Source organism: Acinetobacter sp. CWB-B33, from assembly GCF_039655955.1.
GTDB lineage: Bacteria > Pseudomonadota > Gammaproteobacteria > Pseudomonadales > Moraxellaceae > Acinetobacter > Acinetobacter bouvetii.
Window position 1 is genome coordinate 1 of record NZ_JAGFEU010000003.1, and the last position, 229479, is coordinate 229479.

The following is a 229479-nucleotide window of genomic DNA, read 5'->3' on the forward strand; positions in this document are numbered from 1 at the left end:
TCAGAAGTGAAACCTCTTAGCGCTGATGGTAGTGTGGGGTTACCCATGTGAGAGTAAGTCATCGCCAGCTCATTATTCGAAAAACACCCCTAACTCAAGCAGTTAGGGGTGTTTTTTTATGCGAAATAAAAAAATAGGAAATAGTTGCCCGCGGAGAGGCTCGAACGAAGCCTGAAGCTTAATAGTGATATTTATAATGAGTAAGCGATAAGAAAAATGATGAGCAAAAAACGCTATATTGTATTTGTATTAAATCTATTCATTGGAATTCAATATGTATTCGCTGATGTTAATGATGGTTTAATGGCTTATTCTAAAAAAGACTACACAAAAGCTTTTAATGAGTTTGAAGAGTCATCAAGTCAAGGGGATCTTGCAGCGACGCATTATCTAGCAAGTATGTATTATCAAGGATTTGGAATATCAAAAGACCTCAATAAAGCTGTCATTTTATTTGAAAAGTCGGCAAATCAAGGCTATGCGCCATCTCTAGCAAATCTTGCAGTTATGCATGCTAAAGGAAAGGAGATGGAGTTCATCAAAATATGGATCGCGCTTTGGAATATCAAAGCAGGGCAGCTAAAGCTGGTGATGCACAATCTCAATTTCTCTTAGGCCAAATGTATAGGCAAGGAGAATATGTTCAACAGCATTATGAAAAGGCACTTTTATGGTATTTAAAATCTGCAGAACAGTTTTACGTTCCTGCATATAATGAAATTGGCCTTTTATATGCACAGGGGCAAGGTGTAGAAACAGATTATATTATTGCCTATGCATGGATATTTCTGGCTGCGGAAAAAGGGGATAGTGAGGCTAAGTTAAATTTGAAGAATTTCGATCGAATTTTAAATAAATCACAGATAAAAGAAGGGAAAAAAGTTGCAAGATCTATTCTTTCACAGTATGAAAAAAGCATAAAAAGCGTCAAATAAAATCCTATGGTTTGTTTCAATGTATTGGGTATCTGAAATTGTTTCAATTGAAACCAAATTTTGAGTGCTAAAAAAGTGGTTTACTCTGATTTTAAATAGATTTTAGTTAAAAACTTCTTTAAATTTATGTAGATAAATTAAAGATACTTAAAGTTTGATATAAACTTTAAATACTAAAAAATAAGCACGGAAACTCATATTTTGATAAAAGAACAGTATATTTAATTATTATTAAAATCATTAATTTAAGCATATTTTATTTATTTATCCATTTGTCTAATTGTCCATACATTTTGGCCTGCGTATAGTGCGCCAACATTGAGTTTTGCTTAAAAATTCATGTGAAAAATTTGGACAAGTACTCATGGGAGATGAGAACGATGACGACGGATAACTTAGATATAAATTCTATAGTCGATAAGGCGAAATTTACCCCGTTCCACTTCAATGTAGTGGCTTGGTGCTTATTGATTATTTTGTTTGATGGTTACGATTTAGCAATTAACGGCGTTGTTTTACCGTTGTTAATGAAAGACTGGGGTTTAACAGCGATGCAGGCGGGTATGCTTGCAAGCTGTGCTTTAGCAGGGATGATGTTTGGAGCAATGTTCTTCGGCTCATTGGCGGATAAAATCGGCCGTAAAAAAGTCATTATGATCTGCATCGTGCTATTCAGCGGATTAACCTTTGCTGGCGGTTTTGCATCAAACCCAACAGAATTCGCTATTTTGCGATTCCTGGCAGGTCTGGGCATTGGTGGTGTGATGCCAAACCTTGTTGCTTTGACTTCAGAATATGCACCGCAGAAGATGCGCAGTACGCTGGTGACGACGATGTTCAGCGGCTATGCTGTTGGCGGTGTTATGGCTGCTCTATTAGGTTCATGGTTTACGCCTGATTTTGGCTGGCAGATTATGTTCTTTATTGCCGGCATTCCTGTATTTTTATTGCCTGTAATTTGGAAATTTTTACCTGAATCTTTGGCATTTATTGTGAAAGAAAATAAGCAGGACAAAGCGCGCAGCATTGTGAAGCGTTTAGCACCTGAAGTAAAAGTGACGGAGACAACAACATTTTCATTGCCTCAGGAAAGTGTGCCTGAAGCTGCAAACGTGGTGAGTCTGTTCCGCCGCGGCCGTGCAGTGAATACATTGCTGTTTTGGCTGGCGTTCTTTACTTGTTTATTGACCATGTATGCGCTGAGCAGCTGGCTACCGAAACTCATGATGGCGGCAGGCTACTCTATGGACAATAGCTTGATGTTCATGATGGTGATGAACGTGGGTGCTGTAGTGGGTATTGTCGGCGGCGGTATTTTAGCGGACCGTTTCCATTTAAAACCTGTGTTGATGGTTTTGGGTATGATGGGTGCGATTGTCATGAGCTTGATGGGCTTTCAGTCGAATCAGTTCTTGCTTTATATCTTGGTGTTTTTGGCAGGTGCGGCGTCTATTGGTTCGCAAATGCTGCTGTATAGCTATGTGGCGCAGTTCTACCCACTTGCAGTACGTTCGACGGGGATTGGCTGGTCTTCTGCGATTGGCCGTATGGGCGCGATTGTAGGGCCGATTTTGATTGGCGGTTTGCTGGGTATGAACTTACCTGCGCATTTCAACTTTATGGCTGTGGGTTTACCTGTACTGATTACTGCAATTGCGGTCGCACTGATTATGCATGACACTGATACAGACAAAGTAGAAGTGGTGCAGCCTGCTAAAGCTTAAGTTGTGATTCTTTAAAAAGAAAAGCCTCCGAAAGGGGGCTTTTTTATTTTTATGTGTATATTATTATGAGTGAAATCTAATCACAAAAATATTTATATGTACAATTCAAATTTTACCTCAAAGAATAGTCAGGAAGAGAGTAATCGACTCATCTTAGATTTAAAGAGAAGAATAGAAAAAGAGTTTGATACTACTGATTGGAGTGAGATTGGCCTCCTAGTAAATGCTGATCATATTATTAGTAATCATCCAAGGTTGTTAAGAAGTTTGAGTTGGGGGGATGAGGATTATGGGGCTTGTATTATTGATGTTCTTAAGACAATCCGAATAGAGAATCCTCAGAATTTACAAAAAATTAAAGAATATTTAGATCATCGCAGTGGAGATAAAGATGCGTTATATGTATCGAATCAAGTAGCAGAAAAAAAGATCACTTTTTCTCCTTCAGTATTCACAGTACCTGAAGCGAACGTTGAAAATGATCTTGTAGCTGTAATGATGCCTTTTTCAGGTTTTGATAATGTTTATAGTGCTATTAAGAATGCTTCAGAACGAGCTAATCTAAGATGCCTAAGGGCTGATGATATTTGGGATAATAGTACAATTATTCAAGATATCTTTGACTTAATTTTTAAATCTAAAATAGTTATTGTGGATTTTAGTGGTAAAAATCCTAATGTAATGTATGAAACAGGAATTGCTCATACATTAGGTAAATTGGTTATTCCTTTGGCTCAAAGTGTAAATGATATCCCATCTGATATGATTCACCATAGAGCCTTAACCTATTTAAAAAATGGTGAAGGATTGGAACGATTGGAGAATGATCTTTATCAAAAGCTCATTAAGCTAAGTGAAAGTTAGGAAATATATATGCAATTTAATTCTATCTCCCCAATCCCTGAAGACGATGAAGAACTGCATCTGCCTGAACTGGTGTACTGGTCATCTTTAGGTGAACTGGCTGAAGTCGAAAAATCACTAGCTAATGGCACAGACGTAAACTCTGCCGATGAAGAAGGCTATAGTGCACTGCATGCAGCAGCAGAAAATGGCTATTTAGACGTTGTGAAGCTCTTGGTAGAGAAAGGTGCAGATGTGCAGCATAAAACGCAATACACGGCATTAGAGCTTGCAGAAATGGCGGGTAATGATGATGTTGCAGCGTATTTAAAAGGCTTATAAAAGCGGTGACGTGCAGAATAATCATTGATGAAAAAAGAAAACCCCAACATCCTGTTGGGGTTTTCTTCGTATTTCGTGTATTAGGTATAACTCCTGTCGTACCTCACATCCCAGTGCTTAACATTATTTTTCTTGTTGTTATGTTTTGGAAACATCCTGTTTCCTGATAACTGCAGAATAAGCTGATTTGCACAGCCTGCCTAGACGCCGATTTCAGCAGATGATGTAAGCCAAAGCTTACATCACTTTTTAAATCGCTTCAGGCCGTTTTTTAAGCCGCGTAATGATCATCGGCATTAAATACATTCGCTTGAATTTGAATCAGTTTTCGTTTTCCTTGTTCACCATTCATGCGCCAGTGGGCAATTTTCACATTATCCACTAAGGCGACATCACCCTTTTGCCACTGCAGCAGCAAGGCATCCTGATAAAGCGCATTAAAAAACTGCTGCTTTTCGCTGTCGGTCCATTCAATTTGGCTGCCTTGCTGATTGTAAATTTCCCATGTCAGCTGCATGCCGTCTGCGGTAGAGTCAATTTGGATTTCCCCCCGGTTTTCGAAACAGCTTTGAGCCGCCTGATGCGCAAATGAATTGGTATTATTGGCAAAAGCCCAGGGCTGCAGCACCAGTTTTTTGGTTTCAGGATGATGGATCACCAGCGGTGAGCGCTGCAGGGTTAATTTGGCTTTGCGGTCTTTGCGCATTTCAATGCTGAACGGGCTTTTCTTCAGCAGCAGATGGTCGATGGCATTGATTTTACGTGCCGAGACATAAGAAAAATGATTCCATGCGCCTAGGTATTTTTCCTGAGCAGATTTTGGCAAGTTATCCCAAATCTGCTCTAAATTATTGAATCCTGTTTCGGCTAAATAAGTGGAAGGCTCTTGGCAGAACAAGGCAATATACCGCGAACGTTCTGAGCGGACCCCGCCCTCTACATGCGGCCCCTGCACTGAATTTTCTACAGGCCCCAGCTGTACGGTATTGCGGTCAATATAGCGGCGGTAATCGCCTGCACCGAGTATTCCTTCGCTGTATTTTCGCATCCAAGAAGCTGCCCAGCCGGGCATATTGGGATTGAAAGAGTTCCACGGCTGCAGCTGAAAATACTGTTCTATCAGCTGGTGGAACTGTTCAGGCTGGTGAATCTGGAAGCCGCGGAAAAGCAAAATGCCGTATTGATGCAGCTGCTGCATCAATAGTTCGCGGTGCGAGCCAATATATTGCGCTAAGGCGGTACAGGAAGCATGGCTCTCATTTGCGACAAACACCTTGGTGTATTCATTCAAAAATTGCTGATGCAGCTGCATATTTTTTCTCTCGTTGTTTTTATTGTCTGTCCAATTCCATGGAACTGTGCGGGTCAAATTGCAAGAATATTTGGCCTGCGGTTTTTATTTTAGTAAAAGCTGTTTGGATTATAAGGACAGTTTTGCACACGCAGTATAAATTTTGCTGCTGAATTGCCACTTTTACGACCAGCTGCAGCTGGTTTTATTTGCAAAACGCGGTATAGAAAAAAGCCTTAGCAAGAAGCCAAGGCTTTTTCGAATTCATTCAGAAGGCATTTATTCAGTCTGCCTGCAGCATCCCGCTGATTGCATTTTTTCTTTTTATTAAAAGACATCCTGTCTTTATGATTTAACAATAGAAATGTTTTAGTATTAAAAATAGTCGGTTTTCACAGCATACGCTGTAAGTAAATGCGGACAACTGCTGAAACGTTGATGGGGTATAGAACCAAGTTATTGCATTCGAGGGCAGTTATGCGCACATTAGAAAAGAAAAAGCCTCAACATCCTGTTGAGGCTTTTCCGTATTCATTCTAGGTAAAACTCCTGTCGTACCTGTCAGCATCCTGCTGCATTGTTTATTGTTATTTTCTTAAGACATCCTGTCTTGTATGAGTTAAATATAAAAGGAAAAAGATAAAGTGAATAGTGTCTATTTCCCACTGGTGATGTAAGCCAAAACGTACATGAGCTTTTTAAGCCGCGCAGAACTGAAAATCGAGATTTTATACTGTTTTTAAAAGACCGCTTTCAGTTGAAATATGCAGTTTAATTAGACAGTTTTAGAGACTAGAAATAAAAAAGCCTTGGCATCCTGCCAAGGCTTTTTTAGATTCATTCCAGCGGTATAACTCCTGTCGTACCGTACGCATCCAGCGTCTATCCTGCTTATGATTATTGTTTTAGGCTTTCGAGACATCCTGTCTCTGCATACATTCAATGTAAGCTGAATTGCAATGTGTGAAAAGTGGTGATTTCCCCATTCCATGTAAGCTCTGGATTACATCTTATTGCACATATTGAATGAGCTTATCGACGGCAGCCTTAAGGCCTTTTTCATCAAATGGATTCGGTTCAAAGGTGTCGCCAGAGTTGCGTGAAAAAATGTCGCGGATTTCAATCACCGCATTGCTGTCAATCAAGCCCAGCTGGGTTGCCACTTGGCGGATTTGATCAATTGAGCGCGATCCGTTGGTTGCGCCGTACCCGATATAGGCTGCCGGCTTGCCTGCCCATTCTTTGCCAATATAGTCCAGTGCATTCTTCAGGGCAGGGCTGTAGCCGTGATTATATTCAGGGCTGATGAAGATCACAGCATCTGCCTGAGAGATTTTATCCGCCCATTCCTGCTGTTTCGGCTGATCATAAATACCCGTAATTGGCGGATGAGCGCCTGCGAAGAAGGGCAGGTTCCACTCTTTGAGATCGACGATTTCTGTTTGAATAGTGGAGTATCCATAACCCTTAATTGCGCTGTTGACCCAGTTGGCGACTTTAATTGCTGTCCGGCCTTCACGCACGCTGCCCACAATTATATAAATTTTCATCGGTTTTCCTTGTTCGGTATTTTATCTATCAGCCTGTATTTTAAAGTATGATTTTTATCAGGCCGTGCCTATAAGCAAATTGTATCTGCAGCAGGTGAAGTCCGAAATTCGGGCATAAAAAAAAGCCCAAGCAGGGCTTTTTTTTAGAGCAAGCGGTTTTACATCAGTTTTACGCCTTGCTGGCCGGCAGGCGTCACTTTGAATATTTCCACTTCAAAGGTAATGTTTTTACCGGCTAAAGGGTGATTAAAGTCCACTTCGGTAATGTCTTCACCGACCGTTTTAATCACGCCAAACAGGCTTTGCTTCGCTTTATCTTCAAACTCAATCATATGGCCAACTACAGGCGCAGGATCAAATTTGACGGTATCAAATTTTTGCACATTTTCAGCATTCCACGGGCCAAAAGCGTCTTCCGGCGGCAGGCTGACTGTGCGGCGGTCGCCGGCACGCAGGCCAAAGAGCGCTTTTTCAAAGCCAGGCAATAAGCTGCCGTCACCGATCACTAAGCTGACAGGTTCTTCGCGGCTGCGGGTATTGTCAATTTCTACGCCGTTTTCAATAGCAACCGAAAAGTGAAGCTCCACTTTGGCGCCGTCTTCAATACGGGTTTCTTCGTTTGGATTAATAAAATCAGTCATTTTTTTGCGCTTCCGCACGTTGAATACGCTGCTTCTCTAGGAAGAAGGTATCAATCAGCAATAAGATGGTGCCAAGGGTAATGGCACTGTCTGCAATATTAAAAGCAGGAAAGTGGCTGTTGTTGTAATACACGTGAATAAAGTCCACGACATAGCCCAATGACATGCGGTCAATCAGGTTGCCGATTGCGCCGCCTAAAATCAGCGCAATTGCAATCGGGAGGATCTTCACAGTTTTTGGCATACGCATCAGCCAAAATACAAAAATTACAGACACTAAACCTGCCAGTGAAGTAAAGAAATAACGCTGCCATCCGCCGGCATCGGACAAGAAACTAAAGGCTGCGCCATAGTTATGAAGTAATGTCCAATTTAAAAAGGGCAGTACAGGCACAGGATCTGCGTAGTTCAGATGCGTGCTGGCAATATGCTTGGTCCATTGATCCAAAATAATCGCAACAATGGATAAGCCCACCCACACTAAATTGTGCGGGTAGAATTGGAACAAGCCCTTTTTTTCTTGCGGATTAGGCATATTTTCTCTCTTCGCCTTGACCTGTAGGAAGGTTAATAATACAACGAGAACAAAGGCCTGGATGTTCATGATGTGTATTCACATCCGGCAGAACATGCCAGCAGCGCGCGCATTTTTCACCGTCAGCAGCCGATACTTTTACGCGTAAACCTTCAAGGTCAGATTCATTGCCTTGCGCTGCGTCAAATGTGTTGACCAGCACTTGAGAGGTAATGAGGACGAAACGAAGCTCATCGCCTAGGCGGTCAAGAACAGTTTTCAGTTCTTCAGATGCCCAAAGCTCTACTTTCGCAGACAGGTTGGAACCGACTGTTTTCTCATTACGCGCAGCTTCAATGTGCTTGTTCACTGCAGATTTCACAGCAATCAGGGTTTGCCATTCTGCTTCAGAAACCACGTTTGCAGCCGATGCTGCAGGAATGTCATACCACTCCGCAGTAAAGACATATTTCTCTGACTGCTCAGGAATCAGCGGCCAAGCTTCTTGCGCTGTGAAGCTCAAGATTGGCGCCATCCAGCGCACAAAGGCCTGAACCAAATGATACAGCGCTGTTTGCGCAGAATGGCGCGCTGCAGAATCCGCTTTGGTGGTGTACTGACGGTCTTTAATGATGTCGAGGTAGAAACCGCCCAAGTCATTAATACAGAAATTGGTCAAGGCATTGGTGACGATATGGAAGTTCATATCTTCATAGGCTTGCTGAATGGTTTTCTGTACGTCAGCCGCGCGCTGCAGGATGTATTGATCAAGCGCGATCAATTGATCTACAGGAAGCGCGTCTGTTGATGGCTTGAAGCCATTTAAGTTGGCCAGCAAGAAACGAAGCGTGTTACGGATGCGGCGGTAACCGTCAGATGCGCGGCTGAAGATTTCTTTACCTGCCGTCATTTCATAACGGTAGTCGGCAGATGCAATCCAGAAGCGTAAACCGTCTGCACCCATGTCTTTAATGATGTCTTGCGGGGTAATGATGTTACCCAAAGACTTCGACATCTTGCGGCCTTTCTCATCCACCACGAAGCCATGCGTTAACAAGCCTTTATACGGTGCACGTTCATTGATCGCAATAGAAGTTAAAAGCGAAGACTGGAACCAGCCGCGGTGCTGGTCTGAACCTTCTAAGTACAGGTCAGCAGGGTCGGTGAGTTCTTCACGTTCACGCAGTACCGCATAGTGGGTTGTACCAGAGTCGAACCATACGTCTAGGGTATCGCGTACCGCATTGTATTGTTCAGCATCAGCACCGATAAATTCCGCAGCATCGCGGTTATACCAGCCGTCAATGCCTTCCTGTTCAATCAGCTTTGCCACTTCTTCGATCAGTTCAGGAGTACGCGGATGAAGCTCATTGGTGTCTTTATGCACGAAGAATGGAATCGGCACGCCCCATGTACGTTGACGTGAGATACACCAGTCAGGACGACCTTCGATCATCGCTTGAATACGGTTTTTACCCCAATCCGGCACGAAGCTGATGTCATTTTCAATTGCGTTTAACGCATTTTGACGTAAGCCTTGCGCATCCATGCTGATGAACCATTGCGGGGTTGCACGGAAGATAATCGGCGTTTTATGGCGCCAGCAATGCGGGTAGCTGTGTTTGATTGGCACATGCGCCCAAAGCTTATTGCTTTCAGACAAGGCAGTAATAATTTGAGGATTGGCTTTGTAGATGTGTTCACCGGCAAAAATTGGCGCAGTGGGCAAATACACGCCGTTGCCGCCCACAGGGTTGTCCACTTTCAAGTTGTAAAGCAGGCCCACTTTGTAGTCGTCCACACCATGGCCAGGCGCCGTATGCACTGCGCCGGTACCGCTGGTGGCAATCACATGCTCACCTAGAATCACCGGCACTTGACGGTCGCCAATCAGCGGATGCTGCAGCACTAAGTTTTCAAGTTTGCTACCTGTGAAGTCTGCAAGAACTTCTACCGATGTGAAGCCATAACGCTCAGTCGCAGATTCAACTAAATCTTTGGCCAAGATGAAGTTTTGCGGTTCTTTATCGTCACCGCGCGCTTTGACCAATTGATACTCAATATCTGCATGCAGCGCCACGGCTTGGTTGGCCGGCAGCGTCCAAGGCGTGGTTGTCCAGATCACGACATCCGTCGAATCGCTAACGCTAACGCCTAGACGTGCAGATAAATCGGCAAGGTCTACAACTGTAAAGCCGACATCAATCGCATCTGATTTTTTGTCTTCGTATTCAACTTCAGCTTCTGCCAATGCTGAACCGCAGTCCAGACACCAGTTCACAGGCTTCAGGCCCGGTTCGATATGGCCTGCTTTAGCAATTGCGCCAAGCGAGCGCACAATGTCCGCTTCCTGCTTGAAGTTCATGGTCAGGTAAGGCTTGTCCCAATCCCCGAACACGCCCATGCGCACGAAGTCTTTTTTCTGTAATTCGACTTGAGTATAGGCATATTCGCGGCAGGCTTTACGGAACGTAGAGGCATCCACTTTAACGCCGACTTTGCCGACTTTTTCTTCGACTTTCAGTTCAATCGGCAGGCCATGGCAGTCCCAGCCTGGAACGTATGGCGCATCAAAACCGTCCATCACACGGCTTTTGATGATGATGTCTTTTAAAACTTTATTAACCGCGTGACCTAAATGAATTTGACCATTGGCGTAAGGAGGGCCGTCATGAAGCACATATTTTTTCTTGCCAATACGCGACGCGCGAATCTGCTGATAAATGTTGTCGGCATACCACTCTTCCAACCATTTCGCTTCACGTACTGCGAGATTTGCTTTCATTGCAAATTCAGTACCTGGGAGGTTTAGCGTGGCTTTATAATCCACTGCATTTTCAGGAGTTTGCTTATCGCTCATGCAAGTTGTCTTCCAATTTAATCAGCTGTTTGGCTGACGCGTTTTACATAAATAATTTGGGATATTAAAAGGGGAACTGGGGGTGATTCCGGCGGAACTCAAGCAGCTTTTCCACATCATCATCAATTCCGGCTTTTAAGGCTTCAAGCGAAGGGTAGTTCTTTTCGCCGTGTAAATAGTTTAAGAACGTCACCCGCATTAACAGGCCATACAGATTAGCAGAAACATCAGGAAAATGTACTTCTAATCGCCATGCAGGATGTTCCTGCTGAATGGCTGGACGGGTGCCGGCATGGCCTGCGCCAAATAAGGCGCTGGGTTCATAGCCGGCAATGCCGGTTTTATCTGGGCATTCAGATTTAACTTTATCTTTTAAAGATTCAGTTTCGCACATCACTTCCACGCCATAAATGCCATGCAGGCAAGGCTTGTGGCGGTTTAAGCGCACATTGATGGTTGGAAAATCAATGGTGCGGCCAATCTGGTCGCCGTATTGCACACGTCCAGTAATACTGTAAGGACGGCCCAAGAGTTTAGCAGCATGCGCCAAATCGCCTTCCTGTAATGTTTTACGGACTAGGGTTGAACTGACGCGTTCACCGTCTACTTCAATATTTTGCAGATCTTCGACATGAAAACCGTAGTTGCGTAAAAACGCGCTGTTGCCTTGGCGGTTTTTGCCAAAATGATGATCTTCGCCGAGTACAAGGCTCTGCGTATTCAGTTTTGTTTTTAAAATTTCGGCAAATTCTTCGGCACTGAGGCTACGAAAAGCATTATCAAATTTAGCAACGACAATATAGTCCACGCCTAATTCACTAAGGTATTCAACTTTTTCACGCAATGAGCTGATGCGCGGCGGTGCTTCATAGCCTTTGAAATATTCCAGCGGCTGCGGTTCAAAAATCATCACCGCCGTTTTTAAATTCTGCTGCTGCGCAAGGGCCTGAAGCTGGCTGATCATGGCTTGATGACCCAAATGTACCCCATCAAAATTGCCAATGGTCACAGCAGTTTTGGGTAATTGAGAATCAGGCGCTAAAGCATTCAGGCGGAGCAGCTTCATGGGCGAATTAATACGTTGAAAATTTGTAAGGGCTATATATTGCCATATTCTCACAGTTTCGTCTTGCTGTTGTGTTTTTACTCAATATTTTTATTTTTATAAAAAGTTTTAAATAAGTAAAATTTATAACATTAACAAAAATAAATCAGTTTTACTTATTAATGCACTGCTTTAAAATAAGCTGAATTACTTTTGAAGAGCAGAATATGATGAAAAAGCCATTTTATCAGCTGGCGCAAAAGCAGGATTTAATCCGCCATTTTACCCCAAATTGGTTCACTGTCGTGATGGGTACGGGCATTTTGGCGGTTATTTTGCCAGAATTTCCATTTGCCAAACACTTGCTGTGGCAGTTGGGCGCATCGCTATGGCATCTGAATACGCTGCTCTTCTTGGTGTTTTCTGCATTGTATGCTGCGCGTTGGCTGCTGTATCCGCAGGAAGCCAAACAGATTTTTAATCACCCCGTAATGTGCCTGTTTTTAGGTGCCATTCCTATGGCGCTGGCTGCAGTGTTAAATGGTCTATTGAAATTTGGCTTGCCGCTATATGGTGAGGTTGTGCTTAATCTGGCTGAATATTTATGGTATGCAGACGCACTTTTGGCGCTGGTGATTGCATGGGCGGTCCCATTTTTGATGTATAGCCGTCAGAAGCATGTATTGCACAGTATGACTGCGGTGTGGCTGCTGCCTATTGTGGCGTGTGAAGTAGCCGCTGCTTCTGGTGCTTTGCTGTTGCAGCATCTGCCCGCAGCTATGCAGAGTGTATATATTCTGCTGAGCTGTTATGTGCTTTGGGGTATTTCTGTATTGCCTGCCTTTGCCGTGCTCACCATTTTGATGCTGCGTTTGGCACTGCACCAGCTGCCATCTAAGGATATGGCCATCAGCAGCTGGCTGGCGTTGGGACCTATTGGTACAGGAGCATTGGCCTTGCTGCTGTTAGGTGTTGAGGCACCGCGGATTTTGGTGCTTAGCGCATGGGGCGCTGCAGGCATGTTTTTGCAGCAGGCGGGTTTTCTAGCGGCACTCATGCTGATTGGTTTTGGGCTTTGGTGGCTCGGTATTGCCGTACTGACCTCTTTAAAACATGCCGCTGCAGATTTGCCCTTTAACTTAGGATGGTGGGGCTTAACTTTCCCCTTAGGTGTATTTACGCTTGCCGTGCTGAATTTGGCGGTGCAAACCCAATTACCTGCAGTTTATGGCTTTGCTTATATCTTGGCTGCAGTGCTGGCCTTGCTGTGGGGCATTGTGCTGAGTAAAACAGTGAAAGGCTTTTACCAAGGGCAGCTAATTGTTTCTCCTTGTTTAAAAGCCTATTTGGAACATCGCACGGATTGATGTCAGCATCGCGTCATCTAGAGCCTGCTTTTCTTTATATTCTTTAGAATATTGAGCGGAAAAGCAGGCTTTTTGCTGTATCAGGGCAGTGAGCGATTGACCGAATTTGCACAATTTATAATCTTTGCGCTATTTAGCATTTTTTTGAAGCTGATACACTGCGGCTATGCTTTTGGCAAAGCTGGATAATGCCGAAGAATAAAAACAATGAATCAATAAAAAATGGACTCAAAATTTAAGGCTTAAAACAATGTGTAAAAAAACTCGATTTTGGGATGAGGCCCAAGGATTGCTGGAAGAATGGTATGTGGCCTGTACATCAAAAGAACTTCAAGAAAATCAGCCTTATGCCGCCACCATTTACGGTAAAAATATTGTGCTATTTAGACAAAAAAATGGTCAAGCTGCGGCATTGCTGGATCAATGCGTACATCGCAGTGTACCACTGTCTGCCGGCAGTATGAAAGATGGCTGTGTGCGCTGTCCGTATTATGGCTGGTCGTATCAGGGTGATGGTCATGTTGCGCATATTCCCAGTGTGAATGGCAAATTTTTCCCTGAAAAGCCACATCCGTTTAAACAGCGCAGTTTTGATGTCTGTGAACAGGATGGCGTCATTTGAATCTATTTAGGCGAAAAGCCTGCGTCGGAACGTCCTGAGGTTTTTAAATTGCCTTTTTATGACCGAGACGGCTGGGTCAGCTATTACATGGCTGGCACCTATGACGGAGAAATGGGCGCAGTGGCGCAAAATATTATGGATGTCACCCATACCATATTTGTGCATGAAGGCTGGTTCCGTTCTGAGTCAGGTAAACAGGTGGATGCCACCATAGAGGTTGAAGCGCGCAAAGTGGTGGTGGAATATCATGATCATGAGGCGGATGTGGGCATGATGCCTTGACTGACCAACCCGCATGGCGCTGAGCAAGTCCACCGCGACAGCTATATTGCGCCGAATATCACCTCGGTCAAATATCATGGGGCGACTCGTCCGATATGGTATTTAACAGTTTGATTACGCCAGCAGGCGCTTATGAGCCGCGGGTATATGCTTGCAGCTGCAAATTTCCGATTTCGCGCTTGATGTTAAAGGCGCTGCGGCCTGCCGTGAATGCTTATATGGATGGTGAATCATCAGGATATTCAAATCCTGTCGGCCCGCCACAAAGGTTTGGAAGGCGCCAATCACGCATCAGCATCGTGTGTGCGGCGATATGGCGCTGGAAAAAATCATTCAATGGCTGCGCAATGATCAGCCCGTGACGGCGTCGCTTCTGGGCAAGCGCCCTATGCAATTTAAAATCTCGCCGAATGATAAAGAGTGAATCAATTAAGGCGGGCTTTGCGTATTTATGCTATATGCATGCAATACAGAAGCGGAGATGCATATGAGCCAGGAATTTGCCTTAATGATGGCGCTGCCGAATGAGTCTAAAGGCCTATTTGAACAGGCAGGCATTGAGGTGCACTACAGCGGTATAGGTAAAGTGAATGCGGCCTTTAAAGCCTTTGAGGTGATTCAAAAAACCGGCTGCAAGGTCTTGCTGAATTTGGGCACGGCAGGCAGTTCGCACTTTAATGCGCATGCGCTGGTTGAAGTTACGCAATTTGTGCAGCGCGATATGGATGTGTCGCCGCTGGGTTTTGCTGTTGGCGTGACGCCGATGGATGATGATCATCCTGCAGAAATCCGTTTAGACAGCTATTTTCAGCATTTGCCGCAAGGTATTTGCGGGACAGGGGACAGTTTTGAAATTGGCCAGCCCAAAGTGCCGTGCAATTTAGTGGATATGGAAGGCTATGCGATTGCCAAGGTCTGCAGGAAGCTGGGAGTGCGTTTGGTATCCGTAAAATATATTACTGATGGCGCGAATGAGACTGCGCATTTGGATTGGGAAGAAAATTTGCTGCTGGGCGCCAGGAAATTGCTTGAAATTTATCAGATGGTAAAATAAAAGCTTAATAAAAAAAGAATTCGGCGGCCATAGATCAACTATGGCCGTATGCCAAATTTCTGCATGGGGCAGAAATTATTTTTCGCTGCGGGGAATTGCGCCGTAAAGCATCATATGCACTGTATGCTGAATCACGCGCTGCACCATGCTGCGGTTACGCAAGGTTTTGCCGGTTACCATTTCCATTTGCGTTGCAAAATCTGCATAGTTTTGGGTAATAGCCCAAATATTCAGAATAAACAATTCCGGGTCAATTTCTTTTGAAATTTTGCCTTGCTCTTGCCACATCGCAATGACTTTGGCTTTACGCTTGACTAATTTCTTTAAAGGCCCTTTTAGAATTTCAAGAATATGCGGCGCGCCTTGAATGACTTCCAGTGCAAATAAACGGGAAGCTTTAGGCTGTGTGCGCGAAACTTCAATCTTCTGCATCAAATAGTTGGTGATGGCTTCTTCGGGTTCTAATTCGGCTTCCAGCATTTGCAGCGGCGCAAGCCATTTTTGCAGCACTGTCGTCAAAACCTCAACGTACAGCGCCTCTTTATTTTCATAATAATAGAAAATATTGGATTTATGCATTTCTGCAATTTGCGCGATTTCGTCTAGGCTGGCGCCATTAAAACCGTATAGGGAAAAAACGTCCAGCGCAGCATTTAACAGCTGATGCCGTTTTTGTGTACTCTTTTTTTGTTCCATTAGCACTCTAAAACATGAAAAAAAAGGGGAATGGGCAATTGTACGGCAAATCATCAGATTTGTGCATAACCAAAGCTTGTCATTTTATGACTTATGATGATTTATTTTTTAGATTGCCATTTAAAATCATGATGATATTTGGAATTAAATCAAATTAGAAAATATAGATTGAAAATTGAGATGTATTTTGTGGATTTAGAGGCAACCAGATAAGGAAATTGAGATTCTTAAGCACTTTAAAAGTGCGAATAGCGGGTATTCATGGTCATTTCTCTAATTCAAATGTTATCCGTCGGAATAATGCATTTGAGATCCATTGGCTCGAAAAAATGCACGAACCATTGATCATGCATTTTTTCGGCTGGGCCGATTTTAGGTGGCTAAAACGGCATTTAAGACGCGCTGTTCAAGTTCTGAAAAGTCGATATTTTTTTTGCGTGGACGTGGAAGCTTAACGTCGAATTGCTGTGCAATATGGCCTTTATCCAGCAAGATAATTCGGTCTGCAAGCTGTACCGCCTCACTGACATCATGCGTCACCAAAATGGCCGTAAATCCTTGCTCCGTCCACAGCTTTTCAATCAGATTCTGCATGTCTAAACGGGTCAGCGCATCCAGTGCGCCTAGCGGCTCGTCCAGCAGCAAAATGCGCGGCTTATGCGAAAGGGCGCGGGCTAAAGCCGTCCGCTGGCGCTGGCCGCCAGAGAGCTGAGATGGCCACAGGCCAGCTTTTTCTTTCAGGCCGACTTTTTCCAGCATGGCGGAAGCATTGCCATGCGCATCCTTTGGCAAGCCTAACTGCACATTCTGCTCAATGCTGCGCCATGGCAGCAGGCGCGGATCCTGAAACATTACGCGGATGTCGTCAGCGCTGATGCCTTCGCGGATATGCCGTGCTGATTTGAACTTAATTTCGCCGTAGCTTTGTTTTTCCAAGTCCGCAATGAGGCGGAGCAGGGTGCTTTTTCCGCAGCCGCTGCGGCCGACAATCGCCAAAAATTCGCCTGGCTGAATGTGCAGGTCTAAATCTTCCAGCACTTTGACGCTGCCGTAAAATTTATGCAGCTGTTCGATAATAATTTCAGCACCCAGCACCGCATGCGGGTTGATATCTGCTGCGGGGGCGGTTGGCGCCGTATTGCCGCCGGCATGACGGCCTAGGCTTAAATCAGTCATTTCATGCTCCTTGATTACTTTTGATAGCCTGAATGCCAGCGCAGCAGGTATCTTTCTAAAGCGACTGCCAGTACGTCCGCCAGTTTGCCCAGCAGGGCGTACAGCAGAATGCCGACAAGAACGATGTCCGTCTGCAGAAATTCACGGGCATTCATGGTCATATAGCCGATGCCTGCCTGTGCTGAAATCGTTTCAGCCACAATCAGCAGCACCCAAACCAAGCCCAGTGAAAAACGCAGGCCGACCAGAATGGAGGGCATAGCGCCAGGCAGAATAATTTCTTTATACAGCTGCCAGCGGTTTAAGCCATAGCTTTTGCCCATTTCAATCAGCTGCGGATCGACCGAGCGGATGCCATGATAGGTGTTGATGTAAATGGGAAAGAAAACGCCGATTGCCACCAAAAACAGCTTGGCGCTTTCATCAATGCCAAACCATAAAATCACCAGGGGAATCAGCGCCAGCGCTGGGATGTTGCGGATCATCTGCAGGGTGGTATCCAGCAAATTGGAGGCAATTTTGGAAGAGCCATTCAGCAGCCCCAAAAGCAGGCCTAAGCCGCCGCCAACCAATAAGCCTATTAAGGCGCGTCCGGCGCTGACTTTGACATGGCGCCAAAGCTCGCCGCTGACCAGCAAATGCCAAAATGCAGTGACCACAGCGCTGGGTGCAGGCAGGATCCGGCTTTGCAGTAAACCTGTGGCAGAGGCAATTTGCCAGATCAAGATGAGTGCAATTGGAAACAGCCAAGGCAGCAAGCGCTGCCCGAACTGTGTTCCACGTGAAACCCGTTTTTCCTGAAGGGTTTCAGCCGAAACTGTTTTGGACATTAAGCCGGCTCCTTAATTTTCTTCTTGTTTTCATCCGGCGTGTAGTTGTTGGCGACAATCTCGCCGAATGGGCCAGTCAGGTTCGGCTGGGCCAGTTTTTTCTGTGTTTCCAGCGGCAGCAGCGGGAAGACCAGCTCTGCAAAGCGGATCGATTCTTCCAAATGCGGATAGCCTGAGAAAATAAAGGTGCTGATGCCTAAATCTGCATATTCCTGAATGCGCGCAGCGACTGTTTCTGGATCACCGACCAATGCCGTGCCTGCGCCGCCGCGGACTAAGCCTACGCCCGCCCAAAGATTTGGTGATACTTCGAGTTTGCTGCGGTCACCATTATGCAGTTCGGCCATGCGGCGCTGCCCGACGGAGTCCATGGTTTTGAATTTGGCCTGCGCCGCTGCAATGGTCGCATCATCCACATATTGGATCAGCTCATCTGCCGCTTGCCATGCTTCTTCAGTGGTTTCACGCACAATCACATGCAGGCGGATTCCATAGTTCAGCTCACGGCCTTTGGCTTCGGCTTTGGCTTTCACCACGGCAATTTTTTCCTTAACTGCTGCCGGCGGCTCACCCCAAGTCAGGTAGGTGTCGACCTGCGAAGTGGCCAGCTCAATGGCGTCATCAGATGAACCGCCAAACCACAGCGGCGGATACGGCTGCTGAATCGGCGGGTACAATAGTTTTGCATCATCGACGCTTAAGCGTTCGCCGTGAAAAGTAAAGCTTTCCCCTGTATGCGAACGGCTTAAAATTTCACGCCAGATTTTGACGTATTCATTGGCTGTTTTATAACGGGTTGCATGGTCTTCATAAACCCCGTCACCCTGCAGTTCTTTTTCATCGCCGCCTGTGACTAAGTTCAGCAGCACGCGGCCGTTGGATAGGCGGTCAAAGGTTGCCGCCATGCGTGCAGCTAAAGCTGGAGTGGTCACGCCAGGGCGCAGCGCGACTAAGAATTTTAAGCGTTTAGTGGCATCAATCAGGCTGGCCGCGGTCAGCCAAGGATCTTCACAAGAACGTCCCGTTGGAATCAGCACGCCTTCATAGCCCAGATTATCAACGGCAACTGCAATCTGCTTCATATAGGCGTGATCAACTGTGCGCGCGCCTTTGCTTGTGCCTAAGTAGCGGCTGTCGCCATGTGTCGGGATAAACCAGAAAATTTTCATGTGAAGTTCCTTAAATTAAAATGATCTTGCTCGGTGATCAATGCGTAGGAGGTGTCCAGACAATCGGCTGGATTTCAAGTTTGCTGGGGATCAGTCCCAATTTCTGAAACTCATCGGCAATGTTTTGCTGCGCCTGAACGACTTCAGGGCTTAATGGATTAATCGGCGCGGGCTTAACGCGGCGTTCAAAGGCTTTTTTTGCGACTTCAGGCGCTAAGCCTGTATTTTTTTGGTAGATGCCTAGCGCCACTTGCTGATGGCTGACAATCCACTGATCCGATTGATTCAGGGCTTTTAAAATGCGGGATGTGGCATTTGGATGCGCTGAGATAAATTTAGGGTTGGCGACATAAAAAGCATAGGTCTTGTCAAAATCACCGGTTTGGGTAATAACGCGGGCATGGCCTTGCACCTCTGCCGCGGCAAGGAATGGGTCCCAAATCGCCCAAGCATCCACGGACTTTTTATCAAAGGCTGCGCGGGCATCGGCAGGCGGCAGCCAAATGGGCTGAATATCGGTCCACTTTAAGCCCGCTTTAGCTAAAATTTTGGAGAGGAATTCATGCGCATTGGAGCCTTTTTGCAGGGCAATGCGTTTGCCTTTTAACTGGCTGATGTTTTGAATGGGGCTTTGCGGCGGAACCACCAGCGCCAAGCTTTGATCGCCATAGACTTCGTAGCCCGCATAATTCAGGTCTTTGCCTGCCGCTTGCGCAAAAATAGGCGGGGTATTGCCGACAGCGCCATAATCAACAGCGCCGACAGCCAGCGCTTCCAGCAGCTGCGGGCCGGCAGGAAACTCTTTCCACTCGACTTCAGCATGCGGGAATTGCTGTTCAATGAATTTTTCGTCACGCGCCACCAGCAGCGTCAGAGAGGACTTTTGAAAGCCTATCGAAACTTTTTTGATTTCATCCTGAGAAGCTGTTTCGGTATCCGGTTTTTGCACAGCTTGCTCTTTTTGGCAGGCGCTGAGCGCGAGGCTCAGCGCGACAAGTCCAACGGAGCTTATGGTTTGAATGCGCTTCATCGTAATACCTGCTTATTTTATAAATAGATCGTTATTTAATAATGGCCGCATCTATATTGAGCTTTTGCGGAATTAATTTTTGTTCGAAGAAAGCGTCAGCCACCTGCTGCTGATGCTTGATGATTTCTGGCGCTAAAGGGGTGACGCCAAAGCCCATGCGGGAAATAGAAGTTCTCAGTACTTTAAAATCCAGCCCTGTCGGCTTTTCCAGCAATTGGGCCGCTTCGTCCTGATGTGCTTCCACCCATTGCGTTGAAAGGTTCAGTTCGTTGACTACGGCTTGAATCACTTGCGGATGCGCTTCGGCAAACTTGCGGTCTGCCAGATAGAATTGGTAGTTGTTGACCAGCTTTTCGCCATCTGCAAGCACGCGCGCGCCAATTTGATGTTCTGCCGCAGACAGGAACGGATCCCAAATCACCCATGCATCCACTGCGCCTTTTTCAAAGGCGGCGCGGGCATCAGAAGGAGGAAGGTAAACCACCTCAATATCGCTGAGTTTTAAACCGTGGGCTTCCAGTACTTTCAGCAGCAGATAATGCACATTTGAGCCTTTATTCAGGACCACACGCTTACCTTTTAAATCGGCCACGGACTGAATCTTGGAATCTTTCTGCACGATCAGCGCTTCCGCTTTGGGCGCTGCTGGCTGATTCGCCACATAGACTAAATTTGAATTGGCGGCCTGTGCAAAAATCGGCGGCGCTTCACCTGATTCACCAAAGACCACGCTGCCGACATTTAAGCCTTCCAGCAGCTGCGGGCCGGCAGGGAACTCGACCCATTTCACGTTGACATTTTGCTTTTTCAGCGCTGTTTCCAATACGCCGCGCTCTTTTAAAATCGGCAGCATGCCATATTTTTGATAGCCGATATTTAAGGTCACGGCTTGTTCGGCTTCTTGCTTGGAGCAGCCAGTGAGCATCATTACAGCCGCAACTGAAGACAGAACCCAAAATTTTGTGCGGCGAATGCTCATGGCGGTGTATTCCTGACTGAAAATATTCATGATTTGACAGGGAATACGGTAATGATTTTTCTTTTTCGGAAAAAATAAGAAAAAATTCATTTATCATGAATAAAAAAGATAAATCAAAAAGTGCAAAGCTTATGTGTTTTTAAGCATTATCAAGCCGGGAATTGAGATGGATATGAATTTATAAATGAATGAAAAATATATATAAATTTGAAAAATCATAAATAGGGGCCGCGAGAGTCAGCCGAGAGCGGATATGAATTTTTTTTCTTGCTGAATTTTTTCGCATAAGCATATTTAAAATTTAGCTATGCAGGCATTAAAAAACCGCATTAAAGCGGTTTCTTGCACACCATAGAGCTGCGCTGATAATTGTACAGCGCTTGCCTTGCATTGGGCAGTTCATCGACGCTGGCCTGCTCAAAGCCCTGCTCTAAGAACCAGTGTGCGGTCCGTGTTGTTAAAATAAACAGCTGCTGAATGCCCAGAGCGCGGGCTTTTTCTTCTAAATAATGCAGAATCTGGCTGCCGCGGTTGGATTTTCGGTAACTCGGATGCACAGCAACGCAGGCAATTTCTGCGGAACGCAATTCGCCTTCAGCGGTTGGAATCGGGTATAGGGCCGCACAGGCTAAAATGGTGCCGTCGCGTTCAATGACCGCAAATTGATCGATTTCATTTTCCAAGCGCTCCCGTGAGCGGTAGACCAAAATGCCTTCTTCTTCCAGCGGGCGCAGCAGGCTGATCAGGCCGCCGACATCCTGAATATTGGCCGTGCGCACTTCTTCATAGTGCGCATTGGTGATCATGGTGCCGGAACCGTCGCGGGTAAACAGCTCTTCGACCAGCGCGCCGTCGTAAGCATAAGAGATCAGATGCACACGGTGCACGCCTTGCAGCGAGGCAGTCTTTGCGCCCTGCAGATGCAGCGCAATATCCGGATTGGAATCCTGATACTGCAGAATATGGCGGTCCAGCTGATGCGGCGCGACTTCACGCTGCAATTGCCCATGCTCATTCAGCAGGCCATGCTGCTTGCCTAAAAAAATTAATTTATCCGCTTTCAGGCTGATGGCGGTTTTGGTGGCGACTTCTTCAGCCAGCAGATTAAATACTTCGCCAGTTGTGGAATAGCCTGTTGGGCCAAGCAATACAATATTTTGACTGTTTAAATGGCGCTGAATGGCATCGGTATCTACGGAGCGGACTTCACCGGACAGCTGAAAATCAATGCCGTCGCGGATGCCGTAAGGCTTGGCTGTAATCAGATTGCCGGAGACGACATCAATGCGCGCGCCGTACATGGGGGAGTTGGCCAGTCCCATAGAGAGCAGGGCTTCAATTTGCAGGCGGATCGAGCCGGAAGCGCTCATGACCGCGCCTAAGGATTCGCGTGTGGTGATGCGGCGGTGATTGTGAAACGGCGTCTGCAGCTGGCTGGCTTTTAAGTTCTGATTAATCTGCGGCCGCGCGCCATGCACCAGAATCAGCCGGATGCCTAAAGAATGCAGCAGCGCAATGTCATGAATAATATGCTGAAAGTTTTCATGCTGCACCGCTTCGCCGTCAAACATGAGGACAAAAGTTTTGCCGCGGTGGGCATTGATATAGGGTGCAGAATGCCGAAACCAATGCACATATTGCAAAGTTGTGCTGTCTGTTGGTTCTATCGGATTCATCTGCATGCTGATCTCAAAATTGAAATGTCTTTTAGATTCTAATCAAAAATCGGCAGGCTGACAGAAGAATTATGCTTTTCGCAGCAAAAAACCGCCTGAATGGCGGTTTTTAAGGAAGAAGAGATCTGCTGCCTGATCAGTTCATAATGCGCACAATGCGGTCAGTGCGCTGGTTGACCAGCACGTAGTCTCCATTGATTTTGTACCATTGCTGATAGCGTCCGGTATTAGGCAAGCGGCGCGCTTCACGGTCACTGACTTTGTAGCGTGATGAGTCAAAGCTGCGCGGCAGGGTTTGGCCGGCACGCCATTGGCGGCTCGGGTTTACACGGCTGTCGTTCCAGCGCTGCTGGTCATAGCGGTTATGATCAAAACGCTGATCTTGATGATTTTGGCCGTAAGCGTATGAATAGTGGCGGTCATCATTGCGGTAGTCTGGCGCGGCCATTGCGGAAGCTGCAATTAATCCAGTTAAAGCCAATACGGTTGCAGTAAGAATTTTTTTCATTGCGGTTACCTTAATTCTGCTGAAGCATCTTTGTTTCGATGCCTTCAAATTAACGGGAAAGAGCAGAGAAAGCGTGAGGGCAATTGAGTGGAATTGTATATTTGATGAAGGAAAAAAGGAGCTGTGCAATTTTGCTGAATGCTTTTGGAACTGCAGGTTTCAGAGCCGTAGACGCAAAAAGCCCAAACAGGGTTGGGCTTTTTGAGCAGCGCAAATCTATAAGCCAAGAATGCGCAAAATGCTGTTATTTTCTGAATTCACTAAGATATAGTCGTTGTTGATTTTGTACCACTGCTGGCTGCGGCCCGGTTTTGGCAAGTCATAGTCGCGGTAATCGACTTTATAGCCGTCTCCGCGGTAATGCTGCGGCATGACATAACCCGTTTGCCATTTGTGCTGCTGCAGGCGCTGTACACCGCGCTCTTCACGCATGCGGCGGCTATTCTGCATACGGTCATCATCATCATCGCCACGGAAGTCACGGCCTTGTTTGCCATTCCGTGGATGGTCATAACCGCGGTCTTGATCAAAGTGAGGCGCAGCATTACTCAGACTGCTGGTCATCAAAGCACTGAAAGAAATCGCTAAAACAGCCAAAATCTTTTTCATGTTGAATCCTCATAGGAACAATTTATTTTCAATACAGCTACTGTACGCAAAAAATGCAGAGAAACTGTGAAGAAAGATAAATAATTCTTTAAATAAAATGCAGAAAATACGGATATTTTGCATTTGGCTGCACAATAAAAACAAACGCTTAGACTGCTTGCCTGCAGCGTTTATACCGATCGCGTACAAGCATAGCAAATTTTGACTTTCATGCTGAAATAATTAAAAAACTTTGCTGATTTAACGGGCTGCCGCTGAATAAGGAGTCTAGTTGTTTTGCTGTGTGAGGCGCTGCATGGACAGTGCCGCCACGGCTATAGTTCTGTTTCAGCAGCTTTGTCCAGCGCAGCAATTAAATTTTCAGCCAGCTGTAAAGATTCAATAGAGCGGATGCTTTCAACTTTGCGTTTTTGGCCTGACAATTTAAGCCTTGCTGTATGTTCAATTGAAAGAGCATAAAATAGAACTTTTAATTTACAAAACCGAAGATTTTTATGAATTTGATTTAAAAAAATTAGATATTTAGTGTTTGTTTACATTGCAGTTTTGAACTAAAAAGGCTTACCGGAATAAGCCTGTGCAAGCAGATGTGTTGTGAATGCGCTGCTTAATAAGCGTAATTGAGGTCAGTGTAGTCGCTCAGTGACTTTGCAATATGCGCTTGAATGAATTCGCGCACGTCCTCAGCGCTCATTGGCTCACCTTGCTTAGTAATCACATGTTCAATGGGCGGCTGGCCTGAAGCGGTAATTTTATAGACAAAGTGTTTTGCTGCTTTATAGTGATCCCCGTCTTTGACAATGCCCAAGGTATAGCTGTAAGCATGTTCAAAATTCAGATCACTATGAGAGAAAACAAACTGTTCGAACAGTTTTACGCTCTGTCCGGAGCTGAGCGCCTTCAATTCTTCTGCAATGCTGGGGTCAAACTTCATGCCGTATTTTTCAGATAGCGGCTGGCCGTCAATCAGCAGGCTGATCATGCCGTCTTCGGCTGGGGTTACGCTAATATTGCTCAAGTCAGACATGACGCTCTCAATGCTTCAAAATATTTGGCACTAAGTATCCGCATATTGCATAAAATTTCAAGGCTGCTTTGGCATGAGGGAAAATGCCTGCAATAAAAAAGGAAGCGCGAGGCTTCCTTTTTCTGTTAACAGTTTAGTTTGAAAGTCATTCAATCCTGTGCATCGATGCTTTGACCATTCATCTGCAGGCTGTCATCGCCCATCAAATACAAGTAGGCGGGCATGATCTGCTCTGGTGTCCGCAAGGTTTTTGGATCTTCGTCCGGATAGGCTTTGGCGCGCATGGCGGTACGGGTGGCGCCTGGATTAATGCAGTTGTAGCGGATATTCGGATGGGTATTTTCTTTAGCAAACAGCGTACTGACGGCTTCAATGGCAATTTTAGACACGGAGTAGGCGCCCCAGCGTTCACGGGCTTCACGGCCCACGCCTGAACTGGCAAAAACCACCGAAGCATGTTCGGACTTTTGCAGCAGCGGCAGCAGTTCCTGCGTCAAGACAAAGGGCGCGCGCAGATTGACGGCCATCACGTCATCCCAGACATCTACAGGGTAGTTGGCCAATTCTGTGCGTTCACCCAAAATGCCGGCATTGTGCAAAATACCGTCTAAACGGCCAAATTGGCGTTCCAGCGTATCCACCAGCAATTCATAATCACGAGGAGAGGCGCTGGACAGCTGCAGCGGCAAAATTGCCGGCTGTGGAGCGCCCAAGCCTTCGATTTCATCATAAATGACTTCCAGCTTATTCAATGTACGCCCATGTAATACCACTGTTGCGCCATGCAGCGCATAGCTGATGGCCGCCGCGCGGCCAATACCGTCGCCCGCACCGGTAATCAGGATGATGCGATCTTTCAGCAGATCTGGGCGAGGCTGATATTCTGAATATTTCATGTTAAGCCTCCTCGTTTTATTGTGCTTGCACGATGGTTTTGTGCTGTTGTTATAGCTGTTCGGAAGTCAGCGCTTTTGCTTTGAGCGGCGCAATCACCAGTTGGCGAACCGCCTGATGCAATTGTTCTACATTATTCACTATACAATCTGCGCGCCACGCTGTTAAGTCATCTTTGTACTGCAGCGGTAAATAGCCATAGGCTGCCAAAATGGTGTACATATCCGCATGGCGTCCCGCATCAATGTCACGCGGATGGTCGCCGACATAAATGCAGTCTCTGGCATCCAGGTTGATGGCTTTTGCAGCCAGATACATCGGTTCCGGGTCAGGCTTGGTTTTGCTGACATCTTCAGGGCAAACCAGCACAGAACAGCGCGCTGTTAAATTCAGCGCCTGCAGCAGCGATTCACTGAGCCAGCGCGGCTTATTGGTGACAATGCCCCAAGGGACCTGATGGCTTTCCAGTTCTTCCAGCAGCGGATACATGCCGTCAAACAGGTCGGTATCAACCGCAATATCGGCGCCGTATAAATCTAAAAAGCGCTGGCGGTGCGCCAAAAAGATCGGGTCTTCGGCATCCAGTTCAGGATAAACCAGCTGGACCATGGCGCGGGCGCCTTCTGATACCTGAGTGCGGATCAGGTCGGCATCCACCACGGCGCAGCCTTTTTCGCGGCACATGTCCTGCAGAATGCGGATAAAATCCGCTGCGGTATCAATCAGTGTGCCGTCTAAATCAAACAGGACCGCTTTCATCAGGCACCTTCATTCACGGTGTACACCATGTAGTTCACATCGACATTCGGCGCCAGCCAGTAGCGTTTGGTCAGCGGATTATAGTGCAGGCCAGTCATGTCTTTGAGTTTTAGATTGGCGCTGCGGATGTCATGCGCCAGTTCTGACGGCTTGATGAATTTATGATAGTCATGCGTGCCTTTGGCCAGCATGCGCAGCACATATTCCGCACCGATAATGGCAAATAAATAGGCCTTAGGATTGCGGTTGATGGTTGAGAAAAACACATGGCCGCCCGGCTTAACCAGCTTTTGGCAGGCTTGAATGATCGATGCCGGATCAGGCACATGTTCCAGCATTTCCATGCAGGTGACCACGTCATACTGCCCCGCCTGTTCTTCAGCCAATTGTTCTACAGGAACTTGACGGTATTCGATGTTTTGCACATTTTCCTGCTCGGCATGCAGGCGCGCGACATTCAAAGGCGCTAAGCCCATATCAATGCCCAGCACATCCGCGCCGCGGCGCGCCATGCTTTCCGCTAAAATGCCGCCGCCGCAGCCGACATCCAGCACTTTTTTCCCGCTGATGCCGCCAGAATGCTCATCAATCCAGTTGAGGCGCAGCGGGTTAATCATGTGCAGCGGGCGGAACTCAGAATGCTGATCCCACCAGATGGCAGCAAATGCTTCAAATTTGGCAATTTCTTGCGGGTCAACATTCAATTGAGACATCAGAGTCACCTCAAGCAGGCCGTTATATTTTAAAAAGTCTATGGGAAGCTAGTGTAGCGTTTATTCTGGAAAAAGCGATAAAAGCCATAAAAAAGTTCACAGAATGAAAACGAAATCCGGCCTTTTTGATTTATAGTGTGAGCATAAGCTAATCATAATGATTCCAGAGGATTATAAGCTTCATGAAAAAATTCCTTTTCAGCAGTGCAGCCGCTGCTCTTTTTGCTTTTTCAGGCAGCGCCATGGCCGCGCAATTTGTTGCAGGCAAAGACTACACAGTTCTTCCCACACCTGTTGCTGTTGAAAAGCCGGGTAAAATTGAAGTGCGTGAGTTCTTCTGGTACGGCTGTCCGCACTGTTTCAAGCTGGAGCCGCATATGCAGGCTTGGCTGAAGCAAATGCCGAAAGATGTGCGTTTTGTGCGTACGCCGGCGGCGATGAATCCACTGTGGGAGCAGGGCGCGCGCGCCTATTATGTCTCTGAAGCTTTAGGCGTGCGTCCAAAAACGCATTTGACTTTGTTCCATGAAATTCAAGCCAATGGCCAAAATATTTTAGAACAGCCTGCTTTCGCCAAGTTCTTTACCCAGTTCGGCATTCCAGAAGCAAAATTCAACAGCACCTATAAGTCCTTCCCAATCACCTCTAAAATTGCTCAGGCGCAGGACTTGGCCAAGCGCTATCAGCTGACTGGCGTGCCGGCAGTGACAGTAAATGGCAAATATGTGATTCAGGGTGAAGATCAAAAAGTGACTCAAGTGTTGAACTATTTGATTGAACAGGAACGCAAAGCGAAATAAGCATCCTTGTGATGAATTTCTGCTGAATGAAAAACCCGCAATGCATGCGGGTTTTTTTAGGCTTGATCGATTGGATGTGCGGAAAAATGTTCAGCAGCTGGCGCGCTTTCCCAATTTAAGATGCCGCGGAACAGCAGCTGCACTTGAAACAGGGCTTGAGTTTTAAAGTTTTCGCGCTGTTCGGCCTGCTGGCCGGGTTCAATGCGCCGGCGGATTTCAATCCAGCCCATGGCCCAGTCCAAAGCCAGCTGAATGAGAAATTGCGCCAGCATGCGCCGGTCTTGCACCTGCTGTATCTGCTGCATGGTGTTAATCCGCCCCAGATCATTGGCTAAATCATCAATTAAAAACTGAATTTCGCGGTCAATGGCTAGGCGCAGCGCCGCAGAGCCGCCCCAGCGCTCTGAAATTAAAAAAATCCAAGGTTCGGGGTGATGCGCAACGGCTTGAAAAAAAATATCCAGGCTGACTTTAGTTTTGGCATTCGGCTGATACAGATAGGCCTGCCCCAGCTGATGCAGCACACCTTTTAAATGCAGGGCCGCCTGATCAATCAGTTCCAGCCCCAGCTGATCCATGTTGGCAAAATGACGGTAAAACGCGGCAGGCACCAGGCCGGCATGGCGGGTCATTTCACGCAGGCTCATGCTGCTGAACGCCCGTCCAGATGTACTGAGCAGCAGCGCGGCATCCAATAAGGCCTGACGGCTTTGCTGCTTGCGTTCATCGCGTAAAGACATAAAATCACCTTTTCCTGAGTGCAGTCAGTCTAGCAAAAAAGAGGCATTTAAACGATGCTGCTCATGGGCCGGCCAGGCCGGCAGCTGCTGCTGAGGTGTAAATCCGTAAATGCCGCGTCAATCTTTCAGGCAGCTTCTGCTATACTTAGGCGCAATAAATTTTTGACAGAAGAAGGGCTCAACATGCGTATCGACCAGCGTGCTTTAGATCAATTACGTGAAGTAAAAATTACCCGCAATTATACCCGTTATGCGGAAGGTTCAGTATTGGTTGAATTCGGTCATACCAAAGTTCTTTGCACTGCCAGTATCGAAAATTCAGTGCCGCGTTTCTTAAAAGGCCAAGGCCAAGGCTGGGTGACTGCAGAATACGGCATGTTGCCGCGCTCTACGCATACCCGCTCTGACCGTGAAGCTGCCCGCGGCAAGCAAAGCGGACGCACACAGGAAATTCAGCGCCTGATTGGCCGCAGCCTGCGCGCGATGGTCGATTTAAAAAAGCTGGGTGAAAACACCATCACCATTGACTGTGATGTCATTCAAGCGGATGGCGGTACACGCACTGCATCGATTACCGGCGCTGCGGTGGCGTTAATTGATGCCATGAATGTGCTGCTGGAAAAGAAAAAAATTAAGCATGACCCATTAAAAGGCTTAGTGGCGGCAGTGTCTGTCGGCATTTTTAAAGATGAAGCGCTGCTGGATCTGTGCTATGAAGAAGATTCAAACTGCCAGACTGATTTAAACGTGGTGATGACCCAAGCGGGCGAATTTATTGAAGTGCAAGGAACGGCAGAAGAAAAGCCGTTTACCCGCGCGCAATGCAACGAAATGCTTGAACTGGCTGAAAAAGGCATACAGGAACTCATCAAAAAACAGCAGGATGCTTTAGGCTGGTAACTCTGCTGATTTTATTCAAGAAAAAGACGCACCTTCGGGTGCGTTTTTTGCTTTTCACCGGGCTGAAATAAAACCATCACCGCCCTGTCATTTTGCTGCTTTATTTCTATGTGCGCATACAACTCTAAGGAATTTAACAAATGCGCGTTTTTTTGATGCTGCTCGTCATGAGTTCTGCTGTTTTGCTGAGCGCCTGCAATGGCGATGATGACGATGTATCTGGCGGGCAGCCAACGCAGCCGAAGCCCAATTGTAAAATGCATTGCGCTCCATAATAAAAACAGCAGGATAGAACAATGAACCGCCGTGACTTTTTAATAAATTCGACCAAAACATTATTCGGCTCTGCCGCATTTGCCAGTTTTCCGCTCAGCATTCAAAAAGCCTTGGCGATTGATGCCAAAGTTGAAACGGGGACTTTGCAGGATGTGAAGCATGTGGTGATTTTGACGCAGGAAAACCGCTCTTTTGACAATTATTTCGGCATGCTGAAAGGCGTGCGCGGCTTTGGCGACCGCTTCGGTATTCCGCTGGCGGGTGGGCGCAAAGTCTGGCAGCAGTATGGCAAAAATAATCAGCTGTATTATCCCTATCATTTAGACAGCCGTTTGGGCAATGCGCAGCGCGTCAGCGGCACGCCGCATTCTTGGAAAGATGGGCAGGCGGCATGGAACTGCGGGCGCATGGGCAACTGGGTTGAACATAAAAATCCGCAGTCAATGGGCTATTACAAAAAAGCCGAAGTTGAATTTCAGTATGCTTTGGCCGATGCCTTTACCCTATGCGATGCCTATCACTGCGCCATGCACGCCGGCACCAATCCGAACCGCAAATTTATTTGGACGGGAACCAACGGCCCGACCGGTTCAGGTACAGCCAGCGTAGTGAATGAATTTGACGGCATCGGCAGCTCTGCCGTGGGCTATGACTGGACGACGTATCCAGAACGTTTGCAGCAGGCGGGTGTCAGCTGGAAGGTTTATCAAAATATGCCTGACAACTTTACCGATAATCCCTTGGCGGGCTTTCAGCAGTACCGCGCCGCCAATGAGCGTTCAGGCCAGCCTGTCAGCCATGATGCGCCGATTTGCCCTGCGTATGATGAAGCGGTCGACGCCAAAGAGCCGCTGTATAAAGGCATTGCCAATACCATGCCGAACGACGGCGGGTTGCTGGGGCAGTTCAAGCAGGATTTAGCTGTGGGCAAATTGCCGCAGGTCAGCTGGATTGTGGCGCCGGCAGCCTACAGTGAGCATCCTGGGCCATCCAGCCCAGTGCAGGGCGCTTGGTATATTCAGGAACTGCTGAACGCATTGACGGATCAGCCGGAACTGTGGAGTCAAACCGTGCTGCTGGTGAACTTTGATGAAAATGACGGCTTTTTTGACCACATGCCGTCACCCTCTGCGCCATCGCGGGAAATTAACGCCAGCGGTGAAGTGCTGAAAGTGCATGGCAAAACCACGCTGAGCGATGAACAGCTGTCTTTTGAATATTTTAACCATCCGCCTGTGGCAGGCTCGACATCGCAGCCGCGCCGTGAATTTGTAAACGGTGAAAATGTGAATTTCTGGCACGGGGTATATGGGCCGGGCGTAAGGGTGCCGATGTATGTAATCTCGCCGTGGAGCCGCGGCGGCTGGGTCAATTCGCAAGTGTTTGACCATACCTCAATTATCCAGTTTTTAGAGCAGCGTTTTGGAGTGAATGAGCCGAATATCAGCCCGTACCGCCGTGCTGTTTGCGGTGATTTGCTGTCTGCTTTTGATTTTAAAACACCCAATACCAGCACGCTGCCGAGCTTGGACGGCAGTAAAAGCAAGGAACAGGCGGATATCATCCGCAGCAATCAGGAAAAGCTCAGTCAGGTGCAGGTGCCGGCGCTGCAGGCCAAACCGAAACAGGAAACGGGCTTGCGCCCATCACGTGCGCTGCCGTATATGCTGCATGCCAGCGCGAAAGTGAATGCAGGCGCAGGCGCGGTGAAGCTGCTGTTCTCCAATACCGGCGTGCAGGCAGGTGTATTCCATGTCTATGATCAGCTGGATTTGTCCGCTGTGCCGCGCCGTTATATGGTGCAAGCGGACAAGCAGCTGGAAGATGATTGGACGCTGAAAAATGGCCAGTATGATTTGTGGGTCTTGGGGCCGAACGGTTTTCACCGCGCATTCAAAGGCGATGTCACAGAAAAAGCGCAGCTGGATGCACTGCCGGAAATTCGAGTGTGCATGGAAGAATGCGCGCCGCGCATCTTTTTGAAAATCCGCCATGATGGGCAGCAGAGCGCTGATCTCACCGTGAAAGCCAATGCCTATTTAGACGGTAAAACGTGGCAGGTAAAAAGCGCTGATGGTGAAACTGACGTCGTGCTGGACATGCAAAGTGTGCATGGCTGGTATGATTTTAGCGTGACACTGAATAGCGGCGGCAGTTTTGAGCGCCGTTTTGCGGGACGCATTGAAACAGGCAAGGATGGCTATTCAGATCCGTTTATGGGCGCTGAATAGCCAGCATAAATGACTGAAATAGAAAAGCGCCTGTTGCAGGCGCTTTTTTATATTTGCAGTTTGAGTTTAGGCATTAAAACGCATGGATAAATCCACGGCTTTGACATCCTTGGTCAATACGCCCATTGAAATATAGTCTACGCCAGTGCTTGCCACTTCACGTAAGTTTTCAATCGTAATATTGCCTGAGGCTTCTAGTTTACAGCGCCCAGCGGCGTGCTTCACGGCATCAATCATTTGTTGCTGGCTAAAATTGTCCAGCATCACAATATCAGCATTCGCTTCAAGCGCTTGATTCAGCTCATCCCAAGTTTCAACTTCCACTTCAACGGGTTTGCCCGGTGCAATGCTGTGTGCTTTGGCAATGGCTTGTGTAATGCCGCCTGCTGCCATAATGTGGTTTTCTTTAATTAAAAAGGCATCAAATAGGCCCAAACGGTGATTTTGACCGCCGCCGACCGCAACTGCATATTTTTGCGCAATGCGCAGGCCTGGCAGGGTTTTGCGTGTATCCAGCAGTTTGGTCTTTAAACCGTCCAGCTGCTTCACATATTCAGCGGTTTTGGTTGCGACAGCGGACAGCGTCTGCACAAAGTTCAGCGCTGGACGTTCCACGGTCAGCAGGCTGCGCGCGGAACCTGCCAGCTTTAGAAACGCTTCATCCGGCGCAACGCGGTCGCCGTCATTTTTCAGCCAAGTCACCTGCACAGATGGATCATAGGCCTGAATCAAGGCATTCACCCATGGCTGGCCAGCAAGAACCATGCCTTCACGGCTGATGATTGTGGCGGAAGCCTGCTCATCCTCAGGGGTTAATAGGGCAGTGATGTCTCCATCGCCAATATCTTCCTGCAGCGCCTGCTGAATATTGATTTGGATGGATTGTTCAAGCAAAGATTGAGAGATGCTCATAAAGTTCCGTCTCTATTAACCCAAGAAATTTGCGCGCTATATTAACATTGTTCCTGAAAAATGAGCGATTTTTCATACAGCTGAAATGCTGAATTGAGATTTGCGGAGGAAAGTTTTAGCATGGGAGCCATCTCTTTGCTGGCCTCCAGCATTCTTTGCAGCCTATTAGGATGGATTTATGTCACCAGCAACAAGCTTTCAGGTTCGTGATGGCCAGCTGATCGGCGCGCGCCAAGTGCCATCGCCCAATTACAATCAGCGGCCTGAACACACCGAAATTCAGCTGCTGGTGGTGCACAACATCAGCCTGCCGCCGTCTCAATTTGGCGGCGGCTATATTGAGCAGTTTTTTCAAAACCGGCTGGATTGGTCTGTGCATCCGTATTTTCAAAGCATTGAAGGCATGCAGGTGTCTGCGCATCTGCTGATTTTAAGAAGCGGAGAGGTGCTGCAGTTCGTCAATTTCAAGGACCGCGCATGGCATGCGGGCCGTTCCTGCTATTTAGGCCAAAAAGAATGCAATGATTATTCGATTGGCATTGAACTGGAAGGCAGTGATGATTTGCCCTTTGATGAGGCGCAGTATCAGGCGCTGACGGCGGTTACGGCCTGCCTGCAGCGGGCTTATCCAAAAATTCAGCAGCATTTGGCGGGGCATTCCGATATTGCGCCGGGGCGCAAGACGGATCCTGGCCCATTTTTTGACTGGTTCAAGTTCAGAGCGGAATTGCACCATTTTAAAAATAAATAAATAACAACATTAGCTCTAAATTAACCAATGAAAGTTAAGCCGGAGTTTCATTACAATAGCGGCAATTAAAATATTAGGTGAATACGATGGCATTATGGCGATCGACCGTCATTGTCAGTGCAATGACCATGCTGTCCCGAATTTTGGGATTAGTCCGCGATATTGTGCTGCTGAATGTATTTGGCGCAGGCAAAGATTTCGATACCTTTGTGGTTGCTTTCCGTATTCCGAACTTCTTTCGGCGGCTGTTTGCCGAAGGCGCATTTTCTCAGGCCTTTATTCCGGTTCTGACCGAATATAAAACGGGCCGCACCCATGCGGAAGTGCAGATTCTGATCAGCCGGGTATTCGGCTGCCTCACCACCTTTATGAGCGCTTTAACCTTTGTGGCGATGGTGGCGGCGCCAGCGATCATCTATATCTATGCGCCAGGCTTCCATGATGATCCTGAGAAGTTTGCGCTGGCGACAGACATGTTCCGCCTGACGATTCCCTATCTGCTGTTTATGTCGCTGACAGCTTTCGCCAGCAGTATTTTAAACAGCTACGGCTCCTTTACTTCACCGGCTTTTTCCCCAGTCCTGCTGAATTTGGCGATGATTGCAGGGGCCGTGTGGCTGACGCCGTATATGGCCGAACCGATTATGGCCTTGGGCTGGGCGGTGCTGATCGCCGGTATTTTACAGCTGGCGATTCAGATTCCGGAACTGTGGAACAAAAAACTGCTGATCCCGCCCAAAGTGGATTTCAAGCATGAAGGCGTAGACCGCATCATGAAACTGATGCTGCCGGCGCTGTTCGGTGTTTCAGTGACTCAGATCAACCTGCTGCTGAACACCATTTGGGCATCGTTTATGCAGGATGGCTCCGTGTCTTGGCTGTACAGTGCAGAGCGCATGACGGAACTTCCGCTGGGCCTGATTGGGGTCGCAATCGGCACGGTGATTTTGCCGTCGCTGTCGGCGCGCCATGCCGAGCAGGATCAGGCTAAATTCCGCGGCATGATTGACTGGGCAGCCAAGGTGATTATGTTAGTCGGCATTCCAGCAAGCATTGCCTTATTTATGCTGTCAACACCCATTATTCAGGCGCTGTTCCAGCGCGGTGAATTTACGCTGGAAGATACGCAAATGACCGCTTTGGCGCTGCAGTGCATGAGCGCAGGCGTGATTTCATTCATGCTGATTAAAGTCTTTGCACCGGGCTTCTATGCGCAGCAAGACACCAAAACACCAGTACGCGTCGGCCTGATGGCAGTAGCGGCCAATGCCATTTTAAACGTGGTGTTTATTGGCTTCTTTAAGCTAATTGACTGGCATGCAGAGCATATGGCGCTGGCATTGGCGTCTTCAGGTTCTGCGTTGGTGAATGCGGGCATGCTGTACTTCTATTTGCATAAACGCAATATTTTCCGTTTTGGCGCGCATTGGAAAAAACTGGCGCTGCAGTTTGCTTTGGCCAATATTGCCATGATCGCTGCGCTTTGGTACGGGTTAACTTGGTATAACGGTGAAGTGTCGCAGTGGATCCGCGTCGCTGAAGTGATTGGATTATGTGTTGTTGGCATCGCTGCATATGGCATTGCATTAATTGCATCCGGCTTCAGGCCGCGCCATTTGCGCCCATAAAAAGCAGAGACAATCCTGAAAATAAGCGCCTATTGAGGCGCTTATTTTTTTAGTGACTGCAGAAGTACGCTATACCTTTCCGCGTGACAGGAAACCAACAATCGCAAGAATCACCGCAATCACCAGCAGGATCACTGCAAAATCTTTGGATAGCCCTGCAACGCCGCCAAATCCGAGCAGGCTCGCAATTAATGCGATTACTGCAAATATAATAGCCCAACGAAACATCGTACTTCTCCATGTGTTTTTATTCTGATCTTCAGTATAGGTTGATTGAATTTTGCACATTGTTATGCTTTTGTTGGGAACTTTTGAATAGATTGTGACGGCTGATTGAAAAGTATCTATTGCACAGCCGCAATCCAAAGTGAGAGGAGGCTGTTATAATTGCGCCGATGACCTAAACTGAATTTTAGACCATGACGGATGCCATTCGCCCGCAATTTTGGAAAAATTACGCTTTATCTGAGCTGACCCATGCCGAATGGGAAGCGCTATGCGATGGCTGCGGCAAGTGCTGTCTAATCAAGCTGGAAGATGAAGAAACACAGGAAGTCGCGTATACCAAAGTGGCTTGCCAATTGCTGGACTGCGCCACAGGGCATTGTTCAAATTATGCTGACCGCCTGCAGTTTGTGCCCGACTGTATTCAGCTGACCCCTGAAAGGCTGCAGAAAATTTACTGGCTGCCGGCAAGCTGCGCCTACCGCCGGCTGAATGAAGGCAAAAGTTTGCCTGCATGGCATTATTTAAACACCGGCAGCCGTGACAGCATTATTCAAGCGAGAAAATCAGCGGCGGGGCGCTGCATCAGCGAAAAAGAGGTGGACGAAGATGAAATTGACGACTATATCGTGCGCTGGGTGCGCTAAGCATGCACTGCGGTTTGAAGGTCTCAATGATGCTTTTTTGTCCTGACCGGGAATGCATTTGCAATGCAGGCCGCAACATTATTTGAAATGAGCGCTGCGCTGATTTAAATATTCAAAGAACTCCAGTTCAGAGATGACCTGAAAGCCATGCAGCTGCAGCAAGGCCGCTGTAATGCCTGAACCGGCTATCTTTCTGCTGCTGAAGCTGCCGTCGTAAATCAAGTTGCATCCGCAGGACGGACTATTTTCTTTAAGAACCGCCATTTGAACATGGTGTTTTTGTGCCAATGCCAGTGTTTTATAGGCGCCTGAAATAAAAGCGGCCGTCACATCTGCGCCATCCCCAGTCAAGACCTGCGCATGGCCTGCCAAAACATCCTGTGCAGTCCCGCCTGAAATTTCTGCCGCTGCCCGCGGGCAGGCAAGCCCGCCGAGCATTTCGGGGCAGGCGGTGATGGCTAATTTCTGGCGGATCAGCTTTTGGATGGCAGCATGCTCATAGGCTTTGCCGTCATAGCGGACAGGCTGTCCGGCTAAACAGGCGCTGATTAAATACATGGATAAAATCCGCTCTCCAGTTCATTGCGGTCTTGCATGGGAAAAAGACGGCGTTACAGCCGCGGCAGCAGCTGTTCCGCATCTGAATGGTTCATTGGCATATAAAAATAAAAACCTTGCCCTTTAAGGCAATTGCAGGATTTTAAAATTTCCAGCTGCTCAGTTGTTTCGATGCCTTCAACTAAAATGTCCAGCGCGATGCTGCTGCCCAGCTGGCTGATGGTTTTAACGATGGCCAAAGCAGACTGGTCATTGGTCATGCGTTCGACAAAATTTTTATCAATTTTAATGCAGTCAATCGGGTAGTCCCTTAAGCGGGTTAATGAGGAATGCCCTGTGCCAAAATCGTCCAGAGAAATTTGAATACCGGCTGCTTTCAGCAGGTTCAGCGCGCGGATCACATAGTCGGCGCCGTGCTCGGAGAGGCTTTGTTCGGTAATTTCAACTTCAATCAGATGGTGCGGAATGCCATATGCATGCATGCGCTTCAGCAGTTTTTCAGCATAGTCATCTCGCAAGAATTCAACAGGGGCGGCATTAATAGAGATTGGCATCACCTCCATTCCATCCGCCATCCATTGCCGAATATCTTTAAAAATTTTGCGGTGCATGGTGTCGCTGATGCCAGAGGCGAGTTCATAATCATGAAAAGCGGCGAAAATATTGCAAGGCAGCTGTAATTGCCCTTCCTGGTCATGCCAGCGCAGCAGCGCTTCAAATCCAATGACGCGGCCATCCTGCAGCAGCACTTTCGGCTGATAATATGGCTCAATGCTGTCTAATTTTAAAATGCTGCGGGCTAAGGTCAGCTGTTTGGTGGTCACTTTCAGCGCTTCAAACATGGATTGAGTAAACATGCGGATGCCGCCGCGGCCGCTGGACTTTAAATCGTTTAAGGCAATGTCCGCACATTTCAATAAATTTGACGCATTTTGCGCATTGCCCGGATAAATTGAGCAGCCGATACTCATGCCGCCATTAATGGATTGCCCTGTATAGCTGATCGGCAACTCCATTTGCATCCAGGCCTGATGCGCGATGCTCAGCAGCTGCTCCTGGCTTTTCAGATGAGGCACTAAAATCGCAAATTCATCACCGCCTAAACGCGCTACGGTAATCTGCTCATCAAAACAGTTCTGGAAGCGCTGTCCTAAAGTCACCAGCAGGTGGTCGCCTGCAGTATGTCCCAGCGTGTCATTGACGTGCTTGAAATAATCCAAATCGATGAGCAGCAGGCCGACTTGCTGCTGGCGGTTTTGCGCATCCTGCAAGGTCATTTTGAATAATTTATTGAATGCCCGGCGGTTCAGCAGGCCAGTTAATTGATCTTCTTCAATGACGTGCTGCAATTTTTCTTCGGCTATCATTTGCGGGCTGATATTCCGGGATACGCACAAAATCTGCTGCGTAGCCCCGTTTTCATCGATGATGGGCGTTAAAATATGATCCCAATGCTGCACTTCCTGCCCAGACGTCAGGCTTTTGGCTGCAAAGCGCGCATTTTGCCCTGAGGCCGCCAAATGCAGGGCCTTTTCACCCGCTGTCCGGACATCGCCGGGCAATAAATTCAGCCAAGGCATGCCGAATTTTTTTTCATCGGCGGAGATTCCCAGCGCTAAACAGCCTGAGCGGTTCATATGCATCACTTTGCCATCTGGCGTTAAGATTTTAATGCAGTCTACGCTGGCATCCAGCATTTTATTTTGCCGGAAAATCTGCTGGCTGAGCAGCAGCTGCTTTTCATATTCTTCATGGATGTCGGTGATGCTGAGCAGCCATTGATATAAGGGCTGTTCGGCCGCGGGAAAATTAATCTGCAGGCTGCACATGCGGTAACCCAGTTTAGCGTGTTTAACGCGGCAGTCTTTATGAAAGCTTTTGGAGGTCAAAGTGGCTGTGCGCCAAAGGATAATCAAGTGTTCTAAGTCTTCAGGATGGATGTACTGAAGCCACTGTTCGTCATTAACCGGTTTTTGTTCAAGGCCCATAAATTGCGCCATTGCGCTGTTGAAATAGGGGAAGCTGTGCTGCGTTTTGATCCAAATCGGCAAATGCAGATCATCCATGAAAGAATGGGGCGGTGGATTGGTGAGTGCCGGCATTGTAAACATAGCAGGAGGCTGAAATTGGGCTGCAATTTCTGATTTAATCGGCCTGGATGCATGCGCTTTGCTTTTCAATGACGACTTCATTACGTCCACCATTTAATGATTGCGTTTCAAATTATGACATTAATCACATTTTATAGTGTGGAAAATTGATTCTTTGATAAAAATATTTTAATAATGCTCAATGAATTAAACATATTTATTCGGCTTTGCATAGAGCATTTCGACTAACTCATCAATGAGTAATTTTCAGCATATAGGCGGAGGCTGCATGAATAATGCTCATGGATTTAAAATCCTGGTGTTAGAATGGTTTCCGACGTGTTTTTAGCAGCCGTGAAATCAGAAGATGTCAGACAGCAATATTCCGCTACCCGAACGTATTAGACCCCGAGACCTTTCCGAAATTATTGGACAGGATCACTTGCTGGGAGATCAGGCGCCGCTGCGCCAGATGATTGATCAGGGGCATTTGCCGTCCATTATTTTCTGGGGGCCGCCAGGCGTTGGGAAAACCACCGTCGCGCTGCTGCTGGCGCAGGCGGTCGACCGGCCATTTGTCAGCTTATCGGCGCTGAATACGGGGGTCAAGGAACTGCGTGAAGTGATTGCGGATGGCGGTGACTTATTGCCCCCTGTGGTGTTTATTGATGAGATTCACCGTTTTAACAAATCACAGCAGGATGCGCTGCTGAATGCGGTCGAAAAAGGCAAGATAACGCTGATTGGCGCAACAACAGAAAATCCGTCTTTTGAAGTCAATAGCGCATTGCTGTCGCGCTGCCAAGTGTATACCCTGAATGCGCTGGACGCCGAATCCATTCAAACCCTGCTGTCGCATGCGCTGCGTACAGACAGTTTTCTCAAAGCGCGTTATATCCAAATTGAAGAATTTGAAGCGCTGGTGCAGTTTGCCGCTGGAGACGCGCGCAAGGCGCTTAATTTGCTGGATTTAATCGCCAGCACCTTCGAACCGGATGAGGAAAACATCATCACCAATGCGGTGGTGGTGAAAGTCGCGCAGCAGAATATTGCCCGTTATGACAAGTCTGGCGAACAGCACTATGATTTGGTTTCCGCCATGATCAAGTCCATCCGCGGCAGTGATCCTGATGCTGCCTTGTATTGGCTCGCGCGCATGCTGAAAGGCGGGGAAGACCCGGTATTTATTGCGCGGCGCATGCTGATCTTGTCTTCTGAAGATATCGGCAATTCCAACCCGAATGCGCTGCTGCTGGCGGGAGAATGCTTCCGCTCTGTGCAGGCTCTGGGCATGCCTGAAGCGCGGATTATCCTTGGGCAGTGCGCCGTGTATTTAGCCACCAGCGCCAAAAGCAACAGCACCTATTTAGCCATCAATCAGGCCATGAGCCTTGCGGAAAAGACTGCGAATTTGCCTGTACCGCTGCATTTGCGCAATGCGCCGACCAAACTGATGAAAGAACAGGGCTATGGGGTGGACTATCTGTATCCGCATAATTATCCAGAGCATTTTGTGCTGCAGGAATATTTGCCGCCGGAACTCAAGGGCACCAAACTGTATGAATCTGCGCGCAATAAACGCGAAGTGGAAGGCGAGCGCCTGCAGCAGCGCCGCTGGATGCAGGAACAGCAGCAACAGCAATAAAAAGCCCAGCTGAGGGGCTGGGCAAAAGAGAATGTCCCTGAAAGATGCATTCTGGAGCGCGGCGGGCTGGTAAAGCCCTGCAGTTTGTTTTCTGCCAAAAAAAAACCGGGCTGAATGCCCGGCTTTTTGCTTTAAAGCTTAGACATGCATTAGATGTCTGAAAGATCGATGCCGATACGGGCAGCGACTTCTTCATATGCTTCAACCACACCGCCTAAGCCTTGGCGGAAACGGTCTTTATCCAATTTTTTCTTGGTGTCTTTATCCCACAGGCGGCAGCCGTCTGGAGAGAATTCATCACCTAAAACGATACGGTCATGGAACACGCCGAATTCAAGTTTAAAGTCCACCAGCAGCATGCCGCCAGCAGCAAATAATTCTTTAAGCACGACGTTTACTTTATAAGTCAGCTCTTTCATTTGAGCCAGCTGTTCAGCAGTAGCCCAGCCTAAAGAAATCGCCTGAGATTCGTTGACCATTGGATCGCCCAGCGCGTCGTCTTTAAAGAACAGTTCAAACGTAGGCGGAACCAGTTCTTTGCCTTCTTCAACACCCAGGCGGCGGCACAATGAACCCGCTGCGTAGTTGCGCACGACACATTCAACAGGAATCATTTTCAATTTTTTGACTAAAACTTCAGTCGGAGACAGAAGCTTTTCAAAGTGCGTTTCAATGCCGGCAGCAGCCAATTTTTCCATGATAAAGGCGTTAAAACGGTTGTTCACCTTACCTTTACGATCCAGCTGTTCGATTTTCTCGCCGTTGAATGCGGATGCATCGTCACGGAAGACTAGGATGAGGTGATCTGCGCTGTCTGTTTCATAAACAGATTTCGCTTTACCAGTATAGAGCAAGGTTTGTTTTAACATGGAGGGAACCTTTTTCAAAAAAAATGCCTAGAAGTGTCTAGGCTGGCCAATTTTGGTAAATCTGAGTTAACAGGTCTGCAGCGGTTTGTTTGTCTGCAAAACTGTTATCGGCATTGAACACAGCAAGGCTGTTGCTGGACCCCACAGATGAAAGCTTTAAAATATAGGTTTGCTGATCGACTTTAACAGTTACTTCGTAACGGTTTTTGCTTTGAGCAACGACGGTATGATTAAGGCTGCTGAGGGTAGCAAGCGTGTATTGCCAAATTGTAGCAGAATTCCCATCGATTTTGAGCAATGGATTCTGATTTCCGTCTGTGACCAGCTGAGGGCGGCCGATAGCAGCTTCTTCGGCCTGGCCGGCATCAGAGATGGCGTGTTCCTGATTTTCATCAGGACGCGGCAGGGAAAAACGGTTGCCTTTCTGATTTTCCAGTTTAGGGGCATGCTCAATGGCAAGCTGATCAACCGTTGGAGCAGGATACAGCGGCGTTGCAGGACGAACCATGGAGCCTTCAGGATATTGCAGCGGATTAAGCTCGGTTGTGTCTTTGTAGTCCAAGGTGCCATTGTTAAAGGCGAGGGAACTGCAGCCGGCTAAACTGAATACAGAAAGCGCAAGGGTTAATCCTAAACGTAATTGCATAATATTTTGCTCTTTATTGAATAACGCCCGCATCGGCTAATGCTTCATGAAGCGGTGCGCGGTATTGTTCTGCTAGCGGAGTTAACGGCAAGCGGATGCCTGCGCCGATTAAGCCCATGTCATGAAGTGCCCATTTCACAGGAATCGGGTTGGATTCGCAAAATAGAATATTGTGTAAATTTGCAACTTTGGCATTCAGCAGTTCAGCGCCAGCCGCATCGCCGGCAATCGCAGCGGCGCAGACTTCGCTCATTGCTTTTGGCGCAACATTGGCTGTTACAGAAATATTGCCCTGCGCGCCTAAGCCCATCAATTGGTAAGCAGTTGCATCATCGCCTGAATACACGGTCATGTCTTTGCCTTTTAAGCCTTCAATCAGGGCTTGGCCGCGCGGCACATCGCCGGTGGCGTCTTTAATGCCGACAATTTGCGCAATGTCAGCCAGGCGGATCACAGTTTCGTTTTCCATGTCGACGCCTGTACGGCCAGGGACGTTATAAAGAATCATCGGCATGTCAGCCGCTTCAGCAATGGCTTTATAGTGCTGGAACAAGCCTTCCTGCGTCGGTTTGTTATAGTACGGCGTTACCAGCAGGGCAGCGTCCGCCCCCAGCTCTTTGGCTTCTTTGGTCAGCTCAATCGCTTCATGGGTAGAGTTTGCGCCAGTGCCGGCAATAATCGGAATGCGCTTATTGGCCACACGGATGATTTCTTTGATCACTTGCGTGTGTTCAGCCATGCTTAGCGTTGATGCTTCGCCTGTGGTGCCGACGGCAACAATGCTGTTGGTGCCTTGGGCAATATGCCACTCAACCAGCTTCTCTAGACCCTTCCAATCTACGCTTCCATCTTCAAACATGGGGGTGACGATTGCGACAATTGAGCCTTGAATGGTCTGTGCTTGCTGAGTCATTTTGAAAAAAATCCTATTTGTCCATCCGAAGCGAAGTTTGGGAAACATGAATTTGGATGGGTTCGTATTTTGATTTATAGCAAAATCAATGCGCTTCATGGCGGCTGAATAATGCTTATGCAAATTATGACTGATCGTAAGCATAAGAACAATATGCTTTAGTCAAAGCCATAAAATTCTTTATACAAAGCCTATTTCAAACAAGCAAGCGGATATTCTGTGAAATTTACGCAAAGGCGGGGTGATCAAAGAAAACGCGGCAGGCAGTCCATTTGAGCTGGTTCAGCTGCGGCGTGCTGCCTGAAGTGAACTGCTGCAATGGCGCGGAAGGGATGAAAAACTGGAAATCCGTGCTTTTTGCTCAGGTTTTAAGAGGAAAAAAGGATGAAGATAGATCTGAAAGCTATCCAATTTTGAATGCTCCATCATTAAAATGATCAATAAAAACTACCTTAATAATCTATTTAAAATATAAAGCAATCGTCCCGCTAATGTGCCGGCTTTGGCATTTCAGCGCTGATTTGAAAAGATGAACGCTTAAAACTCCAGCTTCAATCTAGAGTTCAGTTATTGTTTTTATGACTTTATTGCGTCTGTAAAAAAACGCTAATAATCCATTATTTAAAGTGAAACCTGAGCAAAAGGTTCAACTTATTGATAGTTATTTTATACAGCATGCTCATAGATGATGGAATTCTAATTTGAACACTGATTGAACAAGGATTCTACAATGGAAAAATCAGACAATAAACACGCTATTGTCACGGTAGCCATCTGTTTCCTGATTGCGGTCATTGAAGGCCTGGATATTCAGGCGGCCGGCATTGCCGCTGCAGGTATCCGTGAGGACTTTGGTTTGGACAAATCGCAGTTGGGTGTGTTTTTTAGTGCAGGGATTCTGGGCTTATTGCCTGGCGCACTGGTTGGTGGCCGTATAGCAGACCGGATTGGACGCAAGAAAGTCCTGATCTGCTCTACGGCAGTGTTTGCTTTATTTACGCTATTCACAGCATGGGTCAACAGTTTCCACAGCTTGTTGGCGGTACGTTTTCTCGCTGGCGCTGGGCTTGGCGCAGCTATGCCGATTCTGATTACGCTGGCGTCTGAAGCGGTCACGCCGCAAAACCGCGGCCGTGCAGTGGGCTTGATGTACTGCGGCATGCCGGTCGGCGCAGCCATTCTGTCACTCATTGCGACTACAGATTTTGGCGCGGACTGGAAAAATGTGTTCTATCTGGGCGGTTTGCTGCCGATTATTGTGATTCCACTGATGATTTGGCTGCTGCCTGAATCGAAAGAATACTTGAAGGCTAAAGAGCTGGCTGCAAATACATCTGCTGCGGAAGCGGCACCGCAAGGTTCATTCAAAGATCTGTTCAATACCGAAAACCGCATGCGCACTTTCTGTATCTGGGTAAGCTACTTTTTCACGCTGATGGTGGTATACATCATGCTGAGCTGGTTGCCATCTCTATTCACAGAGCTTGGCTTTACACGTAAAGACGGTGCAACAGCGCAATTTTACTTCATGGTGAGTGCAACAATCGGTACGATCATTTTAGGCATGCTGACGGACCGTTGGAAAAAAGCCTACGTGATTGTTTTGATGTACGGCGGTATCTTGGCTGGCCTATTTGCTCTAAATGGCGCAGGTTCTTTAACGCAAATGTACATGGCATCCGCTTTGGTTGGCGCATTTGTGATTGGCTGCCAAGGCGTACTGTATGCGTTTGGCGGGATTGTGTACCCGACTGAAGTGCGCGGCACGGGTGTCGGCGTCGGTTCAGCGGTTGGCCGTATCGGCGCGATGCTTGGGCCGGCTATTGCAGGCCAGCTGCTGGCTGCAGGCTTTGGCGCAGCGGGGGTCATTTCTGCGGCGATTCCATGCATTATTATCTCTGCAATCTTTATGCTGCTGCTGGTGCGCCGCGTACCGCAGTAAAAGCGGCAAGGCTGTAAAGATTTTTGACAAAGCCCGCATCAGCGGGCTTTTTTGTCTGCGGGGGTTCACCTGCAGCTCAACGCATGCGCAAGTGAACACATGCCGGATTTGCCCTGAACAGTCAGCAAAGCAGAACAACGGTCATTCCATTTTACCGAGGAAGCCTGAATACTTAAGGCTTTTCAGCTATGCTGAGAAGCTGTCAGCAACGAATAAGAAAATGGAAAGAGCATTATGCAAAACAAGAGCGCACTGATTATTGTCGATGTGCAGTATGGATTTACCCCTGGCGGCAATTTAGCAGTCGCCCATGCAGACCAAATTATTCCAGCGATCAATCAGCTGGCGCAGTATTTTGACAATGTGGTGCTGACCCAAGACTGGCATCCTGCCGATCATGTTTCCTTTGCCGAAAACCATGCAGGCCATCAGCCTTTTGATACGATTCAGCTGCCGTATGGCGCGCAGGTTTTATGGCCTGCGCATTGCGTGCAGGGAACACATGATGCGGCACTGCATCAGGACTTGAATGTGCCGCATGCGCAGCTGGTGATCCGCAAGGGTTTTCATGCCGGCATCGACAGTTATTCAGCATTCATGGAAGCGGATCACCGCACCTCTACCGGGCTTGCCGGCTATTTGAAAGAGCGCGGGATTGATACGGTCTTTGTGGCGGGCATTGCAACCGATTTTTGTGTCGCGTGGACGGCGATGGATGCCTGCAAAATGGGCTTCCGGTCTTTTGTGATTGCGGATGCCTGCAAAGGCATTGATTTGAATGGATCTTTGCAGCATGCATGGCAAGAGATGCTGGCGCAAGGCGTGAAGCGCATCTATACAAAAGATATTGTCAGTTTGCAGGAAACGGTATAGTTTCGGTTCCAATAGAATATGACAGATGAATGCAGGTATCTTGCAGGATGCCTGTTTCATCTGCCTGCAGGAGGGGGAGCGCATGGCCGCATTTTTAAGCTTTAATCAATGGATGCAGAAAACCTTCGCCTTTTGGGTGGTCTTGTTTTCAGGGATTGCGCTGTGGATGCCAGAACTGTTCATTTGGCTGAAAGCCTATATTCCGTGGGTGCTGGGACTGATCATGTTCGGCATGGGCATGACCATGACCGCAGCAGATTTTAAAGGCGTGCTGCAAAGCCCGAAAGCCGTACTGATTGGTGTTGCGGCGCAGTTTATTGTGATGCCGGGGCTGGCGTATGCGCTGTGCCAATTGTTTGCCTTGCCTGCGGAAATTGCAGTCGGCGTCATTTTGGTCGGCTGCTGTCCGGGCGGGACGGCATCCAATGTGATTACCTATATGGCCAGAGGCAATACGGCGCTGTCCGTAGCCTGCACGTCAGTTTCCACTATTCTTGCACCGCTGCTCACCCCGGCGATTTTTTATCTGCTGGCCAGCCAGTGGATTGAGATCAATGCGCTGTCGATGCTGCTGTCTATTTTGCAGGTAGTGCTATTTCCAATTCTGCTGGGCTTGATTGCGCGCAGCCTGTTTAAGCGTCAGGTTGAATCTTATATCCAAGTGATGCCGCTGATCTCGGTATTGGGGATTGTCGCGATTGTGGCGGCGATTATTGCCGGCAGCAAAGCGCAGATTTTAGAATCCGGCCTGCTGATTTTGGGTGTGGTGATGCTGCATAACGGTTTGGGCTATCTGCTGGGTTTCTGGGCCAGCAGGCTGTTGCATTTGCCTTATGCCGACTGCAAAGCGGTTGCCATTGAGGTCGGGATGCAGAATTCCGGCTTAGGGGTTGCGCTGGCGGCAGCGCATTTTGCAGCCTCACCGGTGACGGCTGTGCCCAGCGCCATTTTCAGCTTATGGCATAATATTTCAGGGCCTGCTTTGGCCAGCTATTGGGCCAGCAGAACCGGGCGGGCGCAGCAGAAAGCCCTGCAGGATGCATCCTCATCAGAAGCGCCTTAGCGCTGTTTTTATTACAGAAAAATGACGGCTTTCCTGCTGAAATCCGCCCGTTTCGAACAGCTGTAACATGTTTGTCATAAAGTCTGCCTAACATGCCTTCCCGTAAGCTTTATAACAGACTGTTGCAAAACAGCATTGAGAGGGTATGCAAAATTTTCAGCATTCATCGGAGACTTATTTTAACCGCGAATTATCGCTTTTTGAATTTAACCGCCGCGTGCTTGCGCAGGCGCAGGATTCCCGCCTGCCTTTATTGGAACGCTTAAACTTCCTGATTATTTTTGCGCGGAATCTGGATGAGTTCTTTGAAATCCGCATCGCGGGCTTAATGAAGCAGCTGGATTTGAATGCAATTGCCCGCACGCCCGATGCATTGCCTACCGAGGTTGTGCTGCAGGAATTGTCTCAAGCGGTGCATGAGTCCGTCAAAACGCAGTATGGCATCTTAAATCAGGCGATTTTGCCGGCGCTGCAGAGTCAAGGCATTCAATTTATTCAATATCAGGATATTGAAGAAAAGCACAAGCCATGGATTGCCAAATTTTTTGCCAAAGAGGTGCAGCCGGTATTAACGCCAATCAGTTTAGACCCTTCACATCCTTTTCCGCGCCTGGTGAATAAAAGCCTGAATTTTATTGTCAGCCTGGAAGGCAAAGATGCTTTCGGCCGTGAAATTGCCATGGCGATTGTGCCTGCGCCGCGCTCCTTGCCGCGCCTGATTCATCTGCCTGCTGACGTTGCCGGCAGTGCTGACGCGCAAATTTTTTTAACGGCTATTATTCAGCAGCATATCAGTGACTTATTTCCCGGCATGCGCGCGACTGGCTGTTATGCCTTCCGCGTCACCCGCAATGCAGATTTGATTCTGTCCGAGGATGTCGATGACTTGGCTGTGGCATTGAAGGATGAATTGTCATCGCGCCGTTTTGGCCGCGCAGTGCGCTTGGAAATAGAACAGGATTGCCCTGCCGGCATTATTCAGTATCTGCTGGATGAGTTTGATCTGAGTGAACAGGAGCTGTACCGCATTCATGGCCCGATTAATCTGTCGCGCTTAAGCTCCAGTTTTGACCGTCCTGAGCTGAAGTATCCGCTGTTCACGCCGATTATTCCAAAGATCTTCCGCAAGCAGCAGAGCATGTTTGACATTTTAAAGGCGCAGGATGTGCTGCTGCATCATCCTTTTGATTCGTTCCAGCCGGTGATCAGCTTGCTGAAAGAAGCCGCAAAAGATCCAAAAGTGCTGGCGATGAAGCAAACCCTGTACCGCAGCGGGCCGGATTCTGAAATTGTGCAGGTGCTGGCGGAGGCCGCCCGCAACGGCAAAGAAGTGACAGCAGTGATTGAGCTGCGCGCGCGCTTTGATGAAGAATCCAATATTATGGTGGCGAATATTCTGCAGGAAGCGGGCGCCGTCGTGGTGTACGGCATTGTCGGCTATAAAACCCATGCCAAAATGATTTTGATTGTGCGCCGCGAAAGCGGTCAGCTGAGGCGCTATGTACATTTAGGTACCGGCAATTACCATGCCGGCAATGCGCGCATGTATACCGATTACGGCCTAATGACCACACAGCCTGAAGTGTGTGAAGATGTGCACCGCATGTTTCAGGAACTGACGGGCATGGGTAAAATGGCCAAATTAAAAGCCTTGCTGCATGCGCCGTTTACCTTGCACAGTGAACTGCTGCGGCTGATTGATCAGGAAATTGAATTTGCGCAGGCGGGTAAAACAGCCCGCATCATCATTAAAGCCAATGCACTGACGGAGCCGCAGCTGATTGCGGCGCTGTACCGCGCTTCAGAAGCCGGCGTCAAAGTTGACCTGATTATCCGTTCCATCTGCTGCCTGATTCCGCAAGTTAAGGGCATGTCGGGCAACATCCATGTGCGTTCCATCGTTGGGCGCTTTTTAGAGCATACCCGCGTGTACTATTTTGAGCATGGCGGCGAGAAAAAACTGTACTGCGCCAGTGCGGACTGGATGGGCCGAAATTTATTTTCCCGCGTGGAAACCTGCTTCCCCATTCTAGATGCCCGCCTGAAAAAGAGCATTTTCAAAGACGGCCTGATCAATTATCTGCAGGATAATCAAAATGCATGGGAGCTGCAGGCGGACGGCCATTGGAAAAAGGCAGCCTGCACTGATCCTGCTCAGGCACATAGCGCGCAGCGCCTGCTGATGGAGCAAAAAATGCTCAAAGTCTAAGGCGGGCTCCGCTGTCTTATCTCCATAAAAAAAGCCTGAACAGTGTCAGGCTTTTTTATGTCTTATCCGCAATTTAAGAGGCTTTAGACTGCTTGGATTTTAAAATTTCGGTGCGGAAGCTTTGCGCCAGTTCGGCCGCATCGCTGTCCATGCCATTGACCATAAAGGCATGGCGGGTCAGCACATTGGTTGGATTTGGCAGGCTGACCAGCTGGAAGTGTTCTGAAATTTCCTTCAGCAGTTCATTAGGCACGTGCACAGCGCTTTCTTTGGCCGACAGCTGCTGCACCAGGCGCTCAGCGGCTTGCACTGATGACAGCTGCATCGCTTCCACTGCGCTGGATACCGCGCTGCGGGTTTGCAGCACAAAGCGTTTTTCTTCGCGGTAGCGTTTGTACAGCACATCAGACAGCAATTGGAAGACTGCGCCGATCATGGCTAAGCACTGCAGGGCATTTGGCGTATCGGCTGCAATGCTGATGGTTGCGCCCTGATCATCAAATTTATGCACCGTGCAAATGTCGGAACTGTTCAGCTTGTAATGCTGTACGCACAGTTCAGCCGTTTTATTCAGGAAAATCTGGCATAAATTAAAATACGGCACAGAAACGGTCGTGTTGACTGTATCCAGCAGCTGTTTAGGATCGTAGAACTGAATGTTCAGCGCTAAATCATTGCTGTCGACCACTGCAGGCTTGCTTTCTTTGATCTTAGCTTTGTGCTGCGCATTCTGCTGCGCCTGCGCCTGCGCAATCGCGACAGCGGCGTTATGCTTTTCCTGCTCCAGCGCTTGGGTCAGCGTTTGAATTTCATGCTTCAGGCGGGATTCATTGTTGATGCGCGCCAGATATTCGCTTCGGCTTGGACGGGCAATCGCGCGGTAAGCCAGCCAAAGCAAGCCGTGAACAAACAGCGATGCCAGAATCGCCAGCCACTGTGTCCGCAGAATTTCGCCAATGCTGGGTTTAATTAAGGTGATTTCCACAGTGCCGACTTTCTTTTCATTTTGCAGCGCATCGCGGACAAAGACCTCGCCAGCGCGGGTTTTGGTTAAGCCGCCGGTTGCCAGCACTTGATTATCCGCATTTAAAATACGGATAGAAGCCACGCTCGGGTTGGTGGCATAGCGGTCTGCCAGCAGCGCCAGAGAGACGGTATTCGCGGGCTCCATTTCAGAAATGCTGTCCGTGACCAGCTGGCTGGTCATGAGCTGGCCCTGACTGGCGCGGTTTTCATTCAGCTGGTGAGTTGTTGCCAGTACCAGTAAAAAGGTATGAAAAGCAAAACTTATAATCAGTAGGCTAGCAAATAGCCCTTGTCTAGGCGCATTCAACGTAAACTTCCAAGGCAATTCAGTTCATTTTCGATTATGATTCTCACAATAGTTGCAGCTCAGACCCGAGTCACTTCATGCGAGAAATCATTCTTATTTCATTTTTAGGACCTGACCAGCCTAATCAATTCACACGATTAATGCAGGTTCTTTCCGTTCATTCCTTACAAATTCTAGATGTTGGGCAAGCCGTCATCCATAACCAGCTGACTTTAGGTATTGTTGTATCGTCTGATGATCAAACTGCGACAGCATTAGCCATGAAGGAAATACTGATTCTAGCACATGATATCGGCTTAACTGTGCGCTTTAAACCGATCTCTGCAGCAGAATATGACCAATGGGTGAGTGAGGGAGGGCGTACACGCTATATCGTGACGGCTTTGGCGCCAGAACTGACGGCTTCGCACTTACAGGCGGTTACAAAAATCGTCTCTAATCAAGGCTTCAATATTGAAACCGTGACCCGTTTGTCCGAGCGTCCCGAGCTGAATGGACAGCAGAATGGCCCGAAACGCGCCTGCGTTCAATTTGGCCTGAAAGGGCAAATGCTGGATGCCGCGGCGATGCGCGCAGCTTGCCTGCGCCTTTCTGCAGAGCTGAGTGTCGATGTTGCGGTGCAGGAAGACAATGCTTACCGCCGCAACCGCCGTTTAGTCTGCTTTGATATGGACTCGACCCTGATTGAGCAGGAAGTGATTGACGAGCTGGCGATAGAGGCCGGCGTGGGCGCGCAAGTAGCGGAAATTACAGAACGCGCGATGCAGGGCGAGCTGGATTTTCAGCAAAGTTTCCGCGCGCGCGTTGCGCTGCTGAAAGGCATGGATGCGTCTGTGCTGCCGAAAATCGCCGAACGCCTGACCATTACAGAGGGTGCCGAACGCCTGATTTCAACCCTGAAAGCATTGGGTTACCGCACAGCGATTCTTTCAGGCGGCTTCCAGTATTTCGCCGAGTATCTGCAGGAAAAATTAGGGCTGGATGAAGTGCATGCCAATGTGTTGGATGTGCAGGATGGCGTTGTCACTGGCGAGGTGAAAGGCCATATTGTGGATGGCGCGCGCAAAGCCCTGCTGCTGACCAATATTGCCAAAGAAATGGGCATCTCTGTCGAGCAGGCGATTGCTGTAGGTGATGGCGCGAATGACCTGCCGATGCTGTCGATTGCAGGCTTGGGCGTGGCGTTCCGTGCGAAGCCGCTGGTGCGCCAGAATGCCAATCAGGCGATTTCCAGTGTGGGATTAGACGGTGTGCTGTACCTATTGGGTGTACACGACAAAGATTTAAACCGCGCATAGAAAATGACGGGGTGATGAAAATGCGGCGCTGGCGCCGCATTTTTTTTGTCCATTGACAGCGAAAGCCGACCAGCGGTAATTGAAAATAGCTGAGAAAAACAACGATTAAGCTCATCTGAAAAAATAATTTTTTAATGCATAAAAGCCGTGTTTTTTTTGTAATGACACGCCAAGCGGGATGGAATCATTGTTCCAGAAAAAGCGGAAAACGGAAAAATGTAATGACAAAATAATATTACGACAAGCTATGTCGCTTACGCAAAATACAAGACTTTTTTTATGCAAAAAACTCCTCATAATGCATGCATAGAGATTGAGATCGACAATATTCCATTGATTCATTTCACGGTATTTTTCGGCAGAAGGGCAAAGCAAATGCATGCAGGTTCTGCCGTATGACGGAGGTTTTTATGGTAACAGCGAATTTAGCAACCATCATTGGCATGGGTTTAATTGCCACTGCGTTGATTGCTGTTTTCTTCTCGCCTTATCGTCGCTGGTTAAGTTTTATGCTGGCTGGGATGCTGGTTTGGGGACTGATTGAAGTCATTCGTTTTGGCACGCAAACGGTGTTTGAATTGCCAATAGCCTACAGCTATCTGACCGCAATGGCTTCTGCGATGGTGGTGTTTAGTTTAGTTTTACTGCGCGAAGACCGCCGTGCAGAGCGCGCTGTAGCCAACCGCCGCTATATAGAGCATACCCCTGTGTATGAAGATGAGCAGCGGTGCTCTAGCCGTTAAGTCCTAAAAACAGTTTGTTAAGAAATGCGCCTTGGGGCGCATTTTTTATCTATTGCGCCTTGATAATTATTGTACAAAGCCATACGCCTGAAATTAGAAGTTATGGTAGGATGAGGCAGTCAATTTTCCAACAATTACAATAGGCTCAAAGTCATGAAACTATCGTCAATCCCTGTCGTAAAGCTGCCGCTGGTTGATGTCAGCACGGATCCGCTGGATTTGCTGGTTGCTGGTTTAGCGCTGCGCATGAAGCAGCTTGCGCGCACCAGCCCTAAATTTATTGAATTGGTTCATGAGCGCCAGTTCCGTATCCAGATTGGCACAGACTTAGGTGTTGCGCGCCAGATTATTGTAAATAATGGACAAATTGACACAGTATCAGGCGATGCTGAAAAAGCCGATTTTATCTTGCAGTTTGCGGACAGCGAGCAGGGCGTTAAAACCTTAATGAAAGGTGACCCAACGGCATTCATGACCGGCATGCAAAACGGCAGCATTAAAATGGAAGGCGACTTTGGCTTATTGGTGTGGTTTAACAAAGTGGCGAAACTGATCCCGCCTAAATTGCCGAAACCGGTGAAAGAAAAAATTAAAATTGCCCGCCGTTTTATTAAAGAAAAAACCGGCAAGTAAGTTTTACTTCTCTAATCCCTCTTTTTTAAAGGAGGGGTTAGGGGAGGATTAAAAAAGCCCTCATCTGGAGGGCTTTTTTGTGTCTAGCGCTTATTCAACTTCTAAATTGAAGGTTACGGGGCCGTCATTGACCAAATGTACTTTCATATCTGCGGCAAAAATACCGGTTTGCACATTTTCAAATTGGCTTTTTGCATAGCCGACCAACTGTTCGTACAGCGCTTTGGCTTCGCTGGGCGGCATGGCTGGGCCAAAATCAGGGCGCAGGCCTTTTTGGGTTTGCGCCATCAGGGTGAATTGCGAGACCAGCAGCAGTCCGCCGCCAGCTTGACTGACATTCCAGCCCATTTTGCCTTGTTCATCATCAAAAAAACGGTATTTTAAAATCTTATCAATCAGCTTTTGGCCCTTTTCTAAAGTATCGCCCTTTCCGATGCCTAGAAAAACTAAAACTCCGTGTTGGATTTCTCCTGCAGTCGCACCGTCTACAACCACTTTGGCTTCTAGAACACGCTGAAGCAATGCACGCATATTGGACTCAAATGATGATGGAAAACGCAGGCATTGTAGCAAAAAAGAGTCAAGGCTAAGGAAAGAGGGCGGCTTTTATTCTTTGATAAACTGCTGATTTTATCTGATAAAATTTTAAACAATTTAAAAATACGATTAAATTTATAAAAATAATCTGTTTTATCTATTTTTTGAATGCCAGTATCTTTGCGCTGCAGGAAAGGTATTTAACAGAGAGATTAAGACGATGTTTAAGCGTTCTTTATTGGTTGCGATGTTCACATCAGCAACAGCAGCGGCTCAAGCTGCGCCATTAACCAAAGATAATGGCGCTCCAGTAGGCGATAATCAAAATTCAATTACTGCTGGCCCACAGGGCGGCACAATGCTTCAAGATGTGCAATTGGTGCAAAAGCTGCAGCGCTTTGGCCGTGAGCGCATTCCTGAGCGTGTGGTGCATGCGCGCGGTACAGGCGCTTATGGTGAATTTTTCGCGACGAAAGATTTGTCTGACATTACTCTGGCATCATTGTTCAAAGCGGGCACTAAAACGCCAGTATTCTTGCGTTTCTCGACTGTAATTCACGGTAAGGGCTCACCAGAGACTTTACGTGACCCGCACGGTTTTGCCATCAAGTTCTATACACAGGAAGGCAACTGGGACTTAGTGGGCAACCAAACACCAGTCTTCTTCATCCGTGATGCAATTAAATTCCCTGATTTCATCCATGCCATGAAGCCAAGCCCAATCAACAACGTTCAAGACGCAAACCGCGTATTTGACTTCCTGTCGAGCCAGCCATGGGCCACCAATATGCTGACTTATGTGTATGGCAAGCAAGGCGTGCCGACCAGCTACCGTGAACAGGACGGTTTTGGCGTGCATGCTTACAAGCTGTATAACGGCAAAGGCGAATTCAAATACGTTAAATTCAACTTCCGTTCTCAGCAAGGCGTGAAGGGCCTGAATGTCAAAGAAGCTGCTGAGCAGCAAGCTAAAGATTTCAATCATTTAACCAATGATCTGTATGCCAATATCAACAAAGGCAACTTCCCGAAATGGGATCTGTATATTCAGATTTTAGATCCGAAGGATTTCGTGAAATTTGATTTTGATCCGCTGGATCCAACCAAAATTTGGCCAACTGACATCGTTCCTGAAACGAAAGCCGGTACTTTGACGCTGAACCGCATGCCGAAAAACTTCTTCAATGAAACCGAGCAGTCTGCGTTTGCGCCAGGCAACTTAGTTCCTGGTATTGAACCGTCTGAAGACCGATTGCTGCAAGGCCGCATCTTCTCTTACTCAGATACACAAATGTACCGTCTGGGCGCAAACCACCAGCAAATTCCTGTAAACCGTCCAGTAGTTGCAGTCAGCAACAACAACCAGGACGGCTACATGAATGTCAGCGAACGTGATTCTGACGTGAACTATGAGCCAAGCCGTAAAGAGCCACAAGCAGCAACTGAGAAAGCGCGTGCAGTGCAAACACCATTGACTGGCACAGTGCAGCAAATCGGCACGAAAGAGCAAAACTTCAAGCAAGCGGGCGAGCTTTACCGTTCATACACGGCCAAAGAAAAAGACGATTTGATCATGAACCTGGCTGCAGATCTGGGCAATGTGAAAGATTCTGAAACCAAGCACATCATGCTGACTTATTTCTATAAAGCAGACGCAGACTACGGCATGCGCATGACTAAAGCCGTGAAGGGCGACATGGCCATGGTTAAAGCCAAAGCGGCAAAACTTCAAGACTGATTCTGATCGGCCTTTGAATTGGTGACTAGGGTCTCGCAATCACCTCCGAAAAGTCCTGTAGAACTCCAAACCTTTCCTGCACCCTAGGGGGAGTTTTACAGGCGCTCAATATGATTGACTGTACTTGAGCCTAGTTTTTTAATTAAGATTTGATTTCTGTTGGAGTTTATTATGAAAGCTGTGCAGCATTTGACTTTAGCCAGTCTTCTCGCGTTTGGCTCCGCATTCGCAAACGTGGCAATCGCGGAAGATTTCTCCACCGCTAAACCTGCTGCAAGCGATCAGATGACCTCACAACAGGAATTGATTGACATCTTCTTTGCAGCGGCCAAAACAGGCAATCAAGAAGTCATCAATGAGTTCCTTAAGCATGGTTTCCCTGTTGATGTGCGCAATGCTTCAGGCTTCACGCCCTTAATGATGGCGACGTATTATGGCCATCAGAAGATTGTCACCTCGTTATTGGCGCATGGCGCCGACCGCTGCGCGCGCGACAGCAAAGGCAATACCGCACTGATGGGCGCTTTATTCAAGATGGAATTTTCCATTGCCAAGCAGCTGCGCAAAGTCGACTGTGACGCCAATGCACAAAAGAGCGGGCAGAAGACCGCAGCTGAATTCGCGCAGGTGATTGGACAGGAAAAACAGCTGCGGCAAATTATCGCGTCCCTGGAAAAAGATTCAGCGAAAGACATGAAATGATCTTGCAGGCGCGCTGAAACTTTGGTCTAGAATTCAATTAGCTGTACGTAAAACTTGCAATATCGCCGGGCAAAGTATGCTTTAATGCAAAAAGCACAGCGAAATTTCCAGAGATATGGCTCCAATCATTCAATCCTTGCTAGACACTGACTTGTACAAATTCACCATGCTTCAGGTGGTGCTGCATAAATTTCCGCAAACCCACAGTGTTTATCATTTCCGTTGCCGCAACCTTGAAGACACCGTTTATCCGCTGGCGGATATTCTGGATGATTTGAATGAACAGCTGGACCATCTGTGCCAATTAAAATTTAAAGAAGATGAACTGCTGTATTTGCGCAGCCTGCGCTTTATTAAAAGCGACTTTGTCGATTATCTGGAACTGTTCCAGCTGAAGCGCCGCTTTATTAAAGCCGGCATAGACAGCGAAGGGCGTTTGGACATCTGGGTGGAAGGCCCAATGGTGCAGGCCATGATGTTTGAAATTTTTGTTTTGGCGATCGTCAATGAACTGTATTTCCGCCGCATCCGTACAGAGGGCGTATTGGCTGAAGGCGAGCGTCGCCTCGCCGCCAAGATTGAGCTGCTGAAACAATATGAAGCGGCACAAAACCCCAATGATCCGCCATTTTTAGTGTCTGATTTTGGAACACGCCGCCGCTATAGTTTTGAGTGGCAAAAGCATGTGATTGAAGAATTTAATCAAGCCTCGCCGTATATTTTCCGCGGCACCAGCAATGTTTTGATTGCGAAAGATTTGAACATTACGCCGATCGGCACCATGGCGCATGAATTTTTACAAGCCTTCCAGGCGCTGGATGTGCGGCTGCGCAATTTTCAAAAATCTGCGCTGGAAACTTGGGTGCAGGAATACCGGGGCGATCTGGGCATTGCATTGACGGATGTGGTGGGCATGGATGCGTTCCTGCGCGATTTCGACCTGTATTTTGCCAAACTGTTTGACGGCCTGCGCCATGACAGCGGCGATCCCTATGAATGGGGCGATAAAGCCTATGCGCATTATAAAAAATTAAAAATTGACAGCAAAACCAAAATGCTGACGTTCAGTGACGGCTTGAATCTGGAAAAAGCCTGGGATCTGCATCATTATTTCAAAGGCCGTTTTCAGGTCAGCTTTGGCATCGGCACCAATTTGACCAATGACATGGGGCAAACCCCGCTGAATATCGTATTGAAGCTGGTGGAATGCAATGGCCAGTCTGTCGCTAAAATCTCGGACAGCCCAGGCAAAACCATGACCGATAACGATACCTTTCTGGCGTATTTGCGCCAGGTCTTTGATATTCAGGAAGAGCAGGCTTAAGCGCTGCAATTTCCGCAAAAGCTGAACTGCAGTTCGGCTTTTTTTATATCTGAAATTTTGCAAAAGGAATGCAAAAATTCAGAATAATAGTGAAATGCAGTTATGCTAAGATCGAAGCTCAGTAGATGGATGAATAGTCGAACCGCGATGGCTGATGCTGTATTGAATTTAGGATTGCTGATTGAAGCAGAAGAGCTGGCGCCCTATCTGGGCCATGAAAAATTAAGGATCATCGATTTGTGCCGCCGTTCGGTATATGAACAGCTGCATATCCAGCAGGCCGTTCATGTGAAGCCCAGTCTGCTGGTGCGCCAGGAAGAGCAGGCGACAGGCCTATTGCCGGATCAGGCAGGCTTGGAGGCGCTGATCCGCCATTTAAACATCAGCCCAGATCATCATGTCGTGGCCTATGACGACGAAGGCGGTGCATGGGCAGGGCGCCTGATCTGGAATTTGCATTGCTTAGGCTTTGAAAATACCAGTTTACTGAATGGCGGCATTCATGCATGGCTGGGCGCAGGCCTGCCGACTTCTTCTGATGCTGGAACGGCGCCGCCTGTAGAAAACCTGGTTTCTGTCAACTTAAAATATAAAAATCAGTATCATACAAGCTATGATCAGCTTCTGGAAAAGGTCAGCCAAAATGCGGTGCAAGTCTGGGATTGCCGCACAGAAGATGAATATACCGGCTTGCGTTTGGCTGCGCGACGCGGCGGTCACGTTCCGGGGGCGCGTCATTTTGAATGGAGTACTGCCCTAAACCGGGAAAATCATTTAAAATTGCATCCCTTGGAACGCACGCAGCAGCGCTTAGAACAGCTGGGATTCAATATGAATGAACCCGTGGTGGTTTACTGTCAGTCACACCACCGCTCAGGGCTTGCCTATATTTTAGGGCGCCTGCTGGGCTGGAATATTCAAGCTTATGATGGTGCGTGGAGCGAATGGGGCAATCGTTTAGATAGCCCTGTCATTACTGGAGAGTTGCCGTCTTGAGCATCACATCACGATTAAAAAAACAAATTTTCATTCAAGCGCAGCGTGTTGTACCGCAGCACAAGCTGTCCCGCGTGATTGGCAAAGTCGCTGCCAGTGAAAACCCGGTACTGAAAAATGCTGTGATTACTGCATTTAAAGCGCAATATGGCATTGATATGTCGATTGCGGAACAAAGCAACGCTTTAAAATTCAAATCCTTCAATGAGTTTTTTACCCGTTCGCTGAAAGACGGCGTGCGTGAAATTGATGCCGATGCATCCAGCATCGTGTCTCCCGCAGACGGTGCGATTTCCCAGCTGGGTAAAATTGAAGAAGGCGATATTTTTCAGGCTAAAGGGCAATACTTTTCGGTAGAAAAGTTGATTGCCGATCCGCAGCTGGCAGAGCCGTTTAAAAATGGCCAATTCGCGACGGTCTACCTGTCTCCGAAAGATTATCACCGTGTGCATATGCCGTTTGCCGGCACATTGACTGAAACCTTGTATGTGCCGGGCGAGCTTTTTTCTGTAAACCAGACCACTGCGGAAAACATTCCGGGCTTATTTGCGCGCAATGAACGCATGGTGTGCCTGTTTGATACCGAACTGGGCCGCATGGCGGTGGTTTTAGTGGGCGCAATGATTGTGGCCGGCATTGAAACAGTGGCCACTGGCAAAGTGAAGCCGACAGGCCGTTTAGAATTGAATCAGCACAATTTGTTCTTGGATAAAGGCGCGGAATTGGGCCGTTTCTATTTGGGCTCCACCGCTGTAGTGCTATTTGAAGAAAATAAAATGCAGTGGGATGCTGAATTGAAAGCCAATTCTCCGGTAGTGATGGGCAAAGCCATGGGGCATGCGCTTTCATAAAGTTCTCCTCCTTTGCTAAAAAGGGGCTAGGGGAGGATTATGCTGTATATAATCCCCCCTCATTCTCCCTTTCATGCAGAGGGAAGTAAAAGCAAAAAAAGCGCCTTTCAAGGCGCTTTTTGATTGAATCCGCTCAGCGTTTCACGACAATGGAATCAATGCCGCTATGCTGCAGGGTTTGCTGTGCAATGACAGCAGCTTCTTGCGAATCATAAGGGCCAGAGACTACACGGTACCAAACCTTTCCGTTTTCAGTGGTTTGCACCACATCTGCCGATAAGCCGTTCAGAATAATTTCCGCGCGGCGCGCATCGGCCTGATCCGGGTCATCATAGCTGCGCACTTGCAGAATATAATTGGGCGCCTGTGCAGGAGCGCTGGCTTGCAGGCCAGGCTCCGCTGCATTTTCAGCAGGGCTATCCTTGGGCGCTTCCACAATGACGACGGTCCCTTGATTTTTAGTTTCAGGAATGGCCTCTTCAGGAATTGGCGTGACTTGCTGCTGCGGCAGAAGGTCATAAAAACGGTAGTCTTTATTAGTTTCTTCCGGCGCATGTTCAGACGTAATCTGATTTTTCGGCTTCACAGGTTCCCACGGTTTCCAGAGCATCAACGCCACTACAAAACTTAGGATGATCAAAATAATCGCCAATGTTCCCAGCCACGCTGGAATTAAAGGCTTTTTCGGCTTATTCGGCCGCTCAGATACACCGCGCTGCGTTTTTCCAAACACGTGGGAACCTCATTATTTTAATAAAGATGCCTCAAGAGGCATGGTTTTTCAGCTCTATCGCTGTACTGCCTGATGAATACCGTGAAAGTATTCATCAGGAGCGGCGCCTTACATCGCTTCCGGTGCAGATACGCCTAACAGCTCTAAGCCATTGCGGATGACTTGCTGTACGTTTACAGACAGCAATAAGCGCGCTTGGGATAAAGCAACGTTTTGTTCATCTAAAATTTTGACATCTTCTTGAGCATACCAGCCATGGAAAGACGCGGCCAGTTCTTTCAGGTAGTTGCCAATTTGATGCGGCTCATAGCTATTGGCTGCGCGTGTCACAATTTCAGGATACGCGGCCAGTTTTGCCAAAATTTCAGTTTCTGTGTCTGACACCAAAAGTGATGCGTCATAGCTTGCTAATTGGCTGCGGTCAAATGGAATATTTTTTTCAGGCGCGCGAATATCCACCATGCGGTTCACACGCGCATGTGCATACTGAATGTAATACACCGCATTATCCTTGCTTTGTGACACAGCCAGGTCTAAGTCAAAATCAATGTGCTGTTCAGATTTGCGCATGACATAGTAGAAACGCGCTGCATCGTTGCCCACTTCTTTACGAAGGTCGCGCAAAGTGACGAACTGGCCTGAACGCGATGACATTTGCACCATTTCGCCGCCGCGCCATAAGCTGACGAACTGCACCAATAAGACAGTCAGTTTTTTCGAGTCATAGCCCATTGCATCAATGGCGGCTTTAACACGGGCAATATAGCCGTGGTGGTCAGAACCCCAGATGTCTACGATGTCTGTATAGCCGCGCTGCAGTTTATTCAGATGGTAGGCAATGTCGGAAGCGAAATACGTGGTTTGACCGTTGCGGCGCTTGACGACGCGGTCTTTTTCATCGCCAAATTGAGTCGATTTGAACCAGATGTTGCCGTCTTTTTCATATAGGAAGCCGCGCTGATCCAGCGTTTGCAGCGCTTCTTCAATTTTTTCAGTCAGCGATGCTTCACTGAACCATTGATTGAAGGTTACGCCAAATTCGCCAAGGTCATCTTTAATGTCGTCTAAAATCGCTTTTAATGCCGCTTGGTGGAAGACGCGGTAGCCTGCGCCTAAATGGTTTTGCGAATTATGGATCAAACCGTCAATGTGCTTTTCTTTGTCGCCTGACAGCACCACTTTATTGCCTTCGGCATCCAATTCGGCAGCGTACTGAATATCTTCAGGCACATCTTTGTAGATATCCGCCACTGGACGCACGTATGCATCGCCGTCCTGATCAATAATGCTTTGCGCGATTTCTTTTACATAGTCGCCTTGGTAGGCATTTTTCGGAAAGACCAATTCTTGGCCGGTTAATTCTAGGTAACGCAGGTAAGTGGACGTGGCTAAAATGTCCATTTGACGGCCCGCGTCGTTGACATAATATTCACGGTCCACTTTTGCGCCTGTTGCTTCCAGAAGGTTAGCAACAGTCATGCCGTAAGCTGCGCCGCGGCCATGGCCAACATGCAGGCTGGACGTTGGGTTGGCGGAAACGAATTCAACCTGAATGCGCTTGCCCGCATTGGCTTGGGTGCGGCCAAACTGATCTTTTTGCGCCTGAATCTGTTCCAGCACTGCAAAGCGCTGATTGGCGTTTAAGAAAAAGTTGATAAAACCGGGGCCTGCGATCTCTGCTTTGCTGATGTCTGCAACTTCCGGCAGGCTGGCCAGAATTTTTTCCGCCAAATCACGCGGCTTCATACCGGCAGCTTTGGACCCGATCATGGCAATATTTGAGGCAAAGTCACCGTGGCTTCGGTCTTTGGTACGCGTCAATGTGCTGGTATTTTTCCAGTCAGATGGGAGTACACCTTCAGCTTGAAGGGATTGCACTGCATGGTCGAGCGCTGCTTGGATTGCCGTATTCATAATCAGTCGAAAAATAAATGTCGCAGAAAAACAGCAAATATAGCAAATTTCAGACTCTTTAGGTGAACCCATTTGCTGTGAATAAATAATATTCGATAAAAATATCCGGTTGCTTATATCGAATGAGGGCGATATATATGAATATGCAATCAATCCGTGCTTCAGGCCAGACCGATATGACTCAACAGACCCCTCCTGAAAGCCCCAAAATTATAGGGAAGATTCCCAAACTTTCTGCACGCTGGGCAGCCATTGTTGTACCGTTTATTTTGTCCTGCCTGATGAGCGGCATCATCTCTTGTGTGAATATGCTGCGCAACTTGGGCTGGTTTGACGGCTTTATTGCCTTGTGGCTGCACAACTGGATGATTTCATGGGCGATTGCCTTTCCAATTGTCGTGACCTTGCTGCCGTTTGTGCGCAAATTTGCCGGCTTGCTGGTGGATAGGCGTCCGCCGCAATAAGCGCTGAGCGGAATGCTTTAGGGCTCACGGCAGCTGACGGGCTTTTGCAATAATTCCGCTTGATTGTTTTGGAAGGCATAGAGTTTGGATGCATTAAAAATTTTAATGTTTTTGGCCGATATCAGCGCCAATTTAAAGTTTTCCAGCTTTTTGGCATGGTGCAGATCAAAAGGATTGCCAAAGTTTTTGTTGTCCAGTAAAAATTGAACGGCGCCCGCGCTGTCGTCATAGGCGTTAAGCAGCGTCTTGCCATCCGCGCCGCTCAGGCTGAAAGAGGGGCGCTGGCTGGTGATTTTGCAATTCAGGCGCAATGATAAAATCACGTTCTGATCCGATTTATTCTGCAGATCCGCCGTGCCTTGCTGCGCATTTTCAAGATAGACCCACTGATTTTTCGGCAGATGATTCAGCAGTTTTTCCAGCCGCAGCTGAGCGGCTTTGCTGACTTCAGCGGTGTCTTCCACATGGAGCTCTGGCTTTTTTTCTTTGCCGAGAAGCGCTAGAACCTGATCCGGCCATGCCGCGCTGTGCTGAGAAATGCGCTGACAGCCTGTCAATGCCGGAAAAGTCAACACGGCAGAAAGCGCAGAGACATGGAATTTGTTGAGCATAGTTCAATCTTATTGTTGTTGTCCCCGTATTTCAGGGAATAATTTTATTGAATCGGAATATTATTTTAGCCGCGCATTTTGAGGATGCTGCAACGCGGCGGCCAGCTTAGCGATTTTCAGGCGAAAGTACAAATTTTATGGATTCATCACGCAAGCCTGATGCCTATTTTAATCAAGGACAGCGCGTTACAGCGTGACTTCCACAATTGCGCGGATAATTCCGAGAATCAGGCCAATAAAGGCGCCAACCACCACGCCATTGACCCGGATCATGTGCAGGTCTCCGCCGACTTCATTTTCAATTTTGCCGATCATTTCACTGGAATCCCATTCATGAATGCGCTGGCTGATAAAGCGGATGACTTTTTCACTGTACTGACCGGACAGGCTGATGGCGACATCGCTGAGTTTGTCATTCAGCAGCTGGCGCACGGCAATATTGGAAATCATATTTTCGCCCACCTGCTGAATGGCCACGCGCAGGTTTTGCGCAACGCCGGAATCCGCTTTCTGCAAATCGGCTTTGATGGCGTCGCATAAAATCACCACGGCGCCGCTGATAAAATTCAGCACCTGCGGGCTGTCCAGCAGGGCATCTTTGGTCTGGTTCAGCCGCATACTGGCTGGGCTGCGGTGATCTGCCAGCTCCAGCATCAGGTTCTGTCCGGCCTCTTCGATTTTTCTGCGCCACGGATGTTCCGGGTCCGCCAGCATGGATTCGACCCGTTCAATTAACGAGTCAATGGTGCGCTGCTGCACATCGATGCCAATCCAGCTGGCGCCTTTGGCCAGCTTCCAGACGCCAAGCTCTTTAAACAGCTGGCGGGTCAGGTCGCCCGCCTGTTCAGGATGATGCGTCATCCATTCATGCGCCAAATCCAGTCCGCGCTGCAGCACATCCTGATGAAAATCATTTTCCAGCACAGCGCGCAGCATTTCGCTGGCCAAATGATTCACCTGCGTATTTTTAACCCATTGCACGCTGTTGCTTTGAATAAAGCGCCCGATTTGCTCCTGTCCGACGAATTCAAAAATTTTCGGCACTGTTTGCTGGATGACATCAGTCACCTGCTTGTTGTTGTGCGGATTGGCCAGCCATTTGCCGGCCGCCAGCGATAGATCAATATCCTGCAGGCTGCGTTCCACCACCTGCGGCGACAGAAAGTTTTCCTGCACAAAACGGCCCATGGATTCCGCAATGCGGGCTTTGTTGCGCGGGATGATTTCGGTGTGGTCACGCAGAAATTTCGGGATCGGCATTTTCCCGAACGGGTTGCGGAACAGCACCGTAATGGCATACCAGTCTGCCAGCCCCCCGACGACGCCTGCTTCGGCGGACAGCATCAAAATATGAATCAGCCAGACATGCTCTGGCAGCAGTTTGGCGGCCACCATCAGCGCAAGCCAGGCCAGTACTGCCGTCATGAGGGCAATCGTGGCAAAGCGCTTGCTGCGCTGCAGGTTCGGGGATACGGCGGTCTGGTCTTGATCCATAGGCATAGTGCGTTCTGCGCTCCTATTTTGATTGAGCCGGTTCAGGAGCCGGCAGGACTTCGCCCGTGCTGCTGAGGCCGTACTTCGGGCCTAAAGACTGCAGAATCAGGCGCGCATCAAAAGCGTCTTTGGGCGCTGACTGTTCGGTTTTAAAGCATTCAATGGTATAGGCCACTTGCGTCGGGTCTAAGGTGACCACCCGCGGCATATCATAGAATGGATCCGGCCAGAAGCCCGGATAACGGCGGTAATAGCCATATGGATAAGGTGGCGGCGATGGATAAACGACAGCCTGCCTCGGCGGCTGCTGTGTGCGGTTGCTTGGATCATCCAGCACTTTAAAAAACTGAAAGCCTTTTTGCACCGTGGCCTGCGCCGCTTTCACCAAGGTAATTTCTTCTGCCGTGCCATAGCTCATATTCGGGCTGGCTTTAAAGCTGATGCGGAAGGTCTGCGCATTCAGCGGGGTGCTGCTGAATTGCCCCAGCTGATCAAAAGTTAAGGGTTTAGAGGGCGTGGTGGCGCAGCCGGCCAGGATTAAGCTGGCGCCAATAGCGGCCGCAATGAATAATTTTTTCATGCTTTAACCTCCTAAGCGTGGCGGTTGAAGGGGGGGAGAGGCCGAACCGTTCATTTAAAAACTGGAGTTGGGCTGGGTTAAAAATTCTGCTTCTTCTGCTGTGGACGTTCGCCCCAATACTGGATTGCGGTGCGGATAGCGCCCAAAACGGTCAATAATCACTTTATGTTTTTTTTCAAAATCCAGATTAATTGGATTGCCGAGATCTTCAAACAATTTTAACGCATATTGATGAATCAGGGGCGATTCACTGTGCATGAACGGCATATATAAAAATGAACGCTGTTCCGGCCGCAGCTGCTGATCAAGGCCTTGACTGATGGCTTCCTGCGCTAAGGCCAGCGCCAGCGTGTCTTGCGCAAATGCCAATGGAGAGTTGCGGAATAAATTGCGGGAAAACTGATCCAGCACAATGATTTCAGCCAAGCGGCCTTCCGCGCTGCTGCGCCAGTTCCACAGTTCTGAGCGGGACGCGCTCTGCAGTACAGTTTTAAAGCGCTTTTCAATGGCTTGATCAAACGCATCATTCTTTGCAAACCAGCTGGGCTGGTTTTCCGGCGCAAACCAAAAGTCTAAAATATCTTGATAATTCATATATTTTACGGGTTATTAGCATTTATTCTTCAATAAGATCACAAATTTTAAATGTCATATAGTGCAACTTTGTGATAAAAAATTGCAAAAATAAAACCGCAGATTGCCTGAAAAATATGCGGGGTATAATGTGCAGCAGATAAATCACGTTATACTGCATAAATAAATGATTTTATTTTAGTAGTTCTTCCATTAAGCGAGATTGCAATGAGTCAGCCCGAATCGACCTCTCAAGATATTTTACCGGCTTGGGTGGATTCTACGCATATAAGCGGCATGCTGCGCGGCATAGAACGCGAAAGCCTGCGCATGCAAAGCAGCGGTTTTCTGTCTCAGGCCGATCATCCGAAAGCGCTGGGCTCTGCACTGACACATCCGCATATTACGACGGACTACTCCGAAGCGTTAATGGAATTTATTACACCGCCTAAAGACAGTATTGGCAAGGCACTGGACTATTTAAAAGATATTCATGCCGTGGTGCACCGCCAGCTGGAAAATGATGAAAAGCTCTGGCCGCTGTCTATGCCGTGCATGCTGGATGATCAGGAAGAAAACATCCGCCTTGCACAATACGGCACATCCAATGTAGGCCGCTTCAAAACTTTATACCGCCATGGTTTAGGGGTGCGCTATGGGCGCCGCATGCAGACCATTTCCGGCGTGCATTACAATTTATCTTTTCCCGATCATTTTTTTGAAGCGCTGCAGCATGCGGAAACGGATGAGCAGCTGAAAGCGCTGAGCCTGCAAGACTACCGCAGCCACCGCTATTTTGGCCTGATCCGCAACTTTATCCGCCTGACACCGCTGGTCATGTTTGTGGTGGGCGCCAGCCCATCCGTATGCAAATGCTTTATGACAGGGCGTGAGCATCATCTGCTGCCCTTGCTGAAAGGCACACTGTATTTGCCCTATGCGACTGCACTGCGCATGGGCCGTTTTGGCTATCAAAATTCTGCGCAAAAACAGCTGGGCATTCATTACAACAATCTCAGCGGCTATTTAGACGGCCTGCAAAAAGCGGTGAACACGCCGTATGCGCCATTCAGCAGCCTGGGCTTAAATGATGCGCAGGGTCAGCCGATTCAAATCAATGACCATGTGCTGCAGATTGAAAATGAATATTACAGCCTGGTGCGCCCTAAGCAGGTGCCGCAGGAGGGCGAAACGCCGTCTGAAGCGTTGCAGAAGCGCGGTGTGGGCTATGTCGAACTGCGCGCGGTGGATGTCAATCCCTATGATCCTGTCGGCATTGATGAAAATACGGCCGGCTTCCTAGAAGTGCTGGCGCTGTATTGCCTGCTGCAGGACAGTCCGGACTTGCTGGATGATGAACAGGAAATCATTGAGCAGAATCAGGCGGAAGTCGTCAACCGGGGCCGTGCGCCGAATGCATCGATTGCTGAAAACGGCAAGGCGTACCCGATTGAAGAATGGTGCAGCCGCTATTTAACCGCAATGCAGCCGTTATCGGCTTTACTGGACAGCGCTTATGCCACACATCTGTACCGTGATGCATTGGCCGTGATGCAGTCACGGGTGGATGAAGTGGATGAAACGCTTTCTGCGAAGATGATTGAAGATACATTGAAGCAGGGCGGCACATGGAGCTTTGGCAGCTATATGGCGCAGCAGCATGCCGGCGCTTATGAACAGCATCCGCTGAGCGCTGAAACTCAGGCCTATTTTGCAGAAGCTGCGCAGGTGTCCCTGCAGCGCCAGCAAGAATTAGAGCAAGATACATCAATCAGTTTTGAACAATATTTAACTTATTTCAGATAAAAACTTAAGAGGATATGCCATGCAATGGAGTTATCGCTTCGTGAGTGGTTTTTTGTTTTTAGCCAGTGTCATCGGCATGGCTTTCGCCCTGTATTTAGAACATGGCCAAGGCCTGCATCCATGCCCGCTGTGTGTTTTTCAGCGCATTGGCTTAATCGGGCTCGGCTTAATTTCGCTGATAGCCTTTTTGCATAACCCCGCTTCTAATGGCATGAAGCGCGTGTATGCCTTTTTAGGCGCATTGAGCATTCTATGGTCTGCGGGTGTGGCTGCCCGCCATGTCTGGCTGCAGAGCCTGCCGCCGGATGAAGTGCCAAGCTGCGGCCCAGGCTTGGATTACTGGCTGGAGACCTTGCCGTTAAAATCGGTGTTTCAGCAAGTGCTGACCGGTTCTGGCGAATGCGCCAGAGTTGACTGGACTTTTCTGGGCCAGTCGCTGCCGGTGTGGTCGCTGGCGTTTTTCTGCGTGCTGGCGCTGATCAGCCTGTGGCAGCTGCTGCGCAAATATCAGACAGCGCCAGTAAAGCGCCTGAGAGATAAATACTGAATGCGGAACCTTGAATAGATACACTCTCAACTGCTAAAAAGCCCTCACATTGAGGGCTTTTTATTTGACCGCAGCAGCAGGATCAGGTCAGGGCGATGCCTTCAAAATGCTTTAAATCCATCATGTACTCATGGATTTCAGTGCAGTGGATATCCTCAGCATTGGGATAGAACCAATGCACAATTTGTTCGGCCACTTGCGGGTGATGCTGAATTTCAAAATGGTTTAAGCCGTAAAAAATCGCTTTGTGCGCATCCGGCACTTTCAGCTGATAGCGCGGATTCGGATGCTCGCCCAAGGCGCTTTTGACACTGACCAGATAATCGCCAATCACTTGCAGCGTGCGGTTTTTCCGGTTCTCAAACTCAATGGTGCCGGCCACCAGATAGGTATTGATGTGGGATGGAATCGGCGCGGGCTTGCGGTTGTCATCCATCAAGCCAATGCGCGCATCGTTATGTTCCCAGTCATCGTCCCGCACGCTGCCGTAGCGCAAGTCTAAAATGCCGTTGCTGCGGATATTGGCAATGTGGCCGATAATTTTCCCTAAAGGAATCCGCCGCAAATGCTTCTGCAGGGCAAAACCGATGCGCTCCAGCACAGCGCCATGATGCGGTGAGCCTAAGCAGACTAAATTTTCGACCCGGTGAATCCAGCCGTACATATTCTGCTTGCCGTAAAACAGCGCGCTGCGCGAAACCAGCCCGCCCATGCTGTGGCCAATCAGGTCAATGCTGGTAATGCCCGGATTGCGCTGCACTAAATCTTCCAGTGTATTGGATAAGCTGCGGCCATTGGCAGAGATGCGCCGCCCTGTATTGTAGTTTAGGTACAGCATGGTATTGTGATCGCGCTGCGCCAGCAGTTTTTCGCCGATGCCGCCGTATTTTCGGGTTGACCAGTCTAAATGGCTCATGCAGAGGCCATGCACCAGCAGGGTAATGCGTCCAGTCAATTCACCTTTCTGCACAGCGCCGTAATGGTCATACACCACCATCGGCAAAGCCATCGGATTATGATATTTCAGCAAATAGTCGCCTAAAACGCCGTTCAGCGCACCCACTAAAAAATGCAGCGTCGGTGTCAGCTGCTTTTCATGCAGGCGGGGAAACTTTTCAATAATGCTGCGCAGTCCGGGCGCCAGCAAATAGTTTCCATAATTAAAAAAAGTTTCGTAGGTGAGCTGATATATTTTTTCGACATATGGAATTTTATGAAATTTCTTGGATTTTTGCTCGCTGATGCCAAAGATGCTGATCAGCAGTTCACGCTGAATGTTGCGAATCAGGTCATGCACGACATCGCTGAAACGCATAGTGACCAGCTGTGCCAGGCCTTCTAAAACATCTGCTTGGCTGGGCGGGGTACGGTCCCATTTACAATAGGTTTCATGCAGCGGCGTTAAACTAGGCATTGGTTGCTATCCTATTTCTCTGCATCCCGCGCAGGCGGTGATCTGCTTCAACGCAGGGATGGCTTTTCTTGTTGCTATTTTGTCATTCATCTCGAATTCATTTTAAAATACATAGATTTGCAGCAGTGTTCTGTTTATTTTGTCAGACAATCCAATAGATAACGCAGTTTTAATACAATGAGGCATTCACCGCATTGCTGCGCCTTCTTATGCGGGCAAGTTTGAGTCAAGGAATATGGCATGAATCTTATTTATTTGCATGGCTTTCAAAGCAGCGCCTTGTCCATTAAAGGTCAAATGCTGAAACGTTATTGTGATGAATCCCTTGAAGAAAAATCACGCCATATTCATGTGCACTTGCCGGATTTGAATCAGCCGCCGCTGCTGGCATTGCATCAGGTTTCAGAGCTGATTGGGCAGCTGGGTCCAGAAAATACTGCATTGCTCGGCAGCAGCCTAGGCGGATTTTATGCCCTGCAGCTGGCGGCCCGGCATCACCTTCCAGCGGTCTTGATTAATCCGGCCATGCAGCCGTGGGCCTTGTTTCGAACACTGTTTTCACATCAGGCGCTGCCTTATGCCGTGACGGCCCAATGGTCGCTGGATCATGCGCAGCTGGATGATTTAGAAAAAATTGCAATCAAAACAGCGAGCCAGCCTGCACCCATTTTAGCGCTGCTGCAGCAGGGCGATGACGTGCTGGATTACCGTGACGCGCTGTATTTTTTCAGCCAGCCGGGGAGCAATGCGGTGGTCATTTGTGAAACGCAGGGCAGCCATGGCATGGATGATTTTGCCGCTAAAATTCCGATGATTTTGCAATTTTTATCGGATCACGTCGGTGCTTCAAAAAAGACTGAATCAATCCGGCAGCCATAAGCGTTAAGGGGGAGCGGAAAAAAATATGATGGCTGGCATCTGTTCAAATGCAGTGAAATCCCGTAAAAAAAGAGCAAAAAGACGTTTGGCTTTAGGCTGGCGCGCCGCAACTTGACGCTTAAATGCGGTTTAAAACCGATAAATGGCGAAAGAAATAGCGCCGGCAAACGGATACATATGCTTTTTTGCTAAAAAGAATATACTGTAGCGCTTGAGATGAATCTTTTAACCAATCATGCAGGGAATTTTGCAACGTGACGCAATATACGGCTCAATCACTTGAAGTTTTATCTGGTTTAGACCCGGTCCGCCGCCGTCCGGGCATGTATACCGACACGACCCGTCCAAACCATTTGGCGCAGGAAGTGATTGATAATGCTGTGGATGAAGCATTGGCCGGCCATGCCAGCAAAATTACCGTCACGGTGTATAAAGACGGTTCGCTGTCTGTGGAAGACAACGGGCGCGGCATGCCGGTAGACATCCATCCCGAATATGGTCAAAGCGGCATTGAAATTATTATGACTAAGCTGCATGCCGGCGGTAAATTCAGTACGGATAATTACCAATTTTCAGGCGGCTTGCATGGCGTAGGCATTTCCGTGGTGAATGCGCTGTCGACCCGTGTAGAAGTGGAAGTGCAGCGTCAGGGCAATCTGCACAAAATGGCCTTTGCGCAAGGTGAACCGGTAGCGCCGCTGGAAGTGCTGGAAGGCAAATGCGCCAAGCGCGCGACGGGGACACGCGTGCATTTTTGGCCGGAAGCCAAATATTTCGATTCGCCAAAATTTGCACTAAAAGCGTTAAAGCACAATTTAAAAGCCAAGGCGGTATTAGCCGCTGGCCTGCAAATCATTTACATCGATGAGATCAATAACGAAAAAATCGAATGGCAGTTTGAAAATGGCCTGGTCGACTATTTGATGGATGAATTGCAGGACCGTGAAATTCTGCCGATGCCGGCTTTTGTCGCAACAGGCGCGGCTGAGCGCGCCAGCGCTGAATTTGCCATTTGCTGGAATGTCGAAGGCGGCGAGCAGGTTCAGGAAAGCTACGTCAATTTGATTCCAACCGCGCAAGGCGGCACGCATGTCAACGGCCTGCGTTCAGGCGTGACAGATGCGATCCGTGAATTTTGTGAACTGCGCAATTTATTGCCGCGCAATATGAAGCTGTCTGCAGAAGATGTCTGGGATGGCGTGAATTATATTCTGTCGCTGAAGTTCCAAGAACCGCAGTTTTCTGGCCAGACCAAAGAACGCTTATCCAGCCGTGAAGCGTCAGGCATAGTGTTAAATATTGCCAAAGATGCTTTTGCTTTGTGGCTGAATCAAAATTCAGAGATTGCCATGCAGCTGGCGGAAATGGCGATAGCCAAAGCTGGCCGGCGCTTAAAAGCAGCCAAAAAGGTTGAGCGGAAAAAAATTGTCTCGGGTCCAGCCCTGCCGGGAAAATTGGCCGACTGTGTCGGGCATACGCTGGAAGAGTCGGAACTGTTTATTGTCGAAGGCGATTCTGCAGGCGGTTCTGCGAAACAGGCGCGTGACAAGAATTTCCAAGCCATCATGCCGATCCGCGGTAAAATCTTGAATACTTGGGAAGTGTCGTCAGATGAAGTGCTGGCGTCGCAGGAAGTGCATGATATTGCGATTGCGATCGGCGTCGATCCAGGCAGTGATGATCTGTCTGAATTGCGCTATGGCAAAATCTGCATATTGGCTGATGCTGACTCGGATGGCTTGCATATTGCCACGCTGCTCTGCGCGCTGTTCGTCAAGCATTTTTCAAATTTGGTGGAAGAGGGGCATTTGTTTGTCGCCATGCCGCCGCTGTACCGGATTGATGATAATAAAGACGTGCATTATGCGCTGGATGATGAAGAGCTGGACAGCATTCTGAAACAGTGCAAAGCAAAAAGCCCGCAAATTACCCGGTTTAAAGGCTTGGGCGAGATGAATGCCAGCCAGCTCCGTGAAACCACCATGGATCCAAATACCCGCAGGCTGGTGCAGCTGGATTTGGATGACGCGCATTTTACTGCTGGGCTGCTGGATAAGCTGCTGGCCAAAAAACGCTCCAGTGACCGCAAGCATTGGCTTGAACAAAAAGGAAATTTAGCCGAATTGACGGTTTAATTGATGAAGTTCTGTAAACAAAAAAAGCCGCATTGATTGCGGCTTTTTTGTCGCCTTTGTAGAGAAATGCCGCGCATCTCATTTGAATTGAATGCTGCCTTATTGCGCGCGCGCTATCCGTCTGCTGTCAAAAAAAGAATGGATTATTTACATGAAACAGAGCGCGAGCGGGAAATCTAAAGGGCCTGCATATACAATTTCTCAGCATATTTTTTCTTTTTTCGCGTTAATCTGAATGGAAGATCATGACAAGAAGACAATTGATGGAAGCAAGCTTATTTTTAATTCATCCAAATGATTTAGAAACTTTGATTTTAGAGGCGGAGACAGCTCAGTCTGTACTTGAATCGCCCTTTATCCAGCAGTCGCTTTATTTAGGCGATACCTGGGATGCCGTCAACCGCGCCTTGAATCCTGAAGGTCAAGCCGCCCAAAATGCGCTGCAATACGTCATTCAGGCAGAGCACCCGCTGTCGGAACGGATCGATCACCCAGAAGCGGTGCATTACAATACGGTAGTGCGGACAGATGAAATCCAGCAGCAGCTGCAAAAGCTCAGTGTCGATGAGCTTAAAAAGCGCTATCAGTTTGAGGTGGTGCAGACAGCGCCTGAAGAATTGGCGCAGGAAATCCGGCTGGCGGAGCTGAAGCTGATTTACCTGCAGCTTCAGGATTTTTACAGGGATGCGGCCAGACAGAATCTAGCGGTGCTGAGTGTCTTTCAAACGCGGATTAAGCCGGAAAAATTAATCTAAGACCAGCTGCATCAGCACCAAATCGCGCCATTCGCCAAACTTTTCACCGACTTGCGGCATATAGCCGGTTTGACGGAAGCCGAATTGCTGATGCAAGGCAATGGAGGCGGCATTGCCATGATCAATGCCAGCCACCATGACATGCTTGCCTTGCTGCTTGGCATAGGCAATCAGATGCTGCAGCAGGCATTTGCCTAAGCCTTGGCGCGCATATTCCGGTGAGATATACAGCGAATGCTCAACGGTATGGCGGTAGCCGGAAAAATTGCGGAAAGCGGCATAGTCCGCATAGCCTGCTATTTTCAAGTTTTCCTGATCTTCAATGACAAAAAAAGGGTCATTATTTTTTTGGAACAGCTGAAGTTTTTGCCGGAAATCTTTGAGGCGGTAAGCCTGATCATTCCATGTGGCAAAACCATGCAGGACTTCGGGATTATAAATTGCCAAAATATAGGGCAAGTCCTGCTCTGTAGCGGTGCGGATTGTAAACGGCATAATCGCAGTCGGATGGGAAATAAACGGGATTAGATAACTCAGGCACAAAAAAAGCAAGGCTGAAAGCCTTGCTTTTCTAAATTTCAGATGAAATTAAAAGTGGTATTTCACTAAAGCGCTGACATCATTTTGATCTACGCCTTGAATGCCGAACTTATTGTTCCAGACTGAGTGTTCAACACCAAGGTATAAACGGGTTTTTGGAGAAATATGCTTGCCGACATTCCATTTCCACTGAGTCGTCCAGTTCAGTTCACTTGCGTGATCGCCTTTTTCCGCAGTTGACCAGTCCAGGAAGCCGTCAACCAGGAAATCTTCAGAACCGAGCTTAAATGGCACGCCATAAGTGATGGTCATTTGATAGTCGTCTTTCTGAATATCATTGTCAGCACGGTAGAAGTTTACGCTGGCGTACTGTGTATACGGGATATCAAGGTCAAAGCCTACACCGTACAAGAAGTTATTGAATTCTTGGTTTTGACGGTATCCGGCATTGTGTTCCCACGTGGTTGCAATTAATACATCTTTAATTGGGCCAGCAGAAAGTTTTTTTCCAGAGACTTCACCGAGGCTTAAACGCGGCGATAATTCTAAATATGTAGAATGATCCTCATTGCCGTCCACTTGCTGGTCAACAAAGAAAAAGACATCTGCATATTTCAGTTTAGCCGCATATTCTGCAGTTACTGTTGTGCGGTCTTCAGTTCCCACTTCATAGTTGTCGCCATAAAGGCCGGTTAAGCTGAAGTCTTGCCATACGACTGGCGAAGCTTGAGTCAATGCAGCAGCAGACGCCAATGCACATGCAGTAACAAATTGTGTAAGTTTCATTAAAAAATATCTCCCCCGAGAAGCATTGAAAGCATACAGATTCTCTAGCAAAAATAAAGCCAAAAATGATTGGAGGTAAAAAAACTTCAAGTTTAATTTTTTTATTTTGAATGCTTGATATAGATAACTCCTTATTTTTTGAAATTTTATCGAATGAGCCAGATTTTTATCTTCCAATTTTCTGGAGGCGGGCCAGCGTAAAATGCGGAAGAAATGCAGTGCAGCGGCAGGAAAGCCATATACTTTATAAGGGTTTCAAAAAAACATAAAATAGCACTTGCAAATTTTCCGCTTAGGCCCGATATTCAAAGTATAAGGACACAGTTCTGCAGACTATAAAAGTGTTCATCATTCAATGTGGAGGACAGCGTTCCAAACGAAATTGAAGATGTTCTGGCTGTTTAAAACAGCAAGTGTGAGTGTGCCAAGATAAGAAAGTTTTGCACAAAATTTTATAGATAATCCAGAAAGTTAGAGGATGATATTATGAACATAGAAATCCGTACAGATAAAAACATCCAAAATAATGAGCGTTTAATCGAATACGTTCGTGCAGAACTGAATCAGGAATTCCAGCGCCATAGTGAACGCATTACTCACTTCTCGGTGCATTTAAGTGACGAAAATGGGGACAAGGGTGGCAGTGATGACATTAAATGCATGATTGAAGCGCGTCCAGCGGGCTTAAAGCCTGTGGTTGTTACCCATAAAAGCCACAATGTCGATACTGCAATTCATGGCGCAATTGACCGTCTGAAACGAAGCCTAGAGCACGTGTTTGAGAAAAAAGAAAATCCGCGTGCGGTTCAGCCGGCATTTGCCGATGCTGATACCGATGATGAAGACGCTTAAGCGTTATTCAAAAAAAGAGCCCTGCGGGGCTTTTTTTTATACCTCAGGATTTTATAAAGAAAATTCAGCTTGTTTACATTAAGTCAAAACAAAGGGCGGTTTATTCGGCATAATAGTCATTAATCATTTGAAGTGAGCTTTCCCATGTTAACAGCACAGCAGCAAGTTTTTGTGCAAGCTTTAGAAGAACAGAATCTTGAGCAGGTTCAGTCGCTTTTAGCAGAAGGCCTGAATCCGAATTTTATCGATTTTGATAAGGGGCCTGCGATTTCTGTGTGGTCTGATGGCCTGTTTAAATGGTGGGAAGGGGTGTGTGAAGCTTATGAAGCTGGCGCGCCGTTATCAGCGCAGCAAAAGCAGGAACGTCTGGCTGTGCATCTGGATATTTTAGAGGCCTTGATTCAGGCGAAAGTGAATTTGCATTTATGGGACGCAGAAGAGTTATATGGCCCCTTGTGGGATGCCGCCAGCGCCGCCTGCGTACCTGCAGTCAAACGCCTGCTGGAAGAAAAGGTGAATCCGAACAGCAAAGACAGTGACGGCTTGACCATCCTTTCATCCATCAGCGATTTGTTTTTTGATTGTGATTTTGATGAAATTAATTGGGCAGAATCACTGGATGAAGAAAAGCAGACTTTAGAATTGCTGCGCAACAATGGCGCCAAAATGACCAAAGAATTCGAGTAATTACAGAGAATTTGCATGATGATGAAAAGTAAAATAATCAAAACATTTGCATTTGCAGCTCTGGCGGGAGCCAGCACGACTTACAGCATGGCTGCGGAATTTTCATTTGACCGGCCGGGTGCCGGCTTTGGTACGGGCATTACACCAGTGGGCCGGCTGGCTTGGGAGCAAGGCCTGCCGAGCGCGGCTTATCAGGAAAGCACTGACGCAGCGGGTCTAAAGTCAAAAAATCTCACATTGAATGGCGACATGCTGCTGCGGACAGGACTCGCGCAAGGGTTAGAGCTTCAATTGGGCTGGCAGGGCCCTGCGTGGTCTAAAACCAAGGCTGGCGGACGCAGCATGGAAGAAGATGGTTTGGGAGATGTCAGCATTGGCTTGAAAAAAGCCATTGATTTAGACGATGAACAGCTGTCGATGGCTATTTTAGCTGAAGCTGTTTTGGCGACGGGCAATGACGGTTTCAGCAATGAAGATGATATTTACAGCCTCAGTTCCGCTGTGGCGTACAATTACAGCGACTTGCTGCAGACCTCAATAACCATGCGCTATGAAGTGCAGAACAGCGACTGGGCCGTTTCAGCGATTCCGACCATTGAATATAAGATTGCGGGTAAATTGTCAGGCTACTCTGAATTTGTATTCCGCAAAGCGGAAAGTGAAGATCAGGAGTATTCACTGGGCACAGGGCTGATGTATGCCGTCAATGAGCGCATGCAGCTGGATGCCAGCGTGGGCGTGGACTTGAATGGCAAAGATAAAGGCTATCAGTCTGGCTTAGGCGTTTCTTATTTATTCTAATAAGATAGTTTTTAACAGCTGCAGCTGAAGGTGATTTCAGGATGAGTCGATTGGTATGAATAAATTGGCGTATGGCGCAGCTGCGGCCGTGCTGGCTTTCAGCGCTGGCCTGCAGGCAGAAACCGCCCTGCTTTCTGCGGAAGAGGCTTTTCCTGTTTCGGTCATCTCCAGTGCAGAGCAGCAGGCTGAACTGAGCTGGGACATTCCGCCGAATTATTATCTTTATCAGCATAAAATTACTGTGCAGCAGGGCAATCAGCCGCTGGCGCTCAACCTGCCGCCTGCAGAAAGCCTGCATGATGATAATTACGGCCAAGTGCAGGTGTATTACCGGCAGCTGCAGCTGCAGATTCCGACACAGGCGGCGCAGCAGTATCATGTGACTTGGCAGGGTTGCGCGAAAGACCGGGTCTGCTATCCGCCGCAAAGCATCGATTTTCAGACCGATGCCAATGGCTTGGTCAGCGTGCAGAATCATGGCAAGACCAAACAGCTGCTGGATTTAGCCGGCAAAGGCAATCTGCAGAACAGTACGCTGGCTGCCGAAAATGGCGCCGCTGCAGCGTCTGAACCTGTGCCGCAGGAAGAGGCTGCGGCGGCCTCTGAATCTACGACGGCTAAAGATCAAATGTGGTCGGAAAAACTGCAGCAAAGCTCATTGGCCTATGGCCTGCTGCTGTTCTTTGGCTTAGGGCTGTTGCTGGCGTTTACGCCTTGCTCCTTGCCGATGCTGCCGATTTTGACCTCCTTGATCGTCCGTGACAGCAAAGGCTTAAAAGCATGGATGATTGCGCTGACTTTTGTCTGCAGCATGGCTATGGTCTATGCCGTTTTGGGGCTGATTGCGTCATCAGCGGGCCTGAATTTTCAGCGCTGGCTGCAGCAGCCGTCCACTTTAGTCGCTTTCAGCCTGCTGTTTATTGTTTTCGCGCTGAATTTATTCGGGCTGTTTGAAATCAAATTGCCGCGCGCGCTGGTGCAGCGCCTAGATCATGTGCAATCGATGCAAAAAGGCGGCAGCCTTGTTGGCGCAGGCGTTATGGGCATGGTTTCCGCCTTGCTGGTGGGGCCATGCATGACGGCTCCGCTGGCAGGCGCGCTGCTGTTTATTTCACAGACTCAGAGCCAATGGCAAGGCGCCGTGCTGCTGTTCACCTTAGGTTTTGGCATGGGTACCCCGCTGCTGCTGGCCAGTGTGCTGGGGTCGCGTATTTTGCCGAAAGCCGGCATGTGGATGAATCAGATCAAAGTGCTGTTTGCCTTTATTATGCTGGGCTTGGCGCTGTATTTTGTCCGCCCGCTGATGAATGATGCATGGATGCAAGGGCTGTCACTGGCGCTGGAACTCAGTTTTGTAGCCTACGTGCTGTGGCAGATTTTCCGGCGCAGCACGCAGCTGAAATGGCTGTACATCGTTGCTTTATGTTTGGCTGTGCCTTATGCCGTGTACAGTCAGTATCAGCAGAGCCAGCGCTTTTTTGCCGAACAGGCTTCTGCGCAGGCTGTATGGCACCGAGCGCAAACTGCGGCTGAGTTTCAGCAGCTGCTGCGTCAGATACCTGACGGGCAAAAAGCGATTATTGATGTGTATGCCGACTGGTGCGTGGCATGCCAGCCCATCGAACACCGCATTCTAAAGTCAGCGCAGGTGCAGCAGGCCTTGGCGCCTTATTATCTCATTAAGCTGGATCTGAGCCATTACGATGAGGCGCATCAGGTCCTGCTGAATCAATGGGATATCCTTGGCCCGCCGACGTATTTATTTTTAGATGCGCGGCATCAGGAAGTGCGCGGGCTGCGTTTAACCGGCGCGTTTACAGAGGATGAATTGCTGCAGCAATTGCAGCGGTTTTGACCGTCAGGAGCATTATGATGCAGCTGCTCATCGCCAATAAAAATTATTCCAGCTGGTCCATGCGCCCTTGGCTGGTGCTGAAAGCGTTTGACTTGCCGTTTGAAGAGGTCATGATCGCGTTTTCTGCGCAGCCGCATGGCGGAGAGTTTAAACAAAAAGTGCTGAGCATCAATCCGAATGGCAAAGTGCCGGTTTTGCTTGATGACGGGCAGATGATCTGGGATTCTCTGGCCATTTGCGAATACTTGGCGGAAAAATTCCCTCAGTTGCCGCTGTGGCCTGCAGATGTGGCTTTACGGATCCGCGCGCGCTGTATTTCGGCCGAAATGCATAGCGGATTCATGTGTTTGCGCAGCCAGTGCGGAATGAATATCCGTGCAGATTTAAAGGCATTAGGTGCAAAGTTATGGGCGGAGGATGACGGCCTGCGCAAAGATGTGGCGCGCATCGAGCAGATTTGGACATCGCGTCCAAGTTTAGACAGCTTTCTGTGCGGGGCTTTTTCAATTGCAGACGGTTTTTATGCGCCAGTCGTGATGCGTTTGAAAACTTATGGGCTGCCGGTCAGTGATTCAGCGCAGCGTTATATGGCGCTGATGATGGCGCATCCTGCCGTTCAGCAATGGGTGCAAAGCGCAGTGGCTGAACCGATGCGGGTCGGGTATTTGGAAGCCGATCGTTAATCGGGTTCTTTATACCGCCATACCGCCGGCTCAGAAGCTGCAAAATAAATTCTAACTGCATTCCGTCCGCTGGCTTTGGCCTGGTACAGCGCTTTATCCGCCTGGCTGAGCAGCTGCTGCGGGCGCGATTCCGCAGCAGCAATGGCTATGCCAAAACTGGCGGTAATTTGAATGCGCTGCCCTTCATCTGAGAATAGTTCAATCTGTTCAATCGCGGAGCGGCAGCGTTCAGCAATCAGCTGCGCCTGCTCTAAACTGGAGTGATGCAGGATTAAGATAAATTCTTCCCCGCCAAACCGTCCAACAACATCTGTGCCGCGCAAAAGCTGGCTCAGGATTACGCTCACTTTCACCAGGGCTTCATCGCCTTTATGATGTCCGTACTGATCATTGATATGCTTAAAATGATCCAGATCCAGCAGCACCAGCGCATAATTTTCATGCACAGGATGATTTAACTGATCAAGGCACTGATTGATGCTGCGGCGGTTGAATAAATTGGTCAACGGATCCATTTGGCTCAGCTGCTGAATCAAGTGTTCGCGGTGCCGCCACTGGCTCAGTAGAACTTCAAATAAGATTAGGCAAGTGCATAAGATGGGCGCGATAAAAAACAGCATCGACAGCAGCCAAAAATGATTGCTGTAATAATGGTCACTGATTTGAAACAGCGGGCCATAACTTAAGCTGCCGGTATAGCTGAGGTAAGCGCTGCCGATTAAATATAATGTAGCCGGTATGAATGCGCTGTATACAATCACGCGCGGCAGAAGCACGAGGCCCACTGCGACCAGGCTGACGTAGGAAATCATGGTGGCGGGGCTGAGCACGCCAATCAGATAGCCGTCTCGGCAAAGGGAAATAACAAACAGCCCGACTGACAAGTAGGGCAGGGTCAGCTTGACCCAGCGTTTGTGCTGCCAAGCATAACAGGGCCAGATCAGCAGCAGCAGCAGGATGAAAAAAATGCTGTTCAAGCTAAGTTGCAGCTGAACGAGTGGAACATTCATCCATTGCCAAACACTCGGCGTGAGCAAGACAAAGGATTTCCAGATGATCCATGTCAGATGAACCGCCGCTCCTAAAAAAAGCATCAATACGCATTTTTTGAGGATATTCCAGTTCATAATGACTTCGCCTTCGAGCATATATTTCCTAATTTTCTGCTTCGAGAGAGCTTGGTCTTTGGGCGGAGGTATCTTCATACGCGTGCATTCGCCTTAATGTTAATTATATTTTTTTCTTTAAGTTTATACAGATAGGATTATTTGATTCTAAAATAGCATGCTTTACCGGTGTTGGTGATGATTATTTTTTACTCTCCAGTCGTGAGGGTGAACATTAATAACCGTTCTAAATGTGAGACGGTGTGTCTTGATGCTGATGATTATCTCATTCATGATTTTTTGTAAACTGCACCTAATCAAGAAATTTAAGAAACAGGGTTAATCATGAAAGTTCTGCATATCGATTCCAGCATCATGGGTGATGCTTCTGTATCCCGCCAGCTGAGCCAAGCTATTGTTGCGCAGCTGAAAGAAAAGCATGCAGATGCGCAAGTGGATTATTTAGATTTGGCGCAGCAGCCGATTCCGCATTTAACTGCTGAAATCCTGATGGGTAAAGATGCCGAACAGGCGGCTTTGGGCGAACAGATTATTCAGCAGTATTTAGATGCGGATGTCGTTGTGGTCGGCGCGGCCATGTATAACTTTGGCTTGTCTTCCGCGCTGAAAGCATGGATTGATCGCATCAGTGTGGCAGGCAAAACATTTAAATATACTGAAAATGGCCCTGTGGGCTTAGCGGGCGGTAAAAAAGCCTATATCGCCAGCAGCCGCGGCGGTGTTTATGGGGAAAACAGCCCCGTTGATTTTCAGGAAGGCATGCTGAAAACGGTATTTGGCTTTACTGGCGTCAATGATGTTGAAATTATCCGCGCAGAAGGGGTCAACATGGGTGCGGAGCTCAAAGACAAAGCCATGGCGGATGCAATGGCTGAAATCCAAGCAATTTAACGTATTTCCTCGGCTGAAGCCTCTCCCTTCAATGGATTCAGCATTTGTATGGTCAGCCTCGGCTGACCATTTTTTTTTGCCAGGCAGTCCAGCTCTTCAGCCAGCGGCTGGCTTAATCGCGGTCTAGGCGGTGGGCAAAGTCCGACAGATCGGCCAAAGCGCGCTGGCCTTCTTCAAACCATGCGCTGAACATCTGAAAGTTGTGCCACATGCCTGTGTAAATTTTAAATTCAACATTCACACCGGCCTCATCCGCTTTGTCTTTAAAGCGCTGCGCATCATCCAGCAAAATCTCTTTAGAACCCGCTTGCACATGGATCGGCGGCAATCCAGCCAACTTTGCAAAAAATGGCGAAACACAGGGATCTGCGCGGTCGACTGATTTCGGCAAATAATAGTCAATGCCGGCTTCCAGCGCTTCAATACTCAGCAGGGCATCATGCTTGCGGTTAAAGCGCAGCGACTCGCTGCTTAAGGTTAAATCCAAAAACGGCGACATTAAAATCAGCCCGCTGACTTGCGGCAACGCGTCTTTCTGAATCCGAAGCGCCAGCGCCAAAGCCAGATTGGCGCCGCAGGAATCGCCCGACAGGATAATATCTTTCGCCTGTATGCCTTGATCCAGCAGCTGGCAATACACATCAAACAGCGCCTCCAGCGCTTCAGGATACTGATGCTCCGGAGACAGCGGATAATCCAGATGCAGCACCTGCATCTGCGTGCGCGCCGCCACTTGGGTCAAGAACGCGCGGTGGGTATTCATGGAGCCCAGGAAAAAAGCGCCGCCGTGAATATGGAAAATCAGCTGGGTGGATTCATTTTGCGGTTTGAGTTCTTCGGCGCGGAGGCCTGCCAGGCGCAGCGGGCGGATGCGGATATCCGGATTTTGCGGAATGATCCGGCAAAGCTGCTCCAGCGCAAAACGCATTGTGCTGGGCGGTAAGTTCAACTGGCTTGGCGCGCGGATCGCCGTCTTGAGAAAGCGTTCTGTAAATAATTGTTTAGTCAGCGGGGATATTTTCATATTGTTTCCATCTTTTTATCTTTTTTGGCCAGTGTTTGCTTATTTACCAACACAAGTTACAAGGTTACACTAAATGGTCACATTCAAAAATTGCAAATTTGTTGTGAGTTTTTAATAATTAAGCTGTCTATACCAGACCAGGGAAATAAACAAAAATGAAAAAAATTGCGCTAGCATTGGGATTGCTCGGGTTAACTGTATTTGCAAACGCTGCAGACCCTTTAAATGGCACATCTTGGAAAACGATTGACGATAAAACCAAGCAGCCGAAAGCCATTGTGAAATTTACTGAACAAAAGAATGGAACATTGACTGCCAGCATTCAAAACATTTTGACCAAAGGTGAAGAAAATGCCTGCACAAAATGCGAAGGCCCGTACCATAACAAGTCTCTGAAAGGCTTGCGTATTGTCAGCGGCTTGAAAAATGCCGGCGGCGGCAGCTATGAAGACGGCACGATTTTAGATCCGCAATCAGGTAAAACTTACCGCCTGAAAGGCCAGATTGCAGACGGCGGCAAAAAGCTTGAGCTTCGCGGCTTCATTGGGGTAGCTGTGCTGGGGCGCAACCAAACCTGGATTCGCGCAAACTGATAGCCGCTGTGGCTTTGATGCCCGCCTAGGGCGCTGAGCCAGAGGGCGGCTCAGGCTCTGAATAGGCATAAAGAAACCAGCTGGTTACAGCTGGTTTTTTTATGCCTTGTGACTAAGGATAAAACAAGGCTTACTTTAAATTGCGGTAGGCTTGCTCATCAAAACCGACAATCAGGCCTTGTTCTGTCTGCAGCACAGGACGTTTAATCATGCTGCTGTGCGCAGTCAAAGTTTCAATCAAATTTTCCTCGCTGGCAAGGGCTGCCTGCTGTTCGGCCTCATTCAGCTTTTTCCATGTGGTGCCTTTCTTATTTAAAATAAGGTCTGCGCCTTTGGCATCCAGCCATGCTTTGACGGTTGCCGCATCAATCGCCTGCTTTTTATAGTCATGAAATTCATAGGCAAGCCCCAATTCATTCAGCAGGTCGAAGGCTTTTTTCATGGTGCTGCAGTTTTTGATGCCGTAAATCTTAAGCATTGGGATACATCCTAAAAAATAAATCATGCAATGCCCCACAGATTAACCAAAAATGCCGGAAAGCTCTATCTTCTGCATCCGCCTTTTCATGATTTAAAAATGGATAGCGCGGACGGAAAGGCTGTCATGAAATGGACATGTAGAGGCTTTAGACTATGCTTTAAGAACAATAATCCAAGAGCATGGCAGGGGAATCTCCCGCATGATAATAACAAAACTGTAAAATGAGACGAAGCGCATTGAATGCACAGCGCAGAAGATCAAAATGAAAAGGATAAACAAAAAAAGCTGTGCGGATCTTTACTGAGCGGAAGATTGAGAATGCAGGGGCCGGAAAAGAGAAAACCCGCATTTAATCATCCTGATCATGCGGGTCTCAGTACAACGTCCATTGTCACATCCTTGAAAAACAAACCCAATCATGAGCTTATTTCTGCTTTCTTCCTACGGCGTCCTATCCCTTCGTGTCATCCTGACAAGTCCCTGTGCCGTGCGACAATAATGCACTGAATTGAATGTCAGTAAAATCTGCTAAAACGGCAGGGCTTGTGCGAAATCGTCGTTAATTAAGTAAACAGTTGTTTACTGAATTGGACAGAAGATTTAAAGTTTATAGTCGATAATCACGGGCGCATGATCGCTGAACCATTCATCTTTAAACACCCAGGCATTGACGGTGCGGTCTTTCCAGTCCGGTGAGCAGGCGTGGTAATCAATACGCCAGCCCACGTTTTTGGCGCGCGCCTGCCCGCGGTTGGACCACCACGAGTACAGCTCAGCTTCTTTGCGCACTTCACGGAAGGTATCGACATAGCCCAAATCATCATAAATATGATCCAGCCATGCGCGTTCGTGCGGCAGGCAGCCGGAAGATTTCTGGTTGCCGGACCAGTTTTTAATATCGATGCGTTTATGCACGATATTGTAGTCGCCGCAAACAATGATGGATTTATCCTCATCGCGCCACCGCTTCAGAATTTGTCCATATTCTTCCAGAAAGTGATCTTTGCGCGCCTGCGCTTCATCGCCTGAAGAGCCGGACGGCAAATACAGCGAGCAGATGTGTACCGATTTTTCGAGGCCTAAATCAAATTCAGCGGCAATGAAACGCCCTTGCGAATCAGCCAGTTCAAAACCCAAACCGTCAGTCACGGAAAGGAAAGGCAAGCGGCTGTAGATGGCTGTGCCCGCATAACCTGCGCGTTCTGCAGGGAACAGGTGGGTATGCCAGCCTTCCGGTTTGAATTTATCCGTCCACTGCGCATGAGTAATGCGGCTTTCCTGCATGCAGATCACGTCGGCATCAGACTGTTCAAGCCATTCCAGCAAGCCTTTGGTCACAGAAGAGCGTAAGCCGTTGACGTTAATTGAAACCACTCTTAGAATTTTTTGATCACTTGGATAGCTAGTCTTTGGTATCATGCTCAGGTTTAACCTCAACTTAGAAAAATGGAGCACCCCATGACAGCGCAAGCGGCATTTAACCCACAGGCTTTTATCGAACTCGCCTTATCACGCGGTGTGCTTAAATTTGGTGAGTTTACTTTAAAATCGGGCCGTGTGAGTCCTTATTTTTTCAATGCGGGCCTGCTGAATGACGGCGAAGCTTTATCATTGCTGGCTTCGGGCTATGCAGCAAAATTAACAGAATGCGATAACGTAGACGTTATTTTTGGCCCTGCATACAAAGGCATTCCATTTGTCGCAGCGGCTGCCGTGGCTTTATCGCAAAATCATGGCGTAAGTGTGCCATGGGGCTTTAACCGCAAAGAAGCTAAAGATCACGGCGAAGGCGGTGTACTGGTTGGCGCATCGGTTGCGGGCAAAAAAGTCTGGATTATTGATGATGTGATTACGGCGGGTACAGCCATCCGTGAAGTCGTGACGATTCTGAAAAATGCCGGCGCGCAAATCGCAGGTGTTCTGGTGGCGCTGGACCGTCAGGAAAAGGGGCAGGGTAATTTGTCTGCGATTCAGGAAGTGCAAAAAGAATTAGAAATTCCTGTGCATGCGTTAATTACCATGAAAGATTTGATGACTTTCTTGGATGCTAAAGGCGAAACTGAAGCTTTGGCGAAAATGGAAGCGTACCGTGTGAAGTATGGTATTTAATAGTTAATACAGGATATTGATTTTTAATAAAGCTCTATCCATGATAGGGCTTTATTTTTATCCATAAGAAAAACAATGAAACACTGGTTATACAGCATCGCACCAACAATAATCATTATTGTTCTAATTGTGCATTTGGATTCATTCTTAGGGCTCTTGCATTTATGGGCTTTAGTACTCTTTGTGATTGTTGCTTTAGCGAGTTATTACATCCCATATAAACTGATTGAAGGGGAAGATCGCTCAAGTTTTTACGCATTCCTTTGTTGCTTTTTTGTGTTGTTCTGTGCTTTTAAGTTAGATCAACATCATCGGTTGGGATTAAAAAAATATACGCAAGAGATTTGCGGCGTTGTCGCTAATCGAATGGATGATGATTTACCTCGCATACTATGGCGGAAAAGTCCTCATCTTTATCAATTTGATATTTTGGCAGGTGAACAAGGGATAGTGCACTTTAGAAAGAGAAGTCATGCGCCTCGAAATGGGGAAACTGTATGTGTGCAATATGTAGATGGTAGACGCTCTTGGTTATATGCGGAGCATATGATTTCTCGTATTAATTGATGAGTTGCAAAAATTGAATGAAAAAATGAAAGTCTACCGTGTGAAATACGGCATTTAATTTTTCGTAATTAAAAAAGGCAGCAATAGCTGCCTTTTTTATCATTTGTTGAAAGCACAATGATTGAATCAAACTAATGAAAAATGTGGATCAGTCGTTGACTAATAGGCGTGGAGCGTGAAGAATCATTAAAAAAAAGCCAAGGATGATTATTTTAGATTTTTTATTTAATGTAAGGTTATGAATTAAATAAATAATTTAAAATATTTCGTATGGCGCGTATTATGCTAATTTTAGAAAAACTAACAATCAATTGCTTATAGTTCTTATAAAACTTTGCCCAGTTTTTTTATCTTGAATAAATAAATCAAAGGATGATGTTATAGAGTTATCTATACGCTTTTGTCTTGTATAAAAAAATTTTAATAACTCCGTGTGATAATTATAAAAATCCTCAAAATTTAAGAAATTTCCTGCTTTTCTCAAAGAATTTACAAATAATTGATAAATCGGGTCGTCAGGCGTTCCTTCAAAAAGAGAAAAATGTGCATACATAGGATTAATTACTTCATATTCAATATAATTTTTTTGAATTGATAGATGAATAACTTCTACTTTTCCTAACGTAAATAGAGAAAAGAAGGCTGTTCCTGTTGCATGCTGTACAGGTTTACCATCACTTAAATACATAGCTCTTGCTACTTGAGCTACCTGTAAAAAATCCCAATTGTTCTGTTTCGCATAAATCTCTAATACCTCATGAAAGTAATACATCAGTAAAACATCACCTGAAACAGTGATTGCGCCATATTCCCAATACTTAATTTTCTTATAGTCATCCACAAGCGTTCTTGCAGGCAAGCCTGTAAAAGGTTCGCACTCTATAGTCAGCCGATGATCACCAGTAAGAATAATGTAATCATTGAGATTTATGGCAACGGTCAATGTCATATTGTGATGGAGTTTTCAAAGAATAGAATTGTATAATCAAACCATAAAATAAAAATTATTAAAAAGGTTGAACCCTATGGGTGGAAAATTTGAAGTAAAAGCAGGTCAACATCAATTTAAATCAGGTGAACAAGTTGTGAGCCATATTCCTATATTGCCAGTATTCCAGAATGGTTTATTTAATTTGAGCGTACAGCTTACTGATGGAGAAAATATTCCTCATAAAAACAAAGCATACTTTGCTGTAACTGAATCAGGAAAAATGATTGAAGGTATTACAGATGATAAGGGGTATACATCACCAATTTATACAGAAAAAGAAGAAAATATTAGTTTTCATCTAATTGATAAATATACATATGAAGAAGAACCATGTCAAAATCTTACGCAAGATTAAAAATTAAAGAAAGTAAGAATGTTTTAAATTTTGATAAATTCAGCTTTATAGCTACATTTGTCACAAGTAGTGGACGAGTTGGAATTACAAGCAAACTTCCCATACAAGCTAATGGTTTGGGAGCTGAGGTTTATTATAATTTAAAAAAAAATGAAGATCCTACAAAATCAACAGTTTCTTTTAAAATATTCCTTCCTTCGGGCACGGAATACAATTCAAATGTTCCAATTCATGGTAAGGCTTATACAAAAGAACAAGGTTCTAGTCCAATAATTACTGAACATGACCTAAAACTTTTCCAAAATAAAACGAAAGAAGAAGATAAATATAAAATTCAACACAGAATTACGCCTACAACTTACCCTGTACCTGAAGGATTAAGAATGGTCGCATACCTTAGAAATGAAATTAAAACCGCAGGAAGTAAAAATAGCATAGATCCTCAAATTGTTGCATCCATTGTATTTGAAGAAAAAATGCATGGAGTTTGGGCTTACAGAAAAAATCTTCTATCCTTTTATCGTAATTTAGGAGAAATTTTTCCTCACAACAGTTATGGCTTTGGAGAGATGCAAGTTGGTTTAGCTGCTGACTTAATGAAGATTGATAAACGTAACCCCAATTGGCTTGATGAAGTATTTGTTGTTATTTGCACAGATGCAACCATTGCTATGGACTTAGTCGCTAAAAATGTAATCCGAGGTGGAAAAATTCTAGGAAGAAAGTTAACACTTCAAGAATCAACTGTTTTTTACAATGCAGGGGAAAAAGCTCTTAATAGTTGGATAAAAGGAGAGATTCCAAAAGCTCGTTTGAGTACAGCAGTTTATGCACGTTCATGGAAATGGCAGGAAGCAATAAAGCTTGCTTTAGGAGGTGATGTTATTGCTATACCTGACGGTTGTGAGGGCACTTGCAGGGCTGATCCTGAGCGACAAGTTGAAACGTGGAAATTCGACCCATCTTTACGATTGAGTTTATAAAATATGATTAGGCCGTTAGCGGTACTCGCTTTATTTTTGTCAGGTATAGCAGGGTATACCATAGATAAATTTGGACAGGATTTATGTATATATGAATATATATCAATGAATTCTGTCACTTATTTTAAGGAATTAAATGGTGTTTCTGCCAATGATCCATCCATGTTAGGAATGTGTGGATTGGTATCCATAGTTTTCTCTGTAGTATTAATTTTCATAAAAAATAAATACATTTATTCTAGCTTGGCATTTTTTTTAATCGTAATAGAATTAATATTATTGGGTATGCTGGAAACAGCATCCTATAAAGAAATTATTTATGATTCGATCACTAAGTGCTTAAATTTTTCTGTTCTTGGATGGGTTGTTCTTCAAGCAATATTCATTATTTTTAGTAGTTTCTATGTTGTAAAAAATGAAAAATCTAACGCTATTTAATATAATGGGCATTATACGAAATTAACCAAAACAAAACCATATAAATCAATAATTTAATTATTTTTCATAATCTCAAAAAATACCCAAAAGCTGACTTGGAAACAAGTCGGCTTTTTATTAAGCGAATTTGTGACTTTTAGCCAATAAGTGTGATCAAAAAACATTTAAATTTTGGGGTGAAAAATAGTCAGTTTCGTACGCCCTGGCGTACATGGATTCAAGCGCTTTGCGTCTACTCCATACCATAGTAATTGCTTATGATGAGGACATAGAGAGCAGGATGCTCCAGAAGAATAACAATAAAGATCAGCACAGGGATGAGTCAGGTACGACAGGAGTTATACCGAAGCATCAAATACGAAAAACCCCGACAGGATGTCGGGGTTTTTTTATGCGTGAAAATGAAGGGCAATGCGCATTAATGCGGTTCTGATCGACTGGTGGAATTCATTTCATGCCTTACTTGACTGATACGGTCGTAAATGACTTTACGCATACGGTTTATTGCGCCAAGCGGTTGATGTTCCAGCCGTGCATGCCAAGGGCTAAACGAAAGATTTTCACAAAATTTATTTTGCTCAGGGGTATCAAAAATTTGCTGAGGAATGCGAATGGTCGCCACTGTGTAAAAAGGCGCTAGGCTTTCTTTCCATTCGGTCATGGAGTCTTCAATAGACATGGCATTTGAGGTTCTAGGCTGTACTAGAAACTCCATACAGCTATCCGCTTTTTGCAAATCACTGCGCATTGCTTCTCTGAGGAAATTAGGGTGAGGTGCATGCGGCATAGGCGTTGTAAGCGCGGAGCAGGCCCGGGCAGAATATTTGACGGCCTGCCGGTCAGGGTCTGTCCCTAACTGATAGGGCACCATCGACCAGTATCGTGTTTGCAGCGGATTTGAAATTTTGCTCCTAGAATTGAAGGCAATCCAAGTGCCTTTTATCCCTAAGGCAAAAGGAATATGAAGTTTTTTTAAAACTCCACTGCCATTGATATCCTGCATGAACGAGATATACCGATCGGGATCATTCACAAAAAAAACGGGATGATTAATCATAATGAAATCTTGTGTAGATGCTTCATCTGGCAAAAGCTTTTTTCCAGGCACGCTTAATAGTTTGATGGCCATGCCTCGGGCATCGCTTTTGATGTCTGCCTGTGTTGCGTCACGAGATCCATTTGAGAAACGAATCCATGCTTGATAGGTTTTTCCTGGAACAAATATGCCTTGAGCCAGATTTTTAGGCAGTGTTTCATTGATTTTGAATTCAGCGCGGACACAGCCATGCGCTTTCGGGTGAGCATCCCGCAGGGCTAAGCCTGTGGAATATTGTTTCCGAATGGATGCTGCAATGATGTCTGCAATTTCTTCCGCTTTGACGGTTTCATTGGGAGATAGGCGCTCACCTAAGCGGTGATCAATACTGGGATAAACCGTATTGTTCGGTGTATGAAGTGCGGCAAGTGGCGTATTTGCATGCACTGCCGTACACATGCTGGCAGCCATTAGCGTATGGAGTAGCGGATTTAGGCGCATGGGCCGTATCAGGTGCGGCATTGATCGCCTCCTTGCCTAAGGCTTGCATTCATTTTAGTTTTGATGAGGCAGTATTGCTTAAACATATTATTTAAGACACATTATAACGGGATGATCTGTGATGTTTCTTATTCACTCTTTATTGTTTGAAATAAAATGTAATTTTATTCGGAGTTGAAAAAGCTGCCTTTCCTATAAACCGTTCTATAGCAAACTGTGCGCTTCACATTTCTTGCACTCCAGCATCACCCCTAACTTTTCTTTTCGCCCATGCTCCGTCAAAACCCAAGGCCGGTTCTGCCAAGGCGGATCATGCCGCACATGCTGCGTGTGGCCGCAGGCTAAAATGGCGTACCAGTGATTTTCATCATCCAAAGCAAAATCAATAATGGCTTGCTGCATAGCCAATCCCTATACAAAGATCATATGAGATGAAAGGGCATCAAGCCCATATCATCAGCATAATGGTTTTCAAAATTATCATCTTGAACAATCTGGGCTAGATCCATAGCAATTGCCGGACTTCATTTCATAAATGGTGGAATGCCCCGGATTTCCCTTCGGCCGCGGTACACCTTGCGGCACAAAGAAGGTCACCGAATGAGCGCCGTATAAACCCGCAGGAATGGCCATTTCTCTTAAAACGACATAGGCGCTGTCAAAATGCACATAGTCCATGCCTGTACCCGAGGAAGCTGATCCGCCGACCACAGGCGGGGTATAAATGTTGCGCGCTTTATTATAGGACGCTTTCCACGCATCTATATCTGCACGCGTGGCAGGGCGAAGCAAACCTTTCGATACTGCATCCTGTATGCCAGCTGGGCCAGCCAAAGGTGCATTTGGATCAATCACGTCTTTGATGGAACGTTCCTGTGATGAACTCAGCTGCGTATCTGCACTGATATTGCCGATATTGGCGCGCCCATTTTGAGCAATCACAACCGCTTGAATATCACGTTGCAAAATACGCTGCGAAAGCTGATTCATTTCTGCGGCATTGTCATCCGATACATAGCTGTAGCCGCACTGCGAATTTTTATAAGAGCTTTCTAAAACAGGGATGGATTTTGGCAGGCCAATCACACGCTGTGCGTGATAGCCCGTTGCAATGACACCAACGATTTTGGTGTTGCTTTCCCATTTAATCTTCCAAATGGTCGGCTCATAGGCACCTAAAATCAACACCACAGGACGGTTGTGCTGAACCTGGATGTCCATTTCGGTCGCTTGGTGGCCGCTATCGTCAATTTGATAATTGGTTTCCTTGCCTGAGTAAGCGCCTGTAGCAAATACATCAAATTGAGCGGGGAGCTGAGTCTTAAATTTGGTGCAATCATTTTGGATTGGCGGCGTATACCTCGAATTTTGTCGTTGCTGACGTTGTGCTGCCACAGAAGACAGCAGGGCGGTTCTTAACAGGTCGGAGTGATCAGGCGCTTCTTGTCGATATAAACAGTCTTTTGGACGAAATTTGTCGGCTAAGTCTGAGAAACATTGCCATGTTGTGATGGGCTGTCCCGCATAGATTTGCGGCTGAAAGTACAGATGATGACCCGCCAGTGAAGCAGGGATGCTGTCATGGTTCTGCAGCTCTGCAGACAGCTGCACTTGCTCAAAACGAAACACAATACCGTCTTTTGCTTCCAAGTTGGCAACGACTTCTCTTTGAATCTGTGAAGACTGGCGCAGCAGCTGCATCACTTGCTGTGAACTCTCCTGAGTGTGTGACAAATACAGCTGATTCACTTGCGAAACGAATTGTTGTTTTTGCTGTTCAATATGCTTTAACACTTGATGATTTTGATATTTCTCAAAGCCAAGTGTTCCAGCAAAGCCTAAGCCGACAAAGGCGCAGCTTCCCAGTACACCGGCCATGACCCCAGATTTAAATGTTCGATGATGATTTGGCATTTTTATACATTTTTTTTTCATTTATTCGTGCTTAAAATACAGCAAAGTTTTGAAAATAAATACAATACAGTCTTTAAATAAGCCACTTATCCAAGCCTGATTCAAAGATAAGCATCACAAAAAATCAGAAAACATCAGCACTAATCTCCGCTATACTTTTCAGCAATCAAATTTATATGAGCGTTCCAGATGCGTGTACTTGTTGTGATGGATCCCATCGAAAATGTAAACCTGAAAAAAGATACCTCAATGGCCATGCTGTGGGCAGCTGCACGCCGCGGCCATGAGTTGGGCTATGCATTGCAGCAAGATTTGTATATTGATCAAGGCAAAGCCTTTGGCTTAATTGCGCCGTTAAAAGTCTTTGAGGATTACAATCACTATTACGAATTAGGCGATAAGAAAAAAGAGTCGATTGCAGACTACGATGTGGTTTTAATGCGTAAAGATCCGCCGTTTGACATGAATTTCGTTTACACCACCTACATTTTGGAACAGGCGGAGCGCGAAGGCGCATGGATTATCAACAAGCCGCAAAGCCTGCGTGACTGCAACGAAAAACTTTTTGCGACGCAGTTTCCAGAGCTGCAGGTTCCGACTTTGGTGACATCGCAAGACAGTTTGATTCGTGAATTTCTGAAAGAGCATGTTGATGTCATTGTCAAACCGCTCGACGGCATGGGCGGAACGGGCATTTTCCGCTTATATCAGGACGGCATCAATATTGGCTCAACCATTGAAATGCTGACCGATAATGGGACACGGCCGATTATGGCGCAGCGCTACATTCCAGAAATTGTGGAAGGCGATAAGCGGATTTTGATGGTGAATGGCGAGCCTGTGCCGTACTGCCTGGCGCGTATTCCGCAAAATGGCGAAGTGCGCGGCAACCTGGCAGCAGGCGGCCTAGGCGAAGCGCGCCCATTGACTGATAATGATAAAGCCATTGCGGCCAAAGTCGGGCCATTCCTGCGTGAAAAAGGACTGGTGTTTGTCGGTTTGGATGTGATTGGCAATTACGTGACGGAAATTAATGTCACCAGCCCAACCTGCGTGCGTGAAATCGATGCGCAATTCGGCACGTCCATTGCGGATGATTTATTTGATGTCCTTGAAGCAGGTTTAAAAGCTTAATTTTGCACTAGATTTAAAAGAGCCCTTTAAGGGCTCTTTTTTTTATAATATAGGGAGAGGGGAGTTTAAAAACTCCAAGAACTGTAAGTGAATGCAATTAAAGTGAAAAATTGTCTGATTTTTTTTCAATTCTCATAGATTAATAATAAAACTAGTTTAAACTTTTAAAATAGTAGAAAAAAACAATCATACGCCTGTTGAAAAAAAGTAAATTACCTTTCGCGGTCATGCGTTTGTGATTACAATTGTTTGCTTAAAATCGAATATCCTTAGCCTCTTTTTAGAATTGAAGAATTAGACAGTGACCGAAGTAACGCAAGTAAAGCCGAAACATGTCATGATGATGGCTGCCGGAACCGGTGGTCACGTCTTTCCAGCGCTCGCTGTTGCCAAAGAGTTGCAACAACAAGGCTGTGAAGTTTCTTGGCTCGCAACGCCAACAGGCATGGAAAATCGCCTGCTTAAAAATCATAATATTCCAATTTATCAAATTGATATTCAAGGCGTGCGCGGCAATGGCATGGTGCGCAAAATATTGGCGCCTTTTAAAATTTTAAAAGCTACGCTTAGCGCCATGCGCTATATGAAGCAGCTGAACGTTGATGCTGTTGCCGGCTTTGGCGGCTATGTCGCAGGCCCTGGCGGCCTGGCTGCCCGCGCTTTAGGCATTCCAGTGCTGATTCATGAACAGAATGCGATTGCAGGTTTTACCAATACGCAGCTGTCGCGGATTGCAAAAATAGTCTGTGAAGCCTTTCCGCATACTTTTCCTGCACAGCAGAAAGTGGTCACTACGGGCAACCCTGTGCGTAAAGAAATTACCGAAATTTTAAACCCGTCTTGGCGCTATCAAGAGCGTGAAAAAGCGGGCCAGCCGCTGCGGGTTTTAATTGTTGGCGGTTCCTTAGGCGCGCGCGCATTGAATGAGTGTGTTCCAGAAGCCTTGAAACAGCTGAATGTGCCGCTGAATGTCTTTCATCAATGCGGTCAAAACAATGCGGAAGCCACTCAAGCGCGCTATGCTGATGCGCCGGATACGCTGAAAGCGGAAGTTGCGCCATTTATTGAAGATATGGCGCAAGCCTATTCTGATGCTGATTTAATTATTTGCCGTGCAGGCGCGCTGACCGTCACGGAAATTGCGACTGCAGGCCTGGCAGCGGTTTTTGTTCCATTGCCTAGCGCAGTGGATGATCACCAGACTGCAAATGCCAAATTCCTGGCGGATATTCATGCTGCGAAAATTTGCCCGCAAGCGGAAATGACGCCAGAAAGCTTAACAGCGCTGCTGCAGCCGCTGATGAACCGCCAGCTGTTACAGGAAATGGCGGTGAAAGCGCGCCGGCAGGCACAGCCAGATGCAGCACAGCATGTGGTTCGTTTAATTCAAGAATTGTAAACCGAGTAATTTATGTCTCCTTCAACTCCTGCTGAGCAAGCGAAAAAGTTAATTAAAGTGCCAGAAATGCGCCGCATCAAACACATTCATTTTGTGGGGATTGGCGGCGCTGGCATGTGCGGTATTGCAGAAGTCTTGAAGAACCAAGGCTATAAAGTATCGGGTTCAGACATCAAGGCATCAAAAACGACTGCTCAGCTGGAAGAAAACGGCATTCAGGTCTATATCGGACATGCGGCTGAAAATATTCAAGGCGCCAGCGTTTTGGTGGTGTCGACTGCCATTGATCCAGAAAACCCTGAAATCAAAGCCGCCATTGAAACCCGCGTGCCTGTTGTGCGCCGTGCAGAAATGCTGGGCGAATTGATGCGCTACCGCCATGGGATTGCAGTGGCCGGCACACACGGCAAAACCACAACGACCAGCCTTGTAACATGCATGCTGGCGGAAGAAAATCTTGATCCCACCTATGTGATTGGCGGTTTGCTGAACCGTACAGGCGTCAATGCTGCCTTGGGTGCAAGCCGCTTTATTGTTGCGGAAGCTGATGAGTCAGATGCCTCGTTCCTGCATCTGCAGCCCATGGCTGCGATTGTGACCAATATCGATGCGGACCATATGGATACCTATGGCGGCAGTTTCGATGTTCTAAAAGATACTTTTGTGCAGTTCCTGCAAAAGCTTCCGTTCTATGGCTTGGCTGTGGTTTGCGGTGATGACGCCAATATCCGTGAAATCATGCCGCGCATTGGCCGTCCGCTGCTGACTTACGGTTTCAATGAAGATAATGATATCCGCGCAGTGGATGTTGAACATGAGGGCATGCAGTCACACTTTACTGTATTGCGCAAAGACCGCGAGCCATTGCGTGTCACCATCAATATGCCGGGCGCGCACAACATTCTGAACTCACTGGCGGCGATTGGCATTGCAACGGATGAAGGGGTTTCAGATGCCGCGATTTCACGCGCTTTAGAAGGCTTCAGCGGTGTAGGGCGCCGTTTTCAGGTGCAAGGTCAATTTGCGCTTGAAGATGGTGATGTGAAGCTGGTAGATGACTATGGCCACCATCCGAAAGAAGTGGAAGCGACCATTAAAGCGGCCCGCGCCAGCCATCCTGAGCGCCGTCTGGTGATGCTTTTCCAGCCGCACCGTTTCAGCCGGACCCGCGACTGTTTTGATGATTTTGTTGATGTATTGTCACAAGTTGATCAATTGCTGCTGCTGGAAGTTTATTCTGCAGGTGAGAAGCCGATAGTTGGCGCTGACAGCCGTGCGCTGGCGCGCAGCATCCGCCTGCGCGGCGAAGTTGAGCCGACTCTGATAGACCCGGTAGAAGGCAATCTTCAGAATGTGATGAAAAAAGTGCTGCAGCCGGGTGACTTGTTATTAACGCAGGGCGCAGGTAATGTGGGAGCTATCTCTATCGAGCTGGCTCAAAACAGCCTATATTTAAAATAAGCATCCCGTTTGGATGTGATTTTTGATTTGATCGACCAGTTTAAAGTTTAAGGATATAAACGTGTCAAATGCTTCAAAGTTCGGCAAAGTTGCCGTGTTGCTTGGTGGTAAATCCGCTGAGCGTGGGGTTTCTCTAGATAGCGGTACAGCAGTACTTGAGGCATTGGTCCGCTCGGGGGTTGACGCGGAAGGCTTTGACCCGCAAGAGCGCAGTGTGACGGAACTGGTCGGCTATGACCGCGCATTCATTGTGCTGCATGGCCGCGGCGGTGAAGACGGTCAAATTCAAGGCGTGCTGGAGTGGCTGAATATTCCGTATACGGGCACGGGTGTTCAAGGCTCTGCAATCGGCATGGATAAGGTGAAAACCAAGCAAGTCTGGCAAGGTTCAGAATTGCCGACTGCGCCGTACCGCATTGTCAGCAAAGATTCAGATTTAAACGAAATTGTCGGCAGCATTGGCCTGCCGTTCATCATCAAGCCTGTGCATGAAGGCTCAAGCATCGGCATGAGCAAAGTTGAAAAAATTGAAGATTTTGCCGAAGCCATTGCGAAAGCGGCAGTGCACGATGCTGTGGTGATGGCTGAAAAATGGATCACGGGCCGTGAATTTACCATTGTAATTCTGAACGGCCAGGCATTGCCGGTGATCCGTTTAGAACCGCCGAAAGATGTGGCATTCTATGACTATGAAGCAAAATACAACCGCAATGACGTGCAGTACGGTATTCCATGCGGTTTGACTGAAGATGAAGAAAAGCGCCTGCAGGCTTTATGCCTGCGCGCATTCCAGGCAGTCGGCGCCAGCGGCTGGGGCCGAATTGACGCCATGCAGGATGAAAATGGCAATTTCTGGCTGCTGGAAGTCAACACCGTGCCGGGCATGACCAGCCATTCTTTAGTGCCGAAAGCGGCCAAAGCTGTAGGTTTGGATTTTGATCAATTGTGTGTGGCTATTTTAGAGCAGACACTGAATGGTGCGGTTCACTAAGACATGGCTCAACTCCCTGCATCAATGCGCCGCAAGCGGGCTGCAGTCACCTCGATTCACGACAAGCCTCCGACCCGTAAAGAGAAGCTTGCGAATGCGGGCGGCTGGCTTTTGATGCTGGTGGCGGCAGCCGTGCTGGCGGCAGGGATTTTCGGGCTGTACAAAGTGATGACAGATGCGCAAGTCGCATCGCTGGATGTGGTGGGCGCCCGCTCTGATGCAGAGCGCAGGCAGGTGCTGACGCATGTTGCGCCGATGATGACGGAAAATTATTTCACCTCAGATTTGAAAACCATACGCGATCGCGCCTTGGAGATGTCCTGGATAGATCGTGTTGTTGTATCCCGCGCCTGGCCAAATGCCATTCGTGTGCGCGTGATGCCGCGCAATGCAATCGCGCGTTGGGGAACAGGGCGGCTGCTGAGCGACAGCGGCGATGTGTTCACTGAAGTGACGCCGCGGAATTATCAGAATTTGCCGCTGCTGCATGGGCCGGTGACGCATTCAAAAATGATGATGCGCCGCTACAATGAAATTAACCAGTTATTCCTTCCAGTCGGCATTCGATTAAAAGAATTATATTTAACAGAACGCATGACTTGGTTTATGCAGTTTGATTCTGGCCTGCGCATTATTGTCGATCAGGATCAAACCATGAGTAAGCTTCAACGCTTGAGTCATCTGGCAACTGCAGATTTAAAGCCGGTATGGTCTAATATCTCAGCAATCGACTTGCGCTATCGCAACGGTTTGGCAATTCAGTGGAAAAACGCTGCGCCGCCGAAAATAGCAAATGGCCGCTTTGTTGTAACGATTAATGACACAGGCATTGCGGACGGAATAGCCGTAAAGCCATAATGTTTGGCTTATACGTATACGCAGAGGCTTCGCGCCATAAATTAAACACACATGTGAATGGTAGTAGTAAATAATGAATGAAGCTGTTCCCTCGGTTGTTGCGATTGACATTGGGACACATAAAGTTTCAGTTTTGATTGGTAAAGTTCATGCGCCGGATAATATCCAGGTGATTGGCATGGCGACCGCTCGTAACCGAGGCATGAATAAAGGCAAAATTGTCAGTCTCGATAAGGTTATTACCGCAATTAAAAATGCAGTGCAGGAAGCGGAAGATATGGCGGAGTGCCGTGTGCATTCTGCCTGGATTTCCATTCCTAGCGCTGAGTTGAAAAGTTTTTATGCCTCTGGGCGCACGCCTGTAGAAAATACGGACCATACGATAACAACCAATGAAGTGGTGCGTGCATTAGAGCTGGCCAAAGCCAGCCATTTAACATCAGATCATTACCTGGTCAGCGCTGTGCCGCTGGGTTTTGAACTGGATGATGCGCCGGAATGGGTATTGAATCCGATCCGCATGTCAGCGCACAGCATGACAGGGCACTATCATTTGATGATGCTGCCGATCAGCACCATGCAGAACCTGGACCGCGCATTGAAAGGCGCCAATATTGGCGTTGAGCGCATGGTAATTTCCAGTTTGGCGACAGCGGAAGCCAGCCTGCTGAAAGATGAGCGCGAATATGGCGTCTGCTTGCTGGATATCGGTGCAGGCACCACGAATGTTGCGGTATATTTAGATGGCCGCTTGGCGATGACGCATACTTTGCAGCGCGGCGGTGAGCATGTCACCCGTGATATCGCAGCGGTGCTGCAAACCACGACAGAAGAAGCCGAACGCATTAAGCTGCTGTATGGCTGTGTCGACCTGAAAGTGGTTAAGCCAGATCATATGATTCAGTTTCAAGGCATTGATGGTCCTCAAACGATCAGCCGCATTGAGCTGACAGAAATCATTATTGCCCGCTACGATGAAATCCTGGGCTTGGTGCGTGACGTGCTGGAGCGTAATGGTGCGATACATGGTTTATACCATGGTGTTGTGCTGACGGGCGATGCAGGGCAAATTGAAGGCATGGTGAGCTTTGCGCGGAAAGCGCTGGGTGTGTCTGCGCATTTGGGCAATCCGCCGGTGCAGGTGCACGCGGAAGACCAGAATCAGGCTGCGCTGCGCCGTTCGCAATATGCAACGGCGGCGGGTTTGCTGATGTTCAGCCAGAGTGATACGCAAGATACCATTGTAGAGCAGGATGATTCTGAGCCGCTGTCAATGGCGCAGCGGGTCAAGCGCGCCTGGTCAGGCTTGAATGAAACATTGAAATCCATCTTTTAGGTGGAAATTTTTGGGAATATTGTTGGGAAGTTGTACGGAATATCGCTTGAACTTGACAAGCTCAGGCTGGAACCGCATTCTAAAAACAATTTTATTAAGATCAAGGCAGTATACGGGCTGATGTGACTGCCGATTAAGATTAGGAATTTTACAGGTCATGGCCTCATTTGAATTTTTAGAAGACGATCAAAGCGACAGCATTGGTCAAGCCCGTTTCACTGTCTTCGGTGTAGGCGGTGCAGGCGGAAACGCTGTGCAGCATATGCTGGAATCAGATATTCAGGGTGTAAAATTTGTCTGTGCAAATACAGACAAGCAAGCGCTGGACCGCATGAATGCGCAATTTAAAATCCAGCTGGGCGAGCAAGGCACGCGCGGTTTGGGTGCCGGCGCAAACCCGCAAGTCGGTCAGGCGGCGGCTGAAGAAAGCCGTGAGCTGATCCGTCAGCACTTGGAAGGCACAGACATGGTATTTGTGACTGCCGGCATGGGCGGCGGCACAGGCACAGGCGCAGCGCCAGTGGTTGCCGAAATTGCCAAAGAAATGGGCATTTTGACCGTTGGTGTGGTCACTACGCCGTTCAACTTTGAAGGCAAGCGCCGTCAGCAGTCTGCAGAGAAAGGCATTGAAGCTTTAGAGCAGCATGTGGACTCGCTGATTATCATTCCCAACCAGCGTTTGCTGAAAGTTTTCCGCGACATTTCAATGAAAGATGCTTATAAAAAAGCGGATGATGTTTTATTGAATGCGGTGCGCAGTATTTTTGATTTGGTGGTTCGTCCCGGCCATATCAACCTTGACTTTGCCGATTTGAAAACGGCAATGAGCACGCGCGGCTATGCGATGATGGGCGCGGGCAGCGGCCGCGGTGAAAACCGTGCGCGCCAAGCCGCTGAACAAGCGATCCGCAGCCCATTGCTGGATAACGTGACGATCATGAATGCGAAAGGCATCCTGATTAACGTGACAGGCGGCGATGATGTCACTTTCGGTGAAATCGAAGAAATTACCGATGTCGTGAACCAGATTGTCGATTTGGATGAAGGTCAAGTGTTCTACGGCACAGTGTTTGATCCGGATGCGCGTGATGAAATCAGTGTGACGGTTATTGCGACAGGCTTAACCCGCAACTCTGCAGATTCTGCGGAACCTGTGAAGCGCCCGAACGTACAGGCAGTCCGCCAGCAGTCTGCGGTGCAGAGTGCGGCTGATGAAGATGATGTTCCTGCAATTCAGCGTCAGCAGGCGGATGGAACGAATGGCATGCCAATACAGTCGGCTCCTGCAGTGTCCAGCCCGCGTCCAACGCCAATGAGCATTCAGGATTATTTAAAAAATCAGCAGCGTAAGTGATTAACAGTTCGTTGATTTTTAAGTTAAAAAAATAAAAAGGCAGCAGCAACGCTGCCTTTTTTGTTTTTTATCAATGGCTAAATATGCTAACGTATAGCGGTTTGATCTACCGATGAATGAAAAGCATGTTGAAACAGCGTACCCTGCAGCGCGTCGTGAAAGCGAGCGGAATTGGTCTACATAGTGGGCAAAAAGTTATGATTAACTTTGTGCCGCATCATGCAGACGGGGGAATCGTGTTTCGCCGTATCGATTTGGAGCCTCAAATTGAGATTCCTGCGGATGCCATGCTGATTCAGGAAGCATTCATGTGTTCAAATTTGGTTCAGGAAAATGCCAAAGTCGGCACGATTGAACACATCATGAGCGCGATTGCAGGCTTGGGCATTGATAACCTCATTATTGAAGTGTCTGCGTCGGAAGTGCCGATTATGGATGGCAGTGCCGGGCCATTTATCTATTTGCTGATGCAGGGCGGTTTGGCTGAGCAGGAAGCGCCAAAAAAATTCATTAAAATATTAAAGCCTGTCGGGGCCTTTATTGATGATAAAAAAGCAGTCTTCAGTCCGCATGAAGGCTTTCAGCTGAATTTCACTATTGATTTTGATCATCCTGCATTTAAGAAAGAAGACCAGTCAGCATCCATTGATTTCTCGACTGAAACTTTTGTCTATGAAGTGAGTGAAGCGCGTACTTTTGGCTTTATGAAAGATCTGGATTACTTGAAGTCGAATAATTTAGCGCTGGGTGCAAGCTTGGACAACGCGGTCGGATTAGATGATACCGGTGTGGTGAATGAAGAAGGCTTGCGCTTTGCGGATGAGTTTGTTCGTCACAAAATATTAGATGCCGTGGGTGATTTATATTTGCTGGGCCATCAAATTATCGCTAAATATGATGCCTATAAGTCAGGCCATGCTTTAAATAATCAGCTGCTGCGCAATGTCAAAAGTGATCCAAGCAGCTACGAAATTGTAACATTTGATGACATCAATCTTTGCCCAATTTCTTATGTCAGTGTGACATAAGTCCTTGTCTTTTAAATGTTGCGTTATAATATAACAAAATAAAATGCAAAGCAGGTCACATAATAATTTCAAAGGCCGTGCTCGATCCTGAGCCGGTTACTTTTTATTGCTTGCCAAACGCAGCATAGCTTGGCTAAGCTTAGGGTCGCTCACAAAGTCAGCAGCATTGCGCAGCATATCCTGTGTTTCTGGGCTAAGTGATTTGGGCGGTTTTTCAGGAGCCAGCGCCGTTTGAGATGGATGTCTTAAACGCACTTGGATCTTGTTTAATTCTTTCAATTCATGTATTTGTGAAAGCTGAGCAATGTATTGCTTTTGAAGATAGGCCAGCTGGCTCACCAGCGCTTGATTTTCACCAGTCAGCATCAGCACACCATTTTGATAACAAACGACTTGCCATTGCTCCGGCTGGGGCAATAAAGGTTGCACGAGTTTCGTCAGTTTCTGCCATGCGGCGACTTGCGATGAGAGAAACGAAAAGTTTCCTGTTTTTATGTGTTTTCTTGTTTGTTGAAAGACGTTCAGGGGTTCAGACATTCATATTTCCTTCATGTTTATGTCCTAATCTTATGCGCTTCTTTCAGTAGATATCAAGGAAGAGATCACTCAAGGAATTCGATTAAGAACAGTTTTAATGAGGTTTTTTATGCATTTGCGCCGTATTTTATTGGCATTTTCATTCGCCGCGTCAGCAGCATCAGTTGCATTCGCGGACTTGGTTGAGGTAACGCAGGACGGTTCAACAGACCGTATTGAGCAGTTAACCCGCACTTTGGCTCAAGGTGCTTATTCTGAATCCAGCGATATGGATATTCCCGCTGAAACAAAATTGAACGTGAAGCTGCGCGAAAAGAGCATTGAATTGAATAATGCCTCAATTGCGAAAAAATACGGTTCAAGCAGTTCAAAATCCTATTCTGCATCTTCAAATAATCCCTATTCTTGGCTGGTTGCGCATCCGCTTCCGGATTTGAAGCGGGTCAGTTCAGACTTTGGCGGCCGTACCATGGGCGGCCGTGCAGAAAACCATTCCGGTCTAGACATGTCAGCGCCGAGCGGTACGCCGATTTACGCGACTGGCCCAGGCATTGTCACGAAATCAGGCTGGGGTACAGGCTATGGCCAATATGTCGAAATTAACCACGGCAATGGCTATTTAACCCGTTATGCACATGCTTCACGCCTCATTGCGCGTGTGGGTGACCGCGTTGAAGCGGGCGAGCAAATTGCCAATGTTGGCTGTACAGGCCGTTGTACAGGCCCGCATTTGCACTACGAAGTTGTAAAAGATGGCCAGCGTAAAAATCCATCGACTTATTTGGCCATGCTGCCTTAATAAGCTGCTGCATTCATGATTCAGAAGCGCACAGCATTATAAAACCTAAAAAACTGTTTTACTTTAAAAGGCCATTGTTGGAGTTTCAGACTCGAACAGTGGCCTTTTACATTTCATCACTACACTTTTGACACTATCACTTTATAGAATAGGATTCGGTTAATATTTGCACTTTATTGGCTCTATTTTGATAATTTGTGTAAGTTATGGTCAATGTCTATTTATTTCCTAAATATTGGTCGATTGCCGTATTCATTTGCAGCCATAACTGAGCTGGATGAAAATATGATACATATAGAAGTATAAAATTAGGCTCACAGGATAGGTGAAATATGGCTTTCTACAGCGATACAGATGCGCAGGAAACCCAAGAATGGCAAGATGCATTCGATTCAGTTTTACAGCATATGGGAACGGAGCGGGCGGCTTTTCTGCTGGAAAAACTGTATCAGCGCGCAATCGCTAAGCATGTTCCTATTCAGCGTCTAAATACTCCTTACCGCAATACCATTTCAGTTGAAGAACAGCCGGCAATGCCCGGTGATCAGGATATGGAGCGCCGTATCCGCGCGCTGATCCGCTGGAATGCTTTGGCAATGGTGCTTCGCGCCAATAAAACCGGCGATGATTTAGGCGGCCACTTGGCCAGCTTTGCATCTTCGGCAACCTTATATGATGTCGGCTTTAACCACTTCTTCCGCGCCAACAGCAGCAGCTTCGGCGGCGACATGATTTATTACCAAGGCCACTGTGCGCCGGGTATTTATGCGCGTTCATTCCTTGAAGGCCGTTTAACCGAAGAGCATTTGAATAATTTCCGTCGTGAAGTCGGCGGCATTGGCTTGCCAAGCTACCCGCATCCATATTTGATGCCGGATTACTGGCAGTTCCCGACCGTATCAATGGGTCTCGGGCCAATTATGTCGATTTATCAGGCGCATATCCAAAAGTACCTGATGAACCGCGGCTTGATCAAAGAAGAAGACCGTAAAGTCTGGGCATATCTGGGCGATGGTGAAATGGATGAGCCGGAAAGCTTGGGCGCAATTTCACTGGCGGGCCGTGAAAAACTGGACAACTTGATTTGGGTGGTGAACTGCAACCTGCAGCGCCTGGATGGCCCAGTGCGCGGCAACGGTAAAATCATTCAGGAACTTGAGTCTTTATTCCGCGGCGCAGGCTGGCGTGTGATTAAAGTCGTTTGGGGCCGTCATTGGGACCCATTGCTGGCGAAGGATACGACTGGCGCGCTTCAGGCTGTGATGGAAGAAGCGGTCGATGGTGATTTCCAGCGTTATCAAGTGAAAGGCGGCGCATATACGCGTGAAAAATTCTTTGGCAAATATCCGGAAGCTGCGGAACTGGTCAAAGATTTAAGCGATGAAGATATTGATAATCTAAACCGCGGCGGCCATGACCCATACAAAGTTTTTGCGGCTTATGCGGAAGCATGCACAGCCAAAGGCCAGCCGACGGTAATTTTGGCGAAAACAGTCAAAGGCTACGGCCTGTCTGAAGAAATTGAAGCAGTCAATAAAACCCATCAAATTAAAAAGATGCAGCTTGAATCTTTGAAATATGTGCGTGACCGTTTCAATTTGCCATTTAACGATGAGCAGTTAGAAGAAGTGCCTTTCTACCGTCCAAGCGAAAACTCGCCTGAACTGAAATATATGAAAGCGCGCCGTGAAGCTTTAGGCGGTTACTTGCCTGCCCGCCGTAAAGAAAGTGAACAACTCGCTATTCCTGAATTATCTGTATTTGATGCAGTATTGAAAGGCAGCGGCGGCAAAGAGCAGTCAACCACCATGGTAATGGTGCGCTTAATCTCTGCATTATTGAAAGAGAAAGCCATTAAAGACCGCGTTGTGCCGATCGTTCCAGATGAAGCGCGTACTTTCGGTTTAGAAGGCATGTTCCGTCAGCTGGGTATTTATGCCGCGCATGGTCAAAAATATACCCCAGAAGACCAAGAACAGCTGATGCATTACCGTGAAGCCAAAGACGGCCACATGCTTCAGGAAGGCATTAACGAAGCGGGCGCGATGAGTGCTTGGGCGGCGCTGGCAACCAGTTATTCAACCAATAACCTGCCAATGATTCCGATGTACATGTATTACTCAATGTTCGGCTTCCAGCGTATCGGCGATATTGCATGGGCAGCGGGCGATGCGCAGGCGCAAGGCTTCCTATTGGGCGCTACAGCGGGACGTACCACATTGAACGGTGAAGGCCTGCAGCATCAGGACGGTCATTCGCACATTTTGGCCAATACCATTCCAAACTGCGTGTCTTATGACCCATGTTTCGGTTATGAATTGGCGGTCATTGTGCATGACGGCTTGCAGCGCATGTATGTCAATCAAGAGCGCGTGTTCTATTACCTAACGGTCATGAACGAAAACTATGAACACCCTGAAATGCCGCAAGGCGCTGAAGAAGGCATCAAGCGCGGTATGTATTTACTGCAGGAAGATGAAAAAGCCACGGTTCAGCTGATGGGTTCAGGCGTGATTCTGCGTGAAGTGATTAAAGCGGCGCAAATTCTGCGTGATGAATATCAAATTCACTCAAATGTATTCAGCGTAACCAGCTTCAATGAATTGGCGCGTGACGGCATGGCGTGCGAAGAATACAACCGCCTGCATCCAATGGCGGAAACGGCAAAAGAAGCGTGGATTTCACAGCAGCTTCGCGGCACCAGCGGAATTGTGGTATCGGCTACAGATCATATGCGCGCATACAGTGAACAGATCCGCGCTTATCTTCCAGACAACCGTCCATTCGTTGCCCTAGGTACAGATGGTTACGGCCGTTCGGATACGCGCGCGAATTTGCGCAGTTATTTCGGTGTTGATGCTGCGCACATTGTGGTGGCGACGCTGAAAAAATTGGCAGATGAAGGCGAAGTGGATGCGCGTTTAGTAAAAGATGCGATTTCCAGCTTTGAGTTAGATACAGACCGCCCAGTGGCGTGGCTGCCGCAAGCGCATCCGGAACTGCATGCAGTTGCTGACTACAAAGAGGAGAACTGATCATGCAAATTACGACTCCAGATATTGGTGTAGATAAAGCGACTGTTGCGGAAATTTTGGTTAAAGTGGGCGATGCCATCAGTGTTGATGACAGTATTGTATTGCTTGAGTCGGATAAAGCCTCTGTTGAAGTGCCAAGCACTTCGGCAGGCGTGGTGAAAAGCATTTTGGTTCAGCTGGGTGATGATGTTGCTGAAGGCGCGGTTTTAATTGAGTTGGAAGCAGAAGGTCAAACTGAAGCATCAGCTGTTGCGGAAGCGCCTCAAGCGGCGGCGCAGCCTGCTGCACCCGTTGAAGTAAAAGCGGAAGCGGCTCCAGCTGCATCTGCGGCGGCTTCGCAAGTGGTTGACGTGCAGGTGCCGGACATTGGCGTGGAAAAAGCCACAGTTGCTGAAATTTTAGTGAAAGTAGGCGACATAGTTGAGGTGGATGACAGTTTAGTTCTGCTGGAATCCGACAAAGCGTCTGTGGAAGTGCCGAGTCCTGTGGCGGGAACCATTGAAGCGATTGAAATTCAGGCTGGCGATAGCGTGAAAGAAGGCGTGGTCATCCTCAAAGTCAAAACTGCAGGCACAGCGCCGGCAGCAGAAGCGCCAAAAGCAGAAACTATCTCAGCAGCAGCTCCTGCGCCTGTAGAAGCGCCAGCTGCGGCTCAGGCTGCGCCAGTGCAAACAGGCGCGATTGAAATTGCTGTGCCTGATTTAGGCGTAGATAAAGCCGCGGTTGCAGAGATTCTGGTGTCTGTAGGCGATACGGTCGAAAAAGATCAAAGTATTGTGGTGGTAGAGTCGGATAAAGCCACTGTTGAAGTGCCAAGTACAGCAGCAGGTGTGATTAAGGCGATTCATGTTGCCTTAGGTCAAAACGTGAGTGAAGGCGTGGCTCTGGTGACGATTGAAGGTGAATCCTCATCAGCACCCGCTGCTGCACCTGCGGCGGCTTCTGCTCCAGCGCCTAAAGCTGAAGTTAAAGCGCAGCCTGCGCCAGCAGCACAGTCAGCTGCGGCTCCTGTGTCAGAACAGGGTGCAGACAAGCTGACGAAAGCGCAGAATGACGCCAATGCGAAAGTCTATGCAGGCCCTGCTGTACGCAAGCTGGCGCGTGAATTAGGCGTTGTATTGTCTGAAGTGAGCGCGTCTGGCCCGCATGCGCGTGTCATGAAAGAAGACCTGAAAGCATTTGTCAAAGCGCGTTTAACTGCGCCTCAGGCTGCTCCAGCCGCTCAGGCTGCTGCTCAAGTTTCTGGCTTGCCAAAGCTTCCGGATTTCACAGCGTTTGGCGGTGTCGAAGAAAAAGCCTTGACGCGCTTGCAGCAGGTATCCATTCCGCAGCTGTCTTTGAACAACTTTATTCCGCAAGTCACACAGTTTGATGCCGCGGATATTACCGAGCTTGAAGCTTGGCGTAATGACCTTAAAGGCAACTTTAAGAAAGAAGGCATCAGCCTGACCATTATGGCTTTCATTATTAAAGCGGTTGCACATTTGCTGAAAGAAGAGCGTGATTTTGCAGGCCACTTGGCAGATGACGGCAAGTCTGTACTATTGCGTAATGAAATCCATATGGGTATCGCTGTAGCAACCCCAGATGGTTTAACCGTTCCTGTGCTGCGTAATCCAGACCAGAAATCGATTAAAGAAATTGCAGTTGAATTGGGTGTGCTGGGTCAGAAAGCGCGTGATAAGAAGCTTTCGCCGAAAGACCTGCAAGGCGCAAACTTCACGATTTCAAGCTTAGGTGCAATTGGCGGTACGGCATTTACCCCATTGGTCAACTGGCCGCAAGTGGCAATTTTGGGTATTTCACCAGCAGCCATGCAGCCTGTGTGGAATGGTGAAGGCTTCGATCCGAAATTAATGCTGCCATTGTCATTGTCTTATGACCACCGTGTGATTAATGGTGCGGATGCTGCGCGCTTTACCAATAAGCTGACGAAATTATTAAAAGATATCCGTTCATTGTTAATCTGATAACCTCGAATCATTCTGAATTGTGAAATAAACCCTGCTTCGGCAGGGTTTATTGCTTTGCGCAATACGGGTTTGAACATGAGGAAGCGGCTGAGCGGGTGCAGCCCGCTGAATAGCTTTTAGATTGTCTTGATCGGATTGTTTTATCTATCTTTATAAATCAATTTGCTTTATTGCGCTTCGCCCATTAAAATGGCTGTACTTCATTGGGGAGTAGCCGCTGTTTACGCAAAGTAAACAGGTGATGGTCAACATATTTGTTCAACAGAACATGGCCATCATAGCAAAGAACCAAATGAGCTTTTCTTAAAAGCTTTCTTTTGTTGGCAAGACCTTTGATTTACCACTCTGCAGATTTTTGGCTAGCAGGAGCGGTGAGTCATCGGTATTTGTTTGCTAGCCAGAGAAACACATCATGCTTTCAGCTTTTCTGATTTCTTTAGCCGTTGTTGCCCTGTCTGAAATGGGCGATAAAACCCAATTGCTGGCTTTGCTGCTGGCGGCCCGTTTCCGAAAGCCTGTTCCGATCCTCATTGCGATTTTTTTTGCCACCGTGGTCAACCATGGCGTCTCGGCTATTTTGGGCCAATGGATTACAACCGTCTTGAGTCCGACAGTCCTGCTGTGGATAGTCTCGCTGGGCTTTATTGCAATGGCGGTCTGGATGCTGATTCCAGACGAATTGGATGATGAAACTGAAAGCATTAACAAATGGCAAAAATACGGCGTATTCGGCGCAACCTTTGTTTTATTCTTTCTGGCCGAAATTGGCGATAAAACTCAAGTTGCAACTGTGGCCTTGGCGGCCCGCTTTGACAGCATTGGCTGGGTAACGCTGGGGACAACACTGGGCATTATGCTGGTGAATGCGCCAGCCGTTTTTGTTGGCAATAAATTGGCGGAAAAATTGCCAATCGCTTTGATTCATAAAATTGGTGCAGCGGTCTTCCTGATTATTGGTATTGCAGCCTTAGTACAGCATTATTTTTTCTGATCAGCCGTTGATAGATTTGAATCCCGACTTAAAAAATCGGGATTTTTTTATGCAAAATGGTTCTCAATTATTTGATATTTCTAATGATATTGGTCTTAAATTTATTGTAAGTTTGTGTAATTCCATATATGTTGTACGGGAATAAAAGTCTTTTAAGAAAAACAGAATTTCGGGGAATAGGTATGGCATTTGACCGCACTACGTCGCAGGTGTTATTCGATAACGGCACACACAAATGCATCAGTTTTACCAGCTTGGTTAAAGGTGAAGGCGTACAGGCCAATCAGTTTCTGATCTTGGATAATGAGCGCGCTGCAGTGCTGGATCCGGGCGGTGATTTGACCTATGTGCCGCTGACCATGGAGCTGAACAAGTATACCCGCCTGACCAACCTCGATTATGTGATGGCCTCGCATCAGGATCCGGACATTATTACCTCTATGCCGCGCTGGCTGGTCTATACCGATGCCAAAGTCGTGGCTTCGAAACTTTGGGCACGCTTCCTGCCGCATTTGAACTCAGCCTTTATGAGTGACCGCATGAAAGGCAACTGGCTGGACCGCCTGGTTGAGCTGCCGGATCATGGTCAAATCATTACTTTGGGCCAAAGCCAGATTGTGGCGGTGCCTGCGCATTTTCTGCATTCAGTCGGCAACTTCCAATTTTATGATCCTATCGCGAAAATTTTATTTTCGGGCGATATGGGCGCATCCATGGTGGAAGATGCATCGAAACCCTTAGAAAATTTTGCAGCGCATATCCCGAAAATGAAAGGCTTCCATCAGCGCTATATGTGCAACAACAAAATCATCCGCTTATGGGTCAACATGGTGCGCACCATGGATGTGGAAATGATTGTGCCGCAGCATGGCACGCCGTTTGTGGGTAAGGAGCAGGTCAATCAATTTTTGGACTGGATTGAAACACTGGAATGTGGCACAGATTTAATGGATGAATCTGTATTTACTTTTCCAGAATAGACGCAGGAAGTGATAAAAAAAGATTGAGCGGCAGGGCAGTATTTTTTAATATTCAGCTTCAAAAAATCACTTTTGATGACGAGAATTAATAACAATGCTGTCTCAAGTTCCCACACAGGATGCGTGTTTAAGTTGCGGCGCCTGCTGCGCTTTTTTCAGGGTTTCATTTTACTGGGCGGAAGGGCTGAATATGCCCGAACACTATACGGAACCGGTCACAGCAGTGTATTCCTGCATGGCGGGCACCAATCAGCCTTCCCCGCGCTGTATAGCGCTTGAAGGGGAAATTGGCCGGCAGGTGAGCTGCGGCATGTATGAAGCGCGTAGTTCATCTTGCAAAGAAGTGCAAATTGCCGACGCGCAGTGCAATAAGGCGCGCGTTGCGCATAATATGATTCCTTTTGTGCAGATTGAGGCGCCTGAACCGGTCAATGACGACGATTTTGATCAGGTTTGCTGAGGTTGATGCCAGGCGGAGCTGCGGCTCTGCCTTGACCGCAAGAAATAAAATTGAATGCTGAAAACAATATAAAAATAAGCAGTTGCGTTCATTTACAAGATTTAAAGCAGAAGTTTTGACAAAAAAAAGCCGCTTTGGCTGAAATAGGCATGAATAAAAGCCATTTTTTTGTTTATAATGGCGCACGGAAATTACCAGTGAGACTGTTATGTTGACCATCGTTCAAGAAGCGCTAACCTTCGATGATGTCTTATTACTCCCTGCCTACTCAACTGTTCTCCCAAAAGATGTCTCTCTAAAGACACGCCTGACTCGCGGCATTAATCTGAATATTCCTCTGGTTTCGGCAGCAATGGATACTGTGACTGAGTCACGTATGGCGATTGCGATGGCGCAAAACGGCGGTATTGGTATTTTGCACAAAAACATGGATATTTCAGCGCAAGCCGCTGAAGTGCGCCGTGTGAAAAAATTTGAAGCCGGCATGGTGAAAGATCCAATTACTGTGACGCCTGAAACTACAATTCGTGACTTGATTGCAATTACTCAAGCCAACAACATTAGCGGCGTGCCTGTTGTTAAAGACGGCAAAGTGGTCGGTATCGTCACAGGCCGTGATACACGCTTTGTGACCAATTTAGAACAGCCGGTCAGCAATATCATGACTGGGCAAGACCGCCTTGTGACTGTTCGTGAAAATGAATCTAAAGAAAATATTCAAGCATTATTGCAGCAGCACCGTATTGAAAAAGTATTGGTGGTGGGCGAAAACAACGAATTGAAAGGCTTAATTACGGTGACTGATTTCCGTAAAGCTGAGTTGTACCCAAACAGTTGCAAAGATGACTTGGGCCGCCTGCGCGTTGGCGCAGCCGTAGGCACAGGCGCTGAAACGCCAAGCCGCGTTGAAGCGCTGGTAGAAGCGGGCGTAGATGCGATTGTTGTGGATACGGCGCATGGCCATTCAGCTGGCGTGATTGAGCGTGTACGCTGGGTAAAAGCCAACTATCCGCAAGTGCAAGTGATTGGCGGCAATATCGCCACAGGCGATGCAGCATTGGCTTTATTGGATGCTGGCGCAGATGCGGTGAAAGTCGGTATCGGCCCTGGTTCAATCTGCACCACGCGTATTGTTGCGGGCATCGGCATGCCGCAAATTTCTGCAATTGATTCCGTTGCGAATGCATTGAAAGAACAGATTCCATTGATTGCTGACGGCGGCATCCGCTTCTCTGGCGATATGGCGAAAGCCATTGGCGCTGGCGCAAGCACTATCATGGTGGGCTCGCTGATGGCGGGTACTGAAGAAGCGCCGGGTGAAGTGGAATTCTTCCAAGGCCGTTACTACAAAGCTTACCGCGGCATGGGTTCATTGGGCGCAATGGCGGGTGCAACAGGTTCTGCTGACCGTTATTTCCAGGACTCTAAAGCGGGCGCTGAGAAATTGGTTCCTGAAGGCATTGAAGGCCGTGTGCCGTACAAAGGCCCGATGGGCAATATTGTGCACCAGATGATGGGCGGTCTGCGTTCGTCTATGGGCTACACCGGTTCTGCAACTGTGGATGACCTGCGTCAAAATGCGAAATTTGTAAAAATTACCGCAGCGGGCATGTCAGAATCTCATGTGCATGATGTGACCATTACCAAAGAAGCGCCAAACTACCGTGTTGGTTGATTTTTAGTAATCAAAGCGCTGGAAAGCCGTCATTTTTATGACGGCTTTTTTGTTTTTGGTGTAAAGTGAATCCAGTATGAATGGGTTGATCAATATCACCGCATGTGAATAAGAAAGTGAGTAAAAGATGAGTTATTTCGGTACGGATGGCATTCGCGGAAAGTTTGGGGAACTTCCGATTACACCTGAGTTTGCATTAAAGCTGGGGTTTGCCGCAGGTAAAGTATTAAAGCGCACCAGCAAAAAAAGCAAACCGATTGTTGTATTGGGTAAAGATACCCGCCTTTCCGGCTATATTTTAGAAGCTGCGCTGCAGGCGGGCTTGAATGCTGCCGGCGTGTACGTGCATTTGCTTGGCCCTTTGCCAACACCCGCCATTGCGCATTTGACCCGGGCGCTGCATGCCAGCCTTGGCATTGTGATTTCTGCATCGCACAATCCGTACTTTGATAACGGCATTAAATTTTTCTCAAGCGAAGGCAAAAAATTGCCGGATGAATTGCAGGATGCCATTAACCAAGAGCTAGAGCAGGACATGGTCATTGATGACACGGCCAACTTGGGTAAAAGTGTGCGGGTGAAAGATGCCAATGGCCGCTATATTGAATTCTGCAAATCGACCTTCCCTTATCATTTAGACCTGTCGCATTTAAAAATTGTCGTGGACTGCGCCAATGGCGCTGCCTACAGCGTTGGCCCATCGGTGTACCGTGAGCTGGGCGCAAAAGTGGTGGCGCTGTATAACGAGCCGGATGGCTTGAACATCAATGAAGACTGCGGTTCAACGCACCCGGAAAATCTGCAGAAAGCCGTACTGAAGCATCAGGCAGATGTAGGCATTGCCTTTGATGGCGATGCTGACCGCGTGATTATGGTGGATAAAAACGGTGAGCAGGTGACGGGTGACCATATCCTGTATATTTTGGCGACGCAAGCCAGCCACAAGCCTGCGGGTATTGTGGGCACGGTGATGAGCAACATGGCGCTGGAAATTGCGCTGGAAAAAGCGCAAGTGCCGTTTGTCCGCGCTAAAGTGGGCGACCGCTATGTTCTGCAAGGCTTGGATGATCATGGCTGGGTAACCGGCGGTGAGCCTTCTGGCCATATTTTAACTTTAGACAAGAGCACCACGGGTGATGCCATTATTGCGTCTCTGCAAGTGCTGACGGTCATGGTTGAGCAGCAAAAAGCGCTGCATGAATTGACTGACGGTTTTCAGCTTCTGCCCAATGTGCTGGTAAATGTGCGCTTGAGCCAAATGTTTGATCCGTACTCAGTGCCTGCATTGGCGGCGGAGTTTGATAAAGCTGAACAGCAATTAAAAGGCCGCGGCCGCCTATTAATCCGCAAGTCCGGCACAGAACCGGTGATCCGCGTCATGGTGGAGGGCGATCAGCTGGATGAAGTGACTGCATTGGCGAATCATTTGGCTGATGCTGTGCGCGCAAACGCGGCATAAGGTGAAATGTCATGAGTGATATGATTAAAGATTTAAGCGAATTGCGCATGAGCTACCAAAAAGGGGAACTGCATGAAGATCAGGTGAATGCTGATCCGCATGAGCAATTCCTGCTGTGGTTCAACCATGCGTTGGAAGCGCAGCTGCATGAACCGTATGCCATGTCATTGGCAACGGCGAATGCGCAAGGGCGTCCGCATGTACGTACCGTGCTGCTGCGCGGCGCAGCAGCAGCCGGCTATGACTTTTACAGCAATTACGACAGCCAAAAAGGCAATGATTTAGCGGAAAATCCGTATGCAGAATTGTTGTTTTATTGGCAGGAGCAGGAGCGTCAAATCCGCGTTTCAGGCCGAGTAGTCAAAATCCCTGAACAGGAATCGACGGATTATTACCATAAGCGGCCGCGTGACAGCCAGATTGCTGCGCACATCAGCACTCCGCAAAGCGGTGTGATTGCCAGCCGCGAAGAACTGCAGCAGCGTTTTCAAAATCTGCATGATAATGTTGAAGGCAAAGATATGCTGGCCAAACCTGAGTTTTGGGGCGGATACCGCTTAGAGCCGGATTATTATGAGTTCTGGCAAGGCCGCCCAAACCGCCTGCATGACCGCTTGAGCTATGAAAAGCGTGAAGGGCAGTGGGTTTTGCAGCGATTGATGCCGTAAATGCCAAAGACCTTAATACAGCAAAGGCCATTATTGACGCGCCCTGAATCAATTCAGGGCGTCGCGCCGTTTATTGCGCGGATTTTAGCGCGCCGCGGCGTGGAGTCTGAGCAGGAGCTGAAGCTGAAGCATTTGCTGGCGCCTGAAATGAAAGGGCTGTCAGCCGCCATTCTGCTGATGGATCAGGCGATCGATCAGCAGAAAAAAATTGTGATTGTCGGCGATTATGATGCCGATGGCGCAACCAGCACCGCATTAATGGTTTTAGTTTTACGCGAGATGGGCGCACAGGTCGATTATCTGGTGCCTGACCGCTTCAAATACGGCTATGGCCTGACGCCTGCCATAGCTGACCTCGCTTTTGCCTCATTTGCCCCTGATCTGCTGATCACCGTTGATAACGGCATTTCCAGCCATGCCGGTGTTGATCAGGCGCATGTGCATGGCATGCAGGTGATTATCACTGACCATCATCTCACCACTAAAGAAACGCCGCCAGCGGAAGCCGTGGTGAATCCGAATCAGCTGGGCTGTGATTTCGCAAGTAAAGCGCTGGCGGGTGTGGGAGTGGCCTTTTATGTGCTGGCCAACTTGTCCAGCTTGCGCGCCAAACAGGGCAAACCGTCTGCCAAAGTTGTGAATTATCTGGATTTGGTGGCACTGGGCACCTATGCGGATGTGGCCAGCTTAGATTACAACAACCGGATTTTGATTGATGCGGGCCTGAAGCGCATTCAGCAAGGCTTATGCCGTGCCGGCATCAGTGCTTTGCTGGATATCGCGGGGCGTGATCCTGCAGAGCTGAAAGCGCAGGATCTGGGTTTTGTTCTTGGGCCGCGGATCAATGCCGCAGGCCGTATGGAAACCATGGATATCGGCATTGAATGCCTGATTGCGCCCGACCTGCAGGCGGCCTATCCGTTGGCGCAGCAGCTGAATCAGCTGAATGTGGAACGCCGGCAGGTTGAAACACAGATGAAGCAAGAAGCCTTGGCTGAGTTGGAACAGCTGCAGCTGGATGAAAAAAACCTGCCATCTGCTTTAATTCTATTTGAACCGCATTGGCATCAAGGCGTGATCGGCATTGTGGCAGGACGCTTAAAAGAGCAGTTCCACCGTCCAGCCATCGTGTTTGCTGCCGATGAAGACGGCAAGCACATCAAGGGTTCAGCGCGTTCGATTGAAGGCATTCATATTCGTGACAGCATCGAGCAGATTGCGGAAGAGTCTCCGCATTTGGTCAGCCATTTTGGCGGTCATGCCGCAGCGGCAGGCTTAACCATCCTGAAAGAAAATTTTGCAGCGTTTAAAGCGGCCTTTGAACAGCTGATGACGGCGCAGGATGACAGCCTGTTTCAGGCGGTGCTGTGGACGGACGGCGATTTGCCGGATGAGGCTTTTCAAATCGCGACGGTGGACACTTTGCAGCAGCTGACGCCGTGGGGACAGAAATTTCCAGCCCCGGTTTTTGATGGCCTGTTTAAAATATTGGATTACCGCTGGCTGAAAGAAGAGCATCTCAAGCTGAGGCTTGCGTTGCCTTCAGGGCAGGTGCTGGATGCGATTGCCTTTAATGCCGCCGGCCGTTATCAATTTGACCCGATGCGCGGGCAGGTGCGTTTGGTCTATGAGCTGGACAAAAACACCTTTAATGGCGCGACCAGCCTGCAGCTGCGCATTTTGCATTTAGAGCAGTAATGATCGCAATTTAAAAATGCTGTCCATAAAAAAACCGCTCTGACGAGCGGTTTTTTCTATCTGGCTAGATAGGCAGATTTGAATTAGAAGCGGTATTTCGCTGCTAGGCCAAATGAGTTGTAATCATTGCTGCCGGCTTCGCCAAAGCCTACACGGCCTTCTAGGCTCACTTGCTGATTGAAGAATTTGCGCGCATTGATGCCGACTTCACTTCGATCTGTTAAATCATTGTTGTAGTAGTCTGCACCGACACTGAAGGTTTTATCGATGAAGTAATCTGCAGCCAGATTGAACTCATCTAAATCGCCGAATGATGCGCCCGCTTCTAAATTGATGTCCTTGCCATTACTTAGGGTTGTGACATATTTTGCGCGGAGTGTAGGATCTGCGCCGTCATCCTTATCGTTGTCATAACCTTTCACACCGGCAGCAACTAAGAAGCCCGGCGCTGGAAGATAGCCGACTTCAGCAGAATAGTACGTGGTATCGAAATCGTGCTTATTTCCTAAAAAATCGCGGACTTCAGTGTTGTTTCGGCTCACATCGCCGCTTAAGTAAAAATCTGAATTTGGCACATAATATTCTGCACCAATGCCATAAGTGTTGTCGTCTACATCACCGCGGTCAGCAAAATTGGCATGTACGCTGACATTGCTGGCGCGGTCAAGGAATGCTGCTTCTGCAAGCGGCGCATTGCGTGTTTGTACTGGGTTGAAATAGTATGTACCGTTCACGCCGAATTCGCTGCCAGAGCCGCCATTGTCTGGGTCGATATAGCCAGCTGAAGCGCCCACTTCTGCTTGGTAGGCATGTGCTGTGCCTGTAACAGCTAAAGCAGATAATAGTGCTGAAGCAATCGCTAATTTTTTCATGGATCATACCCCTCTGAAATTTGGCTTAAATAATACATTTTTTGTTACAACTTTCAGTCTAGAGCAAATAATCAGCGCGTCAATTTTTAGAAAGTTACTGAACTGTGTCCAGAGTAATTTTATGTAAATAATTGAACCTAAATTATTGATAAATAATTGTAATATTAAAATGTTTTGTTTTATTAAAACTGTGGGGATATTGTGGATTTATGAGATTTTGATTAAAATTTAGACACAAATTAAAGTAAATGCTGCAAAGCGGGCTTTAAAATAGGCAAGGGATGCAGAAAGAATCAAGGCATCCCGAAAGATGCCTTGATTCAGTATGATGTTCGAAATTATGTTTAGAAGCGGATGCTGGCATTGATATTGAATACATTGATATCGTCGCCGAAACCAATGGCGCCGCCGACCGCAAAATTTGAGTTCACAAAGTATTTGGCGCGAACAGCAAAGGCATCGGTGTCATCTTCACCATCATCATGGATGCTGTATTCTGCGCCTATATTGAAGGCAGGATTGAAATAATAATCGGCAGCAATCGCTAAATCATCAGTATGGCCGAGCAGGGCATTTGCTTCTAAGTTGAAGTGTTGGCCTGTTCCGATAGGCGCAACATACTTGGCTTTTAAGAGCAGGCGATTATCGTCGTGATCTTCATTGTTGCTTTGGTAGCCGACAGTTCCTGCAGCCAGTAATAGGTTAGAAATGGGCATATAGCCCGCCACTGCGCGATAGGTATATAGATCTTCTTTCTCAGTGTTGCTTAAAGTGCCAATCGGGGTTGCAAGTTTATCTTCGACTTCAAGTTGGCCGAAGCCTAATCCAGCATTGAGATAAAATTTTTCTACGTAATACTCGATACCGCCATTGAAATGATGTGATGTGATATCGCGTGATGCTGTTCCAGCAGGAATGGAGATATCTTTGCTTTCTGCATAATTATAGCTGTAATCAGCATATACATTGCTGTTATGCCCTAAAAATGCGGCTTCATTTAACGGGCCTTTAATGGTGACAGGATTGAAATAATAAGTGCCTTTCAAATTGATTTGGCCGTTAGAGTCAATGATATCGCTGTCATGGTCAAAGTTGGTAAATCCAGCATCGATTTGACCATTATAAGCAAAGCTTGATGTTGAAATCGCCAGAAGTGCGAATGCAAGAAAAGATAATCTCATGGGTTTAACCTGCTGTTATTGTAAAGAAAATGTAATATTTATTATGAGTGAGCGTATTTTTCATAAAGTATGTGCTGGTGTCAATTGCTGTGGCGCCCTAAAGGGGCTGAATTTGCGCAAACGGTCTGTGATATAATTGCCGGCTATTTAAGCCCAATTTTTGTTTGAGAGTATTTCACGTGGAAATTAATCCTTATCTATTACAGCTAAAAGACTTAAACGACCGTGGTCAAACACTACGGGGGTATCTTTGACTACGATCTGAAAAAAGAGCGTTTAGAAGAGGTTCTGCGTGAATTAGAAGACCCTGCGATTTGGAATGACCAAGCGCGCGCGCAGGCGATGGCCAAAGAAAAAGGCGAGCTTGAGAATGTACTGAACGTCCTTGAAGGCTTGTCGGCTCAGCTGGAAGATGCGCAGGCTTTGCTGGATTTAGCGGTAGAAGCCGATGATGAAAGCTTATTGGCCGATGTGCAGGCAGAATTGGATACGGCTGAAGCTGAATTAGCCAAGCTTGAATTCCGCCGCATGTTCAGCAACCCAATGGATCCGAATCCTTGCTATGTAGAAATTCAAGCGGGTTCCGGCGGTACAGAAGCGCAGGACTGGGCGTCGATGCTGCTGCGCATGTATTTGCGCTGGATCGAGCGTCATGGCTTCAAAGCAGAAGTCATGGAAGAATCAGATGGCGATGTTGCTGGCATTAAATCGGCAACGATCCGTGTGGAAGGCGAGTATGCCTATGGCTGGCTGCGCACAGAATCCGGCGTGCACCGTTTAGTGCGCAAGTCGCCGTTTGACTCAGGCAACCGCCGCCATACGTCGTTTTCTGCAGTGTTTGTATCGCCGGAAGTGGATGACAATATTGAAATTGACATTAATCCAGCGGATGTCCGCACCGATACTTACCGTGCATCCGGCGCGGGCGGTCAGCACATTAACAAAACCGACTCTGCAGTGCGTTTAACCCACGCGCCGACGGGCATTGTGGTGGCGTGTCAAAACCAGCGCTCACAGCATGCCAACCGTGACCATGCGTGGAAGCAATTGCGTGCAAAACTCTATGAGCTGGAAATGCAGAAACGCAATGACGCCGCAAAAGCATTAGAAGACACCAAGTCGGATATTGGCTGGGGCAGTCAGATCCGTTCATACGTTTTAGATGATTCACGCATTAAGGATTTGCGTACCGGTGTTGAAAGCTCAAATACCGGCGCAGTTTTGGATGGCGACTTAGATAAATTTATTGAAGCCAGCTTAAAGCAGGGCCTTTAATTAAATTTATTTAAAAAACAAAGCTCTTGAAGGTATTTTACATTATATCTATAAAATTCGATATTAAAATCGTAAAAATGCGATATATTGTATTCGGATGCTGAATAGAGCTTTGCGCTGTTTTTTTCATTTTTAATTAAACTCGTCTGAATTATGGATATTGATTTAATTTTTAAAGCGTTGGCAAATCCGACTCGGCGGCAGATTTTAGAGTGGCTTAAAAACCCCAATCAATTTTTGTCAGAAGAGCAATGCGGCGGCTTTAATCGCGGTGTGTGCGCAGGGAATATTGAGAAACTCGGCAATGTCTCGCAATCCACCATGTCGAATCATTTGTCTGTGCTGCAGCAGGCGGGTCTGATTCAAGCGGAAAAATACGGCCAATGGTCTTATTTTTCCCGCAACGAAGCGCTTATTCAGCAATATATTGATTATTTGAAAAACTCACTCTAAGTAAAAAGGGGTGAGGGATGAGACGAATATGGCTGAACTGAATTCCCCTTTAATTCTTGGCGATTTGCACCTGAAAAACCGTGTGGTGATGGCGCCATTAACCCGCAGCCGTGCAACCGATGACCGTGTGCCTACGCCGATGATGGCAGAGCATTATGCGCAGCGCGCCAGCGCCGGCTTAATCATTTCTGAAGCGACCGTAATTTCTGAAGAAGCCAATGGCTATTTAAATACCCCAGGGTTATTTACGGATGCGCAAGTTGAAGGCTGGAAAGCGGTAACTGCTGCGGTACATGCCAAAGATGGTTTGATTGTCGCGCAGCTGTGGCATGTGGGCCGGGTATCGCATCCTGATTTACTGCAGGGGGAAACTCCTGTTTCCGCCAGCACTGTTCAGCAGGCGGGGCAGGTCAGCCTATTGCGTCCAAAGCGTGATTATGTGGCGCCTCGCGCTTTAGAAATCGCTGAAATTAAAGTGATTGTTGAGCAGTTTAAACAGGCGGCCATTCGCGCTAAAGACGCCGGTTTTGACGGTGTGGAATTGCACGGTGCCAATGGCTATCTGATTGATCAGTTTTTACAGAGTTCAACCAATCATCGTGAAGATGCATACGGCGGATCTGTAGAAAACCGCGCGCGTCTGTTGTTAGAAGTGGTTGATGCTTTGATTGAGGTTTGGGGCGCTGGGCGTGTTGGTGTGCATTTGGCGCCGCGCGGTGATGAACACGATATGGGTGATGATGATCCACGTGAAACATTCGGCTATGTGCTGGAGGAATTGGGCAAACGTAAAATAGCCTTCTTCTTTACCCGTGAATATTTGGCCGATGACAGCATCAGTGAATATCTGAAAGCGCGTTCTGCCGGTGTGCCTTATATTGCCAATATGAAGCTGAGCCGTGCAGATGCGATTGAATTATTGAATTCAGGCAAGGCGGATGCGGTATCCTTCGGCAAAGCGTATATTGCCAATCCAGATTTATTCGAACGCTTGGTGCAGGACGCGCCGCTGAATGAATTGGTCTTTGACAATATGATCGGCGTACAGACTGCAGAAGGCTATATTGATTATCCAAGCCTGAATGAGACATTTGGCGCAGGACAAGCGCAGCATTAATCCCACAGCAAAGATGCATTATCCATTAACATGTGGATAATGCTCTGATATATTCTGCCGAGACAATCGGCATCAGGGCAAACTATTTGACTACTCCTTTCTGGTATAACGCAGCGCTTTCCATCATTAAGCCTTTGTATCGGTCGCGCATTAAAAAGCGCGCGGACAATGACGCGCAGTATCAGCAGGAATGCCTCGAGCGTTTTGGCTCATTTCAGCCGGTCAAAAATCTGAATGCTATTTGGTTTCATGTGGTATCTGTCGGTGAAACCAATGCCGCGCAGCCGCTGATCGAACATTATCTTAAAAAAGGGCATCCAGTTTTAGTCACCAATACCACTAAAACGGGGCAAGCCCGCGCCAAATCCTTATTCTTAAAAGCGCCGTATGAAGCGCTGTTTCAGGCCGTGTATTTGCCCGCCGATCAAAAGCATCTGGTACGGCATTTCATCGAAAAATATCAGCCTAAACTGCTGGCTTTAGTGGAAACGGAGCTTTGGCCGAACTTGATCGATCAGGCTAAGCAGCTGCAAGTGCCATGCCTGCTGATTAATGCGCGCCTGTCAGAAAAATCGGCGAAGGGCTATGGCAAAGTGCCGAGTCTGAGCCGTCCGATGCTGCAGGGGCTGAATCAATTGCTGGCGCAGGATCAGGCGACTTTAGACCGCTTTATTGCTTTAGGCGCTCAGCCTCAAGCGAGTCAGGTGGTGGGCAGCATTAAATTTGATATTCATGCGCCGCAGCATGCGGTTGAACTGGCCGCGCAGCTGAAAATAGACTGGTCTTTGGCTGGCCGGAAAATTGTGACCATTGCCAGCACGCATGCGCCTGAAGAACAGAAAATTTTAAGCGCGTTAAAGCCTTATTTGCAGCAGTATCCTGAACTGCTGTGCATCGTTGTTCCGCGCCATCCTGAACGCTTTGATGAAGTTTTTGCTGAAGCTCAGAAATTGGCTTTGCGTACCCAGCGCCGGAGTTTAGGGCAAGCTATTTTATCTGATACGCAAGTGTATTTGGCGGACAGCATGGGTGAGCTTTGGCAGTGGCTGGCGTTAAGCCAGGCTTGCTTTGTGGGCGGTTCATTGAATGAGCCGGGCGGCGGACATAATATTTTAGAGCCGATTGCATTGCAGGTGCCAACAGTATTGGGCAAGAATTATTTCAATTTTCAAACCATTGTCGATGAGTTTGCTGCCGTGCAAGGTGTCGAGGTTGTTGAGGATGCAGAACAGGCTGCGCAAGCCTTGGTTGAGCTGGCAGAAAATCCGCAGAAAGCGCAGGCTTTAAATGCCGCTGCGCAGCAGATTATGCAAAAAAATACGGGTTCACTGCAAAAGCATATTCAGGTGATTGATCAGTATCTATAAGACCCTCTAAAAATGCATTTGCTGTAATGAATGGGGGCGGCGGTGTCTTGTTATTATAGATTAATCGCTCGGAGCTCTGATTTTACTTTTGTTTTGGCAAAAGTAACAAAACCATTTGCCATCCACAAAACTCGTCAGATACCAATTTTTTTCAAAGATCTCGCATAAACTTTATATATCACATGCAGTCTTGCCTCGAACAGCTGTGGATGACGTTTACGTGTACCCCACAGGAGGCAATAGAGAAAATTTATGAACATCGTCTTGCTCGACCCACGTCAAACTGAATCAGACCTTTGGAGTATTCGCGCCAAACGCCAGCTGGAGCATTTGCGCACGCATGTGGATGTTCAAGTTGGAGATACCCTGAAGGTGGGGATTCGGGAAGGTAAGCGTTATTTAACAGAAGTGATAGCTGTGTCTGATCAGTATATTCAGTTGAAGCCGATTGCTGAAGAGGCGGTGCCTGACAAATTGCCTGTGACCCTGATTGTGGCGATGCCGCGGCCAAAAGTGCTGCGCCGCTTAATTATGGACAGTGTGACGCTGGGCGTGGAAAAAATCATTTTGCTGCACAGTTACCGCGTCGATAAAAGCTATTGGCAAACCCCTTTTTTGCAGCAGCTGCCGCATTATGTGGACTTAGGCTTAGAGCAGGCGGGCGATACCCTTGCGCCTAAAATTGAATTGCACAAGCGCTTTAAGCCGTTTGTGGAAGATGTGCTGCCTACGATGATTTCAGCGGAGCGCCCAGCCTATGCCGCGCATCCCTATACAGAACAGGCTATGCCATCCGGTATTGCGCATCCGTGCACGATTATGATTGGCCCAGAGGGCGGCTTCATCCCTTATGAAATTGATTTGCTCATAAAAAACGGCTGCCAAGCAGTGAGCTTGGGCAGCCGGATTATCCGTACTGAAACGGTGATTCCTTATGTGCTTGGGCGCTTATTTAGCCGCTGATTCCGCTGCTGCAGCGTCACCGCGGTACACCTTCACTTCCTGTACAGGATAAGGAATAGAAACGCCGTGTTCATTGAAGGCATGAATCACGCGTTCCTGCACCTCACTGATTGAGTTGGCGGTCGTGGTTTCAGAGGTATTCACCCACCAGCGTACAGTTAAATTGATGGAGAAGTCTGCCAGCGCGCTGACGTTGACGGTAAAGCCCGGCTGGCTCAAAATCGTGGTATCGCGGTCTAGAATTTTCAGCACAATATCTTTGGCTTTCTGCACATCATCTTCATAGCCAATGCCCACCACAAATTCACAGCGGCGGCGCGGATAAGCTGTATTGACGGTCACTGCGCTGGTATAAACAGTCGCGTTGGGAATGACAATGCGGCGGCCGTCCGGAGAACGCAGGAAGGTGGCGCGGATCTGAATGTCTTCCACGGTGCCTTCCATGCCTGAAACAATAATGTCATCGCCAATTTTAAAAGGCTCGCTGAGTAAAATTAAAATGCCGGACAGCAGGTTTTGGAAGATATCTTTGAATGCAAAACCGATGGCAACCGAACCAATCCCCAGTGCGCTCATGAGCTGGCCCGGGGTAAAGCCTGGGATGGCAACAACCATCGCAATGAGGAAGCCAATAAAGATAATGGCGGAACTGCCGACACGGTTTAAAACCAAGACCAGGTTTTGTTTGGTATACGATTTTTCCGCCAGCGCCTTGCGTACAAATAATTTAAACAGCTTGGACAGCATGTAAAAAATAGCAAATACAAACAATGCGATACAGATGTAAGGCAGGCGCTCCCAAAAGCCCTCCATAAATTTATCGATGGTGCTGTAAGCATCGTTATATTTTGCAGTATGTTCAATTACAGTTTGCGCTGTCTTTTCAGTCGCTTCCTGCAAAAGCTGGGTGGTGCCTTGAGTGACGTCACTCAAGGCATTTTCTTTTTCAGCCACGGGGGTTCCGAATCTTTAACTAATTTTCAGCTATTTTGCCTGAACTTTTACGGAAAATTAAGCAACAAAATGCAGTGAAATGATATGTTTTATGCAATTTAGCATAAATGCATTAAAAGTATGCAGTGCCTTTCTGCATCATTTCCTGCGGGGTTTCCAGCTCACCGCTACCCATCATGTAAGACACCATGCTGCCGGCTGAAAAAAGGCTCAGAACAGCAATAATGATCATCAGCCATGCTAGCAGTTTTTCCCAAAATGCGGCTGGGCGCGGAGCGCCATAGCGGTTTAGGCCGGCGGTGCCAGGCGCCAGCAGCAGATACAGGATAAAAAATACATTGATGACCGGCAGCAGCATCAGCAGCATCATCCAGCCGGATATGTCTAAATCATGCAGGCGGCGCGCGGTAATGACGATATAAAAATACAGATAGAATACCAGCAGCGCGACATAGCCCAATCCCGCCATGCCGGTCAGCAGATCAGCAAACTGACTGTTCAGGGTCATGGTGCTGAAATTAAAAATGCCAACCGCCAAGCTGAATGCAATAGAAGCAAAGAAGCTGAGCACATTTAAAAATGCGTACCAGCCAATAAAGCTTAAACGCCCAAAGCGGCCTCTGATAGACAGCGGGTGATCTGTTTCAGGGGCTGGATTTCGGGAAAAAAAAGGAGAGGAGTCTTGTGAATTCATGGGCTAAGCCAGCTGATAACTAAGTTATATTTAAGGGAGATGCTGTACGGATTTTCAGCATGATTATAAAACTAAAATATAAAATGCAAAAGAAATGTTCGGATACGCAAATGAGACAGGAAAGGCTTGAATTTGATCTCAAGCCTATGTTTTAAATAGAATGAACAAAATACGACCAAAGCAGGGTTGATCTGCTTAAAAAATACACGCCATACTGGCGCGATGCAGAAATATAAAATCAAAAATGTGGCATGCATCTCGTGATGAGATGAAAAAAATCAAGGAAGTACAATTATGAATGAAATCTATCCTGTCCCTGAAAGTTTCAAAAAAACCGCCCGTATCCTGGAATCGGAGTACTTCGAACGCTATCAAAAATCTATCGAACAGCCGGATGAATTTTGGGCGGAGCAGGCGCGTAAGCTCGATTGGATCAAGCCCTTTACGCAAGTGAAAAACACCAGTTTCAAGCTAGATGATTTTAAAATTGAATGGTTTGCCGATGGCCAGCTGAATGTCAGCGCCAATTGTCTCGACCGCCATCTGAAAGAGCATCCGTATAAGCCGGCGATTATCTGGGAGGGCGATCATCCTTCGCGCCACAAAATCATATCATTTGAAGAACTGCATGATGAGACTTGCCGTTTTGCCAATGTGCTGAAAAAGCATGGCGTGGGCAAGGGAGACCGCGTGGTGCTGTATATGCCGATGGTGCCGGAAGCGGCGATTGCCATGCTGGCCTGCGCCCGGATTGGCGCCGTGCATTGTGTGGTCTTTGGCGGTTTTTCGCCAGATTCATTGGCCAGCCGAATTGATGACAGCCAAGCCAAGATGGTGATTACAGCAGATTGCGGCATGCGCGGCGGCAAGCCGATTCCGCTGAAAGAAAATGTGGATATTGCATTGCAGATTCCAGGCACGGAATCTGTGCAGCATGTAATGGTCGTGCACCGTACGGGCAACCCGATTGAGATGAAGCCGGAACGCGACCTGTGGTATCACATGGAAATCATGTCCGTGAATGATATTTGCCCGCCAGAACCGATGAATGCGGAAGATCCGTTATTTATTTTGTACACCTCCGGCTCTACAGGCAAGCCGAAAGGTGTGCTTCATACGACTGGCGGCTATCTGACTTATGTCAACTGCACCTTCCGCGAAGTTTTTGATTTAAAGCAGGATGATGTGTTCTGGTGTACTGCCGATGTCGGCTGGATCACGGGGCATTCCTATGTGCTGTATGGGCCATTGTCGAATGGCGCCACGACGGTGATGTTTGAAGGCGTGCCGCAGTATCCGACGTGGGCGCGCACCGGGCATATTGTCGATAAGCACAACGTCACCATTCTGTATACCGCGCCAACGGCCATCCGCGCCATGATGCGTGAAGGCGATGCCTTTGTCCGCGAAAGCGACCGCAGCAGCCTGCGCCTGCTGGGCTCAGTCGGTGAGCCGATTAACCCTGAAGCATGGAATTGGTACTATACCGTTGTGGGCGAAAGCCGCTGCCCGATCGTGGATACATGGTGGCAGACTGAAACAGGCGGCCATATGATCACCCCGCTGCCGGGCGCGATGGCCTTGAAACCGGGTTCTGCCGCGCGTCCATTTTTTGGCGTACAGCCGGCAGTGGTGGATGCGGACGGGAAAGAGCTGGAAGGCGCCGCCGAAGGCAATTTGGTGATTAAAGATTCTTGGCCCGGGCAAATGCGCACCATTTGGGGCGATCCTGAGCGCTTTATCGAAGCGTATTTTTCAACGTATCCAGGCACGTATTTTACTGGAGACGGTGTGCGCCGGGATGCGGACGGCTATTACTGGATTACCGGCCGGGTCGATGATGTATTGAATGTCTCGGGCCACCGCTTGGGCACAGCGGAAATTGAAAGCGCGCTGGTGGCGCATGAGCTGGTGGCGGAATCGGCTGTCGTCGGCATGCCGCACGATATTAAAGGGCAAGGCATTTGCGCTTTTGTGACCTTGCAGGCGGGTACGCCGGAATCCGAAGAATTGCGTCAGGAATTGGTGGCATGGGTGCGCAAAATTTTGGGCCCCGTTGCAACACCGGATGCGCTGCATTGGGCGCCGGCTTTGCCTAAAACCCGCTCAGGCAAAATTATGCGCCGGATTCTGCGTAAAATTGCCGCCAATGAACTGGATACCTTGGGCGATACTTCAACACTGGCAGAACCGCAGGTGGTTGAATATTTAATCGCGACGGTTTATCCAAAATAATCAGTCAGGGCTGATGAATGCTGTCTGTGAAATTCAGGCAGCTTTTTTATTTTTGGAATAAGCACAGCAGGCATTCAGATATGCCTTAACAGCAGGCTCTGCTAAGCTCAAAACATAGAAATAAAATCAGACCATATTATGAATGCGCCAACTTCATGGACTGCAGATTCGCTTGATACCGCCCAGCAGCTGGCAGCCACTTTTGCACTGACGGCAGCCGAACGCGACAAGCAGGGCGGCACTCCAAAATATGAGCGTGATTTGATCCGCCATAGCGGTTTGCTCAATTTGTCTATTCCTGCGGAGTACGGCGGGCTGGGGGCATCGTGGAATACCATTTTTAAAACCATTCAACAGATTGCGCAGGCAGACAGTTCTCTGGCGCATGTGTATGGTTTTCATCATTTGCTGATTGCCACGGTACAGCTGTTTGCGCAGCCTGAGCAGTATGCGCCTTGGTTTGAACAGACGGCAAAAGACAGCTTATTTTGGGGCAATACCTTAAACCCGTTAGATAAACGGACAACAGCCCAACAGATATCTGAACATGAATTTATTTTTCATGGCGACAAAAGCTTTTGTTCAGGGTCTATCGACTCTGACATTTTACTGTGCTCAGGATTTAATGATGCTGGAAAACTGCTGATTGGGGTGATTCCGACCGCGCGTGACGGTGTGAGCTTTTTAGGCGACTGGAACAATATGGGCCAGCGTCAAACCGACAGCGGCAGCAGCCATTTTGAGCAGGTTAAAATACATAAAGATGAACTGCTGCTGAATCCCGGTCCGCTCAGTACGCCGTATTCCAGCCTGCGCCCGTTGCTTGCCCAGCTGATTTTTGTGCATCTGTTTTTGGGTGTGGCGGAAGGAGCATATCAGACGGCTATTGAGACTGTGAAAACTCAAAAGGCATGGTCGAAATCTTTGGCAGAAAATGCTGTGAATGACCCTTTTACGCAAAAGCATTTTGCTGATTTTTATGTACAGCTGGAAAGTGTACGGCTGCTGGCACAAAAGGCGATTGAGACTTTGCAGGCTGCGTGGGATGTCGGTGAAAGCTTAACAGCAGCGCAGCGCGGTGAGGTATCCATTGCGGTTGCCACAGCGAAAATTACAGCCACCAACGCATCTTTGAATATTACACAAAATATTTTTCAGGTGATGGGCGCACGGGCAACCACAGCCAAGTTAAATATCGACCGCTTCTGGCGCAATGTGCGCACGCAGACGCTGCATGATCCGATTGATTATAAATATCAGGAAATCGGTGAGTGGGTGCTGACCGGCAAAGTGCCTGATCCGAGTTTTTATTCGTAATGGATAAATCATTTATTTATCTTGAGTTAGAAGTGCCAAGCATTTTCTTGAGCCTATAAAAGAAGCCCAGCCGTACTGGGCTTCTTTTTGAAATTTAAAGATTAATATGGGTAGTTTGCAACTGCTCCTGTCGTCGGGATATTGACCCAAGTACCTTCATTTAGAAAGTTGGATCGATCCAGCTTTTGGGCATAGAAACTTAATGGCGCAACAGTTAAGCCTAACATGGCAATAGATGAATGAGCCGTGTCAGATACAGGAATACCATATAAAGTGAACAGGTTCTTTAAGTCATAGCCCATGATTTTAGAACTTAAAAGATAGATCATGTCAGGCCGGCTGATATTATTTTTAGAGCTATAAGCACCTAAGCCGAGTTTATTCTTTTCAGCTGCAGTGGCTTTGCTCAAGTCAATGCGATAGTACAAACGCTGTGAGATATTGAGCAACCGCATAAACTCAAAGACACCTTGCGAGTCCGGTTTTGCCTTTGCCTGATGCAATTTAGTGTAGTTATGCGCAAGCTGCATATGAAAAGCTTGCTGTGCATTATCATCACCTTGCCATAAGCGTTTTTCCATATCTACACGGAGTGCTTCACCGCTTAAACCCGTATTGCGATTCGCTTGGATTACACTATAAAGTCGTGGATGATGGAAGTTGCTGCCATTGCTGTCGAGTCCGTAAATTTCATTTTTGCGCAGCATGCTTAAGCCTGCCAAAATGTTGTTATTACACTCAGTACCGCAGCCAATCGTGTTTTTAGTTTCTGTAGACGGGAAGGTCATGGTGAGAACTTCTTGAATGGTATTATGTCCAAGTTCATGTACCCAGCCCCAGCCGATATCTAGACCTGTAGAACCATCTGATGGGTTGCCAGAACAAAGGAAACCGCAGGTTGCAATCCATCCGACAAAATGCTGAACATTTGGCGCCCGATGAACATCACTCGTACAATCCCAGCCTAAAGTGCTGCAATATTGCTGCGTACTGCTATCTAAAGGCATGTTGTTATAGCCATTCGCAATATGGTTGCTGTCATAAATGACGGTCTTAATGCGGTCGATATAAACGTCTGGGTTTAGGTTTCCGATCACTTTTAATGCATAGGCATTGGTTTGCTGAATTTCGCCGCCGACAAATTTAAAGGTATTCCAGCCAAAAGCTTTACTTTGTAAAACTTGTGTCGCTTGATCTTTTTCAGTTTGAGTCATTGGCTGCGTAAAGTCATAGTGCGCGTATTTGGCGCTGCCTTTGATTTTTAAGGTGACCGTACTGCCAGCTTGAGCATTATTATAATTCAGCATGAGTGGCCCGCCAAAAGGACTAATAAAGGCATTGTCTTGCTGAGGAACTAATTTAATTGAATAGCTGTTTGGACGTAATGGACGTTTATAGCCTGAATTATCAAATGGATTGCCCCAAGCGCGTATATGACTGGTTTGAATGGCTAAATTCGCATCTTGAGCATCAATAATCTGAACTTCTACTGCTTTTGCGGGAATACTTGCTCGACCAATGGCAGTAACGCCACTGCCTTGCGGAATGGTGACCGTTATGGTTTCCCAGTCACTGCTTACAGGCATATGCTGCGCTTCAGCAGGCATATAGTCGCCAGCGCCAGTTGCCGAGGTTGTTGTTGTTTTGCGTTTATAGTCAATCCAAGCATCAGATGCATAAGCTTGCATAAACGCTTGAACATCACCATTTTTATTTAAGGTATTATAATTTACCGCTGGGCGCCATAAATCGGCAATTAAAACCAGTGCTTTTAAAGCCTCATTTGAGTTCTGATCGCTAAATGCAGACATCCCTTGGTTATTGATCCGTTGCAATGAGCTGGATAGGTTTCTGATGCCTTGAATGAGTGGATTATCGGCAGTCAAGTCGCCTAAGTTCACTGTATGTGGATCAATGAAATATTTTAAAACTTGAATAGTGGCATCAATTTGGTTGATCTGATCCCAGCGCTGTTGAACAGTAAGCTTATTTGAAAGTAAAATTCCATCTTTGTTGCGATAATAATTATTATTGGTCTGCATATTCATCGCAGATAAGACTTTATCGATATTGCTATTGGTGCTTCCCGTGTGGGCTTGGAAATAAATGCTTTTCCCTGCATTTAAATACTTTTGAATCAATTCTTTTTCAAATTTTTGACCGCCAATATTGGAACTGATGACCATGAGGTCTATATCTTCCCAGCAGGTGTTTTCTGGGTCGAGTGCGTTACATTGAGGAAAAACAACAGCCGTATTCAGATGCTTTTCGAGATAGTTTTTAACCGGGTCTGCGGGCATGCCTTGCACTGTTACCTTGATTTCAGGCTTAACTTCTTGGCGCGTATTTCCAGTCAACAGCCAACGCAAACTGTTGTTAAGCACTTCGGTAAATTGTGTAAAATCGGCATTATTATTGAGTATGCCCGTAAACATATTTTGGCCGTAGGCAAGCGTACGCCCTTTACCGATTTTGCTGGCGACTCCCAGCCCGCAGCCTTTGTTGTTTTGCAGTTCTAAAGCCCAATTACAATTTATATCGCTGACCGCAATCGGTAGTGATGTGCTGAAATCTGTTGGATAGATATTCAGTGAGGCACTTGGGATAAATTGTAAATACGGCTGTATCATCTGCTGATTTAAGTCTGTATATAAGCCAGTGAGCAGCTCTTTTTGCCAGCGCTGCTGTTCTTGTGATGCTGCTAATGCCATTTGCAAGAGTGTTTTTTGATCTTCTGCAGTGAGTGCTGAGACATCACCTGTAGAGAGCGCTGTTTTGACCCGATCATTGGCTGAATTGACAGGAGGTGCTGTAGAGGTGCTGTCAGATTCTTTTTGTCCCGAGTCTCCACTGCCGCCGCCGCAAGCTGTGAGTCCTGCAGCAAGCAAAAGCGTGAGCAGTGTTTGTTTGAAAATAGGAAGATGCATAATGTTAAAATTCTCTAATTATTAAAGTTAAAATAGCTGAAATATCTAAGCTGGCGAATTCAGTATAAAATTTACAATGTAAATTTTCATTAACTAATTTAATTTATATTATTGTTTTTAAAGTGATTTTATTTATATTAAATGATTTTAATGTGATTTTGTTAAAATAAAGTAAAAATTCATTCAATACGGTCATATATTTTTTTACAAACTTTCACAGTTTGCAGGATTGAATATAAGGCGTTCAATAAATGGAGTCGTGGTTGCAAGAAAAGTGTACTGAATTTGAGCAGGTCAAAATACATAGGGATGAATTGCTGCTGAATCCCGGTCCGCTCAGTACCCCTTATTCCAGCCTGCGCCCGCTGATTGCCCAGCTGATTTTTGTGCATCTGTTTTTGGGTGTGGCGGAATGTGCGCACGCAGACGCTGCATGACCCGATTGATTATAAGTATCAGGAAATCGGCGAATGGGTGCTGACCGGCAAAGTGCCGGATCCGAGTTTTTATTCCTAAATCACGAATATTTTAGGCTCAATGGCCAGATGAAAAAATACAAGGCCGTATTTTCAGATCCTTTATATTGATTTAATGCGTACAGGTATACCAATTGTAAAAAAGCAGAGGGCTGGATTGATTTTTAATAGGCTGCAATAAATACTAAGGCAGAAATTTTTTGTACGATGAATTAGCTGAATGAACTTAATCTATCTATAAGTGCCTAATATATAAATTTAAATATTAATAACTTAAAAATAATTTAAGCATTGCAGTTGAGCTGGAGAATACAATGAATATGCCTCAAAGTTTATGGGATTTGTCAGGCAAAGTGGCCTTAGTCACAGGCGGCGCCGCAGGAATTGGCCGGGCCAGCGCTGCTTTGCTGGCGCAATCTGGTGCCCGTGTCATGATTGCGGATTTAAATGCTGAAGCTGCTGCGCAGACCGCTCAGGAAATTGCCCAGCAAACCGGAAATGAAGTCAAAAGCGTCATGTGCAATATTTTAGATGACGCGCAATTGGTCAATGCTGTGGAAATGACCTTGCAGGCCTTTGGCAGCCTTCATATTTTGGTCAATAATGCAGGCGGCGGCGGCGGAGGGCGTGAAGCCCCAGATCAGATTACCGTTGATGATTTTATCCGTGATTTTCAATTGAATGTTTTTGCTGCATGGCGCTTATGCCAGCTTGCTGCACCGCATATGCAGCAAGCTGGATATGGTTCCATTATTAATATTACGTCGATGAGCTCTATTAATAAAAGTCCTGCTATGAGCGGTTATGCTTCATCTAAAGCGGCGCTCAATCATATGGGGGCAAATTTGGCGCATGATTTTGGGCCGAGTATTCGCATTAATGCGGTTGGGCCTGGCGCAATTCGCACCGCAGCACTGGAAAAAGTCATGACCCCTGAAATTGAAAAACGCATGCTGGCGCATACCCCATTACAGCGCTTGGGAGAAGCGCAAGATATTGCCGGCGCAGTCTTGTTTTTTGCGGCTCCTATTTCTTCATGGATTTCAGGACAAACCTTGTTTGTGAATGGCGGCGGAGTGCAGACCTTGGATTAGATTCGAAGAATGCATTTGCGTATAAAAAAATTAAAAACCTCCAAACAGGAGGTTTTTTGATGCGTCCTAATTTATCGTTATTTTTAACTAAAATTTTACTTTTGATGAATATGTTCCAGCGTATCGACCAGCGTGCGGGTCATTTGATCAATCTCATAATTCACGGCATCCCCTGTTTTTACATCTTTCCAAGTAGTCAGGCGCAAGGTTTCAGGAATCAGGTCAATCGAGATTTCACTGCTGTCCCGGTCGACGCGGTTGACCGTTAAGCTGCAGCCATTCAGTCCAATAAAGCCTTTGAGAAAGAAATATTTGATTTTGCCATCTGGAATCAGCAAATCGATATGCAGGGTTTCACCTTTGCGGCTCACGTGCTTCACCTGCGCTGTACCTTCAATATGGCCGTACAGGTTGTGTCCGCCATTTTCCGCACCAACTTTGGCAGAGCGTTCAATATTCACCGCGTCACCAGTTTTCAGGCTGCCCAGCGTAGTCAGGCTGAGGGTGAGGTCTGAAACATCAAAATGCACTTGGCTGGCGGCTAAATCGATCTGCGTTGCGGTCAGGCAGGTGCCATTCACAGCGACACTGGCGCCAATAAAGACATCATGGAAAAAATCATGTTCATTGGAAATCACCAGTGTAATGAATCCTTCACCTTGGCGGATTTCTAAAATTTTTTCTAAGCCTTGAACAATACCGGTATACATCTGCTGATTTCCCTCTGTGCGGTGCAGTATATTCTAAAGTGAAATGGCGGGCGGGTCATAACGCATTTTGCAATAAATAGCGCTGTTGAATGCTGTGTTTAAGAATGCCCTGCAGCGGCTATGGTAAATAAAAAATCCCTCCAAGCCGAGCCTTGGAGGGAAGAAAAGCCATTGTCCGCTTATCATTGTTATTATGGTGCGGTGACTGCAGCTAGCGCTGTTTTAGGCAGATTTGGCCGGGACACGCTGTTGCTGCGTTTCCAGTTCACGCACCAAAGGCAATATGTTCTCGCCAAAGTATTCAACTTCTTCAATAAAATGCAGGAAGCCGGATAAAATCAGGTCGACGCCGACACGCTTCAATTCCACAATCCGTTCGGCAATTTGCAGCGGCGTGCCGATCAGATTGGTGCGGAAACCGTCGTTATACTGCACCAGATCTTCAAAAGTTGATTTAGCCCAGTTGCCTTCACCTTCTGCCGTGGCTGCGCCTGCTTCGCGGGTCGCATCGCCAAAAGCGTTCACGGCTTCAGCATTGGCTTTATCAATGATTTCCTGCAGCATCGCTTGCGCTTCTTCTTCGGTATCGCGGGCAATAATGAAAGCATTCACACCTACTTTAACGCTGTGGCCATTGGCTTTGGCTTTTTCTCGGATGTCATCAATCTGCTTTTTCAGCTCTTCCGGTGTATTGCCGTTGGTGAAATACCAGTCGGATACCCGGGATGCCATGTCGCGGGCAGCCCGTGAGCTGCCGCCCTGAAAAATTTCAATATGCGGCTTTTGCAGCGGCTTAGGACTTAAGGTGTAGTCTTTAAACTGATAGTACTTGCCGTCAAAACTGAAATTATCCTGTGTCCAAACCCCTTTTAAGCTGCGGATGAATTCTTCCGAGCGCGCATAGCGCTGGTCATGCTCTGGCCATTCTTCGCCAATGGCATCAAACTCACCGCGGAACCAGCCGCTGACCACATTGATGGCAATACGGCCATTGGTCAGATGGTCAATGGTCGCCAGTTGCTTGGCGGCCAGCGCAGGTTTCCAAGGGCCAGGCAAAATTGCGGCAATGACTTTCAGGCGTTCAGTTTTGGCCAAGATGCCATGGCTGAAGCTGACCGATTCATGCTGGTTTTCTGCGTTATAGCCGGCTGTAAAACGGATCTGTGTCAAAGCATATTCAAAACCGCTTTTTTCGGCCGCTTGGGCCAAGCGCACATTGTAGTCATAGCTCCAGTCTGTGCGCTGCTCAATATTGCTGACCACCAAACCGCCGCTGACGTTCGGCACCCAATATGCGAATTTAATCTTGCTATCCGGCTGAGACATGGCTGAACCCTCTTAATTTTAGATGTTATGCAACGTGAGTCTTAGGCTTCTTGTGATGCAGGCGCGCTTCTGCTGCATCTAGCGTCGGGACTGCTGCAGAAGGCAATACGTCTTCCTGCTCGATTTGTTTGTTAATGCCCAGGTTTTGGTTGGCTTGCTGTGATTTTTCTTTGATGGCTTCTGCACGCTGGCCTTTGGCAGGCGCCCACTCTAAAATGGGCAATGCGCGGGCAACGGCAAGGGTAATGCGGTCTAGCAGGAATTCACTGTGAATGGTGTATTCAGGGGTGAAATCTTTGTCGGTTGCATATACGCCAATGGGCAAAGTCTGCGCTTGGAAAAAACTGAACAGCGGGCGCAATTGATGTTCAAGCACCAGCGCATGGCGTTCGCTGCCGCCAGAAGCCGCTAACAGCACAGGAACATCGACCAAAGCCGTTTGTTCAACGAAGTCAAAGAAGTGCTTAAATAAGCCTGTAAATGAGGCGCGGTAAACCGGTGTGCCGACAATCAGTGCATCTGCTGCTTCTACAGCAGCCAAATCATCCTGAACACGCTGCGGCAATTGATTACGGTAAATTGCGCCGCCCAGCAGCTGGCCAATTTCGCTGAATTTAATGAAATGCACATTAATTGGGGTTGCTTCGCCCAGTTCATCAATAATGGCTTGAACCAGCGCTTCGGTTTTTGACGGATTATTGAGGCCGCCTGAAACAGCAACAATGTTCAGCGGTTTTTGTTGAATTGAATTTGACATTTTTTTTTAACCTGGAAAATAGGGTTAGCTCGGAATGCCTTGTATTAATCCTGAATGCGCTTATTCCTGTAAAATAAGCAAAAGTCCAAAAGTTATCAGTTTTTTAGATATGCGGAATTATGTGAAATATTAAATAATAGATTCTATCTAATTGATTGAATTTTAATTTTATATTGAATTCTGATAATGATTTTACATCGGCAGCTAAAATTTATAAGAAAAAATGATTTGAACTGAAGAATTCATGAAATGCAGATAAACCGAATAATTTGTGCGGTAAAACCGCATATTCATAAAAAAATAGTTATAACTTGCATATCCTTAAAGCCTCATGTGTGGTTAGAATAGGGCTACTGTGCACAAGATCTTTCACGCTGCTTATGAATATATTAATCGTTGATGATCATCCGCTGTTCCGCCACGCTTTGATTCAAGCTGTGCGTTACAGCTTACCGCAAGCTCAAATCCATGAGACGGCGGCAGTAAATGAATTTTATGAACGTTTGGAAAATGGCCCTGAACCGGATTTGGTCCTTCTGGATTTGAACTTGCCGGGCGCATCAGGCTTTTCAGCTTTAGTTCATGTCCGTGCACAGTATCCGTCTTTGCCGATTATTGTTGTCTCTGCACACGAAGAAACTTCAATTATTCAGCGCGCCATTGCGCATGGCGCCATGGGCTACATTCCAAAATCAGCGCATCCGAGCCATATTGGTGAAGCGATCCGCCAGGTGCTGGAAGGTGAAATTTGGCTGCCGCCGAATTTGCCGGCGAATGTCAGCTTTGACCCGCGCGCAGCCGACGAAACCGCTTTGGCAGAACGCATTCAGTCCCTGACGCCGCAGCAGTTCCGCGTGCTGATGATGGTGGCGGAAGGCCTGCTGAATAAGCAGATTGCCTATGAACTGGACGTTTCTGAAGCAACAATTAAAGCGCATGTAACCGCGATTTTCCGCAAGCTGGGCGTGCAGAACCGTACGCAGGCTGTGCTGGCGATTAATGCGCTGAATATTGAAGAAAAGAAAATGTAAGCTGATGGCAGCTGTAAAAAAAGACCTTCTGCAAGGTCTTTTTTTTGGCGCGATCGCGCTTAAGCGATATAGCTTTGCTTAGGCGTCAGATCTGTGCAGAACAGCGGATTTAAAGCGCATTGCAGTTCATCAATCTGTTCATCGGTCACGCAGCCTTTGGCTTTTAAATATTCGGCAACGCGGTCATCACGCAGGCTTAGAAAAGCCGCATCATATACACCTAAATCGACAAACAGCGCAGCGGTTTCCAAACTGTTGAAACGGTCTAGATATACCTCATTGCCGTACATCAGAAAAGCATGCTCCTGAGCTGAATTGGCCTCAACACCCAGGCGTTCCGCCAATTCAAACGGTGACGTTTTAATAAACAGCAGATCGGACAGTTCGTCAAACTGAGTGGTATCCAGCTGATCCTGGCCGGTTTTCACTTTTCCCAGCCATGCCTTAAACACCAGCACTGCGCCGCCGCGCAGCAGCATGCTCCAAATCTGGTGGCGGGCATCTTCATTCAGATCTTCAGACTCGGCCTCCAAACGCTGCAGCAGTTTTTCCTCCTGCTGCGCTAGGCGGTCAAACAGACCCAGGCCGTGAGGCTCATAGGCAGATGGCGCAAAAACGTCAAAATCCAGTTCATCAAAGACTTGCAGCGCCAAAGGCACAGCGCTTTGATACAGGGTGTCCAGCGCCTGCAGCTTGGCATGATCCAGTTTGCTGAATTTAAACAGGTCCGCCCAGTGAATTTCGGGCAGCAGGGCATTGGCGCCATATTCGCGGTGGAATTGCTGGGTACAGTGAATGCCATGCGGGACGGTTTCATAAATATTCATAATTCAACTCCGATAGGGGCGGCTGATCAGCTTTAATATTCAAATGAAGTATGCATTGCGCATGCTGCTGAAAACTGATCAGGTCATGGACTATTTGTAGGTTGAAAATGCAGGGAATAAAAATACGACTAAAGTTGTAGATAGTATTGTTTATCTTAATAATTTTATTAAAAACAGAGGCTTTGAAAATTGTAACTAAGTGTGCGTTTGTGCAAGATAAGTAATGATCAGCTTTTGCCATAGGCAAAGCGGATTTGGTATTTTTGGCTAATTTTTAGCCCTGTTGTTTTGGCTTTTTTGATGCATTTTGCCTATGCGGAAAAATAAATTGCCAGTTGATGAAACGGTGAAGCAGTCCGGACATAAAAATGCCCCATTCATGTGAATGAATGGGGCATTTAAGTCTTTAATTTGCCTATTGAAAACTCAGCGCAGCGTCAGCTGCCTGAAATTTTCAGTCCGGACAGCCAAGAGCGTAATGATGCCGGTTTCAGCGGTTTTTTCAGCAGCACAATGTTCAGCTCTTTTAAGCGCTGCGGCAGTTCTGGGTCCGAGTCTGCGGTAATCAGCGCGACGGGAACATTCTCCTGGCGGTTATCCAAAATAAAATCTAAGCCGACTTGGTCATTGTTCAAGTGCTGATCGACCAGCCAAACCTGAATATTTTCCTGCTGCAGCATGTCCAGCGCCTGTTCAGGCTCAGTCGCCTTAAAGACCTGATAGCCCCATTTGGTCAGCAGGGTCGACATGCCTTCCAGAATGGTTTCGTCATTGTCTAAGCATAAAATTTTGTAGGCTTTGGTTTTCAGCGGCACGGCCTGAATCGGCGCAGCGGTGATTTTCGGCGCTTCCACAATCGGCACGTCAATCATAAAGCAGGAGCCTTTGCCCAGTTCTGAATACACATGTACCGGATAATCCAGCAGGCTGGTCATGCGCTGCACAATGGCTAAGCCCAGCCCCAGCCCTTGCTCGCCCCAAGGCGAGGTATGGCCGCAGCGTTCAAACTCCTGAAACAGCTTGATGCGCTGTTCTTCGGCAATACCGGGGCCTGTATCCCACACGCCGATGCGGATATGGTTCGGTTTGCTGGCATCGCGCAGGACGCCGACCACGACACGCCCGCGGGCGGTATAGCGCAGCGCGTTGCTGACAAAATTTTGAATGATGCGGCGGATCCACTGCGGGTCAGTGTCAATCCAGAACTGGGCATCATGCACGCTGAATTTAATGCCGCGCTGGGCGGCAATCGATTTAAACTGCAGTTCTAAGTCGCTGAGCAGGTCATGCAGCGGATAAGACTGGCGCTTCGGCTGAATCGTGCCCCCTTCTAAGCGGGCGATATCCAGCAGGGCAGAAAGCATGCTTTCCGCGCCATGCAGCGCGCGGTCCAGCTGCTGCAGTGTTTGACGGTCTTCCTGACTTTGCACGCTTTGTTCCAGCGCGGTGCTGAACAGCCGGGCGGCATGCATCGGCTGCAGCAGGTCATGGCTGGCTGCGGCGATAAAGCGGCTTTTCGACATATTGGCTTTATCTGCGGCTTCACGCGCCAGCTGCTGTTCGGACAGGGCATTGGCCAGCTGCTGAGTGCGGTCTTGCACACGGCCTTCCAGAAAGGCTTCATTTTCACGGAAAGCGGTAATATCCGCGAAAGTGGTGACGAAGCCGCCGCCTTCAATCGGGTTGCCGCGCATTTGAATCACGCGGCCATCTTTACGGATGCGTTCAAATTCATGCGAACTGCCCACCTGCATCCAGTGAATCCGTTTACGCACATGCTCTTCGACCGAGCCTGGCCCGCATTCACCGCGTTCCGCGTTATAGCGGATCAGATCGGCAATGGGGCAGCCGACATAGACAATGTCTTTGGGATAATCAAACAGTTTTAAATATTGATTATTCCATGCCACCAGGCACATGTTTTCATCCACCACGCTGACGCCTTGGGTCATATGGTCAATCATGGTCATGATCAGGTTTTGGTTAAAGCGCTGCCACTGCGACGCTTGGTCCAGAATATTGGCGACTTGGCCGAGCGCTAAACCATTATTGACCATGGCGGTGGTCAGCAGGGTCCGTGCGGACGCAGCGCCGATCGTGCCTGCGAGGTACTGTTCGGTAAAGCGCCACCACATGCCGTTGGCGCTGCTGTTTTCGTTCAGGCTGACATTATTCTGCATGCAGAACTGCTGAAATGCGCGGGTAGCGGCGCCCTCGCCGGTAATGCGCTTGGCCAGCGTGATCAGGTCGCCGACTTTTAAGCGCGCTACATCGTGATGCAGATAATTGATATCATTCGAGGTATTGTGTGACGGCAGCGGCTTGGTTTCATAGTAGAAAAAGCTTTCGGCCTGGATCTGTTCCGCAATGCTGGGGCGGAAAATCCGTGAAACCCAGACATATAAAATAATGTTCAGTCCTAATGCCCACACCACGCCATGGGTTAAGGGATCAAAAGATTCAAAGCCCAGCAGCGCTTCGGGGCGCAGCCAGCTGATGCCGAGCGGGCCATGGTTTAAAAAGTTCTGTGTATACACTTTAAACTGATCGGGCAGGCTGCGCAGGACGGTGGGCAGCAGCAGGGTGTAAGCCCATAGCGCAAAGCCGGTCAGTAAACCGGCATAGACGCCTTGCTTGCTTCCGCCGCGCCAGTACAGGCCGCCAATCAGTGCTGGAGAGAACTGCGCTACAGCGCTGAATGCCAAGAGCCCAAAAACGGACAGCTGGTCAATATCATTAAAGAAATGGAAAAACAGAAAGCCCAGCAGCATGACGGCCAGAATGCATACGCGGCGGGTGAATTTCAGCACCAGCGGCAGGCGCTTATCATGGCGTGACAGCAGGTTGGTGCGCCACAGCGCCGGCATGATTAAATCATTGCTGAGCATGATGGACAGCGCAACAGAAGACACCAGCAGCATGCCGGTAGATGCAGAGAAGCCGCCTAAAAAGGCCAGCAGAGTCAGCCAGTCCTGATTATAGCTGAGCGGCAGAGATAGCACGGCAACGTCCGGAATCGCCAAATAAGCCGGCGCAGCATGCAAGGCCCAGCTGGCAATCGGGATGATGGCGACAATGGTTAAAATCAGATAGACCGCAAACCAGCGCCGCGCGCCGCGGATGTGTTTTTCATCGCGCAGCTCAACCACTGCTACGTGAAACTGGCGCGGCAGGCAAATGATGGCCAGCGCGGCCAGCAAGGTTTGAATCCAGAAACTTTCAGGGACGCCAAACAGCTGCACATCATGAAAGGTGGAGCTGATGTCTGCGCTGATTTGATGAATGTTTTCCGGGGCTTCAAAAACAAAGAAAAAGGCCACCGCCAGCAAAGCAAACAGCTTCACAAAGGATTCAAACGCGACAGCCAGCATTAAGCCGCCGTGCTGCTCGGTGTTGGCAATTTGCCGGGTGCCGAACATCATGGCGAGAATGGCCAGAATGCCGGTCAGAAACAGCACGCCGTTGGTCGTGCTGCTGATGCCTGTCGGTGAATCTAAAATGACTGAAGCGCTGAGCGCGATGGCGCGCAGCTGCAAAGCCAAATAAGGGATAATGGCAATCACGGCTAAAATTGTGACCAGTGACGCCAGCGGGCCGCTTTTACCGTAACGGGCAGCCACGAAGTCCGCAATGGAGGAAATGGCATGGTGCTGGCGGACACGGCCCAGCCGGCGCCAAATATCATAACCGAGCGCCACAAACAGCAGCGGCCCTAAATAAATGGGCAGAAAGATGATGCCTTCGCGCACCGCGGCGCCAGTTGCGCCGTAAAACGTCCATGATGAACAGTAAACGCCGAGCGTCAGGCTGAACAGCAGCATGCGTCCCCGGGTGCTGAGCCTGCTGGCGTGCTTTTCGCCAAAAAATGCGCAAATAAAGAGGAGTGCAATGTAGAGGGCTAAAACCCCAATAATAAGCCAGCTGTTCATACTGCCTGCAGCATTAAAATCTTAGGCTCATCATACCTTATCTGGGCAAACCCGTTGAAAATTGATCAAAATTTAACGACCAAAGTCTAAATTACAAAAACCCTGCAAGATTGTTAATGTTAGGGGCGAAATAATTCGAATTAAAAAAATTGCGCCCATGGCTGGGTGCCTACAGGAGTAAGGTTATGGATGAGAGACAAGTAGAGCAAATTCTACAGAATCCAAAATTTAAGGAAATGGTTGCCCGCAAAAGCAGACTGAGCTGGACGCTGACCATTATTATGCTGGTCGTGTACGTTGGCTTCATGCTGCTGGTTGGCTACAACAAAGAATTTTTAATGTCTTCAGTAAGCGGCGGCGTCACCACGATTGGTATGCCGCTCGGCTTAAGCATCATTGTACTGTCTTTTGTTTTATGCGGTGTATATTCCTACATTGCGAACAATACGCTGGACTCATTAAACGAAGAAGCAATGCGTGAAGTTGAAGCAATCACTCATGAAAAAGGACTGCACTAAGATGAAATGGAATTCATTGAAAGCACAAGCGCTGGCTGCGCCAGCACTGCTGATGTCAAGCATGGCAATGGCAGGACCGGATTTAGGTGAAGCTCAGCAGCAGGCGACAAACTGGCACGCGATTATCATGTTCGCCATTTTTGTAGGCTTTACGCTGCTGATTACCAAATGGGCGGCAAAACAAACCACGAACACTGCTGACTTCTATACAGCTGGCGGCGGCATCTCAGGTTTCCAAAACGGTTTGGCGATTGCCGGCGACTATATGTCAGCAGCATCGTTCCTGGGTATTTCGGCACTGGTATTCAGTTCAGGCTTTGACGGCTTGCTGTATTCATTAGGCTTCATGGTGGGCTGGCCAATTGTACTGTTCTTGGTGGCAGAGCGTTTGCGTAACCTGGGTAAATTCAATTTATCTGACGTGGTATCGTTCCGTTTGGCTGAAAAACCAGTGCGTACCTTGGCTGCAATGAGCTCATTGGTGGTTGTGGCATTCTATCTGATTGCTCAGATGGTTGGCGCAGGCCAGCTGATCAAACTGCTGTTCGGCTTGAACTACAACATTGCAGTGGTGATCGTGGGCCTGCTCATGATGGCTTATGTAATCTTCGGCGGCATGCTGGCGACTACTTGGGTACAGATTATTAAAGCGGTCATGCTTTTGTCTGGCGCAACGTTCATGGCCTTCATGGTAATGAAAGGCGTGGGCTTCAGCTTTGCTGAAATGTTCTCTCAATCTATTGATGTTTATGCAAAAGTACATGATATCACTGTGGCAGAAGCGAGCAATATCATGGGTCCAGGCAAACTGGCTGCAAACCCAATTGATGCGATCTCTCTAGGTCTTGCGTTAATGTTTGGTACAGCAGGCCTGCCGCACATCCTAATGCGTTTCTTTACCGTAAAAGATGCCAAAGAAGCGCGTAAATCAGTGGTTGTTGCTACAGGTTTCATTGGTTACTTCTATCTATTAACCTTCATCATCGGTTTCGGCGCGATCCTTTATGTATCGAACAACCCGCAATTCCTTGATGTCGCAAAAATGGCGGTCACTGGCAAGCTAGAGCTTGTTGGCGGCAACAACATGGCGGCAGTTCACTTGTCTGATGCATTGGGCGGTGACTTGTTCATGGGCTTCATTTCAGCGGTCGCATTCGCAACAATTCTTGCAGTTGTAGCGGGTCTGACACTGTCTGGCGCTTCTGCAATCTCGCATGACTTGTATGCAAACGTATTCAAGAAAGGTCAAACCACACCTGAATCTGAACTGCGCATGTCTAAGATTGCAACTTTGGGCTTAGCGATTTTTGCCATGATTCTGGGTATTTTGTTCGAGAAGCAAAACGTTGCATTCATGGTTGGCTTGGCATTCTCTGTAGCAGCATGCGCAAACTTCCCAGTGCTTGTACTGTCAATGTTCTGGAAAGGCTTAACCACGCGCGGTGCTGTGATTGGTGGCTTGGTTGGTTTGATTACAGCGGTAACTCTAATTATCTTATCTAAAGCAGTTTGGGTAGATACTTTAGGCATCTCTGAAACGCCAATCAACCCATTCAATGGTCCTGCAATCTTTGCAATGCCGTTAGCGTTCATCTGCTGCTGGTTATTCTCTGTAACTGACAGTTCAGCGCGTGCTGAAGCAGAACGCAGAGCATTCGATGCGCAGTATGTACGTTCACAAACGGGTATTGGTATCTCTGGCGCATCAGATCACTAATCTGATCAGCCATAAAAAAAGCTCCGTAAGGAGCTTTTTTTATGGCTGGAATTTGTATGCAGCCCGCTATGAATACCCCATGGTTCAGCCGGCAGTGGCTGAATGATCAAGAGATGATTCAGGCCTAGGTTATGAGGGCTCGATACCATACTCATTAAGCCGCTTTAGGCTGATGATCATGCAAATTAATTGTCTGAAAGCAAAAAGCTTCATGCTAAGTTAATAGCAGATAACAGAATCAAGCGTATTTTCAGTCTTGACTATTCTATAGTGTGATGTAGACGATGGCTGTCCGGACAGCATCAGACATCCATAAAAATTTACGATAACCAGAACGTTTCGTGGAATGAACCATGCAAGGATTTATTGATTTTTGGAAAGGTTTCCGCCTGCTGCCGTCAGCCTGGCTGCTTCTGCTGCAGCTGCTGATTTTAATTTTGACCGCAATGCCGAATTTCAGCCTGACGTACCGCGCTGTGCTGTGGGTGCTGGGCGTATTGGTGCTGCTGCTGATTGCCAAAGTCATCCGCCAGACTCCCATGTTTACCATTTTAGGCCTAAGTTTTGTCGGCGGCGCCGTGATTTTTTCAACCCTGATCATTTTGGGAGTGAAAAATCCCAATGTTCAAATCATTGCCCACAGTTTTGAAGCGCTGGCATATTTCAGCGCCGCCTATGGACTGCTGCGCTATATGTTTGCCGACCGGTATTTAACTAAAGACGAGATGTTTGCTGCCGCGGCTGTATTTACTTTAATCGCTTGGGGCTTCGCTTTTCTTTACAGCATTTGCCAGCAGATTTATCCAGGCAGTTTTTCTAATCCGGATATTCCGGGCATGCAGTCTTGGCTGGATTTATTATTTTTAAGCTTTAGCCTGCAGTCTGCAACGGGGCTGTCAGACTTGATGCCTGTCAGTGCGCCTGCACGGGTTTTGGCGATGCTTCAGATGTTCTGCGGCGTGATGTATTTGGCGATGATCGTTTCACGGCTGATTGCGCTGCAGTATGTAACGCATTTGCCGAATAAGCATAAAGATGAATAGGACTGGCAACCAAAATTCAAGCCATAAAAAAGGACGCTTGAAGCGTCCTTTTTTACATTCAGATTCTAAAATGAATTAGAAACGGAATTTAGCGTTTACGCCAACAGTTTGGGTGTCGTTTTTAGCGCCTTCAGCATTTGCATAAACATAGTTCGCGCCAACAGCAACTGCTGGAGTGATGAAGTAGTTTACGTTCGCGCCCCAAGCTGAATCTGGAGTGCCTGCAAAGCTAGATGCAGCATATGAAACGCCAGTGCTTAGTTTAGGGTTCAAATACAGGTCAGTTTTGAATTGGTATGCAGTTGCATCACCGTAAACGATGCCAGATTCGAAACCGACAGCCATGTTAGTGCCGTCAATCGCGCCAACATATTTAGCGCGTGCAGTGATTGCGTCTTGGTCTTCGCCCAAAGTTTTAGTTTCGCCAGCAGCTTTAACAATGCCGTTAGACATGATGTTGAAAGCATCTAAAGCGAATTGATTAGCAGCGCTGGTATAACCAACAGCAACCAAGAAATTAGGAGCAGCAAGCGCACCAACTTCTAGAGCATAGCGGTCACCGTGGTCGTCTGCAACGCCAGCAGCTTTATTGTCAGTAATTGTATTGCTGTAAGACGCGCTAGCATATACAGGAACTACTTTAGTTGGAACATAAGCTTCAGCTTTAGCGCCAATAGTATGAACAGTTTTGTCAGCGATGCCGTCAACGTCATATTCGCCGTAGTTGTAAGCGATAGAAGCGTTAGACGCTTGGTTTAAAAACGCTGCTTCAGCCAATGGACCTTTAGAAGAGTCAACATTTTTGAAGTAGTAAGTGCCTTGAACAGCGCCAGTAAAGTTTTTATCGTTTACTGTATTGTCGATGTACTCAGATTGACCTTGTACTTCTACTTGATACGCTTGAGCACCGGTCATGGCTAATAATAAAGCAGTGGCTAAACCGAGTTTTTTCATGATAATTACCAGTTATGTTGCAAATGGATTAAACATTGAGCATTGTATTGTAACAAAACATTAAGTCAATGAACTAAAAGAACATTATGAATTTGATTGATTGCTCTAAAATCTATAATGTATTAAAAGTGTACGTTTGCACTTTCTGTTGTCAACCCAAAAAATTCTGTCATAACAGTGAAATATGTTAAATATTTTCTGTGTTTTTGCCGATTCAAAAAATAATTTAATTGTTATATTCGATCAATTTTATTTATTGATCGGTAAATTTACTGAAAGTGCAGGCCTGCTCACAGCTGTTTATAAGCTGAAATAAAGCAATGCAGGCTCAAAATGCTTCTTTTAGTAGCAGAAAGGCTTTGCCGAGAATTAGAACATTGCGCCATTCACATGCTTGCCGCATCCAGATCTGCAGCCATGCTTATCAATAAAGCCAGAGCTTCCGCATTGGGAAAAGCCTTTCTAGCCAGCGGTCTATGCTCTGCCATACACAAGAGCAGCTGGATTGAAGGAATTTCAAGTTTTTGAGTTTTTAGAAAGGGTAAATGCGCCTGTTACTGCATCAGCATCAAAATGGACCGTGTTGATGGTGTTTTTGCAGCTTAAAAAATTTGATGCTGCAATAATGATGTTAGGAAAAATTAAAAAGTTAAACAGTATTTTTTAAATATATGATTTTATTAATTTATTTTAACAGAATAAAGAGGCTAAAAATTCCCAATGATCGGCAGATTTTGAAAATAGGATGAACTTGCGTTCATCTTTCAATGCTTTTCAGCAGGAATTAATCCCGACGGTCATCCTAGGCTTTACTTATTTGGCGAAATATCACATAATGTGCTTATTAGATCAGCTTGATTGCTTTTTTTGTGATCCCTGACTGATTCTCCACAATTTTTTGTTTTATCCGCCCAGCTTTCCCCAAGGTTGGGCTTTTTTTTGCCTGAAATTTAAGATAATTGAGTAAAACTAATCAATTTGGTGAGAAATTTTTAAAAATGCACCAGCGGAAGCTTGTTTGTAAGGTTGTGCGCCAATATAGTGCAATAATTTCAGCAGAAGTGAATGATTGAGAATGAAATAGGCAAAAAAAATCCCAGTTCCTATTCAAAACTGGGATTTTCTCGCCAAAATGTGCGGGAAATTTAAAATTACTGCTGAGGATGATTTTAAAATGCCCTAATGCTGTGCATTATGCACCAAATTGTTGCATGTGTAAATAATTGAATTAATGCTTGATTTAAAAATAATCTATTTTTTTGTATCTTTATGAAATTTAAAATAAAAAATATTTTGTACAAAATGTATTTTTCTAAAGTAATTGAATATACTGAGCAACGGGCACTTGGGGAAAGGCTTGCATTTATTTGAACTGAAATAAACAGTCAAAGAGAATGCCGCGCCTAACAGTGGATTTTCTTTGCCTTGAATCAATCAGGGCACTAAATCATTGCGTGAGAGATCTAAGACATCGCTATAAATGCTTTGCGTTCAGAACATATCAGCAGCCGTTTATGGATAGCGATGCTTGTCATTGTCCTGTCTGTGTCTTTAATCGGTTTGCCGCTGATTGTGAGCAGCAACCGCAGCTATCAAAAAAGCGCCGAAGCGCTGCAGGAAATTCAAAGCTTAAAAATGGTGGCGGAACTTGCCAATAAAATTTCGAAAGAACGCGCGCCCGCCAATAATGCCATGTCTAGTTCGCCAAAAGATGTGCGGCAGCATTATGAGGCATTAAAAAAATATCGCGCTGAAGTTGATGTCCAAATTCAATCCACTATTCAAATGCTGGAAAAAACCGGTCAGCACGACATAGCGCAAGGGCTGCGGCAGCATTTTTTGCCGGCATTAATGAAAGGGCGAAAGGCCGTTGACGGCTATATTGCAATTCCCTATGCGCAGCGTGAAATGCGCCAGATGGATGATGCTATTGTGGCCATGTTCCATGCATGGGACCCCTGTTATGAAGCGCTGCAGGATATCGTCCGCAATGCAAAATCGAAAGATGATGCCTTATCCAACTACTATATTTTAATTTTATTGCTGGCCGACTTGCGTGATCAGGCGGGGCGCTCCGCATCCAATATCATGGCTGCGGTCACGTTTAATGAGCGCATATCTGATGAAAATCTTGGGCGGTCCATGCAGACCCAGCGCCAGACCCAATATCTGTGGCAGCTGGTCGGCGTCATTCAGCCTGATTATGCGAAAAATGATCAATTTAACCGGCTTTATCGGCAGGTTAAAGATCAATTTTTGAATCAGGGCCTGCCGATTGTCAGCAGCTTAATGGAAGACAGTTTAAAAGGCCGGCCTTTCAGCAAGAGCGGCCCAGAATTGACTCGGGAGATGGTTGGAAAATATACCACCGTTGTAGATTTGCAGAATTATATTTTAGAAACCAGCATCAGTACGGCGTATGCAAGACAGCAGGATGCTCAAAAAGAATTTATTTATGCCATTTTGATGGTTTTGGTCTCTTTGCTGACAGTGTTATTGACCATGATTTATGCCAAGAAATGGGTGTTTGGGCCGTTGATTCTGGCGCGGGAGCAACTGTTCAATCTTGCGCATGCAGAAAATAAAGCGCGTATTCCTGAGAAAAAAGCCAAAGCGGATGCCAGTATTTTTGATGCGATTAGCCGGTTGCAGGCTCGGCTGCAGCAGCGCGAAGCATTTGAATTTCAATTGAAGCATATTGCGCATTCGGATTCGCTGACAGGCGTCGCAAACCGTTTTGCACTGGATGAGTATATTAAGCTGCTGGAAAAACAGCCAAGCCAGTTTAAAAAAACCTGTTTGATGCTGATTGATATCGATAACTTTAAGCAGGTAAACGATAGTCTGGGCCATATTGCTGGCGATTTGGTGATTCAGTCTATCGCTGAAAGCTTGAAAAGCTGCATGCGGTCCTCTGATTTGCTGGTGCGCTATGGCGGTGATGAGTTTTTAGTATTGATTGAAGATATCAGCTTGGACACGGCGTTAAGGATTGCGGAAAAAATCCGCAGAACCGTTTTGGCTTCAGAGCTTTTTCAGAGTGAAGAATTTGGGCAGGTCAATGTCTCTATCAGTGCCGGGGTTGCTGTAGGGGCAGCCAGCTGGATGGCGTTGCTGGCGCGCGCGGATGAGGCTTTGTTTCGGGCGAAGGCGAAAGGCAAGAATACGGTTTCGAATTAGTTTTTGATTTGGCATGTCTATATGCCCCAGTCAAACGCGCGACATCCATGTCGCTGGTTATGTGATTGAATTTATAATTTTTAAAAGTTATAAAGGATATAAGTTATTAATATTTCAAGAAAATGAATCAGGCTCAAGAACAACGGTTAGAAGAAATTTTTAGAAAAAATGAAAATAAAAAAATCGCAATTGCAATCACAGGTTGCTGGGGTGTAGGAAAAACTTTCTTTTGGAATAAATTTAGAGAAAGCTATAAGTTAAAAAATAAATATGTATACGTTTCTTTATTTGGCTTAGAGTCACTAAGTGATTTGAAAACTCACATATATAGTAATATTGAAAATAACCATTCAGCGTTGGAAGTTCCTCGATGGATTCGCGGATTACCATCAATTTTAAAAGATACAAGAATTTCACAGTTTGGTATTAGTGCATCAGCGAAGGTTTTTGATAGTTTGATGTTTAATCAGGTGAAAGAAGCAGTCATTTGCTTTGATGATTTTGAGCGGATGTCAAACAAACTTGATATTAAAGATGTTATGGGTTTGGCAAACCAGCTTAAATTGGAGAAAAACTGTCAGATTATTTTGATCTTAGATGAAGATAAAGCTGAAGGTGAAAATAAGAAAAAATATGCTGAATATAAAGAAAAGTTGATCGATGAAACCATAAAAATTACATCTGTTGAGCCTTTGATTCGCGAAAATACAAAAGATATTGATGAGTCATTAGTGGACTTAATGGTGAATTTTGCAGATGAATTAGAAATACATAATTTTAGATTTTTTCAAAAGGTGATCAAGCTTTATCAGGCATTTAGAGAGCAGTTGCCTGAAGAAGTTGCTTATTCAACTAAAAAAATAATTTTAATCAGAATTCTACAGGGTTATTTTATTGCTGATTTTGGCGATAAATATGAATTTCAATGGGAAAATATCAAACTGGTTTTTAGAAGAGAAGCAAATAAATTGGTCTGAGCGCAAAATTAAAACTTATGAAGCTCTGCGGACGATTTCGTACAATTTTATTCACTCTGATGAATGGCTCACTGAATTTAGGAAGTGGTTTGATCAAGTAGGTGAACTGGATTTTAGTTTATTGAAAGAGTTGGTAACATCTGAATTGCTCGATGAGAACTATCAAAAGGCTAAAGAAAACATTGAAAGACTTATGCAACAATATAAGGCTTATGATATTGATTCTGAATTTTCTAAAAAGCTATCAAATGAGATAAAGGAAATCATTAAATTTGAGACTATAGATAATATTACGTTTTATTGTTCTATTCTTGCTGAATTTAATGAAATGGAAGAAATTAAGCATATAGACGATTTAGTAGAAATTTATCTAAAAAATGAATTCACCTTAAATAGGAATAAACTACTTGATAAACATTACTGGTATGGGAATGAAGAAAATAAGTTTAGAAAATATATAAAAAAATTATTAGATAATCCCATTTATTTTCAACAAGATGATTTTGTAAAAATAATTCGTTTATTTATTGATCGAGGTGAAATAGCATTTGGTGCAGATGAAGTGCTTGCACATTTAACAAAAGAAAATTTAGAGATTTTTATTTTAAATGAATATCCCCAAAATTTTAAAAGAGTCTCTTTAAAAGTAATCATTGAAGTAATATTGGACTTATACAATTATCAAAATTTTGATAATAAGCGTGATATCCAGATGTAGATTAAAGAAATTCTGGAAGAACAAGGTCACAACAAAGGATTTCCTGCTCAGTATATAAAATACTTCACTGAAAATTTATAAAAAAGGGCTCTTATGAGCCCTTTTTAAATCATTTCAACATCGGCTTCAAGAACTTCGCTGTATGTGAAACCTTCGATTTCACCACCTCTTCAGGCGTGCCTTCAGCAATAATCATCCCGCCGCCGGCACCGCCTTCAGGGCCTAGGTCAATCACCCAATCGGCGGTTTTAATCACATCCAGATTATGCTCAATCACCACAATGGTATTGCCCTTGTTGCGCAGCTCATGCAGGATATCCAAAAGTTTGGCAATGTCATGGAAATGCAGGCCGGTGGTTGGCTCATCCAATACATATAGTGTTTTGCCTGTATCGCGTTTTGCCAATTCACGCGCCAGTTTCACCCGCTGCGCTTCACCGCCAGACAGGGTTGTGGCCGATTGCCCCAAACGGATATAGCCCAAGCCCACTTGATTCAAGGTTTCTAAACGGCGGTGAATCACTGGAATGGCATCAAAGAAATGCATGGCATCTTCAACGGTCATTTCCAGCACATCCGAAATATTTCTGCCCTTGTAATTCACTTCCAGCGTTTCGCGGTTATAGCGCTTGCCGTGGCATGAATCGCAAGGCACATACATATCCGGCAGGAAGTGCATGGCCACTTTAATCATGCCGTCGCCTTCACAGGCTTCACAGCGTCCGCCTTTTACGTTAAACGAGAAACGGCCAGCCGCGTAGCCGCGGGCTTTGGCTTCCTGCGTCTGTGCAAATAATTCACGGATGGGAGTAAATAAACCTGTATAGGTTGCAGGGTTGGAGCGCGGGGTTCGGCCAATCGGGCTTTGGTCAATATCCACGACTTTATCAAGGAACTGCAGGCCATCAATCGAATCAAATTTTTCTGCTGTCAGCGTAGTCGCGCCATTCAATTGGGTGGCCGCTAAGGGCAGCAACGTGCGGTTAATCAGTGTCGATTTTCCTGAACCTGAAACGCCGGTGACGCAAGTCATAACGCCCAAAGGAATAGTCAAATCAACATTTTTCAGGTTATGGCCCGTTGCGCCCATCAGTTTGATTTGTTCATCTGGTTTTGGCGGCTGCACACGGTTTTTCGGCACTTCAATTTTTAACTTGCCCGATAAATATTGGCCTGTCAGAGAGTCCGGATTGGCTAGAATTTCTTCATAGGTGCCTTCAGCAATCACATAACCGCCATGAATGCCTGCGCCAGGGCCAATATCAATAATATGATCGGCGGCACGGATGGCATCTTCATCATGCTCAACCACCAAAACCGTATTGCCCAGGTCACGCAGGCGCACCAAGGTTTCCAGCAGGCGGTCGTTGTCACGCTGATGCAGGCCAATCGACGGTTCATCCAGCACATACATTACGCCCATTAGGCCAGCGCCAATCTGTGAAGCGAGACGGATCCGCTGCGCTTCACCGCCAGACAGGGTCTCAGCAGAACGCGACAGGCTTAAATAATTCAGGCCAACGGATACCAAAAAATGCAGGCGTTCACGGATTTCCTTAAAAATCTTGTCGCCAATTTCACCCTTTGCGCCTTCCAGCTGCACATGCTGATAATATTCTTCGGCATCGCCAATCGACATTTTGGTAATTTGCGCGATGGTCTTGTCTAAGATTTTGACATTGCGCGAAATTTCATTCAGGCGAGAACCATCGCAGGCATCACAGGCGGCATTGGATAAATATTGCGCCAAATCTTCCCGCACATAATTGGACTCCGTCTCGCGGTAGCGGCGCTCCAAATGCGGCAAAATACCTTCAAACGGCTGTACACGGCTGTGGCGGCGGCCGCGTTCATCAATATAGCTCAGGTCAATTTTTTCTTTGCCGGTGCCGTACAGGAATTTCTTTTTGGTCTCGGCATCCAGCTCATTCCACGGCGTTTCCAATGCAAAGCCGTAATGATCCGCCACTTTTTGGATCATGCTGTAATAATACGGACGCTGCCTGTCCCAGCCGCGGATGGCGCCTTCACTGATGCTCAGCGCATTATTCGGAATCAGCTTGTCTGCGCTGAAATGGCTGCGTGTTCCCAATCCGTCACAGACTGGGCAGGCGCCAAAGGGATTGTTGAAAGAAAACAGGCGCGGTTCCAGTTCAGCCACTGCGCGGTCACATTTAGGGCAGGAGTGCTTGGCGGAAAACACGCGGTCAGCCTGTTCGCCTTTCATCCACGACAAAATAGCAATGTCGCCGCCAAGGCGCAGCGCCGTTTCAAAACTTTCGGCAATCCGGTTGCCTAAATCCTCACGGACTTTAAAGCGGTCCACCACCACTTCAATGCTGTGCTTTTTCTTTTTGTCCAGTTCCGGCGGCGGATCAATTTCCATAATTTCGCCATCCACGCGCGCGCGGACAAAACCCTGGCTCTGCAGCTGTTCAAACAGTGCGCTGTATTCGCCTTTGCGTTCCCGCACCACGGGCGCCAGCAGCATCAGGGCCGTACCTTCTTCCAGCCCTTTGACTGCATCTACCATTTCTGAAACCGTTTGCGCCACCATCGGCAGGTCATGTTCCGGACAGTACGGCGTACCGACGCGGGCATACAGCAGGCGCAGATAGTCGTAAATTTCAGTGATGGTGCCGACGGTAGAACGCGGGTTGTGGCTGGTGGATTTCTGCTCGATGGCGATGGCGGGACTGAGGCCTTCAATCGAATCGACCTCAGGCTTTTCCATTTGCGATAAGAACTGGCGCGCATAGGCGGACAGAGATTCCACATAACGGCGCTGTCCTTCGGCATATAGGGTGTCAAAGGCTAAAGATGATTTTCCTGAACCGGAAAGCCCCGTAATCACCACAAACCTGTCGCGTGGAATATCAAGGGACACATTTTTTAAGTTATGGGTGCGTGCGCCTCGAATACGGATGTGGCTTTGGCTCATAAAAACATCTCAGTTTGCTGCAAATGGAAGGTTATATATGATAGCGCATGAAAAATGTTCAAGTGTAAAAAACCTCGAATTTCATGTTCATATTATGAGAAAAAGGCAGGATTGCTTCAATCTACCCTGGCTTCGGTATTGGCTCAGCGGCGGAGAAGCCTGCTAAACTAAGCGCCTTCGGCAGGCGGGGCAGCAAAAGCATAAATTGTTGAGCCCTGCATTAAGGACAGCACATGAATTTAAGAATGAATTGTACCGCGCTTTTGGCCGCGGCAACGCTGCTGGCATTAACGGCCTGCAGCAAAGCGCCAAATGCGCAGAAAGCACAGGCGGAAAAATACCCTACTGTGGCAGAGGCCACGAAAGCGCTGAATGCGGAAAGTGAAACCATTGATCGCTTGATTGTTCAGCTGGGGCAAGCCTCCTCTGAGGCGGATGAAAAAAAGCTGAGCTGCGTACAGATTCCTGAACACTATGCGCGCATGCTGGCCATCATTGAAGCCAATCAGCACCTGATGACAGCTTCGGATCAAAAAATCCAGCAGGATTTTAAAACGCTGGCGCTTGAGCAAAAGCGGCAATTCGAAAGCAACCGGCTATGCAAGTCATAAACAGATTCAAAGCCCTGTGCGATGACATCTTAAGTCTAAATCAACAGTCAGCCTGCATGCGGACGCTCTGCATCGGCTGGAGAACGGGTCAATGCTGTCCTTATTTTTAAAAAGCCTGCTGGGCGCTGCTGCAGTCTTGGTGATTGCCTTCTTTTCAAAGAGCAGGGTATTTTATATCGCTGGATTAGTGCCGCTGTTCCCCACGTTTGCCCTCATTGCCCATGTGATTGTCGCGCAAGAGAAGGGGGCGGAGGCGCTGCGGCAAACAGCGCTGTTTGGCATGTGGTCTTTAATCCCCTACTTTATCTATCTGCTGCTGGTTTATCTGCTGGCCGAACGCCTGTCTTTATGGGGCTGCCTTGGCGCGGCCGGCTTAGGCTGGGCGGCGGCCGCTGCGGTGCTGATTTATGCTTGGCAGCAATTTTGAGTTCTGCCACCTCTGCATATGATCCAAAAAACTGGATGAAAATGAGGAAAAGTATATTTTTTCCAATGACTTGATTGAATAAAAGCTAGACTTCAAAGGGCCGTTTTTGCATATAATGCTTAAAAATTAAACTTTATAAAGATTATAAGCATACGAATATGTTCAATAAAATATTGCCGTTTTTTGCGGGAACAATCATGAGCGCTGCGGCCTGTGCGGCAGATACCAAAATTCTGGCCTTTGAGCAGTTTATCAATCCGTCTGAAAAGCAGGCGTATACAGCTGCAGCGCCTGCAGTTGCGCCGAATGCGCAAGTCTGGTCTGCGGTATATATGGTGGTTCAAGCCAATCAAGCGCCTGACAATACGGCGCTTGGCTTTAAAGTCATTCCTCAGGGCATTTTATTTAAGGCCGCGCCTGCGAAAAAGCTGGATCAATATGCGCTTGAAGGGATTAATCTGGCCAAAAAAAAGCAATATTCACTGACCCAGTTCCAAGACCTGGCTGAAATGATTCAGGATCAGACGGGTAAAAAAATTGAAGAAGCGCCCGTCTTTAATGCTGATCAGGCGCATGTTTATGCAAGGGTGGAAGACTGGGTGCCTGAATATAACACCCAGGCCGCCGGCCTTTCTATTGAATTGGGGCCTTTGCAGGATATGGACGTCAAGGGGCTTTATATCATGATGGGAGAGGGGGAAAAGCCCAAAGATTTGACCGCGCTTGCCAATCTGGATCCGATGTTTAAATCGCAATATCATGCTGATACCGCAGAAGCCAAAGCGGAAGCGCGGTCTTCATTTCGCGAAGCCCGCTGGATGATTCTGCTGGTGGTGCTGGCCATGGGGATTTATTTAGGCTGGTACCGCAGAACATAAATCATGCGCATCGCGCCTGAGCCATGAAAGGCGCGTTTGGGCTTTATCTCTTGTGTTTGCCGCAAAGGGCTGATCAACAAGAGCCTTGTTATTTTTTCTGCAATAAAAACATTTGAAAAAATCAGGCTGTTCCGCAGTTAAGCGGGAAAGCCTTCATCCATGCAAGAAAATCACACGAAGTGTTTTGGCATCGCTGATAAAAGCAGTCATAATTGCGCACATTAAATCTTAAACACTTTTCTTTAAGTTTTACCCAATTTCCCATCTTTCAATAAATTCATAGGTCGATTTGTCATGATGAAACATTTTGGTTTCTCTATCATCTTTACGGTCGTGTGTCTGGGCATCGCCGCGTATTGGGGGTTCACCCATGGGCCAAACGCCGGCATACAGGCCATGATTACCGCACTGACGATTACCGCAATCTTGGCGGTGATGGAAGTATCGCTGTCGTTTGACAATGCCGTCGTCAATGCTTCGGTGCTCCGCGGCTGGGATCATTTCTGGAAAATGATCTTTTTAACCGTCGGCATTGTGATTGCGGTTTTCGGCATGCGCCTGATTTTCCCGATTGTGATTGTTGCAGTCACTGCGGATATGGGCATGCTGGAAGTGGTAAAAATGGCCTTGAATGACCCGATTCACTATTCAGAAAAGCTGATGGCGCATCATGCGGAAATTGCCGCCTTTGGCGGCGCATTCCTGATGCTGGTATTCCTGAACTTTTTTCTGGATGAAGGCAAGGATACCCATTGGTTTAAGTGGCTGGAAGCGCGTTTGTCCAATCTGGCCAATGTGCCGGCGATGTCTGCTTTCTTGGCGCTGATTGCGCTGCTGATCATGGCAGCGAATGTCGAAGAAGCGAAGCGCTTAGTGGTGACGCTGGCGGGCATATGGGGCATTGTGATTTATATTGGCGTACAGGTGCTGAGCCATTTGCTGGGCGGTGAACCGGAAATTGATGAAGAAGGCAATGCGGTGGCGCATGATGCCAGCGGCGCGACCACAGGCGTCGTCAAGGCCGGCATCGGCGGTTTCCTGTATTTAGAAGTGCTAGATGCTTCATTCAGTTTTGACGGCGTGATTGGCGCATTTGCAATTACCTCGGATGTGGTCATCATTATGCTGGGCCTTGCCATTGGCGCCATGTTTGTGCGCTCAATGACCATTTATCTGGTCGAAAAAGGCACATTGGATGCATACATTTTCCTTGAGCATGGCGCGCATTATGCGATTGGCGCTTTAGCATTCATCATGCTGGCCAGCGGCACAGGCGTGCACGTGCCGGAAGTGGTGACAGGCTTAATCGGTGTGGCATTTATTGTGTGGGCGGTGATTGCATCCATTCAATACAAGAAGCGCCAGGAACAGCACCGTTAATTTTCACTTCATAAAGACGGGATACAATCTAAGGGTGCATAAATTGCGCCCTTTTTTATTGCAGGGTGAGTGCATGAATACATCAGCACCGGCAGCCGGAATGATGTAGGATATCCCCATCTGTTTCCCCTTTAATTTACGCTTATTGATATGATGAATGCTTTAGAACGCCGCTCAACTTTTGCCCTAAGCAGTATTTTTGCATTGCGCATGTTGGGCCTGTTCATGATTATTCCTGTATTTTCCGTGGCAGGGCAGTCTTATCAATACGCGACACCTGCGCTGATTGGTCTGGCGGTAGGCGTGTACGGCTTAACTCAGGCAATTTTACAAATTCCTTTCAGCCTGATTGCTGACCGCTACAGCCGGAAGCCTTTGGTGGTGATCGGCCTGCTGCTGTTTGCATTGGGCGGCGCGATTGCGGCCATGTCTGAGACGATTTACGGGGTGATTATAGGCCGCGCGATTGCGGGCGGCGGCGCCGTTTCTGCGGTGGTGATGGCGCTCTTGGCTGATGTGACCCGTGAAGAACAGCGCACCAAAGCCATGGCCGTTATGGGCATGAGCATTGGCCTTTCTTTTGTCGTAGCATTTAGCCTCGGGCCTTGGCTGACAGGTCTTGTGGGAATTTCTGGTTTATTCTGGGTGACAACCATTATGGGCTTGGCCGCGATTTCCATGCTGCTGCTGGTGCCAAAAGTCACCCGCCATCACCGGAATTATCAGCAAGGCTACCTGACCCAGCTGAAGCAAGTGCTGAAAATGGGCAATCTCAACCGCCTGCATGTATCGGTATTTTCACTGCACCTGCTGCTGACGGCAATGTTTATCTATGTGCCGTCTCAGCTGATTGATTTCGCCAAAATTCCTTTATCCAGCCATGGCCTGGTGTACCTGCCCTTACTGGTAATCAGCCTGTTTTTTGCCTTTCCGAGCATTATTCTGGCGGAAAAATACCGCAAAATGCGCGGCATTTTCCTCATCGCGATTGGCGGCATTATTTTGGGGCTGGCGGTGCTGATTTTCGGCTATGAGTCGAAATATGTGCTGCTGACGGGTTTAGGCCTGTTCTTTATTGCCTTTAATGTCATGGAGGCGCTGCTGCCGTCGTGGCTGTCTAAAGCTGCGCCGATCCAGTCTAAAGCCACCGCTATGGGCGTAAACGCCAGCGCGCAATTTTTGGGCGCATTTTTTGGCGGTATGATCGGCGGACAGCTGCTGCTGTTGAACAATACGGCAATGGGCTGGAGCATTTTAACCGCGATTGCGGTCATTTGGCTGCTGATCAGTTTCGGCTTGGCGCAGCCGCGCTATCTGTCTTCACTGGTTTTGCGCTTGCCTGAGGCAAAACAAACAGATGAATGGACTTCTCAGCTTTTAGCGATTCGTGGTATTGAAGAGGTCGTGGTGATGTCTGACCAGCAGGTGGCCTATGTTAAAGTGGACAAGCAGCAAATCGATGATGCTGCGCGACAACATTTAACGCACTTGTTCGGGAAAGAGGTAGCCATTTAAGCATAACTCTTATAAAGTAAATAATAGAAATAGATAGGATGTAAACATCAGATGCGCGGTGTAAATAAAGTTATTTTAGTCGGTACATTAGGCCGAGATCCAGAAACAAAAACTTTCCCGAACGGCGGTTCGCTGACTCAGTTCTCGATTGCAACCAGCGATTCTTGGACAGATAAAAGTACAGGTGAGCGTAAAGAGCAGACCGAATGGCACCGTATTGTGCTGCATAACCGCTTAGGTGAAATTGCGCAGCAGTACCTGCGCAAAGGCTCTAAAGTGTACATTGAAGGTTCTTTGCGCACCCGCCAATGGACCGACCAAAACGGTCAAGAGCGCTACACCACAGAAATCCGCGGTGAACAGATGCAGATGCTGGACAGCAGCCGCCCGCAAGGTGAGCAAGGCCAAGGCTTTGAGCAGCCGCGTTTTAACAATAACAATGGCCAGCAAGGCGGTTATAACAATAACCAATCTGGCGGTTACGGCAATCAGGGCGGCAATAGCCAAAGCGGTTATGGCAATCAAGGCGGCAATAATCAGGGCAGTGGCTATGCCAACAACAACCCGAGCGGTTTTGCGCCTAAAGCTCCAGCAGCGCCAGCGGCTGCTCCAGCAGATTTGGATGATGACCTTCCGTTTTAATCTGCTAACTTGCTGAAAAAATTAAAAACCCTTTGCTTCTGCAAAGGGTTTTTTGTTTGATCGCTAGCCCAAAAAAGCGATAACCTGAATTGGCACATCAATAAGAAACCAAGGCGTTCAAATGAAAAAAACATACTGGGGCACCGCTTTTTTGATGTGCGCAGCGGCGAATGCGCATGCTGCGCCAAAAACGGGCCATTGGGTCAGCGTCTATCAGGATGAGTATGGAACTGCGCTGGTGGATATTCATTCTGCGGCAGCAGCGGCGTTGCCGGAACAGGCAGGATTAAAAAAGTTTGGCTATAAATATGTGTATACCTATGGCGTGCCATCTCTAAAGATTGAACCCAAAGGCTATGTCCAGGCAGTGCATGTGGTGAATTGCGCAGCACAAACGCGCGCATACCTTCTTAGCCAGCGCTTTAAGGCCAATGGAACAGCCATGGAAAAAGCGGTTGCAATGCCGGGATATTTTGAAACGATGGACTTAAGCGCAGCGGAAGTGAACGCACTGTATCAGTACATGTGCAAGGCAGCGCCTTAAGCCGCTATCTATGGGCTTATGCCAAATGGAGGGCTGGGAGGAATTTCAGCCCGCATGCCTTGGGGGAAATTTTTATCGAGCAATATGTGCATTTTTAAGGCCGCTCAATCAAGGCAGGATACTTGCCGCAAAGGCATGACTCCATGACTGAAAAATAAGGCCTCCTGCTGTAAATACTTTTTGTGTTCTATGCGCGTTTCAAAAGATCCGCCGCATATGCTTGATGGCAAGGGATGAAGCGCTATAGCGCTTCATCCCTTGGCCATTTGATGAGATAAACATGCTCATTGAGAACGGCAGATCATCATTAAACTGCATTCATATTGCAAATATGCGCCGATTTTACGCTTTTAATGATACCCACATCATAATGACGGCTTTAAATACGACTTCATTTTGGCTGTTTCTGACCTCGACATTTACCGGATAATCACTGCCGTCTGCCCATGTGAAATCAGCTATGGCCGGTGCCGCGGCTGCTGTTAAATCAGTTTCGGCTTTTTTCAAATATTCGACCGTCATGCCCTTTGGAATCCAGCGGTGCGTAGAGGGTACAGTGACATCTGTCATAGAGCCGCCTGCCAGCTCTGCCATGTTGCACATGGCTATGGCATGGACCGTGCCGATATGATTCAGCACAGCGCGCTGCTTCTTGATTTTAATTTCACAGTAATTCGGTTCCAGCTGTACAAAGAGCGGGGCGATGCTGCTGAAATAAGGCGCTTTCAGGCAAATTAATTTTGAGAACGCCCATTTTCCGCCTGGCGCGCCCGCCAGTTTTTTCCATACTGTAAGAGCTTGGCTCATTGGTTTATTCCTTGGTTGTTTGAACAGAGTGTAAAACAGAATAATATTCTGTAAATATGGCTGCGCAGACGGATGCGTGCTTTTAAAATGCCATCAATGAATTATCATGGGTGCAGAACCACAGGCGGATGCCATTATGCAGAATCAGCAATTGCTGGAACGGGTGTACCGCGGCAAAAGATTTGCGCTAAAGCGCCAGATCTTGGCGGAAGCGCTGCAGTGTTTTTTAGAACAGGGCATTGAAACCGCCACCATTGAAATGATCCGTGAGCGTTCCGGCGCCAGTGTCGGGGCGATTTACCATCATTTTAAGCATAAGGAAGGCTTAGTGGCCGCACTGTATGTTTGCGCAATTCAAGATCAGGCCGAACGCCGTGATCAGGCGTTGCAGTCTGCACAGAATTTGCAGCAGGGCATTCAAATCATTATTGCAAGCTATATTGATTGGGTCATGGACTATCCTGATTTTGCCCGTTTTTTATATGCAGCCCATTTCAGTATTTCGAAAAGCGCGCAGCAAGAAGAGCTTAAGCAGAAAAATGCGGCGCGCAATCAGCATCTGCTGGCGTGGATGAAACAGCAGCCAGATTATGCGGTGATTCAGCAGGTTCCGCATGAACTGTTTTTATCATTGATGGTCGGTTCAACAGAAAGCTATTGCCGTGCATGGCTATCAGGGCGGGTAAAAACTGCGCCGCAAAGCTATAAAGCCGCTTTTGCTCTGGCGGCTTGGAGCAGCTTTGAACAGCTGCAGGCGCAAAATGCCGCAGCGGGATGATCTGTTTTGCCCGCTAAAGCCCAAACGGCGCGAAACATAACTGCTTTCGATTAAAAAGCGCAAATCAATTGAAAATATTAATCTGATAATTCGATTGTTATTATAAAAAACAACTGTTTTACCAATTTTTAAATCTTGCGTATTCTAGCTTCAACAGATAAGCACTCCCCCAAAATGTTGAAGAGGAAAATGAAATGAGCTTGATCAATACTGAAGTAAAACCGTTTAACGCAACAGCCTATAAAGCTGGTCAATTTATTGAAGTGTCTGAAAAAGACATGATTGGCAAATGGTCTGTGGTGTTCTTCTATCCAGCAGATTTTACTTTTGTATGCCCAACAGAATTAGGTGATTTGGCAGACCATTATGCCGAATTCCAGAAAATGGGCGTAGAAATTTACTCAGTTTCGACCGATACCCACTTTACGCATAAAGCATGGCACGATTCTTCTGAAGAAATTAAGAAAATTGAATATCCAATGGTGGGCGACCCAACATGGGCCTTGGCGAAAAACTTTGACGTGCTGATTGAAGCTGATGGCTTGGCGGACCGCGGCACATTTGTGATTGACCCTGAAGGTAAAATCCAAATTGTAGAAATCAACGCCGGCGGCATTGGCCGTGACGCTGCTGAATTGCTCCGCAAAGTGAAAGCGGCGCAGTATGTCCATGCGCACCCGGGCGAAGTATGTCCTGCAAAATGGAAAGAAGGTGAAGCGACGCTGGCGCCATCAATCGACTTGGTCGGCAAAATCTAACCTGAAGCTGCATAGCATTCAGTCATAAAAAACCAGCCGGAAAGGCTGGTTTTTTTATTGCATAGACTCTGGCAAGAAGCCGGTACTGGCATCTGGCGCAATTTCAGCGCTTCACACGGCCTTTGCTTGTCATAGCGTATAGCCTTGATGATTTTCCGCATTGGCGCGCAGCCCTTCCACCAGATGCTCAACCAGTTTTTCCATGACCAGCCGCTGGCCTTTGCGTGACGCATACACCAGCTGCACTGTGCCGACATTGGAGCACCAGTCTGGCAGCAGGTGAATTAGGCGGCCGGCCTCAATATCCTTTTTGACAGTTAAATACGGCAAGTCGGCAATGCCAAGCCCGTCGATGACGGAATAATACACCCCTGCAAGGTCATTGCTTTTGATCCGGGGCTCTAAAGGAATTTCTATCTGTTCCTGACTGCCGGTATGATGGAGCAGCCACTGATAATGCGGCTTCTGTGTCCCTAAAACGATGGCGGGATAATCATTGATTTCAGTTGGAAACAGCAGGCTGCGGCCATTCAGCAGTTCGGGGCTGGCAACCAGGCAATGCGTGGTTTTAATCACATCCCGCACCACAATGCTGGAGTCTTCATTGGCTTGAAAATTGGTGCGAATCGCTAAATCAATATCATCATGCAGCACATCCACACGGCGGCTGGTCAGCTCCATTTCAATTTGAACTTTTGGATAGGCTTTTAAGAATTGATTCAGCAGGCTGCGGATCTGGTAGCGCATCATGACCGAGGGGCAGCTGATTTTAATCAGGCCCTGCGGTTCGCTGGTTTGCTTCAGCAAGACATTGTGCGCGCATTCCACCTGATCAATGACTTTCTCGCATTCTTGGAAAAACTCCTGACCCAGCGGCGTCACTTTGAAGTGGCGGGTGGAGCGCTGAATAAGGGTCACATTGAATTGCGCTTCCAGATCCAGGATGCGCCGGCTGAGCTTGGACTTGGTGATATTGGATGCATCGCTGGCGGCGCTGAATCCGCCATGCTTCACCACAAGATAGAAATAATAATAATCATCAAAGGAATGCATAAGTCACCAGTAGGGCTGAACAAGCGTGATGGGCTTGAGCATCATACGTGAAATTGCTGGGGCTTAATATGCGGGAAGCGGCCTAATGGCCGCTTCAGGTTTTATTTCTGTGCGGTATTTTGCGTGTAGCTGTTGATCAGGTTGCGGTAGTCGGGGATATGGTTGCCGAACAGCGCGCCCAGGCCTTCAATGTCGTTGCGCCAGTCGCGGTGCAGTTCACAGGCTGCGCCGAACCAGGTCATCAGCTGTGCGCCGGCTTGCGACATGCGCTCCCATGCAGAATCACGGGTTAAATGATTAAACGTGCCTGAAGCATCCGTAATCACAAAAACATCAAAGTCTTCTGCAAGGGCTGACAGTGTTGGAAAGGCTACACAGACTTCAGTAACCACACCGGCAATGATCAGCTGCTTTTTGCCTGTCGCTTTGACTGCTTTGACAAAGTCTTCGTTGTCCCACGCATTAATTTGGCCGGGACGGGCAATATAGGGCGCATCTGGAAAAAGTTCTTTCAGTTCAGGTACGAGCGGGCCATTCGGGCCCTGTTCAAAACTGGTGGTTAAGATGGTTGGGAGGTTGAAATACTTGGCTGCTGCAGCCAGCGCCAGCACGTTGTTTTTAAATTTATCCGGATCGATATCGCGAACCAGTGAAAGCAGTCCAGTTTGATGGTCGACTAAAAGTACGGCTGCATTATCTTTATCTAAACGTACGTAAGGTTTGCCCATTTTCTTTTCCTCAGAAATTCGATGCATGATATGAATTGCGCGTGATGCAATTCCAGAGCGGGGCATTATGCCCGGCATGTAAAATGCTGTAAGGCCAGCGTCTAAAGCGCAGATGTAAAGCCTTGCGCTGTTTAAAAGCATAGGGCTAAAAATAGGATAATCCCAGCGTAAAAATGAGAAAAACAATCCTAATTGCGGGATGATCTGAAGATGAAGCATAGCGTTGTCCAATTGGGTGCTTATTCTAAATAGATTGTTTTATTTATAGGATTGTGTGTGCTGATTTGAGGCTACCCGCCAGCATGGTAAAAGGCTACGATGGATCCCATATTCATCCTATTGCAGATAGGAGTCAAAAGATGAAAAAAGTTATCGGTGTCTACCGCAATCATCAAATGCATTGGGTCGGTGACGGTTTCCCGGTGAAAAATCTGTTTTCTTATGACCGTTTAGGCCAGGCCATCAGCCCGTTCCTGCTGCTCGATTACGCCGCGCCGTATCCTTTCGCGCCAACGGCTGAACAGCATGGTGTCGGTTCGCACCCGCACCGCGGCTTTGAAACAGTGACTCTGGCCTATCAAGGTGAAGTTTCACACAAAGATTCGGCGGGCGGCGGCGGCACGATTCAGTCTGGAGATGTGCAGTGGATGACTGCGGGCGCTGGTGTGGTGCATGAAGAATTTCATTCTCCGGACTTTGCCAAAAATGGCGGCGTGTTTGAAATGGTACAGCTTTGGGTGAATCTGCCGGCAAAGGACAAAATGACCGCGCCGAAATATCAGGCGATTTTAAAACAGGATATTCCAGTGCTGGAGTTTGCGGATCAAGCCGGGCATCTGCGGGTAATTGCAGGCGAATATGCAGGGCAGCACGGGCCAGCCAGTACGTTCAGCCCAGTGAATGTTTGGGACGGCGTTTTAAAAGCAGGCCATGCAGAGCTGATGCATGTACCCGTAGACCATAATGTCCTGCTGGTGCTGCTGGAAGGTGAATTGCTGCTGAATGGCGTGCAAAAAGTTGCAGACAGCTCGATTGTCATGTTTGCCCAAGACGGCGATCCAGCCCTTCAGCTGGAAGCGGTACAGGATGCGAAATTCCTGCTGCTGACCGGTAAAGCACTGAATGAGCCGATTCAAGGCTATGGCCCTTTTGTGATGAATACCAAAGATGAAATTATTCAGGCATTTAATGATTTTAATGCAGGCAAATTCGGCGAAATTCCAATTCAGTCTGCGGAATGATTCAGAAAAACGGCATTATTGATGCCTTAAAAAAAGCCCCTGACCAATTCAGGGGCTTTTTTTTGCGCTGCCGCTGCTCTTGCTTTGCCTTATTTAAAAGCGTGATGTGCATAAATTTCAGGATGAGATGTTTTTTAGCAGCGGCGATAGCCGCCTATCTGCCTTCAAGTCAAACGCCCGTTGAAAAAAAGTCAACTGAATCATTTTGTTTCTCAACCGCTTTATTGGGATTGTATCAATGAAACTCGCTTGATGATGCCAGCGGCTGCGCCTGTTCAGATGCCGAAAAAAGGAAAATCCGCTTTTTGTGGGTTTTTGTATCCGCTACTGAAAAAACCGTAATCTGGTAGTTTTTAATAACCTGTTTTTTACTGGCATGGGTCATAATTTTATAAAAGTTTGACACATGGAATAGCAGATTGGATATTGCAGTCATCGGCAGCGGCATGGCTGGGCTTGCTGCCGCAAGAATTCTAAAAGACGCAGGGCATAAGATTACAATTTTTGAAGCGTTGCCTGGACGCGGCATGGACAGTCACAGCACCGAATTTGAAGGCGGCCTGATTGATGCGCCGCTGCGGGTGATGAATCCGCATCTTTGGAGCAATACGCTGAGCTTAGCCGCGTACTTAGGCATTAAAACCTTCCCTGTCCGCACCTATATGGCCTGCAGCTGGCTGTTTGAAGATAAGACAGAAACCTGGCTGACGACGACGCGCAGCCGCATTGGCAATTTCCCGATTATCAATAACCGCAAAGGCATTCAGCAGTATGGCTGGCGCCTGGTGAAGGGCATGCTGCAGCTGAAAACGGCCATTGCGAAATTTTTCAAATCCAAAGATCAAGACATCACTTTGGCGGAATTCATCAACCGCAATGAAATCGAAGAAGTGTTCTGGCATGGCGCGGTCATGCCGGTGCTGTATACCATCTGCACCTGCAATCCGAAAACTATTGGGGAATGGCCGGCAAAACCGCTGCTGGTATTCTTGCGCCAATTGACGGATGGCGATGCGCTGCTGCGCATTCAGGGCGGCACGCCTGCACTGGTGAACAAGCTGATCGAAGGCATTGAGATTGTCAGCGGTTCAGCGATCACGTCTGTCAAAGAGCAGGGTGAAAAAGTGCTGGTAGAAAACAATCAAGGTCAAGTGACTGAATTTGACCGTGTCGTGGTGGCGACGCCAACGACAAAAATTGAAGAATTTTTAGATAAGGCGCAGTTTGCGGATGATATCGCGCTGCTGAAAAAATTCAAATTTGAGCAGGGCGATTTGGTGATTCACACCGATCAGACGGTAATGCCGCCAAAACGCAAAGACTGGGCAGTGCTCAGCTATATGATGGACCGTCAATTCACCAAGCAGCAATTTACCGTGTGGCTGAACTCGATTGAGCCGAGCTTGGTGGGTAAAACGCCTATTTTCCAAACATGGCGCCCTGTGACGCCAATTGACCCGAAAAAAATCATTTCCAAGGTCACATTAACCCGAGCAGTGGTGGATTCTGATACCGTTGCGCTGAATAAAGAACTGCAGCAGCGCCATAAAGCGCAAGACCGCAAAGTGTTTTATTGCGGTTCATGGTCGTGTGACGGCTTGCCGATTTTAGAGTCTGCCGTGACTTCCGCGATGCATATTGCAGAAATTTTTGGCGCGCCATTGCCGTTTGTGGGATTAAAACCTAAAGTGGAGGTTGCCCCGCAGCTCGGTTATTAATACATGAAATGGCTTCAAGCATTCCGCAAACAGTTTCCGCATAAGTACGCAATCAATGCGCAGCTGCTGGGAGATGATGCAGAACTGGCTTGGAGCAATTTAGGCTTTTGGCAGGCGGATACGCGCTCGTATCCGCAGGCTTGCCAAGCCCTTGCCGATCATTTGGCGCAAGCGCTGAAATTGGCTTCACATGATCAGCTGCTGGATATTGGCTGCGGCCAGGGCGCCAGCCTGCAGCACTGGCTGCATGATTATCAAATTCAAAGGCTGTCTGCTGTGGAATTGCAGCCGGCATGCATCGAAAAAATTCAAAAAAATTTAAATTCAAAAGCAGACATCCGCTGCGCATCCTTTTTAAATTTAAACACTGTTTTTCCGGATCTGCGGTTTGATGTGGTGCTGTGCATTGATGCGGCCTATCACAGCGCTTTAAATTCATTCTTGTTCTCTACATCATCCGTTTTAAATTCAACAGGCCGTTTGGGCTTTCATTATTTAATGCTGTCTGAACAATATGTGAATTTAAATGCGTTGCAGAGATTGAAATATCAGGCTTTGCTGAAAGCAGCAGATGTCAATCTGCATGATTTAATGAATCAGAAAGAATTGCAGCAGGCTTTGGAACAGGCTGAATTTACAAATATTCAAATCGAGGATATCAGTGAGCAGGTCTTTGCCGGCTTTGCGCATTATGCAGAAACGGTTTTAAACACTGCAGAAGCATCAAAAGGGGTGGATTCTTTTAAAATTAAAATGACTGCCAAGCTGTGCCGGAGGCTGTTTGAGAGCGGGATAGTCCGATACGTGCAGGTTGCGGCGCAGAAAGGCTAAAACACACGATCCAGAAACATCAAAGCCTCACTGAAAAGCGAGGCTAAGAAATGGTGCCGGCACACGGATTCGAACTGTGGACCTACTGATTACAAGTCAGTTGCTCTACCAACTGAGCTATGCCGGCGTTGTGAATGCATTCTACAGATTTTTTTTTAAGGTGCAAGCCAAAAAGTGAGCGATTGAATAGGCCGTTTCAATTGATGAGGGCATAGCGGGAGATTCCTGTTATGCCCTGCAGAAAGGAAATGTTTTTTATTTGCTGCGAAGGATCCGGTCTAAGTCTTGAGCGCATTCTTCAAGGGTAAATGCGGTGTCCAGCTGCAGCTGAGGTTTCAGTTCATTGGCTAGAATCCGCCATTGTTCGATGAGTTTAAGGGCTTTTTGAATCTTATGCTTATTAATGTCCTTGGCTATGGTTGGCGTGTAGCCGCCGCGTTTCGCATTCTTGATCTGTTTGACATAGTTTAGGCTGTTATTCATGAGCTCTCCCGAATAGCAGTTATTTATGCTGATTGGTTAATGGCGCTTTCAAATACGGTGTGGATCAAGTGGAATGTGAGTTTAAATTTTTTCAAATACATCAAATGAAGATCAATGGATTGTTTTTTATTGTGCAATACCCTGAAAAAATTGCATTAATTCTTTTTATCACAGACTTTGCCAATTGTCTTTAGGCGGTAAATTTTCTATTTGTAAGAAAACGTATCAGTAAAGCCGGTCTATAGGATGCTCTGATTGATAGTTAACTGGCTGTTTTCCGGCTGTATTTTTGACGGTTATGGTTGTTTTTAAGGCGCGGTGCTTTTTAAACGTCGGGCTAGGGCCAGATCCGTATGCAGCGATAGTGCAGCATTGAAATAAAATGGCTGGGAATAGGCGATGCGCTGGCTTCTTAAGATTTGCCTCATCTTGTTGGTTGATATTAGAGATGTTCATTAAGCTGAACCAGTTTAATGGCAATCCTCAGAAGCAGAAGTTGAGCACCTTTGTCAGCCGCATCCTACGATGCGGCTTTTTTTATGCCTTAAATTGAACAGCCTTTTCATCTTGAAATCACTTAGAGAACAGCGCTGGGCGTCTGAACCAGTAGAGTTTCAGGATATGAATCCATGCTGCAGATATTTTCTTTAGCATTGAAGCGAAATTTCATCCGCCAAAATTTTCCGCCTGAAGGGGGAACTTCCAGATCCATATTTTTTTATCAGCAGATTGGGTTTTCTTTTTTGGGTGTAATTGGGGAAAAATGGATTATAGCCCCAGTGATACTTGCGTCTAGATCGGGGTTGCAACAGATAAAACAGATATCATTAGACACAAAAAAAGCCTAAATCCTTTAGATTTAAGCTTTTAAAGACCTCATAAATCATCATGAGAGTAGAATATGGCGGTGAGAGAGGGATTCGAACCCTCGATACGCGCAAACGTATACACACTTTCCAGGCGTGCTCCTTCAGCCACTCGGACACCTCACCATATGCGCGGTGGATAATAACCAAAAAATACCGGACTGCCAAGCTGAAACAATTGATTTAGAGAAAAACTTTTGCCTTGATGATATGATTCGCAAAAATACTGTCTAAAATTGAAGACATAAATATGCAAAGTCCTGCACAAAAAGCCGCACTGCCTGCGATTACCTTAGCAGCCTTAGGTGTGGTATTCGGAGACATTGGCACCAGCCCGCTGTATGCGCTGCGCCAATGCTTCCTCACTGCGCATCTAGCCATTTCAGAAGCGTCGGTGCTGGGTATCCTGTCGCTGATTTTCTGGTGCATGATGCTGTCGATCAGCTTCAAATACGTCACCATTATTATGCGCGCAGACAATAACGGCGAAGGCGGCATTATGTCTTTGCTGGCGTTGAATCTTCGAACCACGCTGATCAGTGACAAAAAAAAGGTTTATTTAATTGCATTGGGCTTTATTGGCGCATCGCTGTTCTTTGGCGACGGCATTATTACGCCTGCAATTTCAGTGCTGTCTGCAATTGAAGGCTTAAGCATTGCGACGCCCATCTTTAACCAGTGGCTGGAACCCTTGTCGATTGGCATTCTGACGGGGCTGTTTTTAATCCAGCGTCACGGTACAGGCACCATGGGTAAATTTTTTGGCCCAATCACGCTGCTGTGGTTCATGTCTATTGGCTTCTTCGGCATATTGAGCATTTTGCAGACCCCGCATGTACTGCTGATGATCAATCCAGCTTGGGCGTTCAGTTTTGTGGTCAATCAGCCTTATGTGGCCTTTTTGACTATGGGCGCCGTGATTCTAACCATGACGGGCGGCGAGGCTTTATATGCGGATATGGGGCATTTTGGCCGCCTGCCAATCAAATTGGCATGGTTTATTGTGGTGATGCCTTGCCTGTTGCTGAGCTATGCCGGGCAGGGCGCGCTGCTGCTGCGCAATCCGGAAGCATTGGCAAATCCGTTCTATATGCAAATTCCAGACTGGGCGCTGTATCCAATGATTGGCTTGGCGACAGCCGCTGCGGTCATTGCTTCTCAAGCGGTCATTACGGGCGTATTTTCGATGGTGAATCAGGCCATTCAACTGCGCTATTTGCCGCGTTTGACGGTGCGCCATACCTCAGATGTAGAACGCGGGCAAATTTACTTGCCGTTCATTAACTGGACGCTGTATATCTCGGTGCTGATTTTAATTCTGCTGTTCGAAAACAGTGAAAATTTAGCCAGCGCTTACGGTGTTGCCGTGACCATGACGATGCTGTGCGGCACGATCTTAATTTCCGTATTGGCCTATAGCTTATGGCGCTGGCCGCTATGGAAAGTCGCGCTTTTTGCAGTGCCGTTCTTATTGCTCGATTTTATTTTCGTTGCCTCAACCTCGCTGAAAATTCTTTCAGGCGGATGGGTGCCGATTTTAATTGGCGCAGTGCTGTTCACGATTTTGATGACTTGGAAAGATGGCCGCGCGCTGGTCTTTAAGCGCCTGGAAAAAGATTCATTGCCGATTGATTTGTTTATCAAAAGCATCGGCTTCAGCAATGAAACCAAGTTTGTGCCTGGGGATGCGGTATTTTTAACCGGAACGCCAAATATTGTGCCGCATGCCATGCTGCATAATATTAAGCACAATAAGGTGCTGCATGAGCGCAATATCATGGTGACCGTGATGACGCGGGATATCCCTTATGTGTCAGACGCGGAACGCTGCCGGGTCGAAAAGCTAGATGACCGTTTTTACCGCATTACCCTGGATTATGGTTTTAAAGATCAGCCGAATATTCCAGAGGCGCTGGAAAAAGCCTATGCAGAATTAGGCTTTGAGTATGATTTAATGCAAATCAGCTTCTTTATTTCGCGCGACCGCATTATTCATACTTTGGGGGAAGGCATGTCGCCTTGGCGTGAAAAGCTGTTCATTTCCATGCAGCGCAATACCAGTCCAGTCAGTGATTTCTATCAGATTCCAACCAACCGCGTGGTGGAGCTGGGCAGTCAGATAGAGATCTAGGGGCGCCAAATCAGAACAATAAAAAACCAGAGCAAGCCTCTGGTTTTTTATTGCGCAAAGATAAGCTTTCAAGTTATTGCGCAATCGCCTCTGCCGGAGCTTGCGGCGCTTCAGGAGAGGCTTGAATTGCAGCGTCAGCCACTGGTGTTTCTGGCGCAGCCTCAGCAGCTGCATTGGCATCCGGCAGTTCTGGTGCGGCGCCTGACATGCTGTCGCTATTGGCAGGAGCCTCCGCATTCACTGGGGCCGCTGAAGAGGAGGACAGAATCGGCGCAGCGGCGGCTGTATTGGCAGGCGCCTGCATTTCAGTCTCGGCTGGCTCTAGGTTCAGTGCGCTTTGCGCATCCTGAGCTGCTGCTGGGTTTGCCTGATCGGCGCCAAGATGGGCATTAGCAACCTGGGTATTATTCAATTCGGCTGGCGCCATGGCATCAGCGGATGCCTGCTCAACAGCAGCCTCATTGGCCTGTGCAGCATCTAAGGGCTGTGCGCCGGCAGGTGCGGGCTCACCGAGGGCGATGCTGGCTTGCTGCGCTGCGGCATCGGCAATACGCACTTGGCCGCTGGCTACTAATTCTTGAATAGAGCCTTGCTGACCGTTGACGGTGGTGGTGATTTTCACTTGTGACAGGCTTTGCAGCGTATCGCCCGGCTGAATTGGCGGTTCTGCCATAGCAGCGGCGCTCATTAAGCCGGAGATGAGGCCTAAACCGATGATCTTTGCTTTCGCTTTCGTCTTAGAATGCATAACGACTCCCAAATAATAAAATTCTTTTGCATATCCTTCGTCGTTTTACCTTGTCATAGTTATTCTGCCAGTTGCAATGAAACACACCGAAAGTCTTCAATCGCGCGTATAAAGTTCAATACACGCGCGACAATTTGTTACACCGACTGCTGTATTGTTGGACAATTTTTGCATAATTGTTAATCAAAGCAAAAAAAGCTCCGTATACTTCCTGCAGGGCGCTTGCTAAGCTCGTGAAAAATAGTTCTTTTTAAATGTAAATGTTGTGGTAATGGCCAAAAAGAAAAGCAGTTCAGGGCAGATTTTGACCCGATTATTCAATCAAAATGGCGTCAAAATGATTTTAGGCGTCGTGGCTGCGGGAAGTTTTGCCTTTGCATTTGGACAAGAAAAAATACAGCAATTTGTTGCATCGGCAACGCCATCCAATTCGGCATGTCTGGATCAATTTTACCGGGATGTGCCGCCGTATTTAATGAAAGACAGCCTGAATAAGCACAGTTATCCGCTGTGCTTCAACGGCTTTAATGTCATGTATTCAGGCGTTTCAAAAACGCCACTGTGGGTGGCGGAAGCGCTTACGCCAGAGCGCTTGAGCCAGAAAATCCCGCGGGAAGACAGTTTCCATGAAGAACCCCGCGTAGCGCAAGAGCATCGGGCGCTGCTGTCGGATTACCGCGCTTCAGGCTATGACCGCGGCCATATGGCGCCGAATGCCGACATGCCGACCAAAGACGCGCAGTTTGACAGTTTTTCCTTGGCCAATATGGTGCCGCAGGCGCCCAAAAATAATCAGCAGGTCTGGCGCGAGCTGGAAGAAGCGGTCCGCGCCTTAGCAACCAGGCAAAAGCAGGATGTCTATATTGTTTCAGGCCCCGTTTTTGCTGCGAAAAAGCTTAAAACTATTGGCAAAGGCGTGATTGTGCCGACCGCCACTTATAAGGCGGTATATTTGCCAAAAACAGGCGCAATCGGCGCGTATTACGCGCCAAATGATAATTCGCTGCAGGTGAAAATTGTCAGTGTCTGCTATTTGGAAGAGCAGCTGGGCATTAATCTGTTTCCGCAACTGACAGAAGAACAGAAACGCAATACCTATAATTTGCCCTTAAAGGCGACGGCAGTGAAAGCGGCTAAGCCGATTGACTATTCGCACTGGGATGCTGAGAGCCAATGTGCTGAAGAGGTGGATAACAGCGCGCTGCAGGCCATGCAGAAGCAATTTAAATCCGCAAGGGGGACATCTTCTCATGCGCAAAACCAGGATGCTGCATCTGGGCTGGATGCTTCTGCGCAGGATGCAATTGTCAAACAGCTGATAGAAGCGCTGCTGCAATATATTCTGCAGTTGTTGAAATAATGTTCCTGCATTAGGATGGCAGGAATGCGGTGCAGATTTGATAACAACAAGATAAGGGAAAATTATGTTTAAGCCTTATGAACATGGCACAGAATCACATGCAATCCATGATTTAACCGTTGAAAATGCTGAAGATTGCGTCAGCCTGTACGGCAATTTGCAGCTCACCAAAGATCAGGCGGGGTTAAAAGCCGCCAAAGCGTTGCAGGCTGTGCTGAATGATGTCGTAAAAGCGCTGGAAGGCGAGGCTGATTTGCCTGAAACTGTGCCGCGGGAACAGGGCCGGGAAATTGAAAATCCATTTCTTTAAAATCTAGTCTGTATAAAAGCATTCTGCATGGAATAAAAAAAGCGCCATAAAATGCGCTTTTTTATGGGGCATATGGCCCATTTGAAGGCCTCAGCAGTTTGGAGCTTAGCCTTCTTGGGTCACATTTATAAATCAGCGCGCCCATCACTTGGAAAATCATATAGGGAATGAAGCCTTTGCTGCTGAAGCGCTCGCCAGCCCATCAGCCAAAAGGCACCAATTCATTCTGCAACATATTTATAAACTCTCCAGAAGCTGTTTTTTTGGTGACCTATACTGATTGTTTTTTATAAGGCACTAAACTTATTGCATTATTTATGCCGAAATAATGGCATGAAGAGAAAGAGCATTACAGCGCCCTACAGATTGCGCAGCCGCCATTGTTGCGGTGTCAGCTGCTGCCATTGCTTGAATGCCCGCTGAAAAGCGCTCTGTTCCGAATATCCCAGCAGCAGGGAAATTTCCTGCAGGCTTAAATGCGGATCGCGCAAATATTCTTCAGCCATCATGCAGCGGATTTCCTGCATGCGCTGCTGATAGGTCGTGCCTTGCTGCTGCAGATGGCGCTGCAGCTGGCGTACAGAAATATTCAGCTGAGTGGCAATATGTTCAATTTGAAATAAATTTTTCTGCAGCCCTGTTAAGATGGCTTGCTGCAGCCTGTGGTCGGTTTGGGTAGTATTCGGTAGTTTTTCCAGCAGCGCATGGGCTTGCTGTGTCAGCAGCTGCTGCAGGGTCTGATCGCCCTGAAAAAATGGTTTTGACAGTTCCTGCACCGGCATCAGCACCTGCGAGCAGGGCTGGGAAAAGCGCACTTTGCAGCGGAAATACTGTTCATACAGCGCTACATGTTTAGGAGCCTCCGATTGAAAATGAACTTCACTCAGGCTGATATCTTTAAAGTCCATAAAATGCTTTAAAAAACCGACCATCAATGCAATGGCAACTTCATCGGTCAATTGAGTCGTCATGTTTTTAGGCAAGTCAGACCAGCGGATCGAGAGCAGGCCATTTTCTGCCGAGACCTGCAGTGGTGAGCCGTCATAAACCAAACGGTGAAAGTCATGATAGCGGTGCAGCGCTTCTCCCAGATTTTCACAGGACATGGCAATATAGGCGATGATGCCTAAATGTTTAGGCTGAACCAGTTCCGCAATTTGCAGGCCCAGCGCCGGACGCTGCAGCTGCTGATCCAGCGCCGTCAGTAAATCCCGCCATAAGATATAATCAAAGCGTTCTAAATTTTGCACCCGCGCCAGCTGTTCTGGAATAGCCAGCGCCTGCGATTGATAAAACGCGTAAAGCAAATGTCCAAGGCCGCCGTAGACTGAGCCGGTATAATTCTTAAGCTGCTGCATTTTTTATTTTTGGATATTGTCGTGATTTGTCAATAATATTCAAAAAACAGGTCAAGATCTAGTCTTTTGCATTCTCTATAGTCAGTTGAATAGAGGGAGAATGCATATGTTGAAAGGTTTTATCGCGGGTTTGGTGATTGCGAATGGATTTGAATGGGTTGCGCACAAGTACATCCTGCACGGCACGCACCGTGCCGGCAAGCCGCGCTACAGTCCTGTGCCGGACAGCATGAAGTCGCATTGGGAACATCACCGCGAGGTGCGGAAAACGGACTTTCACGATCATGGCTATGTGGAAGGATTCAGCAATTGGCGCACCAAAAATGAAATCATTTCATTGGCGGTGGTTGCAGGCGTTTTTGCGCCGCTGTTTTATCCGGTTTCTAAAGGCATGAGCCTGTCTGTACTGTATGCGGCCGGCAATTATTACTATATTCACCGCCGTGCGCATTTAGAGCCTGAATGGGCCATGAAGAAAATTCCATGGCATTATGACCATCATATGAATTCCAATCAGGATGCCAACTGGTGTGTCACCAAACCGTGGTTTGACTACATCTTGGGAACCCGGGTAATTTCATCGCCAGAACTGCAGGAATTAAACCCGCTGGGCATCGCTTTGCCGAAGGCGCTGTCTGATGGCTTGAATTGGGCGGTCAGCCGCATCCGTCCTGCGAAATGGGTCGAGAAGAAAGCGGCAATGCTTGAAAATGCCGCCGCTTAAAGAATTACTGCCGGAAAAGGGCATGACGCAGGCCAGTTTGTCGTGTTTGGTCAATAATTTGCGGCTTTATTGTCAATATTTCGAAGCAGTGTTTATTTTATAGTCGCTTAATCGGAGGCATTCACCTGTCTCCGTGAAACTGTTTGTATATTTCACTGGTCATTTAAGATAACCGAGCGCTGTAATTTTCTTGGTTTATAGGAGTCTAAGGACTCCTTTTTTTTTGCCTGCTGTTTTTTCTTTCAGCGTGGAATTGATGCATTTTGCTGATCAGCTTGCAGTGCTGTCATCATCCAGCGCCCGTTCCAGTCTTTGATATCCCCTGCATAGCGGAAACAATAGCGCTTGCTGTGCTGAAGCTGCGCCATCTGCGGAAGATGTTTTAAAGCAGGCGGATCAGCATTGAATTCGATAAATTGATATTCATCCATTCGGAACTGAACAGCCGTTTCATGTTGGCCTTTCCGACCCCAATTGAATTTAACCAGCCGGATGAATTCAGCGCATTGGCTTTGCTGCTGATGTGAATCCAGCGCTTTTTGATAGCGCATTTCACGATATTGATTTAGCCCGAAGAGATAAGCATATAAATAGCCTGCGATTATCAGTATGACCATGATGCCCTGTGTTTCCTGCCTGATTTTCAATACATAAGTCTGCAGGCCAAATACGATTAGGCCGCAGAAGGCGATGGCAAATAAAAGCGGTGTTTAAATACATGTTCTATTCAATTTTAGTCAGTGTAAAGAACAGTCCATTTCGCTCTTGAGCGGTGAGCGTGTATTGGAAACAAACAGGCTGCTCTGGCTGCAAGCTTGTTAATACTGAAAGTGGTTTAATCACTGGCCTGCTGCCGGTAAAGCTGAATGAAACGCCCAATTCATTTGAAAACCTATAGATATGTTCAACGCGGTCTGATCGGCCAAAACGCTCATGCACCACTTTTGTCTGCTCAATGAATTTGCCGCAATGACGAATTTGATTCGGAGACTGTAACGCTTGTTTATATTTCCAATGATGGTAAAGCGTGACGCCGCTATAAAGTGCGGCGCCCATGACCGCAAGTATAAAAAAATCAACTATCTGTTTTGAAGTGATAGGCATTTTTTAGTTTCAAGATATTCATTTTATTGTGTTTATTATATCGTCAACAGTTTAAGTATGAATTTCTATTTAAAATAAAAAAGAGCGCTGAAGCGCTCTTTTTGTAAATCAAATTTTTATGCTGCCGTTAATTAAAGGCGCATTTCAATGCCTTGCTCTGCCAGATATTTTTTCGCTTCTGGAATGGTGTATTGGCCAAAGTGGAAAATCGAGGCCGCCAATACCGCATCAGCGCCGCCTTTTAAAATGCCGTCCGCCAAATGCTGCAGATTGCCCACGCCGCCGGAGGCAATGGTTGGAATGGTGACGCGGTCATTGATATTGCGCATCAGCTCCAAGTCATAGCCGGCTTTGGTGCCGTCCGCATCCATAGAGGTAACCAGCAGTTCTCCTGCGCCAAATTCCGCCATTTTCACGGCCCATTCAATCGCGTCAATCCCCGTTGGCTTGCGGCCGCCGTGGGTGAAAATTTCCCACTTATTGTCGCCGGTCTTTTTGGCGTCAATAGCCACAACAATGCACTGCGCGCCAAAACGCTGCGACGCTTCCTGCACAAATTCTGGGTTATAAATGGCCGCTGAGTTGATGCTGACTTTATCTGCGCCGGCATTCAGCAATAAGCGGATATCTTCCACTTTACGCACGCCGCCGCCGACAGTCAGCGGCACAAAAACCGACTCCGCCATGCGTTCAACGGTCCGGTAAGTGGTGTCACGGCCGCTTGAGGTCGCGGTGATGTCCAAGAAGGTGATTTCATCTGCGCCTTGTTCATTATAGCGGCGCGCTACTTCTACTGGATCGCCTGCATCACGGATATCAAGAAATTGAACGCCTTTCACCACGCGGCCGTTGTCGACGTCGAGGCAAGGAATAATACGTTTAGCAAGCATAATTTTTTCCAATAATTACAGCCGATTATGAAACTCACCCGCTCAAGCGCTACACCTTGGCAGATTCAGCGGGTATTCTATCAAACTTAAGTAAGATTTTTCGCAGGTTTTCTATGTCGGTTTATACCACTTTGACTTTAAAGGAAGTTCAGGACTTCACAGCGCCGTATGGTTTAAATGTGGCTGACCTGATTCCGATTCAAGGCGGAATTCAAAATACCAACTATTTTATTGTCTGTGAAAATGGCCAGCAGTATGTGCTGACGATCTTTGAAGAGATGGATGAGCAGGGCGCCGGCGAATTGGTGCCGGTGCTGGAGCATTTGGGCCAAGCGGGGCTGGCGGTGCCGGTGCCCTTATCCTATCAGGGCAAAGCCATTCACACGCTGAAAGGCAAGCCTGCGCAGATTGCGCCGCGCATGCAGGGCGAGCATCCTATGCCTGCGTCACTCGCGCAGGCGCAAGCCATTGCCGTAGCGCAGGCCAAAATGCATGTGGCGCTGCAGGATTTTCCTTTAGAGCGCGCGTTTTACCGTGACCATGCCTATTGGCGTCAGGTCTCGCGTGAGGTGAAGCCGAGCCTGAACGATGCAGACGCCATGCTGCTGAACAATCTGCTGGGTGTGTATGATGCCTTGACGGCGATGTATCCGAACCGTCCCAAAGGCTTTATCCATTCAGATCTGTTCCGCGACAATACCTTATTCGATGGCGATGAGCTGAAAGGCATTTTAGATTTTTATGAATTAAATAAAGATGAATGGCTGTTTGATATAGCCATTACCTTAAATGACTTCTGCACAGAATATCCAAACATCACCTTAAATGAAGACAAAGCGGTGGCATTCTTAAATGCCTATGAAAGTGTGCGCCCGCTGACAGCGGATGAAAAAGCGTGCCTGGAGCTGTATTTGGCGATGGCGGCGGGGCGGTTCTGGATGATGCGCCTGCAGGTGGCGCAGAAAAATGCGGCTGAAGGCCGGACTGGCGGCGATATTCTGCAGAAAAATCCTGCTGAAATGCGCGATATGCTGATCGAACGCCTGAAGTTTGTCACCGCTTAATTTGAATCATTTAAAGGAAAAAACATGCGCGATCAAGGCCGCTTAATCGAATGGTTTGATGACAAAGGCTATGGCTTTATTCAGCCCAATGACAGCAGCAAAGAGCGTGTATTTCTGCATATCAAAGATTTTGCCCGGCCTGGGCCGCGCCCGATTGTCGGCTGCGCTTTAGAATATCTGATTATTCTGGATGAGCGCGGCCGGCACCGCGCGCAGCAGGTCACCTATTTAAAAGCTTCGCAAACCCAGCCGAAGCCCAAGCGGGCGAAAGACAATGTCGTGCGCATGCCGCAGAAAACCTCGCCGATGCAGATCCTCTGCATCGCCTACATTTTGGCTTTGGCTGTTTTGAGCTTTGCCGGCCTGCTGAACGGCACCGCGCTGCTGGCGATCAGCTTGGTCAATGCGGCGACTTACTGGTTCTATGCGCAGGATAAGGAAGCTGCGCAGTTGGGCAACCGCCGTGTGCCGGAAAATACCCTGCATATTCTGTCCTTTTTGGGCGGCTGGCCGGCCGCTTGGCTGGCGCAGCACAGACTGCGTCATAAAACACAAAAACAACCGTTCCGGCAAATTTATTTTTGTACTATAGCTTTTAACATATTATTGATTTTGTGGCTGATTTCGCCATTTAATCCTTTTAAAAGTTAAAAGATGCATAAAAATAGAGAGGGCGCATGAATTATTCCATTGATAAAGATCCGAACCGCAGCTTAACGATTGCGCTGTATGTGCTTTATATCGTTGCAATTTTTTCTGCAGGCCTATTGGCGGTTATAGCGCTGATTATCAACTATGTGAAACGCGGCGATGTGCAGGGGTCTATTTTTGAAAGCCATTTTACATGGCAAATCCGCACTTTCTGGTGGTATCTGTTTTGGAACATCATTGCATTTGTGCCGTTCTTTTTCTTATTTTTTACCGGGGAAAATCCCGATGCCTTCGCTGGCGTCGCTTTGGGCGCATCGGCCTTTTGTGTGGCGGTGATTGGCTTGTCTTGGATTTGGATTGTTTACCGCGCCATTAAAGGCCTGATCCGTGTAAATGACAATCAGCCGATGTATCAATCAGAGTGAGCATTTGCTGAATGCCGCCCTTGGGGGCGCTGTAAAATTTGAAAAAGGCGGCTTTGGCCGCCTTTTTTATGCCCTGCTGTTGCAGCCTTGCGCCAGATTGAAGCAATGGAGTGCGCCTTTGTGGTGAGGCTGATGAAACAGGCTTTACGTTTTAAATTTTTATAATTTACGTTTTTAATAATATGAATTTACATTTTTAATAAATTTAATTTACTTTATTAAATAAATAACAATACTTTTTTAATATTTTATATTTACGTTTTATCAAAAATAAATGTACATTTTTGTACATTTAAATTGATTAATTCAGGCGCTGAAGCGGAGGGTATTTGGAGTTGAAAATCCGGCCTATCCATAAAAGCGCCCACGGCGCCTGCGCAGGCCTAAAAGGTGAATGGCGCGCACCAAAACTGCATAAGAAACAGGATAGCCAAAGCGTGTTTCAAAAAGCGGGATCAAGTCACTTATGTTTTTAAATTTTGTTTCTTTTACAAATACTTGAAATTCATTCCAGTTTTTAATATGGCTTGGCGCGCCCCGTTTATTTCCTGTTTTTGGATGCAGGCTTCCAGTTTCTTCTTCCAGCTTGATCCATGCGTCTAAGGTCACCCGGGAGATATTAAACTCCTTGCAAACGGCAACTTTATAGTCGGTTTTTTTGTACATCTGGATAGCTGCATTCCGCAGCTCTAATGAGTATTTCGGCATTTATGCTGATCCAGCTTAAAATGTATTTTTTATATTATATGGCATAGTTGTTGCAAAAAAATAATTAACTTTAATAAAATGAATAAATAGGTGGCATTATGGAAAAAACGCAAGTTTCTTTCAAAAAAATGTCTTTATGGCAAGTGGTCATTATTGGTATTGCATATATGACCCCAATGGTGGTGTTTGATACTTTTGGCATTGTGTCAGGCATTACTGATGGCCGGGTGCCATTGGCTTATCTTCTGGCGCTAGGGGCTATGCTGCTGACCGCATTCAGCTATGCGCGCTTCAGCAGGCATTCGGATAAGCCGGGTTCTGCCTATACCTATACAGCGGAATCATGCGGGGCGCAGGCAGGCTTTTTTGTGGGCTGGTGCACACTGCTGGATTACATCATGCTGCCGCTGGTCAATGCGCTTCTGGCCGGCATTTATTTAGAAGCGGTAATTCCAAGTGTGCCGTACTGGGCATGGGTGGCCTTGTTTACAGGGCTAGTGACACTGATCAATTGCTTCCGCATCAATATTTTAGCCAATCTCAGCATGCTGTTTGTCTGCGCGCCGGTGCTGCTGATGGGCTTCTTTATTTATCTGGTGATTCAAGGGATAGGCAGCGGGCAGGGCTATGATCATGTATTAACCATGGCTCCATTATGGAATGGCGATACGTCGGTTTTGCCGCTGATTGCAGGCGCTTCTATTCTGTGTTTCAGCTTTTTGGGGTTTGATGCCGTGACCACAATGTCGCATGAAACCAGCGATCCAAAGCGCAATATTCCGCGCGCTGTGATGCTGACTACGCTCATCGGCGGAGTGATTTTTCTGGGCGCGTCCTGGTTTATTCAATTGTATTTCCCAAGCAATGTCCGCTTTAACAACCCGGATGAGGCTTTGCCTGAGATTGTGCTGTATGTCGGCGGCGCTTTATTTCAATCGGTCTTTCTCTGCGCCCAGATTATGAATACCTTTGCTTCAGGCCTTGCGACCCATGCCAGCGCTTCGCGTCTGGTGCATCTTATGGGGCGTGATGGCATTTTCCATAAAGGGACGCTGGGCCAAGTGCACAGCAAGCTGGGCACACCTTTATATGCGGTTTTGATGATTGGTGCTATTTCCTTAGCGGCTATTGCCCTTGATTTAGCCACAGTGGTGAGCATGATCAGCTTTGGCGCCTTAATTGCCTTTACCGCCGTGAACTTTTCAGTCTTTATGAAATTCTATGTGCGCGATGGCCAGCGCCGAGGGCTGAAAAATCTGTTTCTGAACTTAATTTTACCCATCATTTCTGTTGCAGCCATTATGTGCCTTTGGATGAGCTTGGAACACAATGCTTTGGTGTGCGGCGGCATCTGGCTTGCTGTTGGAATATTGCTGTTTGCCTATAAAAAATTAAAAAAACAAAGTATTGCGATTGGCAGTGCTTACTAAGTTTGAACGCTTAAAATTGAATTGAAGAGAGTAAATAAGATGATGAAGCCAAAATTTGTTGAAGATGTTGAATTTAAAAACAGTATCAATGTGCAGACAGGCAAGGAGTGGAACTGGCTCAATCCAGCGCGGGGCCAGTTCGATTTTCCTGCCAACTATTATGAAAGTTCACTGGCCTCTTGGCATGCATTTGAGGCTTTGCAGGCCGATATTGAATGTGATGTTGTGGTGATTGGCGCAGGCCTGCTTGGAAGCTCTGCGGCTTTGCATTTGTCAGAGCAGGGGGTAGAGACGGTATTGGTGGAAAAAAACCGGATTGGCAGCGCTGCTTCAGGGCGCAACGGCGGGCAGCTGACGCCCGGCTTGGCGCGCTGGGAGGCCGCCGAAATGATTGAGCATTTCAGCCATGAAGAGGCTAAAAGGCTTTGGCATTTTACTTCGACCGAAGCGATGGAGTTAATCGACCAAATCAGCGATATCTATGGGCTGGATGTGCAGCGCAAACGCAGCCACATTACGGCCGCCGTGCATCCGGGGCATTTGGTTGCCCTCACGGAAGGGGCCGATGCGCGCAAATATTTGGGCGAAAACCATACGCACATTATGGGCAAGCACGAACTGTTTGAACACGTGAAATCTGATAACTACTCCGGAGGCTTGCTGGATACATTGGGCGGGCAGATTCACCCCTTGGCATTGAATCGCGGACTGGTGTATGGCTTCTGTCAAAATGGCGGCACAGTGTATGAGCAGACAGAAGTGCTATCAGTCGAAGAGCGTGATGATGGCATTTATGTCCTGACCAATGGGGGAATGATTAAAGCGCGTAAGAGCGCGGTGATCGGGGTGCATCATGCTGCCTTTAAATTGCTTCAAGAGCACAATCAGACCACCATTCCTTTTTATACCTACGTGTGCACCACGGCGCCGCTTGAAATAGATTTAAACGAAATTTTGCCTTCAGATGCGCCGGTTTATGATACGCAGTTTCAGATTGACTATTACCGCGGCGTATCCCAAAACCGCTTGCTGTTTGGGGGTGAAGGAACCGGTTCATGCTGGACAGCGGAGAAAACCCATGATTATTTATTGGGGCGCATTCAGCATGTGTTCCCGCAGTTAAAGCAGGTGGAACTCGATTTTGTCTGGAGCGGCACAACAGACCTCACCATGAATGGCGCTGCTGACAGCCGTAAATCAGATGGCAAATATCCGATTTATGCGGTGCAAGGCTGGAGCGGCCATGGCGTGGCGCAGACTGTGCGCATTGGCAAAGCCATCGCCGATGACTTTTGCGGCAAAGCCGATGATTTTAAAATGCTGAGCAGTATTCAGCATCAGGATATTCCTTTTGGCCGGACGCTGGCGCCGATGGTGGTGCCTCTTGCTAAAAGCGCCTATAGCTTGGGCGCCATGGTCAATCCTGGAAAAATGGTGTCATTCTAATCATTGCGTGGATTCAGCGGGGCAGCGTTGTTTCAAGGGAAATCACGCTGTTCCATGCCGGATAGGCGGTGAATGGGCAGTCAGATTTTCTTTCTTCTGCGCTGGCGCCAATTCCTCATAAACAGAATCTTGATGAATGGACAATCCGCAGTCCAAGTTCAGGATAGGCCTAAGGGCTGACATCCTCCTTGGCTTTATTTAAAAACTGAGGCCGCCATTCACTCAGTATGATACCCAGCACCATCAGGCATCCGCCGGCTAAGGCTAAAGGCGCTAAGCGCTCGCCTGCAATGCGCCCTATTATGGCGGCCCATACCGGTTCGCCGGCATAAATAATGGCGGCTTGCGAAGGATCGACTATGCGCTGCGCCCAGTTCATAACCAATTGAATGACTGCACTGGCGATTCCCAAGGCGCAGAGTACCGCCAGCAGCGGCCACTCAAAGGCCGGCAATTGGGTTTCGCCATCGAAAGGCGCAATCAAAAAGCACAGCACTGATGCAAATGCCAGCTGCAGCACGGTGACCCTGCGTAAATTGACTTTATTTGCAAAATAACTGATCAGGATAATTTCAAAGGCAATTGCAACCGAACCCAAAAGGGTAATCAGCTGGCCAAAATTCAGCTGCATGGCGCCAAAGCCATTGCCTGTTAAAAAGGCCAGGCCGGCAAAGGCAGAAATGACACCCAGCCAGGTCATGAAGTGTGGCGTTTGCCGAAAGCAGAACCAAAGTAAAATGGGCACTAATGGCACATAGAGCGCAGTTAGAAATGCAGATTCACTGCTGCTGATGCTTTGCAGGCCAATGGTTTGCGTGCCGTAGCCGATGGCGATCACTGCGCCGATGCAAAATCCGGCAAAGACTTCGCTGGCATTGAATTTTTTTAAATCGTTCAGGGACAGCAGGCTGACGGCAAGGGCGGCAGCCGCAAAACGTAAAGCAACGAACAAAATGGGTGTGCTGTAGTTCAGTCCAAACTGCACCGTCAGAAAGCTGCCGCCCCAAATGATGGTGATGAGGATCAGAGCGAGCTGCGGTGTTTTAGATTTGAGCGTGGAGGCAAATTGAGGCATGTACAGCAGATTATGATCGAGGGAGAGCGCAATATTAGCATTGAATGTGCCTGATGAACTTGCATTTCATGGCGCTTATGAACATCCATCCATGGTCAGACAGAACATAAAAACTTAATCTGCAGTTCTATTTTCAAATTTTACAATCACGTATAATCTTTGAGCATAAAACAAAGATTAAAAAGAATAGATTCAAGAGGTTTTTGATGGATGGATTATCTTGGTACTTCCAATATTTTTCTATTTTTGGGGGTAGGGGTTCACGTACAGATCGCACTGTGTTTTGCAATTCATGCGATTCGCAATGGGCAGCCTTTTTTTTGGTTGTGGATTTTATTTGTCTTTCCGTTTTTCGGCAGTATCGTGTATTTGATGGCGGTGTATTTGCCGCAATCGCGAATGCCATATCAAGCCCATATATTGAGTAAAAAAGCCCTGCATGTTTTGCAGCCGAATCGTGCAATCAATCAAGCCAAAACGCAGTATGAAAACATTCCAAGTGTTGAAAATGCCGTTAGATATGCCGAGTATTTAATACAGTCTGGCAAGGCCAGCGAAGCAATTGATATTTTAAAGCAGAAGCATACAAGCCTTGTTGAAAATGATCCTGCTTTCTTAGAACAATGGGCGACAGCATATCTGCAGGATCAACAGGCGCAGCAAGCTTTAGCAATCACGGATAAAATCAAATCGATTGACCCCAATTATAACATTGAACAAATTGCGTTAATCCGCGCTTTGGCGAATTACCAATTAAATCAGCAGGAAAGCGCACGGCAAAATTTTATCATTGCGACAAAATCTCAAGATATTGAAAAATTATCTGAATATGCTTTATGGGCGATACAAACCAATCAAGGGGAATTGGCTCAGCAAATTCGAGCAGATTTGCAAAAAAATGGAACATTGGAACAGCATATTCACGTCAATTGCATAAACCTATTTTCAAGCAAATAGATAAAGCATTAAAAGACATGAAGAAAAAAGCAGCATAAAAAAGAGGCCCGAAAGCCTCCTTAGACTGCCGCCGTGCTTTAGATGGCTTGGTCATCCCAAAGCGACTGCGCTTCACGAAGGTTAAGTGTGCCTTCGTAAATGGCACGGCCCGTGATGGCGCCTAAAATGCCTGGCTGGCCTTTCAAGTTGCGGACGTCATCTAGGTTGGTCACACCGCCAGATGCAATGACAGGCAGGCCTGAATAGGCCGCAAGATTGACGGTCTGTTCAATGTTGACGCCTTGCATCATGCCATCACGGGCGATATCCGTGTAAACAATGCTGGATACGCCGGCATCTGCAAAACGCTTCGCCAAATCCGTGGCTTTAACGTCAGTGACATTGGCCCAGCCATCGGTCGCCACCATGCCATTCATGGCGTCAATGCCGACAATGATGCGGCCGGCGAATTTTTTGCAGGCTTCTTCTACAAACTCAGGGTTCTGCACGGCTTTTGTGCCGATAATGACAAAAGAAACGCCTGCATCCAGATAATGTTCAATGGTTTCAAGTGAGCGGATGCCGCCGCCGATTTGAATCGGCAGTTCCGGCTGCGCTTTGGCAATGGCTTCAACTACAGGCTTATGGATTGGCGTGCCTGCGAAAGCGCCGTTTAAATCGACCAAATGCAAGCGGCGCGCGCCTTCATTAACCCAATGCTGCGCAGTTGCAACAGGATCGTCAGAAAATACGGTATCGTCTTCCATACGGCCTTGCTTCAAACGGACACATTTGCCATCTTTCAGGTCAATTGCAGGGATGATCAGCATGCTTACGCTCCTTGCTCAATCTTTCAATGAATTCATTGCCCGCCATCTTAGCAAAATATTGGCAGATTTCTAAGCGTCAGATGGCGGTTTTATTTTATTCGGGCGGCTGCGCAGTTTTAAGGCGGTATTCAGAATATCCTTGGGCAATAGGCCGAGCCGCAGCAGTTCTTCAAAAATTAATACCGGCGCATAGGCATCGGCAGAGGCATAAGCAATTTGCTGATCGGTTAAATGCTTTCTGGCCCAGTTGGAGGTGCTGACACTTTTGCTTTTGGGAAAGTTTTGCTGAAACAGCAGCGCAACGGCATTTTTCAGCCCGACGGGATTGTCTAAGCCAAAGGATTTAAAGCATTTGGACAGTTCAATTACGCTGTTGAGTTCAATGCCTTTTTTACGGAAAAGATGCGCATCATTTTTCAGGCCAAAACCGGCCTTGATTTGATTATGGCTGGCAAACACAGGCTTTAAAAAATCCAGAATGTCATCGCTGACTTGAAAGAGATAAGCGCGCTCATGCGTGGCAAGCTGAATTAAATGCGGGCCAGTCGCAATTTCTCCTTTGCTGAATGTCGGCTTAGATTCGGTATCGAAGCCCAGCAGGGCAGCGGTTTTTAATTCCGCTTCAATGGCGCGGCACTGCGCTAAATTCTGAATGACCTGAATATTCTGAGCCGGCAAATTTTGAAATCGCGGCAAGGCTTGAATCTGTTCTTTGCTGGGAAGCGCGGCTGCGCGGAGATCATTCATTTGAATCAAAATGGCATCTTTTCAGGCAGACTAGCGGTTTTTCAGGTTAAAGGCAAAATAAAACCTGCGGGGCGCAGGTTTTAAATTTAATCCGCTGCAGCCGTATTTATTCTGCTTGCTGCTGAATGGAGATTTGCGCCTGATGCGCGCGCTGTACGTAGTCTTGGTACGCAGGGACGGCAATTGCAGCCAAGATCCCGATTGGGAAAATCAGCACATAGAACCAGCCTAAAACTTTTTCCCAGGTTTGAGTGGCTCTTGGCTGGCCAAATTGATTTTCCTGCGCATCGCCTTTGGCAAAGATTAAATACAGCGCTAAACCTAAGTTCGCAAGCGGCACCAGCATCAGCAAAGACAGCCAGCCACTGTGATTGCGGTCATGCAAACGGCGGATAGCAAAAATAAAGCTAAAGTAAATCATGGTGACATATACAATGCCCAGCAGCAGCATGGCAAACATAGGCATGCCTTGTTCCATATTGGGTGAAAATCCCGGAAGCGCAATTGCACAAAAAATACCAAGCACCATTATGACAAGCACCAGCAGACCATTCCATCCTAAATAGGACAACCGTCCAAAACGTCCAGCAGCGCTTAGGGGGGAATCATTTACAGTGTTATTCATTATTCTGACCTCTGATTTTTAATTGGAATATTTAATAAGTGTTCAAATCATAGTTGTTTTTGCTTGCAGATTAAAGAATAAACCGCCAAGAGATCAAAAAGCCCGCATGATGCGGGCTTTTGGAGTGAAGCGGGTTTAAATATCCCATTCCACAAAGTTTTTCAGCAGTTGCAGGCCAGCTGTATGGCTTTTTTCCGGATGAAACTGCGTGGCAAATAAGTTTTCTTTATGAATGGCTGTGCAGAACTCTAAACCATAGTCACAGGTTGCAGCCACAATGCCTGCATCTTTTGGTTCGACATAGTAGCTGTGCACAAAGTAAAAACGCGCATCCTGTTCAATATTTTTCCACATCGGGTGGCTTGGATCAGCCTGATGCACCTGATTCCAGCCCATATGCGGCACTTTAATGCCATCCATATCCGGGAAGCGCTTCACGGCACCTTCAAAAATGCCCAGCGCCTCTGCGCCGCCATTTTCTTCAGAACGCTGCATTAAGGCTTGCATGCCTACGCAGATGGCCAGCACGGGCTTGTTGAAGGCTGCTTTGCGCACCACTTCATCAATGCCGGCTTCATGCATGCCTTGCATGCAGTCACGCATTGCGCCGACGCCTGGAAATACAATCTTGTCTGCTTGCGCAATCAGCTTGGGATCATTGGTCACATCAACCGCTGCGCCCACATACTCTAAAGCTTTGGCTGCAGAGTGCAGATTTCCCATGCCATAATCAAGAAGGGCAATACGGGTCATTACAATGTTCCTTTGGTTGAAGCCACTTTACCTTCCGCACGCGGATCAACTTCGCAAGCCATGCGCAGCGCGCGCGCAAAAGCTTTAAAGACGCTTTCAATTTGGTGATGGCTGTTTTTGCCTTTCAAATTGTCAATGTGCAGGGTCATTAAAGCGTGGTTCACAAAACCTTGGAAAAACTCAGAGAATAAATCGACATCAAAACGGCCGATCATGGAGCGGGTAAACGGAATATCCATGAATAAGCCTGGACGGCCGGACAAGTCCACCACCACGCGGCTTAAAGATTCGTCTAACGGCGCATAAAAATGGCCGTAGCGCTTTAAGCCTCTTTTATCCCCCAGCGCTTTCGCAAAGGCCTGGCCCAGGGTAATGCCGCAGTCTTCAACCGTGTGGTGATCGTCGATTTCGAGGTCGCCGTCGCAATGAATATCGATATCAAACAAGCCGTGGCGCTTGATTTGATCAATCATATGATCTAAAAATGGAACACCAGTGTTTAAAGTGCCTTGACCAGAACCATCAAGATTCACGCGAACTCGAATTTTGGTTTCGTTGGTGTTTCTTACCACTTCACTGATACGGTCGGTCATAGACACGTTCCTCAAATACGTCAAAATGATTGATGTAAAAATGTTTTTCGCTGTGACGAAAAGTCACCGCATATTAGATTGCTCAGGAGGGTTTATCAATGCCTATTACCGTACATGCCTATACTTCTTTGGAAAATGATGAAGTGCGCAGCCAGCTTGAGCGACTGTACGACACCAGTCCTGAATTTAGCGACGGTGCAGATGCCATTGAACAACTAGAGCAAAACTTAGCTCAGTATACCTCAGTTTATACCGCAGAATTTAATACTAAACTGATTGGTGCAATTTGGTGCTCAGGTCAGGGTGAAAGTAAAACACTGGAATATATTGTGGTACATCCAGCCAATCGCGGGCGCGGGGTCGCAGAAAGGCTGGTGAGTGAAGCTTGCCGAATGGAAGAAGAGAAAGGAGTTAAAAGCTTTGTACCCGGCTGCGGCGCGATCCATCGCTGTTTAGCGCATTTGGATAAAATCTCTTGATTTGAATTTTTTAGAGATGAAGCAGCCTGATGGCTGCTTTTTTATGAGCAGAAATGCCGTGAAAATCGCTAAAAATATGAATAATACCTTGAGATTTAAACAAAAAATAAGCAAATCAGGATTTTTTGCTGTAAAAGTAAACAAATGAAGCAAAAATCAAAACCGATGCTTGACGTTATCACACTTAAATTGTTTAATACGCGACATCGGCGTGATAGCTCAGTAGGTAGAGCAACGGATTGAAAATCCGTGTGTCCCCAGTTCGATCCTGGGTCTCGCCACCATATTTAAAACTTATTTAAAGTTTCAATCCCTGATCCCATCAGGGATTTTTTTTGCTTAAAAAAAATACATTCGGTAAAAATATTGATGATTTAGATTGACTAATGCCATCAATTACGGCTTAATACACCGCATCGGCGTGATAGCTCAGTAGGTAGAGCAACGGATTGAAAATCCGTGTGTCCCCAGTTCGATCCTGGGTCTCGCCACCATATTCAAAAAAGCCTCAAACATTGTTTGGGGTTTTTTTTTGCCTGCAGTTTTATCGGTGCACAGCTTGGGTCTTTGCTTTGCGGCTGTGCAAAATTGCTTTGCATTGTGGCTGCATCGGTTATTCTGATGTATTCAGGGACAGCAGGAGCGCTGAAAAATGAAAGACTTATTTTCGGATAACAGCCAGCTGTATCAGCAGGCGCGCCCAGATTATTCTGCAGAGATTCTAGAGGCGGTTTTAAAATGCGTGCCTGAACGCCAGCTGGCATGGGACTGCGGTGCGGGCTCAGGTCAATTTACTCAATGGCTGGTGCCGCATTTCCAGCAGGTGCTGGCGACAGATCTGAGCGCGGCGCAATTGGCGCAGGCGCCGCAGCTGCAGAATGTCATTTGCCGCGCCGCTGCGGCAGAACATTCGGGGCTTCCCGATCATAGCGCAGATTTGGTCACTGTGGCGCAAGCCATCCACTGGTTCGATTTTGATACGTTTTATGCCGAAGTACGGCGTGTGCTGAAGCCTAAAGGCTGTTTGGCTGTCATTGGCTATGGCTTGATTGAGGCACAGGATCCGCAGCTGAATCAGCTGATTCAACTGCTGTATTTTGACACCCTGAAAGGCTGCTGGGATGCCGAACGGCATTATGTGGATGAACTGTATCAAACAATTCCATTTCCGTTTGCAGAACAGAAGATGCCGGCATTGTCCCTGCAGTACCGCTGGAGCGGCCCGCAGCTGCTGAATTATTTCAACACATGGTCTGGCTTAAAGCATTATGTAAAACAGCATAATCAAAGTCCGCTGGAGGCCTTGGAGGCATATTTCGCAGCCCAGCCAAGAGCATCATCTTATGCTTTGCAATTTCCTGTGCTGCTGCGGGTGGGCCTGTGCGCCGATGCGCAAAGTTAAGCGTTGCCTGCGGTCATTTTTTTGCTGCGGCGCTCAGGTGCCGTTGGTCTGAGAAAAACGATGTGCATGGCGGTTTATTGTACAATTACAGCTATTCATAAGATGTTTTATCTTTTCCGTATTTGATTTGAGTACAGTGATATGAATCTCCCTAAACCGCTGAGCTATACCGTTCTTGCGCTGGCAGGCGCTGTTTCAATGTCTGCATTTGCTGCAGAGCCGCCGCAGGAGCATGAAGAGGCTGTGCGCCTGCCTGTGCTGACCGTTCTGGCTGAACCCGAATTGCGTGAAGAAACCGGTGTGGTGCCGTACCAGCAGGAAACTGCGCGCCGCAAAGCGCTGCAGCACCGGGTAATGCAAATTGAAGAAGATACGCAATCCTTTGTGGTCGATCCTTCAATTGTGGCCAATTTAGATATTTTGCCAGCAGAGCCGTCGCCGAATTTATCCAGTTTGCCGCCAGCGCTGCAGCAGCATGTGTTGAATATCGCCAGCGGCCTGCAGTCTTCGGATCCGCGCAATGGCCTTTACATCATGCTTCAGCCTTTTGGCATCAACCGTGATGCCACCAATGTGCAAATCAGCCGCGAGCAAATCAATTTAGGCACTATCGACCGTTCAATGCTGGAAGGCCTGCCTCGCCAGTAAGCACGCAATGGTTTTAAATTCAAAACGTGAAAATCCGCAATGAATGTGCGGATTTTTTAATTTTCAGGCCTGATTTTTGCGTCATTTCAGGGAAATCGCGTTTTGAATTCAAATTTTTTCAGGCGGATTTTTTTAAATTCAAAACCGATGCCGCGCAAGAAAAAGTTTGAATTTAAAAGCGCTAAAGCTGAATTTTGCTTATTTATTCGCCATTTGTGTATTTTAGATTTAAACTGTAAAGAAACTGGATTCGGAGCGTTTTATGCCACGTATCTTTATTATTTTAACCGCCGCTACCGTAATTATCTTTGGCGGGCTGTTTTATCAATACCATGCGCAGCAAAAAGAAGCAGGCCAGCTGCAAGCCTATCAAACCGTGCTGCTGGAAAAAACCGAGCAGATTTTTGCTCAGGCCAAAGACACATTCAAACCCATTCAAGTCGATATTGCAGATCCGCGGCTGCAGGGCGATTATCAGGTGATGGCGAATTTTGTGCTGACGCAGATGATACAAAGCGCCGAGGCCAGAAATGCCTATATCCGTGAACTTAAAGCGCAGGATTGGGATCATTTTTTAGATATTGACCGCCTCGCAGCCGATAAAAAGCAGAATTATCAAGCAACTGAAGAAATGCTGAAAAATGTACATGCAGCAGTGGAGAGCTATGCGCAGAAAATGCAGCAATTTGAACAAAACAGTTTGGAGCAGGCCAAGAATTTACCGATTAAAAGCAAATACCGCCAGCAGCTGGCGCAGAGCCTGAGAGACAGCCAGCACAGCGATGATGCGCATGCGCTGTTTGAGCTGGAGAAGCAAAGCTTGGCCAAAGCCGATGCAATTTTTGAAGTACTGAAAAACAATAAATGGGAACAGCGCGGGAAGACCTTTATGTTTTATGAAGATGCGCCTTTGGCGCAGTTTAATGCGCTCTACAAGGAGATACTGGCGCTGAATCAGCAAATGAAGCAGGTCAGTGTGCAAAACCGCAAAGAAATTGCAGAGAAGCTTTAATCCGCATTGCCGGGAAGCAGCCTGCAGCATTCATCATGGCGTTTGAGCTGAGGGCTGCTGAACCTTTATTCATTTGCGCCAGGCCGGTGAAATTCTGGAACATGTTTCTGCTGTAAACGGTATTGCGCAGGCGTGAGCCGGTTTTTTTCTTTAGCACCTGTTTTTATGCAATGGATGTTTGACACAGTATAGAGCCGATTGTGATGCTTTAAGTTAAGACGGGGCATTATTTTTCAAGATGCCCGCAGCCAGTATTGATTTTAGGATTGCCCCGGCAGTTTGCCTGAACCGCGATTATAAAAAAAGACGCCTTTCAGGCGTCTTTTTTGAACAGCAGCGCTTAAATTAAGCCACTTTTTTCTTGAACCAAGAGAAGAAACCTTTTTTCTCTTCAGTTTGCGCTTTTACAGCTTCAGCTGTTTTTTCTGCGCATGTTTCAGCACATGCTTTTTGGGCTTCAGCAGTCATTGCTGGAGCTTTCACTTCAGCCGCTTCTACCGCCTCAGCTTTCGCTGCAACAGCGTCTTTAACTTCAGCTGTTTTAGCGGCAGCGGCATCTTTCGCATCTACAGCGGTTTTAACAGCTGCGTCTTTAACTTCAGCTGTTTCAGCGGCAGCAGCATCTTTCGCGTTTACAGCAGTTGCAACAGTTGCGTCTTTTACAGCCGCAGTTTTGGCAGCCGCAGCGTCTTTCACGTTTACAGCGGTTTTAACAGCAGCATCTTTTACGGCAACAGTTTTAACTGCAGCTTTTTTTGCAGCAGCTGCAGTATTGGTTTTCACAACAGCGGCTGTTTTAACGGCGTCCGCTTTAACTTGCGCAAGCGGGTTCGCCGCTGGAGCCGCTTCTGCAGCCATCGCAGAAGTTGTGCCTGCAACTAGAGCAATCGCCATAGCAGTTTTCATCGCATTCATGGGTAGCATCCTGAATTTTATGATTCGGTTGGAGGGAGAGTTGGCTATGTTAATGCTTATGAAACATGGATTTAGGCTATTGATTATGGAACAGGCTAAAATTGTGTGAATAATCAACTATATTTACAGAGGCATAACATGATGTTTCGGACCGTTACATTTTGGCTTTCTATTTTTTAAATCGGTCTCTGCATATTATTTATCTGATCTTGTTCATCGCTGAACATCAAAGCCCTTCATGCTGAGGGGCTTTTATTTTTGGCAAAATGGATATAGGACGGTCAGTCAAAAATTTTATCGGCTGCTTGGAACGGCAGGCTGACCACGTCGATTGCGACGGCAAACGGCAGCAGCACTAATTTTTCAAAAGGATTCATGCCCGACTTGGATTTATAGCTTTCCTCTTGATGGGTATAAATGCTTACCTGATAAGGCTTACTCAAAGCTTTTAACGACGCTAAATTGTTCGCCGCAGGGTAAACCACACCTGCCAGTTTGATCTCGAAACAGAAACGCTGCGCAAACATGCGTTCATCACTGGAACTTGAACATTCTTTTGCGCCATTTTCAATAAAAAATTCCAGATCTTTCTTGCTGATGTCTTCTTTGAGCTTCACATAAGACAGCGGCAGTGTTCCTGTAAAATGGCCATCATTCTTTTCTGAATAGAAACTCAGTTCTCGGGTGACTTGAATATTTCTCGGGTTCAGTTTGTCAATCAAGCTGACAAATTGAGGCCCGCCTTGGGTCAATACATAACTTTTTTGTTGCCCCGCAATAACTAAACTATGTGCAGGTAAATTCGGCAGCGGCTGAGCGGATTTGCCAAAAGCCACCACTTGGTCTTCGATCAAGGTGACTTGGTTAGTGCGGGTATAGGTTTTATTGTCTTTGGTCATTAGGGTTTTAGTAGCACAGCCTGTGAATAATGTTCCTATGACGCCTAAACAGATGATGGTTTTTAAAGGTGATGCAAACATCGTTAGACTCCAAATCATTTGAAATATAGTTAAGCTGAATTTTTATTGTCTTTCAGCCTATCATTAAAATGGGTAAAAAGTCGTCAAAGCCAAAAATTGAAGTAATGAAGGTTCTATAAGTCGCTCAATGCCGTGGAGTGATAGATTTTATTTCTTATCCATTGGCTGTTTCTAGACAACGAATGAATGTTCATTTGGGAATGAACTGGATATGATCATGCAGGTGCTTGATAAAAAATATGGACTGGCGAATACACCTAACATTGTGGGGAATAGGCTGATGCAAGACTTAATTTGTTATAAAGAACTTCCTGTGTGGACTGCGCAGACCATTCCGCAAGGGTTTAAAAATCAATACAATACCAAAGCAGGTACGTGGGCCAAGCTACAGATTTATCAAGGTGAACTAAGCTTTGCTTTTTTAGATGAGGCAGGCCATGTGCAATCTGAACATCTGTTTACCCCTGAGCAACAGCCACCGTTTATTGAGCCTCAAGCATGGCACAAAATTGTTTCGACCAGTGATGACATAGAGTGTCAGCTACAATTTTACTGTACCCCGCAGGATTATTTTTATAAGAAATATCAGCTTTCACCTACGCACTCAGAAATTTTGGCGGCTATGCCGTATTTACACGGCGGTCATGCTTTGGATGTTGGATGTGGACAAGGGCGAAATTCGTTGTATTTAAGCCAGCAGGGCTTTGAGGTAGATGCTTGGGATGTGAATCTGCAAAGTTTGCAAAAACTACAGCAGATTATAGATGTTGAAGGTATTCAAAAGATTCATCTGCAACAGCGGGATTTAAATGCTGACCCAAGCATTACCGGCACATACGACTTTATTTGCTGTACGGTGGTGATGATGTTCTTGCAAGCGCCAACTGTGAAACCATTGCTTGCACAGATGCAGCAAGCCACAAATGTAAATGGGTTTAACTTGATTGTCTGTGCGATGGATACCAATGCTATACCTGCGCAGGCTGACTTTCCTTTTGCGTTTAAAGCAGGAGAGTTAAGTGCGCTATACGATGGCTGGAACATTATGAAATACAATGAAAATGTCGGGGAATTACATCGGGTTGATGCAGAAGGAAAGAGGATTAAACAGCATTTTGCGACGTTGTTGGCCCAAAAGCTTGGATAGGAGAGGAATGTGAACTTAGGACTGAGAAAAGTTGATGGTTGAAAACAAAAAAAGATGTCACATGGACATCTTTTTTTACAGCTTAAGCTGATTTTTTGAACCAAGAGAAAAAGCCTTGTCATGTTAAACCCCATAGGAGAAAAGAATAGAAACATGATACGCCTATGGAACTTAACTGTATGATGAATAAGATTTTAATGATTGAACATTCAATCAAATCTATAACGGGATAACACTTGTTGTCTTAATATCTTCGTGATTAAGTGCACACAGCATCTATTACATTATGCATACCACTTAATTGAGTTTGAACAAATGAATATTTTTGAGGTTGAGATTGTTGAATATAATGATAGCCTCCAGCACTAAGTTCATCTGGACTTATTCGAGGTGAAATACCTAATTCACTTTTTAGTTCTTCGATGAAGTCATTTGTATTTAATGTTTTACGCTGTTCAGAAGGAATATGGCTTTCTAATAAATTAATAATTCCTTGTTGCCAAGATAATGCTTGAGAAGATATTTCCCAGCTATCGATATCAATGAAGTTAATCCCTTTTCTTGAAAATACATGGAAAATAAAAGAAGAGCAGCTGAAGCCTAACTTTCCTGTATATTCTAGTTCAGAATTAAAGTATTCATGTTTATGATTGTATAAGGGAGCATAAGGTATACTTTGACGATATTTGGTTAAAATATGGATGAAAGCAACTATCATATGATCAATAGTTGATTGTTCTAAATTGGTAATCCATTGAATACAATAAATTTCATCATTTGAAAGTTCATGAATTTGCTCTAAGTTTATTGAACAATGACCTACTAGGTGCAATAAAAAAATATGATTATTAAAATTAAACAATAAAGCAGAATGGAAACCACGAGGTGTTCTAATTACCCCTAAACCAATTCTATTATTTTGATAAACCAGATTATAGGTGTTATCAAATTTAAAAAAATAAGATTGATCAATCATTATTAAAACAATCCAATTAATACTTTCTCAGGGTTTTTATTGTTTGCAATTAATGACCGACGGCATCGTTTTAAAAATTTATTCCAGCAAGGAATATTTTCTTTAGCAAAAGATGTTGTTCTTAAAAGAGAAACTATAGCCCACTCATCTAGTTTTTCTACTTCAATATTTTCGAAAATATAATTTATATTATGGTAGTCATAACTTTCTAAAATATACTCTAACCATAATAATGCATAAGCAGAGGCATAGTACTTCTGATTTGAATATTTTTCCAAATTAATTAAATTATTAGTATGTTTTTCAATATTTAATAAACCAAGATTGAAGTGATTGGTAGATACAGTTTCACTACTTTGAGTAATGTAAATATGATTTTTTTTTGTAGATGTTTCTACAATATTATTCAAAAAATTATTTTGAAGATCTAAATTTGAAGTTGAAGTTTTATAAATGGTTTGCATTATTCAACTCCTTTCTCTAAATAAAAAAATATTTTATCTTTTAAAAAGTTAAAAATATGTTGAATATTTTTATTTTCAAGTTGTATTTCTGGAACAGTATTAAAATCGAATTCAAAAATACAGGCATCTTGCATTTCGGATTGAGGAATCTGAAGAAAAACAAACTCATTGGGATTTATTTTTTTTCTAATTTGCTTAACACTATTGATGCTGATAATTCCATTTATATCGATATTATCAAAATTATGCTTTTTATTTAATCTAATACCTAACTCTGCTAAGTCACTAATTGAACTAAGTGCAGGAAGAAAAATTTTAACAAAGTTAATACTCTCAGTAACGGAATTGGCAGATTTGCTCGCCAGTAAACCTAATGCAATTCTAATTGGGTTGGAAGATAAAATTTCAGGTATTTTTTCCAAGATTAATTCCATAGTTTTTTTAATAGCAATTAAATCTTGTACTGCTGAATCTGGATCTAGATCTAAAACAATATCTAATCTATTACCATTAATATCAATTTTTGCACTGATAGATAAATTTTCTAAACCTATGAGGCTTTGGACATTACGTTGATGAGATGCTTTATTAGAACTAAATGAAGAAGGTTCACTAGAAAAAAATGAACTAAAAATTGTTTCAAGATTGCTGGTGCTTTCAAATAAAGATTGTGTATAAAATAAAGTAAAGCGTATTTGTTCGAAGTTGAATTGCATATCTAGAACCCATTTTTTTTCTTATTTTACATACTTTTTATAAATTTTGTATTTGATAAAGAAATGCCTCTTATTCACAAAGAAAATAAGAGGCATTTTGTTAATTAAACACGTTCGATAATGGTCGCGATACCTTGACCTAGACCGATACACATCGTCGCAAGACCGATTTGCGTATCTTGTTGTTCCATTACGTTCAACAACGTTGTTGTGATACGCGCACCAGAACAACCCAATGGGTGACCCAATGCAATCGCGCCACCATTTAAGTTAATGATGTCTTGCTTCTCATAAACACCTAAGCCTTTCATCACTGATAAGCCTTGAGCAGCAAACGCTTCATTTAACTCGATGGTTTGGATATCCGCCATGCTTAAGCCAGCACGTTTAAGCGCTTTTTGAGTTGCAGGTACAGGACCATAACCCATGATTGCAGCATCACAGCCTGCAACCGCCATAGAGCGAATCACAGCGCGTGGCTTAAGACCTAAAGCTTGAGCACGTTCAGCAGACATCAGTAGCATTGCAGATGCACCATCAGACAAAGCTGAAGACGTTGCTGCTGTTACCGTACCGCCTTTCGGGTCAAATACAGGACGTAAACCTTTGAATGCTTCAAGGTTTGCATCTGGACGAATCACTTCGTCGATGTCGCAAAGGATTTTGAAGCCATTGGTATCATGACCTTCAACACCCACGATTTCATTTTTGAAACGACCTTCTTGCGTTGCAGCCCAAGCGCGGCGGTGAGATTCAACACCGAACGCGTCTTGTTCTTCACGGGTAATGCCGTTCATACGACCTAACATTTCAGCCGTTAAGCCCATCATGTTAGACGCTTTTGCATAGTGCTTAGACGCTTCTGGGTTCAGGTCGATGCCGTGCATCATGCCGACGTGACCCATGTGCTCTACACCACCGATGATGAAGATATCACCTTGGTTAGTTGCAATCTGTGCAGCAGCGGTGTGAAGCGCTTGCATAGAAGAACCACAAAGACGGTTCACCGTTTGACCTGCCACAGTTTTTGGAAGATCAGCCAATAAACCAATGTTACGGCCAATGTTCATCCCTTGTTCTAGAGTCTGGTTTACACAGCCCCAGATCAGGTCTTCAACTTCATTGGTGTCAAACTGGTTGCGGGCAACTAAAGCACGAACCAATTCAGCCGATAAGCTGTCAGCACGTACATTGCGGAACATGCCGTTTTTGGTTTTACCCATTGCTGAACGTACGCCATCAACGATGACAACGTCACGTGGATTTAAAGTAGCCATTCACGTTGCTCCTTAACCGTAGAATTTTTTGTTGTTAGCAGCCATGTCACGCAACATTTGTGGCGCTTCATAAGCCTTACCTAAGTGTGCGTATTTGTCGCAAAGTGCAACGTATTCAGCAACACCTGTTTGGTCGATGTAACGGCATGGACCACCACGGAATGGAGGGAAACCTACACCCATAATCATTGCCATGTCTGCTTCAGAAGCAGTCGCTACGATGTTGTCTTCTAGGCAACGAACAGTTTCGTTACAGAAAGCCAGCATCATACGGTCAATGATTTCTTGAGCATCAAACTCGCGTTTTTCCGCAGTTGCCACAGTAGCAACAAGCTCATACGCAGTTGGATCAACCACTTTGGCTTTTTTGCCTTTACGGTCAAGTTCGTATTTGTAGAAACCAACGTCGTTCTTTTGACCCAAACGTTTGTTTTCGTACATGATTTCGATTGAACCTTTGAAGTCTGGCTTCATACGGTCAGGGAAACCTTCCGCCATGACTTCTGCACCGTGAACGCCCGTGTCGATACCGACCACGTCGATCAAGTAAGCAGGACCCATTGGCCAGCCGAATTTTTCCATGACTTTGTCGACTTGCTGGAAGTCAGCACCGTCTTTCAATAGAAGGTCAAATGCACCGAAGTAAGGGAACAATACGCGGTTTACAAGGAAACCTGGACAGTCGTTTACTACGATTGGTGTTTTACCCATTTTCTGAGCAAGAACCACAGTCGTTGCAATCGCTTCAGCCGAAGTCTTCTCACCACGGATCACTTCTACCAATGGCATCATGTGTACTGGGTTAAAGAAGTGCATACCGACAAAGTTTTCAGGACGCTGCAGGTTTTCAGCCAAACGCGTGATTGAAATGGTTGAAGTATTTGAAGCAATGATCGTGTTGTCACGAACGTTCTTCTCAGTTTCAGCAAGTACAATGCCTTTTACTTTTGGATTTTCAGTCACCGCTTCAATCACGATGTCCACTTCTTTAAACTCGTCATAGCTTAAAGTCGGACGGATGCGCGCAAGTGTTTCACCCATTTGAGCAGGTTTCATCTTCTTGCGTTCAACTTGTTTGGTCAGTAAGCCATTGGCTTCTTTCATACCTAAAGCAAGCTGCGGGTTACCAATGTCTTTCATGATGATTGGTGTGCCTTTGCTTGCCGCTTGGTAAGCAATACCGCCACCCATGATACCCGCGCCCAATACAGCCGCTTGGTTTACAGGGTGCGCACCTTTTTCATATTTCTTCGAAGTTTTCTTCACCACTTGGTCATTGATGAATAGACCAATTAACGCATTTGCTTGTGGCGTAATGGCTGCTTTTGCAAAACCAGCCGCTTCAGCTTGAAGCGCTTCATTACGCGGAAGGCTTGCACCTGCTTGTAATGAGTCAAGAAGTAGCTTAGGCGCAGGGTATTGAGCAGGATTTGCTTTTGCAAGAACTGCACCTTTCGCCGAGTTAAACGCCATCATTTGTTCGATTGGGTTCAATTTAACTGGGTCAAGTTTTTCCTGGCGTTTTGCTTTCCAGTCTACACGGCCAGCAAGGGCTTGTTTAACCAAGTCAATTGCCGCGTCTTGCAGTTTATCCGCAGCAACAACCGCATCAACCGCACCGTCTTTCAGTGCAGCAGCTGGTTTTTTAGGATTAGCCATCGCCATCCATTCAACTGCATTGTCGATACCAATCAGACGGCTTAAACGAACTGTACCGCCGAAACCAGGGAAGATGCCCAGTTTGATTTCAGGAAGGCCGACTTGCGCCGCTTCTGACATCACGCGATAGTCACACACGAGGCACATTTCAAAGCCGCCGCCCAATGCCATGCCATTGATTGCTGCAACTTTAGGAATGTCTAAATCTTCAAACGCATTGAAGATGTCGTGAACAGGCAATGCCCAATCCACAATCGCTTGTTCGCCTTGAGCGAAGTTTGCGCCAAATTCAGTAATATCTGCGCCAACGATAAATGTAGATTTAGCCGAAGTAACGATTAAGCCTTTGATGTCACCGTTTGCTTTAACCGCGTCAATTGCAGCTTTAAAATCTTCAATTGTTGCACGGTTAAATTTGTTGACCGACTCACCTTGTAAGTCAAAGCGGAATTCTGCAATTCCGTCCGAAAGCATTTGGACGGTAATGGCATTGCCAGCGTGGATCATGCCTGATCTCCTTTATTTTGGAGGACTTCTAAGTTGATGTTTTGAAGCGGTGAGTACGCGATTCCTGCGCACTTTTTGCCTCGCTAATCTTACGATAACTATATCTAAAAAGAACATAACAAGTTGTATCAAGCCGTGACGCAAGGGTCATCAATTTTTTTTCTCATCAATGGCGGCTGAACTGCGCCATGCCTGCATCTGCAGCAGCTAGTGTATGGGAACTGATTGTTTAAGCAGGTATTTTAAAATTTGTCACGGCATGATTTATGCTATCAATGGACTGTTTTTTTTTGTAGACGGATCTTTATTTGCAGTCAGAAAAGTCAATTGCGGCTCAAAATACCCTGCGGCGCGTTTTTATGAGGATTAGTTTTGCAGTGTTGATCATTAATCCATGAAAAAAATATGGGATTAATCTACACTGCAAAAATAAGCATTGAAAAATTATGGTTTCCGGCTATGCAAAGATTTCGAAGTAAAATTGACTGGTGGGTAATGGGGTTTGTGATCTGTTTGACGGGTATGCTGATACAGCTGCTGCTGACCATGTATGCGAAGGGCACCATGGCAGAGTATCCAGAGCATACCGCGGTTTATGTGCTGACTATTGCAATGATCTGGTGGCCGGTCTGGACGACACGGTATACTGTGGCTAACGGGCAATTGAATATTCGCTGCATGTGGCTGAACAGGAATATTCCTATGGCTGATATTCAGGGCATTTCTCCGACGTCCAACTCTGTTTCATCACCTGCGCTGTCCCTTGACCGTCTGAAAGTTGATTATCTGAAAGATGGAAAAATTAAATCTGTACTGGTTTCCCCAAAAGACAAGCAGGGTTTCACCAGCCTATTGATGTCAAAGAACTAGCGCATCAGGCAGGGTGTTTGTTAAGTATTTGTTAATTTTATTTTTATTTATAATAATTAGTAGCTTAAGTCTAACTTGTGTTTGTTTAATTAGCAAAATAGACTGCGCAGGAAGAAAAATATTACATGCTAAGTAGAAAATGAAAATGAAAAATTTAAAAGCGGGGTTATCTGTCTTTGCCGCTGCAATCTTATTGACAGGCTGCGGGGGCGGCGGGGGAGATAGTTCTTCATCAGAACAGGCAGTTCAGCCGCCGGCTGCTGTCACTGCAGATTATGCCTATATTGCAGATGATGGAAACTTCCTGAGTGTAAAGACAATCCGTTACGTCAATGGCGGTACAGGCCAGGTGCAGTACAGTACCACGCTGGGGCCGGACAGTTTTTTACTGTCACCATCAACGCTGTACAACAACACATGGGTGAATATGGAAACCCGTGCGCAGAGTCCGGAAATTTTGACTTTCAGTGAAGTGCCAGGCCATTTAAGAACTGAATATCTGAAAAAGGTGGATATTTCAGGCAAGGATATTTTTGCAACCGTTTACCCGGGTATCCGTGAGTTTTATAACTATCTTGCACAGAAAAATACTCTGAATACAGCCGCTCCTATTGTGCAAGCATCTCTGAAGCCGGTTCAGTCGTTCCCTGCAGGTTCAACATGTTATGTCACAGCCAGAACTGAATCAAAGCAGGGCTATATCCGTTTTGAGCGGGCAGATATGGATACTGGCGCCAGCTATCAGGAAATTTCAGAGATATTGGAAGACTGGGTAAAAGACATCGCTGCTGCAGAGCAATGGACTTACAAAATTTCCAGTGGAAACTGGGGAGGGCATGAGTGGAAATATGTTCAGTTTTTTGACCAATATAATATTCTTCGGGATGATTTTGCCGTTGTGAATGATCAGGGTAATGCCTATTACGGTGAAATGTATGATTTTGAAAATTTCAGTGCTGGCGCTCAGATCACTAAAGTAAAAGCATTGATTGCAGATACGCCTGCACAGTCTGAGGATTATTACTGGTACAGCAGCGTACTGAAAAATTATGAGCAGGGCTGTACGTACTATAACAATACAGCGGCTCAGGCACTGTCATTGCTGAAGTAATATTGCTTGATATTCAACTTTTAAAGGTACAGTTCGCTGTGCCTTTTTTTCATTTGTTCAGATCATCAAATCGGGTATTTCAGCAATTGGAGTGCCTGATCCATACATGAAAGCAGCATTCTTGATTCGCTGTATTTAACCATTCTGCTTGTTTTATCCTTGACAGGAATATCTGACCGATTTGTTGATCACAGGCTTCATAACATATGGATCAGGCCTGTTGCTGCGGGTTGGGCCAATAAATCTGCTGTTTGTTCAGGCAGAGGATTTTACCGTCAGCTGGCCGTTTGAACAGTCGATATGCAGTGCGGCCTGCTCGGGGTGGGTGAGAAAATGCACGGCCAAAATCGGTTCAAGCTCGGTGCGCATTCTGCGCGCCAAATGCCGGGCGCCGTAGCGGATGTCATGCCCTTGGCAAAAATGCGCTTTGGCGCTTTCTGTTAAGGAAAGGCTGCGTTTTTGATGCTGCAGGCGCTGATTGAGTTTTTCCAGTTCAATTTCGACCAGCCTTGGTAAGGCATCATTTTGCACCGGCCGATAGTGCAGGGCGCGGTCAATGCGGTTGAGAAATTCAGGATCGAATTTACGCTGCATGGCTTTTTCAATAATGCGCTGGGTCGGTACGCGCTTTAAACACAGATCCTGCATTTTTTGAGGCAGGAAATTCAATTTATCTAAATACAGCTGCGCAGCCTGCGCGCCGATATTGCTGGTCATGAAAATCATGCAGTTGCGGAAATCAATGGTTTTGGTGCCTGCCGTCAGGGTCAGCGTGCCGGTGTCCAGCACATTCATCAGGCCGCGCAGCACTTCAATCGAGGCTTTTTCCAGTTCATCAAACAGCACAATGCCCGGACGGGTATGTGAGCCTGCTATGGAGGCTTCATCAAACAGGCTGTAGCCTTCTTTCGAGCCGACATAGCCCGGAGGCGCGCCGGTAATGGCTGCGGCATAATGTTCCTGCGCCAAGGTGTTCATATCAATGCGGCAAAAGGCGTCTGAACGGCCATAAATAGCTTCAGCAATTAAACGCACAGTTTCGGTTTTGCCGACCCCGGTTGGGCCCAGCATTAAGGTCACCGAAAGCGGGCGTTCGGGGCTGGAAAAATCCGCTTTGACCACCTGCAGCATTTTTTCAATTTCATTCAGCGCATCATCCTGGCCAATAATCCGCTGCCTTAAGCTTTGCATCACCACCTGCGGTTCAAAATGAAAGCGCGGCTTGCCAATCAAGCGGTCTTTTTTCGATGCGCTGTGTGTCGACGTCGTAGGCTTCACGGCATGGAGGGCTGAATGGGCTGTGTTCATTCCGTTTGATTCCTTGGGTTTAAAACTGGATTGGCAGGGAAAAGAGTCATCAAAAAAAACAGGCGCCTCAACAATACATTCCGCACGCTTTGAGCATAGCAAACTTCAGTTTTTTCAATAATAGCTTTTAGCAATCATGTTATTGCCAGCGCCGTAAAATTCAGGGGGGAATGCTTGAAAATACGGCTTAAACCATCACATCATGTAGCATAGACGCAGCAATGCAGTGAATCAGCAGAAGACAGGCCGCCAGTGAACGAAAACGCGCGTGAACATATTGAAAAAATTCTAGCCCATATGACGACTTTGCCAGGCGTGTACCGCATGCTGGGCAAGGATGGCGAGCTGTTGTATGTGGGCAAAGCAAAAAATTTAAAAAACCGCGTCTCCAGCTATTTTGTCAAAACCATTGAGCATCCGAAGACGCAGGCGCTGGTGGCGCGCATTTATGACATCGAAACCTTAGTCGTCCGTTCTGAAACCGAAGCGCTGCTGCTGGAGCAGAATCTGATTAAGCTGCACCGGCCGCCCTACAACATCATGCTGCGGGACGATAAGTCCTACGTCTATATTTTCATTTCCGCAGATCAGCCTTATCCGCGCATTGCGTCAGGCCGCGGCAAGGGCAAGCATCAGGCCGGCAAGTTTTTTGGGCCCTATCCAAGCGCTTACAATGCCCGCGATACGCTGCTGGTGCTGCAAAAGCTGTTCAATGTGCGCCAGTGTGAAAACAGCTATTTTTCACAGCGCAAGCGCCCGTGCCTGCAGTATCAAATCAAGCGCTGTTCCGCGCCGTGTGTGGGACTCATTAGCCCTGAAGAGTATAAAAATGATGTCGATAACTCGATCCGTTTTTTGCAGGGCGATACCAAAGAGCTGAATCAAGAACTGATTGCAAAAATGGAGCAGGCGGCCGAGGCTTTGGAGTTTGAAAAAGCGGTGTTTTACCGTGACCGCATGGCGCTGCTGCGGGATGTGCAGGCGCAGCAGGCGATTTACAAAGTCAAAGGCGAAGCGGATATTATTGCAATCGCCTACCATGCGGGGGTGACCTGCGTGCAGATTATGCATGTGCGCAATGGCAAGATGCTGGGCGGCAAAAGCTATTTCCCGGATATGCTCGGTGATGATCTGGCGCAAATGCTGTCAGATTTCATCGCCAACTTTTATTTTCAGGTGGCGGATGAGATTCCAGCTGAATTGATTGTGAATGTTGAACCGGTCAACCGCAAAGAACTGGAGCAGGCGCTGCAGCAGCACTTTGAGAAAAAGATTCAAATTAAGCACAGTGTGCGTGAAACCCGCGCTGAATGGCTGGAGCTGGCGCAGATGAATGTGCAGCATGCGATTAAAGGCAAGCTGGCCAATCATTTTGAATTGAATGAACGCTTTCATCAGCTGGAACAGGTGGCGGGCAGGCCCATTGACAGCATTGAATGTTTTGATATTTCCCATACCATGGGGGAAGCCACGGTTGCTTCCTGTGTCGTGTTTGATGCAGGCGGCGCACGCAAGCGCGATTACCGCCAGTTTTCCATCAATGACATTACCGAAGGCGATGACTATGCGGCGATGCGCCAGGCGCTGACCCGCCGCTATAAAAAAGCCATGCTGCCTGACCTGCTGTTGATCGACGGCGGCAAAGGCCAGCTGCATATGGCGATGGAGGTGATGCGGGAACTGGAACTGGATGCGTTTATGATTGGTGTGTCCAAAGGGGAAGGGCGCAAGCCGGGCCTTGAAACGCTGCACTTTACCGATGGCACGAAAATTCAGCTGCCTGAAGACCACAAAGCGCTGCATTTGATTCAGCAGGTGCGTGATGAAGCGCACCGTTTTGCCATTACCAAACACCGCGCTAAGCGGGATAAAAAGCGCGGTTCTTCAGTGCTTGAAGTCATTCCGGGTTTGGGGCCAAAGCGGCGCCGTGACTTATTGACCCACTTCGGCGGCATTCAAGGCGTGCTGAAAGCCTCAGAAAATGAATTGAAACTGGTGCCAGGTTTGGGAGAGGTGATGGCGCGCACCATTTATAAAATTTTGCATGAATAAATTGCCTGACCCTATGCGGGCTTACAGCGCTGTGCTGAAAATGGAAGCGCTTGGCTAAAATGCTCAATGACCCATGGGTCATTGAGCATTTACATCAGCAGCCATTCCAATAAAGATAGCGTATCGGCCATCACGTTGGCGTTCAGCAGGGAAGCAGCATGTCATTAACCGCATTATATGAGCAGATTCAGCAGTCAGATACCGTCGATATTCCGCAAGGCTGGCTGCAGGGGCGCACGATTTATGGCGGCTTGGTGGCGGGCATGCTGATGCAGAAAGCCGTGCTGGCGGTGGCCGATGAGGAGAAGCGCTTGCTCAGCGCCAGTGTGACTTTTGTCGGGCCTGTGCAATTAAGTTCAGTGAAGCTGACTGCGGAAATCCTGCGTGAAGGAAAATCTGTGACCACCGTGGAAGTCCGGCTTTGGCAGGGTGGCGCGGTGCAAAGCATTTTACTGGCCAGCTTTGGCGCGCAGCGCGAATCATCTATTCAGGTGAGCCATGAGCGGGCAGCGCCAGATTATCCTGCTGTTGAAGACCTGCAGATCGCGCAGCATCATCCTTTGGCGCCGGAATGCTTTAAGCAGATGCAAATGGCATGGGCTGAAGGGCAGTATCCGTGCACGGCAGCCCAGCAGCCTGATTTTGGCGGCTGGTTCCGCTTTGATCCTGCATGGCATGAAAACCGCGAGATGACGGTGGCGGATTTAATGGTGGCCTTCGATATGTGGCCGCCCGGTGTGCTGCCGATGTATACGCGCATGGCGCCAGCCAGTTCGCTGACATGGCATCTGACGTATGTGCACCCGCTGCAGCATCAGGTGCAGGATTGGTTTAAATATAAAGTATTTACCGACTATGCAGGAGACGGCTATTCGACGGAATATGCGCATTTATGGGATGCAAAAGGCCGGCTGATCGCGATTTCACGGCAAACAGTTACCGTGTTTGCCTAGTGACACTTTAGGCCATTTCGTATAAAGTGAACAGAATTAACGAAGGGTAAATCCTCAATATATTGTGCATTTGCATCGTGCATGAAGGGGAAACATTGGCGGTGTCTATGACTGCAGGTCGAATCCTGAATATTCCAAACATTTTAACTTTAGCGCGTATTGCTTTAATTCCGGTATTTTTGCTTGTGGCCTATTGGCCGCCGGCCATGGGAGTTGAAGGCCATGATGCCGGCATGAGCCGGCATATGCTGCTGACGGGGATTTTTGTAGTGGCTGCGGTTACGGATTGGTTCGATGGCTATTTGGCGCGCACCTTAAACCAGACTTCAGCCTTTGGCCGCTTTCTGGATCCTGTTGCAGATAAGCTGATGGTGGCGGCGGCGCTGATTGTGCTGGTGCAATGGCAGCCCACGATTTCGATGGCTTTTGCCGCCATTGTGATTATTTCACGTGAGATTACCGTGTCTGCGCTGCGCGAGTGGATGGCGGAACTGGGCGCGCGCACCAGTGTTGCGGTATCCACAGTGGGCAAATACAAAACAGCATTCCAAATGATTGCGATCTCCGTCTTTCTGCTGAATTGGCCGCCGCTGGAAATGCTGGCTTATGCGCTGCTGTATACCGCCGTGATTTTAACGCTATGGTCCATGTTTATTTATTTAAAAGCAGCATGGCCGTATTTGAAGCAGCCTTAAGCTTAGAGCTCTGAAAGCCCCTTTATGGGGTTTTTTTATGCCGCCTTTAATATTTAAAAATGCCGGCTGGCAGCACATTTCAGGCTGGCTATTGACTCAAGTCAAAAATTGCAGAATCTGCAGGCATTAGAATAAAAAAATTCCCAGACTTTGGGGGAAATCTGGGAAGAAAATCGGGGATACTTATCACTATTATTCGAAGATGTTTCCATCTTCTTGAAACCGATTATAGGAACTCGCAACGCCAAAATCATGTAGGTTCTTGTATTGTAATGCTGCGTTTTATTAAGAGAATGTAGCGCAAATTTACATTTCCTAATTTTGATACAAATTCTATGACTCTCCTCAGCTTAAGAATGCTGTGCAAAGGGATGTCCAGACTTAAAAAAACTTAAACATTCTGCTGTTTCAATGGGTTGGGTGCAAAATGGCTGATCTTGTGTTCAGGCGGCGCAGTATTTTGCTTGATAAAAAAAGGAGCCGTTTCAGATTCCTTGATGGCATTTGGAGCTGCGCGCTTCGCTTGCCTTGCAGAACAATAAGGCAGCCCATAAAAAAATCCCCAAGGATGGGGATTTTTCAGATTAAAGCCTGCGCACACCTTCGGTGTTTGTCTTGAATAAAAATTAAAGCAGCGCTTTATTTTTTCCACTCGAAGCATAGCTTCTCGTCTTGCGGCGTGGCGGAGCAGTGCTTCTAAGCTAAAAAGGGAATCTTTTCAGACTCCCTTTTGACAATTAAAACTACGCGCTTTGCTTGTCTTGCGTAAAAAAAGAAAAGCAGTGCTTTAGTTTTTCCACTCGAAGCATAGCTTCTTGTCTTGCGGCGTGGCGGAGCAGTGCTCCGCTTTATCACGCCTCAGGCTTCAGGCCTTCAGCTTTTTCCAATGACTCATCATTGTTAAAGAATTTTTCACGCTGTTCTTCAAGAAACTTTTTCGCATCCGGCTCAAACACGTTTAAACGCTTTTCATTGATCAGCGTAGTCTGGTGCTTCAGCCATTCCTGCCAAGCTTCTTTGGACACAGAGTCAAATAATTCCTGGCCTTTTGCACCGGGAAACGGTGCAAAATCCAATCCTTCCATTTCTTTTTGATACTTGCGGCAAAATATTTGTCGAGTCATGGCGCCTATCCTTTAAGCGTAAAGTTTTTCCAAACGGGCATAAGCGCGTTCAATGGCGGCTTCTACCTGAGCTGGCGCAGTCCCGCCAATGTGGTTGCGGGCATTGACTGACGCTTCAAGTGTCAGCGCTTTTTCAAAGACATCGGCTTGAATCAAGTCTGAGAACTGCTGAAGCTGCTCAAGGCTCAGTTCAGACAAATCTTTGGATTCTTGCACGCCTAGCGCGACCGCTTTACCCACAATCTCATGCGCATCACGGAACGCCACGCCATTTTTCACCAGGTAATCCGCCAAGTCAGTGGCGGTAGAGAAACCGCGCAGCGCCGCTTCACGCATGATTTCAATGTTGGGAACCAATGCGGGAATCATGTCAGCGAATGCCATGAGTGAACCGCGGACGGTATCAATGGCATCAAACAAAGGCTCTTTGTCTTCTTGGTTATCTTTGTTGTAAGCCAAAGGCTGGCCTTTCATCAGGGTCAGCAAACTCATCAAGTCGCCATACACACGGCCGGTTTTACCGCGGATCAGCTCAGGCACATCCGGATTTTTCTTTTGCGGCATGATTGAAGAACCGGTGCAGAAACGGTCTGGAATGTTCACAAATTTGAATTGTGCAGATGTCCAAAGAATCATTTCTTCAGACATGCGCGACATGTGCATCATGATGAGCGAGGCCGCAGCATTGAACTCAATGCCAAAATCACGGTCAGACACCGCATCCAGCGAATTTTCTGCAACGGCTTCAAAACCTAACAGTTCCGCTGTATAGGCGCGGTCAATCGGGTAGGTGGTTCCTGCAAGCGCCGCTGAACCCAATGGCATGCGGTTGGTGCGTTTGCGGCAGTCAATCAAGCGCTCAGAGTCACGCACCAGCATTTCAAACCAGGCCATTAAATGGTGGCCAAAAGTCACAGGCTGCGCGGTTTGCAAATGCGTGAAGCCCGGCATGATGGTGTTGGTGTTTTTCGCAGCCAAGCCCAAAATCCCTTTTTGCAGTTTTTCAAGCAATTGCAAAATGGCATCAATTTCATCACGCACATATAAACGGATGTCTGTTGCCACTTGGTCATTGCGGCTGCGGCCCGTATGCAGCTTTTTGCCGGCTATGCCGATCCGCTGCGTTAAGCGCGACTCAATATTCATGTGCACATCTTCTAAGTCGATGCGCCATTCGAAATTGCCTGCTTCAATCTCAGCTTTAATCGTATTTAAGCCGTTAACGATGTCATTGCGTTCCTGTTCGGTTAATACGCCAACTTTGGCAAGCATGGTTGCATGCGCGATAGAACCTGCAATATCTTGTTTATAAAAGCGTTGGTCAAATTGAACAGATGCTGTAAATTCAGCAACAAAAGCGTCAGTTGCTTCAGAGAAACGGCCGCCCCACATGCCCGAAGTTTGGGCTTGTGACGGATTTGAGGAATTAGAAGATGTGGTCATGTCGGCTCAATAAGATAAAAAGCAGTAGAACTGTCCAAGAGTATAGCAAATTCGAACCCTATTGCCGAAGTGCAAGTTCATCAATCTTTTTCGAGCAGTGAGGGCAAATGGAGGTTTCTTTTTTTTCCAGCAGGATTGGGCGCTGGCAGTATGTCCTTGAGCTGTTTACTGCCGGCAATATTTTGGCACTGGTGCTGGCTTTAGCGCAGGCGCAGTCATGGTCAAATTTAAGCTTCAGCAGCCTGATGCAGCATATTTTATTTATTAATTGGGTGTTGCTGGCTTTCGCGGCGATTGTAGAATATTTCGATCAGCGCTTGTCACCGCTGAATTTGAAATTGACTTTGCTGCTGGGCTTTTTGTTGCTGCAGCTGATTGTCCTGGGCACCACACTCGTTCTGAATATTCTAATGTATTTTGGGCATAGCTTCAGCTTTGCTGGCCTCAGCTGGGGAACGGTGTTCAGCCGCGCAGGCATGAATCTCAGTTTTGGCATGCTGCTGGGCGCATTTTGCTTCCGCTATTTATATTTGCGTGAACAATGGAGCCGGCAGCAGAACAGTGAACTGAATGCCCGCATTCAGGCCATGCAGGCCCGCATTCATCCGCATTTTTTATTTAACAGCTTAAACAGCGCTATCAGCCTCATCAGCATTGATCCAGATAAAGCCGAAGAAATGCTGCTGAATTTATCGCGCCTGTTCCGCGCCAGCTTTCAGGAACTGAAGCTGGTGCCGCTGAGTGATGAAATTGATTTATGCCGGCGCTATTTAGCCATTGAGCAAATCCGGCTGGGAGAGCGCTTAAAGGTTGAATGGAAATTGGTTAATCCGGAAATGTACGCGCGTGTACAAATTCCGCTGCTAACTTTACAACCCTTAGTGGAAAATAGTATTTTTCATGGAGTTGAAAAAATTCTAACTAAGAGTACGATAAGCATATTGATTGAAATATTGCAAAATCAAGTCAATATAGTCATTACTAACCCATACGCACAGGATAAAATAACTTTACGTCAAGGACATGGTATTGCAGTGGAAAATGTGCAGCAGCGGCTGAAAGCGTATTATGGTTCATCTGCAGCATTCCAAAGCTTTGCAGGAGAAGGGATGTTTACGACTGTAGTGCAATATCGATATAAGTAAAAACAGTGCAGTTAACCTATAAAAAAAATGATGGTAGCTGAGTAAGGAGGAGAAATGGACATCCTGATTTGTGATGATGAGCCTCTTGCATTAGAGCGCTTGTCACGCTTAGTCACTCAATTGGGGCACCAAGTGACAGGTCATGCAACACATGGACAGCAGGCGGTTGAATTAGCGAAAAGCCTTGAGCCCGATGTTGTGCTGTTGGATATACAAATGCCGGAAATGGATGGTTTGGCCTGCGCTCAGTATTTGCGCCAGCTTGAACCGATGCCGGCAATCATTTTTTGCACTGCATATGACCACCACGCATTGGATGCATTCAAATCAAACGCAGAAGGATATTTGCTCAAACCGGTGATGCAGCAGGAACTGCAGCAGGTTTTGGATCATTTAATAAGATTAACCCAAGCTCAAGTGAGCTGTCTAAAACAAAAAGAAACTATGGAAGAACTCAAAATCAGCCGCCATCAAATCGCGGCCAAGACCTATCGCGGTGTTGAATTGGTGCCTGTTGAAAATGTGTATTATTTTTTAGCAGATCAAAAATATGTCACCGTGCGCCATAAAAACGGCAGTGTCCTGATTGATGAAACACTGAAAGACCTGGAAACAGAGTTTGGTGACCAGTTTATCCGCATTCACCGCAATGCGCTGGTTTCAGTCAATTATTTGGATGGTTTGGAAGTGGTCAGTTCAGGGCAATACCAAGTGCGCTGCCGCGAGCTTGAGGAGCGCCTTGCGGTGAGCCGAAGGCATTTACCGAATTTGCGCGAGCGGATTCAGAAATTGTAAAGCTGCAGAAAGGAATAAATGCTGTCATCTTTCTTAAATTTACTTGCATTTTAATATCGGCAAGATAAGTTTAGAATAATGTTTATTCTTACAGCCGTTTAAAATTTATGAAAACCCTGAAAATCGCAACTCGTCAAAGCCCGCTGGCCCTGTGGCAGGCAGAGCATATTAAAGCACGTCTGGAAGCGCTGCATGCGGACTTAAAGGTTGAGTTGGTGACCTTTGTGACACAGGGCGATAAAATTTTAGATACGCCATTGGCCAAAATTGGCGGCAAAGGGTTATTTGTGAAAGAACTGGAAGCGGCCTTAATGGATGGCCGCGCTGATCTGGCTGTACATTCCATGAAGGATGTGCCGATGGCCTTGCCTGAAGGTTTGGCTTTGGCCGTGATCTGTGAGCGTGAAGACCCGCTGGATGCTTTTGTATCCAATACTTACCGACATTTTGATGATTTGCCTCAAGGGGCCAAAGTCGGCACATCCAGCCTGCGCCGTAAATGCCAAATTTTGAAGCAGCGCCCGGATTTGCAGATCATTGATTTGCGCGGCAATGTCGGTACGCGCTTAGCTAAACTGGATGCTGGAAATTACGATGCCATTATTCTGGCAAGCGCCGGCTTAAAGCGTTTAGGCTTAGCGGAACGCATCCGCCATGCTATCGCGCCTAAACTCAGTCTGCCTGCAGTTGGACAGGGCGCTTTGGGCCTGGAATGCCGAGATGCAGATCAAGCTGTACTGGACTTAATTTTCCCGCTTATGCATGCTGAGACGGATGTGTGTGTGCGGGCGGAACGCGCTTTCAATGCGTATTTGGAAGGCGGATGCCAAGTGCCGATCGCGGGCTATGCAACTTTGCAAAATGGGAAAATTCATTTAGAAGGCCGTGTAGGCAGCGTTGACGGCGCAACTTTGCTGAAAGCTGAATCTATGGGCGCAGCGGCAGAGGCTGAACAGCTTGGTGTGGCTTTGGCGAAAGATTTGGTCGCTCAAGGGGCAGGTGAGCTTCTGAAGGCGCTGTATTAATCGGCATGCTTTTCTTAAACACGCGGCCAGCCGACCGGGCAGCTGATTTAACGCAGTTTCTGCAGGCGCGGCAGATTGATGTGCTGGACTTGCCGCTACTGGAACTGTCACCGATGCCCTGGTCTGAAGATTTAGCTACGCTGTATGCAGCGCTGGCATCGGTTCAGGTGATCGTGGCGGTGAGCCCTTCTGCTGTGCAATACGGCATGGAAGGATTAAAGCGCGCAGGCCTGACGCAGGCCAGTATTTTGCATATACAGTGGATTGCCGTCGGTGAAGCGACCGCAAAGGCTTTGCAGGCTTATGGCATCAAGAGCCATGTGCCGCTGGTGGAAACATCAGAAGGCATGCTGGATTTGCCTGTGCTGCATCAGCTGGAGAATACTGCCAAAGTGGCCTTTTGGCGCGGCGAAGGCGGCAGGCAATTCATGATGGATGCACTGCGCAAGAAAGGCATTCAGCTGTTGAATTTTGTGCTGTACCGGCGGCAATGCCCGGAGCAAACTCCTAAAATTCTTATGGAAAATCTTTTAGGACTGCAGGGCTATTGCATGCTCGTGACCAGTGAAGCCAGCTGGCTGAATTGGCTGAGGCTGATTGCGGCGCATCTGGATGTGCTGAATCAAGCGCATTTTTTGGTGCTGGGCGAGCGCTTATCTGATCTGCTGCAGCATTATAGGCAAGCTCATCCATATAATTTTTCTATTTATCAGTTAAATGATTTGCGGAAGGAATCCATTTTGAAGCAAATAGCGCTTGTGCAAGGAAATTCATGAAAAAACTGCTTGTTCTGGCCCTGGCCTTAAGTGTTCTATGGATCGCAAAAATCAGTTTTGATCTATATCGGTTCAATGCGGCGCAGGATGCGCTGATGCAGCAGCAAAATGCGCTGGAGCAGAGAACGGCCAGTTTGAATGATCAGCTGGCTGCTTTAAACCGGCAGTTCAGCAAGGCAGCGCTTTCGTCCGATACAGAGCATGCGGAATCAGCCTTGGCGCAACCGTCCGCCGCGGCGCTGCAGCCAACGGTTTTAATTGCGAAGCAGCTTGATTTAATTGAGTTCGCTTTGCAGCAGCAGCAATATTCGCTGGCTTTGGAAAAATTGAATCAGCTGAATTTGAATATAAATGCATACCCGCTTGCGCCGGCGCTGAAAGCCAGCCTGCACCAAGTGATTGATAAAGACCGGCATACGGTAATGCAATATATTAATGCCAATAATGAACAGCAAAATAAAATAAAAGCAGTGCTGGATTTGCTCGACCGTGAAATTGGCGAAGAGATTAAAGCGCAATATCAAAAGCCGGCGCCGCAAGCAGGCAAATCATTTTGGCAGCGCTGGATTCAAATTGAATCGGTACAGCAACCAAATGCAGTATTAATGCACCGCAGTATCATTTTAAAAGAAGCGCAGCTACGTTTATTGCTGGCTCAGCAGCAATTGCAGAAAGGGCAATATATTGCCTTTCAGCAGGAATTAACTTTAGCAGTTCAAATTTTAAAGCAGCTGCCGGATGCAAAAACACAGAATTTTATTCAGCGTTTAAATGATTTGAAGAAAATTTCAGCCAATCCGGTACCAAGTTTAAATACACGGGCTTTAATTGGATAATTGCATATGAAGCAAATTTTACTCGCGTATTTATTTATCAGTTTATTGGCTGTTGCGTTATTTAGTGTGCTCAGTTTTGGCTATGGTCCCGGTTATGTCTATATCTATTGGCGCGAATGGCAAATTCAAACCAATATCTGGTTTTTTCTCATTATATTGGCGCTTTTAAGTTTTACTGGGCAAATGGCCTGGCTGGGCATTAAGCGTTATTTAAGCAGAGAACAGCGTAAACGGGAAAATATTTTCAGTTTCAGCAAACTGCATCCCTATGAGCAATTGGCGGTCATTTGGCTGTTAAATGCAGCACAGGATCAGCGTCAGTTTATTCAGCAGGCTTTTACTGAATCCGGTTTGCTGAAAGGGATTATGGATGCGCGCTTATATTGGATGCGCCAGCAATATAAGGATGCGCTGAATGCATTAAAGGATGCCAATCCTATGGCTTTTGAGCTGGCGGAACTGCAGCGGATTGAAGTTTACCTGGCGCAGCAGGATGGCGAAAAAGCCTTAACGCATTTAGAGTTTCTCAATCAGCATGAACTTTCGCCTTGGCTGCAAAATGTCAGCACAGCGTATGAGCAGCGTTTAACCGCGCTATGGGGGGAGTTTGCGCTGCAGTTTCCATGGATGTATTTGCGTTCTACCAAATATGGGCATTTGGATGAAATAACCAAACAGGCCTGGCTGGAACAGTTGCTGGCAGCATTTGATCAGGCAGACCCAGACAGTTTGCAGCTGCTGAAAGAGCGGTATGAGGCATTGAATGATCAAATTTATAACCGCACCTTTCCTATTAAGCTCTTATGGCTGAAAGTGCTTTCGCGCATGCCGGAAATGAGTGCATTGCATGAACAGCTCGCAGTGCATTTGTTGTCAGAGCAGTTTAATCAGGAGGCGTTCTATTTGTGGTTCCAGCAGCAATTGCTGAAGCAGAATCCTGATTATGAACAAATTGAGCAGCGGATTAATGCTTGGGAAAGCCAATATCCAGCATTGCCTGTCTTCAGTTTTGCCAAATGGCATGTATATATGGCAACCGGGCGCGCAGCAGAGGCGGCTTTATTGCTGAACCAGTATTCTGATGATGTATTAATGAGTTATTTAAGAATTAAATCGAATTTGTCAGGTCAGGAAGATTTTATTAAACAGTTAAATTTAATTTTTGAAAATAATGCAAATTTTGTAGAAATTAAAATATAGTGAAAAATAAAATGATTAATATTTCTGAATATCCGGTAATTTTTGAGCAAAATGTGGCATGGGGCGATATGGATGCATTTGGCCATGTCAATAATGTGCAGTATTACCGCTATATTGAAAGCGCGCGCATTTGCTATTTTGATGAGCTTGATATTTTTCAGCAGGATGTTTTTACCGTGGTTGCTTCGAATCAATGTAAATACTTCAGCCCAATACTTTATCCAGACCAGTTGAAAATAGGCGTGCGTGTAGAAGAGCTTCGAAATAGCGCGATCCGAATGAGTTATTTAATATGGAGCACGCAGCAGCAGAAAATAGCGGCAGCCGCAGAAGCGGTCATTGTGTGTGTTGATAAAGTAAATATGCAGAAAATAGCTATGCCTGAAATGATCCGCCAAAAAATAAAACAAATTGAATTACGCGTGCAGCATGTTATTTAATTTAAATTCTGAAAAATAATTCGTTAAAACTATAGAAATCTGGTTTTTAATCCCCATATTGATATTGAATGTTTATATTAATGTAAATATGATGAGCGAGTTTAAAGTAAAATAATACATATTCATTGTTGAGGAATTAATATCATGCCAGACATCAGTAATTTATCTGTTGAAGAACTTAAAAAACTTCAAGTTGAAGCTGAAGCGTTAATCGCTTCTAAAAAAGATCAAGCGGTTGAAGATGCATATAACCAAATTTTAGCGATTGCTGAAAATGTCGGTTTAAGCATTGATCAAATTTTAGAGCTGGGCGCGACCAAGCGTAAGAAAACAACGCGGAAATCAGTAGAGCCGCGCTACCGCAGCAAAGCAAATCCAAATGATACATGGACCGGCCGCGGTAAACAGCCGCGCTGGCTGGTTGCGGAATTGGAAAAAGGCGCTAAGCTGGAAAGTTTCTTAATTTAACTTAGCGTCATTGGGCTGTCATAAAAGCAGTCTAGGATAAAAAAAACCAAGCAGTACTGCTTGGTTTTTTTTATCCCTATGAATTGGCTGCGTGGAAAAAGTGTGCATAATGTGTTTATAAAAGAAATAAAGTTTTCGGGAAAGAAATTGACAGATTGGTTGGGGCGGGATGAGCGGTAAGCCAAAACAAATAAAATGGCTGTTATTCGCGGTCATCATTTTTTTTATTTTCGTTATGCTGCAAGTACCAGCAGCATGGCTAATTTCAAAATTTTATAAAAATAATCAGACGCTGCAAAATGTCAGCGGCAATATTTGGCGCGGGCAAGCGGACTGGAGCAAAGGCCAGCTGAAAGGCTCAATCAGCTGGAAAAGCCGGCCCTTGGATTTGCTGCTGATGCGGTTGGGTGCAGATGTGGAAATTCACAGCGGCAATACACAGCTGCAAGGCGCGGTTGGATACGGCTTGGGTCAATCCTTAATCATCAAATCTCTCAATGGGCAGATTGCGCCGGAAACCTTAAAGTCCATCGCAGATTGGCAGTGGCCGAACAATGCGGTTCAGCTCAAGGATCTTTCGCTGAAATATACAAAGCAGCAAGGATTCAGCCAGGCTGACGGCCAGCTGCAATGGGCGGGCGGAGAGCTGCTGTATATCTTTGCGCAGCGTCAAGACCGCATGAATGTTCCGTCGCTGATTGGAAAATTAGCGGATGATCAGGGCAAGCTGCAGATTGATGTCCGTGATCCGCGGGAACAAAAAATGATGAATTTGCAGCTGGATGCAGAATTGATGCTGGATGTGCAGCTGACGCAGCGTTTATTAATGAATATTCCTTCTTATGAAGGCAAAGCTGGTTTGGACACCTATGTGATTAGTACCCGTCAGCCTATGCTGAAAGGCGGTTTCTAATGCATAACTGGATTGAAAAGCTCAAGCAGTACAACTGGAAAAATACAGACCGCCTGGCGCCAGCTGTGCTGGCCGTGCTGATTATGTGCTTGTGCTGGAAACTGGCTTCTATGCTGTGGCTGGTGCTGGCGCCGCCGCAAGCCATGCAGATGGATCGGGTTGAGCTGGGCTCGCAGCAGCCTCAAGTGCCGAATATCAGCTCCTTTGCCTTATTTCAGGAAGCAGGGCGGGCATCCAGTGCGGATGAACAGCTGAATATGGTATTGCAGGGGGTTGTGGTGGGGTATCCAAGCCAATACTCGTCAGCGGTGATTAAAGTCAATGAAACAGCCGAGCGCTATCGGGTGGGAGAGGCGGTTGAGGGCTCATCTTATACGCTGGCGGAAGTCTATTGGGATAAGGTCTTTTTGCGCAGCGCAAATGGCGCGGTGCGTGAGCTGGCCTTTAAAGGGATTGAAAACGGATTGGACCAGCCCATTGTGCCGAGTGGCAGCGCCAATCCGCAAATGAATAATGAGCAACAGCAAGGCTACTCAGGCAGCGGCCAAACGCAAAGCGCGCTCGGGCAAGCGGTGCAGCGCATGCAGGAAAACCGTGAACAGTATATGCAGGAAATGGGCGTGAACGCATCTTCCGGCGGCGGGTTTGAAGTCACGGCGCGCACGCCGGCGGCATTGAGAAATAAGCTGGGCCTGCAGCCGGGGGACCGCATTATGTCGCTGAATGGGCAGAGTGTCGGCGCTGGCCAGACAGAAGTGCAATTATTAGAACAGGCTCGCCGCGAAGGGCAGGTGAAGCTGGAAATAAAACGGGGTGATCAAGTGATGACCGTGCAGCAGGATTTTAAGTGATGTGTCATCACCTAGCAGGTTGGGAAGCATAAGAGTTCATGGCTTTATTAAATAATCATCGTGCTGTATTTGCGGCATATGCTTTAGCGCCATTGGTGGCTATGGTGAGCACGGCAAGCCACGCGCAGACGTGGAAAATCAATTTGCGGGATGCAGATTTAACCGCATTTATTAATGAAGTGGCTGATATTACGGGCAAGAATTTTGCAGTTGATCCTCGGGTCCGCGGCAATGTTACGGTGATTTCCAATAAGCCGCTGAATAAAAGTGAAGTCTACGACTTGTTTCTGGGGGTGCTGAACGTCAATGGTGTCGTGGCGATCCCATCGGGCAATACCGTCAAGCTGGTGCCGGACAGCAATGTGAAAAGCTCAGGCATTCCCTATGATTCCCGCCACCGCGCAACGGGGGATCAAATTGTGACCCGGGTGATTTGGCTGGAAAATACCAACGCCAATGACTTAATTCCTGCTTTACGCCCGCTGATGCCGCAATTTGCGCATTTATCTGCGGTAGGCGGCACCAATGCTTTAATTGTGTCTGACCGCGCCAGCAACATATATCAGCTGGAAACCATTATCCGCAATCTGGATGGCACAGGGCAGAATGACATTGAGGCTGTTACGCTCCAATCCAGTCAAGCTGAAGAAATGATCGGCCTGCTGGAAGCCATGACCTCTACGGGCGCTTCAAAAGATTTAAAAGGCTCGCGTGTGCGCATCATTGCGGACAACCGCACCAATCGCATCATTATTAAAGGTGATATGCAGTCGCGGAAGCGCATCCGGCAGACCATCGAGATGCTGGATGTGCCGCCTGCAGACCGTTTAGGCGGATTGAAAGTCTTCCGGCTGAAATATGCCAGCGCAAAAAACTTAGCGGAAATCCTGCAAGGCTTGGTAAGCGGGCAGGCAGTGTCCAGCTCTAATTCTGGTTCATCCAATTCATCGTCCAGTTCTAATAATGCCATCAGCAATCTGCTGAATAATTCGAATTCAAGTTCCAACAGCTCATCCATGGGAGCTTCTTCGGGGATCAACCTGAACTCAGGTTCGAACAATCCAAATGAAAACAGCATCAGCAGCTTTAGCGCCAATGGGGTCAGTATTATTGCGGATACCACACAGAATTCCCTGCTGGTGAAAGCCGACCCGCCATTGATGCGGGAGGTTGAATCGGCTATTTCACAGCTGGATACCCGCCGTGAGCAGGTGCTGATTGAAGCGGCGATTATTGAAGTGGAAGGCAGCGATACGGATCAGCTGGGTGTGCAGTGGGCGCTGGGTGATTTAAGCAGCGGGATCGGCTTGATCAATTTTGACAATATCGGTTCCAGTTTAAAAAATATTGCAGCAGGCTATTTAACTGGCGGCGCAGCGGGGGCGGGCAGCGCGATTGGCGCGGGCACATCACTGATCTTGGGGGATTATAAAGAAAGCGCTGACGGCTCACGCAAGCTGTATGGCGCGATGATTCAGGCGCTGAAAGAGAAAACCAAATCCAATTTGCTGTCGACACCGTCCATTTTAACCATGGACAATGAAGAAGCCTATATTGTCGTGGGGGAGAACGTACCGTTTGTGACGGGTTCTGTTTCAACCACATCTTCAGGCACAGCCAATCCTTATACCACCATTGAGCGCAAGGATGTCGGCGTAACCTTAAAAGTGGTGCCGCATATCGGTGAAGGCGGCTCTGTGCGCTTAGAGGTTGAACAGGAAGTTTCTAATGTTAAGGCCAACAAAGGCCAAGCCTCAGATTTGGTGACCAGCAAGCGCGCCATTAAAAGCTCCATTTTGGCTGAGCATGGCCAGATTATTGTACTGGGCGGCTTGATCTCAGATGATACGGCCTATACGCGGCAATCCGTTCCCGGTTTGGGGGCGATTCCGGGCCTGGGGCGCTTATTCCGTTCAGACGGCAAATCCAATGTGAAGCGCAATTTGCTGATCTTTATCCATCCGACCATTGTGGGGGATGCCAAAGATGTGCGCAAGCTGTCGCAGCAGCGCTACAGCCAGCTGTACAGCCTGCAATTGGCGCTGGATGATGACGGCAACTTTGCCAAATTGCCGGAAAATATCGAAGATATGTATCAGCAGCGAATTCCGGTTTCGAAGATACCGGTCAATCCGCCGAAGCCGGCTTATCAGGCGGTTCCATCGGGCGGCGCGCAGCAGCAGCCGGCGATTCAGGTTACGCCTGTGGCGATAGAGCCGGCAGTGACGCGGCAGGTGGTGACTGTGCCGAATGGAGCGCGTCAGCCACCTGCGCCTTAATGTATTGCTGCGCAGCGGAAAAACATGGGCAGAACATGCGGTTGATGAATTTAGACCGCAGCATGTATGATGAAATCAAAATCAGATAGAGAAATCATTTCATGACTTGGAAACTACAAGGCATTACTGGAGAGCAAACAGGGCAGGAAATCAGCATTGACCGTGATATGCTGATTGGGCGCCATCAGGCTGCGGATATTGTCCTGCAGCAGGCTGAAATTTCCCGTAAGCATGCTGCATTTTATTTAAGGGATCAGGCGCTTTGGGTGCAGGATCTGAATTCATCGAATGGCACATTTGTGAATGACGTTAAGATTGAAAATGAAGCGCTGTTAAAAGAGGGTGATATTGTTCAATTCGCCAGCTTAAAATTTTCAGTTTTGCAGCCCGCCCGCACTTTGGATGATGCTGAAGAGAAAGCGCCAGTGCAACCCCCGCAGGCTGAAGCTGCGGTGCAGCCGTCTGAAGCGGTTGCTGTATCAGAAACCGCCCAGTCAGCAGCGCCAGTGACGGCGGCGGCGCAGAAGATGAATGATCAGGGTATGCCTGATTTGAAAGAGCGCCATGAAGGCGTACAGCTGAGCCGTGACGGCATGCCGCAAAATGTCGCTGTGCCAAAACCGGCGCCAATTCCGGAAGGTGTTGATATCAGCGCGGTGAAGCCTGATCCGGCGCCAATTCCCGTTGAACAGCCGGTGACACAGGTTGAACAGGAAAAAGAACAGCAGAAAAATGCATCTGTTGGCCTAATGAGCGTGATTGTCATTATTATTTTGGCAGTTTTAGCATGGCTGTTCTTTAAGTAAGCCGCGCTTGGACTGCAATAAGGCATGCAATCGCATGCCTTTATTGTTTAAGCTGAAGATATATGGAAAAGAGGACCTTATGTTGAATCTGAATTTAGCGGAAAAACAGCTGATTTTATTTGATTTGGACGGCACGCTGGTTGATTCGGCCACAGATTTATACCGTGCGATGAATATGAGCCTGAATGCATTGCAGCTGCCCTTGGTCACTGAAGCGCAGGTGCGGGTTTGGGTTGGAAAAGGCACTTCCATTTTTTGTAGCAGCGTTTTGGAGCATTTAACCGGTATTGTGGATGCTGCGCAGCATCAGCTGCTGCTGGAGACCTTTTTGAAAATTTATAATGCGGACCCGTGTGTGGAAACGCAGCTGTTTCAGGGGATTCAGGAGTTTTTAGATTGGGGTAAAGCGCAAGGGAAAACACTGATTTGCGTGACGAATAAGCCTGAGCAGCCGGCCCGCATGATTGTTGAAAATTTGGGAATCTCCAGCTATTTTGCAGATGTCATTGGCGGTGACCGTTTTGAACAGCGCAAGCCGCATCCACGCCAGCTGCTGCATTGCGCAGATTATTATCAGACTGAAAAAGCAAACATGCTGATGGTGGGTGACTCATCGAATGATGTGGAAGCGTCGCGCCGCGCGGGTATAGATTGTATTGTGGTCAGCTATGGCTATAATCATGGTGAAAATATTCAAGATTGCCAGCCGCAGCTTGTGGTGGATGATCTTCGGGAATTGCTTGCGTAATACAGTGCATTGAAGGAATAAACATGAGCAGCAGAATGGTTTTTCGATGGCGGAACTCAGTCCAGCAATCCAATAAAACTGAATAGCGCCAATCAAAATAGAGAAACCGCATGACCACGCAAAGCCAATTCGATCAACTCAAAGCCCAGGGCTATAACCTAATTCCTGTCTACCGCCAGCGCCTGGCGGACACGGAAACGCCATTATCTGTATTTGCCCGTCTGAAAGGGCATAAGCAGGCCTATTTGTTCGAATCCGTGGAAGGCGGTGAAAACTGGGCGCGCTATTCCATTATCGGCTTAGGCGAGTCGACTGTATTTTCCTGCAATGCGGGTGTGCTGACGGTTCAGCAGGCAGATGGCGGGATCAGCAAACAGCAGTGTTCAGATCCCTTCCAATATATCCGTGACTTTCAGGCGCAGTACCGCGTGCCTACCCAGCAGGATCTTCCGGCGCTGCCGAGTTTTACCGGCGGCTTGGTGGGCTACTTTGGCTATGATGCGGTGCGCTATATCGAGCCGCGCTTAAATAATGTGCCGGAAGCTGATCCAGTCGGCTTGCCTGATATTTGGATGATGCTGTCTAAGACCGTGATTGTTTTTGATAACTTAAAAGACACGCTGTTTTTAATTGTGCATGCGGATGTGCAGGATGCAGATGCCTATGCTCAAGCGCAGAATCAGCTGGATGCGCTGGAAGAGCTGCTGGCGACCCCTGTCAGTCTGAAAGCGCAGAAACATACTGCGCCGCATTTTGAATCGTTAACGGGTCATGATCAATTCATTGCTTCTATTGCCAAAGTTAAGGAATACATTAAGGCGGGTGATGTGATGCAGGTGGTGCCTGGGCACCGCATGGTTTCAGATTTTGACGGTGATCCATTGCAGGTTTACCGCGCGCTGCGCCATTTAAATCCATCGCCGTATTTATTTCTGGTGCAGGGGCAAACTTTAGAGAACAATCAGCCCTTCCATATTGTCGGTTCGTCCCCTGAAATTTTATCGCGTTTGGAAAATGGCATTGCCACGGTGCGTCCGCTTGCGGGGACGCGTCCGCGCGGCAAGACCAAAGAAGAAGATCTGGCTTTGGAAAAAGATTTGCTGTCAGACGAAAAAGAAATTGCCGAACATTTAATGCTGATTGATTTGGGCCGAAACGATGTGGGGCGTGTATCAAAAATCGGCAAAGTGCAAGTCACCGATCAGATGGTGATCGAGCGCTATTCGCATGTGATGCATATTGTGTCGAATGTGCAGGGTGAAGTGCGTGATGATGTGGATGCCTTGGATGTTTTTAGAGCAACATTCCCTGCAGGCACGCTTTCTGGTGCGCCAAAAATCCGCGCGATGGAAATTATTGACGAAGTTGAACCGGTAAAGCGCGGAATTTTCGGCGGCGCTGTGGGTTATTTAGGCTGGCATGGCGAAATGGACATGTCGATTGCCATTCGAACCTGCGTTATCCGTGAAAATAAAGTCTATGTGCAGGCGGGAGCGGGGGTGGTTTATGACTCAAATCCTGAATCTGAATGGAATGAAACCCAAATAAAAGCTCGCGCAGTGATCAAAGCGGTTGAATTATCGTCAAACGGATTGATTTTATGAGTTTTTGACGGTTTTTTTAAAAAAAACACTTGCAAGGATTCTGAGTTTTGCTAAACTGCACACCGTTCCGATACGAAACGTACGAAACACTAAGAAACGCCGGCATAGCTCAGTTGGTAGAGCAACTGACTTGTAATCAGTAGGTCCACAGTTCGAATCCGTGTGCCGGCACCATCTTAGAGAGTTGAGTAAGTAAAGTAAAGAGCAGCACTGAAGCAAGTGTAAAATGGTGAGGTTCCCGAGCGGTCAAAGGGGGCGGACTGTAACTCCGCTACGAAAGTTTCGAAGGTTCGAATCCTTCCCTCACCACCAATTTTAAGACTTCTAGAAGTGGATTGTGCCAACATCGTGCGGGAGTAGCTCAGTTGGTAGAGCGGCAGCCTTCCAAGCTGCATGTCGCGAGTTCGACCCTCGTCTCCCGCTCCATTCTAAGTTCTTATATTTGCTCTTATAGCTCAGTGGTAGAGCACTCCCTTGGTAAGGGAGAGGTCTCGAGTTCAAATCTCGATAAGAGCTCCAGATTACAGTTTAGTAGATTATCTACAAAGTTTTTAAAAAGCAGGCTTATTAGTCTGCTTTTCAAGTATTTGGTGTCTGATTTTTTAGACGATGTGTCGATACCGAGTTGTTTATACCTGTGTTCGACGTAAACGAGGAAGATGAACATGGCTAAGGCTAAGTTTGAACGTAATAAGCCACACGTTAACGTGGGCACAATCGGTCACGTTGACCATGGTAAAACTACTTTAACAGCTGCTATCGCAACTGTATGTGCGAAGAAATTCGGCGGTGAAGCGAAAGATTACGCTGCAATCGACTCTGCACCAGAAGAAAAAGCACGCGGTATTACAATTAATACTTCACACGTAGAATACGATTCTCCAATCCGCCACTACGCTCACGTAGACTGCCCGGGCCACGCCGATTATGTTAAAAACATGATTACTGGTGCTGCTCAGATGGACGGCGCGATCCTTGTATGTGCTGCGACTGACGGCCCAATGCCGCAAACTCGTGAACACATCCTTCTTTCTCGCCAAGTAGGCGTTCCATACATCGTTGTATTCTTGAACAAATGCGACCTTGTAGACGACGAAGAGCTTCTTGAATTGGTAGAAATGGAAGTTCGTGAACTTCTTTCTACTTATGACTTCCCAGGCGACGACACTCCAGTAATCCGTGGTTCAGCTCTTCTTGCGTTGAACGGTGATGCTGGTCAATACGGCGAAGAAGCTGTAGTTGCTCTAGTAGAAGCGCTTGACACTTACATCCCAGAACCAGAACGCGCAATCGACAAGCCATTCTTGATGCCTATCGAAGACGTATTCTCAATTTCAGGCCGCGGTACAGTAGTAACTGGCCGTGTTGAAGCTGGTATCGTGAAAGTAGGCGAAGAAGTTGAAATCGTTGGTATTAAAGATACAGTTAAAACAACTGTAACTGGCGTAGAAATGTTCCGTAAACTTCTAGACGAAGGCCGTGCGGGCGAGAACTGTGGTGTTCTTCTGCGTGGTACTAAGCGTGAAGACGTTCAGCGTGGTCAAGTATTGGCTAAGCCGGGCGCGATCAAGCCGCACACTAAATTTGACGCAGAAGTATACGTGCTTTCTAAAGAAGAAGGCGGCCGTCATACTCCATTCCTTAACGGTTACCGTCCACAGTTCTACTTCCGTACAACTGACGTAACTGGCGCGATTCAGTTGAAAGAAGGCGTTGAAATGGTTATGCCTGGTGACAACGTAGAAATGTCAGTAGAGCTTATCCACCCGATCGCTATGGACGCTGGCTTACGCTTCGCGATCCGTGAAGGCGGCCGTACAGTTGGTGCTGGTGTAGTGGCTAAAGTTACTGCATAATACAAGTTGTAAAAATAAATCGAGGGCTTAGGCTCTCGATTTATTCTGCAGGTCAGTAGTTCAATTGGTAGAGCGTCGGTCTCCAAAACCGAATGTTGGGGGTTCGAGTCCCTCCTGGCCTGCCAAATTTTTCAAAAAGAAGCTTGATGCTGGCTAAACTGGTCATATAATAAGTCGCGAATCCTACGACGAGTACAAAAATGTCGAATGATAAATCGCGTGACGCATTGAGCGACGCGCCAATTCCCCAAAGAAATAATTCAGCTGAAGTTGTAAATTCTGGTTCCCTTGTAGATATTGTTCTATGGGTGGTTGCCTTGATTTTATTGGTCGGAGCAATGCTTGCGAATCAGCATCTGCCAGCGTATTGGGCGCCTGCAAATGATGTTTGGGTGCGCGTTGGGGTAATTTTGGCTTGTATCATCGTGGCTTTAGGTTTATTATACGCCACCCATCAAGGCAAAGGCTTTATCCGTTTATTGAAAGATGCGCGGATTGAGTTGCGACGTGTGACTTGGCCTACAAAGCAAGAGACTGTGACCACATCTTGGCAAGTTCTTGCAGTAGTTGTTATTGCATCTATTGTTTTATGGTGCTTTGACTATGTTTTAGGCTGGTTAATGAAGTTTTTTATCGGGTAAGAGAGCTATGAAACGTTGGTACATTATTCATGCCTATTCAGGCTATGAAAAACAGGTGTTACGCTCACTTAATGATCGAATCCAGCGCAGCGCTGTAGCCGATAGCTTTGGTGAAGTCCTTGTCCCTACTGAAGAAGTGGTGGAAATGAAGGATGGCAAAAAGCGCAAATCAGAGCGTAAATTCTTTCCAGGCTATGTATTGGTCGAAATGGAAATGAATGATGAGACTTGGCACATTGTTAAAGAATGTCCAAAAGTATTGGGTTTCATCGGCGGTACAGCGGAAAAGCCTGCACCGATTACGCAAAAAGAAGCTGATGCGATTCTTGCTCGTGTACGCAATACTGGTGAAGCGCCTCGTCCTAAGACGATGTTTGAGCCAGGCGAAGAATTACTGGTAATTGACGGTCCATTCACAGACTTTAAAGGTGTGGTGGAAGAAGTCCTTTACGAAAAATCGCGCTTAACGCTGACGATTAATGTATTTAACCGTCCAACGCAAGTTGAATTGGAATTTCGCCAAGTCGAAAAATCAGTTTAATTGGAATTGGCTGGTAAACGCCCGATTTGTTATGAGTCGGGCATTGTTGTTGTAACGGTATCGTTACTTTAAATGTATGGGGAGCCTAACGGCGTCAGTACCCAGAGGTAATTGAAATGGCTAAGAAGATTGACGGCTATATCAAGCTGCAAGTTCCAGCTGGTAAAGCAAATCCATCTCCACCGATTGGTCCTGCACTAGGTCAACGCGGTGTAAACATCATGGCATTCTGTAAAGAATTCAATGCTGCTACACAAAAAGTTGAAGCTGGTCTGCCAATTCCAGTTGTGATCACTGTGTACAACGACAAGTCGTTCACATTCATCATGAAAACTCCGCCTGCTGCGATTTTGCTTAAAAAAGCTGCCGGTATTCAAAAGGGTTCAGCTGTACCTAACAAAACTAAAGTTGGTAAGTTGACTCGCGCTCAGTTAGAAGAAATTGCGACTACTAAAGAACCAGATTTAACTGGTGCTGATTTAGACGCACGTGTACGCACCATTGCTGGTTCTGCGCGTTCTATGGGCTTGGAAGTGGAGCTATAAGACATGGCTAAATTAACTAAACGTCAAAAAGCCATTGCTGCTGCTATTGAAGCAAACAAAGTTTACACTTTGGAAGAAGCAGTACAAGTTCTTAGCAGCCTGCCTGCTGTAAAATTCAAAGAATCTTTGGATGTTGCGGTAAACCTGGGTGTTGATCCTCGTAAATCTGACCAAGTTGTTCGCGGCGCGACTACACTTCCTGCAGGTACTGGTAAAACTGTACGTGTTGCTGTGTTTGCTCAAGGCGCTGCTGCTGAAGCTGCTAAAGCTGAAGGCGCGGACGTTGTTGGTTTTGATGATCTTGCTGAAAGCATTCAAGCGGGTAACCTTGACTTTGACGTGGTAATTGCTGCTCCAGATGCAATGCGCGTTGTTGGTAAGCTGGGTACGATTCTTGGTCCACGCGGCTTAATGCCGAACCCGAAAGTGGGTACTGTAACTCCTGATGTAGCAACTGCAGTTAAAAATGCAAAAGCTGGTCAAGCGCGTTACCGTGTAGACAAAGCGGGTATCATCCACGCTGCGATCGGTCAAGTGGGTTTCACTGCTGAAGCTGTTCGTTCAAACGTTGAAGCATTAATTGCTGACCTTAAGAAAGCAAAACCTGCGACTTCTAAAGGTATCTACATCCAAAAGATCACTTTGAGCTCAACTATGGGCCCTGGTCTTGTTGTTGAAGTGGCAAACGTTTCTAAATAAGTTTTGGCTTATTGCAGAATTTTAAAGCCCTGAGTGAGTTTTAAAGCACTGCTTTAAAACTCACGCAAGAAACGCTCCGTCGTATTTTGCAGACTTAGGCAAACTTTGAATTGATAAATTTATTTATCAGCGTCAAAGACCTCAGGCGAGAGTGATTTCGATTGCTTTCTTAATTTTCCAGCCTGAGTAGACGCGGTGGTGTGATTTGTTCATCCTCCGCGTGCAAGTTCAGTGATGAACTTGCGAATTGGGAGTGTGCTTCGCGTAAGCACATAAATCACCGTTAGGAGGTTTTACAATGGCTCTTCTTATCGAAGGCAAAAAACAGATCGTTGCTGAAGTAACTGAAGTTGCTTCTACTGCGTTTGCTGCTGTTGTGGCTGACTACCAAGGTTTAACTGTTGAGCAATTAACTGCTCTTCGTGTTGAAGCTCGTAAGTTAGGTGTTGCTACACGTGTTGTACGTAATACTTTGGCTAAACGCGCTCTTCAAGATACTCCATTCAATATCTTGAACGACAACCTTGTTGGCCCAACAATTTTAGCTTTCTCAACTTCTGCAGATGATATGGGTGCTGCGGCACGCTTATTTGAAGAATTTGCGAAAACTAACAAAGCATTTGAACTTAAAGCTGCTGCGTTTGAAGGCAAACTTTATCAAGGCGAAGAAGTTAGCGTTATCGCGAAT

General features: G+C 47.1%; 218 protein-coding genes, 9 tRNA genes, 2 pseudogenes and 1 riboswitch (1 of these 230 only partly in view). Of the genes and pseudogenes, 140 read left to right on the plus strand and 89 right to left on the minus strand.

The annotated features are described in order from the left end of the window. Nucleotides 1–219 precede the first annotated feature (219 nt). From JZ784_RS09345 to JZ784_RS09365, 5 genes are all read left to right on the plus strand, one after another. On the plus strand, nt 220–615 hold the full coding sequence (locus JZ784_RS09345; RefSeq protein WP_346314691.1) for a tetratricopeptide repeat protein: 396 nt from the start codon (nt 220–222) through the stop codon (nt 613–615). Beyond that, nucleotides 558–935 (plus strand): tetratricopeptide repeat protein, encoded by a 378-nt coding sequence (locus JZ784_RS09350; protein ID WP_346314692.1) that lies wholly within the window; start codon nt 558–560, stop codon nt 933–935. The genes JZ784_RS09345 and JZ784_RS09350 overlap by 58 nt, the downstream gene beginning before the upstream one ends. A 380-nt stretch (nt 936–1315) precedes the next feature. Beyond that, nucleotides 1316–2659, plus strand: coding sequence for an aromatic acid/H+ symport family MFS transporter (locus tag JZ784_RS09355; protein ID WP_346314693.1), 1344 nt, complete (start codon nt 1316–1318; stop codon nt 2657–2659). A 96-nt stretch (nt 2660–2755) separates the two neighbouring features. After that, nucleotides 2756–3523, plus strand: coding sequence for a hypothetical protein (locus tag JZ784_RS09360; RefSeq protein ID WP_346314694.1), 768 nt, complete (start codon nt 2756–2758; stop codon nt 3521–3523). Between the two features lie 9 nt (nt 3524–3532). After that, nucleotides 3533–3844, plus strand: coding sequence for an ankyrin repeat domain-containing protein (locus JZ784_RS09365; RefSeq protein ID WP_346314695.1), 312 nt, complete (start codon nt 3533–3535; stop codon nt 3842–3844). Between the two features lie 271 nt (nt 3845–4115). Here the strand turns inward: JZ784_RS09365 and JZ784_RS09370 are convergent, their stop codons facing one another. The 6 genes from JZ784_RS09370 to ribF all read right to left on the minus strand — a co-directional run bounded on the left by JZ784_RS09370 (nt 4116) and on the right by ribF (nt 11766). After that, on the minus strand, nt 4116–5156 hold the full coding sequence (locus JZ784_RS09370) for a TauD/TfdA family dioxygenase (RefSeq protein WP_346314696.1): 1041 nt from the start codon (nt 5154–5156) through the stop codon (nt 4116–4118). A gap of 989 nt (nt 5157–6145) precedes the next feature. Further along, complete coding sequence (locus JZ784_RS09375; RefSeq protein WP_346314697.1) at nt 6146–6685, minus strand: NAD(P)H-dependent oxidoreductase; 540 nt, start codon at nt 6683–6685, stop codon at nt 6146–6148. A 158-nt stretch (nt 6686–6843) separates the two neighbouring features. Beyond that, nucleotides 6844–7326 carry a peptidylprolyl isomerase gene (locus JZ784_RS09380; RefSeq protein WP_005006540.1) on the minus strand — a complete coding sequence of 161 codons (483 nt, stop codon included), beginning with the start codon at nt 7324–7326 and terminating at the stop codon, nt 6844–6846. Continuing rightward, nucleotides 7319–7861 carry a signal peptidase II gene (lspA, locus tag JZ784_RS09385; RefSeq protein ID WP_130144283.1) on the minus strand — a complete coding sequence of 181 codons (543 nt, stop codon included), beginning with the start codon at nt 7859–7861 and terminating at the stop codon, nt 7319–7321. The genes JZ784_RS09380 and lspA overlap by 8 nt, the downstream gene beginning before the upstream one ends. Next, nucleotides 7854–10700 (minus strand): isoleucine--tRNA ligase, encoded by a 2847-nt coding sequence (ileS, locus tag JZ784_RS09390; RefSeq protein WP_346314698.1) that lies wholly within the window; start codon nt 10698–10700, stop codon nt 7854–7856. The genes lspA and ileS overlap by 8 nt, the downstream gene beginning before the upstream one ends. A gap of 64 nt (nt 10701–10764) precedes the next feature. Beyond that, nucleotides 10765–11766 (minus strand): riboflavin biosynthesis protein RibF, encoded by a 1002-nt coding sequence (gene ribF / locus JZ784_RS09395; RefSeq protein WP_346314699.1) that lies wholly within the window; start codon nt 11764–11766, stop codon nt 10765–10767. 209 nt (nt 11767–11975) lie between these two features. On the opposite strand from ribF, the gene JZ784_RS09400 reads away from it, so the two are divergent. The 4 genes from JZ784_RS09400 to JZ784_RS09415 all read left to right on the plus strand — a co-directional run bounded on the left by JZ784_RS09400 (nt 11976) and on the right by JZ784_RS09415 (nt 15070). Beyond that, the gene (locus JZ784_RS09400; protein WP_346314700.1) at nt 11976–13112 is read left to right on the plus strand and encodes a TDT family transporter; all 1137 of its coding nucleotides are present in this window, start codon (nt 11976–11978) and stop codon (nt 13110–13112) included. A gap of 250 nt (nt 13113–13362) precedes the next feature. Beyond that, nucleotides 13363–13734 (plus strand): Rieske 2Fe-2S domain-containing protein, encoded by a 372-nt coding sequence (locus tag JZ784_RS09405; RefSeq protein ID WP_346314701.1) that lies wholly within the window; start codon nt 13363–13365, stop codon nt 13732–13734. A gap of 48 nt (nt 13735–13782) precedes the next feature. Further along, nucleotides 13783–14016 carry a hypothetical protein gene (locus JZ784_RS09410; RefSeq protein WP_346314702.1) on the plus strand — a complete coding sequence of 78 codons (234 nt, stop codon included), beginning with the start codon at nt 13783–13785 and terminating at the stop codon, nt 14014–14016. Nucleotides 14017–14503: 487 nt separating this feature from the next. Then, nucleotides 14504–15070, plus strand: a complete 567-nt coding sequence (locus tag JZ784_RS09415; RefSeq protein ID WP_346314703.1) for a 5'-nucleosidase — start codon at nt 14504–14506, stop codon at nt 15068–15070. Nucleotides 15071–15145: 75 nt separating this feature from the next. Here the strand turns inward: JZ784_RS09415 and JZ784_RS09420 are convergent, their stop codons facing one another. The 13 genes from JZ784_RS09420 to ubiG form a co-directional block, all read right to left on the minus strand. After that, nucleotides 15146–15766, minus strand: coding sequence for a TetR family transcriptional regulator C-terminal domain-containing protein (locus tag JZ784_RS09420; RefSeq protein ID WP_005006558.1), 621 nt, complete (start codon nt 15764–15766; stop codon nt 15146–15148). Between the two features lie 372 nt (nt 15767–16138). After that, nucleotides 16139–16942 carry an ABC transporter ATP-binding protein gene (locus tag JZ784_RS09425; protein WP_005006559.1) on the minus strand — a complete coding sequence of 268 codons (804 nt, stop codon included), beginning with the start codon at nt 16940–16942 and terminating at the stop codon, nt 16139–16141. 14 nt (nt 16943–16956) lie between these two features. Further along, nucleotides 16957–17772 carry an aliphatic sulfonate ABC transporter permease SsuC gene (ssuC, locus tag JZ784_RS09430; RefSeq protein ID WP_346314704.1) on the minus strand — a complete coding sequence of 272 codons (816 nt, stop codon included), beginning with the start codon at nt 17770–17772 and terminating at the stop codon, nt 16957–16959. After that, a complete protein-coding gene (gene ssuD / locus JZ784_RS09435; protein ID WP_346314705.1) occupies nt 17772–18941 on the minus strand; it encodes an FMNH2-dependent alkanesulfonate monooxygenase in 1170 nt (389 codons plus the stop codon). The genes ssuC and ssuD overlap by 1 nt, the downstream gene beginning before the upstream one ends. A gap of 37 nt (nt 18942–18978) precedes the next feature. Further along, complete coding sequence (locus JZ784_RS09440) at nt 18979–19971, minus strand: aliphatic sulfonate ABC transporter substrate-binding protein (protein WP_346314706.1); 993 nt, start codon at nt 19969–19971, stop codon at nt 18979–18981. Between the two features lie 31 nt (nt 19972–20002). Continuing rightward, nucleotides 20003–20950, minus strand: a complete 948-nt coding sequence (locus JZ784_RS09445) for a sulfonate ABC transporter substrate-binding protein (RefSeq protein ID WP_346314707.1) — start codon at nt 20948–20950, stop codon at nt 20003–20005. A gap of 329 nt (nt 20951–21279) precedes the next feature. Next, on the minus strand, nt 21280–22632 hold the full coding sequence (gene argA, locus JZ784_RS09450) for an amino-acid N-acetyltransferase (protein WP_346314708.1): 1353 nt from the start codon (nt 22630–22632) through the stop codon (nt 21280–21282). 130 nt (nt 22633–22762) lie between these two features. Further along, nucleotides 22763–23134 carry an RcnB family protein gene (locus tag JZ784_RS09455; protein ID WP_346314709.1) on the minus strand — a complete coding sequence of 124 codons (372 nt, stop codon included), beginning with the start codon at nt 23132–23134 and terminating at the stop codon, nt 22763–22765. A gap of 216 nt (nt 23135–23350) precedes the next feature. Next, on the minus strand, nt 23351–23743 hold the full coding sequence (locus JZ784_RS09460; protein WP_346314710.1) for an RcnB family protein: 393 nt from the start codon (nt 23741–23743) through the stop codon (nt 23351–23353). Between the two features lie 607 nt (nt 23744–24350). Further along, a complete protein-coding gene (locus JZ784_RS09465; RefSeq protein WP_005006575.1) occupies nt 24351–24770 on the minus strand; it encodes a hypothetical protein in 420 nt (139 codons plus the stop codon). A 149-nt stretch (nt 24771–24919) separates the two neighbouring features. Beyond that, nucleotides 24920–25666 (minus strand): YciK family oxidoreductase, encoded by a 747-nt coding sequence (locus JZ784_RS09470; protein WP_005006577.1) that lies wholly within the window; start codon nt 25664–25666, stop codon nt 24920–24922. 49 nt (nt 25667–25715) lie between these two features. Continuing rightward, on the minus strand, nt 25716–26426 hold the full coding sequence (locus JZ784_RS09475) for an HAD-IA family hydrolase (protein WP_346315033.1): 711 nt from the start codon (nt 26424–26426) through the stop codon (nt 25716–25718). Further along, on the minus strand, nt 26423–27136 hold the full coding sequence (ubiG, locus tag JZ784_RS09480; RefSeq protein ID WP_346314711.1) for a bifunctional 2-polyprenyl-6-hydroxyphenol methylase/3-demethylubiquinol 3-O-methyltransferase UbiG: 714 nt from the start codon (nt 27134–27136) through the stop codon (nt 26423–26425). The genes JZ784_RS09475 and ubiG overlap by 4 nt, the downstream gene beginning before the upstream one ends. Before the next feature lie 182 nt (nt 27137–27318). Between ubiG and JZ784_RS09485 the strand changes: the two genes are divergently transcribed. Next, nucleotides 27319–27936, plus strand: a complete 618-nt coding sequence (locus JZ784_RS09485; RefSeq protein ID WP_005006582.1) for a thiol:disulfide interchange protein DsbA/DsbL — start codon at nt 27319–27321, stop codon at nt 27934–27936. Nucleotides 27937–27992: 56 nt separating this feature from the next. Here JZ784_RS09485 and JZ784_RS09490 read toward each other — a convergent pair whose 3' ends face one another. Next, complete coding sequence (locus JZ784_RS09490; RefSeq protein ID WP_346314712.1) at nt 27993–28676, minus strand: TetR family transcriptional regulator; 684 nt, start codon at nt 28674–28676, stop codon at nt 27993–27995. 183 nt (nt 28677–28859) lie between these two features. On the opposite strand from JZ784_RS09490, the gene rph reads away from it, so the two are divergent. Beyond that, on the plus strand, nt 28860–29576 hold the full coding sequence (gene rph, locus JZ784_RS09495) for a ribonuclease PH (protein WP_026253456.1): 717 nt from the start codon (nt 28860–28862) through the stop codon (nt 29574–29576). Nucleotides 29577–29587: 11 nt separating this feature from the next. On the opposite strand, the gene JZ784_RS09500 is transcribed toward rph, so the two are convergent. Next, complete coding sequence (locus JZ784_RS09500; RefSeq protein ID WP_346314713.1) at nt 29588–29839, minus strand: hypothetical protein; 252 nt, start codon at nt 29837–29839, stop codon at nt 29588–29590. Nucleotides 29840–29872: 33 nt separating this feature from the next. Here JZ784_RS09500 and JZ784_RS09505 point away from each other — a divergent pair, with 33 nt between their 5' ends. Then, complete coding sequence (locus tag JZ784_RS09505) at nt 29873–32083, plus strand: phospholipase C, phosphocholine-specific (RefSeq protein ID WP_346314714.1); 2211 nt, start codon at nt 29873–29875, stop codon at nt 32081–32083. A 66-nt stretch (nt 32084–32149) separates the two neighbouring features. On the opposite strand, the gene nadC is transcribed toward JZ784_RS09505, so the two are convergent. Next, nucleotides 32150–32995, minus strand: coding sequence for a carboxylating nicotinate-nucleotide diphosphorylase (nadC, locus tag JZ784_RS09510; RefSeq protein ID WP_346314715.1), 846 nt, complete (start codon nt 32993–32995; stop codon nt 32150–32152). Nucleotides 32996–33173: 178 nt separating this feature from the next. On the opposite strand from nadC, the gene ampD reads away from it, so the two are divergent. Together ampD and murJ are read left to right on the plus strand one after the other, a co-directional pair. Further along, complete coding sequence (ampD, locus tag JZ784_RS09515) at nt 33174–33746, plus strand: 1,6-anhydro-N-acetylmuramyl-L-alanine amidase AmpD (RefSeq protein ID WP_346314716.1); 573 nt, start codon at nt 33174–33176, stop codon at nt 33744–33746. A 77-nt stretch (nt 33747–33823) separates the two neighbouring features. Beyond that, entirely contained in the window at nt 33824–35374 is a 1551-nt protein-coding gene (gene murJ / locus JZ784_RS09520; RefSeq protein WP_171065486.1) for a murein biosynthesis integral membrane protein MurJ, read from the plus strand. Between the two features lie 69 nt (nt 35375–35443). Here the strand turns inward: murJ and JZ784_RS09525 are convergent, their stop codons facing one another. Continuing rightward, entirely contained in the window at nt 35444–35602 is a 159-nt protein-coding gene (locus JZ784_RS09525) for a DUF1328 domain-containing protein (protein ID WP_005006601.1), read from the minus strand. Nucleotides 35603–35793: 191 nt separating this feature from the next. Here JZ784_RS09525 and JZ784_RS09530 point away from each other — a divergent pair, with 191 nt between their 5' ends. Next, nucleotides 35794–36246: a YcgN family cysteine cluster protein gene (locus JZ784_RS09530; RefSeq protein WP_005006604.1), complete on the plus strand. Its 453-nt coding sequence runs from the start codon at nt 35794–35796 to the stop codon at nt 36244–36246. 78 nt (nt 36247–36324) lie between these two features. Here JZ784_RS09530 and JZ784_RS09535 read toward each other — a convergent pair whose 3' ends face one another. Together JZ784_RS09535 and JZ784_RS09540 are read right to left on the minus strand one after the other, a co-directional pair. Continuing rightward, nucleotides 36325–36804: a DUF523 domain-containing protein gene (locus JZ784_RS09535; RefSeq protein WP_005006606.1), complete on the minus strand. Its 480-nt coding sequence runs from the start codon at nt 36802–36804 to the stop codon at nt 36325–36327. A gap of 53 nt (nt 36805–36857) precedes the next feature. Continuing rightward, the gene (locus JZ784_RS09540; protein WP_346314717.1) at nt 36858–38996 is read right to left on the minus strand and encodes an EAL domain-containing protein; all 2139 of its coding nucleotides are present in this window, start codon (nt 38994–38996) and stop codon (nt 36858–36860) included. 265 nt (nt 38997–39261) lie between these two features. Between JZ784_RS09540 and JZ784_RS09545 the strand changes: the two genes are divergently transcribed. Further along, the gene (locus tag JZ784_RS09545) at nt 39262–40539 is read left to right on the plus strand and encodes a replication-associated recombination protein A (protein ID WP_005006612.1); all 1278 of its coding nucleotides are present in this window, start codon (nt 39262–39264) and stop codon (nt 40537–40539) included. 149 nt (nt 40540–40688) lie between these two features. Here JZ784_RS09545 and purC read toward each other — a convergent pair whose 3' ends face one another. From purC to dapA, 3 genes are read right to left on the minus strand one after another with little or no spacing between them, the layout of a single operon-like run. Continuing rightward, nucleotides 40689–41408 (minus strand): phosphoribosylaminoimidazolesuccinocarboxamide synthase, encoded by a 720-nt coding sequence (gene purC, locus JZ784_RS09550; RefSeq protein ID WP_005006614.1) that lies wholly within the window; start codon nt 41406–41408, stop codon nt 40689–40691. A 37-nt stretch (nt 41409–41445) separates the two neighbouring features. Continuing rightward, nucleotides 41446–42054 carry a lipoprotein-34 precursor (NlpB) gene (locus JZ784_RS09555; protein WP_346314718.1) on the minus strand — a complete coding sequence of 203 codons (609 nt, stop codon included), beginning with the start codon at nt 42052–42054 and terminating at the stop codon, nt 41446–41448. Between the two features lie 13 nt (nt 42055–42067). Continuing rightward, nucleotides 42068–42967, minus strand: coding sequence for a 4-hydroxy-tetrahydrodipicolinate synthase (dapA, locus tag JZ784_RS09560; RefSeq protein ID WP_005006616.1), 900 nt, complete (start codon nt 42965–42967; stop codon nt 42068–42070). 730 nt (nt 42968–43697) lie between these two features. Here dapA and mhpT point away from each other — a divergent pair. From mhpT to ppk1, 4 genes are all read left to right on the plus strand, one after another. After that, nucleotides 43698–44909: a 3-(3-hydroxy-phenyl)propionate transporter MhpT gene (mhpT, locus tag JZ784_RS09565; RefSeq protein ID WP_346314719.1), complete on the plus strand. Its 1212-nt coding sequence runs from the start codon at nt 43698–43700 to the stop codon at nt 44907–44909. 234 nt (nt 44910–45143) lie between these two features. Further along, nucleotides 45144–45782, plus strand: a complete 639-nt coding sequence (pncA, locus tag JZ784_RS09570) for a bifunctional nicotinamidase/pyrazinamidase (protein WP_346314720.1) — start codon at nt 45144–45146, stop codon at nt 45780–45782. An 82-nt stretch (nt 45783–45864) separates the two neighbouring features. Beyond that, nucleotides 45865–46845 carry a bile acid:sodium symporter family protein gene (locus JZ784_RS09575; protein WP_346315034.1) on the plus strand — a complete coding sequence of 327 codons (981 nt, stop codon included), beginning with the start codon at nt 45865–45867 and terminating at the stop codon, nt 46843–46845. 145 nt (nt 46846–46990) lie between these two features. Continuing rightward, the gene (gene ppk1, locus JZ784_RS09580) at nt 46991–49054 is read left to right on the plus strand and encodes a polyphosphate kinase 1 (RefSeq protein WP_346314721.1); all 2064 of its coding nucleotides are present in this window, start codon (nt 46991–46993) and stop codon (nt 49052–49054) included. A 73-nt stretch (nt 49055–49127) separates the two neighbouring features. On the opposite strand, the gene JZ784_RS09585 is transcribed toward ppk1, so the two are convergent. Further along, complete coding sequence (locus JZ784_RS09585) at nt 49128–50387, minus strand: hypothetical protein (RefSeq protein ID WP_346315035.1); 1260 nt, start codon at nt 50385–50387, stop codon at nt 49128–49130. 77 nt (nt 50388–50464) lie between these two features. Here JZ784_RS09585 and serB point away from each other — a divergent pair, with 77 nt between their 5' ends. The 3 genes from serB to JZ784_RS09600 all read left to right on the plus strand — a co-directional run bounded on the left by serB (nt 50465) and on the right by JZ784_RS09600 (nt 53061). Continuing rightward, the gene (gene serB, locus JZ784_RS09590) at nt 50465–51685 is read left to right on the plus strand and encodes a phosphoserine phosphatase SerB (protein WP_346314722.1); all 1221 of its coding nucleotides are present in this window, start codon (nt 50465–50467) and stop codon (nt 51683–51685) included. Between the two features lie 410 nt (nt 51686–52095). Beyond that, entirely contained in the window at nt 52096–52428 is a 333-nt protein-coding gene (aciT, locus tag JZ784_RS09595; protein WP_005006628.1) for an AciT family ciprofloxacin tolerance protein, read from the plus strand. A gap of 153 nt (nt 52429–52581) precedes the next feature. Next, nucleotides 52582–53061: an SCP2 sterol-binding domain-containing protein gene (locus JZ784_RS09600; protein ID WP_005006630.1), complete on the plus strand. Its 480-nt coding sequence runs from the start codon at nt 52582–52584 to the stop codon at nt 53059–53061. A gap of 90 nt (nt 53062–53151) precedes the next feature. Here JZ784_RS09600 and dtd read toward each other — a convergent pair whose 3' ends face one another. Then, the gene (gene dtd / locus JZ784_RS09605; RefSeq protein WP_346314723.1) at nt 53152–53592 is read right to left on the minus strand and encodes a D-aminoacyl-tRNA deacylase; all 441 of its coding nucleotides are present in this window, start codon (nt 53590–53592) and stop codon (nt 53152–53154) included. A 226-nt stretch (nt 53593–53818) separates the two neighbouring features. On the opposite strand from dtd, the gene JZ784_RS09610 reads away from it, so the two are divergent. The 5 genes from JZ784_RS09610 to asd all read left to right on the plus strand — a co-directional run bounded on the left by JZ784_RS09610 (nt 53819) and on the right by asd (nt 59209). Further along, on the plus strand, nt 53819–55336 hold the full coding sequence (locus tag JZ784_RS09610; RefSeq protein WP_346314724.1) for a catalase: 1518 nt from the start codon (nt 53819–53821) through the stop codon (nt 55334–55336). A gap of 171 nt (nt 55337–55507) precedes the next feature. Beyond that, the gene (locus JZ784_RS09615; RefSeq protein WP_346314725.1) at nt 55508–56038 is read left to right on the plus strand and encodes an ankyrin repeat domain-containing protein; all 531 of its coding nucleotides are present in this window, start codon (nt 55508–55510) and stop codon (nt 56036–56038) included. A 115-nt stretch (nt 56039–56153) separates the two neighbouring features. Next, complete coding sequence (gene pncB / locus JZ784_RS09620) at nt 56154–57362, plus strand: nicotinate phosphoribosyltransferase (RefSeq protein ID WP_005006638.1); 1209 nt, start codon at nt 56154–56156, stop codon at nt 57360–57362. Nucleotides 57363–57509: 147 nt separating this feature from the next. Further along, on the plus strand, nt 57510–58358 hold the full coding sequence (locus JZ784_RS09625; protein WP_346315036.1) for a rhodanese-like domain-containing protein: 849 nt from the start codon (nt 57510–57512) through the stop codon (nt 58356–58358). After that, a complete protein-coding gene (gene asd, locus JZ784_RS09630) occupies nt 58355–59209 on the plus strand; it encodes an archaetidylserine decarboxylase (RefSeq protein WP_346314726.1) in 855 nt (284 codons plus the stop codon). Before JZ784_RS09625 ends, asd begins: the two co-directional genes overlap by 4 nt. Nucleotides 59210–59342: 133 nt before the next feature. Here asd and JZ784_RS09635 read toward each other — a convergent pair whose 3' ends face one another. Both JZ784_RS09635 and argS read right to left on the minus strand, forming a co-directional pair. Further along, a complete protein-coding gene (locus JZ784_RS09635; RefSeq protein ID WP_346314727.1) occupies nt 59343–59942 on the minus strand; it encodes an SPOR domain-containing protein in 600 nt (199 codons plus the stop codon). A 108-nt stretch (nt 59943–60050) separates the two neighbouring features. Further along, complete coding sequence (gene argS / locus JZ784_RS09640) at nt 60051–61856, minus strand: arginine--tRNA ligase (protein WP_346314728.1); 1806 nt, start codon at nt 61854–61856, stop codon at nt 60051–60053. A gap of 176 nt (nt 61857–62032) precedes the next feature. Here argS and JZ784_RS09645 point away from each other — a divergent pair, with 176 nt between their 5' ends. Next, entirely contained in the window at nt 62033–62320 is a 288-nt protein-coding gene (locus JZ784_RS09645; RefSeq protein ID WP_346315037.1) for a DUF2798 domain-containing protein, read from the plus strand. A 17-nt stretch (nt 62321–62337) separates the two neighbouring features. Here the strand turns inward: JZ784_RS09645 and JZ784_RS09650 are convergent, their stop codons facing one another. The 4 genes from JZ784_RS09650 to JZ784_RS09665 form a co-directional block, all read right to left on the minus strand. Further along, nucleotides 62338–62931: a hypothetical protein gene (locus JZ784_RS09650; protein WP_346314729.1), complete on the minus strand. Its 594-nt coding sequence runs from the start codon at nt 62929–62931 to the stop codon at nt 62338–62340. 186 nt (nt 62932–63117) lie between these two features. After that, on the minus strand, nt 63118–64425 hold the full coding sequence (locus JZ784_RS09655; protein WP_018573047.1) for a DUF445 domain-containing protein: 1308 nt from the start codon (nt 64423–64425) through the stop codon (nt 63118–63120). A 22-nt stretch (nt 64426–64447) separates the two neighbouring features. Continuing rightward, a complete protein-coding gene (locus tag JZ784_RS09660) occupies nt 64448–65005 on the minus strand; it encodes a hypothetical protein (RefSeq protein ID WP_005006651.1) in 558 nt (185 codons plus the stop codon). Nucleotides 65006–65059: 54 nt separating this feature from the next. Continuing rightward, nucleotides 65060–65599: a DUF924 family protein gene (locus JZ784_RS09665; RefSeq protein ID WP_005006652.1), complete on the minus strand. Its 540-nt coding sequence runs from the start codon at nt 65597–65599 to the stop codon at nt 65060–65062. A 207-nt stretch (nt 65600–65806) separates the two neighbouring features. On the opposite strand from JZ784_RS09665, the gene gshA reads away from it, so the two are divergent. Both gshA and JZ784_RS09675 read left to right on the plus strand, forming a co-directional pair. After that, entirely contained in the window at nt 65807–67384 is a 1578-nt protein-coding gene (gene gshA, locus JZ784_RS09670; protein WP_346314730.1) for a glutamate--cysteine ligase, read from the plus strand. A 19-nt stretch (nt 67385–67403) separates the two neighbouring features. Beyond that, nucleotides 67404–67931, plus strand: a complete 528-nt coding sequence (locus JZ784_RS09675; protein WP_346314731.1) for a disulfide bond formation protein B — start codon at nt 67404–67406, stop codon at nt 67929–67931. An 82-nt stretch (nt 67932–68013) separates the two neighbouring features. On the opposite strand, the gene JZ784_RS09680 is transcribed toward JZ784_RS09675, so the two are convergent. Continuing rightward, nucleotides 68014–69345: a hypothetical protein gene (locus JZ784_RS09680; RefSeq protein ID WP_005006668.1), complete on the minus strand. Its 1332-nt coding sequence runs from the start codon at nt 69343–69345 to the stop codon at nt 68014–68016. Nucleotides 69346–69585: 240 nt separating this feature from the next. Between JZ784_RS09680 and JZ784_RS09685 the strand changes: the two genes are divergently transcribed. From JZ784_RS09685 to JZ784_RS09695, 3 genes are all read left to right on the plus strand, one after another. After that, nucleotides 69586–70224, plus strand: a complete 639-nt coding sequence (locus JZ784_RS09685; protein WP_346314732.1) for a YqiA/YcfP family alpha/beta fold hydrolase — start codon at nt 69586–69588, stop codon at nt 70222–70224. A 254-nt stretch (nt 70225–70478) separates the two neighbouring features. Next, nucleotides 70479–72359 (plus strand): DNA topoisomerase IV subunit B, encoded by a 1881-nt coding sequence (parE, locus tag JZ784_RS09690; RefSeq protein WP_005006670.1) that lies wholly within the window; start codon nt 70479–70481, stop codon nt 72357–72359. Between the two features lie 245 nt (nt 72360–72604). Next, nucleotides 72605–73114 carry a DUF1877 family protein gene (locus JZ784_RS09695; protein ID WP_346314733.1) on the plus strand — a complete coding sequence of 170 codons (510 nt, stop codon included), beginning with the start codon at nt 72605–72607 and terminating at the stop codon, nt 73112–73114. Here the strand turns inward: JZ784_RS09695 and JZ784_RS09700 are convergent. Together JZ784_RS09700 and JZ784_RS09705 are read right to left on the minus strand one after the other, a co-directional pair. Further along, nucleotides 73106–73609: an N-acetyltransferase family protein gene (locus JZ784_RS09700; RefSeq protein WP_346314734.1), complete on the minus strand. Its 504-nt coding sequence runs from the start codon at nt 73607–73609 to the stop codon at nt 73106–73108. The genes JZ784_RS09695 and JZ784_RS09700 overlap by 9 nt on opposite strands. A 93-nt stretch (nt 73610–73702) precedes the next feature. Beyond that, the gene (locus JZ784_RS09705; RefSeq protein WP_346314735.1) at nt 73703–74440 is read right to left on the minus strand and encodes an outer membrane protein OmpK; all 738 of its coding nucleotides are present in this window, start codon (nt 74438–74440) and stop codon (nt 73703–73705) included. A gap of 486 nt (nt 74441–74926) precedes the next feature. Between JZ784_RS09705 and JZ784_RS09710 the strand changes: the two genes are divergently transcribed. The 5 genes from JZ784_RS09710 (at nt 74927) to JZ784_RS09730 (ending at nt 79318) form a co-directional block, all read left to right on the plus strand. After that, nucleotides 74927–75292, plus strand: coding sequence for an HPF/RaiA family ribosome-associated protein (locus tag JZ784_RS09710; RefSeq protein ID WP_005006675.1), 366 nt, complete (start codon nt 74927–74929; stop codon nt 75290–75292). A gap of 144 nt (nt 75293–75436) precedes the next feature. Further along, nucleotides 75437–75979, plus strand: a complete 543-nt coding sequence (locus JZ784_RS09715; protein ID WP_346314736.1) for an ankyrin repeat domain-containing protein — start codon at nt 75437–75439, stop codon at nt 75977–75979. A 21-nt stretch (nt 75980–76000) separates the two neighbouring features. Next, nucleotides 76001–76780, plus strand: a complete 780-nt coding sequence (locus JZ784_RS09720; RefSeq protein ID WP_346314737.1) for a transporter — start codon at nt 76001–76003, stop codon at nt 76778–76780. A gap of 55 nt (nt 76781–76835) precedes the next feature. Then, nucleotides 76836–78635: a protein-disulfide reductase DsbD gene (gene dsbD / locus JZ784_RS09725; protein WP_346314738.1), complete on the plus strand. Its 1800-nt coding sequence runs from the start codon at nt 76836–76838 to the stop codon at nt 78633–78635. 14 nt (nt 78636–78649) lie between these two features. Then, the gene (locus tag JZ784_RS09730; RefSeq protein ID WP_346314739.1) at nt 78650–79318 is read left to right on the plus strand and encodes a glutathione S-transferase family protein; all 669 of its coding nucleotides are present in this window, start codon (nt 78650–78652) and stop codon (nt 79316–79318) included. Here JZ784_RS09730 and JZ784_RS09735 read toward each other — a convergent pair. Then, entirely contained in the window at nt 79315–80523 is a 1209-nt protein-coding gene (locus tag JZ784_RS09735) for a GGDEF domain-containing protein (protein ID WP_346314740.1), read from the minus strand. The two genes, JZ784_RS09730 and JZ784_RS09735, sit on opposite strands and share 4 nt — an antisense overlap. A 246-nt stretch (nt 80524–80769) precedes the next feature. On the opposite strand from JZ784_RS09735, the gene JZ784_RS09740 reads away from it, so the two are divergent. Next, the gene (locus tag JZ784_RS09740) at nt 80770–81336 is read left to right on the plus strand and encodes an NAD(P)H-dependent oxidoreductase (protein ID WP_346314741.1); all 567 of its coding nucleotides are present in this window, start codon (nt 80770–80772) and stop codon (nt 81334–81336) included. Nucleotides 81337–81448: 112 nt separating this feature from the next. On the opposite strand, the gene JZ784_RS09745 is transcribed toward JZ784_RS09740, so the two are convergent. Continuing rightward, the gene (locus JZ784_RS09745; protein ID WP_346314742.1) at nt 81449–82360 is read right to left on the minus strand and encodes an alpha/beta hydrolase; all 912 of its coding nucleotides are present in this window, start codon (nt 82358–82360) and stop codon (nt 81449–81451) included. A 155-nt stretch (nt 82361–82515) separates the two neighbouring features. On the opposite strand from JZ784_RS09745, the gene JZ784_RS09750 reads away from it, so the two are divergent. Beyond that, on the plus strand, nt 82516–82953 hold the full coding sequence (locus JZ784_RS09750; protein WP_005006692.1) for a DUF2147 domain-containing protein: 438 nt from the start codon (nt 82516–82518) through the stop codon (nt 82951–82953). A 130-nt stretch (nt 82954–83083) separates the two neighbouring features. Here JZ784_RS09750 and JZ784_RS09755 read toward each other — a convergent pair whose 3' ends face one another. Beyond that, nucleotides 83084–83431, minus strand: a complete 348-nt coding sequence (locus JZ784_RS09755) for a Spx/MgsR family RNA polymerase-binding regulatory protein (protein ID WP_346314743.1) — start codon at nt 83429–83431, stop codon at nt 83084–83086. 603 nt (nt 83432–84034) lie between these two features. Then, nucleotides 84035–84853, minus strand: coding sequence for an exodeoxyribonuclease III (locus tag JZ784_RS09760; RefSeq protein ID WP_346314744.1), 819 nt, complete (start codon nt 84851–84853; stop codon nt 84035–84037). Between the two features lie 39 nt (nt 84854–84892). Between JZ784_RS09760 and pyrE the strand changes: the two genes are divergently transcribed. Both pyrE and JZ784_RS09770 read left to right on the plus strand, forming a co-directional pair. Continuing rightward, complete coding sequence (gene pyrE / locus JZ784_RS09765) at nt 84893–85543, plus strand: orotate phosphoribosyltransferase (RefSeq protein ID WP_346314745.1); 651 nt, start codon at nt 84893–84895, stop codon at nt 85541–85543. 75 nt (nt 85544–85618) lie between these two features. Then, entirely contained in the window at nt 85619–86110 is a 492-nt protein-coding gene (locus tag JZ784_RS09770) for a hypothetical protein (RefSeq protein WP_346314746.1), read from the plus strand. Nucleotides 86111–86417: 307 nt separating this feature from the next. On the opposite strand, the gene JZ784_RS09775 is transcribed toward JZ784_RS09770, so the two are convergent. Next, entirely contained in the window at nt 86418–87059 is a 642-nt protein-coding gene (locus tag JZ784_RS09775) for a hypothetical protein (RefSeq protein WP_346314747.1), read from the minus strand. 76 nt (nt 87060–87135) lie between these two features. Between JZ784_RS09775 and JZ784_RS09780 the strand changes: the two genes are divergently transcribed. Genes JZ784_RS09780 through JZ784_RS09790 form a run of 3 tightly spaced genes read left to right on the plus strand, consistent with a single transcriptional unit; the run spans nt 87136 to nt 88877 of the window. Continuing rightward, the gene (locus JZ784_RS09780; RefSeq protein ID WP_346314748.1) at nt 87136–87456 is read left to right on the plus strand and encodes a hypothetical protein; all 321 of its coding nucleotides are present in this window, start codon (nt 87136–87138) and stop codon (nt 87454–87456) included. Further along, nucleotides 87432–88439, plus strand: coding sequence for a hypothetical protein (locus tag JZ784_RS09785; RefSeq protein ID WP_346314749.1), 1008 nt, complete (start codon nt 87432–87434; stop codon nt 88437–88439). Before JZ784_RS09780 ends, JZ784_RS09785 begins: the two co-directional genes overlap by 25 nt. 3 nt (nt 88440–88442) lie before the next feature. Next, a complete protein-coding gene (locus JZ784_RS09790; protein ID WP_005006707.1) occupies nt 88443–88877 on the plus strand; it encodes a hypothetical protein in 435 nt (144 codons plus the stop codon). Nucleotides 88878–89295: 418 nt separating this feature from the next. On the opposite strand, the gene JZ784_RS09795 is transcribed toward JZ784_RS09790, so the two are convergent. The 3 genes from JZ784_RS09795 to JZ784_RS09805 form a co-directional block, all read right to left on the minus strand. Next, entirely contained in the window at nt 89296–90435 is a 1140-nt protein-coding gene (locus JZ784_RS09795; protein WP_346314750.1) for a catalase family protein, read from the minus strand. A gap of 183 nt (nt 90436–90618) precedes the next feature. Then, on the minus strand, nt 90619–90816 hold the full coding sequence (locus JZ784_RS09800; RefSeq protein WP_346314751.1) for a DUF3565 domain-containing protein: 198 nt from the start codon (nt 90814–90816) through the stop codon (nt 90619–90621). A 78-nt stretch (nt 90817–90894) separates the two neighbouring features. Beyond that, a complete protein-coding gene (locus JZ784_RS09805; RefSeq protein WP_346314752.1) occupies nt 90895–92328 on the minus strand; it encodes a hypothetical protein in 1434 nt (477 codons plus the stop codon). A 189-nt stretch (nt 92329–92517) separates the two neighbouring features. Between JZ784_RS09805 and gshB the strand changes: the two genes are divergently transcribed. From gshB to lpxC, 8 genes are all read left to right on the plus strand, one after another. Further along, complete coding sequence (gene gshB, locus JZ784_RS09810; RefSeq protein WP_005006718.1) at nt 92518–93462, plus strand: glutathione synthase; 945 nt, start codon at nt 92518–92520, stop codon at nt 93460–93462. A 301-nt stretch (nt 93463–93763) separates the two neighbouring features. Beyond that, complete coding sequence (gene murG / locus JZ784_RS09815) at nt 93764–94861, plus strand: undecaprenyldiphospho-muramoylpentapeptide beta-N-acetylglucosaminyltransferase (protein WP_346314753.1); 1098 nt, start codon at nt 93764–93766, stop codon at nt 94859–94861. Between the two features lie 12 nt (nt 94862–94873). Next, nucleotides 94874–96322, plus strand: a complete 1449-nt coding sequence (gene murC, locus JZ784_RS09820) for a UDP-N-acetylmuramate--L-alanine ligase (protein WP_346314754.1) — start codon at nt 94874–94876, stop codon at nt 96320–96322. A 61-nt stretch (nt 96323–96383) separates the two neighbouring features. Continuing rightward, the gene (locus JZ784_RS09825) at nt 96384–97313 is read left to right on the plus strand and encodes a D-alanine--D-alanine ligase (RefSeq protein ID WP_005006723.1); all 930 of its coding nucleotides are present in this window, start codon (nt 96384–96386) and stop codon (nt 97311–97313) included. Nucleotides 97314–97316: 3 nt separating this feature from the next. Continuing rightward, nucleotides 97317–98171, plus strand: a complete 855-nt coding sequence (locus tag JZ784_RS09830; RefSeq protein WP_346314755.1) for a cell division protein FtsQ/DivIB — start codon at nt 97317–97319, stop codon at nt 98169–98171. A 73-nt stretch (nt 98172–98244) separates the two neighbouring features. After that, a complete protein-coding gene (gene ftsA / locus JZ784_RS09835; RefSeq protein ID WP_005006731.1) occupies nt 98245–99507 on the plus strand; it encodes a cell division protein FtsA in 1263 nt (420 codons plus the stop codon). A gap of 157 nt (nt 99508–99664) precedes the next feature. After that, nucleotides 99665–100861, plus strand: a complete 1197-nt coding sequence (ftsZ, locus tag JZ784_RS09840) for a cell division protein FtsZ (protein ID WP_346314756.1) — start codon at nt 99665–99667, stop codon at nt 100859–100861. Between the two features lie 125 nt (nt 100862–100986). Further along, nucleotides 100987–101889 carry a UDP-3-O-acyl-N-acetylglucosamine deacetylase gene (gene lpxC, locus JZ784_RS09845; RefSeq protein ID WP_346314757.1) on the plus strand — a complete coding sequence of 301 codons (903 nt, stop codon included), beginning with the start codon at nt 100987–100989 and terminating at the stop codon, nt 101887–101889. Nucleotides 101890–101985: 96 nt separating this feature from the next. Here the strand turns inward: lpxC and JZ784_RS09850 are convergent, their stop codons facing one another. Further along, nucleotides 101986–102426 (minus strand): DciA family protein, encoded by a 441-nt coding sequence (locus JZ784_RS09850; RefSeq protein WP_219190321.1) that lies wholly within the window; start codon nt 102424–102426, stop codon nt 101986–101988. Between the two features lie 109 nt (nt 102427–102535). Here JZ784_RS09850 and JZ784_RS09855 point away from each other — a divergent pair, with 109 nt between their 5' ends. From JZ784_RS09855 to recJ, 10 genes are all read left to right on the plus strand, one after another. After that, nucleotides 102536–103225, plus strand: a complete 690-nt coding sequence (locus JZ784_RS09855) for a M23 family metallopeptidase (RefSeq protein ID WP_005006737.1) — start codon at nt 102536–102538, stop codon at nt 103223–103225. 332 nt (nt 103226–103557) lie between these two features. Continuing rightward, entirely contained in the window at nt 103558–106260 is a 2703-nt protein-coding gene (gene aceE / locus JZ784_RS09860) for a pyruvate dehydrogenase (acetyl-transferring), homodimeric type (protein ID WP_130144361.1), read from the plus strand. A gap of 2 nt (nt 106261–106262) precedes the next feature. Next, complete coding sequence (locus tag JZ784_RS09865; RefSeq protein ID WP_346314758.1) at nt 106263–108230, plus strand: 2-oxo acid dehydrogenase subunit E2; 1968 nt, start codon at nt 106263–106265, stop codon at nt 108228–108230. A gap of 196 nt (nt 108231–108426) precedes the next feature. Continuing rightward, nucleotides 108427–108570, plus strand: a riboswitch (yybP-ykoY riboswitch). A 75-nt stretch (nt 108571–108645) separates the two neighbouring features. Next, entirely contained in the window at nt 108646–109224 is a 579-nt protein-coding gene (locus tag JZ784_RS09870) for a TMEM165/GDT1 family protein (RefSeq protein WP_219190318.1), read from the plus strand. A 182-nt stretch (nt 109225–109406) separates the two neighbouring features. Then, nucleotides 109407–110204 carry an MBL fold metallo-hydrolase gene (locus JZ784_RS09875; RefSeq protein WP_005006745.1) on the plus strand — a complete coding sequence of 266 codons (798 nt, stop codon included), beginning with the start codon at nt 109407–109409 and terminating at the stop codon, nt 110202–110204. A gap of 94 nt (nt 110205–110298) precedes the next feature. After that, nucleotides 110299–110664 carry a YkgJ family cysteine cluster protein gene (locus JZ784_RS09880; protein ID WP_346314759.1) on the plus strand — a complete coding sequence of 122 codons (366 nt, stop codon included), beginning with the start codon at nt 110299–110301 and terminating at the stop codon, nt 110662–110664. Between the two features lie 208 nt (nt 110665–110872). Next, a complete protein-coding gene (gene guaB, locus JZ784_RS09885; protein ID WP_005006750.1) occupies nt 110873–112339 on the plus strand; it encodes an IMP dehydrogenase in 1467 nt (488 codons plus the stop codon). A gap of 127 nt (nt 112340–112466) precedes the next feature. Further along, nucleotides 112467–113798 carry a phosphoglucosamine mutase gene (gene glmM / locus JZ784_RS09890; RefSeq protein WP_346314760.1) on the plus strand — a complete coding sequence of 444 codons (1332 nt, stop codon included), beginning with the start codon at nt 112467–112469 and terminating at the stop codon, nt 113796–113798. A gap of 11 nt (nt 113799–113809) precedes the next feature. Beyond that, entirely contained in the window at nt 113810–114466 is a 657-nt protein-coding gene (pdxH, locus tag JZ784_RS09895; protein ID WP_346314761.1) for a pyridoxamine 5'-phosphate oxidase, read from the plus strand. Beyond that, on the plus strand, nt 114467–116164 hold the full coding sequence (gene recJ, locus JZ784_RS09900) for a single-stranded-DNA-specific exonuclease RecJ (protein ID WP_346314762.1): 1698 nt from the start codon (nt 114467–114469) through the stop codon (nt 116162–116164). Nucleotides 116165–116247: 83 nt separating this feature from the next. Here the strand turns inward: recJ and JZ784_RS09905 are convergent, their stop codons facing one another. After that, nucleotides 116248–117036 carry a putative porin gene (locus tag JZ784_RS09905; RefSeq protein WP_005006756.1) on the minus strand — a complete coding sequence of 263 codons (789 nt, stop codon included), beginning with the start codon at nt 117034–117036 and terminating at the stop codon, nt 116248–116250. 344 nt (nt 117037–117380) lie between these two features. Further along, on the minus strand, nt 117381–118217 hold the full coding sequence (locus tag JZ784_RS09910) for a putative porin (protein ID WP_346314763.1): 837 nt from the start codon (nt 118215–118217) through the stop codon (nt 117381–117383). A 179-nt stretch (nt 118218–118396) separates the two neighbouring features. Here JZ784_RS09910 and prfB point away from each other — a divergent pair. From prfB to JZ784_RS09935, 5 genes are all read left to right on the plus strand, one after another. Continuing rightward, nucleotides 118397–119492 (plus strand): peptide chain release factor 2 gene (gene prfB / locus JZ784_RS09915; RefSeq protein WP_099048127.1). Its coding sequence is split into 2 segments (ribosomal slippage): nt 118397–118468 and nt 118470–119492, totalling 1095 coding nucleotides; the frame shifts between segments, so codons are not numbered across the junction. 153 nt (nt 119493–119645) lie between these two features. After that, on the plus strand, nt 119646–119945 hold the full coding sequence (locus JZ784_RS09920) for a helix-turn-helix domain-containing protein (protein ID WP_005006767.1): 300 nt from the start codon (nt 119646–119648) through the stop codon (nt 119943–119945). A gap of 28 nt (nt 119946–119973) precedes the next feature. Continuing rightward, a complete protein-coding gene (locus JZ784_RS09925) occupies nt 119974–121062 on the plus strand; it encodes an alkene reductase (protein ID WP_346314764.1) in 1089 nt (362 codons plus the stop codon). Nucleotides 121063–121148: 86 nt separating this feature from the next. Beyond that, nucleotides 121149–122429 carry a 3-deoxy-D-manno-octulosonic acid transferase gene (locus JZ784_RS09930; protein ID WP_346314765.1) on the plus strand — a complete coding sequence of 427 codons (1281 nt, stop codon included), beginning with the start codon at nt 121149–121151 and terminating at the stop codon, nt 122427–122429. Nucleotides 122430–122681: 252 nt separating this feature from the next. After that, on the plus strand, nt 122682–123392 hold the full coding sequence (locus JZ784_RS09935; protein WP_346314766.1) for a 16S rRNA (uracil(1498)-N(3))-methyltransferase: 711 nt from the start codon (nt 122682–122684) through the stop codon (nt 123390–123392). On the opposite strand, the gene JZ784_RS09940 is transcribed toward JZ784_RS09935, so the two are convergent. Next, nucleotides 123378–124346 (minus strand): mechanosensitive ion channel family protein, encoded by a 969-nt coding sequence (locus tag JZ784_RS09940; protein WP_005006778.1) that lies wholly within the window; start codon nt 124344–124346, stop codon nt 123378–123380. The two genes, JZ784_RS09935 and JZ784_RS09940, sit on opposite strands and share 15 nt — an antisense overlap. Before the next feature lie 112 nt (nt 124347–124458). Continuing rightward, nucleotides 124459–125040, minus strand: a complete 582-nt coding sequence (locus tag JZ784_RS09945; RefSeq protein ID WP_346314767.1) for a DUF805 domain-containing protein — start codon at nt 125038–125040, stop codon at nt 124459–124461. A 294-nt stretch (nt 125041–125334) separates the two neighbouring features. Here JZ784_RS09945 and acs point away from each other — a divergent pair, with 294 nt between their 5' ends. Continuing rightward, a complete protein-coding gene (acs, locus tag JZ784_RS09950; protein ID WP_346314768.1) occupies nt 125335–127275 on the plus strand; it encodes an acetate--CoA ligase in 1941 nt (646 codons plus the stop codon). A gap of 138 nt (nt 127276–127413) precedes the next feature. Beyond that, nucleotides 127414–128592: an acyl-CoA dehydrogenase family protein gene (locus JZ784_RS09955; protein ID WP_346314769.1), complete on the plus strand. Its 1179-nt coding sequence runs from the start codon at nt 127414–127416 to the stop codon at nt 128590–128592. Between the two features lie 101 nt (nt 128593–128693). Here the strand turns inward: JZ784_RS09955 and JZ784_RS09960 are convergent, their stop codons facing one another. Then, entirely contained in the window at nt 128694–131519 is a 2826-nt protein-coding gene (locus JZ784_RS09960; RefSeq protein ID WP_346314770.1) for an ImpA family metalloprotease, read from the minus strand. Nucleotides 131520–131797: 278 nt separating this feature from the next. Between JZ784_RS09960 and JZ784_RS09965 the strand changes: the two are divergent. Together JZ784_RS09965 and JZ784_RS09970 are read left to right on the plus strand one after the other, a co-directional pair. Then, nucleotides 131798–132035, plus strand: a pseudogene (locus JZ784_RS09965) (hypothetical protein); the annotation flags it as partial. Between the two features lie 280 nt (nt 132036–132315). Further along, a complete protein-coding gene (locus tag JZ784_RS09970) occupies nt 132316–133089 on the plus strand; it encodes a glucose 1-dehydrogenase (protein ID WP_346315038.1) in 774 nt (257 codons plus the stop codon). Between the two features lie 95 nt (nt 133090–133184). Here the strand turns inward: JZ784_RS09970 and JZ784_RS09975 are convergent, their stop codons facing one another. The 3 genes from JZ784_RS09975 to msuE form a co-directional block, all read right to left on the minus strand. Continuing rightward, nucleotides 133185–133799 carry a riboflavin synthase gene (locus tag JZ784_RS09975; RefSeq protein ID WP_005006786.1) on the minus strand — a complete coding sequence of 205 codons (615 nt, stop codon included), beginning with the start codon at nt 133797–133799 and terminating at the stop codon, nt 133185–133187. Nucleotides 133800–134021: 222 nt separating this feature from the next. Then, nucleotides 134022–135125: a dimethylsulfone monooxygenase SfnG gene (gene sfnG, locus JZ784_RS09980; RefSeq protein WP_346314771.1), complete on the minus strand. Its 1104-nt coding sequence runs from the start codon at nt 135123–135125 to the stop codon at nt 134022–134024. A 25-nt stretch (nt 135126–135150) separates the two neighbouring features. Beyond that, complete coding sequence (msuE, locus tag JZ784_RS09985; protein ID WP_005006789.1) at nt 135151–135882, minus strand: FMN reductase; 732 nt, start codon at nt 135880–135882, stop codon at nt 135151–135153. A gap of 380 nt (nt 135883–136262) precedes the next feature. Here msuE and JZ784_RS09990 point away from each other — a divergent pair, with 380 nt between their 5' ends. Further along, nucleotides 136263–136913, plus strand: coding sequence for a response regulator transcription factor (locus JZ784_RS09990; protein WP_005006791.1), 651 nt, complete (start codon nt 136263–136265; stop codon nt 136911–136913). 59 nt (nt 136914–136972) lie between these two features. On the opposite strand, the gene JZ784_RS09995 is transcribed toward JZ784_RS09990, so the two are convergent. Next, entirely contained in the window at nt 136973–137740 is a 768-nt protein-coding gene (locus JZ784_RS09995; RefSeq protein ID WP_346314772.1) for a hypothetical protein, read from the minus strand. A gap of 437 nt (nt 137741–138177) precedes the next feature. Then, a complete protein-coding gene (locus JZ784_RS10000) occupies nt 138178–141669 on the minus strand; it encodes a PAS domain-containing hybrid sensor histidine kinase/response regulator (RefSeq protein ID WP_346314773.1) in 3492 nt (1163 codons plus the stop codon). Nucleotides 141670–141854: 185 nt separating this feature from the next. Between JZ784_RS10000 and JZ784_RS10005 the strand changes: the two genes are divergently transcribed. The 3 genes from JZ784_RS10005 (at nt 141855) to JZ784_RS10015 (ending at nt 144947) form a co-directional block, all read left to right on the plus strand. After that, nucleotides 141855–142187, plus strand: coding sequence for a DUF485 domain-containing protein (locus JZ784_RS10005; RefSeq protein ID WP_005006805.1), 333 nt, complete (start codon nt 141855–141857; stop codon nt 142185–142187). Between the two features lies 1 nt (nt 142188). Beyond that, a complete protein-coding gene (locus JZ784_RS10010) occupies nt 142189–143904 on the plus strand; it encodes a cation acetate symporter (protein ID WP_005006806.1) in 1716 nt (571 codons plus the stop codon). Between the two features lie 353 nt (nt 143905–144257). Next, a complete protein-coding gene (locus tag JZ784_RS10015) occupies nt 144258–144947 on the plus strand; it encodes an ion channel (protein WP_346314774.1) in 690 nt (229 codons plus the stop codon). A gap of 75 nt (nt 144948–145022) precedes the next feature. Here the strand turns inward: JZ784_RS10015 and omp33-36 are convergent, their stop codons facing one another. Continuing rightward, nucleotides 145023–145901, minus strand: coding sequence for a porin Omp33-36 (gene omp33-36 / locus JZ784_RS10020; protein WP_346314775.1), 879 nt, complete (start codon nt 145899–145901; stop codon nt 145023–145025). 505 nt (nt 145902–146406) lie between these two features. Here omp33-36 and JZ784_RS10025 point away from each other — a divergent pair. From JZ784_RS10025 to JZ784_RS10040, 4 genes are all read left to right on the plus strand, one after another. Next, complete coding sequence (locus tag JZ784_RS10025; protein WP_346314776.1) at nt 146407–146568, plus strand: hypothetical protein; 162 nt, start codon at nt 146407–146409, stop codon at nt 146566–146568. An 809-nt stretch (nt 146569–147377) separates the two neighbouring features. Next, a complete protein-coding gene (locus JZ784_RS10030; RefSeq protein ID WP_346315039.1) occupies nt 147378–149081 on the plus strand; it encodes a GGDEF domain-containing protein in 1704 nt (567 codons plus the stop codon). Nucleotides 149082–149203: 122 nt separating this feature from the next. Further along, nucleotides 149204–150058 (plus strand): P-loop NTPase fold protein, encoded by an 855-nt coding sequence (locus JZ784_RS10035; protein WP_346314777.1) that lies wholly within the window; start codon nt 149204–149206, stop codon nt 150056–150058. After that, entirely contained in the window at nt 149997–150776 is a 780-nt protein-coding gene (locus JZ784_RS10040; RefSeq protein ID WP_346314778.1) for a hypothetical protein, read from the plus strand. Before JZ784_RS10035 ends, JZ784_RS10040 begins: the two co-directional genes overlap by 62 nt. 109 nt (nt 150777–150885) lie before the next feature. Here the strand turns inward: JZ784_RS10040 and uvrA are convergent, their stop codons facing one another. Further along, on the minus strand, nt 150886–153717 hold the full coding sequence (gene uvrA, locus JZ784_RS10045) for an excinuclease ABC subunit UvrA (RefSeq protein WP_346314779.1): 2832 nt from the start codon (nt 153715–153717) through the stop codon (nt 150886–150888). A gap of 233 nt (nt 153718–153950) precedes the next feature. Between uvrA and JZ784_RS10050 the strand changes: the two genes are divergently transcribed. From JZ784_RS10050 to JZ784_RS10080, 7 genes are all read left to right on the plus strand, one after another. Next, on the plus strand, nt 153951–154328 hold the full coding sequence (locus JZ784_RS10050; protein ID WP_346314780.1) for a hypothetical protein: 378 nt from the start codon (nt 153951–153953) through the stop codon (nt 154326–154328). Nucleotides 154329–154419: 91 nt separating this feature from the next. Beyond that, on the plus strand, nt 154420–154755 hold the full coding sequence (locus tag JZ784_RS10055) for a GlpM family protein (RefSeq protein WP_346314781.1): 336 nt from the start codon (nt 154420–154422) through the stop codon (nt 154753–154755). A gap of 158 nt (nt 154756–154913) precedes the next feature. Then, on the plus strand, nt 154914–155633 hold the full coding sequence (locus tag JZ784_RS10060; RefSeq protein WP_346314782.1) for a hypothetical protein: 720 nt from the start codon (nt 154914–154916) through the stop codon (nt 155631–155633). Nucleotides 155634–155927: 294 nt separating this feature from the next. Then, entirely contained in the window at nt 155928–157013 is a 1086-nt protein-coding gene (locus tag JZ784_RS10065; protein ID WP_005006825.1) for a DUF475 domain-containing protein, read from the plus strand. A gap of 150 nt (nt 157014–157163) precedes the next feature. Next, a complete protein-coding gene (locus JZ784_RS10070; protein WP_346314783.1) occupies nt 157164–158528 on the plus strand; it encodes an MFS transporter in 1365 nt (454 codons plus the stop codon). A 51-nt stretch (nt 158529–158579) separates the two neighbouring features. Beyond that, complete coding sequence (ssb, locus tag JZ784_RS10075; RefSeq protein ID WP_346314784.1) at nt 158580–159170, plus strand: single-stranded DNA-binding protein; 591 nt, start codon at nt 158580–158582, stop codon at nt 159168–159170. A 121-nt stretch (nt 159171–159291) separates the two neighbouring features. Then, nucleotides 159292–159714 (plus strand): hypothetical protein, encoded by a 423-nt coding sequence (locus JZ784_RS10080; RefSeq protein ID WP_346314785.1) that lies wholly within the window; start codon nt 159292–159294, stop codon nt 159712–159714. Nucleotides 159715–160056: 342 nt separating this feature from the next. On the opposite strand, the gene JZ784_RS10085 is transcribed toward JZ784_RS10080, so the two are convergent. Beyond that, nucleotides 160057–160521: a hotdog fold domain-containing protein gene (locus tag JZ784_RS10085; RefSeq protein WP_346314786.1), complete on the minus strand. Its 465-nt coding sequence runs from the start codon at nt 160519–160521 to the stop codon at nt 160057–160059. Between the two features lie 106 nt (nt 160522–160627). Between JZ784_RS10085 and JZ784_RS10090 the strand changes: the two genes are divergently transcribed. Next, nucleotides 160628–161299, plus strand: a complete 672-nt coding sequence (locus tag JZ784_RS10090) for a TetR/AcrR family transcriptional regulator (RefSeq protein ID WP_346314787.1) — start codon at nt 160628–160630, stop codon at nt 161297–161299. Nucleotides 161300–161493: 194 nt separating this feature from the next. Further along, nucleotides 161494–162057 carry an alkyl hydroperoxide reductase subunit C gene (gene ahpC, locus JZ784_RS10095; protein WP_346314788.1) on the plus strand — a complete coding sequence of 188 codons (564 nt, stop codon included), beginning with the start codon at nt 161494–161496 and terminating at the stop codon, nt 162055–162057. A gap of 129 nt (nt 162058–162186) precedes the next feature. On the opposite strand, the gene JZ784_RS10100 is transcribed toward ahpC, so the two are convergent. Together JZ784_RS10100 and ycaC are read right to left on the minus strand one after the other, a co-directional pair. Then, nucleotides 162187–163110: a LysR substrate-binding domain-containing protein gene (locus JZ784_RS10100; protein WP_346314789.1), complete on the minus strand. Its 924-nt coding sequence runs from the start codon at nt 163108–163110 to the stop codon at nt 162187–162189. A 101-nt stretch (nt 163111–163211) separates the two neighbouring features. Further along, nucleotides 163212–163838 carry an isochorismate family cysteine hydrolase YcaC gene (gene ycaC / locus JZ784_RS10105; protein ID WP_026253441.1) on the minus strand — a complete coding sequence of 209 codons (627 nt, stop codon included), beginning with the start codon at nt 163836–163838 and terminating at the stop codon, nt 163212–163214. Between the two features lie 359 nt (nt 163839–164197). Here ycaC and JZ784_RS10110 point away from each other — a divergent pair, with 359 nt between their 5' ends. The 3 genes from JZ784_RS10110 (at nt 164198) to JZ784_RS10120 (ending at nt 167628) form a co-directional block, all read left to right on the plus strand. Then, entirely contained in the window at nt 164198–165079 is an 882-nt protein-coding gene (locus JZ784_RS10110; RefSeq protein ID WP_005006844.1) for a pirin family protein, read from the plus strand. Between the two features lie 419 nt (nt 165080–165498). Further along, complete coding sequence (locus JZ784_RS10115; RefSeq protein ID WP_346314790.1) at nt 165499–166797, plus strand: FAD-dependent oxidoreductase; 1299 nt, start codon at nt 165499–165501, stop codon at nt 166795–166797. Between the two features lie 3 nt (nt 166798–166800). Beyond that, nucleotides 166801–167628 (plus strand): class I SAM-dependent methyltransferase, encoded by an 828-nt coding sequence (locus tag JZ784_RS10120; RefSeq protein ID WP_346314791.1) that lies wholly within the window; start codon nt 166801–166803, stop codon nt 167626–167628. Nucleotides 167629–167679: 51 nt separating this feature from the next. On the opposite strand, the gene JZ784_RS10125 is transcribed toward JZ784_RS10120, so the two are convergent. The 4 genes and pseudogenes from JZ784_RS10125 to JZ784_RS10140 form a co-directional block, all read right to left on the minus strand. Continuing rightward, a tRNA-Thr gene (locus JZ784_RS10125) sits at nt 167680–167755 on the minus strand. Between the two features lie 128 nt (nt 167756–167883). Next, nucleotides 167884–168111, minus strand: coding sequence for a hypothetical protein (locus tag JZ784_RS10130; RefSeq protein ID WP_005006850.1), 228 nt, complete (start codon nt 168109–168111; stop codon nt 167884–167886). A 598-nt stretch (nt 168112–168709) separates the two neighbouring features. Continuing rightward, nucleotides 168710–168829: pseudogene (locus JZ784_RS10135) on the minus strand (Arm DNA-binding domain-containing protein); the annotation flags it as partial. A 184-nt stretch (nt 168830–169013) separates the two neighbouring features. Continuing rightward, a tRNA-Ser gene (locus tag JZ784_RS10140) sits at nt 169014–169103 on the minus strand. A gap of 124 nt (nt 169104–169227) precedes the next feature. Here JZ784_RS10140 and JZ784_RS10145 point away from each other — a divergent pair. Further along, on the plus strand, nt 169228–171108 hold the full coding sequence (locus JZ784_RS10145) for a potassium transporter Kup (RefSeq protein ID WP_005006860.1): 1881 nt from the start codon (nt 169228–169230) through the stop codon (nt 171106–171108). Nucleotides 171109–171181: 73 nt separating this feature from the next. Here the strand turns inward: JZ784_RS10145 and JZ784_RS10150 are convergent, their stop codons facing one another. Further along, on the minus strand, nt 171182–171856 hold the full coding sequence (locus JZ784_RS10150; protein WP_346314792.1) for a hypothetical protein: 675 nt from the start codon (nt 171854–171856) through the stop codon (nt 171182–171184). A 271-nt stretch (nt 171857–172127) separates the two neighbouring features. On the opposite strand from JZ784_RS10150, the gene JZ784_RS10155 reads away from it, so the two are divergent. Further along, nucleotides 172128–173216, plus strand: a complete 1089-nt coding sequence (locus JZ784_RS10155) for a DNA/RNA non-specific endonuclease (protein ID WP_346314793.1) — start codon at nt 172128–172130, stop codon at nt 173214–173216. Nucleotides 173217–173280: 64 nt separating this feature from the next. Next, nucleotides 173281–173526, plus strand: coding sequence for a hypothetical protein (locus tag JZ784_RS10160; RefSeq protein WP_346314794.1), 246 nt, complete (start codon nt 173281–173283; stop codon nt 173524–173526). A 359-nt stretch (nt 173527–173885) separates the two neighbouring features. Here JZ784_RS10160 and JZ784_RS10165 read toward each other — a convergent pair whose 3' ends face one another. Continuing rightward, on the minus strand, nt 173886–174884 hold the full coding sequence (locus JZ784_RS10165; protein ID WP_346314795.1) for an AraC family transcriptional regulator: 999 nt from the start codon (nt 174882–174884) through the stop codon (nt 173886–173888). A 106-nt stretch (nt 174885–174990) separates the two neighbouring features. On the opposite strand from JZ784_RS10165, the gene JZ784_RS10170 reads away from it, so the two are divergent. After that, nucleotides 174991–175608: a hypothetical protein gene (locus JZ784_RS10170; RefSeq protein WP_346314796.1), complete on the plus strand. Its 618-nt coding sequence runs from the start codon at nt 174991–174993 to the stop codon at nt 175606–175608. A gap of 242 nt (nt 175609–175850) precedes the next feature. Here JZ784_RS10170 and JZ784_RS10175 read toward each other — a convergent pair whose 3' ends face one another. The 3 genes from JZ784_RS10175 to hisF form a co-directional block, all read right to left on the minus strand. Beyond that, nucleotides 175851–176225, minus strand: a complete 375-nt coding sequence (locus JZ784_RS10175) for a hypothetical protein (protein ID WP_346314797.1) — start codon at nt 176223–176225, stop codon at nt 175851–175853. Between the two features lie 106 nt (nt 176226–176331). Further along, nucleotides 176332–176712 (minus strand): hypothetical protein, encoded by a 381-nt coding sequence (locus JZ784_RS10180; RefSeq protein WP_346314798.1) that lies wholly within the window; start codon nt 176710–176712, stop codon nt 176332–176334. Between the two features lie 131 nt (nt 176713–176843). Beyond that, complete coding sequence (hisF, locus tag JZ784_RS10185) at nt 176844–177605, minus strand: imidazole glycerol phosphate synthase subunit HisF (RefSeq protein ID WP_304512060.1); 762 nt, start codon at nt 177603–177605, stop codon at nt 176844–176846. A gap of 110 nt (nt 177606–177715) precedes the next feature. Between hisF and JZ784_RS10190 the strand changes: the two genes are divergently transcribed. Genes JZ784_RS10190 through JZ784_RS10200 form a run of 3 tightly spaced genes read left to right on the plus strand, consistent with a single transcriptional unit; the run spans nt 177716 to nt 179742 of the window. Further along, nucleotides 177716–178666: a homoserine kinase gene (locus JZ784_RS10190; protein WP_346314799.1), complete on the plus strand. Its 951-nt coding sequence runs from the start codon at nt 177716–177718 to the stop codon at nt 178664–178666. Between the two features lie 24 nt (nt 178667–178690). Continuing rightward, on the plus strand, nt 178691–179317 hold the full coding sequence (locus JZ784_RS10195) for a DUF1294 domain-containing protein (RefSeq protein ID WP_346314800.1): 627 nt from the start codon (nt 178691–178693) through the stop codon (nt 179315–179317). Between the two features lie 26 nt (nt 179318–179343). Further along, the gene (locus JZ784_RS10200) at nt 179344–179742 is read left to right on the plus strand and encodes a hypothetical protein (protein WP_346314801.1); all 399 of its coding nucleotides are present in this window, start codon (nt 179344–179346) and stop codon (nt 179740–179742) included. A gap of 348 nt (nt 179743–180090) precedes the next feature. Here the strand turns inward: JZ784_RS10200 and JZ784_RS10205 are convergent, their stop codons facing one another. Continuing rightward, complete coding sequence (locus JZ784_RS10205; RefSeq protein ID WP_005006884.1) at nt 180091–180450, minus strand: transposase; 360 nt, start codon at nt 180448–180450, stop codon at nt 180091–180093. 98 nt (nt 180451–180548) lie between these two features. Between JZ784_RS10205 and JZ784_RS10210 the strand changes: the two genes are divergently transcribed. Continuing rightward, complete coding sequence (locus JZ784_RS10210; protein WP_346314802.1) at nt 180549–181880, plus strand: APC family permease; 1332 nt, start codon at nt 180549–180551, stop codon at nt 181878–181880. A 39-nt stretch (nt 181881–181919) separates the two neighbouring features. After that, on the plus strand, nt 181920–183326 hold the full coding sequence (locus tag JZ784_RS10215; RefSeq protein ID WP_346314803.1) for an FAD-dependent oxidoreductase: 1407 nt from the start codon (nt 181920–181922) through the stop codon (nt 183324–183326). 169 nt (nt 183327–183495) lie between these two features. On the opposite strand, the gene JZ784_RS10220 is transcribed toward JZ784_RS10215, so the two are convergent. Next, nucleotides 183496–184401, minus strand: a complete 906-nt coding sequence (locus JZ784_RS10220; RefSeq protein WP_346314804.1) for a DMT family transporter — start codon at nt 184399–184401, stop codon at nt 183496–183498. Between the two features lie 210 nt (nt 184402–184611). Here JZ784_RS10220 and JZ784_RS10225 point away from each other — a divergent pair, with 210 nt between their 5' ends. Further along, nucleotides 184612–185358 carry a hypothetical protein gene (locus tag JZ784_RS10225; RefSeq protein ID WP_346314805.1) on the plus strand — a complete coding sequence of 249 codons (747 nt, stop codon included), beginning with the start codon at nt 184612–184614 and terminating at the stop codon, nt 185356–185358. A gap of 77 nt (nt 185359–185435) precedes the next feature. On the opposite strand, the gene hisA is transcribed toward JZ784_RS10225, so the two are convergent. The 5 genes from hisA to hisB form a co-directional block, all read right to left on the minus strand. Further along, complete coding sequence (gene hisA / locus JZ784_RS10230; RefSeq protein ID WP_005006894.1) at nt 185436–186167, minus strand: 1-(5-phosphoribosyl)-5-[(5-phosphoribosylamino)methylideneamino]imidazole-4-carboxamide isomerase; 732 nt, start codon at nt 186165–186167, stop codon at nt 185436–185438. A 69-nt stretch (nt 186168–186236) separates the two neighbouring features. After that, a complete protein-coding gene (locus tag JZ784_RS10235) occupies nt 186237–186914 on the minus strand; it encodes a 3'-5' exonuclease (protein ID WP_346314806.1) in 678 nt (225 codons plus the stop codon). A gap of 106 nt (nt 186915–187020) precedes the next feature. Continuing rightward, nucleotides 187021–187539 (minus strand): DUF805 domain-containing protein, encoded by a 519-nt coding sequence (locus JZ784_RS10240; protein ID WP_346314807.1) that lies wholly within the window; start codon nt 187537–187539, stop codon nt 187021–187023. Between the two features lie 135 nt (nt 187540–187674). Then, on the minus strand, nt 187675–188292 hold the full coding sequence (hisH, locus tag JZ784_RS10245) for an imidazole glycerol phosphate synthase subunit HisH (RefSeq protein ID WP_005006899.1): 618 nt from the start codon (nt 188290–188292) through the stop codon (nt 187675–187677). After that, on the minus strand, nt 188292–188885 hold the full coding sequence (gene hisB / locus JZ784_RS10250; protein WP_005006901.1) for an imidazoleglycerol-phosphate dehydratase HisB: 594 nt from the start codon (nt 188883–188885) through the stop codon (nt 188292–188294). The genes hisH and hisB overlap by 1 nt, the downstream gene beginning before the upstream one ends. 98 nt (nt 188886–188983) lie before the next feature. On the opposite strand from hisB, the gene JZ784_RS10255 reads away from it, so the two are divergent. The 6 genes from JZ784_RS10255 (at nt 188984) to JZ784_RS10280 (ending at nt 192426) form a co-directional block, all read left to right on the plus strand. Beyond that, the gene (locus tag JZ784_RS10255; RefSeq protein ID WP_346314808.1) at nt 188984–189364 is read left to right on the plus strand and encodes a GNAT family N-acetyltransferase; all 381 of its coding nucleotides are present in this window, start codon (nt 188984–188986) and stop codon (nt 189362–189364) included. A 208-nt stretch (nt 189365–189572) separates the two neighbouring features. Beyond that, nucleotides 189573–189648, plus strand: a tRNA-Phe gene (locus tag JZ784_RS10260). Between the two features lie 134 nt (nt 189649–189782). Continuing rightward, nucleotides 189783–189858, plus strand: a tRNA-Phe gene (locus JZ784_RS10265). Between the two features lie 158 nt (nt 189859–190016). Then, nucleotides 190017–190766 carry a class I SAM-dependent methyltransferase gene (locus tag JZ784_RS10270; RefSeq protein ID WP_346314809.1) on the plus strand — a complete coding sequence of 250 codons (750 nt, stop codon included), beginning with the start codon at nt 190017–190019 and terminating at the stop codon, nt 190764–190766. A 141-nt stretch (nt 190767–190907) separates the two neighbouring features. Then, the gene (locus JZ784_RS10275) at nt 190908–191414 is read left to right on the plus strand and encodes a hypothetical protein (RefSeq protein ID WP_346314810.1); all 507 of its coding nucleotides are present in this window, start codon (nt 190908–190910) and stop codon (nt 191412–191414) included. A gap of 262 nt (nt 191415–191676) precedes the next feature. Continuing rightward, nucleotides 191677–192426: a hypothetical protein gene (locus JZ784_RS10280; protein WP_346314811.1), complete on the plus strand. Its 750-nt coding sequence runs from the start codon at nt 191677–191679 to the stop codon at nt 192424–192426. A gap of 345 nt (nt 192427–192771) precedes the next feature. On the opposite strand, the gene JZ784_RS10285 is transcribed toward JZ784_RS10280, so the two are convergent. Then, the gene (locus JZ784_RS10285) at nt 192772–193341 is read right to left on the minus strand and encodes a hypothetical protein (protein WP_346314812.1); all 570 of its coding nucleotides are present in this window, start codon (nt 193339–193341) and stop codon (nt 192772–192774) included. Between the two features lie 281 nt (nt 193342–193622). After that, nucleotides 193623–194321, minus strand: coding sequence for a hypothetical protein (locus JZ784_RS10290; RefSeq protein ID WP_346314813.1), 699 nt, complete (start codon nt 194319–194321; stop codon nt 193623–193625). 280 nt (nt 194322–194601) lie between these two features. On the opposite strand from JZ784_RS10290, the gene tehB reads away from it, so the two are divergent. Further along, complete coding sequence (gene tehB, locus JZ784_RS10295) at nt 194602–195468, plus strand: SAM-dependent methyltransferase TehB (RefSeq protein WP_346314814.1); 867 nt, start codon at nt 194602–194604, stop codon at nt 195466–195468. A 259-nt stretch (nt 195469–195727) separates the two neighbouring features. On the opposite strand, the gene JZ784_RS10300 is transcribed toward tehB, so the two are convergent. The 5 genes from JZ784_RS10300 to fadB form a co-directional block, all read right to left on the minus strand. Continuing rightward, the gene (locus JZ784_RS10300) at nt 195728–196444 is read right to left on the minus strand and encodes a hypothetical protein (RefSeq protein ID WP_346314815.1); all 717 of its coding nucleotides are present in this window, start codon (nt 196442–196444) and stop codon (nt 195728–195730) included. Between the two features lie 2 nt (nt 196445–196446). Further along, nucleotides 196447–196908, minus strand: a complete 462-nt coding sequence (locus JZ784_RS10305; RefSeq protein ID WP_346314816.1) for a hypothetical protein — start codon at nt 196906–196908, stop codon at nt 196447–196449. Then, entirely contained in the window at nt 196908–197624 is a 717-nt protein-coding gene (locus JZ784_RS10310) for a hypothetical protein (RefSeq protein ID WP_346314817.1), read from the minus strand. The genes JZ784_RS10305 and JZ784_RS10310 overlap by 1 nt, the downstream gene beginning before the upstream one ends. Nucleotides 197625–197728: 104 nt before the next feature. After that, nucleotides 197729–198901 carry an acetyl-CoA C-acyltransferase FadA gene (gene fadA, locus JZ784_RS10315; protein WP_346314818.1) on the minus strand — a complete coding sequence of 391 codons (1173 nt, stop codon included), beginning with the start codon at nt 198899–198901 and terminating at the stop codon, nt 197729–197731. 12 nt (nt 198902–198913) lie between these two features. Continuing rightward, nucleotides 198914–201067 (minus strand): fatty acid oxidation complex subunit alpha FadB, encoded by a 2154-nt coding sequence (gene fadB, locus JZ784_RS10320; RefSeq protein WP_346314819.1) that lies wholly within the window; start codon nt 201065–201067, stop codon nt 198914–198916. Nucleotides 201068–201526: 459 nt separating this feature from the next. On the opposite strand from fadB, the gene JZ784_RS10325 reads away from it, so the two are divergent. Then, the gene (locus JZ784_RS10325; RefSeq protein ID WP_346314820.1) at nt 201527–201937 is read left to right on the plus strand and encodes a PH domain-containing protein; all 411 of its coding nucleotides are present in this window, start codon (nt 201527–201529) and stop codon (nt 201935–201937) included. Between the two features lie 145 nt (nt 201938–202082). Next, nucleotides 202083–203048: a hypothetical protein gene (locus JZ784_RS10330; RefSeq protein ID WP_346314821.1), complete on the plus strand. Its 966-nt coding sequence runs from the start codon at nt 202083–202085 to the stop codon at nt 203046–203048. A 255-nt stretch (nt 203049–203303) separates the two neighbouring features. On the opposite strand, the gene JZ784_RS10335 is transcribed toward JZ784_RS10330, so the two are convergent. After that, nucleotides 203304–204356, minus strand: coding sequence for an AAA family ATPase (locus tag JZ784_RS10335; RefSeq protein WP_346314822.1), 1053 nt, complete (start codon nt 204354–204356; stop codon nt 203304–203306). Nucleotides 204357–204608: 252 nt separating this feature from the next. On the opposite strand from JZ784_RS10335, the gene uvrC reads away from it, so the two are divergent. The 3 genes from uvrC to pgsA all read left to right on the plus strand — a co-directional run bounded on the left by uvrC (nt 204609) and on the right by pgsA (nt 208056). Continuing rightward, nucleotides 204609–206408, plus strand: coding sequence for an excinuclease ABC subunit UvrC (uvrC, locus tag JZ784_RS10340; protein ID WP_346314823.1), 1800 nt, complete (start codon nt 204609–204611; stop codon nt 206406–206408). A 158-nt stretch (nt 206409–206566) separates the two neighbouring features. Then, nucleotides 206567–207361, plus strand: coding sequence for a thioesterase family protein (locus JZ784_RS10345; RefSeq protein ID WP_346314824.1), 795 nt, complete (start codon nt 206567–206569; stop codon nt 207359–207361). A gap of 107 nt (nt 207362–207468) precedes the next feature. Continuing rightward, nucleotides 207469–208056: a CDP-diacylglycerol--glycerol-3-phosphate 3-phosphatidyltransferase gene (gene pgsA / locus JZ784_RS10350; protein WP_035361610.1), complete on the plus strand. Its 588-nt coding sequence runs from the start codon at nt 207469–207471 to the stop codon at nt 208054–208056. Between the two features lie 851 nt (nt 208057–208907). Here pgsA and JZ784_RS10355 read toward each other — a convergent pair. Then, a complete protein-coding gene (locus JZ784_RS10355; RefSeq protein ID WP_005006940.1) occupies nt 208908–209180 on the minus strand; it encodes an oxidative damage protection protein in 273 nt (90 codons plus the stop codon). A gap of 12 nt (nt 209181–209192) precedes the next feature. After that, on the minus strand, nt 209193–210623 hold the full coding sequence (gene argH, locus JZ784_RS10360; protein WP_346314825.1) for an argininosuccinate lyase: 1431 nt from the start codon (nt 210621–210623) through the stop codon (nt 209193–209195). A 107-nt stretch (nt 210624–210730) separates the two neighbouring features. Here argH and JZ784_RS10365 point away from each other — a divergent pair, with 107 nt between their 5' ends. From JZ784_RS10365 to rplJ, 25 genes are all read left to right on the plus strand, one after another. Continuing rightward, nucleotides 210731–211768 (plus strand): histidine kinase, encoded by a 1038-nt coding sequence (locus JZ784_RS10365; RefSeq protein ID WP_346314826.1) that lies wholly within the window; start codon nt 210731–210733, stop codon nt 211766–211768. A gap of 54 nt (nt 211769–211822) precedes the next feature. Then, the gene (locus tag JZ784_RS10370) at nt 211823–212563 is read left to right on the plus strand and encodes a LytTR family DNA-binding domain-containing protein (protein ID WP_346314827.1); all 741 of its coding nucleotides are present in this window, start codon (nt 211823–211825) and stop codon (nt 212561–212563) included. A 107-nt stretch (nt 212564–212670) separates the two neighbouring features. Continuing rightward, entirely contained in the window at nt 212671–213588 is a 918-nt protein-coding gene (gene hemC, locus JZ784_RS10375) for a hydroxymethylbilane synthase (protein ID WP_346314828.1), read from the plus strand. A gap of 5 nt (nt 213589–213593) precedes the next feature. Continuing rightward, nucleotides 213594–214364 carry a uroporphyrinogen-III synthase gene (locus tag JZ784_RS10380; RefSeq protein ID WP_346314829.1) on the plus strand — a complete coding sequence of 257 codons (771 nt, stop codon included), beginning with the start codon at nt 213594–213596 and terminating at the stop codon, nt 214362–214364. Beyond that, nucleotides 214361–215200 (plus strand): hypothetical protein, encoded by an 840-nt coding sequence (locus tag JZ784_RS10385; protein WP_346314830.1) that lies wholly within the window; start codon nt 214361–214363, stop codon nt 215198–215200. The genes JZ784_RS10380 and JZ784_RS10385 overlap by 4 nt, the downstream gene beginning before the upstream one ends. 6 nt (nt 215201–215206) lie before the next feature. Further along, nucleotides 215207–216400, plus strand: a complete 1194-nt coding sequence (locus JZ784_RS10390; protein ID WP_346314831.1) for a heme biosynthesis protein HemY — start codon at nt 215207–215209, stop codon at nt 216398–216400. Between the two features lie 11 nt (nt 216401–216411). Beyond that, nucleotides 216412–216840, plus strand: coding sequence for a thioesterase family protein (locus JZ784_RS10395; protein ID WP_346314832.1), 429 nt, complete (start codon nt 216412–216414; stop codon nt 216838–216840). Between the two features lie 141 nt (nt 216841–216981). Beyond that, complete coding sequence (locus tag JZ784_RS10400; RefSeq protein ID WP_026253436.1) at nt 216982–217308, plus strand: H-NS histone family protein; 327 nt, start codon at nt 216982–216984, stop codon at nt 217306–217308. Between the two features lie 169 nt (nt 217309–217477). Further along, nucleotides 217478–218221 carry a type II secretion system protein N gene (gene gspN, locus JZ784_RS10405; RefSeq protein WP_346314833.1) on the plus strand — a complete coding sequence of 248 codons (744 nt, stop codon included), beginning with the start codon at nt 217478–217480 and terminating at the stop codon, nt 218219–218221. After that, complete coding sequence (locus tag JZ784_RS10410) at nt 218221–219072, plus strand: type II secretion system protein N (protein WP_346314834.1); 852 nt, start codon at nt 218221–218223, stop codon at nt 219070–219072. Before gspN ends, JZ784_RS10410 begins: the two co-directional genes overlap by 1 nt. Nucleotides 219073–219110: 38 nt before the next feature. Beyond that, on the plus strand, nt 219111–221351 hold the full coding sequence (gene gspD, locus JZ784_RS10415) for a type II secretion system secretin GspD (RefSeq protein WP_346314835.1): 2241 nt from the start codon (nt 219111–219113) through the stop codon (nt 221349–221351). 101 nt (nt 221352–221452) lie between these two features. Next, nucleotides 221453–222157, plus strand: a complete 705-nt coding sequence (locus JZ784_RS10420; protein WP_346314836.1) for an FHA domain-containing protein — start codon at nt 221453–221455, stop codon at nt 222155–222157. 79 nt (nt 222158–222236) lie between these two features. Next, nucleotides 222237–222905, plus strand: coding sequence for a phosphoglycolate phosphatase (locus tag JZ784_RS10425; RefSeq protein WP_005006971.1), 669 nt, complete (start codon nt 222237–222239; stop codon nt 222903–222905). A 110-nt stretch (nt 222906–223015) separates the two neighbouring features. Continuing rightward, complete coding sequence (trpE, locus tag JZ784_RS10430) at nt 223016–224509, plus strand: anthranilate synthase component I (RefSeq protein ID WP_346314837.1); 1494 nt, start codon at nt 223016–223018, stop codon at nt 224507–224509. A gap of 98 nt (nt 224510–224607) precedes the next feature. Next, a tRNA-Thr gene (locus JZ784_RS10435) sits at nt 224608–224683 on the plus strand. A 54-nt stretch (nt 224684–224737) separates the two neighbouring features. Further along, nucleotides 224738–224821, plus strand: a tRNA-Tyr gene (locus tag JZ784_RS10440). Nucleotides 224822–224859: 38 nt separating this feature from the next. Beyond that, nucleotides 224860–224935: transfer RNA gene (locus JZ784_RS10445), tRNA-Gly, on the plus strand. An 18-nt stretch (nt 224936–224953) separates the two neighbouring features. Beyond that, a tRNA-Thr gene (locus JZ784_RS10450) sits at nt 224954–225028 on the plus strand. Nucleotides 225029–225174: 146 nt separating this feature from the next. Then, nucleotides 225175–226365 (plus strand): elongation factor Tu, encoded by a 1191-nt coding sequence (gene tuf / locus JZ784_RS10455; RefSeq protein ID WP_005006977.1) that lies wholly within the window; start codon nt 225175–225177, stop codon nt 226363–226365. A 49-nt stretch (nt 226366–226414) separates the two neighbouring features. Next, nucleotides 226415–226490: transfer RNA gene (locus JZ784_RS10460), tRNA-Trp, on the plus strand. Between the two features lie 75 nt (nt 226491–226565). Beyond that, nucleotides 226566–227006 (plus strand): preprotein translocase subunit SecE, encoded by a 441-nt coding sequence (gene secE / locus JZ784_RS10465; RefSeq protein ID WP_005006978.1) that lies wholly within the window; start codon nt 226566–226568, stop codon nt 227004–227006. Between the two features lie 7 nt (nt 227007–227013). Beyond that, entirely contained in the window at nt 227014–227547 is a 534-nt protein-coding gene (nusG, locus tag JZ784_RS10470; protein WP_005006980.1) for a transcription termination/antitermination protein NusG, read from the plus strand. A 116-nt stretch (nt 227548–227663) separates the two neighbouring features. Continuing rightward, nucleotides 227664–228092 carry a 50S ribosomal protein L11 gene (rplK, locus tag JZ784_RS10475; RefSeq protein WP_004868049.1) on the plus strand — a complete coding sequence of 143 codons (429 nt, stop codon included), beginning with the start codon at nt 227664–227666 and terminating at the stop codon, nt 228090–228092. Nucleotides 228093–228095: 3 nt separating this feature from the next. Further along, a complete protein-coding gene (rplA, locus tag JZ784_RS10480) occupies nt 228096–228791 on the plus strand; it encodes a 50S ribosomal protein L1 (RefSeq protein WP_005006981.1) in 696 nt (231 codons plus the stop codon). A 298-nt stretch (nt 228792–229089) separates the two neighbouring features. Continuing rightward, nucleotides 229090–229479: the 5' portion of a 50S ribosomal protein L10 gene (gene rplJ / locus JZ784_RS10485; protein WP_004692769.1), read on the plus strand. The gene runs 117 nt beyond the window's last position; only the first 390 of its 507 coding nucleotides appear in the window; the start codon lies at nt 229090–229092; its stop codon lies off the right edge, out of view.

Excerpts from the sequence above, each read along its gene's own strand:
- JZ784_RS09865 (WP_346314758.1), top strand. The coding sequence starts at position 106,263 with ATGCAAATTACGACTCCAGATATTGGTGTAGATAAAGCGACTGTTGCG.
- JZ784_RS09775 (WP_346314747.1), bottom strand. The coding sequence starts at position 87,059 with ATGACATTGACCGTTGCCATAAATCTCAATGATTACATTATTCTTACT.
- JZ784_RS09880 (WP_346314759.1), top strand. The coding sequence starts at position 110,299 with ATGCTGTCTCAAGTTCCCACACAGGATGCGTGTTTAAGTTGCGGCGCC.
- JZ784_RS09470 (WP_005006577.1), bottom strand. The coding sequence starts at position 25,666 with ATGAAATATTCAGAATATCAGCCTCGCCCAGATCTGCTGAAAGATCGC.
- JZ784_RS10040 (WP_346314778.1), top strand. The coding sequence starts at position 149,997 with ATGAATTTCAATGGGAAAATATCAAACTGGTTTTTAGAAGAGAAGCAA.
- gshB (WP_005006718.1), top strand. The coding sequence starts at position 92,518 with ATGCGTGTACTTGTTGTGATGGATCCCATCGAAAATGTAAACCTGAAA.
- JZ784_RS09720 (WP_346314737.1), top strand. The coding sequence starts at position 76,001 with ATGAAAAGTAAAATAATCAAAACATTTGCATTTGCAGCTCTGGCGGGA.
- pgsA (WP_035361610.1), top strand. The coding sequence starts at position 207,469 with ATGACTGCAGGTCGAATCCTGAATATTCCAAACATTTTAACTTTAGCG.
- JZ784_RS10195 (WP_346314800.1), top strand. The coding sequence starts at position 178,691 with ATGCGCGATCAAGGCCGCTTAATCGAATGGTTTGATGACAAAGGCTAT.
- pyrE (WP_346314745.1), top strand. The coding sequence starts at position 84,893 with ATGACAGCGCAAGCGGCATTTAACCCACAGGCTTTTATCGAACTCGCC.
- JZ784_RS09400 (WP_346314700.1), top strand. The coding sequence starts at position 11,976 with ATGAAAAAGCCATTTTATCAGCTGGCGCAAAAGCAGGATTTAATCCGC.
- JZ784_RS09555 (WP_346314718.1), bottom strand. The coding sequence starts at position 42,054 with ATGCAATTACGTTTAGGATTAACCCTTGCGCTTTCTGTATTCAGTTTA.
- dsbD (WP_346314738.1), top strand. The coding sequence starts at position 76,836 with ATGAATAAATTGGCGTATGGCGCAGCTGCGGCCGTGCTGGCTTTCAGC.
- fadB (WP_346314819.1), bottom strand. The coding sequence starts at position 201,067 with ATGATCCACGCTGGCAATGCCATTACCGTCCAAATGCTTTCGGACGGA.
- JZ784_RS09425 (WP_005006559.1), bottom strand. The coding sequence starts at position 16,942 with ATGACTGATTTAAGCCTAGGCCGTCATGCCGGCGGCAATACGGCGCCA.
- JZ784_RS10000 (WP_346314773.1), bottom strand. The coding sequence starts at position 141,669 with ATGAACAGCTGGCTTATTATTGGGGTTTTAGCCCTCTACATTGCACTC.
- JZ784_RS09665 (WP_005006652.1), bottom strand. The coding sequence starts at position 65,599 with ATGAATTATCAAGATATTTTAGACTTTTGGTTTGCGCCGGAAAACCAG.
- JZ784_RS09695 (WP_346314733.1), top strand. The coding sequence starts at position 72,605 with ATGACAAGAAGACAATTGATGGAAGCAAGCTTATTTTTAATTCATCCA.
- JZ784_RS09920 (WP_005006767.1), top strand. The coding sequence starts at position 119,646 with ATGGATATTGATTTAATTTTTAAAGCGTTGGCAAATCCGACTCGGCGG.
- JZ784_RS10065 (WP_005006825.1), top strand. The coding sequence starts at position 155,928 with ATGATGAAACATTTTGGTTTCTCTATCATCTTTACGGTCGTGTGTCTG.
- JZ784_RS09600 (WP_005006630.1), top strand. The coding sequence starts at position 52,582 with ATGAAACTATCGTCAATCCCTGTCGTAAAGCTGCCGCTGGTTGATGTC.
- hemC (WP_346314828.1), top strand. The coding sequence starts at position 212,671 with ATGAAAACCCTGAAAATCGCAACTCGTCAAAGCCCGCTGGCCCTGTGG.
- JZ784_RS10390 (WP_346314831.1), top strand. The coding sequence starts at position 215,207 with ATGAAGCAAATTTTACTCGCGTATTTATTTATCAGTTTATTGGCTGTT.
- JZ784_RS09945 (WP_346314767.1), bottom strand. The coding sequence starts at position 125,040 with ATGAATTCACAAGACTCCTCTCCTTTTTTTTCCCGAAATCCAGCCCCT.
- JZ784_RS09975 (WP_005006786.1), bottom strand. The coding sequence starts at position 133,799 with ATGTATACCGGTATTGTTCAAGGCTTAGAAAAAATTTTAGAAATCCGC.
- lpxC (WP_346314757.1), top strand. The coding sequence starts at position 100,987 with ATGTTGAAACAGCGTACCCTGCAGCGCGTCGTGAAAGCGAGCGGAATT.
- JZ784_RS09650 (WP_346314729.1), bottom strand. The coding sequence starts at position 62,931 with ATGCTCAACAAATTCCATGTCTCTGCGCTTTCTGCCGTGTTGACTTTT.
- JZ784_RS09780 (WP_346314748.1), top strand. The coding sequence starts at position 87,136 with ATGGGTGGAAAATTTGAAGTAAAAGCAGGTCAACATCAATTTAAATCA.
- JZ784_RS09700 (WP_346314734.1), bottom strand. The coding sequence starts at position 73,609 with ATGCCGTTTACAATCCGCACCGCTACAGAGCAGGACTTGCCCTATATT.
- JZ784_RS09455 (WP_346314709.1), bottom strand. The coding sequence starts at position 23,134 with ATGAAAAAAATTCTTACTGCAACCGTATTGGCTTTAACTGGATTAATT.
- ubiG (WP_346314711.1), bottom strand. The coding sequence starts at position 27,136 with ATGTCTCAATTGAATGTTGACCCGCAAGAAATTGCCAAATTTGAAGCA.
- JZ784_RS10285 (WP_346314812.1), bottom strand. The coding sequence starts at position 193,341 with ATGAATGCGATGAAAACTGCTATGGCGATTGCTCTAGTTGCAGGCACA.
- acs (WP_346314768.1), top strand. The coding sequence starts at position 125,335 with ATGAATGAAATCTATCCTGTCCCTGAAAGTTTCAAAAAAACCGCCCGT.
- JZ784_RS09610 (WP_346314724.1), top strand. The coding sequence starts at position 53,819 with ATGTTTAAGCGTTCTTTATTGGTTGCGATGTTCACATCAGCAACAGCA.
- JZ784_RS10395 (WP_346314832.1), top strand. The coding sequence starts at position 216,412 with ATGATTAATATTTCTGAATATCCGGTAATTTTTGAGCAAAATGTGGCA.
- JZ784_RS09405 (WP_346314701.1), top strand. The coding sequence starts at position 13,363 with ATGTGTAAAAAAACTCGATTTTGGGATGAGGCCCAAGGATTGCTGGAA.
- dtd (WP_346314723.1), bottom strand. The coding sequence starts at position 53,592 with ATGCGTGCATTGCTTCAGCGTGTTCTAGAAGCCAAAGTGGTTGTAGAC.
- JZ784_RS09355 (WP_346314693.1), top strand. The coding sequence starts at position 1,316 with ATGACGACGGATAACTTAGATATAAATTCTATAGTCGATAAGGCGAAA.
- JZ784_RS10275 (WP_346314810.1), top strand. The coding sequence starts at position 190,908 with ATGAATCTCCCTAAACCGCTGAGCTATACCGTTCTTGCGCTGGCAGGC.
- JZ784_RS09745 (WP_346314742.1), bottom strand. The coding sequence starts at position 82,360 with ATGAAAATATCCCCGCTGACTAAACAATTATTTACAGAACGCTTTCTC.
- JZ784_RS10215 (WP_346314803.1), top strand. The coding sequence starts at position 181,920 with ATGATGAAGCCAAAATTTGTTGAAGATGTTGAATTTAAAAACAGTATC.
- hisB (WP_005006901.1), bottom strand. The coding sequence starts at position 188,885 with ATGACCGACCGTATCAGTGAAGTGGTAAGAAACACCAACGAAACCAAA.
- JZ784_RS09960 (WP_346314770.1), bottom strand. The coding sequence starts at position 131,519 with ATGCATCTTCCTATTTTCAAACAAACACTGCTCACGCTTTTGCTTGCT.
- argA (WP_346314708.1), bottom strand. The coding sequence starts at position 22,632 with ATGCAGATGAATCCGATAGAACCAACAGACAGCACAACTTTGCAATAT.
- JZ784_RS09445 (WP_346314707.1), bottom strand. The coding sequence starts at position 20,950 with ATGAGCATTCGCCGCACAAAATTTTGGGTTCTGTCTTCAGTTGCGGCT.
- JZ784_RS09655 (WP_018573047.1), bottom strand. The coding sequence starts at position 64,425 with ATGGATCAAGACCAGACCGCCGTATCCCCGAACCTGCAGCGCAGCAAG.
- JZ784_RS09740 (WP_346314741.1), top strand. The coding sequence starts at position 80,770 with ATGAAAGTTCTGCATATCGATTCCAGCATCATGGGTGATGCTTCTGTA.
- JZ784_RS10300 (WP_346314815.1), bottom strand. The coding sequence starts at position 196,444 with ATGATTGATCAATCTTATTTTTTTAAATTTGATAACACCTATAATCTG.
- JZ784_RS09505 (WP_346314714.1), top strand. The coding sequence starts at position 29,873 with ATGAACCGCCGTGACTTTTTAATAAATTCGACCAAAACATTATTCGGC.
- murC (WP_346314754.1), top strand. The coding sequence starts at position 94,874 with ATGTCTCCTTCAACTCCTGCTGAGCAAGCGAAAAAGTTAATTAAAGTG.
- JZ784_RS10155 (WP_346314793.1), top strand. The coding sequence starts at position 172,128 with ATGGCCAAAAAGAAAAGCAGTTCAGGGCAGATTTTGACCCGATTATTC.
- JZ784_RS10280 (WP_346314811.1), top strand. The coding sequence starts at position 191,677 with ATGCCACGTATCTTTATTATTTTAACCGCCGCTACCGTAATTATCTTT.
- hisA (WP_005006894.1), bottom strand. The coding sequence starts at position 186,167 with ATGCTGATCATCCCTGCAATTGACCTGAAAGATGGCAAATGTGTCCGT.
- JZ784_RS09830 (WP_346314755.1), top strand. The coding sequence starts at position 97,317 with ATGGCTCAACTCCCTGCATCAATGCGCCGCAAGCGGGCTGCAGTCACC.
- argH (WP_346314825.1), bottom strand. The coding sequence starts at position 210,623 with ATGACCACATCTTCTAATTCCTCAAATCCGTCACAAGCCCAAACTTCG.
- JZ784_RS10240 (WP_346314807.1), bottom strand. The coding sequence starts at position 187,539 with ATGAATAACACTGTAAATGATTCCCCCCTAAGCGCTGCTGGACGTTTT.
- JZ784_RS10080 (WP_346314785.1), top strand. The coding sequence starts at position 159,292 with ATGAAAAAAACATACTGGGGCACCGCTTTTTTGATGTGCGCAGCGGCG.
- JZ784_RS10385 (WP_346314830.1), top strand. The coding sequence starts at position 214,361 with ATGAAAAAACTGCTTGTTCTGGCCCTGGCCTTAAGTGTTCTATGGATC.
- JZ784_RS09750 (WP_005006692.1), top strand. The coding sequence starts at position 82,516 with ATGAAAAAAATTGCGCTAGCATTGGGATTGCTCGGGTTAACTGTATTT.
- JZ784_RS10310 (WP_346314817.1), bottom strand. The coding sequence starts at position 197,624 with ATGCAATTCAACTTCGAACAAATACGCTTTACTTTATTTTATACACAA.
- JZ784_RS09685 (WP_346314732.1), top strand. The coding sequence starts at position 69,586 with ATGAATCTTATTTATTTGCATGGCTTTCAAAGCAGCGCCTTGTCCATT.
- sfnG (WP_346314771.1), bottom strand. The coding sequence starts at position 135,125 with ATGTCTCAGCCGGATAGCAAGATTAAATTCGCATATTGGGTGCCGAAC.
- JZ784_RS09660 (WP_005006651.1), bottom strand. The coding sequence starts at position 65,005 with ATGAAAAAATTATTCATTGCGGCCGCTATTGGCGCCAGCTTAATCCTG.
- rplK (WP_004868049.1), top strand. The coding sequence starts at position 227,664 with ATGGCTAAGAAGATTGACGGCTATATCAAGCTGCAAGTTCCAGCTGGT.
- recJ (WP_346314762.1), top strand. The coding sequence starts at position 114,467 with ATGCCAAAGACCTTAATACAGCAAAGGCCATTATTGACGCGCCCTGAA.
- JZ784_RS10160 (WP_346314794.1), top strand. The coding sequence starts at position 173,281 with ATGTTTAAGCCTTATGAACATGGCACAGAATCACATGCAATCCATGAT.
- JZ784_RS10150 (WP_346314792.1), bottom strand. The coding sequence starts at position 171,856 with ATGCATTCTAAGACGAAAGCGAAAGCAAAGATCATCGGTTTAGGCCTC.
- JZ784_RS09855 (WP_005006737.1), top strand. The coding sequence starts at position 102,536 with ATGCATTTGCGCCGTATTTTATTGGCATTTTCATTCGCCGCGTCAGCA.
- JZ784_RS09365 (WP_346314695.1), top strand. The coding sequence starts at position 3,533 with ATGCAATTTAATTCTATCTCCCCAATCCCTGAAGACGATGAAGAACTG.
- JZ784_RS10100 (WP_346314789.1), bottom strand. The coding sequence starts at position 163,110 with ATGCATTCCTTTGATGATTATTATTATTTCTATCTTGTGGTGAAGCAT.
- JZ784_RS10175 (WP_346314797.1), bottom strand. The coding sequence starts at position 176,225 with ATGGTCATACTGATAATCGCAGGCTATTTATATGCTTATCTCTTCGGG.
- ssb (WP_346314784.1), top strand. The coding sequence starts at position 158,580 with ATGCGCGGTGTAAATAAAGTTATTTTAGTCGGTACATTAGGCCGAGAT.
- rph (WP_026253456.1), top strand. The coding sequence starts at position 28,860 with ATGCGTATCGACCAGCGTGCTTTAGATCAATTACGTGAAGTAAAAATT.
- JZ784_RS10425 (WP_005006971.1), top strand. The coding sequence starts at position 222,237 with ATGTTGAATCTGAATTTAGCGGAAAAACAGCTGATTTTATTTGATTTG.
- JZ784_RS09735 (WP_346314740.1), bottom strand. The coding sequence starts at position 80,523 with ATGAAGATACCTCCGCCCAAAGACCAAGCTCTCTCGAAGCAGAAAATT.
- JZ784_RS10170 (WP_346314796.1), top strand. The coding sequence starts at position 174,991 with ATGTTGAAAGGTTTTATCGCGGGTTTGGTGATTGCGAATGGATTTGAA.
- nadC (WP_346314715.1), bottom strand. The coding sequence starts at position 32,995 with ATGAGCATCTCTCAATCTTTGCTTGAACAATCCATCCAAATCAATATT.
- ribF (WP_346314699.1), bottom strand. The coding sequence starts at position 11,766 with ATGAAGCTGCTCCGCCTGAATGCTTTAGCGCCTGATTCTCAATTACCC.
- JZ784_RS09770 (WP_346314746.1), top strand. The coding sequence starts at position 85,619 with ATGAAACACTGGTTATACAGCATCGCACCAACAATAATCATTATTGTT.
- ftsA (WP_005006731.1), top strand. The coding sequence starts at position 98,245 with ATGAATGAAGCTGTTCCCTCGGTTGTTGCGATTGACATTGGGACACAT.
- fadA (WP_346314818.1), bottom strand. The coding sequence starts at position 198,901 with ATGGCTACTTTAAATCCACGTGACGTTGTCATCGTTGATGGCGTACGT.
- JZ784_RS09420 (WP_005006558.1), bottom strand. The coding sequence starts at position 15,766 with ATGGAACAAAAAAAGAGTACACAAAAACGGCATCAGCTGTTAAATGCT.
- mhpT (WP_346314719.1), top strand. The coding sequence starts at position 43,698 with ATGGAAAAATCAGACAATAAACACGCTATTGTCACGGTAGCCATCTGT.
- JZ784_RS10200 (WP_346314801.1), top strand. The coding sequence starts at position 179,344 with ATGAATTATTCCATTGATAAAGATCCGAACCGCAGCTTAACGATTGCG.
- JZ784_RS10365 (WP_346314826.1), top strand. The coding sequence starts at position 210,731 with ATGGAGGTTTCTTTTTTTTCCAGCAGGATTGGGCGCTGGCAGTATGTC.
- JZ784_RS10005 (WP_005006805.1), top strand. The coding sequence starts at position 141,855 with ATGGATGAGAGACAAGTAGAGCAAATTCTACAGAATCCAAAATTTAAG.
- JZ784_RS09925 (WP_346314764.1), top strand. The coding sequence starts at position 119,974 with ATGGCTGAACTGAATTCCCCTTTAATTCTTGGCGATTTGCACCTGAAA.
- tuf (WP_005006977.1), top strand. The coding sequence starts at position 225,175 with ATGGCTAAGGCTAAGTTTGAACGTAATAAGCCACACGTTAACGTGGGC.
- JZ784_RS09500 (WP_346314713.1), bottom strand. The coding sequence starts at position 29,839 with ATGCATTTTACAATTGGGCTTCGGCTGCGTTGGCTGCCCGCCAGATAC.
- ileS (WP_346314698.1), bottom strand. The coding sequence starts at position 10,700 with ATGAGCGATAAGCAAACTCCTGAAAATGCAGTGGATTATAAAGCCACG.
- JZ784_RS10225 (WP_346314805.1), top strand. The coding sequence starts at position 184,612 with ATGGATTATCTTGGTACTTCCAATATTTTTCTATTTTTGGGGGTAGGG.
- JZ784_RS09535 (WP_005006606.1), bottom strand. The coding sequence starts at position 36,804 with ATGTATTTAATCAGCGCCTGTTTAGCCGGACAGCCTGTCCGCTATGAC.
- JZ784_RS10015 (WP_346314774.1), top strand. The coding sequence starts at position 144,258 with ATGCAAGGATTTATTGATTTTTGGAAAGGTTTCCGCCTGCTGCCGTCA.
- JZ784_RS09380 (WP_005006540.1), bottom strand. The coding sequence starts at position 7,326 with ATGACTGATTTTATTAATCCAAACGAAGAAACCCGTATTGAAGACGGC.
- msuE (WP_005006789.1), bottom strand. The coding sequence starts at position 135,882 with ATGTCAAATTCAATTCAACAAAAACCGCTGAACATTGTTGCTGTTTCA.
- JZ784_RS10205 (WP_005006884.1), bottom strand. The coding sequence starts at position 180,450 with ATGCCGAAATACTCATTAGAGCTGCGGAATGCAGCTATCCAGATGTAC.
- JZ784_RS09490 (WP_346314712.1), bottom strand. The coding sequence starts at position 28,676 with ATGTCTTTACGCGATGAACGCAAGCAGCAAAGCCGTCAGGCCTTATTG.
- JZ784_RS09375 (WP_346314697.1), bottom strand. The coding sequence starts at position 6,685 with ATGAAAATTTATATAATTGTGGGCAGCGTGCGTGAAGGCCGGACAGCA.
- aceE (WP_130144361.1), top strand. The coding sequence starts at position 103,558 with ATGGCTTTCTACAGCGATACAGATGCGCAGGAAACCCAAGAATGGCAA.
- JZ784_RS09935 (WP_346314766.1), top strand. The coding sequence starts at position 122,682 with ATGAACATCGTCTTGCTCGACCCACGTCAAACTGAATCAGACCTTTGG.
- JZ784_RS09905 (WP_005006756.1), bottom strand. The coding sequence starts at position 117,036 with ATGAAAAAATTAGCGATTGCTTCAGCACTATTATCTGCTTTAGCTGTT.
- JZ784_RS09795 (WP_346314750.1), bottom strand. The coding sequence starts at position 90,435 with ATGCCGCACCTGATACGGCCCATGCGCCTAAATCCGCTACTCCATACG.
- JZ784_RS09625 (WP_346315036.1), top strand. The coding sequence starts at position 57,510 with ATGGCTGATGCTGTATTGAATTTAGGATTGCTGATTGAAGCAGAAGAG.
- JZ784_RS10130 (WP_005006850.1), bottom strand. The coding sequence starts at position 168,111 with ATGAATAACAGCCTAAACTATGTCAAACAGATCAAGAATGCGAAACGC.
- JZ784_RS09850 (WP_219190321.1), bottom strand. The coding sequence starts at position 102,426 with ATGTCTGAACCCCTGAACGTCTTTCAACAAACAAGAAAACACATAAAA.
- JZ784_RS09540 (WP_346314717.1), bottom strand. The coding sequence starts at position 38,996 with ATGAAGTCGTCATTGAAAAGCAAAGCGCATGCATCCAGGCCGATTAAA.
- JZ784_RS09675 (WP_346314731.1), top strand. The coding sequence starts at position 67,404 with ATGCAATGGAGTTATCGCTTCGTGAGTGGTTTTTTGTTTTTAGCCAGT.
- JZ784_RS10070 (WP_346314783.1), top strand. The coding sequence starts at position 157,164 with ATGATGAATGCTTTAGAACGCCGCTCAACTTTTGCCCTAAGCAGTATT.
- pdxH (WP_346314761.1), top strand. The coding sequence starts at position 113,810 with ATGAGTGATATGATTAAAGATTTAAGCGAATTGCGCATGAGCTACCAA.
- aciT (WP_005006628.1), top strand. The coding sequence starts at position 52,096 with ATGGTAACAGCGAATTTAGCAACCATCATTGGCATGGGTTTAATTGCC.
- glmM (WP_346314760.1), top strand. The coding sequence starts at position 112,467 with ATGAGTTATTTCGGTACGGATGGCATTCGCGGAAAGTTTGGGGAACTT.
- JZ784_RS09705 (WP_346314735.1), bottom strand. The coding sequence starts at position 74,440 with ATGAAACTTACACAATTTGTTACTGCATGTGCATTGGCGTCTGCTGCT.
- JZ784_RS10055 (WP_346314781.1), top strand. The coding sequence starts at position 154,420 with ATGCTGTCCTTATTTTTAAAAAGCCTGCTGGGCGCTGCTGCAGTCTTG.
- purC (WP_005006614.1), bottom strand. The coding sequence starts at position 41,408 with ATGTTAAAACAAACCTTGCTCTATACTGGTAAAGCGAAATCTGTTTAT.
- JZ784_RS10085 (WP_346314786.1), bottom strand. The coding sequence starts at position 160,521 with ATGAGCCAAGCTCTTACAGTATGGAAAAAACTGGCGGGCGCGCCAGGC.
- JZ784_RS10270 (WP_346314809.1), top strand. The coding sequence starts at position 190,017 with ATGAAAGACTTATTTTCGGATAACAGCCAGCTGTATCAGCAGGCGCGC.
- JZ784_RS09645 (WP_346315037.1), top strand. The coding sequence starts at position 62,033 with ATGACTCAACAGACCCCTCCTGAAAGCCCCAAAATTATAGGGAAGATT.
- ppk1 (WP_346314721.1), top strand. The coding sequence starts at position 46,991 with ATGCAAAATTTTCAGCATTCATCGGAGACTTATTTTAACCGCGAATTA.
- JZ784_RS09465 (WP_005006575.1), bottom strand. The coding sequence starts at position 24,770 with ATGTCTGACTTGAGCAATATTAGCGTAACCCCAGCCGAAGACGGCATG.
- omp33-36 (WP_346314775.1), bottom strand. The coding sequence starts at position 145,901 with ATGAAAAAACTCGGTTTAGCCACTGCTTTATTATTAGCCATGACCGGT.
- pncB (WP_005006638.1), top strand. The coding sequence starts at position 56,154 with ATGGCTCCAATCATTCAATCCTTGCTAGACACTGACTTGTACAAATTC.
- JZ784_RS10235 (WP_346314806.1), bottom strand. The coding sequence starts at position 186,914 with ATGAATGATCTCCGCGCAGCCGCGCTTCCCAGCAAAGAACAGATTCAA.
- gshA (WP_346314730.1), top strand. The coding sequence starts at position 65,807 with ATGAGTCAGCCCGAATCGACCTCTCAAGATATTTTACCGGCTTGGGTG.
- ssuC (WP_346314704.1), bottom strand. The coding sequence starts at position 17,772 with ATGTCCAAAACAGTTTCGGCTGAAACCCTTCAGGAAAAACGGGTTTCA.
- JZ784_RS09345 (WP_346314691.1), top strand. The coding sequence starts at position 220 with ATGAGCAAAAAACGCTATATTGTATTTGTATTAAATCTATTCATTGGA.
- pncA (WP_346314720.1), top strand. The coding sequence starts at position 45,144 with ATGCAAAACAAGAGCGCACTGATTATTGTCGATGTGCAGTATGGATTT.
- JZ784_RS09730 (WP_346314739.1), top strand. The coding sequence starts at position 78,650 with ATGATGCAGCTGCTCATCGCCAATAAAAATTATTCCAGCTGGTCCATG.
- JZ784_RS10050 (WP_346314780.1), top strand. The coding sequence starts at position 153,951 with ATGAATTTAAGAATGAATTGTACCGCGCTTTTGGCCGCGGCAACGCTG.
- JZ784_RS09760 (WP_346314744.1), bottom strand. The coding sequence starts at position 84,853 with ATGATACCAAAGACTAGCTATCCAAGTGATCAAAAAATTCTAAGAGTG.
- JZ784_RS10255 (WP_346314808.1), top strand. The coding sequence starts at position 188,984 with ATGCCTATTACCGTACATGCCTATACTTCTTTGGAAAATGATGAAGTG.
- serB (WP_346314722.1), top strand. The coding sequence starts at position 50,465 with ATGCGAGAAATCATTCTTATTTCATTTTTAGGACCTGACCAGCCTAAT.
- JZ784_RS10290 (WP_346314813.1), bottom strand. The coding sequence starts at position 194,321 with ATGTTTGCATCACCTTTAAAAACCATCATCTGTTTAGGCGTCATAGGA.
- JZ784_RS10010 (WP_005006806.1), top strand. The coding sequence starts at position 142,189 with ATGAAATGGAATTCATTGAAAGCACAAGCGCTGGCTGCGCCAGCACTG.
- JZ784_RS10090 (WP_346314787.1), top strand. The coding sequence starts at position 160,628 with ATGGGTGCAGAACCACAGGCGGATGCCATTATGCAGAATCAGCAATTG.
- JZ784_RS10355 (WP_005006940.1), bottom strand. The coding sequence starts at position 209,180 with ATGACTCGACAAATATTTTGCCGCAAGTATCAAAAAGAAATGGAAGGA.
- hisH (WP_005006899.1), bottom strand. The coding sequence starts at position 188,292 with ATGACCCGTATTGCCCTTCTTGATTATGGCATGGGAAATCTGCACTCT.
- JZ784_RS10060 (WP_346314782.1), top strand. The coding sequence starts at position 154,914 with ATGTTCAATAAAATATTGCCGTTTTTTGCGGGAACAATCATGAGCGCT.
- trpE (WP_346314837.1), top strand. The coding sequence starts at position 223,016 with ATGACCACGCAAAGCCAATTCGATCAACTCAAAGCCCAGGGCTATAAC.
- secE (WP_005006978.1), top strand. The coding sequence starts at position 226,566 with ATGTCGAATGATAAATCGCGTGACGCATTGAGCGACGCGCCAATTCCC.
- JZ784_RS10165 (WP_346314795.1), bottom strand. The coding sequence starts at position 174,884 with ATGCAGCAGCTTAAGAATTATACCGGCTCAGTCTACGGCGGCCTTGGA.
- uvrA (WP_346314779.1), bottom strand. The coding sequence starts at position 153,717 with ATGAGCCAAAGCCACATCCGTATTCGAGGCGCACGCACCCATAACTTA.
- tehB (WP_346314814.1), top strand. The coding sequence starts at position 194,602 with ATGCAAGACTTAATTTGTTATAAAGAACTTCCTGTGTGGACTGCGCAG.
- ftsZ (WP_346314756.1), top strand. The coding sequence starts at position 99,665 with ATGGCCTCATTTGAATTTTTAGAAGACGATCAAAGCGACAGCATTGGT.
- JZ784_RS10145 (WP_005006860.1), top strand. The coding sequence starts at position 169,228 with ATGCAAAGTCCTGCACAAAAAGCCGCACTGCCTGCGATTACCTTAGCA.
- lspA (WP_130144283.1), bottom strand. The coding sequence starts at position 7,861 with ATGCCTAATCCGCAAGAAAAAAAGGGCTTGTTCCAATTCTACCCGCAC.
- rplA (WP_005006981.1), top strand. The coding sequence starts at position 228,096 with ATGGCTAAATTAACTAAACGTCAAAAAGCCATTGCTGCTGCTATTGAA.
- JZ784_RS09370 (WP_346314696.1), bottom strand. The coding sequence starts at position 5,156 with ATGCAGCTGCATCAGCAATTTTTGAATGAATACACCAAGGTGTTTGTC.
- JZ784_RS09485 (WP_005006582.1), top strand. The coding sequence starts at position 27,319 with ATGAAAAAATTCCTTTTCAGCAGTGCAGCCGCTGCTCTTTTTGCTTTT.
- JZ784_RS10120 (WP_346314791.1), top strand. The coding sequence starts at position 166,801 with ATGAAATGGCTTCAAGCATTCCGCAAACAGTTTCCGCATAAGTACGCA.
- JZ784_RS09805 (WP_346314752.1), bottom strand. The coding sequence starts at position 92,328 with ATGCCAAATCATCATCGAACATTTAAATCTGGGGTCATGGCCGGTGTA.
- JZ784_RS09995 (WP_346314772.1), bottom strand. The coding sequence starts at position 137,740 with ATGAATATTTATGAAACCGTCCCGCATGGCATTCACTGTACCCAGCAA.
- JZ784_RS10035 (WP_346314777.1), top strand. The coding sequence starts at position 149,204 with ATGAATCAGGCTCAAGAACAACGGTTAGAAGAAATTTTTAGAAAAAAT.
- JZ784_RS09575 (WP_346315034.1), top strand. The coding sequence starts at position 45,865 with ATGGCCGCATTTTTAAGCTTTAATCAATGGATGCAGAAAACCTTCGCC.
- JZ784_RS09910 (WP_346314763.1), bottom strand. The coding sequence starts at position 118,217 with ATGAGATTATCTTTTCTTGCATTCGCACTTCTGGCGATTTCAACATCA.
- JZ784_RS09415 (WP_346314703.1), top strand. The coding sequence starts at position 14,504 with ATGAGCCAGGAATTTGCCTTAATGATGGCGCTGCCGAATGAGTCTAAA.
- gspN (WP_346314833.1), top strand. The coding sequence starts at position 217,478 with ATGAGCGGTAAGCCAAAACAAATAAAATGGCTGTTATTCGCGGTCATC.
- JZ784_RS09360 (WP_346314694.1), top strand. The coding sequence starts at position 2,756 with ATGTACAATTCAAATTTTACCTCAAAGAATAGTCAGGAAGAGAGTAAT.
- JZ784_RS09785 (WP_346314749.1), top strand. The coding sequence starts at position 87,432 with ATGTCAAAATCTTACGCAAGATTAAAAATTAAAGAAAGTAAGAATGTT.
- JZ784_RS10210 (WP_346314802.1), top strand. The coding sequence starts at position 180,549 with ATGGAAAAAACGCAAGTTTCTTTCAAAAAAATGTCTTTATGGCAAGTG.
- JZ784_RS09615 (WP_346314725.1), top strand. The coding sequence starts at position 55,508 with ATGAAAGCTGTGCAGCATTTGACTTTAGCCAGTCTTCTCGCGTTTGGC.
- JZ784_RS10420 (WP_346314836.1), top strand. The coding sequence starts at position 221,453 with ATGACTTGGAAACTACAAGGCATTACTGGAGAGCAAACAGGGCAGGAA.
- nusG (WP_005006980.1), top strand. The coding sequence starts at position 227,014 with ATGAAACGTTGGTACATTATTCATGCCTATTCAGGCTATGAAAAACAG.
- JZ784_RS09440 (WP_346314706.1), bottom strand. The coding sequence starts at position 19,971 with ATGAAGCGCATTCAAACCATAAGCTCCGTTGGACTTGTCGCGCTGAGC.
- argS (WP_346314728.1), bottom strand. The coding sequence starts at position 61,856 with ATGAATACGGCAATCCAAGCAGCGCTCGACCATGCAGTGCAATCCCTT.
- JZ784_RS10220 (WP_346314804.1), bottom strand. The coding sequence starts at position 184,401 with ATGCCTCAATTTGCCTCCACGCTCAAATCTAAAACACCGCAGCTCGCT.
- dapA (WP_005006616.1), bottom strand. The coding sequence starts at position 42,967 with ATGACTCAGCAAGCACAGACCATTCAAGGCTCAATTGTCGCAATCGTC.
- JZ784_RS09800 (WP_346314751.1), bottom strand. The coding sequence starts at position 90,816 with ATGCAGCAAGCCATTATTGATTTTGCTTTGGATGATGAAAATCACTGG.
- JZ784_RS09525 (WP_005006601.1), bottom strand. The coding sequence starts at position 35,602 with ATGTTTCGTTGGGCTATTATATTTGCAGTAATCGCATTAATTGCGAGC.
- JZ784_RS09530 (WP_005006604.1), top strand. The coding sequence starts at position 35,794 with ATGACGGATGCCATTCGCCCGCAATTTTGGAAAAATTACGCTTTATCT.
- JZ784_RS10380 (WP_346314829.1), top strand. The coding sequence starts at position 213,594 with ATGCTTTTCTTAAACACGCGGCCAGCCGACCGGGCAGCTGATTTAACG.
- JZ784_RS09545 (WP_005006612.1), top strand. The coding sequence starts at position 39,262 with ATGTCAGACAGCAATATTCCGCTACCCGAACGTATTAGACCCCGAGAC.
- ahpC (WP_346314788.1), top strand. The coding sequence starts at position 161,494 with ATGAGCTTGATCAATACTGAAGTAAAACCGTTTAACGCAACAGCCTAT.
- JZ784_RS10325 (WP_346314820.1), top strand. The coding sequence starts at position 201,527 with ATGCAAAGATTTCGAAGTAAAATTGACTGGTGGGTAATGGGGTTTGTG.
- JZ784_RS10370 (WP_346314827.1), top strand. The coding sequence starts at position 211,823 with ATGGACATCCTGATTTGTGATGATGAGCCTCTTGCATTAGAGCGCTTG.
- JZ784_RS10305 (WP_346314816.1), bottom strand. The coding sequence starts at position 196,908 with ATGCAAACCATTTATAAAACTTCAACTTCAAATTTAGATCTTCAAAAT.
- JZ784_RS09990 (WP_005006791.1), top strand. The coding sequence starts at position 136,263 with ATGAATATATTAATCGTTGATGATCATCCGCTGTTCCGCCACGCTTTG.
- JZ784_RS09755 (WP_346314743.1), bottom strand. The coding sequence starts at position 83,431 with ATGCTTAAGATTTACGGCATCAAAAACTGCAGCACCATGAAAAAAGCC.
- ycaC (WP_026253441.1), bottom strand. The coding sequence starts at position 163,838 with ATGGGCAAACCTTACGTACGTTTAGATAAAGATAATGCAGCCGTACTT.
- gspD (WP_346314835.1), top strand. The coding sequence starts at position 219,111 with ATGGCTTTATTAAATAATCATCGTGCTGTATTTGCGGCATATGCTTTA.
- JZ784_RS10345 (WP_346314824.1), top strand. The coding sequence starts at position 206,567 with ATGTCATTAACCGCATTATATGAGCAGATTCAGCAGTCAGATACCGTC.
- JZ784_RS09970 (WP_346315038.1), top strand. The coding sequence starts at position 132,316 with ATGCCTCAAAGTTTATGGGATTTGTCAGGCAAAGTGGCCTTAGTCACA.
- ssuD (WP_346314705.1), bottom strand. The coding sequence starts at position 18,941 with ATGAAAATTTTCTGGTTTATCCCGACACATGGCGACAGCCGCTACTTA.
- JZ784_RS10110 (WP_005006844.1), top strand. The coding sequence starts at position 164,198 with ATGAAAAAAGTTATCGGTGTCTACCGCAATCATCAAATGCATTGGGTC.
- JZ784_RS10410 (WP_346314834.1), top strand. The coding sequence starts at position 218,221 with ATGCATAACTGGATTGAAAAGCTCAAGCAGTACAACTGGAAAAATACA.
- JZ784_RS09460 (WP_346314710.1), bottom strand. The coding sequence starts at position 23,743 with ATGAAAAAGATTTTGGCTGTTTTAGCGATTTCTTTCAGTGCTTTGATG.
- JZ784_RS10335 (WP_346314822.1), bottom strand. The coding sequence starts at position 204,356 with ATGAACACAGCCCATTCAGCCCTCCATGCCGTGAAGCCTACGACGTCG.
- JZ784_RS09680 (WP_005006668.1), bottom strand. The coding sequence starts at position 69,345 with ATGCCTAGTTTAACGCCGCTGCATGAAACCTATTGTAAATGGGACCGT.
- JZ784_RS10190 (WP_346314799.1), top strand. The coding sequence starts at position 177,716 with ATGTCGGTTTATACCACTTTGACTTTAAAGGAAGTTCAGGACTTCACA.
- JZ784_RS10180 (WP_346314798.1), bottom strand. The coding sequence starts at position 176,712 with ATGCCTATCACTTCAAAACAGATAGTTGATTTTTTTATACTTGCGGTC.
- JZ784_RS09875 (WP_005006745.1), top strand. The coding sequence starts at position 109,407 with ATGGCATTTGACCGCACTACGTCGCAGGTGTTATTCGATAACGGCACA.
- ampD (WP_346314716.1), top strand. The coding sequence starts at position 33,174 with ATGTCACCAGCAACAAGCTTTCAGGTTCGTGATGGCCAGCTGATCGGC.
- JZ784_RS09710 (WP_005006675.1), top strand. The coding sequence starts at position 74,927 with ATGAACATAGAAATCCGTACAGATAAAAACATCCAAAATAATGAGCGT.
- JZ784_RS10330 (WP_346314821.1), top strand. The coding sequence starts at position 202,083 with ATGAAAAATTTAAAAGCGGGGTTATCTGTCTTTGCCGCTGCAATCTTA.
- guaB (WP_005006750.1), top strand. The coding sequence starts at position 110,873 with ATGTTGACCATCGTTCAAGAAGCGCTAACCTTCGATGATGTCTTATTA.
- JZ784_RS09715 (WP_346314736.1), top strand. The coding sequence starts at position 75,437 with ATGTTAACAGCACAGCAGCAAGTTTTTGTGCAAGCTTTAGAAGAACAG.
- JZ784_RS09955 (WP_346314769.1), top strand. The coding sequence starts at position 127,414 with ATGAATGCGCCAACTTCATGGACTGCAGATTCGCTTGATACCGCCCAG.
- JZ784_RS09870 (WP_219190318.1), top strand. The coding sequence starts at position 108,646 with ATGCTTTCAGCTTTTCTGATTTCTTTAGCCGTTGTTGCCCTGTCTGAA.
- JZ784_RS09790 (WP_005006707.1), top strand. The coding sequence starts at position 88,443 with ATGATTAGGCCGTTAGCGGTACTCGCTTTATTTTTGTCAGGTATAGCA.